The organism is Pseudomonas sp. S3E17 (genome assembly GCF_024168685.1).
GTDB lineage: Bacteria > Pseudomonadota > Gammaproteobacteria > Pseudomonadales > Pseudomonadaceae > Aquipseudomonas > Aquipseudomonas marginalis.
On sequence record NZ_JALJWE010000001.1, the window covers coordinates 3,091,911 to 3,318,384 of the forward strand.

A 226,474-nucleotide genomic window follows, 5' to 3' on the forward strand; every position below is an offset into this window, starting at 1 on the left:
ATGCCGGTCACCCTGACGGGGGACCGGCACTTTTGACATGGCGACCTCAGGCGGACGCTTGGCCTTCCGCCAGGAAGAACCAGGTTTCCAGCACGGAGTCAGGGTTCAGCGAGACGCTTTCGATACCCTGCTCCATCAGCCATTTGGCCAGGTCCGGGTGATCGGAAGGGCCCTGGCCGCAGATACCGATGTACTTGCCGGCCTTGTTGCACGCCTGGATGGCGTTGGCCAGCAGCTTCTTGACCGCAGGGTTACGCTCGTCGAACAGGTGGGCGATGATCCCGGAATCGCGGTCCAGGCCCAGGGTGAGCTGGGTCAGGTCGTTGGAACCGATGGAGAAGCCGTCGAAGAACTCCAGGAACTCTTCGGCGAGGATGGCGTTGGACGGCAGTTCGCACATCATGATCACGCGCAGGCCGTTTTCGCCGCGGGACAGGCCATTTTCGGCCAGCAGGTCGACGACCTGGCTCGCTTCGCCCAGGGTACGGACGAACGGCACCATGATCTCGACGTTGGTCAGGCCCATCTCGTTGCGCACACGCTTGAGGGCGCGGCATTCAAGCTCGAAGCAGTCACGGAACGCTTCGCTGATGTAACGCGAGGCGCCACGGAAGCCCAGCATCGGGTTTTCTTCTTCGGGCTCGTAGAGCTTGCCGCCGATCAGGTTGGCGTATTCGTTGGACTTGAAGTCCGACAGGCGCACGATGACTTTTTTCGGGTAGAACGCCGCCGCCAGGGTGCTGATGCCTTCCACCAGCTTCTCGACGTAGAAGCCCACCGGGTCGTCGTAGCCGGCGATGCGCTTGTCCACGCTTTCCTTGATGTCCAGCGGCAGGCCGTCGTAGTTCAACAGGGCCTTGGGGTGCACGCCGATCATGCGGTTGATGATGAACTCCAGGCGGGCCAGGCCCACACCGGCGTTCGGCAACTGCGCGAAGTCGAAGGCACGGTCCGGGTTGCCGACGTTCATCATGATCTTGAACGGCAGGTCGGGCATGGCATCGATGGAGTTTTGCTTGATGTCGAAGCCCAGCTCGCCTTCAAAGATGAAGCCGGTGTCGCCTTCGGCACAGGACACGGTCACGCCCTGGCCGTCCTTGAGCAATTGGGTGGCGTTACCGCAACCGACCACTGCTGGAATCCCCAGTTCGCGGGCGATGATCGCCGCGTGGCAGGTACGCCCGCCACGGTTGGTAACGATGGCGCTGGCACGCTTCATCACCGGTTCCCAGTCCGGGTCGGTCATGTCGGAAACCAATACGTCGCCAGGCTGGACTTTGTCCATCTCGGACACGTCCTTGATGATCCGCACCTTGCCGGCGCCGATGCGCTGGCCGATGGCACGGCCTTCCACCAGCACGGTGCCGGTTTCTTTCAGCAGGTAGCGTTCCATGACGTTGGCCGAGGTACGGCTCTTCACGGTTTCCGGGCGGGCCTGCACGATGTACAGCTTGCCGTCATCACCGTCCTTGGCCCATTCGATGTCCATCGGGCACTGGTAGTGCTTTTCGATGATCATCGCTTGCTTGGCCAACTCGCTGACTTCCGCGTCGCTCAGGCAGAAGCGCGCGCGCTCGGCTTTGTCGACGTCTACGGTTTTCACCGAGCGACCGGCCTTGGCCTCGTCGCCGTAGATCATCTTGATCGCCTTGCTGCCCAGGTTGCGGCGCAGGATGGCCGGGCGGCCGGCTTCAAGGGTGTGCTTGTGCACGTAGAATTCGTCGGGGTTGACCGCGCCTTGTACAACGGTTTCGCCCAGGCCGTAGGCGCCGGTGATAAACACCACGTCACGGAAGCCCGACTCGGTGTCGAGGGTGAACATCACGCCGGCGGTGCCGGTTTCCGAACGCACCATGCGCTGCACGCCAGCGGACAGGGCCACCAGCTTGTGGTCGAAACCCTGGTGCACACGGTAGGAAATGGCGCGGTCGTTGAACAGCGAGGCAAATACTTCCTTGGCGGCACGGATCACGTTTTCCACGCCGCGGATGTTGAGGAAGGTCTCTTGCTGGCCGGCGAAGGAGGCGTCGGGCAGGTCTTCGGCGGTGGCCGAGGAGCGCACGGCGACGGCCATGTCCGGGTTGCCGGCCGACAGGGTGGCGAAGGCGGTGCGGATTTCTTCGTTGAGCTTCTCGGGGAACTCGGCTTCCATGATCCATTGGCGGATCTGGGCACCGGTTTTGGCCAGGGCGTTGACGTCATCGACGTCCAGGGCATCCAGCGCGGCGTGGATCTGAGCGTTGAGGCCGCTCAGTTCGAGGAAATCGCGGTAGGCCTGGGCCGTGGTGGCGAAACCACCCGGCACCGACACACCTGCGCCTGCAAGATTACTGATCATCTCGCCGAGGGATGCGTTCTTGCCCCCTACGTGCTCTACATCATGGACGCCGAGCTTATCGAGGGAAACTACGTACTCTACCAAGGTGATCTCTCCACTAACTGTGTTGGAAAAGCTCAGGACGCCGGCTGCTCGTAGGAGCGATTACCTGCGTTTGTGGCCTGGACCTGGAAAATAAGTGAGAATGCGGCCCACTATGGGACGGCAAAATCGCGCCTATCATATCCAAGATTCGTCATCAGCTTAAGGCCCAGGGCTCAAATGAAACGATCTGCTTTCTTTATCTCCGACGGCACCGGCATTACCGCCGAAACCCTGGGTCAGAGCCTGCTCGCGCAGTTCGAAAACAATACCTTCGCCAAATTCACGCGGCCCTATATCGACAGCGTGGATAAAGCGCGGGCCATGGTACAACAAATCAATCTGGCGGCTGAAAAAGACGGCTTTCGGCCGATCATTTTCGACACCATCGTCAATCAAGACATCCGTGAGATTCTCGCAACGTCGAATGGTTTCATGATCGACATTTTCTCGACGTTCCTGGCGCCGCTGGAGCAGGAGTTGAGCGAACACTCCACCTATTCGGTCGGAAAGTCCCATTCCATTGGGCATAACTCCAATTATATGGAGCGTATCGAGGCGGTGAACTTCGCCCTCGACAACGACGACGGCGCCCGCACTCACTACTACGACAAGGCCGACCTGATCCTGGTCGGCGTGTCGCGCTGCGGCAAAACGCCCACCTGCCTGTACATGGCCATGCAATTCGGCATCCGTGCGGCCAACTACCCGCTGACCGAAGACGACATGGAGCACCTGACGCTGCCCGCCGCGCTGCGCGCCCATTCGCACAAGCTGTTCGGCCTGACCATCGACCCGGACCGTCTCACCGCCATCCGCAACGAGCGCAAGCCCAACAGCCGCTACTCCAGCTATGCCCAGTGCGAATTCGAAGTGCGCGAAGTAGAAAATCTGTTCCGTCGCGAGAACATTGCGCATATCAATTCCACGCATTTTTCGGTGGAAGAGATTTCGGCGAAGATTCTGGTGGAGAAAGGTGTGGAGCGGCGCTTCAAATAATGTCTTGAGACACTGCTTTACCGTGGTGAGCGGGCTTGCCACAACGAGCCTGCTCACAGCATGGACATCCACTCGCTATAGGTGAAACCGCCCTCCCCCTTGCCCCAACGCCGTCGCCAACGCATCAAACCCCGCCCGCAACAACTGATCATCCCCCGAGGTATTGCAGATACTCGCCCGAATGAACTGCGGCACCGCCGTCTGCCCTACGGCAAACGCCTCGGCGGTGGCGATCAGGTAATTATTCTGCTTGAGCTCCGCCTCGATTTCCGACGCGCGCCAGGGCTCCGGCACCTCGATCCAGAAGTGCGGGCTGTTCAGGTGGGTGCGGTACGCCAGGCCCGCCAACAAATCCTGCACCAACGCTTTGCGTCGGCTGATCTCGTTGATCTGTTGGCGCAGCAGGTATTCAGCCGTGCCGTTTTCGATCCACTGCGTCGCCAGTTCCAGGGTCACCGGCGTGGCCATCCAGCAGGTGGAGCGCAAGGCCGCCGAGATACGGCTGACCAGCGCCGGGGGCGCATGCACATAGCCCACACGCAGCCCGGCAGACACGGCCTTGCTCAGGCTGCTGATCAAAATCGTACGTTCGGGGGCGAAATGGCTGAGGGGCGGTGGACGGTCTTCAACCAATACGCCGTGGGCTTCGTCCTCAAGAATCAGCAGATTATGTTCCCGGCACACCTTCACCAAGGCTTCACGGCGCGCCACCGATAACACCGCCGTGGTCGGGTTCTGGATGGTCGGCGTGCAATACAACGCTGAAACCCGGTGATTACGACAGACTTCATCCAGCGCGCTCGGCAGCACGCCTTCTTCGTCCATCTCCAGGCCGATCAGGCGGATACCCAGCATGCGTGCGGCGGTGATCAGCCCCGGGTAAGTCAATTGTTCGGTGACCACCGTATCGCCGGCGCGCAGCAGGGCCATCATCGCGCACAGCAGGCCATGCTGGCCGCCGTTGACGCAGATCACCTGCTCGGGGATCGGATGAAAATCACACTGCACCAGCCACTGCGCCCCCGCATCGCGATAACGCGGCAGGCCGGCATCGGGGGTGTAGGCGCTGATGTCCTGGAGAAACTTGGCGTTGGTCGACAGGGTTTGGAAGCTCTGTGCCAGGAAGGTGGTTTCCTGACCCGGGATATGCATGTTGCGGCTCATGTCGAAGTACTGGCGCGGCTCCTCGCTGAAGTTACGAAAGCCTTCATCACGCTGGCGTTCCATCCCACGCTTGCGGACGAAAGTGCCGTCACCCACTCGCGCTACCACCAACCCCAGACGCTCCAGCTCACCGTAGGCCCGGCTGATGGTGCCGATGGTCACCCCCAGGTTGTCGGAAAGCACCCGATGAGGCGGCAGTTTTCGTCCCGGCTCAATCAAGCCTTCGAGGATGCCCCGTTCCATGACATCGGACAGGCGCTTGTACTTCACGCCCTGCCCGTTGGACAACCCCTCACGCATAATTGACACCATGTCAATATTTGTTTTGACAGCCATCTTTCGCCCTAATAGTGTGCTTTTACGGGTTCAATCGCCGAATTTCATAACTCATTACAAGTTCAATATAGAGTTCAATTCAGGCTCAGGGAAGCAATAAACGATGCCAATGTCCGCCGTTCTCGAAAACACCGCCAAAACCAAAACGCAAAAACAGTGGCTGGCCGGGCTGGTAACCAGCGTGATGTTCCTGATCGTGTGCCTGAGTTGGGGTACCACGTGGCTGGGGATCAAGATCGCCGTGGAGAGTGTGCCGCCGCTGACGTCCGCCGGCCTGCGCTTCCTGATCGCCTTCCCGCTGTTCCTGTGCTTTGCCAAGGTGCGCCGCGAACCGATCCTGTTTCCCCGCGAGAGTCGCTGGTTCTTCGTGTTCGTGACCCTGTCCTACTTCAGCGTGCCCTACTACCTGCTCAACTACGGCGAGATGCATGTGTCATCCGGTCTCACCGCCCTGCTGTTCAGTTGCATGCCGGTATTCATCCTGATTTTCTCCGCGTTGTTCCTGCGCGAGCGCATCTATTTTTCCCAGGTGGTCGGCATCGGTATCGGCTTCGGCAGCCTCTACATGATCATCAGGAGCCAGGGCCTGCACCTGGACCACGCCGAGTTCCTGGGGGTACTGGCGATCCTGGCGGCCGCGATCATGCACGCCTTGTGCTACGTCATCACCAAGCAAAAAGGCAGCGCCATCAGCGTGATCACCTACAACACCCTGCCCATCGGCATTGCCGGGCTGATGCTGTTCGTGGCCGGGTTGTGGTTTGAGACGCCGACCTTCGAAGCCATCACCCTGCGCTCCTGGAGCGCGCTGTTCTACCTGGGGCTGGTAGCCTCGGTGGGTGGGTTCATCGTGTATTTCATGCTGCTCAAGCGCTTGAGCCCGATCATCCTGTCGTTCGTGTTCATCATCTTCCCGGTGTTCGCGGTGATCATCGGCGCCTGGTACGAAGGCGTGGCGATTTCCCGCGACCTGATGCTGTATTCGGCCATCCTGCTGGCCGGCTTTGCGATCACCAAGTTGCCCATTGAAAAACTCCTGGCCAAGAAAAATTGACCCGCCATCAACGCGAGAGAAACATGGACGTCCTCCGCCCAAAAGCCCTGGAACAGATCTACGCCCACGCCAGCCGCAGCTACCCCGAGGAATGCTGCGGCTTTGTCTTCGCCGACGGCAGCGTGTACCTGGGCAGCAACATCCAGAACGAACTGCACCGCAAAAACCCAGAGATGTACCCGCGCAGCGCGGCCAATGGCTACACCTTCTCGGTGGCCGACACCCTGCTGATGAACAAGGCGTTTCGCAGCGACAACCCGGTGGTGGTGATCTACCACTCCCACCCGGATGTCGGCGCCTATTTCAGCGATGAAGACCAGGACAAGGCCCTGTTCATGGGCGAGCCGATCTACCCCGTCAGTTACCTGGTGGTCGACGTTCGCCGGGGCCAGGCCCTGGGTTCAAAACTGTTTGCCTGGGATGGCGAGCATTTCACCCTTAACCCCTTCAACGACCTGCACACGGAGTTGTCCATGAACGCTGTCTCTTTCCCCGACATTCTGGTTCGCGTGGCCAAGCTGCCGGAATCGACCCTCGAGGGCGCCGGATCGACATTGCGCGAAGTCATTGAAAACCTCTGCAGCAGCCACCCGCAGTTGCGCGCCCATCTGTTTCACGAAAAGAACAACCAGCTCAAGGAACACTTTCTGTTCACCGCCGAGGAAGAACTGATCGGCGCCGATGACAGGCTGCCGGAAAAAGCCCGCATCGAAGTGCTGCTCGCCACCTCCGGCGGTATGGACGTCGACAGCCTCAGCAACGAGGAAGTGCAACGTTATGTGCGCCATATCACCCTGCCCGGCGTCGGCCGCGAAGGCCAGTTGAACCTCAAGAAAGCCAAGGTCCTGATCATCGGCACCGGCGGCCTGGGCTCGCCCATCAGCCTGTACCTGGCAGCGGCCGGTGTCGGTACCCTGGGGCTGGTGGATTTCGACGTGGTGGAAAGCAGCAACCTGCAACGCCAGATCGTCCACGGCAACAGCACCCTGGGCATGCCCAAGGTCGAGTCGGCCAAGCAGCGCTTGCAGGACCTCAACCGCCATATCCAGATCAACGCCCACGACACCGCCCTGAACGCCGACAACGCCCTGGAACTGGTAGGCGCCTATGACCTGGTCATCGACGGCACCGACAATTTCGACACCCGCTACCTGGTCAACGACGCCTGCGTGCAACTGGGCAAACCCCTGGTGTACGGCGCCATCTACCGCTTCGACGGGCAGATCAGCGTGCTCAACTACCGAGGCGGGCCGTGCTACCGCTGCCTGTTCCCCAGCGCACCGCCCGCGGAACTGGCGCCCAATTGCAGCGCCGGAGGGGTGATCGGCGTGCTTCCCGGGGTGGTCGGGATGATCCAGGCCACCGAGGCGATAAAACTGTTGATCGGCATTGGCGAGCCCCTGTCCGGCCGCCTGATGCGCTTCGATGCACTGGCGATGAAGTTCAGCGAAATCCGTTTCAAGCGCCGTGCCGACTGCCCGTGCTGCTCCGACCTGCGCCATAGCGAAACCCTGGCGCCAGCCGTCTGTGCGGACGCCGTGCCCAGCCAACCGTCCCTGGCCGAAGAGCGCTACATCAAGCCGCGCGTACTCCAGCAGGTGATCGAACACCCCAGCAGCGCCGACGTGCTGCTGGATGTGCGCGACGCCAGCGAACTGGAGGTGTGCAAATTACCGGGGGTGGTGCATATCCCCCTGGCCGAGCTGGATGGCCAGCTCGGGCGTCTCAGCCGCGACAACACCCATTACCTGATCTGCTACGCCGGCACCCGCGCCGAGCAAGCGGCCAGCACCCTGTTGGCGGCGGGTTTCGCCAACACCAAAGTCCTGCAAGGCGGCATGAAGCACTGGGTTCGCGACGTCGAACCCGACATGCCGTTGTACTGACCCGGGGACTGACCGATGCTGCATAACTCTATCCTCGACGCCATCGGCCATACGCCGATCGTCCGCCTGGCGCAGTTTTCCGAAGACCTCGGCATCGAGGTCTACGCCAAGCTCGAATCCCTCAATCCGGGGGGCAGCCACAAGGCGCGCATCGCCCTGGGCATGATCCTCGACGCCGAGCGGCGCGGCGTGCTGATCCGTGATTCCGGGCAAACCATCATCGAACCCAGCGGCGGCAATACCGGCATCGGCCTGGTGATGGCCGGCAACGTGCTGGGCTACAAGGTGGTGCTGGTGATCCCGGACAACTACAGCCCCGAAAAACAGAAGCTGCTGCGCCTGTACGGCGCCAAGGTGGTGCTCTCCGACAGCCGCCTAGGCAACAATTCCCACGGTGAAAAATGCATGGAGTTGCAGCTGGAAAACCCCAGCTACGTGATGCTCAACCAGCAACGCAACGGCGCCAACCCGCAAACCCACCGTGACACCACCGCGCCGGAAATCCTGCGCGCCTTCGGTGATCGCCGTGTTGACTATTTCGTCAGCGGCATCGGCACCGGCGGCCATATCACCGGTATCGGCGAAACCCTCAAGGCCGCCTGGCCAGCCCTGCGCGTGATGGGCGTGGAGCCCGAAGAATGCGACCTGCTGAAGAACCAGCACGCGCCGCACCATATCCAGGGCCTGTCGATCGGCCTGATCCCGAGCATCCTCAATCTGGAGGTGATCGACGGCATGCTCAAGGTCTCGCGCCAGGACTGCATCGACATGATGAAACGCATCATGCGCACCGACGCCATCAGCCTGGGCCTGTCCTCCGCCGCCAACATGGTCGCCATCGCCAGGCTCGCCCCCGAATTGCCGCCCGAGACGGTGGTGTTGACCATGGTCTACGACAATGCCGACAGCTACCTGCCCAGTTTCGAATAACCGGTTTTCCAACCATCCACAATGCGGGGATGCCTCCATGGGCGGCTTTATCGACATGCAACAGTTGCACGATGAGTTGCTTACCCAGCTCATCAAGACCCTCACCCCCATGCAGATGAAACAGCTGGAGCCGCACCTCGCGCCGCTGATCCAGAATGCCGCCCAGGCGGTGGCCGAAGACCTGATCGCCTATGCCTATCGCGATCCGGCATCCCGTGGCCGCGGCGAACTGATCCTGGAGTCCTACGCCTCGTTCAAGGCGGTGCTCTATTACCGGCTTGCGCATCAGGTGTGGAATTTCCCCGACCAGACCAACGGCGTGTTTTCACGCATCGCCCTCAAGCTGAGCAACCAGGGCAAGGTCCTGTCCGGGGCCGAAATCCACCCGGCGGCGCGTATCGGCCGGCGCTTTGTGCTCGACCACGGCTACGGCACGGTAATCGGCGAGACCTGCGAGATCGGCAACGACTGCTACATCCTCTGCGGCGTGACCCTGGGTGCCCGCGGCATCGCCAACAATCCCGATGGCAAGCGCCATCCGCGCCTGGGCAACAACGTCGAGGTCGGTTCCGGCGCCCGTGTGCTGGGCTATGTGCTGATCGGCGACAACGTGTTTATCAGCCCCTCCTGTGTGATCACCCAGGACGTACCCGCCGGCACCAAGGTGAAGGTGGTGAACCAGATCCAACTGCAAAAAAACGATGAATCGGACCACAGCAACTACCTCGGGGCTTTCGCCCTGGATGAGCGCCTGCACGTGGTCGGCGAGGTCAATGCCAGCCACAAGGTCACGGTGCTGGACGCCGACTTTCATCCGTTGCAAGGCCTGATGCTGGAGCCAACGGTGAAGGAGCGTCACCACCTGCAATTCAGGCTGCACCGCCTCGAATCCGGCAACCACCTGCCACGCCTGCCGCTGAACCTGAAAGTCTGCGGGCCGGAATTCGAAATCACCCTGCTCTCCCCCCCTGGCTTGAGCGCGATGGTGCGCCACCTGCTGCAAGCCAGCCCACTGATCGTCGGAGGTTGAACATGTCCGTGCACACCATGGAAACCCTGGCGCTGTTTGACAGCGCGCCCTACCAGAACGCATTCAGCGCCCGGGTGATTGCCGTCAGCGAACACGGCATCGCCCTGGAGCACACCCTGTTCTACCCCACCGGCGGCGGCCAACCCGGCGATACCGGCCACTTGACCCTGGCGGACGGTACGCGGGTCGACGTGACCGGCACGGTGCGCGACCCGGTGCTGCGTTCGATCATCTGGCACCAGGTGGAACACTGCCCCGAGCAACTGGTCGCCGGCGTGCTGGTGGACGCCGGCCTGGATTGGGAACGGCGCTACCAGCACATGAAAATGCACACCTGCCTGCACCTGCTGTGCTCGCTCATCGACGCACCGGTGACCGGTTGCAGCATCAGTGCCGACAAAGGCCGCCTGGATTTCGACCTGCCGGAAATGACCCTCGACAAGGACAGCATCACCCGCGACCTCAACGCGCTGATCGAACAGGCCCACGAGGTGAAGACCCTGTCGATGCCGGCTTCGGAGTACGCCACCCTGCTGCAGATCACCCGCACCCAGGCGGTTGCGCCGCCGGTGATCCAGGGCTCGGTACGGGTGATTGAAATCGGCGGGATCGATATCCAGCCATGCGGCGGTACCCATGTGCTCAACACCGAGGAAATCGGCCGGGTGTTCTGCGAGAAGATCGAGAAGAAGAGCAAGCACAACCGCCGGGTGATCCTGCGGTTTGAGTGAACGCAACAACTGTGGGAGGGGGCTTGCCCCCCCACATTTTTAGTTTTGCGTCGCCTGCTAGATGACGAACAGGTCCACGAAACGATTGACCGGCGTGGCCTCGAGCTTCGCCTGGTCCGTGCACAACGCAAAGATCTCGGCACTGCGCTGGGCGGTAAAGCGCGTGGCCAGGTTGGCCTTGAACTTGTCTTCCAGCAACGCAATGCCCTCCACTCGACGACGGCGATGGCCGATCGGGTATTCCACCGCCACTTGCTCGGTGCTGGAGCCATCCTTGAAGAACACCTGCACCGCATTGGCGATGGAACGCTTGTCGGCTTCCAGGTATTCACGGCTGTAGCGTGGGTCTTCGACGATGACCATCTTGTCGCGCAACTGATCAATAATCGGGTGAGCGGCGTGGAATGCATCCTCGTAGTGCTCGGCCACCAGGTTGCCAAATGCCAGGGGCACGGCGGTCATGTATTGCAGGCAATGGTCGCGGTCGGCGGCGTTGGCCATTGGCCCGGCCTTGGAGATGATGCGAATCGCCGACTCATGGGTGGTGATCACGATGCGCTCGATGTCGTGCAGGCGATCCTTGACCAACGGATGCAAGGTCACCGCGGCTTCACAGGCGGTCTGCGCGTGGAACTCGGCGGGGAAGCTGATCTTGAACAGCACGTTTTCCATCACGTAGGTGCCATACGGCTGGGACAGGCTGAACGCACGCTTGTCCTCGGGCTTGAGCGCCAGGTCTTTGTTGGTGTGGCTGAACAGCACGTCGTAGAAGCCCCATTGCGGCGCGCTCAGCACACCAGGGATGCCCATTTCGCCGCGCAGGGCGATATCCGCCAGGCGCACGCCGCGACTCGACGCATCCCCCGCCGCCCAGGATTTGCGCGAGCCGGCATTCGGCGCATGGCGATAAGTGCGCAAGGCCTGGCCATCGACGAAGGCGTGAGACAGTGCCGACAGCAGCTGTTCGCGGTTGGCGCCCATCAGCTTGGCGGTGACCGCCGTGGAGGCGACTTTCACCAATAGCACATGGTCGAGGCCGACGCGGTTGAACGAGTTTTCCAGGGCAATCACACCCTGGATTTCGTGGGCCATGATCATCGCATCCAGCACCGCGCGCACCGTCAGCGGCGCGTCGCCATTGGCCACGCGCTGTTGCGACAGGTGATCCGCCACGGCAAGGATGCCGCCGAGGTTATCCGAGGGATGCCCCCACTCGGCGGCGAGCCAGGTGTCGTTGTAGTCGAGCCAGCGCACGATGCAACCAATGTCCCAGGCCGCCTTGACCGGGTCCAGGCGAAACGAGGTGCCCGGCACCCGCGCGCCAAACGGCACCACCGTGCCTTCAACCATCGGCCCCAGGTGCTTGGTGCACTCGGGAAAACGCAGGGCCAGCAGGCCGCAACCGAGGGTGTCCATCAGGCAGTTGCGGGCGGTGTCCAAGGCGGCCTGGGACTCGATCCGGTAGTTGAGGACATAGTCGGCAATGTCCTGCAAAACCTGGTCGTAGTCGGGGCGGTTGTTCTGGTCGACGTTGGTGCTCATGGCAGATCTCCAAAAATGGGTGGGGTCAATCCTCGGGCTAACGGTTATGGGAAGCAGATCTTGGATGCCTGCCTTTTGGAATAGAGATCCTCTGTGGGAAGGGCTTACCCTAATGCCAGTTCACATCGCCTCCTGTAGGAGCGAGCTTGCTCGCGAAAAACGTCAACGATAACGCGTGCTTCCTGAATGAACGCGGCGCCTGTGAGTTTTTTGCGAGCAAGCTCGCTCCTACAAAAAGCCTCCTCCCACATTGGATCTGTGCAGGGTTTTAGAAGGCGTCGCCGGGTACGCGGACGAAACCTTCCATCAACACCCGCGCACTGCGGCTCATGATGGCTTTCTTCACCACCCACTCACCGTCCACCTGGGTGGCTTCAGCCCCCACGCGCAAGGTGCCGGAGGGATGCCCGAAGCGCACGGCATTACGTTCAATACCGCCCGCAGCGAGGTTGACCAAGGTCCCCGAAATCGCCGCCGCCGTGCCGATCGCCACCGCCGCCGTGCCCATCATCGCGTGGTGCAGCTTGCCCATGGACAGGGCGCGCACCAGCAAATCCACATCGCCGGCCTTGATCGCCTTGCCACTGGACGCCACGTAGTCGGCAGGCTTGGCCACGAACGCCACCTTCGGCGTGTGCTGGCGCTGGGCCGCTTCGTCGAGGTGTTTGATCAGCCCCATGCGCAACGCGCCATAGGCCCGTACGGTCTCGAACATCGCCAGGGCCTTGGGGTCGCTGTTGATCGCGCCTTGCAGCTCGGTGCCGGTGTAGCCGAGGTCTTCGGCGTTGATGAAAATCGTCGGGATGCCGGCGTTGATCAGCGTGGCCTTGAAGGTGCCGACACCCGGCACTTCCAGATCGTCGACCAGGTTGCCGGTGGGGAACATCGAGCCGCCGCCGCCCTCTTCTTCCGCCGCCGGGTCCATGAATTCCAGCTGCACTTCGGCCGCCGGGAAGGTCACGCCGTCCAGCTCGAAGTCGCCGGTTTCCTGCACCGCCCCGTCGGTGATCGGCACATGGGCGATGATGGTCTTGCCGATATTGGCCTGCCAGACCCGCACCACGGCCACGCCGTTATGGGGCACGCGGGCCGCATCGAACAACCCGGCGCTGATAGCGAACGAACCCACCGCCGCCGACAGGTTGCCGCAGTTGCCACTCCAGTCGACAAAGGGTTTGTCGATGGAGACCTGGCCAAACAGATAGTCCACGTCATGATCGGCGCGGGTGCTTTTGGCGAGGATCACGGTTTTGCTGGTGCTCGATGTAGCGCCGCCCATGCCGTCGATTTGCTTGTCGTAGGGATCGGGGCTGCCGATCACCCGTAGCAGCAAGGCATCCCGCGCCGCTCCCGGCACCTGCGCCGACTCGGGCAGGTCCTGGAGGCGAAAAAATACACCCTTGCTGGTGCCGCCCCGCATATAGGTGGCGGGGATCTTGATTTGCGCTGCGTGTGCCATGGTCATCCTCTTCAGGCGGTGGTCGCCGATTCCAGGAAATCCTGGGCAAAACGTTGCAACACGCCGCCCGCCTCGTAGATCGACACTTCTTCGGCGGTGTCCAGGCGGCACGTCACCGGCACCTCGACACGTTCGCCATCCTTGCGATTGATCACCAGCGTCAGCTGCGCACGCGGGGTACGTTGGCCGATCACGTCGTAGGTTTCGCTGCCATCAATCTGCAAGGTGTGACGGTCGGTGCCCGGCAGGAACTCCAGCGGCAGCACGCCCATGCCTACCAGGTTGGTGCGGTGGATGCGCTCGAAACCCTCGGCGGCAATCGCTTCCACACCCGCCAGGCGCACGCCCTTGGCCGCCCAGTCGCGGGACGAACCCTGGCCGTAGTCGGCGCCGGCAATGATGATCAGCGGCTGCTTGCGCTCCATGTAGGTTTCGATGGCTTCCCACATGCGCGTGACCTGGCCTTCCGGTTCGATCCGCGCCAGGGAGCCCTGCTTGACCTTGCCGTTCTCCCGCACCATTTCGTTGAACAGTTTCGGGTTGGCGAACGTCGCGCGCTGGGCGGTCAGGTGGTCGCCACGGTGGGTGGCGTAGGAGTTGAAGTCGACTTCCGGCAGGCCCATTTTCGCCAGGTATTCGCCGGCGGCGCTGTCGAGCATGATCGCGTTGGACGGCGACAGGTGATCGGTGGTGATGTTGTCCGGCAGCACCGCCAGCGGGCGCATGCCCTTGAGCGGCCGCGCACCGGCCAGTGCGCCTTCCCAGTACGGTGGGCGGCGGATATAGGTGCTCTGCGGGCGCCAGTCGTACAGCGGCGCGACTTTCGGGCCGGTGTCTTCGTGGATCGCGAACATCGGGATATACACCGCGCGGAACTGCTCCGGCTTGACCGAGGCCTTGACCACCGCGTCGATCTCTTCGTCGCTCGGCCAGATATCCTGCAGGCGGATTTCCTTGCCGTCGGCGTCCAGGCCGAGGACGTCCTTCTCAATGTCGAAACGGATGGTGCCGGCAATCGCATAGGCCACCACCAGCGGCGGCGAAGCCAGGAACGCCTGCTTGGCGTACGGGTGGATACGCCCGTCGAAGTTGCGGTTGCCCGAGAGCACGGCGGTGGCGTACAGGTCGCGGTCGATGATCTCTTGCTGGATCGCCGGGTCGAGTGCACCGGACATACCGTTACAGGTGGTGCAGGCAAACGCCACCACGCCAAAGCCGAGCTTTTCCAGCTCATGGCCCAGGCCGGCGTCTTCCAGGTACATGGCCACGGTTTTCGAACCCGGTGCCAGGGACGACTTGACCCAAGGTTTGCGCGTCAGCCCAAGCCTGTTGGCGTTGCGCGCCAGCAGCCCGGCGGCGATCACGTTGCGCGGGTTACTGGTGTTGGTGCAACTGGTGATGGCGGCGATGATCACCGCGCCGTCGGGCATTTGCCCCGGCACTTCATCCCACTGGCCGGAGATGCCCTTGGCGGCCAGGTCGCGGGTGGCGACGCGAGCGTGCGGGTTGCTCGGGCCAGCCATGTTGCGCACCACGCTGGACAGGTCGAAGGTGAGGCCACGCTCGTATTGCGCACCTTTGAGGTCATCCGCCCACAGGCCGGTATGACGGGCGTACTGCTCGACCAGGGCGACTTGCTCGTCTTCGCGGCCGGTGAGTTTCAGGTAGGCGATGGTCTGCTGGTCGATATAAAACATGGCCGCCGTGGCGCCGTATTCCGGGGCCATGTTAGAGATGGTCGCGCGGTCGCCGAGGGTCAGTTTGGACGCGCCTTCACCGAAGAACTCCAGCCAGGCGCCGACCACTTTCTGTTGACGCAGGAACTCGGTCAGGGCCAGCACCATATCGGTGGCGGTGATGCCCGGCAGCAACTGGCCGGTCAATTCGACACCGACGCTTTCCGGCAGGCGCATCCACGACGCGCGGCCGAGCATGACGCTTTCGGCTTCAAGGCCGCCGACGCCAATGGCGATCACGCCCAACGCATCGACGTGGGGGGTATGGCTGTCGGTGCCGACGCAGGTATCCGGGAAGGCCACACCGTCACGCACCTGGACCACCGGGGACATTTTCTCCAGGTTGATCTGGTGCATGATGCCGTTGCCCGGCGGGATCACGTCGACGTTCTTGAAGGCCTTTTTGGTCCACTCGATAAAGTGGAAGCGGTCTTCGTTGCGACGGTCTTCGATGGCGCGGTTTTTCTCGAACGCGTCCGGGTCGAAACCGCCGGCTTCGACGGCCAGGGAGTGGTCGACGATCAATTGGGTCGGTACCACCGGGTTGACCTGGGCCGGGTCGCCGCCTTGCAGGGCGATGGCGTCACGCAGGCCGGCGAGGTCGACCAGGGCGGTCTGGCCGAGGATGTCGTGACACACCACGCGGGCCGGGAACCAGGGGAAGTCGAGGTCGCGCTTGCGTTCGATCAACTGGCTCAGGGATGCGTTGAGGGTGGCCGGGTCGCAGCGGCGCACCAGGTTCTCGGCAAGCACACGAGAGGTGTAGGGCAACGTGGCATAGGCGCCGGGGCTGATTGCATCGACAGCCGCGCGGGCGTCGAAGTAATCCAGGCGGCTGCCGGGGAGCGGTTTGCGAAATTCAGTGTTCATCGTCAGGACTCGGTCACGGTGATTGCAAAAGGAAGACCTGGGCCGATCCGGAATTGAAATGCGATCCAAATGTGGGAGGGGCGGTGCGACGATTCGACTTGCCCCCGATAGCGGTGTGTCATTCAACACCTATGGCAACTGATAAACCGCCATCGGGGGCAAGCCCCCTCCCACACTGGGTCCGGTTTCCACTTCGGGATCGTCGGTGTTCCCATTCAGCGACGTTCGATTGGCACGAACTTGCGCTGTTCGACGCCGGTGTACTCGGCGCTTGGACGGATGATGCGGTTGTTGGCGCGCTGTTCGAACACATGCGCGGCCCAGCCGGTAAGCCGCGAGCAGACGAAGATCGGCGTGAACAGCTTGGTCGGGATGCCCATGAAGTGGTACGCCGAGGCATGGTAGAAATCAGCGTTGGGGAACAGTTTTTTCTGTTCCCACATGGTCTTGTCGATGGCTTCGGAGACCGGGAACAACACGGTGTCGCCCACTTCGTCGGCGAGCTTTTTCGACCAACCCTTGATCACTTCATTGCGCGGGTCGTTGTCTTTGTAGATCGCGTGGCCGAAGCCCATGATCTTGTCCTTGCGGGCCAGCATGCCGAGGGTGCCTTCGACAGCTTCCTCTGCCGAACCGAAACGCTCGATCATTTCCATCGCCGCTTCGTTGGCACCGCCGTGCAGCGGGCCGCGCAGGGAGCCGATGGCGGCGGTGACGCAGGAATACAGGTCGGACAGGGTCGAGGCACACACCCGCGCGGTGAAGGTCGAGGCGTTGAATTCGTGCTCGGCGTAGAGGATCAACGACACGTTCATGACTTTTTCATGCAGTTCGCTCGGCTTCTTGCCGTGCAGCAGGTGCAGGAAATGGCCGCCGATGCTTGGCTCGTCGGTCACGCAGTCGATGCGCTTGCCGTCATGGCTGAAGCGGTACCAGTAGCACATGATCGCCGGGAACGCGGCGAGCAGGCGGTCGGTCACGTCGCGTTGCACGCTGAAGTCTTTTTCCGGCTCGATATTGCCGAGGAACGAGCAACCGGTGCGCATCACGTCCATCGGGTGGGCGTCGACGGGGATGCGTTCGAGCACTTCTTTCAGCGCCTGGGGCAGATCGCGCAGCTTGCTCAGCCTGGCGCTGTAGGCGGCCAGTTCGGCCTGGGTCGGCAGTTCGCCGTACAACAGCAGATAAGCGACCTCTTCAAACTGTGCATCGGCAGCCAGTTCGCGCACGTCGTAGCCACGGTAAGTCAGGCCGGCTCCGGCCTGGCCCACGGTGGACAGTGCGGTCTGCCCGGCGACCTGGCCACGCAGGCCGGCACCACTCAGTACTTTTGCTTCAGCCATGGTTTTTCTCCAATTTTGTCGTTATTCAGGGAGGCGTGTTCGTCACTTTTTCGCGGCGAACAGCGCGTCAAGCTTCTGCTCGAAGGTGTGGTAGTCGATGCGATCGTAAAGCTCCATGCGGGTTTGCATGGTGTCGATCACGTTCTGTTGCGTGCCGTCGCGACGGATCGCGGTGTAGACGTTCTCGGCGGCCTTGTTCATGGCACGGAAGGCCGACAGCGGGTACAGCACGATGGAAACATCGGCAGATTTCAACTGTTCGGTGGTGTACAGCGGCGTGGCGCCGAACTCGGTGATGTTGGCCAGGATCGGCGCCTTCACACGGGCGGCGAACAGTTTGTACATTTCCAGTTCAGTGATGGCTTCCGGGAACACCATGTCGGCGCCGGCCTCGATGCAGGCGGCGGCACGCTCCAGGGCGGACTCCAGGCCTTCCACGGCCAGCGCGTCGGTGCGCGCCATGATCACGAAGCTGTCATCGGTGCGCGCGTCCACGGCGGCCTTGATGCGGTCGACCATTTCCTGCTGGGATACGATCTCTTTGTTCGGACGATGACCGCAGCGCTTGGCGCCGACCTGATCTTCGATATGGATGGCGGCCGCGCCGAACTTGATCATCGATTTGACCGTGCGCGCGACGTTGAACGCCGAGGAGCCGAAGCCGGTGTCCACGTCCACCAGCAGCGGCAGGTCGCAGACGTCGGTGATACGGCGCACGTCGGTGAGTACGTCATCCAGGCCGGTGATGCCCAGGTCCGGCACGCCGAGGGAACCGGCCGCCACCCCGCCACCCGACAGGTAGATCGCCTTGAAGCCGGCGCGCTTGGCCAGCAGCGCATGGTTGGCGTTGATCGTACCGACCACCTGCAAGGGGTGCTCGCTGGCGACCGCGTCACGGAAACGCTGGCCGGGGGTGCTTTTATTGTTCGAACTCATGACTCACCTCTATCAGGGGCGCCGCCTGGGAAATGACGGGCAATATTGCGTTTGGAAGCACCGATATGCCGGCGCATCAACAACTCGGCCAGTTCACCGTCGCGATCGGCAATCGCATCAAGAATGCGGTGATGCTCGGCAAAGGCCTGGCGTGGACGATTTGGGGTGGCGGAGAACTGGATGCGGTACATGCGCACCAGCTGGTACAGCTCGCCGCAGAGCATCTGGGTGAGCGTGCGGTTGCCCGCACCTTGAATGATCCGGTAATGAAAATCGAAGTCGCCTTCCTGCTGGTAATAGCCGACACCCGCCTGGAACGCGGCGTCGCGCTCATGGGTGTGCAGCACTTGGCGCAATTCTTCGATTTCCGCGTCGGTCATGCGCTCGGCGGCCAGGCGACAGGCCATGCCTTCCAGGGACTCGCGGATTTCATACAGTTCAACCAGCTCGGCGTGGCTCAAGGACACGACCCGGGCGCCCACATGGGGCACGCGCACCAGCAGGCGCTGGCCTTCGAGGCGGTGGATCGCCTCGCGCAGCGGGCCACGGCTGATGCCGTAGGTGCGGGCCAGTTCCGGCTCGGAAATCTTGCTGCCGGGCGCGATCTCACCCTTGACGATGGCGGCCTGGATGCGTCGGAAGACGTTCTCGGACATCGTTTGGGATTCGTCCGACGCCATTATCGGAGCTTCTGATTGACCCAGCATATTGTCGACACCTTTGAAAGCAATGCGGCAAAAACTAGCCAATAAACCGCGACCAGTCAAAGAATAAATCGATATTGTCGACAATCGTCTAATAATCTCGGCTGTATCCCCTCAAGGCATGGCCGGCTGCCAGCGCTGGCGCCAGAAAAGCATCATGTTAGAATGCCCGCCGCATTTGCCTGACATCACTTGATGAAACGGCGCACGAAGGGAGCTTGCGCAGCAATGCCAGTCGCCTTGAATTGAACATCGCACTGCACCGCCTCAGGATCTATGAGACTCAAGCCCTTCCCCCTGTTGTTTTGCCTATTGTCCATACCGAGCCTTGGCGCTGCCGCCGAGAAGACCGTGTATGGCCTCAATGAATACGCGCAGTTGGCCGGCATCGACCTGGAAGTAGCCGCCAAGCTCGACACCGGCGCCAAGACCGCCTCCCTCAGCGCCCGTGACATCAAGCGTTTCAAGCGCAACGGCGAATCCTGGGTGCGCTTCTACCTGGCCATCGACACCGCCCATTCCCATCCCATCGAACGCCCCCTGGCCCGCGTCAGCAAGATCAAGCGGCGCGCCGGCGACTACGACCCCGATGAGGACAAGAACTACACCGCCCGTCCTGTGATTGCCCTGGATATCTGCATGGGCACCGCTTTACGCAGCATCGAAGTGAACTTGACTGACCGCAGCGCTTTCCAATACCCGCTGCTGATCGGCTCCGAAGCGCTCAAACGCTTTGATGCGCTGGTCGACCCCAGTCTTAAATACGCAGCAGGCAAACCTGCCTGCGCCGCCGACGCTCATACCGCCGAGTAAACCGAATGCGCGCTCTAACCCTGCACCTGAGAATCCTGATCGCCATCCTGGTGGTGTTGGGTATTTCGGTCACCGCCTACCAGATCTTCGTGCTGGGCATTCCCGTCACCGAGGACGCCACCGACGATTTGTGGAACATCGACGCCAAGGTCGAGTTCGTCGCCAACCCCAAGGACCCGGTGAAGATCCAGATGTTCGTGCCGCCCTTGAGCCGCGACTTCGTCAGCCTCAATGAGAGTTTTATCTCGAATAACTACGGGGTGAGCGTCAACCGCATCGACGGCAACCGCAAGGTTACCTGGTCGGCACGCCGCGCCAAGGGCAACCAGACCCTGTATTACCGCCTGGTGCTGACCAAGCGCTACAGCGGCGAAAAAACCAAGATCAAGGGCCCGACCTTCCGCGACAGCATTGCCGTGGAAGGCCCGGAAAAAATCGCCGCCGAAGCCCTGCTGGCGCCGATCCGCCAGCATTCGGCCGATGTCGAGACCTTTATCACCGAAGCCATCAAGCGCACCAACAACCTCAACGACGACAATGTGAAGCTGTTGCTGGCAGGCGACCCCTCGACGCCGCACAAGGCCAAGATCGTCGAGTTGCTGCTGTCCATCGCCCACGTGCCAGTGGAAAAGGTCCACACCATCCGCCTGGTGGCCGACCAGCCGCAAACCCCGGAACTGTGGCTGCGCAGCTTCAATGGCAACGACTGGCTGTACTTCAACCCGGAAACCGGCGAACAGGGCCTGCCCACCGACCGCCTGCTGTGGTGGACCGGCGATGAAAACCTGATCACCGTCGATGGCGGCAAGAAAGCCATGGTCACCTTCAGCCTCAATAACAGCGAAATGAACGCCATTCGCCTGGCCAAGCTGACCGACGAGAACACCGACGCCAACTTCCTCGAATACTCGCTGTACGGCCTGCCGCTGCAAACCCAGCAGACCTTCATGATCATGGTGATGATCCCGATTGGGGTGCTGGTGATCCTGATCCTGCGCAACCTGATCGGCCTGCAGACCCTCGGCACCTTTACCCCGGTACTGATTGCCCTGGCGTTCCGCGAGACGCAGCTGGGCTTCGGGATTGTGCTGTTCACGATTATCACCGCGCTGGGCCTGTCCCTCAGGTCGTACCTGGAACACCTGAAGCTGCAGATGCTGCCCAGGTTGTCGGTGGTGCTGACCTTCGTGGTGGTATTGATCGCCGCCATCAGCCTGTTCAGCCACAAGCTGGGGCTGGAGCGCGGGCTGTCGGTGGCGCTGTTCCCGATGGTGATCCTGACCATGACCATCGAACGCCTGTCGATCACCTGGGAAGAGCGCGGCGCCAGCCATGCCATGAAAGTCGCGATTGGTACGCTGTTCGCCGCGTCCCTGGCGCACATCATCATGAGCGTGCCGGAGCTGATCTACTTCGTCTTCACCTTCCCGGCGATCCTGCTGATCCTGGTGGGCTTCATGCTGGCAATGGGCCGCTATCGTGGCTACCGCCTGACCGAGCTGGTGCGATTCAAGGCCTTCCTCAAGGCTGATTCGTAATGTTCGGCTTCTGGAAGACCTGGAAGGCCCTGGAAGCGCGGGGGATCATGGGCATCAACCGGCGCAATGCCGACTACGTGCTCAAGTACAACAAGCGCAGCCTGTACCCGATTGTGGATGACAAGATCATCACCAAGGAGCGGGCCATCGCTGCGGGCATCCATGTGCCGGAAATGTACGGGGTGATCTCCACCGAGAAGGAAATCGACAAGCTCGACGAGATCATTGGCGGGCGCAGCGACTTCGTGATCAAGCCGGCCCAGGGTGCCGGCGGCGACGGCATCCTGGTGGTGGCGGACCGTTTCGAGGGGCGCTACCGCACGGTGTCGGGCAAGATCATCAGCCATGAAGAGATCGAGCACCAGATTTCCAGCATCCTCACCGGCCTGTACTCCCTGGGGGGCCACCGCGACCGTGCGCTGATCGAGTACCGCGTGGTGCCTGACCAGATCTTCAAGAGCATCAGCTACGAAGGCGTACCGGATATCCGCATCATCGTGCTGATGGGCTACCCGGTGATGGCGATGCTGCGCTTGCCGACCCGCCAGTCGGGCGGCAAGGCCAACCTGCACCAGGGCGCGATCGGCGTGGGCGTCGACCTCGCCACCGGCCTGACCCTGCGCGGTACCTGGCTGAACAACATCATCACCAAGCACCCCGACACCACCAACGCGGTGGATGGTGTGCAACTGCCCAACTGGGACGGGTTCATGAAGCTCGCGGCCGGCTGCTATGAGCTGTGCGGGCTGGGGTATATCGGCGTGGACATGGTGCTCGACCAGGAAAAGGGCCCGCTGATCCTGGAGCTGAATGCGCGGCCGGGGCTGAATATCCAGATCGCCAACGACTGCGGCCTGACCTTGCGCACCCATGCGGTGGAGGCGCGACTGGAAGAACTGAAAGCCGCCGGCGTGACGGAAACCCCGGAAGAGCGGGTGAAGTTCGTGCAGGAGATGTTCGGGCATATTCCCCCCGTGGAAGGCTGATCCGGTCTTCAAACTGTCTATCCCCGACATCCCCCCTAGGAGCAAATCCTACGGGGGACTACAATCCCTCTCCCCCCGCGCCATTGGCTGATCCAACCCCGCATGTCGACCTGCTCCGTACACCCATTGCCCTACCGGGCCAACCCCGCCGAGTATTTTGCGGCGATTCGCCACGCTCCCGGCGCGGTACTGCTCGACAGCGGCCGCCCGGCGGCCGAGCGTGGGCGTTACGACCTGCTCAGCGCCTGGCCCGACGCAACCTTGACGGTAGCGCCTGACGAAAGCGGCGCTGCTTTCCTGCAACGCCTGCGAGAAAACCTGACGCGATTGGGTGAAGCCGCAATCCCCGCCGGTTTGCAGTTGCCGTTCGCCGGTGGCTTGATCGGCTACCTGAGCTACGACTTCGGTCGGCACCTGGAGCCCATGCCGCACCTGGCGGTGGATGACCTGCACTTGCCGGACGCGCGCTTCGGGCTGTACGCCTGGGCGCTGATCAGTGACCACCAGGCCCGGAGCAGCCAGCTGGTGTTTCACCCCTCACTGGCAGACAGCGAACGGCAACGGCTGATCGCGTTGTTCAGCCATGGGACGGTCGACACCTCTGCGACGTTCAAACTCCAGGGCCCGATGGCCCCCGACCTCAGCGCCGAGGCCTACCGCCTGGCCATCGTGCGGATCCAGGATTACATCCAGGCGGGCGACTGCTACCAGGTCAACTTCGCCCAGCGTTTCCGCGCGCCGTGCCTGGGCGATCCCTGGGTAGCCTATTGCGCGTTGCGCGAAGCCTGCCCGACGCCGTTTTCCGGGTTCCAGCGCCTGCCGGACGACGGCGCGGTGCTGAGCCTGTCGCCGGAGCGTTTCGTACGCATCAGCGAGCGCCACGTCGAGACCCGCCCGATCAAAGGCACCCGCCCCCGCGGCCTTACGCCGGAAGAAGACGCGGCGAATGCCGCCGAACTGCTGGCCAGCCCCAAGGACCGCGCCGAGAACCTGATGATCGTCGACCTGCTGCGCAACGACCTCGGCCGCACCTGCCGCACCGGCTCGGTCAATGTGCCGGAATTGTTCAGCCTGGAAAGCTACCCCAATGTGCACCACCTGGTCAGCAGCGTGACCGGCACGCTGGCCGACGACAAAGATGCCCTCGACCTGATCGCCGGCAGCTTCCCCGGCGGCTCGATCACCGGCGCGCCGAAGATCCGCGCGATGCAGATCATCGACGAACTGGAGCCCACACGCCGTGGGCTGTACTGCGGTTCGCTGGTGTACCTGGACGTACGCGGTGAGATGGACAGCTCCATCGCCATCCGCAGTTTGCTGGTCAAGGAGGGACAGGTGTGCTGCTGGGGCGGCGGTGGGATCGTGGCGGATTCACAGTGGGAGGCGGAGTACCAGGAGTCGCTGACGAAGGTGCGGGTGTTGTTACAAACGCTGGAAAGCCTGTAGCGCACAGTGCCTTCCTGGCTCTCAGACGCAGCGCCGAGCAGTAGAAAAAACCTGAATCAGAAACGCAGTAGACGTAGTTGAACGTCGGAAGATAGCGTCCGGCTTCAACCGTCCACCCGCCGTCTGTGAAGGATCACATGAAGCGACTGCCTACCCGTCAGGAAATATTTCCGAGATTGCGCCCTCTCTCAACCGCGCCTATAATCTCCCAAATTGGGAGGTTGCAGCGATGCGGATAATCGCCCTATCGACCTTACGAATATTCTGGGAAAGCCAACCCGCCTATATCGATGCAAAAGCGCCGCTTATTGAACTGTATCGGCATATGGAAAAGGCCATTTACCCTACGCCACAAGCACTCAAGGCAGCGCTCAGGACCGCGAGCATTCTCAAAGGTGGCAGGGGTTGTATTCAATGTGGGCGGCAACAAATATCGAGTGATCATGGCGATCGATTACCAGCGACAGCTTGGGTTCATATGGTTCGTAGGAACTCATGGGCACTACGACCAGATCAATGCGGAGACCGTGTAATGAACATCAAACCCATACACTCCCAGGAAGACCTCACTGCGGCACTCGCGCGGGTGCAGCAGCTCTGGGGAGCGGACATCGGCTCGACTGAAGGCGATGAGCTGGAAATTCTTGCAGTACTCATTGAGAAGTACGAAGCCGAACATTACCCAATGCCACCTTCTGATCCGGTGGAAGCCATTAAATTTCGCATGGAGCAACTGGGCATGACCGCCCGCGACCTGGAGCCATTTATCGGCACCAGCGGACGGGTGTCAGAGGTGTTGAACCACAAGCGCAAGCTGAGCCTGTCGATGATCAAGCGGCTGCATGAAGGCTTGAGTATTCCTTATGAGCGGTTGCTTGCAGGGAGCTGACAGAAACATGGTAGTGGCGCTACCTTCCCCATCGGGAGCAAGCCCCCGATAGGGCCCTCAGCCGGACCGAAAGAAATTACAGGCTCAACTGCCGATTCGACGCCCTGATGAACTCTTTCTTCAAATCCTCAAACGTATGCACCGCCGGGAATTGCGGGAACTCTCGAATCACATTGTCCGGCGCATGGAACAGAATCCCACGGTCGGCCTCGCCCAACATGGTGGTGTCGTTGTAGGAGTCGCCCGCGGCGATCACGCGGTAGTAGAGGGTCTTGAACGCCAATACTGACTGGCGCTTGGGGTCTTTCTGGCGCAGTTGATAGCTGACCACGCGGTCGTTTTCGTCGGTGATGAGACGGTGGCACAACAAGGTCGGGAAACCCAACTGGCGCATCAGCGGCTGGGAGAATTCGTAGAAGGTGTCGGACAGGATCACCACCTGGAAGCGCTCGCGCAGCCAGTTGACGAACTCGATGGCGCCGTCCAGCGGCTTGAGAGTCGCGATCACTTCCTGGATGTCGGCGAGCTTGAGCCCGTGTTCGTCGAGGATGCGTAGACGCTGCTTCATCAGCACGTCGTAGTCGGGAATGTCCCGGGTGGTGGCCCGCAGGGATTCAATACCGGTTTTTTCGGCGAAGGCGATCCAGATTTCCGGCACCAGCACCCCTTCCAGGTCGAGACAGGCAATTTCCACAAGACACTCCCATTAGATGTTGTTGGTTGAGCGAGCAAAAGGACTGCCGAACTCTAGCGATTCAAGCCCGCCGCCGCAACGCAGGGCGGATTTTGATACCATCGCTCCCCTATAGAGCGCTCAGCGCCATTGAACTGTAGGAACCGTCCTGATGAACCAAGCCTTCGACGTCGTTGAACTCGCCACGACTTATGCCAACAAGTCTGCCCAGGACATTCTCAAGCTGGCGTTCAGCCAGTTCGGTGATGACCTGTGGATTTCCTTCAGCGGTGCCGAGGATGTGGTGCTGGTGGACATGGCCTGGAAGCTGAACAAGAACGTCAAGGTGTTCAGCCTCGACACCGGCCGCCTGCACCCGGAGACCTACCGGTTTATCGAGCAGGTGCGCGACTTCTACAAGATCGATATCGAACTGATCTCGCCGGACCAGAACAAGCTGGAACCCTTCGTCAAGGAGAAAGGCCTGTTCAGCTTCTACAAGGACGGCCATGGCGAATGCTGCGGCGTGCGCAAGATCGAGCCGCTGCGCCGCAAGCTTTCCGGCGTCAGCGCCTGGGCCACCGGCCAACGCCGCGACCAGAGCCCCGGCACCCGCAGCCAGGTGGCGGCGCTGGAAATCGACACGGCCTTCTCCACCCCGGAACGCACCCTGTACAAGTTCAACCCGCTGGCGCAGATGACCAGCGAGGAGATCTGGGGTTACATCCGCATGCTGGAGCTGCCGTACAACAGCCTGCATGAGCGCGGCTTTATCAGCATCGGCTGTGAGCCGTGCACCCGGCCTGTGCTGCCGAACCAGCACGAGCGCGAAGGTCGTTGGTGGTGGGAGGAAGCCACGCAGAAGGAATGCGGGTTGCATGCCGGGAATATCATCAGCAAGGCTTGAAGTTGATGCTGTAAAAAATGTGGGAGGGGGCTTGCCCCCGATAGCGGTGGGTCAGCCAGTTCAATAGTTGCTGACACACCGCAATCGGGGGCAAGCCCCCTCCCACATTTGTCTTGTGTTCAATGTTAGAGATGTACACACAGCTGTAACCATCGGTGCCATTTATGTGTGCAATTTCTCTTCAGCCGCACCATAACGTAACACCTCTCCCCTCCCCTTGGTTGGCCTGGTGAATCACAGGCTGACAGTCCAAAAATAAATAGCTGTTCAATCGGTCAATTTATATTTCTTCAAATTCAGCCAGTTATTCAACCAACCTATAAAAACGAAATTGCCCAGGACTTTCATAGATCCAAAGCTGGCACGCATGTGGCTTAAGGTGAAATACGCTTTGTATACAATAAATACAAAACCTACATACACTTTGCCATCTGCAGCGCCTCAGCAGATGCGCTGGAGCCTGCCGGAATGCGTACAAGCCTCCCGAATAACATCGCACTGGATCTACCCTCCTCCGCCCTGAACCCGGACGCCGCGAGCCCCGGCCCCCTGGTGCTCAGCCCGCGCCTGCACAACAAGGACCTGGCGCCCACCAAAGTCGAAGGCCGACGTTGGGGGCGCTACAGCATCTTCGCGCTGTGGACCAATGACGTGCACAACATCGCCAACTATTCGTTCGCCATCGGCCTCTATGCGCTGGGCCTGGGCGGCTGGCAGATCCTGTTGTCCCTGGGCATCGGCGCGGCGCTGGTGTACTTCTTCATGAACCTGTCGGGGTATATGGGCCAGAAGACCGGCGTGCCGTTTCCGGTGATCAGCCGCATCAGCTTCGGCATTCACGGCGCGCAGATCCCGGCGTTGATCCGCGCGGTAATCGCGATTGCCTGGTTCGGTATCCAGACGTACCTGGCGTCGGTGGTGTTCCGCGTACTGCTGACGGCGATTCATCCGGGCTTTGCCGACTATGACCACAACTCGATCCTGGGATTATCGACCCTGGGCTGGGCCTGTTTCGTGGCGATCTGGTTCGTGCAACTGGTGATCCTGGCCTATGGCATGGAGATGGTGCGCCGCTATGAAGGCTTCGCCGGACCGGTGATTCTGCTGACGGTGGCGGCGCTGGCCGGCTGGATGTACTTCCAGGCCGGCGGCAACATTGCCTGGTCGATCCGTGAACCGCTGAGCGGCGGCGAGATGTGGCGCAATATCTTTGCCGGTGGCGCGTTGTGGCTGGCGATCTATGGCACGCTGATCCTCAACTTCTGCGACTTCGCGCGCTCTTCGCCGTGCCGCAAGACCATCCTCGTCGGCAACTTTTGGGGCCTGCCGGTGAATATCCTGGTGTTCGCAGCCATCACCGTGCTGCTGTGCGGCGGTCAATTCCAACTCAATGGCCGGGTGATCGAAAGCCCGACTGAAATCATCGCCGCCATCCCCAATACCTTCTTTCTCGTGCTGGGCTGCCTGGCGTTCCTGATCGTCACCGTGGCGGTGAACATCATGGCCAACTTTGTCGCGCCGGCCTTTGTGCTGAGCAACCTGGCGCCCAAATACCTGAACTTCCGCCGCGCCGGCTTGATCAGCGCCACCGTGGCCGTACTGATCCTGCCATGGAACCTCTACAACAGCCCCTTGGTGATCGTGTATTTCCTCTCCGGCCTGGGTGCGCTGCTGGGGCCGCTGTACGGGGTGATCATGGTCGATTACTGGCTGATTCGTAAAAGCCAGGTAGACGTGCCGCAGCTGTATAGCGAAAACCCGAATGGCGTTTATTACTACAGCCGTGGGGTGAATATGCGTGCCGTGGCAGCGTTTATTCCTGCAGCCGTGATCGCCATCCTGCTGGCGCTGTTGCCCGGATTTGCCAGCGTCTCACCGTTTTCCTGGTTGTTTGGCGCCGGTATTGCAGGGTTGCTGTACCTGCTGATCGCCAAGCGCCAGCCGTTCTACGCCGATGTCAGCGGCGAAAGCATTGCCGTCGATAACGTCAGTCACTGAGTAAGGACCTTCCATGCGTATCCTCGTGGTCAACGTCAACACCACCGAATCCATCACTGAAACCATCGCTCAACAGGCGCGGTCCGTGGCCTCGCCGGGCACCGAGATTGTCGGGCTCACGCCCTACTTCGGCGCGGAATCGGTGGAGGGCAACTTTGAAAGCTACCTGGCCGCCATCGCCGTGATGGACCGGGTGATGGCCTACGACCAACCCTTCGATGCGGTGATCCAGGCCGGCTACGGCGAGCACGGCCGGGAAGGTTTGCAGGAACTATTGAATGTGCCGGTAGTGGACATCACCGAAGCGGCGGCCAGCACCGCAATGTTCCTGGGCCACGCCTACTCCGTGGTCACCACTCTGGACCGCACCGTGCCGCTGATCGAAGACCGCCTGAAACTCGCCGGCCTGTACCAGCGCTGCGCCTCGGTGCGCGCCAGCGGCATGGCGGTGCTGCAGCTGGAAGAAGACCCGCTGGCCGCCATGGAAGCCATCGTGCGCCAGGCGGAACTGGCCATCCACGAAGACAAGGCCGAAGTGATCTGCCTGGGTTGCGGCGGCATGGCCGGGCTGGATGAGCAGATTCGCCAGCGCACCGGGGTGCCGGTGGTGGATGGGGTGACGGCGGCGGTGACCATTGCCGAATCCCTGGTGCGGCTGGGGTTGTCGACGTCGAAGATCCGCACTTACGCGACGCCACGGCCGAAGCAGGTGATTGGCTGGCCGACTCGGTTCGGCCGCTGACCGGCACCTGCTTTCAGATTGCGCTGAACCTCTGGCCCAGCTTCCTCTCGGCAAACTGCTCGATGATGAAATCCACAAACGCCCGGGTCTTGCCGGGCAGCAGTTTGTGCTCGGCGTAGTAGATGGAAATATTGCCGTCGTCGACACACCAGCCGGGCAACACCCTTACCACCTCGCCGCTGTCGAGGAACGGCACGGCCATGGGCATGCTCACCAGCGCAATCCCCAGGCCTTGGGCGCTGGCACAGCAGGCGGCTTCGGAGTCGCTCATGGTCATGCCGGGCTTGAGCACCAGCGGGCGGTGTTCACGTTCGACACTGGTCAACTGCCAGGAACGGATACGCCCGGTTTGCGGCGAGCGGATCAGAATGCCCTTGCAGCGCGACAAGTCTTCGGGCTCGCGCACCGGCGGGCGCTGCGCCAGGTAACCCGGCGAGGCCACCAGCACCCGATGCGCCGGCGCCAGCTTGCGCGCCACCACCCCTTGGGGCAGCTCAAAACCGCCACCGATGGCGGCATCGAAGCCCTGGCCGATCAGGTCCACCTGGCGGTTGTCGAAATGCCAGTCCGGGCTGATATCCGGAAAGCGCGCCATGAACGCCCCCAGCAACGGCACCACATAGCGATTGCCAAACACGGTGCCCATGCTGACCTTGAGCGTGCCCACCGGTCGCCCTTCGGCGCTGGCCAGGTTAGCCACGGCATTCTGGATGGTGGTGAGGCTGCCGCTGACTTCGGCCAGGAACAGCTTGCCGGCTTCGGTCAGGGCCAGGCGCCGGGTGCTGCGCTGGAACAGCCGCACGCCGAGGCGCGCTTCGAGCTTGGCGACGCTTTTGCCGACCGCCGCCGGGGTCAGGCTCAGGTGCCGGGCGGCCTCGGCAAAGCTGCCACCTTCAGCGCTGCGAACAAAGCATTCGATACTGCCAAAGCTTTCCATGTCGCCCCACTCTAAACTTTTGGTTTACACAGACTATAGCAATCACGGTCTACCGGCAGCGGCGAGCGAGGTCGATACTCGGCTCCAACAACAAGGCATTGCGCCTTGAATAACCAGGAGATCGACATGACCACACACAACCTCAGCGGCAAAGTCGCCTTGATTCAAGGCGGTTCCCGCGGCATCGGCGCCGCCATCGTCAAGCGCCTGGCCGCACAGGGTGCAGCCGTTGCCTTTACCTACGTCAGCTCGGCCGCCAAGGCTGAAGCCCTGCAGCACAGCGTGATCAGCGAAGGCGGCAAAGCCCTGGCGATTCACGCCGACAGCGCCGATGCCACTGCGATCCGCAACGCGGTCAACGCCACCGTGGAAGCCTTTGGCCGCCTGGACATCCTGGTGAATAACGCCGGCGTGCTGGCCATCGCACCGCTGGAAGACTTTAAGCTGGAAGACTTCGACCAGACCCTGGCGATCAACGTACGCAGCGTGTTTATCGCCACCCAGGAAGCCGCCAGGCATATGGGTGAAGGTGGCCGGGTGATCAACATCGGCAGCACCAATGCCGAACGCATGCCGTTTGGCGGTGGTGGCCCATACGCAATGAGCAAGGCGGCGCTGGTCGGTTTGACCAAGGGTTTGGCGCGGGATCTTGGACCGCGTGGCATCACGATCAATAACGTGCAGCCTGGGCCGGTGGACACGGACATGAACCCGGCAAACAGCGATTTTGCCGAGAGCCTGATCGGGCTGATGGCGGTGGGGCGTTACGGGCATGTGGAAGAGATTGCCAGTTTTGTGGCGTATCTGGCCGGGCCGGAAGCGGGGTATATCACCGGTGCCAGCCTGACTATCGATGGTGGCTTCAGCGCTTAAGCCAATGTGGGAGCGGCTTGCCCCCTCCCACAGGTTGACCTTGTTGGTTCAGGAGATGGGCGGCAGGCCATAGGCCGCCAGGTCGAAATCCGCAAGCTTGCGGATGATCTGGTCGGCATGCTGGTACTTGCTGTCGGCCATGGCCTCATCGGGCACGGCGATGGCAGTCATATGGGCGGCCTTCGCCGCCGTCACACCAAACGGCGAGTCTTCGAACACCAGGCAATCCTCGGGCGCAACGCCCAGGCGGCGCGCGGCGGTAAGGAAGATGTCCGGCGCAGGCTTGGCGGCGCCGACTTCCGGGTCGTCAGCGGTGACGATGGTGTCGAACAAACCAAACCACTCGCGGTGCAGGGTGGTCTTGTGGCCAAACGAATTGCGCGACGAACTGGTGCCCACGGCAATCGGTATGTTGTGCGCCTTCAAGTGCCGCACCAGCGCCTCCGCGCCAGGCATGCCCAAGGCCTTGGGAAAGCGCTCGCTCATCAACGGCTCGCGAATCTCGAGGAATTCAGCCGGGGTAATCGGCAGGTCCAGCGCCTTGACCACATAGTCGGCCAAATCCTGGGCGCCGCGCCCGATGATGTGCTGCTTGATGCCCCAGTCGTAGGTTCGGCCGTAGCGTTCAGCGATGATCTGCGTGACTTCGGTGTAGATGCCTTCCGTATCCAGCAATAACCCGTCCATATCGAAAATCACGGCCTTGATCGGACCGACTGCGGTACGCGGTGCATTCATCACTACAAACCCTGGAGGAAGGACTAAATGGATTCAGCACAATAACGGCCTGGGTTGCCTGCAAGCAACCTTCGCGGCCAGGTATTGAGTCGGCACAAGCCTGCAATCTGTGTGCGATCAGTGATTCATAGCGCGCAACAGTTTTACTCGCTCGCATGCCATGCGACCGTCTAGGTTTTGTAGGAACAGAGCGTTTGGCCGAAGGCTCGTCTTTGAAAAATACCCCTTGCAAACCTTATAAAAGACTTATTAACCTCTGATGAACTCAATCCACTGGACCCGAAAAGCCGTCAAGCAATTGCTTCGATTGCATTCGTATCATCAGCAACAAGTACGCGATGCCGTCTTCGCGCTTGAACGCATGCCCGAGGCAGTCAATGTCAAGGCGTTGGTCAACCACCCCCACGGTTACCGATTAAGGGTGGGTCATTACCGAGTCCTTTTCGACTGGGACGGCAATATCCAGGTAGTCAGCATTCAAGAGGTCAAGAAACGTGACGAGCGAACCTACTGCCATACAGATCATCCACAATACGGAGGGCAAGCCAGCGTTCGTGGTGATCCCTTATGAACACTATCTGGCCCGGCAGAACGATCCAAACCTCATCCCCCACGCGGTCGTCAGCCGCCTGGTAGATGGAGCCACTCCGATCCGAGCCTGGCGCGAACATCTGAACCTGACCCAGGAAGAAGTCGCCCAACGCCTGGGCATTTCCCAATCCGCATTTGCCCAGCAAGAGGCGGTGAACAAACCTCGCCGGACGACGCGGGAAAAGATTGCCAAGGCATTTGGCATTAACGCCGCTCAGCTCGAGCTATAAGGTCAACCGGGACAGTCCGCGCCTTCCAGCCACTTAAAAGCGAAACCCAATGCTCTATCGTCTAGCCGCAGACAGCCTCGTGCTGTTCCACCTGTGTTTCATCCTGTTCGTACTGTTTGGTGGGCTGCTGGCCCTGAAATGGCACCCGGTTATCTGGCTGCACCTGCCCGCCGCTGCGTGGGGCGTGGCGGTCGAAGTGTTCCACCTGCCCTGCCCGCTGACCCGCTGGGAAAACCTGTTCCGCCACCTCGCCGGGCAGGACGGTTATGGCGGTGGGTTTATCGAGCATTACATCCTCACACTGATCTACCCGGCCGGACTGACGCCACAGATCCAGCTGGGCCTGGGCGGGTTGGTGCTGGCGATCAATATTGCGGTGTATGTGCGCTTGATCCGGCGTTACGTACAGGCTTGAGACAGCTTCACTGGTGAAGAATCAGACTCCCTCAGTCCCTTCACCGGCGCGCCCCCATGTCCGAAGCCTTCGAAGTCCCCAGCCCCCACGAAAAACACCTCGAACACACCACAGAACATGCCCACGCCCGTGGTGACAGTTTCGCCAGCCGCATCGCCGTCATGACCGCGCTGATGGCCACCCTCGGCGCCATGCTCAGCTACCAGGCCGGCTCCACCGAGAGTGAGGCGGCGATGGACAAGAACAACGCGGCCATCATCAAGACCGACGCCGCCAACCAATGGAACTACTACCAGGCCAAGTCCAGCCGACAGAACCTGGCGGAACTCGCGACCCATATTCCCGGCGTGGATGCCGCCCATTACAAGGATGAGATCGAGCGCTACAAAAGCCAGAAGGAAGAGGTACGCAAGCAAGCGGAAAAACTGGAAGCGACCTCAAAGGAATGGGATGAAAAATCCGAGCAGGCCCTGCACCAGCATCATCGCTGGGCCCAGGCGATGACCGCGATTCAGATCGCAATTTCGCTGGCGGCGATTACGTTGTTGACGAGAAGGGAATGGTTGAAGCGCATGTCCTATGCGGCGGCGGGTGTGGCGGTGGTGCTAGGTAGCCTGGCCTGGCTGCATATCTAGCAATTTTACTTGGGCGCGTTGCACTCATCGCTATATAGTAAATGGCATAACGCTACCCAAGGAGAGACCGGTGTCCGCACAACCCAAAGAAGCCGTGGGCGCCGCCTACAGCATTGAATCCATGCGCTATGCCCAGGCCATGACCTGGCAAGCCATCGACCACCTCGCCCAGCGCATCCGCCCCGGCATGCTGGAATCCGAAGCGCGCGAATTGGGCAAGCACGTGCTTGCCGAGCTCGACATGCAACGCATCTGGCACCCGCTGCTGGTGCGCTTCGGCGCCAACACCCTCAAGACCTTCAAGCAGCGCTCCGATGGCGATCCGGTGCTGGGCGACAACGACATTTTCTTCATCGACATGGGCGCCGTGTGGCAAGGCCACGAAGGCGATGCCGGCGCGACCTTCGCCACCGGCAACGACGCGGACATGATCGCCTGCGCCCACGCCGCCAAGGCGCTGTTCGACCGCGTGCAAGCGCGCTGGAAAAACGACCACGTCGTCGGCCTGGAGCTTTACCGCTATGCCGAAGAACAAGCCCAGGCCATGGGCTGGCAACTGAACCTGGACATCAAGGGCCATCGCGTCAGCGACTTTCCCCACGCCATCCACCGTGGCGGCGACCTGGGTGACTTCGAACACTACCCGAATGCAGGGCTGTGGATCCTGGAAATCCAGATCGCCCACCCGACCAAGCCCTATGGCGCCTTCTATGAAGACTTACTCGCCTGACCGTTAAAGGAACAGAAATGGAACGCTCCACTGAACACTCTGTGCTGTTGTTTTCCTACGGCACATTGCAGGACAAAACCGTGCAACTGGCCAACTTCGGGCGGGAACTGGCGGGCCGACACGATGCAATGCTGGGCTACGCGCAAAGCTGGGTAGAAATCACCGACCCGCAGGTACTGGCCAGCAGTGGCAAGACCCATCACCCGATTGTGCAACCTACCACCGAGGCGGGGGCGCGTATTGAGGGGATGGTGTTTCAGATTTCCGAGCAGGAACTGGCGGCGGCGGATGCGTATGAAGTGGCGGACTACAAGCGCATGGCTGTGACGTTGGCGTCCGGGCTGACGGCGTGGGTGTATGTGCAAGCCTGAAGATGACGTTGCCCAAATCGCCCAAGCTTTAACCTGAGCCCGCGACGTATCATGGGCCAACCTTTCGAGGATGGCCCATGAACCTCAGTATCTTCTACGCACTCGCCGCCGCCGCCCTGTTCGGCGCCAGCACCCCGCTCGCCAAGCACCTCGGCCTGGGCCTCTCGCCCGTGCTGCTCGCCGGCCTGCTCTATCTTGGCAGTGGCGTCGGCCTCGCGGGTGTGCGCGTTATTCGTGATCGCGGCTGGAAACCCTCCGGGCTAACCCCTTCGGAATGGCCCTGGCTGCTCGGCGCCATCGCATTCGGCGGCATCCTCGGGCCCGTCGCGTTGATGTTCGGCCTGACCCGCACCGCCGGCGCCACCGCCTCCCTGATGCTCAACCTGGAATCGGTGCTGACCGCCGTTATCGCCTGGGTCGTGTTCAGGGAAAACGCCGACCGTCGCATCGTCCTGGGGATGATCGCCATCGTGCTGGGCGGCGTGGTGCTGTCGGGGGCCGACGGCGGTGGAACCAGCCATGACTGGACGGGGCCGCTGGCGGTGGCCGTGGCGTGCCTGTGCTGGGGGATCGATAACAACCTGACACGCAAGGTGTCTGCGTCGGACGCGCTGTTTATCGCCGGGGCCAAGGGATTGATTGCGGGGCTGGTGAATGGCGGGTTGGCGCTTTATCTCGGGGCGCAGATTCCGGGCATGGCGCAGCTGGCGCCTATCTTGCTGGTTGGCTTTCTGGGCTATGGCATCAGCCTGGTGATGTTCGTACTGGCGTTGCGCGGACTGGGCAGTGCACGCACGGGGGCGTATTTTTCGACTGCGCCGTTCCTGGGGGCCGCGATCGCGGTGCTGTTGTTGGGTGAGTCAGTGACGCTGGCGTTCTGGATTGCATCGGCGTTGATGGCCGTGGGGGTTTGGCTGCACCTGACGGAGCGGCATGCCCATGAACATCAGCATGACGCGACGGAACACGGGCATCGGCATGTGCATGATGAACACCATCAGCATGAGCACGGGTTTGAGTGGGATCCGGCGGAACCCCATAGCCATGTGCATGTGCACAGTCCGCTGAGGCACAGCCATGCGCATTTTCCGGATGTGCATCATCGGCATAGGCATTGAAGGGAGATGTATTGCGCAGCAGCAATAGATTTGAGCAACTCCCTACAAAGCTCTCAGAAGCGCCACTCTCCCACTTCAAAACCGCCCAGCCTATAGTCCCTCGGTCGCTGACATGGCGATCGGGTTTGGCGACTCGAGGATAAATCGACAGATGCCTCCCGGCGATTTGCGGGATGCTTCTGCGCGCAATAAGCTGCTCGATGGTAGCTGTGCGTGGGAGACCTTCGGGTCTGCCGGTTTTTCCGATTGTCCCGGTTCGCCAACCTGCGTACAGCTGCCACCCTTTTGTTTGGCGACAAATGTGTGGTTGCTACCCTTCGACAACCGGAGCTCCACATATGAACCAATACATGGCCCTAACCAGCAATGACAGTGCCACACCTGCGCTTTTTGTCGATACAACCGCACCACTGGAAATCCTCCTCGACGCCGCGACCTATCGACTGCGTGCCGTGACACAGGTCCTAGAGAACCTTGCGCTGCGCGGTGAAATAAATAGCGATGCGGTCGTACTCAGCGATTTTGCCTTACTGTGCTCAATCCCGTTACGCGATGGGTGTGACTTGCTGGACGTCATAGGGCGAAGGATGGATACACCAAGCGAATGATTTGAATTAGGTTAGTGTTTCAAACCCCAGAAATCACAAAACCCCTGGTTTCTTTAGAAACCAGGGGTTTTGTTTACATCGAATTTGGCGGTGAAGGAGAGATTCGAACTCTCGATACAATTTCTTGTATACACACTTTCCAGGCGTGCTCCTTAAGCCACTCGGACACTTCACCGTATCTCGTCAAACCAGTTCAGTCTGTCGAGGCGCGCTAATGTAGTCGAAAGCCTTTCTGATGGCAAAGGTTTTTTTCAGAATTTTCATGCGGTTAGACGGCTATGCCGGGATGCGCCCGGCAAGGGGTGGTGATTCTGCCATTCTTGGGCATGGGCGGCCTGTGTCTGGGGTCGGTGTTGCGCCCTGCCCCAGGCCTTCCAGTGCTCTCCCTGCGGGGAAAGTCTGACTGGGTAGTCAGTCACGGCGCTTTACCGGGGCGGGCGTGGTGGGTAACGTCTGCGCATGCGCCTTTATAAACAGCCTCTCTATAACAAATCCTACAAGGAACCGCGTCATGAGTGAGTTGATTGCTTACCACCTCGAAGACGGTATCGCGACCCTGACCCTGAGCAACGGCAAGGTGAATGCCATTTCTCCGGATGTGGTCAGTGCGTTCAATACAGCGCTGGACCAGGCCGAGAAAGATCGGGCGGTGGTGGTGATCACCGGCACGCCGGGGATTCTGTCGGGTGGTTATGATTTGAAGGTGATGACGGCCGGCCCTAAAGAAGCCATCGGCCTGGTGACGTCGGGTTCGACGTTGGCGCGTCGCCTGTTGTCCCACCCGTTTCCGGTGATTGTGGCGTGCCCTGGGCATGCGGTGGCAAAGGGGGCTTTCCTGTTGTTGTCGGCAGATTATCGGATTGGGGTGGAAGGCCCGTTCAGTATTGGCCTGAATGAGGTGGCGATCGGCATGACCATGCACCACGCCGGTATCGAGTTGGCGCGGGACCGTCTGCGTAAGTCGGCGTTTCATCGGTCGGTGATCAATGCCGAGATGTTTGACCCGCAAGGCGCGTTGCAGGCCGGCTTCCTCGACAAGGTGGTGGCACCTGAAGAGCTGCAGGCGGCGGCGCTGGAAGCGGCACGTCAGTTGAAGAAGCTGAATATGAATGCCCATAAGCACACCAAGCTGAAAGTGCGTAAGGCGCTGCTGGAGGCGTTGGATGAGGCAATCATCCAGGATCAGGGCCATATCCTGAGTTAATACCTACAACCGAAACATCGAAGCCCGACCTTGCGTCGGGCTTTTTCGTACAAATGAATCCGAAACATCTTTAGCCGCTCTAGCCTGCCTATATCGGCACATGTTGAAACATGTGCTTAAACATCGCCTATCTCCTACCTCTTTACGGGTAATTGCCGAATTCAGTGCACATCCGTACACTGCGCCACCTTTTATCCCGATGGGCCGTGTCGATGCTTTTTCTGTTACGCATGTTATTGATGGGCCTGCACTTTATGGTGGCCGGTGTACTGGGCGTACTGCTCGGGGCCTGCCGGCCATTCAACCCGGACAACAGTCGCTTGTGCGCGCGCCTCTATGCGCTGCCGGCCATGTGGATCCTGCGGCTGAGGGTGAAGACCGATGTCGACTCCCTGCGCAACAAGCCTGGTACGTGCGTGATCATCGCCAATCACCAGTCCAACTATGACCTGTTTGTGCTGGGCACCGTGGTGCCCCATCGCACTGTGTGTATCGCCAAAAAAAGCCTGAAATGGGTACCGCTGTTCGGCCAGTTGTTCTGGCTGGCGGGCAATGTGCTGATCGACCGCGGCAATGCGCACAAGGCACGTCGCGCGATGCTCACCACCACTCATACGTTGCAGCATCAGGACACGTCGATCTGGGTGTTTCCGGAAGGCACGCGCAACCTGGGCAAAGGCCTGTTGCCGTTCAAGAAAGGCGCGTTTCATATGGCCATCGCCGCTGGCGTGCCCATCGTGCCGGTGTGTGTCAGCAATTACGTCACCCATATGAAGCTCAATCGCTGGAACAGCGGTGATGTGCTCATACGTTCGTTGCCGCCGATTCCGACTGTGGGCCTGACTTCGGATGACATCCCGCGGTTGATGCAGACCTGTCAGGCGCAGATGGATGAGTGCATTGCAGCGATGGATCGCGAAGTGCAATCTGCCTGAACACCTTGTTTCGGGGGCCTTGCTCGACAACGCAAGCAGGCGTGCTCGCCACAAAAAGCACGTGCCTGCAACAGGAACAATGGAACGCCATTCAAGCTAAGCTGCCCAACACCTGTCCTCCTAATAAGAAGTGATCAGCACCATGGGTAGAGTTGTTGCGGCCGCCGTGTACAGCGCCGGAAAGAAAGTCACGGATATCACCCTCGACGAAGGCGCGGCCTGGGCCGCCAAACCCGGGCACTTTGTGTGGATCGGCCTGGAAGAGCCCAACGCCCAGGAGCTGGCCAACCTGCAACGCCAGTTCAACCTGCATGAACTGGCCATCGAAGATGCCCTGGAAAAACACAGCCGCCCCAAGCTGGAAACCTTCGGCGACGCACTGTTTATCGTCACCTATTCACCGGTACGCGAGAACGGCAAGCTGGAGTTTATCGAGACCCATATCTTCGCCGGCAACGGCTACATCATCACTGCGCGCAACGGCCATTCGGCGTCCTACGGCTTTGTCCGGCAACGCTGTGAGGCACGGCCGTTATTGCTGGAGCATGGGGAAGATTTCGTACTCTATGCCCTGCTGGATTTTGTCACCGAGAACTACCAGCCGGTCAGCGAGGCGATCCACGCCGAGATCGATGAACTGGAGCACAACGTGCTGTGCAGCTCGCTGAGCGAGCGCGATATCCAGAAGATCCATGGCCTGCGCCGCGACGTGCTGCGACTCAAGCGCTATGTGGCGCCGATGGTGGAGATCAGCCAGGAGCTGCAGAAGCTGAGCTTCCCGTTTATCGACAAGAACATGCGCCCGTATTTCCGTGACGTGCAGATCCACGTGACGCGGCAGATGGAAGACCTCACCACCCTGCGCGATATCGCCAGCCAGACCATCGAGATCGGTGTATTGCTTGAGGCCTCGCGCCAGAGCGTGGTGCAGCGCAAGTTTGCCGCGTGGGCGGCGATCCTGGCGTTCCCCACCGCGGTGGCGGGGATTTATGGGATGAACTTCCAGAACATGCCCGAGCTGCAATGGCACTACGGCTATTTTGCGGTGCTCGGGTTTATTGCGTTCGGTTGCACCGGCTTGTGGGCCAGTTTCAAACGCTCGGGCTGGCTTTAAACCCGGGCTTCAGGCTTGTGCGCCACGAAACGCATCATCCATTCCGCCACGGTGACGCCGTGGTGGTCGCGCGCCAGGCTGGCCACGCCGTTTGTGTAGACTTTTTCACCCAGGGTTGTCTGAAGAATCTCCAGCAACTCGCGGGAATAGTCATGGATAAATTCCGGATGCCCCTGGAAGCACAGCACCTGGTCGCCGATGTGATAGGCGGCGAACGGGCAAAACTCGCTGGAGGCGATGACCGTGGCATTGTCCGGCAAGGTGGTGACCTGGTCCTGGTGGCTGATCAATAGCGTCAGCTCTGGCACTTCAGGGCTCATCCACGGCGCCTGGGTATCCAGTTTGTAATCGTGAATGCCCATGCCCCAGCCCTGCCCCGCGCGCTCGGCCTTGCCGCCCAGCAGCAGCGCGAGCAATTGATGGCCGAAGCAGATGCCCAGCAACTTATCGCCGCGCTCATAGCGTTCGAGCAGGTAGGTCTTGAGGGTCTGGATCCAGGGGTCGGTGCCGAAGGAATCGGCCTTGCTGCCGGTCACCAGGTAGGCGTCGAACACTTCGTCGTCCGACGGGTATTCGCCCTGCACCACGTTGTACACAACGAATTCGGCGGCAATCGGCTGCTTGGAGAACAGGCGCTTGAACATCTGCCCGTAGCCTTGGTATTGATCGATCAAGCCTGGACGCAGGATATCGGTTTCCAGGATACAGACGCGTAGCGACATAAAAAATACCTGACACGGTGATGGGAATAATGCACACCCCAGAGCCTGCCTTGAAATACCCTGACAAGGCAAGCCCTGTACATGCCCAAAACCGTCAGAAGGTCGTGTTCTGCGCCGCTTTGTCGAGCAACAACGCCGGCGGCGAGAACCGCTCCCCATACTGTTCGGCCAGGTAGCGGGCGCGGGCGATGAAGTCGTTGAGGCCGTACTGGTTGATAAACTGCAACGCGCCACCACTCCAGGCGGCAAAACCAATCCCGAAGATCGACCCCACGTTGGCGTCCGCGGTGGACATCAACACGCCCTCCTCCACGCAGCGTACGGTTTCGATGGCCTGGATGAACAGCAAACGGTCGCGCACATCCTGCGCTGAAATCTGCTGGTCGGCTCGCTCAAAGCGCGCTTTCAATTCAGGCCACAAATGCTTCTGCCCGCCCGCCGGGTACTCGTAGAAACCTCCCCCCGCCGCCTTGCCCGCGCGTTTGTACTCGTTCACCAACAGATCAATCACCACCGTCGCCGGATGGCTCGGCACTGTTATACCTTCCGCCTGCAGATCCTTGGCAGCCTGCTGGCGGATATGGCTCATCAGGCTGAGGGACACTTCGTCGGACACCGCCAACGGCCCCACCGGCATACCCGCCTTGCGCGCCTCGGTCTCGATCATCGGCGCAGCCACGCCTTCGCCCAACATGGCGATGCCTTCATTGGTGAAGGTGCCGAACACCCGCGAGGTGAAGAACCCACGGCTGTCGTTGACCACGATCGGAGTTTTCTTGATTTGCAGGACGAAATCGAAACCTCGGGCCAGGGTTTCGTCCGAAGTGCGGGCGCCCTTGATAATTTCCACCAGGGGCATCTTGTCCACCGGGCTGAAGAAATGCAGGCCGATGAACTTGCCTTGATCCGGCACCGCCGTGGCCAGGCCGCTGATGGGCAAGGTGGACGTGTTGGAGGCGATCACCGCGTCATCGCCGACAACACGGTGGGCGGCAGCCGAAACCTTGGCCTTGAGTTCACGGTCTTCGAACACGGCCTCGATGATCAGGTCACAGCCAGCCAGATCAGCATCCGAAGCCGTAGGATGAATCCGCGCTAGGGTGGTTTCGCGCTGCTCGGCGGTCAATTGCCCACGGCTGACCTTCTTGTCCAACAGCGCCGCCGAATGTGCCTTGCCCTTCTCGGCGGCTGCCAGGTTGATGTCCTTGAGCACGACTTCGATGCCCGCACAGGCGCTGACATAGGCGATGCCCGCGCCCATCATCCCGGCGCCGAGCACTCCGACCTTACGCGTCACGTAAGGCGCAAAGCCCTGAGGCCGCGAGCTACCGGCGTTGATTTCATTGAGCTGGAACCAGAAGGTGCCAATCATGTTTTTCGCCACCTGCCCGGTGACCAATTCGGTGAAGTAGCGGGTTTCAATCACGTGCGCGGTGTCGAAATCCACCTGCGCGCCCTCCACGGCGGCGCAGAGGATTTTCTCCGGGGCCGGGAAGCAGCCATTGGTTTTGCTGCGCAAAATCGACGGTGCGATGGCGAGCATTTGCGCCACTTTCGGGTGAGACGGCGTACCACCGGGAATCTGATAGGCCTTGTTGTCCCACGGCTGACTGGCCTGCGGATTGGCGAGAATCCATGCGCGGGATTTGGCCAGCAGCTCCGTGCGATCCGCCGCCAGCTCATCCACCCACCCGGCTTGCAGCGCTTGCCGGGGCCGGACTTTTTTGCCTTCGAGCAAATACGGCAAGGCCTTTTCCAAGCCCAGCATGCGCACCATCCTCACCACACCACCGCCGCCTGGCAGCAGGCCAAGGGTGACCTCCGGCAAACCGAGTTGCACCGACTTGTCATCCAGCACGACGCGGTAGTGACACGCCAGGCAGATCTCCCAACCGCCGCCGAGGGCTGCGCCATTGATCGCGGCCACCACCGGCCTGCCGAGGGTTTCCAGGCTGCGCAGTTGCGCCTTCAACACCAGGACGCTGGCGTAGAAATCCTTGGCCTGGGCCTTGTCGACCTTGATCAGTTCATTGAGGTCGCCGCCGGCGAAAAAGGTCTTCTTCGCCGAGGTGATAACCACGCCGGCAATGTCGTCCTTTTCCGCTTGCAGGCGTGCGACGGTGGCCGCCATCGCCTCACGGTACGCGGCGTTCATGGTGTTGGCGCTCTGGCCGGGCATGTCGAGGGTCAGCACCACGATCTGGTCCTGGCCTTTTTCGTAACGAATGGCAGCGGTCATGACAAATTCCTTGGGCTCAGAGGCGTTCGATAATGGTGGCGATGCCCATGCCGCCGCCGACACACAGGGTGGCCAGGCCGTAGCGCTGCTGGCGCACCTCCAGTTCGTCGAGCAGGGTGCCGAGGATCGCGCAACCCGTGGCGCCCAACGGGTGGCCCATGGCGATGGAGCCGCCGTTGACGTTGACGCGTTCGGCGTCGATGCCCATGTCCTTGATGAACTTGAGCACCACCGAGGCAAAGGCTTCGTTGACCTCGAACAGGTCGATGTCTTCTACGCGCAAACCGGCCTTGGCCAGCGCTTTACGGGTGGCCGGCGCCGGGCCTGTGAGCATGATGGTCGGGTCGGTGCTAGTGACGGCCGTGGCGACGATGCGCGCCCGCGGTTGCAGGCCCAGCTCGCGGCCCTTCGCTTCGGAGCCGATCAACATCAATGCGGCGCCGTCGACAATGCCGGAGCTGTTGCCTGGTGTGTGGACGTGGTGGATGCGTTCCACATGGCTGTAGACCCGCAACGCGGTGGCGTCGAAGCCCATCTGCCCCATCATTTCGAAGCTGGGCTTGAGTTTGCCGAGGCCTTCGAGGGTGGAATCGGCGCGAATGAATTCATCATGGTCCAGCAGCACGATGCCGTTCTGGTCCTGCACCGCGATCAACGACTTGTTGAAGGAACCGTCTGCACGCGCCCTGGCGGCTTTCTGCTGGGACTGTAGGGCAAAGGTATCGACATCCTCGCGGGTGAAACCTTCCAGGGTGGCGATCAGATCGGCGCCGATACCCTGGGGCGTGAAGTGGCTGTGCATGTTGGTCTGCGGGTCGAGCACCCAGGCCCCGCCATCGCTGCCCATGGGCACGCGGGACATGGACTCCACGCCGCCGACCACCACCAGGTCCTCAAAGCCGGAACGCACTTTCATCGCGCCGAGGTTAACCGCCTCCAGGCCCGAGGCGCAGAAGCGGTTGATCTGTACACCGGCGACGCTGACGGCCCAGTCCGCCACCAGGGCGGCGGTCTTGGCGATGTCGGCGCCCTGGTCGCCCACCGGGGTAACGCAGCCGAGCACGATGTCATCCACCTGCTGGGTGTCGAGGTCGTTGCGTTGCCCCAGCGCGGTGAGCAGGCCGGCCACCAGGTTTACCGGCTTGATGCTGTGCAGGGCACCGTCGGCCTTGCCTTTGCCGCGGGGGGTGCGTATCGCATCAAAGATCAAAGCTTGGGTCATGACGTCCTCGAACCATTGCGCAGTAATGCCCTTACCTTAGGCCCGATTGACACGGTTTCAATGACGGATGCGCTCATTGCTTTTGACCGCCACGCTCGGACGAACGGTAGGCACCTAAGGTAATTGCTGGATTAATCGTTTTAGCTGTCTAGCCAAGGCATTGGCGCCAAGATGGCGTTATGCCTCATGCCTTTTTAAGCTGAAATGCTGATCAGGTGATATGAAATGGGTCTAAGCCGCGCAGAACGAGGGCTCTAAGGTTCAATCAGTAAGAAGTTGCTGCCGGGTTTTGCTGGAGCAGCTGTAAGAAAAGCGACACGTCACATTGCGATACTCATATTCAACGGCACGCATTTGACGCTCAGGAATAACAACAAAAGGCAGTCAGCCATGTTCAAACATTCGAAAGTACGTCAGGCGGGACTTATTCTGTTCGCCACCACATTGATTCTGATCTTGCCCAACTTGACCAAGGTCATTGGGTGACCTCTTCTTGAGCCTGTTCTGTACCTCAGGATTACCGCTTTTGGCAGCACCTGCCGGGACTTCGTGCATAGCGATCCTGTTGCAGGGGCTGCCTTTTTACCTGCATTTTTCCGCTATCGTGGGCCCTATCGCCACTTAACACGGGGCCGCCGTCTTGAAACCGTTCTTCGCATTCCTTGCCTTGTTGCTCGCCCTGCCCGCTTCGGCGGCGCAATTGACCGTCGAGTTGGATCACAGCCGCAAGACCTGGCAGACCGCCGACCTGCTCAAGCATCCGGATGCGCAGACAGTGCAGGTCGTCGATGACGTTTCCTACAAGCGCAACATGACCTATCGCGCAGTACCGCTGGCAGTGCTCCTGCCGGGCCTACAGCCCGATAATCATCTGCAAGCCGTTGCCCTGGATGGCTTCGCCGCCGAACTGGCGGCGGCACCGTTGCTGCAAAAAAACGGCGCCCGCGCCTGGCTGGCCGTGGAAGACCCGGACCACCCATGGCCCCCGTTGGCAGACGGCAAGCCGAGTGCCGGGCCGTTCTACCTGGTGTGGACCGATCCGCAGGCCGGGCATATCAGCCCGGAGCAGTGGCCGTTCCAGATCTCCGCGATCAAGCAGTTGAAGACGGTGGCCGAACGTTTTCCGGCGCTGTTGCCCGACCCGAGGTTGGCGGCGGATGATCCGGTCAACCAGGGCTTTGCGCTATTCCAAAAGAACTGCCTGGCCTGTCACCGCCTCAATGGCGCCGGCGATGCACAGGTGGGGCCGGACCTGAATGTTCCCTACAACCCTACGGAATATTTCAGCGGCGACTTCCTCAAGCGCTATATCCGCGACCCGCAGAGCCTGAGGCACTGGCCGCAGGCGAAGATGCCAGCGTTCGCCGCCAGCGTGTTGCCTGACAGCGAGCTGGAATTGCTGGTGGGGTACTTGAAGCATATGGCGGGGCGTAAGCAACACCCCTGAACCCAGCCTGATCTCGGTGGCGAGCGGGTTATTGCTGCTGGACCAGGACCACCGGCGTCGGCGCCACGAACACCTTGGCATGCATCTGCTCATGCCCACCGCCACGGCGCATGCCGCGCACCGGGCAAGCGTCGAGGTAGTCCAGGCCCACGGCCAGTTTCAAATGCCGCTCCGGCCGGGCCAGTTGGTTGGTCACGTCAAAGCTGTACCAGGCGTCATCCAGCCAGGCTTCTGCCCAGGCGTGGCTGGCCAGGTGAGTACTGTCTTCCGTGTACAAATACCCCGACACATACCGCGCAGGAATGCCCAGGCTGCGCGCGCAGGCCAGGAACGCATGGGTATGGTCCTGGCACACCCCCGCCCGCCCTGCGAAGGCCTGGGCGGCGCAGGTGTCGACTTCGGTGGCGCCGGGCGTGTAGACCATCGACTGGTTGAGGGCGTGCATCAGGTCGATCAGGGCCGTGCGATCACGACGCTGGTGGCAATGCTGTTGCACGAAGGCGCGCAGGGCTTCGTCGGGCTCGGTCAGGCGGGTGCAGCGCAGGAACGGAAAGGCTGACTGGCTCTCGTGTTCAGCCTCACGCAGCTCATCGATATCCACCTGGCCACGGGCGCCAATGATGATGGCGTCGTGGGGTTCGTCCAGGGTCAGCACGTGCAGGATGTTGCCGAACGGGTCGATCTGCGCGCGCACCGGGCGAGGCAGGTCCAGTTGCCAACTGAGCACATGCTGGCGCTCGCTGTCGTGGGGCGTGAGGCGCAGGTATTGGATGCTGGCGCGTACCTGGTCTTCGTAGTGGTAGGTGGTTTCGTGGCTGATGGAGAGTCTCATGCGGCCTCCAGGTAGGAACTGTAGATGGCGTCGCCCAACTGGCGGACCAAGGGGATAAAGTCGGTCAGCCAGGCATGCAGGCCTTCCTCGAGGATTTCATCGATCGCGGTAAACCGCAGGCGCGCGTCCATCTCGGCCGCCAGGCGCTGGGCCGGACGGCCATTGATGCCGGGCAGGCTGGCGAGGATCTGGTCGATCTCTTCGCTGCAGGCCCGCAGGGAGCGCGGTACATCGGCGCGCAACAGCAACAGCTCCGCGACTTGCCGGGCACCTGGGGCGTCGCGGTAGATCTCGGTGTAGGCCTCGAACGACGATAACGCGCGCAGCAAGGCACTCCATTGATAGTAGGCGTGGGCAGTGCCATCGGTGACCGCTTCGGCCTGGTCACCGGCCATTTCATAGCGCGCATCCAGCAGGCGCAGGGTGTTGTCGGCGCGCTCGATAAACGTACCCAGCCGAATAAAACGGAAGGCGTCATTGCGCATGATGGTGCCGTAGGTCGCCCCCCGGAACAGATGGGAACGCTCCTTGACCCACTCGCAGAACCGGCTCATGCCGTAGCGGCTGAGGCCCTGCTGTGAGATTTCGCGAATCTCCAGCCAGGTTGCGTTGATGTTTTCCCACATGTCGGCAGTAATTCGCCCACGCACAGCATGGGCGCTGGCCCGCGCGGCACCGAGACAACTGTAGATGCTGGCCGGGTTGGCCGCATCCAGTGCGAAGAAATGCAGCAGGCGTTCGGCGTGCAATTCGCCGTGGCGCTCGCGGTAATCATCCAGCGTGCCGGTGATCAACAACGGCATGGCCAGTTCATGCAGGCCATCACCGCGCCCATCCTGTGGCATCAGCGACAGCGAATAACTGACATCGAGCATGCGCGCGAGGTTTTCCGCGCGTTCCAGGTAGCGCGACATCCAGTACAAATCCGAGGCAGTTCTACTCAACATGGCATCAGTCCTCGACCACCCAGGTGTCTTTGGTGCCGCCGCCCTGGGACGAATTGACCACCAGCGACCCTTCACGCAGCGCGACACGGGTCAAACCGCCGGGCACCACACGGGTTTCCTTGCCGGATAACACGAAGGGGCGCAGGTCGATATGGCGCGGTGCAATGCCGTTTTCGACAAAGGTCGGGCAGGTGGACAAGCACAGGGTTGGCTGCGCGATATAGGCGTGGGGCTTGGCCTTGATACGCGCGCGGAAGGCTTCGATTTCCGCCGCCGTGGACGCTGGGCCCACCAGCATGCCGTAGCCGCCGGAGCCCTGGGTTTCCTTCACCACCAGGTCTGGCAGGTTGGCCAGCACGTGGGACAACTCGTCGGGCTTACGGCACTGGAATGTGGGAACGTTCTGCAGGATCGGTTCCTCGTCCAGGTAAAATCGGATCATCTCGGTGACAAAGGGGTACACCGACTTGTCATCCGCCACCCCGGTGCCGATGGCATTGGCCAGCACCACATTGCCCGAGCGATAGGCCGCCAGCAGGCCGGGCACGCCGAGCATGGAGTCGGGGTTGAAGGCCAGTGGGTCGAGGAATGCGTCGTCGAGGCGACGGTAGATCACGTCTACGGCTTTGGGGCCGTCGGTGGTGCGCATGAACACACGGTCATCGCGCACGAACAGGTCCGCGCCTTCCACCAACTCCACCCCCATTTCCCGGGCTAAAAATGCATGCTCGAAAAACGCGCTGTTGAAGCGTCCCGGGGTCAGTACCACGACGCTGGGATTATCCAGGGGGCTGGCGCTTTTCAGGGTATCGAGCAGCAGGTTGGGATAATGATCGATCGGCGCGATGCGCTGGGCCGCGAACAGCTCGGGGAACAGGCGCATCATCATCTTGCGGTCTTCGAGCATGTAGCTCACGCCGCTGGGCGTACGCAGGTTGTCTTCCAGCACGTAGTAGGTGCCGTCGCCATCGCGTACGAGGTCGACTCCGGAGATGTGGGAATACAGGTCGCGGTGCAGGTTCAACCCCTGCATCGCCAACTGGTATTGCTCGTTGGCCAGTACCTGTTCGGCGGGAATGATCCCGGCCTTGATGATGCGTTGTTCATGATAGAGGTCGGCGAGAAACATGTTCAGCGCCTTGACCCGCTGGATGCAGCCACGCTCGACCATCCGCCATTCGCTGGCGGGAATGCTGCGGGGGATGGTGTCGAACGGAATCAGGCGCTCGGTGCCCTGCTCGTCGCCGTAAAGCGTGAAGGTGATCCCGGCACGGTGAAACAGCAAGTCGGCTTCGCGCCGGCGCTGGGCCAGCAGTTCAGCGGGGGTGTCGGCCAACCAGCGGGCGAACTCGCGGTAGTGAGGGCGAACCTGCCCTGCCCCATCGTACATTTCGTCGTAATAAGTGCGGATCATGCCGTACTCCTTGTCACCCGGACGCAAGAACCATCGCAAGGCCCGTGCCAGCGGCATAAACACTTAAAAATCAGTGGGTTAAATATAAGCAAAGAACCGATCGCACCGTCCTGGTGCGCAGAATGCCCGCTGCCCTGCTGCACGCTTCATGGCAATGCAGCCTTTGGCTATCAACAGCATAGTCAGAGTTGATTTCACTGCCCGTCGAAGCGTGCGGATAATCGCCCCCATCCGCTGAGCAGGACATGTCCTACAGCTTTAACCATTGCGTAATCGGTACCGTGATCACTCGTGTACCGACCGGCTCCTTCGGTCTTCCCTTTCAGCCACCCTTTTCTACGGGTGGCTTTTTTTTGTGCAAGAAAGAGCGGCGCAAGTTCCACAAACCTTCATATACCGCAAACAAAATCGGCCGACCCTAAGGCCAGCCGATACGCTGTGCTGCTCATACAATGGCGCTACATGGGTAACCCACGCACCTCCTGCTTGACGCCCCAACCTTCAATGATTCCGCCCAGCGGCTCGACCACCGCTTCAAAGTCTTGCTCGAAGTCTCCTATGCCATCGTAGGTTGCAAACATGATCTTGCTCAGTTCCAAGTACCAGGCGCCATCGTCGCGCGCACTGACCTGGGCATTCAGGGACTCACCACGAAATTCACCCGCGGCCCTGCGCGCCCGTTCCTCATCCGGGAAAATGGCGTAGAACTCAATGGGGTGGAACCGTGAAAAGTCGAAGCCGCCTTCTTTCATGCGGCGCAGAACGTTGGTGCTGATGTCTTCTTGATAGGCTGTGCTCATGAAACGTCCTCCTCAAACCGATGGATAGACTTTCCGTGCTTCCCAAAGCCCGCGCCCTACTGGCGCGGGTACTACGGCAGGTACAGCACCGCAGGAAAACAAGCATGTAGCTGACAAGACCAGACCTTAGCGATTCATTCGCTGATCTCACTTGCAGAGTAGCGCGAAGCTATCACCTCCACCAGAGGTGCTTGAATGGCATACAGGGAATGTTCAGGCGGCGGGAGAGATGTCGAGGATCTGAATACTGTTCTGGTCTTTGAGGATCTTGACCGTTGGCTCGGGCTTGCGGCCCTCAAGGTCGTTGAGGTCCAGTTCGGCGGCCACGGGCACCAGCTTGTTGCGAATCATGTGTGCCGCATCTTCGAGGCTGGGCTTGTGCTCGCAGGTGAACTGCTCCACGGACTGTACGCCGTGATCATCAACGAAGGTAATCTGCCACTTTTGCATCGGTGCCTCCTCGATAAAACCCATGTGTGGGCTTACATCTATCTGGACCTTGAGGGCTCGGCAAACGTTCCACTCACCTCAGGAGGCACCGGATCAAGCGCAGTTATTTTTCAGCGTGTTCCTTCAGGGCTTTCAAGGTGTTGAACGGCGCGTCCACCACGAACTTGTTGGCCAGCCACGACGGTACGCTGCCGCCTGGCTCGGTGTGTACCTGGTAGGTGACTTCCGTCTCATTGGCGCCTTTAGGGACCAGTTTCCAGAAGCCCTCGACCTGAGCGACACGCACGTAGCCTTTTTCTTCGGGCTTGTAGGTCGGCACGCCCTGCAGCTTGCGGGTTACGCTGCCGTCGGCGTCCTTGGTGGTGGTGACATGGATGTACGAATCACGATCGGTCACCGGGAACGGCGCCTTGAACTGGGTGTAGGTCCAGGCCTCATCGCCTTTCTTGTCCACCAGCTTCTGGGATTTGCATTCATGAATCCACGAGCAGGCGCCGGCCACATCTTCCTGCAGGGCCTGGATCCTGGCGACAGGCGCCTTGATCACGGTAACACCGCGATAGGCCTTGTATTTGGAGCCAGCGACTTCGATCAGGGACACCTTGATACCGTCTTCATCCTTGGCAACCTGCCAATCCTCAGCCTGGGCAGTGGCAGCAAATACCAGGGTAAAACCGCACAGCACAGCCATTCGTTTCAGCGAACCCATTGTTGTATTCCTTATTGTTGAAGTTCCGATAGTAAAGCCCATCAAGCCGCCGTCATCTGCTCCCACCAGCCGATCAACCGAATCGCATCGGCCTGGTCGGTGCCGCAGACCTCGATATCCGCCTTGAAATCACTGCACACGGCCGGGCGCTCCGGTCGGCCGAACAGTTGGCACAGCTGTTCGACCGACAGGTGCAGGCAGCGTTCGCCCGCCGGTTTGCCATTGGGCATCCCGGGTAACGGTGAACTGATGGAGGGAGCGATGCAGCAGGCGCCACAGCCTTCACGGCAATTCATGACCAGCAGGTCCTCGACGACTCAATAGGGACGGCCGGGCTAGGGTACGCCCTTAAACAGCCGTTTTAAAATGGTCTAACAGGGGTTTTTCGCACAAAACAAAAGTGACCGACCAGTCTGCGACAGATGGTCGATGGCCTGCGTCACTTCTTAGGAAAAAGTTTACTGCTTGAACTCGAATTCCAACGCGGCACCTTCCACTTCACGGCGCTCTTCGTTGCGCAATTGCAGCTTCATCTCATTGCTGAGCAAACGGCCGTTGATCTGGAACGCACTGTTGTCGGTGGGTTTTTCACCGAACATCGGCGGCAACAACGGAACGCTCTTGGGCTTGGGCACGGTACCCAGGGGCTGCAGGTGCCTGACCATGTCCGAAGGCAGGGACAAATCCAACTGTGCCGGTGGCAGTTTGGTCTGTGCCACTTCCTGGGCTGACTTGGATTTTTTCGCCGTTGACGCACGCTTTTTCGCCGTGGCGTTTGGCTTCTTCGTGACGGGGGCTTGCTTGGCGGAGGAAGGTTTTTTTACCGGGGCATCCTGCCGGGTGTTGGCAGCGGGCTTGTTTTCAGCCACGGGTGCCGCCGCCAGCGCTGTGCCGACGTTACACAGGCTTAACAGGCCAATCACCAAAGCAGCGCGAACAATTGAAGTCATATTGCCTACAGCATTAACGGCAGAGGGCCATATGCTCGCTTGTTGTGCGCGGCATGACAAGCACGGTGATCATCCAGCTATCGGCGTTGTCCCTTTTCAACGCCTCAAAAGCCGGCTGCGGTTTCCTGGCATAACTGGCTGGCCAGCATCCCCAAGGTCATCAGCGCTCGCTCTGCCTCGCGGTTCCACGGTGTGCCGCAGTTCAGACGAATACAGTGGTTGAACTGCTCGGTATTGCTGAAGATCAACCCCGGCGCAATGCTGATGCCCTGTTGCAGGGCGCGCACGTGCAGTTCCTGGGTATTGACCCGCCCTGGCAAACTGACCCACAAGATAAAACCGCCCGTCGGACGGGTCATCTGGGTGCCTTCCGGGAAATACTGCTGCACCGCCAGTTGGAAGGCGCTGAGATTCTTGCGGTATTCCTGGCGGATGTAACGCAGGTGCCGGTCGTAGCCGCCGTTCTCCAGGTACGCGGCCACGCCCATCTGGGTGACGCTGCAGGCCGAGTGGGTGCTGAACATTTGCAGACGCTGGATTTCCTGCTGGTACTTGCCGGCGATCATCCAGCCGATGCGCACGCCCGGCGACAAGGTCTTGGAGAAACTAGAGCAATAGATGACCCGGTCCAGGCGGTCGTAGGCCTTGAGGGCCTTGGTGCGGCCGAGTTCGAACATCAGTTCGCCGTAGATATCGTCTTCGACAATCTGGATATCGAAATCCGAGGCCAGGCGCAGCAACTGTTTCTGCCGTTCCTCGGGCATGGTGCCGCCCAAGGGGTTGCTCAGGCGCGTGGTCAACACCAGGGCCTTGATCGACCATTGGTTGGCTGCCAGTTGCAGGGCTTCCAGGCTCATGCCGGTAGACGGGTCGCTGGGGATCTCGATGACTTTTAGGCCCAACAGGTCGGCCAGTTGCAGCAAGCCATAATAGGTGGGCGATTCAGCCGCGATCAAGTCGCCGGGGCGTGTCAGCACCCGCAGGGACATCTGCAAGGCGTCAACACAGCCGTGGGTGATCACCACTTCGGAGGGGTCCACCACCACGCCGGCGTCACGCATGCGAATCGCCACCTGGCGGCGCAGCGGCTCGAAACCGGGGCTGAACATGTAGCTGAAGGCGCGTGGGCTCTGGAAACGCGTGACCTTGGCCAATTGCTGGTGCAGCGCCCGTACCGGCAGATAGTCGACGCTCGGCACGGCGGCGCCCAGGGGAAATACACCTTCGCGGCGCGACTCGCCCAATACCTGCTGGATAATGCTGCTGCGGGTGACCAACCCCGGGCGCTCGACCCGCGCGATGTCCGGCGTCGGAGCGGTGAGCGCCGGCGTCTGGTGCACGTAGTAACCGGACTGCGGCCGTGCCCGGATCAACCCCTGGTCTTCCAGGTTGGCGTAGGCCTGCAATACCGTGGCGTGGCTGACATTGAGCTGGGAGCTCATCTTGCGCACCGAGGGCACGCGCTCGCCAGGTTGATAGACACCGCGACGGATGTCCTCAGCCAGTTGCTGGGCGATACGTTGGTAAAGCAACAGATTGGTCATGACGCAGCACTCGATTTCACGGGTATTTTATTTTTGTGTGAAACATACCAGCACAGTTTAGAAGTGTACGGGGACAGTTGCCACAATAGTCGAGCGCGCGCGGGAGTGACAGTAAAAACTGTAAGGTGAGTGGAGAGAATACTCAGATGTATACAGAACAATGTGGGAGGGGGCTTGCTCCTGATGACGGAGTGTCAGTCGCCGAAAATAGTGACTGATCCACCGCTATCGGGTGTAGCCCCCTCCCACACTTTTGATTTGCGCAAGGCTTCAGCGAGCGGCGCCCAACTGGCCCTTCTCGTCGGAGAACACTATTTCCACGCGACGGTTCTGCGCGCGGCCACGCTCGGAGGCGTTGGCTTCCACCGGGTACTGGTCGCCGTAGCCTTCAACCTGGATGCGCTTCTCATCGATCCCCAGGTCCACCAGCACATCGGCCACCGATTGCGCACGATCACGGGACAGTTTGAGGTTTTCCTGCTGACCACCGGTATTGTCGGCGTACCCCTCGATGCGCACCACACGCTTGGGGTTCAGTTGCAGGAACTGCACGATTTTCAACACAGTGCGGTTGGCCGAATTTTTCAACTCCGCTTCACCGGTATCGAACAGCACGTCGCCCAGGGTCATCACCAGGCCGCGATCGGTCTGGGTGGTGGTCAGGCTGGCGATCTGTTCTTCGAGCCATTTACCCTGCTGCTGCACGCTGATCAGCTTGCTTTCGCGCAGGGCCAATTGCAGGCGCTGGCGTTCCAGTTCGAGCTTGGCGGCACGCTCTTCGTTAAGTGTCTGCTCGGTGTGTTCGCGGGCGATGGCACTGTAGCGCTGGCTCAGGTAGGCGTAATGCACCACGTCGGGGCCGCTGCCCCAGTAACTGGACAAGCGGTCGGCCCGCGCCAGGGATTCACCGGCGCGGATCACGTCCTTGGGTGCGATACGCAGCACGTTGGCGTCTTCCTTGACCTTCTGGAAGTCGCTGCCCGCCTGTTGCAAGGCCTGTTCGCCACTGGGGTGGCTGGCACAACCGCCCAGTGCCGCACTGCCCAGCAGCACGACACAGCCCAGACCACGGATCATCGGGTTCATTGGGCTTCTCCCAGCTGCAATTGCTTGCGCAGGCGCGTGATGCGGGTGTTGAGCACGTTCAGTTGTTCCTGGCTCTTGCGGGTCAGCACCTGGGCTTCGGCCAGGCGCGCATCCAGCTCGGCCTGTTCGGCCTGCATGCGCGCGTCCTTGTAGGATTGCTCGGCCATGTCGGCCTTGGCCTGGGCGAATTTGTCCTCGGCCAGTTTCAGTTCGGGTGATTCATCGGCGCTGGCGCCCACGGCGTTGGCTTGTTCCAGGGCTTGCTGGGTGAGGCGAATTTGTTCATTCGGCGCAGGATCGGCTGCACATCCCGCCAGAGCGACAACGGCGAGGGCCGCGAAAAAAGGTCGAAGAGTCACTGAAAATCCCTACTTTGTTGGGGTGCCGACGGGTTGTTGCAATTGCGCTTTCCAACGCTCCAGATTGCGCTGCAGCGCGGCTTCCGTCACACCAGACCCGGGCAATTCTGTCATCTTTTTGGCCAGCTGTCCGCGCAGCCACGGATCATTGCAGGCCGAGTTGTGGGAAATCGCCAGGTACAGGCCGGGCTGATCGACAGGCACGTCGCGGGCGACCAGGTCATTGCTCATCCCTAATGTCTGGGCCATGGCCATGCCGGAGTAACGCCCGGCCAGCACGTAGTCCACTTCCCCCAGCAGCAGTTTCTGGAAGGCCGGGGTCAACGTGGGCAGGCGTTGCAGGGTCAGTTGCTGGCCGGCGAAGGTTTCAAAGTCGCGGCTCAAGCGCGCACGTTCCGACACTGCACCCTTGTGGCCATGCAGGTCCGCCGCCGTGGTATAGGCCAGCGCCGAATCCTTGCGGGTCCAGACCAGATAATCGAGCTGTACCAGCGCGGGGTGGATGTAGTCGAGGGTTTCCAGCTCGCCAAGGTTCAGCGGTGCATCGGCGAGGATATCCATGCGCCCGCTGCGCACTTCGTCCAGGGCCAGGGAACGCTTACCGCCGTAGAGCAGGTCGATTTTCAACCCAAGCTCCTTGGCTACCTGTTGCAAGACATCGGCGGTGGCGCCGATCAGGTGCGTCGGGTCTTGGGGGTCACGCCACAGCAGCGGCGGTGCGTCCGGGCTGCCGGTGATCACCAGGCGATCACATTTGCCGGCTGCCTGGGTCAGGCTCGGCAGCAGCGTAAGTCCCAGCAGTACGGCCCAGGGGCGCAGTTCCATGGCGGTTTCTCCGGCGTTCAAAAAAGCCCGGGCCAAAAAAAGCCCGGTCACTAGACCGGGCTCTTTATAAGTGAAGCGGCTGGATTAGACCAGCTTCTCCAACTCAGGTACGGCTTCGAACAAGTCCGCCACCAGGCCGTAATCGGCCACCTGGAAGATCGGTGCTTCTTCGTCTTTGTTGATCGCGACGATCACCTTGGAGTCTTTCATACCGGCCAAGTGCTGGATCGCGCCGGAGATACCGACGGCGATGTACAGCTGTGGCGCAACGATCTTGCCGGTCTGGCCGACCTGCATGTCGTTGGGTACGAAGCCTGCGTCGACGGCCGCGCGGGAGGCGCCGACCGCAGCGCCGAGCTTGTCGGCCAGGGCGTACAGGTGCTTGAAGTTGTCGCCGTTCTGCATGCCACGGCCGCCGGAAACGACGATCTTGGCAGCGGTCAGCTCAGGACGGTCCGACTTGGCCAGCTCTTCGCCGACAAAGCTGGAGGTGCCAGCGTCGTGGGCCGCGGAGACGGCTTCAACGGCAGCCGAGCCACCTTCAGCGGCAACCGGATCGAAACCGGTGGCACGCACGGTGATGACTTTGACGGCAGCGGTCGATTGCACGGTGGCAATGGCGTTACCGGCGTAGATCGGGCGCTTGAAGGTGTCGGCGCTTTCTACCGAGATGATCTCGGAGATCTGGTCAACGTCCAGCTGCGCGGCAACGCGTGGCAGGATGTTTTTGCCGTTGGAGGTAGCGGCAGCCAGGATGTGGCTGTAGCCAGCGCCCAGCTCTGCTACCAGGGGGGCAACGTTTTCCGGCAGTTGGTGAGCGTAAGCGGCGTTGTCGGCCAGCAGTACTTTGCTCACGCCAGCCACTTTGGCTGCAGCCTCAGCCACGGCGCCAGCGCCTTGACCGGCAACCAGTACGTGGATGTCGCCACCGATTTTAGCGGCAGCAGCAACAGTGTTCAGGGTGGCCGGGGCCAGCACCTTATTGTCGTGTTCTGCGATTACCAAGATAGTCATGATTAGATTACCTTCGCTTCGTTTTTCAGTTTCTCGACCAGTTCAGCCACCGACTTGACCTTGATGCCCGCGCTGCGTGCAGCCGGCGCTTCGACTTTGACGGTCTTGTTGGTGGAGGCGGTGGAAACGCCCAAAGCATCCGGAGTCAGCACTTCGAGAGGCTTCTTCTTGGCTTTCATGATGTTTGGCAGGGACGCGTAGCGCGGCTCGTTCAAACGCAGGTCGGTGGTGACGATGGCCGGCAGTTTCAGGGAAACCGTCTGCGCGCCGCCATCGATTTCGCGGGTTACGGCAACCTTGTCGCCGCTCACTTCGACTTTCGAAGCGAAGGTGCCCTGGCCGTAACCGGTCAGTGCAGCCAGCATCTGGCCAGTCTGGTTGTTGTCGCTGTCGATCGCCTGTTTGCCGAGGATCACCAGCTGAGGCTGTTCCTTGTCGACAACGGCCTTGAGCAACTTGGCCACGGCCAGGGAGGTCAGTTCTTCAGCGGACTCGACCAGGATAGCGCGGTCGGCACCCAGTGCCAGGGCGGTACGCAACTGCTCTTGAGCAGTGGTCGGGCCGATGGAAACCACAACGATTTCAGTCGCCACGCCTTTCTCTTTCAGGCGTACGGCTTCTTCCACGGCGATTTCACAGAAAGGGTTCATCGACATCTTGACGTTAGCAAGGTCGACGCCGGAATTGTCCGCCTTGACGCGAACTTTCACGTTGTAATCGACAACGCGTTTGACAGCTACAAGAACCTTCATGGATTCCTCGTTACTCTCCGGTGAAAAGAAAGTCGCCTAGGCGAACCTGGCGGTTGATGCTCATCGGCACACAAGGGCACCTCCAAAAACGGCGGCGAATGACCTTGCTCACGGGAAGTGATGACCGTTCGTCAGTGGTGACTGGGAGGTCATTCTTTATCGCGGCGTGTAAACTGCGCGCCATCAATTAAACGCGCGTCACCTGTTTTGCCTTTGCCGTGCTTTTGGACGTGCTCTTGAAACCTACAGTCTGCCTACGGTCTGTGCAAAACCGACCGTATATTGACCGGAACGCCTATTCTGGTCAATACGGCAAAATGGCCAGTCATAAGCCGCGTTGCTTTGATTTACCTAGCCTGCGGGCAATTCAAACAAACGTTTGTATTGGACGCTGACAGTGGTCTATATATAATGCGCCACCTAGAGAGACAGGTGGGTCATCCCCTGCCGTTGCGCACGGCGATGACGGACACGACACCGAACCTCCACCCATTAGAAAAAAAGCCTGTTGAGCCTTGAGTAGGAGATAGCCTGTGGAACGCGAATACATGGAATTCGACGTGGTCATCGTCGGCGCTGGCCCGGCGGGCCTGTCTGCCGCCTGCCGACTGAAGCAGAAGGCCGCCGAAGCCGGTAAGGAAATCAGCGTCTGCGTGGTCGAGAAAGGCTCCGAAGTGGGCGCACACATCCTCTCCGGTGCCGTGTTCGAACCCCGTGCCCTGAACGAACTGTTCCCGGACTGGAAGGAACTCGGCGCCCCGCTCAATACCCCCGTGGTGCGCGATGACATCTATGTGCTGCGCAGCGCCGACACCTCCACCAAGGTGCCTGACTTCTTCGTGCCCAAGACCATGCACAACGAAGGCAACTACATCATCTCCCTGGGCAACCTGTGCCGCTGGCTGGCCCAGCAGGCCGAGAACCTGGGCGTGGAAGTCTACCCAGGCTTCGCCGCCCAGGAAGCACTGTTCGATGAAAACGGCGTGGTGCGCGGGATCATCACCGGTGACCTCGGCGTCGACCGTGAAGGCCAGCCAAAAGAAGGCGTCTACACCCCGGGCATGGAACTGCGTGGCAAGTACACGCTGTTCGCCGAAGGCTGCCGTGGGCATATCGGCAAGCAGTTGATCCAGCGTTTCAACCTGGACAGCGACGCCGACGCCCAGCACTACGGCATCGGCCTCAAGGAAATCTGGGAAATCGACCCGGCCAAGCACCAGCCAGGCCTGGTGGTGCACACCGCCGGTTGGCCGCTGGACATCATGAGCAACGAGAACACCGGTGGCTCGTTCCTCTATCACCTGGAAAACAACCAGGTGGTGGTTGGCCTGATCGTCGACCTGTCCTACAGCAACACTTTCCTGTCGCCCTTCGATGAGTTCCAGCGCCTCAAGCACCATCCTGTGCTGGCCCAGTACCTGGAGGGCGGCAAGCGTATCAGCTACGGCGCACGCGCCATCTGCAAAGGCGGCCTGAATTCGCTGCCGAAGATGGTCTTCAAGGGCGGCGCGCTCATCGGCTGCGACCTGGGCACCCTCAACTTCGCCAAGATCAAAGGCAGCCACACCGCCATGAAGTCCGGCATGCTCGCCGCCGACGCCGTGGCCGACCGCCTGTTTGCCGAGTCCGAAGGGGGTGATGAGCTGACCGCTTACGTTGACAGCTTCAAATCCAGCTGGCTCTACGAAGAACTGTTCGCTAGCCGCAACTTCGGCCCGGCCATGCACAAGTTCGGCCCGATCATCGGCGCCGGCTTCAACTGGTTGGACCAGAACATCCTCGGCGGCAAGATGCCGTTCACCCTGCACGACACCAAGCCGGACTACGCCTGCCTGAAGCTGGCCAAGGACAGCAAGAAGATCGACTACCCGAAACCCGACGGCAAGTTGAGCTTCGACAAGTTGAGCTCGGTGTTCATCTCCGGTACCAACCACGAAGAAGAGCAGCCGTGCCACTTGAAGTTGAAAGACCCAAGCATCCCGATCGGCACCAACCTGCCGCTCTACGATGAACCGGCGCAGCGTTACTGCCCGGCCGGCGTGTATGAAGTGATCACCCAGGAAGACGGCGAGAAGCGCTTCCAGATCAACGCCCAGAACTGCGTGCACTGCAAGACCTGTGACATCAAGGACCCTTCGCAGAACATCACGTGGGTCACACCGGAAGGTGCGGGTGGGCCGACTTACCCGAATATGTAAGCCAAGCGAGGCTCCCGAATGGGAGCCTTTTTTATGCAGTCAAACTCGGTCAACTGTGGGAGGGGGCTTGCCTGAAATGACTATGCAGCCCGCTCTTCGCCAGGGTTACGCTCGAAGTAGCGCTTGTACTCGCGACTGAACTGCGACGTACTCTGGTACCCCACGCTGTGCGCCGCCTGCGCCACGCCCATGCCCTCCACCAGCAGCAACTGCTGAGCCTTGAGCAAGCGCAAACGCTTCAAGTACTGCACCGGCGACAGCAGCGTGCAACGCTTGAAATGCTCGTGAAACGTCGACGCACTCATATGCGCGTACCCCGCCAACGTCTCGATATTCAGCGGCTCGGCGTAATGGGCATGCAGGTGATTCAACGACGTGGCGATCCGCGAAAACTGCCCCTGCTGTTCCACCAAGGCGCGCAGCACATCGGCCTGGGGGCCACGCAAGGCGGTGAACAATAATTCCCGCACCCGCGCCGGGCCCATGATCCGGCTTTCCAGTGGATCGTGCAGGCACTGCAGCAGCCGCTCGACGCAGCCACGCATGGCGTCATCCAGGACCACCGAACTCATCGACTCCAGGGTTTGCGCGGTCGGCGGCGGACCGGCCTGCATGCCCATGGCCATCACCAACTCACCCAGCACCACGCGGTCGATGCCCACGGTCACCCCCAGCAGCGGCGCACCGGGCGCCATGGCGAACGTCTCGCACTCGAACGGCACCGGCATCGCCTGGATCAAGTAGTGCCCGGCGCCATACTCCAGCGTACGCGGGCCCAGGTAGGCGACCTTGCTGCCTTGGGCGACGAACATCAGGCTCGGCTCGTAGATCTGCGGGCCACGTGCCACGTCGCAACTGGCGCGCAGTACTTGCACACCCGGCAGGTGGGTCGGGGAGAAACCGTCGCGGGACGTCAGCCCCTCGATCAGGGCAACCAGCGTGGCGTTGGCATCAACATGGCGGGTCAACAGCATGGCAAAAAACTTCGCGAATAAGGGATGAGAGCATCATCGCAGGTCTGGCCGCCGATGAATCCAAACAGGGGGCACTCCCGGACGAATAGGCATGAGACTCGGAGCAATCGCCATGGCCGCATCAGGGGGTGACGGGGAAAATGGCCCGCCTCATCTGTCCCTGCTTTTGCGAGGTTTTCGCCATGTATACCGCCATCGGTTACGCCGCCCAGTCGGCCACCACTCCCCTCGCCCCCATGTCGTTTGAACGCCGCAGCCCGCGCGCCGATGACGTGGCCATCGAGATTCTCTACTGCGGCGTGTGCCACTCCGACATCCACCAGGCGCGCAACGAATGGGGCATCGCCGTGTACCCGCTGATGCCGGGCCACGAGATCGTCGGCAAGGTCACCGTCGTCGGCGCCAGCGTGACCGCGCATAAAGCCGGCGACCTCGTCGGTGTCGGCTGCATGGTCGATTCGTGCCGCCACTGCGAAGCGTGCAAATCGGACCTGGAGCAATATTGCCTCGAAGGCCCGACCATGACCTACGCCACACCGGACCGCGTCGATGGCAGCAACACCATGGGCGGTTACTCCGACAGCATCGTGGTCAGCGAGCACTTCGTGGTGAAGATCCCGGCCAAGCTCGACCTGGCCAGCGCCGCGCCGATCCTGTGCGCGGGCATCACCACCTATTCGCCGCTCAAGCACTACGGCGTCAAGGCTGGCGACAAGGTCGGGATTCTCGGCATGGGTGGCCTGGGCCACATGGGCATCAAGTTCGCCAAGGCCATGGGCGCGGAAGTGACACTGTTCACCCGCTCGGCGAGCAAGGCTGAAGAAGGTCGTCGCCAGGGTGCCGACCATGTGATCGTGTCCACCGATGCCGAACAGATGCAAGCCGCCGCCGGCAGCTTTGACTTCCTGCTCGACACCATCCCGGTGCAGCACGACCTGAACCCCTACCTCGACGTATTACGCTTTGATGGCGTGCACATTCTGGTTGGCCTGATCGAGCCCGTGGACCCACCGGTCAACGCCGCCAAACTGGTATTGGGGCGTAAAGTGCTGGCCGGTTCGCTGATCGGTGGCATTGCCGAAACCCAGGAAGTCCTGGATTTCTGCGCCGAGCATGGCATCACCTGCGACATCGAAATGCTCGACATCCGCCAGATCAACGAGGCTTACGCCCGCATGATCGCCGGTGATGTGAAGTACCGCTTTGTCATCGACATGGCGACCTTGAAGGCCTGATCAGGCCTTCGCGCCCAGCTCTGCCGACAGCCGCGCTGCGACCTGTTTGATCACAGGGATCAGCTCGGCCATTTTCTCCAGCGGCATGTAGGGCACAGTACTGGCGATGCTGATGCCGGCGACGATTCGCCGGCTGGCATCGCGCACCGGTGCCGCTACGCAACGGATCGACGGTTCGTTGTCTTCCAGGTCGAACGCATACCCGCCCACCACATACTCACGCATGCGCTGCTCGAACTGCGCCCAGGATTGTTCTGGATGCTGCGGCCATTGCAGGTTTTTCCCACCCGCGGGCAGGCTGGTCTCGTACAAGCGCTGCCACTCTTGCACCGAGTCATCCAGCAGCATCGCCTTGCCCACGCCCGTGCGCGCCAACGGCATGCGATGGCCGACCCGCGAGCGCATTTCCGGACCGTTGCGGCCAGGGTTCTTGTGCAGGTAAAGCACGTCGTCGTATTCGCGAATGGCCAGGTGGATGGTGTCGCCGGTCAATGCCGACAGCTCATCCAGGTACGGCACCGCCAGGGTCACCAGCGGCAGCTCTTCGCGGGCCTGAAACCCCAGTTCGATCAACTTCGGCCCCAACAGGTAGCCGACTTGCGGTACCACGCGCAGGTAACGCTCTTCCACCAGGCAACTGGCCAGGCGGTGGGTGGTGCTGCGGGTGGTGCCGATGCGCCTGGCGATCTCTTTCAGATCCCGCGCTCCGGCCGCCACCGCCTGCACGACGCCCAGGCCACGCAGCAGGGTCTGGGTGCCGGTGGGGGCAGCGTCTTTGACGGGGGTGTGGGCGTTTTCCTGCATATCGGGCCTATAGGTATGAAAGCGGGGGCATTATGGCAAATACCGTCCCTCAATACAGTGGCGATCCAAAGGTGGGTGGTGTTCGATCTAGCGCTGCTTCATGCGGTCGATGATGACCGCCAGCAACAGGATCGAGCCGCGGATCACGTACTGGTAGAAGGTGTCGATGTTCTTCAGGTTCATCGCGTTCTCGATGATCGCCAGGATCAGCACACCCGCAATCACATGGCGGATCATGCCGATGCCGCCGCTCAACGACACCCCACCCAGCACGCAGGCGGAAATCACCGTCAGCTCGAACCCTTGGCCGATCATCGGCTGGCCAGAGGTCATGCGCGAAGCGAGGATCACCCCGGCCAGCGCGCCGATCAGGCCGTGCACGGCAAAGATGATGATTTTGGTGCGATCAACGTTCACCCCGGCGAGCAACGCGGCCTCCTGGTTGCCGCCGATGGCCATGGTGTTGCGCCCATAGGTGGTGTAGTTGAGCAGCCAGCCAAAAAATACAAAGCACAGCACGGTGATGATGATCGGCACCGGCACGCCCAGCAGTTGGCCGTTGCCGAACACGAAGAAATCCTCGTTCATCACCCCCACCGCCTTGCCGTTGGAGAAGATATAGGCCAGGCCGCGCACGATCTGCATGGTCGCCAACGTCGCGATCAACGCATTGATACGCAGCTTGGCGATGACAATGCCGTTGATCAGCCCCACCACCAACCCCATGGCCAATGCAGCGGACACACCGAGCGCCACGCTGTCGGTGTCGCGAATCACGATCCCCGCCACCACACCGGCGCAGGCGATCACCGAGCCCACCGACAGGTCGAAGTGCCCCGACGCCAGGCAGAACAGCATGGTGCAGGCGGCGATGCCCACGGTGGAAATCGCCAGGCCCAGGCCACGCATGTTCAGCGGCGAGAGGAAGTTGTCGATAAACAGCGCGCTGAGCACAAAGATGCCCAATGCCGCCAGCAGCATCACCCAGTCATCGAGAAACTTGCGCTGGTTGAAACCCGGCCAGAAGCCCTTTGCAGTTTTTACCTGAGACATGCCTACACCCTCTTATTCTTCAAGCCCGCGAACGCGGGAGTGCCAGTTGCAGCAGGCGTGCTTCATCCGCTTGATCGCGGCTCAGTTCGCCGGTCAGCGCGCCTTCGCTCATCACCAGGATGCGATCGGAGATGCCCATCACTTCCATCAGGTCGCTGGACACCACAATGACTGCAATGCCCTTGGCCGCGAGGTTATGAATGATCTGGTAGATCTCCGACTTGGCGCCGATGTCGATACCACGAGTCGGCTCGTCCAGCAGCAGGACCTTCATCGGCATCGACAGCCAGCGGCCGAGAATGGCTTTCTGCTGGTTGCCGCCGGACAGGTACATGATCTTTTGCGCGGCGGTCGGGGTTTTGACTTTCATCGCCTTGATCTGCTGGTCGGCATTGCCCTTTTCCCAACCGTCGCGCAGCAACCAGCCAAACGAAGAGTGGGCGCCACGGGCGCTGATATTGATGTTCTCGGCGACGCTGGACAGCGGAATGATGCCTTCCTTCTTGCGGTCTTCCGGGCACAGCAGCACACCGGCGGCGATGGCGTCGCGGGGTGAGCGCAGTTGCAGGGCCTCCCCGCATAACTCAAGGCTGCCGGCGCTGGCGCGCTCCAGGCCGCTGAGCAAGCGGAACAGCTCCGTGCGCCCTGCCCCCACCAAGCCGAACAGGCCGAGAATCTCGCCTTTGCGCACCTCAAAACTGATCGGCTCACGCAAACCCGGGCCCAACAAGCCGTCGACCTTGAGCGCCACCTCACCATGCTCGCGCGGGCGGTAGTCGTAGATGTCCTGGATGTCGCGGCCGACCATGCAGGTCACCAATTGGTCGTGGGTCAGCGCGCTCATGTCATCGAAAGTGCGCACGTAACGGCCGTCCTTGAACACCGTGACCGCGTTGCAGATGCGGAACACTTCTTCCATGCGGTGCGACACGTAGAGCACCACTTTGCCCTCGTCCCGCAGGCGCGCGATGATCGCCATCAAGCGGTCGATCTCCCGCGCCGACAGGCTGCTGGTGGGTTCGTCGAAGGCAATTACATGGGCGCCACGGGACAGCGCCTTGGCGATTTCCACCAGTTGGCGCTGACCCAGGGACAGGCGGCCGAGTTTTTCCTCGGGGTCGATTTCATCCGCCAGGCCCTTGAGGCAAGCCAGGGCCTGCTTGCGCAGCAGGCCCCGGTTGACCACGCCGAAGCGCGCGGGCAAATGCCCGAGGAACAGGTTTTCGGCGACGGTCATTTCCGGCACCAGGTGCAGTTCCTGGTGAATCACCGCCACGCCACTGGCGATGCTGTCGGCGGCGCACTTGAACGCCATGGTCTGCGCGCCGATCTGCACGCTGCCGCTGCTGGGAATATAGGCGCCACCGAGGATCTTCAGCAGCGTCGACTTGCCCGCACCGTTCTCGCCCATCAGGGCGTGCACCTGCCCCGGGTGGGCGGTGAAGCTGATGCCGTCCAGCGCCTTGACCCCGGGAAAGGTTTTGCCGATAGCGTCAAAACGCAGGGCCGCCGCCGTCATTTCCACAGCCCGATCTTGGTCAGTTCTTCCTGGAAGTTGGCGCGGGTGATCAGGGTCACTTCATCCATGGCCGTGTATTTAGGCGGCTCGGTGCCCTTGGTGACCCACTCGTACATCATCAGCGCAGTGTTGTAGCCCTCGATGTGCGGGCTCGGCAGCATCGAGCCGAAGAAGCCGCTGTTGGCTTTCTTCAGTTCGCCGATGGCGTCGGTGCCATTGATGCCGATGCCGATCACATTGGCGGCGGCGAAACCGGCGCTTTCGGTGGCGCGCACGCCGCCGAGCACGGTGTTGTCGTTCATGCCGCCGATGATCAGGTTTTTCGCGCCGCTGGGCAGCTTGACCAGGGCCGAGTTGGTGGCGTCCATGCTGCCGGGGACGTCGAGGGTTTTCAGTGCGGCGGTGAGGATGTGGTCCTTGGGAATGCCGGCTTCTTCCAGGGATTTGATCGAGCCGTCGGTGCGTTTCTTGCCGGTGTCGAGTTCATTGAAGGTGTTGATCACCGCGTAGGTGTCCTTCCAGTCCCAACCGCGTTTTTTCGCTTCGGCAGCCATGGCCGCGCCTTGTTTCTGGCCGACTTCAAACGCGGCCATGCCCAGGTACGGCACGTCTTCCATGAAGTTGCCCTTGGCGTCGACAAAACGGTCATCCACGGCAATCACTTTCAAGCCGTTGGCCTTGGCCTTGGCGACGATGGCCGGGCCCAGGGACACGTCCGGCGGGCAGATGACAAAGCCCTTGGCGCCGTTGGCGGCCAGGCTGTCGATGGCCGAGAGGGTTTTCTCGCCATCGGGCACGGCGATCTTGATCACGGTAAAGCCATGTTCCTTGCCGGCTTTTTCGGCAAAGGCCCATTCGGTCTGGAACCACGGTTCCTCGGCCTGTTTGACCAGGAAACCGATCTTCACTTCCTCGGCAAATGCGAAAGTACTGAGGCCGCTGAGCACGGCGGCAGCTGCCAGTACGCGTATTGCTTTTTTCATGAACGGCACCTCTTGTTGTTATTGGGAGTGGCAAGTTCTAGTCGTGGTACATCACCGACCGCCCGCCATCGATCATCAGGCAGGTGGCATTGATAAAGGGCGCCTCGTCGGTGGCCAGGAACAGCGCCGTCATCGCCACCTCGACGGGCTGGCCGATGCGCTTGGGCGGGTGCAGGTCGAACGCGCGCTGGCGCTCGGCGTGGGGGTCTGGGAAACCGTTCCAGTAGTCGACGTTGAGCTGGGTCTCGATATAGCCCGGGGCGATGGCATTCACGCGGATGCCCTTGGGCGCGTATTCGATACCCAGGGCGCGGGTAAGGCCGAGCAGGCCATGCTTGGCCACAGGGTAAGGGAAACAGCCGGGAATGATGTGGCTGGAATGGGTGGAGGCGATGTTGATGATGTTGCCGATGCCCTGCTCGATCATGTGCGGCAACACCGTGCGGCAGCCGTACCAGGCGCCGTCGAGGTCGATGGCGAAGCAACGGCGCCAGTCTTCGTCGCTCATCTCCAGCGGGTCGCGGAACACGTTGACCCCGGCGCAGTTGACCAGCACATCCACCCGGCCGAAGCGCTCAATGGCCACATTGACCAACGCCAGCCATTGCGCTTTGCAGGTGATATCGACGGGTTGGGCGTAGATCTCGGCGCCGCGTTCGCGCCAGTGGGCAGCGACTTTTTCGACCTTGTCGCCCTGGATATCGGCGATCACCAGGCGCGCCTGCTGGGCCTGGAAACACGCGACGATCGCCTCACCAATGCCCTGAGCGGCGCCGGTGATGATCACCACCTTGTTCTTCAGGCGCTCGCCGTAGGTTGGCTCGGGCACGGCGGGTAATGACAACGGTTGGGGCTGCATCGCTTCACCTGTTTTATTTTTGGCAGTGAGTGCTGATGCAGACGACTATAAACCCATCATTTGAAATATCTCAATATATAAATTTGCATCCCATATAGTGAGCAAAATCAAAAAATAATGTGGGAGGGGGCTTGCTCCCGATAGCGGCACGTCAGCTACAGAAAGGCTGACTGATTCACCGCTATCGGGAGCAAGCCCCCTCCCACATTTGATCTACAGTGTGTTCAAGAAGGTGGCTTCAGCCGAGGGCGAAGTCCCGCAGCGCATCACCTTCCATGCGATAACGCACCCACTCCTCCTGCGGCTGGGCACCGATGGATTTGTAGAAGGCAATCGCCGGCTCGTTCCAGTCCAGTACGCTCCACTCGAAGCGCGCGCACCCGTTATCAAAGGCAATCTTCGCCAAGTGGCGCAACAGCTTCTTGCCCGCCCCGCCGCCACGTTGTTCCGGGTTGATGTACAGGTCTTCGAGGTAAAGGCAGTTGCTGCCCAGCCACGTGGAATAGCTGAAAAAGAACACCGCAAACCCAATCGGCAAACCATCCCGCGAGCAGATCAGGCCATGGGCCGTGGCGCCCTCGCTGAACAGGCTGCGCTGGATATCCACCACGCTGGCGATCACTTCATGCCGGGCTTTCTCGTACTCGGCGAGTTCGGTGATGAAAGTCAGGATCTGCGCAGCATCGCTGGGCACGGCGGGGCGAATCTCGATGGTCATGGGCGAGCCTTGGCAATTTCAAAGCACACATACTAAGGCGCTTTGATGACTGATTGCAGTGCAATTTATGGGGAGCCCGGCAGCCGACACACAAAATCTTACAGGTGCCACAGCACCGTTCGTCGCCACCCAGGCACGATCATCAAGGCACAACTGACCAATAGAGGGTAAGGACATCAATCATATGGAGACACCCTCATGAAGCATTCCAAGTTTGCCGCCTTCGCATTTGCCGGCCTGTTGTCTTCGGTTTCGCTGAGTGGTTTCGCTGCCACGTCGTCCACCGGTCCTACCAACCCGGACGCCACCAGCGAATCGCAAAAATCCATGGGCACCGGCCTGGACACCAACGGTGGTGCGGTCATCGATAACACCAATGGTGCCGACCCGCATACCCAGGGTCACGATACCCAACGCCAGGCGCCAGCGGCCGTCGGCAACGGCAAAATGGGCCCTTCGGTGAATGAGCCGAAGATCAATAAAGGCGATGACTCGAACCTGCCAGGCGCGCCGAAACAGCCTGCGCCTTAACGCTTCACACACAATCGCAACACCCGATCATTCCCCAATGAAGAGGTACGCATGAACGTCGATAAAGACCTTGAAAAAGAAGTCCTCACCCGCCTGCTGCACGCTCATCCCCAGGGGCTGGGCAAGGAGGTGCTGGATAACTACCGCGGAGAGAAAGTGGTCGCCAGTGCGTTGGCATTTCTGCAGGACCGCGGGCTGATCAAGGATGGGCATGTGACCACCGACGACGCCGGTGAATACTCGCTGAATCTGCCGATCAAGTTGACGGCGTCAGGTGTGGATGAAGCGCGCAAGCTCGAAGGTGAAACGCGCCAGTAGCCCTCATGCAAAACCCAATGTGGGAGGCCCCCTCCCACATTTTTTCCGCGCTTATTCGGTGAGTAATACGTCGACTTCGGCGCTGCCTGGGGAAGTTGCCGGCCCCCAACGCGTCACCGCCAAGGCTGCCGCTGCATTCGCCCGCCGTGCTGCCGCCGCTGGTTTCAAACCCGCCGCCAACCCCGCAATAAACACTCCTGCATGCGCATCCCCCGCGCCATTGCTGTCGACCGCCTGTACCTTGAAGCCAGGCACATGCTCGATCTGACCCGCACGCCCCACCCAGCAGCCATTCGGTCCGTCACGCACCACCAATAGCGTCTCGGCGCGCAGGTGCTGGCTGAGCGCCGGCAACGCGGCAGCGATGTCCGCCACGCCGGTAAACGCCAAGGCTTCAGGACCATTGCTGGTCCAGATATCGATACGTGGCAACAGCGCACCCATCAAGGCCGAATCCGGCGCTTTGACCAGCGGCCCCGGATCGAACACCACCACGACTTCCCGGGGCAGTGCCAGCAGCCAGTCGATCAGCGCCTGGGCCTTGCCTTCCAGGAGCAGGCTGTAGCCACTGACATAGACGTAGTCGTCGGCGCGCGCTGCGACGGCGGTCAAATCCTCCTGGCTGAGTTCACCCTCGACGCCGATATGGGAAATGAACGTGCGCTCGGTCGTGGCTTCGGTCAGGGACACACACAAGCCAGTGTCCTTTGCGCTGCTGGCTGCCAGGGCCATTTCAATGCCCTCGGCCTGCATCGCCGCGCGGGCCAGATCGCCGAAGCGGCCAGTGCCGTGACGGCCCAGATAGACCACCGGCAAGCCATTGCGCCGCGCCGCCGCCATCACATTGAAGCCCCCGCCAGCTTCGAAGCTGGCGGACTTGGCCAGCACGTCGCCGCCGGTCGCGGGCAAGGTGTCGAGGGCCATGACCAGGTCGACGATGACCTGGCCGGTGTGCAGCAATCTAGACATTAGGGCTCTCTACCAACGCCGGACGACGGTCAGCCGCGCCGCCCAGTACCGCATAAATCCCACCGGCAACCAGGAAGGTGACGATCCAGCCCAGGCCGTTGTGGCCGAGCCAGGAGTCGGACAACGGCCCGGCGAACCAGATGTTCTCGGCAGTGGTGCCAATGGTGGTGAAGCTGAAACCCAGCACGATGGCCACGGCCCAGGCGCCGAAGGCACGCCATTCCACACCGCCGCGATACCAGTAGGCGCTGCTCGGGCTCACGTCCAGCAGGTCCTTGGGGCTGTAGTAGTGACGATGGATCAGGTCGACCACGAAGATCCCCACCCACGCGGTGATCGGCACCGCCAGCAACGAGATGAAGGTGATGAACGGGCCGTAGAAACTGTCGGCGATCAGCATGAAGTAGATGGAACCGGCGAAGATCGCCACGATGTCGACGATCACCGCATGCACGCGCTTGACCTTCAGGCCAAGGGTCAAGGTGGTGAGGCCGGCCGAATACACCGACAGGTTGTTCGACAGCAGCAGCCCGCCAAACGCGGTGATCAAGTACGGCACCGCCATCCAGGTGGGCAGCATGTCGCGGATCGCGATGATCGGGTCAGTGGCCGCGGCCAGATCGTTGTTGCCGACCGACAGCAGGCCGCCGAGGGTAATCAGCAACACCAGCGGAATGCCCGCACCAAACGCCGCCGACGCCACCAGGCGCACGGCGGTGACGCTGCGGTGCTGGTAGCGCGACATATCGGCACCGGCGTTGGCCCAGCCGATACCGGTACCGGCGGCCATGGTACCGACGCCGATGATCATCGCGCTCAGAGGAGCCGGGGTGGCGTTGAACACCGCGCTCCAGTCGATGGTGGCGCAGAGGAAACCGCCCACCAGGATATTCAACGCGCCGAACACGTAGGTGGCCCACTTCTGGATCACCAGCAAGGTGGCGTGGCCGAGGCCCGAAACGGCCAAGGTCAGCAACACGAAAATGCCGATGAAGATCAGGGTGAGGACCGGTGCGCTTTTCGCCTCCACCGCAGAGCCGAACAGAATCGAACACAACGACAGCAACACGAAGGCAGCCGTGGTGGTGTTGACGGTTTCCCAACCCAGGCGCGACATCAACGACACCAGCGTCGGGCCAATATTGCCGCGCACGCCGAAGATGGCGCGGGACAAGGTCAGGCTGGGGGCACGGCCGCGACGGCCGGCGATGGAGATGATGCCCACCACGGCAAACGAGCCCGCGGCGCCGAGGATCGCGACGATGATCGCCTGCCAGATGGCCAGGCCGCGAAACGCCACGAGGGTGGCGCCGAGGGGCAGGCCGAGGATGCTGATATTGGCGGCGAACCACACCCAGAACAGTTGCAGTGGATGGCCGTTGCACTCGCCTTCAGGGACCGGTTCGATACCGCGGGTTTCCAATTGCCCGGCGCTTTGGCCGGAAGAAGTGCTGCTCATGAGTGGTGCTCCTGGTGCCTGTATTGTTGTGGTTGTGGCGGATACGCGGTCTTCCTGACTCAGCGCAATGCGAGCAAGCCTTGAACCAACGGCTGCAGATCGAGGCCGTTGACCTGCTTGACCTGTTCGATCATCGATTCGGGCCAGCACTGCAGGCCGAGGCAGGCACCGAGCATCGCGCCGAGCATCGCGGCAATCGTGTCGGTATCGCCGCCCAGGCTGGCAGCCAGGCACAGGGCTTCGAACGCGTTCATGGCCCCCACCGCCACTTGCTGGGCGAGGGCAAACGACACCACCACCGACTCCTGGGAGGCGACGGAGGTGCCGATCAATTCATACAGCAGGTCGGCGAACAGGGCTGTGTCGCCGCTGCCGACGCTCAGGGTGCGCGCCCAACTGATGCGGGTGGAGATGCGCCCGCCGGCAATCCAATGGCCATGGCCTTCCGCCTGTTGAGCCACCTGGGTGCCGATATTCAAGGCTTCACCCAAGTCCACACCGTTGATGCCTGCGGACACCACCGCCGCCACTGCCGCTGCGCTGGAGATGCCCAGGGTGGTGTTGTGGGTGACCTGGCAGGCCTGGATCACCGCCTGGATAAATCGCGCCGGGTCGCTGACATTGGCGGCGATTCCCACGGGCGTGATGCGCATGGCGGCACCATTGGTGGTGCCGTAGCGCCCGGATTCTTCCGGGGTATGGCCGTTGAGGATCATGTCGATTGCACGCTTGGTCGACGGGCCAAGCAGATCCTGGGAACCCTTGGCGCGCATCACCGCTTCCCAATCGATCAGGCGCCGGGCGAGCACGCTGGGGTCGATCTTGCCTTGGCCCTCGACCAGCAGCTCACCGACCAGGATCGCTTGCTCGGTGTCATCGGTGATGGAGCCCGCCGGCATATTGGGCGCGATGGGTTGGTCGGCGTCGGCATCTTCCAGGCCGGTAATGGCACCAAAGCGCTGTTGCACGTGCTCACGGCTCAGGGATTGGGTGGGCATGCCCAGGGCATCGCCCAACGCCAGGCCGTAGAAAGCGCCGAGGGCGCGGGTATTGGGGGTCATTTCGAAGATCCAAACTGCAGGTGCAGGCGAAAGTGCAGAGGGTCGAGCAGGCTTTCGACGTACTCCATAAAGCGCTCGCGGCGATCGTAGGTGGTGCGCGAGGCCTTGAGGAACACGGTACCGGCAGGTCGGCCAAGCAGCTCGGCGTCTTCATCGCTGAGGGGCTCGGCGCCGATCCACTGGTCACCTTCGGCACCGACGTAACCGTAGGCTGCCAGGGTGATGGTCAGGGAATTGTCGATCAGCCCAACGCGCGGCAGGCTTTCCAGGCCACCGGACGCCGGCATCAGCGAGCGCTCAAGGGAAACGGCCGTGCCATCAGTCGTGCGGCGACGGCGGTCGAGGGCGATGAATTGGTCGGTGCCGAAGCGACTGAACAGATCGGCGCGCGTCACCGCTTCCAGGCGTAGGATATCGGTGGTCACCAAGGCCCCAGTGTCCGCCAGGGCCTGGGCCCAACCACTGGTTTGATCCAGCGCCATGCCATCAAATGTGACGATGGAGCCCACGCCGCTCTGGGTCGCGATGTAATTGCGCCTTTTGAGTTCGGCGAGGGCTTCACGCAGCGTGCCCCGGCTGACCGCAAACTCTTCAGCCAGTTGATGCTCGCCCGGCAACAGGAAACCGTCGGCCATCACCCCTCCCTCGATACGGCGGATGAGCTCGTCGACGACGCGTTTTTTCTTATCAAATCGGACATGTCTAATCATGTACAAATTGATAACCGAAAGCGGCCATTTGCAGCAAGGGAATTATTTCAGGGAGATGAAAAAACCGGCTTCACGGCTCCAGGCCAATACGGAAAAACTCGCCGCCGCTCCATACGCCAAGCCAGTTCTGACCATTGATCGGACGGCTCACTGCCAACTCTACCAACTGGTAGAACACATTGCGATGCACCAGGGCTTCGAGGTTGGTACGCACCCGCAGATAGGGGGACGGTTCCTGGGTGACGGGGTCGATCACCACCCGCAGTGGATGCTCGATATCGGCTGCCACCTGCTCGTCGACGTTGGTGGTGAAGCGCAGCACCTGGCTTTCGCCCTGCCCTTCGACGTCGAGGGTAACCGCGACAAAGGGCGCATCATCGACGGTGATACCGACTTTTTCCACCGGGGTGATCAGGAAGTAATCATCGCCATCGCGGCGGATGATAGTAGAGAACAACTTGACCATCGGCTTACGCCCGATCGGCGTGCCCTGGTAGAACCAGGTGCCATCACGGGCGATGCGCATGTCGATGTTGCCGCAGAAATCCGGGTTCCACAGATGCACCGGCGCCGGTCCCTTGCCCTTGGGCAACTGAGCCAATAGATCGTTGGCCTTGGCGGAATCGGTCATGGTGTTCTCCTTGGTGTTACTGATCGCCCATGCCCAGCAGGCCTCGGGCGTACTGCGCCAAGGGACGGGCAATCAGGTCTTCTGGCTTGTTGTCGTGGAACGTCAGTAAACCGCCACGACTGCGAATACGTGCAGTATCAATCAAATACTGGGTGCTGGTCTCGATCAACATGATCTGGATAACGCCGTTGTCCAGGCCAAGTCGGTCCAGCGCCTCTTGATCAGCCCATTCGTCGGCGTTGCCGATACGGTCATCGGCCTTGGCGAAGCGGCAGTACAGCAGGTAATGGGCACCCGCCGCACGGGCTTCGGCCATCGCCTGCTCCAGGCCTTCCGGCTGACGAGCGCGGCGCACCATGGGGAAGTATTCGACGAAACCGTTGAAAGCTTCCTCCGCCACCACATTCGGCCGCGGGTAGGCGCTGCCGGGCGGTACGAAGGCGCCCTGGGCAATAAAGACAAAGGAATCCGGCTGTATGCGCACCGAGGCAGTCCGACGAGTGTCGCTGTGGTCCAGCAACCCGGCGTCGCTCATCTGATAACGGGTGCCTTCGGCCATATCGCTGACGGTCATGCAACCACTCAGCGTCAACGACGCCAGCAACAAAACCAGACTACGCATCCTAATCCTCCAGAAGCCGGTGACGGAAAACCGGCGAATGGGCACGAGATGCAGAATCCGCGCCATTTGGAAACAACGCAGAACTAAATGTGGGAGGGGGCTTGCGCCCTCCCACATTGGATGATGTTTAATCTTGGGAAAGCATTATCCGCCGATGATCTTCATGACCGTCGCGCCGCCGGAGAAAGCCACTTCCTGCTTGTCCCCCAAGGCCTTCATCAGCAGGCCTTGCAGGGCCGGCAGCGCCTGGTGGCGAGGCTTGTCCAACAGGTCGCCGACATAGTGACGGTTGCTCGACGACAGGCAGCCATGCAGCCAGCCGGTCGACGACAAGCGCAGCCGTGAACAAGTGCGGCAGAACGGCACGCTTTCGTTGGCGATCACGCCAAAGAAGCCTTTGCCCGGCACTTCGTAGCGTACCGCCGTGGCATCCACGGGAGCGTTGGCTTGCAGGTATTCGTGGTGTTCGCCGATCAGGCCGAGCAATTGTTGCAGGCTGACGAACTGCTGCAGGAAGGCATTGGAGTCCTTGGCCAGGTGGCCCATGCGCATCAACTCGATAAAACGCAGCTCGTAGCCACGCTCCAGGCAGTAGTCGAGCAGCGGCATCACCTGGTCGAGGTTCTGGCCGCGCAACGGCACCATGTTGACCTTGATCTTGATCCCGGCAGCACGCGCCTGGTCCATGCCATCGAGCACGGTGGCCAAGTCGCCGCCACGGGCGATGCTGCGGAAGGCGTCGGCATCCAGGGTGTCGAGGGAAACATTGATACGCCGAATCCCGGCATCCACCAGCAACGGCAGTTTGCGCGCCAGCAACTGGCCGTTGGTGGTCAGGCTGATATCGCTGAGGCCCATGCCCCCCACCGCGCCCATGAAGGCTTCCAGCTTGGGGCTGACCAGCGGCTCGCCACCGGTGATGCGCAAGCGGTCGATGCCCGCGGCCTCGATCAGGTAGGCCACGCCACGGGCCATGGCCTCGGCCGAGAGTTCGTCCTGGGCAGCCACCAGCCGCTTGCCGTTCGGCACGCAGTAGGTACACGCGTAATTGCAGGCTGAGGTCAGGCTGATCCGCAAATTGCGAAAACGCCTGCCTTGACGATCAACGATCATGGATCACTCCGGCAGAGGATGATTCGGGCGCGCTAAAAACTGACTGATAAATCAGCTTTTAGCAAGATCCTTGCCTGAGTATATTCCTGGGTTACTGCGCCTGGCAGTAAATCATTACGTGGCCGGGGTTTCGACGGGGGCCGCTTCAACCAGTGCCGGCTCGGAGCTGTGCTTGCGCTTGTTGCCCATGCGCACACCGATATCCATCAGGAACTGGAAGAAACCTTCCTGGTCTTCCAGCACATTGCTCCAGAACGGCGAGTGGTACAGCGCCACGGCGCCGTGCACCAAGGCCCAGGCGGCGCAGTAGTGGAAGTACGGCGGTACGTCTTCAAGCTTGCCTTCGCTGATGCGGCCCTTGATCAGCAGGGTCAGGCGCTCGAAGTTCGAGGCGCGGATCTTGTGCAGTTCCTCGACCATTTCCGGCACTTGATGGCCCTTGACCACCTTCTCTTCCAGGCGGTCGAACAGGCGGTAGCGCTGCGGGTCGCGCATGCGGAACTCGAAGTAGGCGCGGGACAGGGCCTCCTTGTCCTTGTCGACATCGGCCGAATGCAGCAGCTCGTTCAAGTCGCGCTCATAGTCGAGCATCAGGCGCAGGTAGATCTCGGCCTTGGACTTGAAGTGTTTGTAGATCGTGCCTTTGCCGATACCCACGGCATCCGCGATCATCTCGACGGTGACGCTGTCTTCGCCTTGTTCGAGGAACAACTTGAGTGCGGTGTCGAGAATTTCCTGCTCACGGCGGCGAAACTCACGGACCTTACGGGGTTCTTTGTGCATGAGGAAGAGGTCTGCAAAGGTCGGAATAGGGAGGGCTGCGCAGGGCCACGAATACATGGCGATACGATTTACCCAGTGCGAGGGATTATCCCGACTGAACGGTCGTTGGGCAACGTCTATGTGAACCCGCCCTGCACTTTACTTTCAAGGCGCCAACGTTTTCATGCCTATCAGTCAGAAATAATACGCAACAACTGCACCCGTGCACCCGCCCAATGAGAACTCAAGCGAAGCGCATGTATTCCAAATCTGTTTAAAAAACGATCAGTCGCGACTGGACTGAATCAGATACTGATCAATACTTGAACTGTCGGCGTGACATCTCCCCCAAGTGAAGCGCCGACCTGGGTACCGACGGACTGTGTGCCCTTGTTTACTCCTAATGGTCTTAACCCGGATTCACCCCCCAGAACCCGGGTTTTTTTTGCCTGCGATTCAGTCCTGTCATGCAGCAACGTGGGCCAGCGGGAACAGGCGCTTGAAGTTCTCGGTGGTCTGCTCGGCAAAGCGCTCATAGGACTCACCGCGCAGCATCGCCAGGTAGTCCGCCACATCCCGCACATATTCAGGCAGGTTCGGTTTGCCACGATGGGGAATCGGCGCCAGGTACGGCGAATCGGTTTCCACCAGCAGGCGGTCGGCTGGCACTTGGCGCGCCACGTCGCGCAGGGCATCGGCATTGCGGAAAGTGACAATGCCCGACAGGGAAATATAGAAGCCCAGGTCGAGTGCGGCCCTGGCCATGTCCCAATCCTCGGTAAAGCAATGCAACACGCCGGCCTGGGGCAACGCGGCTTCGCGCAGCAGGGCCAGGGTGTCGGCACGGGCACCACGGGTGTGGACGATCACCGGCTTGCCGGTTTGCCCGGCGGCCTGTAAATGCAGGCGAAACGAGGCCTGCTGCAACTCGGCGGCTTCCGGCTCGTAATGGTAGTCCAGGCCGGTTTCGCCAATGGCCACCACCCGCGGGTGATTGAGCTCGCCCAGCAGCCAGTCGAGGGCCGGGGCTTCGCCGGGCTTGAGGTCCAGTGGGTGGATACCCACCGAGCAATCCACATCGGCATAACGCTCGGCCAGGGCTTTGACGTCGGCAGCATTGTCGGCGCTGACGCCAATGCACAGGAAATGCCCTACCCCACGCTGGCGTGCAGCGTCGAGGGCAGCATCCAGGGAGCCGCCGTGTTGGGCGAGGTCAAGGCGATCAAGGTGGCAATGGGAATCTACAAGCATAGGAAATTACGACTTAGGTCACGGAAAGTGTCTGGCCAACGATACACCCGTCGGCCACGGAAATTAACGCCGGCCGAGCAAGCCGACCCACTGCACCAGCAGCGCTTCAAGCAACAGCACGCGGTTGAGGTTGGCCTTGCCGAGCACCTTCTGGCGCTGGGCGAGGATCCAGTCCTGGATAGTCAGCACCTTGTCCTGGGCACTTTTCTGCGCGAGGTATTGCACCACCTTGCGCATGTCCGGCAGGCCCAGGCCGTTTTCATCCTGGGTCAACTGGTAGCGCAGGATCAGGCTCGACCAGTCACAGAACCAGTCGAACAGCAGCAGCAAGGGAATGTCCTTCCAGGCGCTTTCAGCCAACTGGGTGGCGGACAGCTCTTGCTTGAGCAGTTTTTTCACCCCATCCACAACCAGGGCGCGTTGCTCACGTACACCTTGGGCTTGCAGCTTGACGGCCGCCAGCGGGGAACCGGCCGCCAGGGTCAGCAACTCGATCCGCTCCTCTGCGGAGGAATCCGGCAGCGCCTTCGCCAGCCATTGCAGGCTCATGGCCTCGCTCGGCAACGGGCAGGCCTGCTGTACGCAACGGCTGCGAATGGTCGGCAACAAGCGGCTGGACTGGTGGCTCACCAGCAACAGCACCGTGTCGCCGGAGGGTTCTTCCAGGCTCTTGAGCAAGGCATTGGCGGCGTTGATGTTCATCGCCTCCACCGGCTCGATCAGCACCACCTTGCGCCCCCCCATCTGCGCGGTCTGCACCACGAAACTGACGAGGTCACGCACCTGGTCGACCTTGATCGCCTTATCGGCTTCCTCGGGTTCGAGCAGGTAGTTGTCCGGGTGGCTGCCGGCCTTGAGCAACAGGCAGGATTTGCACTCGCCGCAGGCTTCAAGTTTGACCGGGCGCTGGCACAGCAGGCTGGCCATGAGTCGCTCAGCCAGATCGCGCTTACCAATACCGATCGGCCCGTGCAGCAGATAGGCGTGGGCGTGCTGGGCACGGCCGGCCAACTGCTGCCAAAGACCGTCCTGCCATGGGTAGGCTTCAGCCACGGGCGCGCTCCAACAGCTTGGGTAACAGGGCGTCGATGGCCTGCTGCACCTGCGTCAACGGCTGGGCCGCGTCCAGCAGGTGGTAGCGCGCCGGTTCAGCCTGGGCGCGCTTGAGAAACGCGCTGCGCACAGCATCGAAAAACCCCTGGCCTTCCAGTTCGAAACGGTCGAGACGCCCACGGGCGCTGGCGCGGGCCATGCCCACTGCCACCGGCAGGTCGAACAACAGGGTCAGGTCGGGACGTAGATCACCCTGCACAAAGGTTTCCAAGGTGGCGATACGCGCCAGGGACAAACCCCGGCCACCGCCCTGGTAGGCATACGTGGAATCGGTAAAACGGTCGCAGATCACCACGGCACCGCGGGCCAGGGCCGGACGAATCACCTCGGCCAGGTGTTGGGCACGGGCAGCGAACACCAGCAACAGCTCGGTGTCCGGGTTCATCTGTTCTTCGCCTGGGGCCAGCAACACGTCACGGATGCGCTCGGCCAGTGGCGTACCGCCGGGCTCACGGGTCAACACCACCTCGACACCTTCAGCGCGCAAGCGGCCGGCCAGGTAATCGCGGTTGGTGCTTTTGCCGGCGCCTTCGGGGCCTTCCAGGGTAATAAACAAGCCAGTCACAGGCAGTCCTTAGTCAGAGTCATTGCGGGCTTTGCGGCGCGGCGTCATCCGGCGCGGGCTCGGCGGGTGCATCAGCAGGCGGCGCCAGGTCTTCCGGCGGTTTTACCAGCGGTGCCGGGCTTGAGCGGTAATCGGCACGGCGCTTGAGCTGGAACTCACGCACAGCGGCATTATGCGCACCCAGGTCATCGGAGAAAATATGGCTGCCGTCGCCACGGGCGACGAAATACAGGCTGCTGCCCGGCACCGGGTTCAACGCGGCATGGATCGCCTCGCGGCCGACCATGGCGATGGGTGTCGGCGGCAGGCCGGCCACCATGTAGGTGTTATAGGGGTTGGCTTCCTTGAGGTGCGCACGGGTCAACTTGCCGTTGTAGCGCTCGCCCAGGCCGTAGATCACGGTGGGGTCGGTCTGCAGCAGCATGCCGATCTTCAGGCGGCGTACGAATACCCCGGCAATCTGCCCGCGCTCTTCCGGCACACCGGTCTCTTTCTCCACCAGGGAGGCCATGATCAAGGCTTGATAGGGGTCGGTATAGGGCACGTCGGCGGCGCGCTTGCTCCACTCCTGGGCGAGGACATCATCCAGGCGGTTATAGGCTTTCTTCAGGAACTCGACATCGGTCATGCCGCGCACGAAGCGGTAGGTATCCGGGAAGAACCGACCTTCGGGGAACACGCCAGGATGGCCAAGCTTGTCCATCACTTCGCTGTCACTCAGGCCCGCCAGGGTCTGCACGATCTTTTCATGCTTGGCCAGGGCCGAACGCACCTGGCGGAAGTTCCAGCCCTCCACCAGCGTCAGGCTGTATTGCACCACTTCGCCGCGCTGCCACAGGCCGATCAGGCCTTCGGCGGTCATGCCCGGGGTCATGCGGTATTCACCGCTGTGCAGCGGTTGGCCGTCGAGGTTGAAGCGCCAATACAGGCGCAACCAGAACGCGCCGTCGAGCACGCCATCGGCTTCCAGGCGATTGAAGGTCCCGGTGGGCGTCGCCCCGGCCGGCACATCGAGCAATTGCTCCTGGGTCAGATTCAACGGCTGCTTCAAGGCAGCGTCATATTTCCACGCGGAAAACCCCAACAGCAAAGCCGCCGAGAACAGACCGATCAGCAGCAGTACAACCAGTTTTCGTATCAACTCAAATATCCAATAGCGCGCGAACAATGCCCTGCAGTTTACGGGTGAGCGGCCCAACCGACCAGCTCATCGCAGCGCACCCACGCACCGGCCAAATGCCATAAACGCTGTTGCACACAAAGACTTCGTCAGCCTCCCGCAATTGCTCGAGGCTGATGTCAGCCACGGCTACCGGGATGCCCAGGGCGCTCGCCTGAGCCAGAATCTCGGCGCGCATGACGCCTGCAACGCCGCAACGATTCAGATCGGCGGTTAGTAACAAGCCATTACTTACCAGGAACAGGTTGCTGAATACGCCTTCGATGACACGCCCGGACATATCCAGCATCAACCCTTCGGCATGTTCGGCATCCTGCCATTCCGCACGGGCGATCACCTGCTCGAGGCGATTGAGGTGCTTGAGACCGGCCAGCAACGGCTGCTCGGCCAGGCGGGTGGCGCATGCAAACAGACGAACACCGTCGGTTCCATGGGCCTGGGGATAGGTCGCAGGCGGACTGCCCTGCAAGATACGGCGCACAGGGGCCTCGGGGTTGATGCCATAACCGCGCTGGCTGTCGCCGCGGGTGAGGATCAGCTTGAGGACACCGTCGCCGAGAGCGGCGGTATAGGCCTGCACTTCGCTGCAGACCAACGTCTGATCCACAACGAAAGCGAGGCGCCTGCAGCCCTCATCCAGGCGCTGCAGGTGACGGTCAAGCAGCACGGGCTGCCCGGCCTTGACGGCGATGGTCTCGAACAGGCCATCACCGTACGCCAGGCCGCGATCTTTCAGGGGGACACTGTCCGCTGGCTGACCGTCGACCCAGCTGTGCATCACTCGGCGAACCGGCGGAACACCAGGGAACCGTTGGTGCCACCGAAGCCGAACGAATTGGAGATCGCAACGTCGATCGGCATCTGTTGCGGCTCATGCGGCACGAAGTTCAGGTCGCAGCCTTCGTCCGGCTCATCGAGGTTGATGGTCGGCGGAGCGACCTGGTCCTTGATGGCCATCACGCTGAAGATCGCTTCTACCGCGCCCGCCGCACCCAAGAGGTGGCCGGTCATGGACTTGGTGGAGCTGACCGCCAGCTTGTAGGCGTGCTCGCCGAACACCGACTTGATGGCTTCGGCTTCCGCCAGGTCGCCCGTCGGGGTCGAGGTGCCATGGGCATTGATGTATTGCACCTGGTCGGCATTGACCCTGGCATCGCGCAAGGCATTGGTGATGCACCTTGCAGCGCCGGCACCGTCGGACGGTGGCGAGGTCATGTGATAGGCGTCGCCGCTCATGCCAAACCCGATCAACTCGGCATAGATGGTGGCACCGCGCGCCTTGGCGTGCTCCAACTCTTCGAGTACCAGGGCACCGGCGCCGTCGGACAGTACAAAGCCGTCACGGCCCTTGTCCCACGGACGGCTGGCACGGGTCGGCTCGTCATTGCGGGTCGACAGGGCACGGGAGGCGCCAAAGCCGCCCATTCCCAGGCCACAGGCGGCCATTTCAGCACCACCGGCGATCATCACGTCGGCTTCGTCATAGGCGATGTTACGCGCCGCCATGCCGATGCAGTGGGTACCCGTGGTGCACGCGGTGGCAATCGCGTAGTTAGGCCCCTGCGCCCCCAAGTGGATGGACAGGAAACCGGAAATCATATTGATGATCGAGCCAGGCACGAAGAACGGTGAAATTCGACGAGGGCCGGAATCATGCAGCGTGCGGCTGGTTTCTTCGATATTGGTCAAACCGCCAATACCCGAACCCATGGCCACGCCGATGCGCTCACGGTTGGCGTCGGTCACTTCCAGGCCAGCGTTACGCACTGCCTGGAAACCGGCTGCCAGGCCGTATTGAATGAACAGGTCGAGCTTGCGGGACTCCTTGATCGAGAGATATTCCTCGACATTGAACCCCTTTACCGAGCCGCCAAAACGGGTGGAATAGGCAGAAAGGTCCGTGTGTTCGATCAGACCAATACCACTGCGGCCAGCCAGAATGCCCTGCCAACTGCTCGGCACATCCGTACCCAGTGGCGACAACATACCCATACCGGTGACTACGACGCGTCTACGCGACACAGCACTCTCCTTTTTCTAATGACGACACTTTGCTTCAGAGCTTACTTTTCATCAGCGCTAAAGAAAAAACCGCACGCCGTTACAGCAGTGCGGTTTTTCCCTAACAGCAGGCGACGACTACAAACTATTACGCCTGGTGGTTCGTAACGTAGTCGATAGCAGCTTGAACAGTAGTGATTTTTTCAGCTTCTTCGTCCGGGATTTCGGTCTCGAATTCCTCTTCCAGAGCCATCACCAGCTCAACGGTGTCAAGGGAATCGGCACCCAGGTCTTCTACGAAGGAAGCAGTGTTGACCACTTCTTCTTCTTTGACGCCCAGTTGCTCGGCAACGATTTTCTTGACGCGCTCTTCGATGGTGCTCATACCTTGTTTAACTCCTAATGGACAAATTCAGGCAGCTGGCCAGTGGGTAAGTGTATAGAAAGCCTTTTCAGCTTTTCAACTGAAAGCTTCACCCTGTACCCGGTTTACCACCTGCCTATAAATTAAGTTGCAGCTTTATAACGGATTTTAGACAGCTCGTATGACATTTTTTTGAAGCGATCCGTCACAATTTAGCTCATGTACATCCCGCCGTTCACCGGGATTGTAGCCCCAGTCACGTATGCCGCACCGTCGGATGCCAGGAAAGCGACCACATTCGCGATCTCTTGGGCCTGGCCCAGACGGCCCAGCGGAATCTGCGTCAGCAAGCCTTCACGCTGTGCTTCCGGCAGTTCGCGGGTCATATCGGTGTCGATGAACCCTGGGGCCACCGAGTTGACCGTAATCGACCGCGAACCGACTTCTCGCGCCAATGCACGGCTGAAACCTTCCAGGCCGGCCTTGGCGGCTGCATAGTTTACTTGGCCTGCGTTGCCCATGGCACCCACTACGGAGCCAATATTGATAATTCGCCCCCAACGCGCCTTGGTCATGCCGCGCAAAACACCCTTGGACAGGCGAAACAGACTGTTCAGGTTGGTATCGACCACGTCGTACCATTCGTCGTCTTTCATGCGCATCATCAGGTTGTCGCGGGTGATACCGGCGTTGTTCACCAGAATCGCCGGCGCACCGAACTGTGCGGTGATCTCGGCCAGTACGGCAGCCACGGACTCATCGCTGGTCACGTTCAGCTCAAGGCCGGTGCCTTGAACGCCGTTTTCCTTCAGGGTCGCGGCGATACGCTCGGCGCCCGAAGCGGAAGTGGCGGTGCCGATCACGACGGCGCCCTGACGGCCCAGTTCCAGGGCGATGGCCTGGCCAATGCCACGGCTCGCGCCGGTAACCAGTGCAACTTTACCTTGCAGACTCATGCAGGCTTCTCCTAAGTTCGGGGATCAGGCCAGCGCCGCACGAGCGGCAGCGAAGGCATCCGGGGTATTGAGGTTGGCAGTCGACACGCCGTCGGCGCAGCGCTTGTTCAGGCCAGCCAGGACTTTGCCCGGGCCGCACTCGACCAGCTCGGTGGCGCCATTGGCGGCCAGGGTCTGGACCGACTCGACCCAGCGCACAGGCTTGTAGAGTTGCTCCAGCAGGTCGCGCTTGAGGGTGTCGAGGTCGGCGGCCACGGCCGCGCTGACGTTCTGCACCAGCGGGATCTGTGGCGCCTGCCAGTTGATGGCAGCGATGGACTCGGCAAAGCGCTCGGCAGCCGGGCGCATCAGCTCGCAGTGCGACGGCACGCTCACCGGCAACGGCAATGCACGCTTGGCACCGCGCGCCTTGCAGCCTTCGATGGCACGCTCGACGGCCGCCCTGGCACCGGCGATTACCACCTGGCCTGGGGAGTTGAAGTTTACCGCGCTGACCACTTCGCCCTGGGCCGCTTCGGCGCAGGCTTCGATCACGACGGCATCGTCCAGCCCCAGGATAGCGGCCATGCCGCCCTGCCCGGCCGGAACGGCTTCCTGCATCAGCTGGCCACGACGCTCCACCAGCTTGACCGCTTCAGCAAGGGTCAGGCTGCCCGCCGCCACCAGGGCGCTGTATTCGCCCAGGCTATGACCGGCCACGAACGCCGGGCGCGCACCGCCTTCGGCCAACCACAAGCGCCACAGGGCGATCGAGGCGGTCAGGATGGCTGGCTGGGTTTTATCGGTTTGATTGAGCTGCTCTTCCGGCCCTTGTTGGGTCAGCGCCCACAGGTCGTAACCCAGGGCCTCGGAAGCTTCCTTGAACGTGTCCAGGATCAGCGGGTATTGCGCGCCCAGCTCGGCCAACATGCCGAGGGACTGCGAACCCTGCCCTGGAAAGACGAATGCGAGGGATGTAGACATGTAACAAGCCCCTAATGATCTGGTCGTCGGAAATGGTCGCTCCTCGGTGGGAGCGCACGAAACTGACAGATTGGATGGTCAATTGAACTGGCCGGTCACATTTAAGCATTCCCCGGCCGATTCGCCTAAGGCAACAGGTCCTCGAGACGGCCGTGCAAGCGTTGCGGCAGGTTTTCCTGGATCTCGATCACCGCCCGCGCAATCGCACTCTGGAAGCCTTCGACCCCGGCCGAACCGTGGCTTTTCACCACGATGCCCTGCAACCCCAGAAAGCTCGCACCATTATGCCGCGCCGGGGCCAGGTCGGCCTGCAGGCGACGCATCAACGGCAGCGCCAGGGCGCCCACCAGGCGCGATACCAGGTTACGCCTGAACAAGGCCTCGATACGCGAGGCGATCATGGTCGCCAGGCCTTCGCTGGACTTGAGCAGGATATTGCCGACAAACCCATCGCACACCACCACATCCGCCTCGCCCCGGTACAACCCATCACCCTCGACAAAGCCGATGTAGTTCAGGCCTCGCGCACCTTGCAGCAAGGTGGCCGCAAGCTTGACCTGCTGGTTGCCCTTGATGTCTTCGGTGCCGATATTCAGCAAGGCCACGCGCGGACGAGCCACGCCCAGCGCTTCGGCGGCCACCGAGCCCATCACGGCAAACTGGAACAGGTGCTCGGCACTGCAATCGACGTTCGCCCCCAGGTCCAGCAACTGGCAATAGCCCTTCTGCGTCGGAATCGCCGCCACCATCGCCGGCCGATCAATGCCCGGCAGCGTCTTGAGCACATGCCGCGACAACGCCATCAACGCCCCAGTGTTGCCGGCGCTGACACAGGCTTGCACCTTGCCATCACGCAGCAGCTCCAAGGCCACCCGCATCGACGAGTCAGGCTTGCCACGCAGGGCCGTCGCCGGCTTCTCATCCATGGTGATGGTTTCGCTGGCTGGCGTAATCGTCAGGCGCGCGCGATCCACCGCCGGATGGCTGGCAATCAATTCTTCAAGGAGGGAGGGTTGACCGACGAGGGTCAGGTGCAGCGAGGGCGTGGCAGACAGGCTGGCAATGCAGGCCTGAACAATGCTGCGGGGACCGAAGTCCCCGCCCATTGCGTCAATCGCGATGACTTGAGCAGACAAGTGATTACTCGTCAGCGCCCTTGTCGATCACTTTACGGCCACGGTATACGCCTTCTGGCGATACGTGGTGACGCAGGTGAATTTCACCGGTGGTTTTTTCTACAGACAGAGTGCTTGCCGTCAGGGCATCGTGGGAACGACGCATGTCACGGGCAGAGCGGGATTTTTTGTTCTGCTGAACAGCCATAATTGATTAACTCCTAAACGTTTGGGTCACGCTTTAACTGCGCCAATACACTGAACGGGTTGGACCGCGTTACCTCGTCCTCGCTCGGTTCGGACTCGTCATCGAGACCCGCCGGCTGCTGGCATTCTTCCGGATGATGAGCAGGCACAATGGGCAAGGCGAGCAGAAGCTCCTCCTCGATCAGTGCATGCAGATCCAAAGGATCTTCGCCCAGTTCCAGCACGTCATAACCTTTCGGCAACGACTGGGTATTCGCACCCTCCTTTACCACAGCATAACTGCACTCGCTGTGAATCGGCAGGGTGACCAGCTCAAGACAACGCTGGCAAACCATTTTGACCTCGGTGTCGATAAAACTGTGAATTACCACAGATTTACGTTCATCTCGTTCAAAAACGAATTTGGCCTGCACCGTACCGACAGTGTCGGAAAGCGGGTCGCAGAGTCTCTCCAAATCGGCCAGCAGCAACTCACCTTGAAGGGAAGTGCCACGATCAGCCAATTTGCGCGGGTCAACGTGAGGTGGAATCGGGTCATTCAACATAGGCGCAGCATTATAGGGATGCACCCAGCCATGTCAAAGGAAATTCAGCCCTGTGCGTCGGCCGGTCGCCCCGCTAGAATCGGCGGCTGCCTTGAGGAGACGTATATGCTGCCTTTATTACTCGCTTCCAGCTCGGTTTATCGCCGGGAATTGCTCAGCCGCCTGCACCTGCCATTCATCTGCAGCTCGCCGGATATCGACGAAAGCCATGCTGCACATGAGTCCGCCATCGAGCTGGTCAAGCGCCTGGCCGAAGCAAAGGCCCGCGCCCTCGCCGCCAGCCACCCGGGACACCTGATCATCGGCTCAGACCAGGTCGCCGCGCTGGAAGGCCGCATCATCGGCAAGCCTCACACCTTCGAAAATGCGCGCGAGCAGTTATTGGCCGCCAGTGGCAAGCGTGTCAGCTTCCTCACCGGCCTGGCCCTGTTGAACAGTGAGACGGGGCACTGCCAGGTCGACTGCGTGCCCTTTACCGTGCACATGCGCGAGCTGGATGCAGCGCGCGTCGAGCGCTACCTGCGGATCGAGCAGCCGTATGACTGCGCGGGCAGCTTCAAGGCGGAAGGGTTGGGCGTGAGCCTCTTCCAGAGCACCGAAGGGCCGGACGCGACCAGCCTGGTCGGCTTACCGCTGATTCGGCTGGTGGACATGCTGCTCAGCGAAGGCGTGCAAATCCCTTAAGAACACTGCTAAACCAAATATGGGAAGGGAGGGCTTACCCCCGATAGCAGTGTGTCAGCCAACCTTGGATTGATTGATCCACCGCTATCGGGGGCAAGCCCCCTCCCACATTTTGATCTACGACAGACTTGAGATATTAACGCAGTGCCGGACCCTGGAAGCCCATGTACAGCGCCAGCTTCTCAGCCACGCTGGCGCCGAGCTTCTTGGAGAAACGATCAAACGGCGACTCTTCAACGGTGAAGTCCACCAGTTCTTTCTCGCCGACCACATCCCGCGCCACCGAACTGGCACTGCCCAAACCATCGATCAGCCCCAGCGGCAATGCTTGCTCGCCCGACCACACCAACCCAGAGAACAGCTCCGGATGGTCTTTATCCTTCAGGCGATCCCCACGCCCCTGCTTCACGCTGGCGATGAACTGGCGATGGGTGGTATCGAGCACCCCCTGCCAGAACTGGGTTTCATCGGCCTTTTGCGGCTGGAACGGATCAAGGAACGACTTGTGCTCGCCCGAGTTGTAGGTACGACGCTCAACCCCCAGCTTCTCCATGGCACCGACAAAGCCGTAGCCGGCCGCCGTCACACCAATGGAGCCGACAAGACTGGCCTTGTCGGCGTAGATCTGGTCGGCGGCACTGGCAATGTAATACGCGCCCGAGGCCCCCAGGTCGGAAATCACCGCGTACAGCTTGATATCCGGGTGCAGGCCGCGCAGGCGGCGAATCTCGTCATACACATAGCCCGATTGCACCGGGCTGCCGCCTGGGCTGTTGATGCGCAGGATCACGCCCTTGACCTTGGGGTCTTCAAACGCGGCACGCAGACTGCTGACGATATTGTCGGCGCTGGCAGGCTCCTTGTCGGCAATCACTCCCCGCACTTCGATCAACGCAGTGTAGTTGGCGCCACGGGTCGCGCTCTTTTCCATGTCCATCAGCGGGCTGAACAGCGCCAGCATCAGCAACAGGTAAGTGAAGGTCAGCAACTTGAAGAAAATCCCCCAGCGCCGTGCTCGACGCTGCTCCTGGACGCTGGCCAGGAGCGTCTTCTCCAGCAGTTTCCAGCTCTTGTCGTCACCGCTTTCAGCCTTTTCAGGCGCTTTCCACTCATCACTCATGCCATCAACCCCAGCAAAGACTTATTGGGCCCGACTGAGCCAGGCCTGCAATTCAGAAAAATGATCAATCGTGACCCTCGGCTCGTATTGCTGCAACGCCTCGGCGGACTGGGCGCCATAGCTGACTGCCACGCTGTCCATGCCGGCGTTGCGTGCCATCATCAGGTCGAAGGAAGCATCACCCACCATCAACGCCTCGCGCGGCGACACACCGCAATGGGCAAGGATCTGCTCCAGCATCAGAGGGTGAGGTTTGCTCGCGGTTTCATCTGCGGCACGGGTGATGTCGAAATAATCTTCCCAGCCATGGGCGCTGAGCACCCGATCCAGCCCGCGACGGGCCTTGCCGGTGGCGACGGCCAGGTGATAGCCCCCGGCGCGAAAAGCCTCCAGCGACTGCGCCACACCCTCGAACAACGGCGAAGGTGTGGCCTCCAGCGCAATGTAGTGATCCGCGTAATGCTCGCGGAACGTCACCAGTTCAGCGTCGCTGATCTCGGGATACAAGGTGCGGATCGCCTCAGGCAAGCCCAGGCCGATAATGCCTTTGACCGCCAGGTCAGTGCACAAGTCGAAGCCCGAGCGGGTCGAAGCTGCGTGCATCGACTCGACAATCCGACCGATGGAGTTACACAGGGTGCCGTCCCAATCGAAAATCAGCAGCTTGTAGTCAAGGTGCGACACTCAAACGCTCCACGGTCTTGGCCCACATCTCATCCACCGGCGCCTGCAGCTTCAGCTCGCCGCCGTCAGGCAGCGGCACGGTGAGCATGTAGGCGTGCAGGAACAGGCGCTTGCCGCCCAGGTCACGGATTTCCTTGGAAAAATCCTCGTCGCCATACTTGGTATCGCCGGCGATGCAATGGCCTGCATGCAGGGTGTGCACACGAATCTGGTGGGTGCGCCCCGTCACCGGCTTGGCCTCGACCATGGTGGCGAAGTCACCGAAACGACGCAGCACCTTGAACAGAGTCAGGGCTTCTTTGCCCTCCTCGTCCACTTCGACCATGCGCTCGCCGGAGCGCAGGTTGCTCTTCTGCAACGGCGCGCGGACGCTCTTGATCGAGCTGGCCCAGTTACCGCGTACCAGCGCCATGTAGCGCTTGTCCACACCATCGCCGCGCAGGGCGGTGTGCAGATGGCGCAACATGCTGCGTTTCTTGGCGATCATCAACAGGCCGGAGGTGTCCCGGTCCAGGCGGTGAACCAGTTCCAGCTCCTTGCAATCCGGGCGCAGCTGACGGAAGGCTTCGATCACGCCGAAATTCAGGCCGCTGCCACCGTGAACCGCAATGCCGCAGGGCTTGTTGATAACGATCAGTTTGTTGTCTTCGAAGACAATCGATGCCTCAAGGCGCTGCAACAGGCCCTGGGCCAATGGCACGGGCTCATCGCGTTCAGGCACGCGCACGGGCGGCACACGGACAATATCGCCCGCCTGCAACTTGTACTCAGGCTTGATACGGCCCTTGTTCACGCGCACTTCGCCTTTGCGCAAGATGCGGTAGATCAAGGTCTTGGGCACACCCTTGAGCCTGGCCAGGAGAAAATTATCGATGCGTTGGCCGGCATATTCCGGCGAGACCTCGAGCAGCTGGACGCTGGGGGTCTGGGGGGCGGTAGTCGTCATGGCGGCGATGATAACAATTTTTTATGGAATTGAAGCACTTAATCATTGCTGCTATAGTCGCGAACGCCGCCAAAAGCGGCCTGGGCAGAGGACTAGCGGCAAACTGCCGGCCCTGACCATCGCAATTCATCAGGACGCGAGGCCGTCCTACGGGGCTTTCGCCACCCTGGAAGGCTCGAGATTGTAACAAGCGCAGGTGACATGAGGCCTGAAGCGAGTGCAGAAAGCAGAGTGAATACTCGCGTTCTGCGCCGATATTTACGGCCAGTTCACAAAGTGCAGTCAGTCTTGAGCCGGACCACGGCGAATGCTTCGGAAACAACGCCTGTTAAGAGCTGAGTGTGAGCGCAGTCGCCCACATTCAGTCTTGTTTAGCCATGAGCGTGGACTCCCCATTGGAGAACACGGTAAATGCCAACCCGCTGCGGATTCTGCGCGCGGCAGCACCCGAATTATCAGGGATACGTGTAGGGTGGAGATGCACAACCGTCGGACCGTGTAGCACTAGGCTTATATTTAGACGCTTCATCTCGTCCACAGTCGCCGGTTGATTCCTCCTCCTGACCTTAGCTTTTGTTGAAGTGGTGCCTTTGTCACCACCGCTAACAAGCAGGACGCGTCCGTCGCGATACCGGCCCAATTGGCCGATTTTGCTGGACACTGGAGTGGCCAACCACTCTTGACGCACCTGACACCGACCGTGAGAAGTCGTGTGTGCCGAACGCCGTTTCCGGCAGCCCGGAAACCGACGGTACAACATGAAAAGAATGCTGATTAACGCAACTCAACCCGAAGAGTTGCGTGTTGCACTGGTAGATGGCCAACGCCTCTACGACCTGGACATCGAATCCGGTGCACGCGAGCAAAAGAAGGCCAACATCTATAAAGGCCGTATTACTCGCATCGAACCAAGCCTTGAGGCTGCCTTTGTCGATTTCGGCTCCGAGCGCCACGGCTTCCTGCCCCTCAAAGAAATCTCCCGCGAATACTTCAAGAAATCCCCCGAAGGCCGCGTAAACATCAAGGACGTCCTGAGCGAAGGCCAGGAAGTCATCGTTCAGGTCGAAAAAGAAGAACGTGGCAACAAGGGCGCCGCCCTGACCACCTTCATCAGCCTGGCCGGCCGTTACCTCGTGCTGATGCCGAACAACCCGCGTGCCGGCGGCATCTCCCGTCGCATCGAAGGCGAAGAGCGCAACGAACTGCGTGAAGCGTTGAACGGCCTGATCGCACCGGCCGACATGGGCCTGATCGTGCGCACTGCCGGCCTGGGCCGCAGCAGCGAAGAAATGCAGTGGGACCTCGACTACCTGCTGCAACTGTGGACCGCCATCAAAGAAGCCTCCCTGGATCGTTCCGCGCCGTTCCTGATCTACCAGGAAAGCAACGTGATCATCCGCGCCATCCGCGATTACCTGCGCCAGGACATCGGCGAAGTGCTGATCGACAGCGTCGAAGCCCAGGACGAAGCCCTGACCTTCATCCGCCAGGTGATGCCGCAGTACGCCAGCAAGATCAAGCTGTACGAAGATAGCGTGCCGCTGTTCAACCGTTTCCAGATCGAAAGCCAGATCGAGACCGCTTTCCAGCGTGTGGTCGAACTGCCTTCCGGCGGCTCCATCGTGATCGACCCGACCGAAGCCCTGGTGTCCATCGACATCAACTCGGCGCGCGCCACGAAGGGTAGCGACATCGAAGAAACCGCCCTGCAGACCAACCTGGAAGCGGCTGAAGAAATCGCCCGCCAGCTTCGCCTGCGCGACATCGGCGGCCTGATCGTGATCGACTTCATCGACATGACCCCCGCCAAGAACCAGCGCGCCGTGGAAGAGAAAGTCCGCGAATGCCTGGAAGCCGACCGCGCCCGCGTACAGGTCGGCCGTATCTCGCGCTTCGGCCTGCTGGAAATGTCCCGTCAGCGCCTGCGTCCATCCCTGGGCGAGAGCAGCGGCATCGTCTGCCCGCGTTGCAACGGCACCGGCATCATCCGTGACGTTGAATCGCTGTCCCTGGCGATCCTGCGCCTGATCGAAGAAGAAGCCCTGAAAGACCGCACCGCCGAAGTCCGCGCGCAAGTGCCGATCCCGGTCGCAGCCTTCCTGCTCAACGAAAAACGCAACTCGATCACCAAGATCGAACTGCGCACCCGTGCTCGTATCGTGATCCTGCCGAACGATCACCTCGAGACGCCGCACTTCGAAGTACAGCGCCTGCGTGACGACAGCCCGGAAGCCCACAGCGGCCAGTCCAGCTACGAAATCGCTGCTGCCGCTGCCGAAGTGGAAGAAGTCCAGCCAGCCGCCGCGACCCGTACTCTGGTGCGCCAGGAAGCCGCCGTGAAGACCGCGCCAGCCCGTGCCAACGCACCGGTGCCGGTTGAAGCCGCTGCCCCGGTTGCCGCACCGGCCGCCCTGCCTGAGCCGAGCCTGTTCAAGGGCCTGGTGAAGTCGCTGGTCAGCCTGTTCGCCACCAAGGAAGAGCCTGCAGCACCGGTTGTGGTTGAAAAACCTGCGACCGAACGCCCAGCGCGCAACGAAGAGCGTCGCAATGGTCGCCAGCAGAGCCGTAACCGCAACGGTCGCCGTGACGAAGAGCGCAAGCCGCGTGAAGAACGTGCGCCTCGCGAAGAACGCGCACCTCGCGAAGCGCGTGAAGAAACCCCGGCCGTAGCCCGTGAAGAACGTGCACCGCGTGAAGAGCGCGCACCACGTACCCCACGTGCGCCGCGTGAAGATCGCAAGCCGCGTGGCGAGCGTGAAGAACGCGTGCGTGAACTGCGCGAGCCATTGGATGCCGCCCCTGCCGTTGCAGGTGTTGCAGCCGCTGCCGCTGAAGAGCGTCCAGTTCGCCAGCCGCGTGAAGAGCGTGCACCACGTGAAGAGCGCCAGCCGCGCCCACCGCGTGAAGAGCGTCAACCACGTGCCGAGCAAGCCGCTGCCGCCAGCGAAGAAGAAGTACTGACCGGCGAAGAGCAATTGCAGGAAGACGGCCAGGACAACGCCGAAGGCGATCGTCCACGCCGCCGCTCCCGTGGCCAGCGTCGTCGCAGCAACCGCCGTGAGCGTCAGCGTGATGCCAACGGCAATGTGATCGAAGGCTCGGAAGAGGCCGGCGAGAACGCAGAAGCCGCCACCCACGAACCGACCGGTGCCGAACTGGCTGCCGGCCTGGCCGTTACCGCAGCGGTTGCCAGCTCGGTGATCAGCGCACCTGCTGAAGCCCAGGCTCACGAACAGGCTGAACGCGCGACTGCCGCTGTCGAAGAAACCGTTGCCGTTGAAGCGCCAGTTGCCGAGACCCCAGCGGTTGAAGCACCGGTCGTTGAAGCAACTACCCCTGTCGAAGCCCCAGTGGTTCCGGAAGTGGAAGTGGCACCGACCCGCGACGCCCAGCCAGAAACCGAAGTGGTTGCCGTTGAAGCCGCTCCGGTGGTTGAGCCTCAGCCAGTGGTTGAAGCGGCTGCTGAAGCCCCGGTAATCGAAGAAGCGACCCCGGCGGTGCGTGAAGTTCGCGAAGAACAGACCGCGTTCCAGTGGACTGCCGAACCTGCCGCCCCGGTTGAAGCACCAGCGCCTGCACCGGTGGTAGAAGAAGCGCCTGCGCCGGTTGCCGAAGCAGTGGTCGCCGAGCCTGCGCCAGCTGTCGAGCCTGCGCCCGTGGTTGTTGAAGCACCGGTGATTGCCGAAGCACCCGTGGTAGAAGCCGCACCAGCCAGCGCCCTGACCGAAAACGGCCGTGCGCCGAACGACCCACGTGAAGTGCGTCGTCGTCGCAAGGAAGCTGAGGCAGCTGCTGCCGCTGCTGCTGCCGCTCCAGCCGTAGTCGAAGCTGTCGAGGCACCGGCCCCGGTTGCTGAAACCGTGGTTGAGCACGCTGCTGCTGAAGCAGTGGTAGAGCACAAGGCCCTGGAAGAAGAACACGAGCCTAAACCCCTCGCCTGATTCCATCAGCCACTAAAAAGCCCCGCCTGAGTGATCAGGCGGGGCTTTTTTATAGATCTCGAAAACAACGAAGATCAAATTTAGTCTGGGTTAAAAATTAACCGTTTCGGCAGATCCACATCCCACAGAACACCCGCATCTTCCACCTGCACTTCCCGCACCCTGGCACGTGCGAACAATGGCTTGCCTCCACGATCCCCGGTCAGCGCCATCAAGTCCGGACCAAAAGCACGACCAAAGGCCACCGGATGCCCATAGTCACCCGCCTGCACCGGCACGCTGATGCCATCCTCCTCCAGCACGTCAATCACCCGTTCAATGCTCGATGATTGGATAAACGGCATATCCCCCAAGACCACCAGCCAGCCATCCGCCGAGACACTGGCCGCGACGGCTGCGGCGATGCTCTCGCCCATGCCGGCTGACTGCAACAGCAAGACCTGGCAGCCATACGCTTCGGCCAACCGAATGACCTCCGTTCGATCCGGCGTGGTCACCAGCCAGCGCGCCACCAGGCGATCCGGCAAATTCACCAATACCTGCTCGATCACCGGCCGCATCACGCCATCACGGCCCACGCAATCGGCGAGCAACTTATCCTGGTCAGCCCCCGCCTCGGCTCGGAACCGGCTGCCCTGCCCCGCCGCCAAGACAATCGCCGTCACCATTACTCAGCAACCACCGGCAGGGGCTTTTTCTGCATCGGCGTCACGCCGTTCTTGATCGCGACAATTTCCGCCATCAACGACAAGGCGATCTCCGCCGGCGTATGACTGCCGATATGCAGGCCAATCGGCCCATGTAAACGCGCAATCGCGTCAGTCGACAATCCCAGCGCCGCCAGGTTCTCGCGACGCGTCTGGCTGTTGACCCGCGACCCCAGCGCGCCGATGTAGAACGCACTGGAATTCAGCGCCGTCAGCAACGCCATATCGTCAAGGCGCGGATCATGGGTCAGGCAGACAATGGCCGTGCGCTCGTCGGTCTGGATGTTCAGCACCGCCTCATCAGGCATACCCGGCACGAAGCGGCCGTGCTGCTCTTCCCAGCCGTAGACAAACTCACTACGCGGATCGCATATCAGCACTTCGAAATCCAGCAAACGCGCCATTTCCGCCACGTAGCGCGACAGTTGCCCGGCACCGATCAACAGCAGGCGCCAGCGCGGGCCATAGATAGCCCGCAGGCGTTCGCCATCGAAGGTGACTACATCGGTCTTGTTCGCACTGCTCAACGTGACTTCGCCGGAGACCAGGTCCAGTTCCCGCGCGACAATTTCATGCGCCTCGCAACGCTCCAGCAACTGCGCGACCCAGGCCCAGTCTTGCACCCGCTCCTCGGTCAAGCGCAAGGTGCCGCCGCATGGCAGGCCGAAACGCGCCGCCTCGTCGCGCGTCACGCCGTAGGTCACCAACTGCACCGCCGGCCCGTCGTGCCTCAGGCGACCATCCTGCAAGCGGGCGATCAAGTCGTCCTCGATGCAACCGCCGGACACCGAGCCGATCACCACGCCATCCCCCCGCAACGCCAACATGGCGCCCGGTGGACGCGGCGCGCTGCCCCAGGTCTGGACAACGCTATACAACACCACCTGCTGCCCGGCGCGGCGCCATTCGAGCACGCTGCGCAGGACATTCAAATCAACACTGTCCATATATCCTCCTGCCAGTCTGCGTTTGGAACATGCCGCGTAGCGCGAATTTCATCAGTCGCTGACTCTAAGTGAAAATATTGCAAAAAAGTAATCCCGCACAAACGCAAACGCCCCGAACCAGTCGGGGCGTTTGCGGATAGCGGTCGGCGCGGATTTCACGCCATCAGCGGTTTACTTGATCACAGGGGCTGGGCCTTCGGCCACGCCCAGGTCATCGACTTCGCGGGTTTCAGAGATACCGGTACCGCCGGATGCCAGCTCGCTTTGCAGCTTGTCGGTGTCCAGTTCCTTGACCCACTTGGCCACAACGAGGGTAGCAACGGCGTTACCCACCAGGTTGGTCAGTGCACGGGCTTCAGACATGAAGCGGTCGATACCCAGGATCAGCGCCAGGCCGGCAACCGGCAGGTGGCCGACAGCCGACAGGGTGGCAGCCAGTACGATAAAGCCGCTGCCGGTCACGCCAGCAGCACCTTTGGAGGACAGCAGCAGCACCAGCAGCAGGGTGATCTGGTGGGTGATGTCCATGTGTGTGTCAGTCGCCTGGGCGATGAACACGGCCGCCATGGTCAGGTAGATCGAGGTACCGTCGAGGTTGAACGAGTAGCCGGTCGGGATCACCAGGCCGACTACGGATTTCTTCGCGCCCAGACGCTCCATCTTGATCAGCATGCGTGGCAGTGCGGATTCGGAGGAAGAAGTACCCAGTACGATCAACAGCTCTTCACGGATGTAACGGATCAGTTTGATCACGCTGAAACCGTGGGCGCGGCAGATACCACCCAGCACCACCAGCACGAACAGCAGGCAGGTGATGTAGAAGCAGATCATCAACTGGCCCAACTGCACCAGGGAACCTACACCGTAGGCACCGATGGTGAACGCCATGGCGCCCAGGGCACCGATTGGCGCGAGCTTCATGATCATGTTGATGATGTTGAACATCACGTGGGCGAAGCGATCGATGAAGTCCAGCACCGGCTTGCCGTAGGCACCCAGGCGATGCAGGGCGAAACCGAAGATCACCGAGAACATCAGCACTTGCAGGATGTCGCCGTTGGCGAAGGCGCCGACGATGGTGTTCGGGATCACATTGAGGATAAAGCCAACGATGCTCTGGTCTTTACCGGCAGTGACGTAGGCCGCCACTTTGGAGGCGTCCAGGGTTGCCACGTCGATGTGCATGCCGGCGCCCGGTTGCACAACGTTCACCACGATCAGGCCGATCAGCAGTGCGATGGTAGAAACGATTTCGAAGTACAGCAGCGCGTAGCCGCCGGTTTTGCCGACCGATTTCATGCTTTGCATGCCGGCGATGCCGCTGACAACGGTGCAGAAGATGATCGGGGCGATGACCATTTTGATCAGCTTGATGAAGCCGTCACCCAGTGGCTTGAGCGCCACGCCGGTCTGCGGGTAGAAGTGACCGAGCAAAATACCGATAACGATTGCAACGATCACCTGGAAATACAGGGATTTGTAGATTGGCTGACGAGTCGTCATTGCAAAATTCCTCAATCGTCCCGTGTGGCAAATATCCGCCATTGCCCACGACACTTGAATTGCGAACCCTCCTGCACTGGAGGGATTTGTTGTTTGCGAAGCCTGTAGGACCAGGCCTGCGCTGTAATCCTTATCGCAAACGCCGTGCCACTTTGCTGAAAACCCCTGGGAGCCTTAAGACATCAGGGCTGCGGATTTCAAAGCCGCCACCAATGTGCCGAATCGGCTGGCGGATTTCCGCCACGCCGCCCAATCCCGTCCTACAATTTGGCGGATATCCGCCTTGTCGCCCTGCCAGGTGATGACTACCATCCGCCATTCCATGGACGAGGGCCCCACATGCGTGAACGTACCATCGCCAGCCATTACGCCCGGGCAGCCCTGGGCGGTGCGCGTCGAGCCGGTTACGACTATTCGGGGCTGTTGCAACAGCTGGGAATCACCCCGGAACTGTTGACCGAACCCCGCGCCCGCATTGCACCCGAGCAATTTACCCGGCTGCTGCAAATGCTCTGGCTGGCGCTGGACGATGAGTACCTGGGGTTCGCCGACGGGCCGAGCAAACGCGGCACCTTCGCCATGATGTGCCATGCGCTGATCCACTGCCGCACCCTGGAGAAGGCTCTGGAACGCGGCTTATTATTTTATAGCCTATTCCCACAAGGCCCGCGCTGGCAGCTGACACGAGAAGGCGAAATGGCCCGCCTGAGCCTGGATGATTCTCACCTGTGGGACCCGGATCACTTCCTCAGCGAATGCCTGCTGGTGATCTGGCACCGCCTGGGCAGTTGGCTGATCGGCCAGCGCATTCGTTTGCACCAGGCCACGTTCAGCTACCCGATGCCGGCCCACGCCGCTGAATATGACCTGCTGTTCCCCTGCGCCCAGGTGTTCGGTGCCCCGCACAGCAGCCTGGTGTTTCCCGCCCGCTACCTGAGCCTGCCGCTCTTGCAGGACGAGCGCACCCTCAAGCATTTCCTTGAGCGCTCCCCCGCCGACCTGCTGTCACGCCCGGATGAAGGCGACAGTTTGAGCAGCCAGTTGCGGCGCTTGTTGAGCCGCGACCGTACGCCCTGGCCAGACCTGGAAGCCGTCGCCCAGCACTTGCACGTCAGCCCGCAAACCCTGCGCCGACACTTGCGCGAAGAAGGCACCAGCTTTCAGGCGCTCAAGGATGAATTGCGGCGGGACATCGCCATCTACCACCTGGGGCGGGCGGATTTGTCCTTGCAGGCGATCGCCGAGCAGCTGAGGTTCTCAGAACCGTCGGCGTTTCATCGGGCGTTCAAGAAGTGGACGGGGCTGACACCGGGGGCCTATCGGGCGCAGGAGAGTTAGCGCTGCGTCGTGTGTGAGGGCCTCATCGGGGGCCAGCCCAGCCACTACCGTTCACAAGGCCGGAAAGTGAATCTTGAACGCCGCACCACCCAGCGGCGAATCCCCCAGGGTCAATCGCGCGCCGTAGCTTTCTATGATGTCCTTGACCACCGCCAACCCGATCCCCTGCCCCGGATGCTGACGGTCCAGGCGCTCGCCCCGTTGCAGGATCCGTGCACGCTGGTCCGGTGGCACTCCGGGGCCGTCGTCCTCGATGCACAACTCGAGCCCTTCGGAATTTTCCACCAGGCTGACGCGCACTTCACTCAGGCACAACCGATAGGCGTTTTCCAGCAGGTTGCCGAGCAATTCAAGCAGGGCGCCCTTCTCGATCGGTACATCGCATTCGTCCGGCAGTTCAAAGGACACCGTGACGCCCTTGTCGCGGTAGACCTTGCCCAGGGTATCGCAGAGGCTTTGCACTACCGGCTCCAGGCGCACCTGATGGCGCACCAGGCCGCTTTTGCGCAGGCTGGCACGCTGCAACTGGTAGCCGATCTGCTGGCTCATGCGTTCGATCTGGGATTGCAGCACCCAGGCCTGGTCGCGATCTTCCGGACGTTGCGCCATGTCTTCGCTCACGCTTTGCAACACGGCGAGCGGCGTTTTCAGGCTATGGGCCAGGTCATCGAGGGAGTCGCGGTAACGTGCCCGTTGTTCGCGCTCGCTGTGCAGCAGACGGTTAAGGGAACCGGTGAGACGCAGCAATTCGCGCGGGTGTTGTTCGGAGAGGCTTTCGCGGGTGCCGCCCTCGATCTGGTCAAGCTCCTGGCTCAATCGCCGCAGGGCCTGCAGGCCCCAGGTCAGGCCCAGCCACAGCAAGGTCAGCAGCACCAGGAGTGCCGCGCCAAAGCCCAGGTAGAGGTTTTCGCGCAGGCCTTCGAGGGTCAATTGGTATTCGCGCACCGGTTGCAGGGCCACGATACTGAACGCCGCACTCTTGCCGCCGAGCAGCCTGACCTCGACGTCATAGACGAAGAATTCCTGCCCGTCGGCCTCGCGAATCCGCGCGAACTCATTGCCGCGCCCGTCATAGCGCGGCTTGTAGTTGATGTTTTCGTCCCGGGTGGCCCGCGAACGCCACACCAGGTGGCCTTCGCGGTCATAGATATAGCCGAGCAACCGGCTATCGGTGAGGTTGAAGCGTTCATCCGGCAACTGCGCCGGCATCAGCAGGCGATTGTTTTCCACCCGCGCGGCAGAGATCAGTGTGGTGACGTCCGACGCCAGGCGCTGCTCGATGGAATCCTGCAATGCCAGGCTGAACGCGCCCTGCATGGCGGGCAACAGGCCCAGCATAAACAGCACGGCCAGGGTGGCGGCCGCCAGCATCAAGCGCACACGAAGCGAGCGAATCAACGGCAGCGCTCATTGAACAGGTAGCCCAGGCCACGCACGGTGTCGATCGGCTTGAACCCCGCCGGGCCTTCCAGCTTGCGGCGCAGGCGGCCGACCAGCACTTCAATCACATTCGGATCGCGTTCATCGTCGTCGGGGTAGAGCTGCTCCATCAGGCGGTCCTTGGCGACGACCTGCTGGTGATGGCGCATCAGGTATTCGAGGATGCGATATTCATAGGCGGTCAATGCCAGGGGCTGTTCATCGAGGGACGCCTGCTTGCGATTGAGGTCCAGCAGCAAGGGCCCGGCAACGATGGTCGACTGGGTAAACCCGCTGGAGCGGCGCAGCAAGGCGTTCATCCGCGCCTCCAGCTCTTCGAACTGGAACGGCTTGACCACATAGTCGTCGGCGCCGGCGGCCAGGCCTTCGACCTTGTCCTGCCAGTTGCCGCGCGCGGTGAGGATCAGGATCGGAAAGGTCTTGGCCTGGCTGCGCAGTTGGCGGATCAGGTCCAGGCCGCCCATGCCGGGCAGGCCCAGGTCGATGATCGCCAGGTCATGGTTGAATTGACCGGTCTGGTACAGGGCCTCTTCGGCATTGGCCACGGCCTCGACCACGTGGCCGCTGTCGGTCAGGCGGGTAAACAGGTGATGGCGCAACAGCGCCTCATCTTCCACCACCAGCAATTTCATAAGGCTCTCCAAAGCAAATCAACTGTCCGACAGAGGGGTATCATAGCGGCCCTGCAGATCTTGCGGGCGCAGTTTAATGCCGTTGAACCGGCCGGTCAGGTGTTCATAGCCGGCGCGATAGCTCGGCTGCGGGGTGGCCTGGCCCAGGGACTGGCCCCAGGGCGTGGGCTGACTGCCAGCATCTTCGATGCTGACGCGCTGCATCAGGATGCTGGATTTCTTGGTTTTCTCACGGCCGAATGCGGCACAGGCACCATCGGAGGCCTGAACCCCGACGGTGGCACTGAGCATGGTTAAGGCCAACATCAGCTTCTTGATCGCAGTCATGGTGTTACCTCATTACGCGTTTGGCTGTGAGGCCAGACTACGCAGGCGCCCCTGAACTCCCCCTGAACAGGCTCTGAACCTCGCCTGAATCACGGCGGGCTATCCTCTTGCCCATCAACTCGGCAAAATACCGCCCATGACGCCCCTACCCGCTTGCTGCACCCCACTCGACGCCCATTGGCCGCTGCCCGCCCCCTTGCCGGGCACGGTGTTTCTCAGCACCCGGTTCGATCCCGCATTGCTGGCACCTGGCGACTTCCAGCATTGCGCCGTGCCGCCACCGGCGAGTATCCAGCGCTCGGTGGCCAAGCGACAGGCCGAGTTTCTCGCCGGCCGCCTGTGCGCGCGCGCAGCCCTGCAACAGCTCGATCAGATCAACTGCATCCCGGCGATCGGCGAAGACCGCGCACCGGTGTGGCCCGCCCATATCAGCGGTTCCATTACCCACAGCACCGGGCATGCCGCCGCGATTGTCGGGCACAAGGCGCAATGGCGCGGGTTGGGGATGGACCTGGAGAACCTGCTGAGCCTGGAACGGGCGGAGCGCCTGGCCGGGGAAATTCTGACGGCGCAAGAGCTGCAGCGTATGGCTGATGTGCCGCGAGCGCAGATCGCCTTGCTGGTGACGCTGACGTTTTCGGTCAAGGAGAGTTTGTTCAAGGCACTCTACCCGATCGTGCAGAAGCGCTTCTATTTTGAACATGCCGAGGTGGTGGAGTGGTCAGAGGCCGGGCATGTGCGCTTGCGCTTACTCACAGACCTTTCCAGCGAGTGGTGCCACGGCAAGGAACTTACCGCGCAGTTTGCGGTGAATGAGGGGCAGTTGTTGAGTCTGGTTGCCATCAGCGCTTGATACACCGCCATCAGAGTTTATCTTGATCCCGGGGCCAACTCAGGCTGAAGCACGCTCCACCCAGGTTGTTGCTCTTGCTGATCAACGCTCGCCCGCCGTGCCAATAAATGATGCGCCGCACAATCGACAACCCCAGGCCATGCCCGCCCGAGGCACGGGTACGGCTGTCATCCAGGCGCAGGAACGGCGTGAAGATACGCTCCCAGGCACTTTCCGGTACGCCGGGCCCGTCGTCCTCCACATCAATGCGACAGCGCACCTGGCCCACCTGATAACTGATCAGCACCTGGCTCTGGGCGTGGCGCATGGCGTTGCTCACCAGGTTTTGCAGGGCGCGGTGCAAGTAGCGCGGCTCGGCATCGACCCAAGCGTCGTCCCAGTGTGCCGACGACAGGCAAATCCCCCTGGCCACGGTCACCTGCGGGCGCAGTGGCGATAATTCGCCGATCACCTGGTCAAGCAGCGCATTGAGGTCGACCCGCTGGAAAATCAACGCCGGTGCACCCTGCTCAAGCCTTGCGTAGGTGAGCATTTCATCCACCAGGCCGTCGAGGTCCTGGATATCACTGTCCATGCCTTCCAGGTACTTGCGCCGCGCTTCAGGCGTGGCGGCGTCGCCGATCATCTCCAGGCCGAAGCGCAGGCGTGCCACCGGTGTGCGCAGTTCATGGGACACCGCGCGCACCAGTTCGCGCTGGATCGCCAGCAGTTGCTGCAGGTGCTCGGCCATGCCATTAAAGGCCGCCGCCAGGCGCCCCACCGAGTCGGCCCCCCGGGCCGGCACACGCACCTCGAGATTGCCTTTGGCGATGCGCGTGGCGGCGGCTTCCAGGCCTCGGAGCCGGCGCTCAAGCTGACGCACCAATAGATAGACAATCAGGCCGATCAGGGTCAGGCCGATCAACGCGATCAGGACCAGCCATTGTGCCGGATACGGGTTCATCTGATACAGCGGGCCGAGATCCAGCACCCAGGGCGTGCCGACCATGCCGGCAAACACGCGGATCGAATCGCCGCCCTTGCCCAGGGCCATGACCGTATCGCCCTCCGATACGCGGCGGCGTTGGTCGTCGTCCATGTCGGCCTGGTCGAGGGTCATCAGGTGCATTTCGAAACCAAAGCCCTTGGCTTCCTTGATATCCGCCAGCCGTTGCGGCTGCTCGGCCACGGGGAAGCGCACCAGTTCGTCGGCCAGCAGGTAAATGGTCGCGCGGGCCAGTTGCTCGCTGATCTGCTGCACCTCGCCCGTCAGCACCCACTGTTCCTTATCGCTGACCAGGCGCAGCACCCGGGCGGCATGGGGGCCGGTCTGCTCCACCAGCACCTGGCCGCGTTGCAGGCGGGTGCGCTGGCTGAGGTCCAACTGGGCATCGGTGAGGCTGCGTAATTCCAGGGGAATGCCGAGCAAACGCTCCCACACGGCCAGGGCGCGCTGGCGCTCGATGGTGCTCATGGGCTGCAGGTTGTCGCCCATCAAGGCAAAGGTGCCGTGGGCCAGGCGCTCGCGGTATTGGCCGCTGCGCACCTCGTTGAGCAGGTGCAGGGCCAGCACGCCGAGCAGTGCCACCAGAATCAGCGCCGCGCACATGCCGCCATAGATTCGCAGGAAGATCGAGTTCACAACGGCATATCGGCAGCGGCTTCAGGGACGAACAGATAGCCTTTGCTGCGGATGGTCTTGATCAGCCGTGGGTGGATCGGGTCATCGCCGATTTTCGGGCGAATCCGTGAGATGCGTACATCAATGGAGCGGTCCTGGCCGTCGTAGCCGATGCCGCGCAGGGCGATAAAGATTTCTTCACGGGACAGGATGCGCCCGGCATTCGCCACCAGCAGCCACAGCAGGTCGAACTCGGCACTGGTCAACTCGATACCTTCACCCTGCAGCCAGGCTTCGCGAAGGGCGTTGTCCACCAGCAGCGGGCCGAATTGCAGGCGGCGCTGGCTTCCTACGCTGGCGGGTTCCGCCGGCTCACTGCGGCGCAACAGGGCCTGGATACGCGCGAGCAACAGGCGCGGGCGCACGGGTTTGCACACGTAGTCGTCGGCGCCCATGTCCAGGCCGAGCACCTGGTCCATGTCGTCGGTGCGGGCGGTGAGCATCAGGATCACGCCGTCGTAGCGTTCGCGCACTTTGCGGCAAATGCTCAGACCGTCTTCGCCGGGCAGCATCAGGTCGAGAATCACCAGGTCCGGTTGCTCGGCGATAATCCGCGCCGCAGCCAGGGCGCCATCACCTTCCACAGAAACCCGCAGGCCGTTGCTCTCCAGGTAATCGCGGGTCAACTCGGCGAGTCGCTCGTCGTCCTCGACGATCAGGATGTGCCAGGCTTCTTGCTCCACGGGTGATCCTCGTTGTTATAGAAGGGATGCGTTGGCCGAGCAGGCCACACCTTATTTGTAATGTTTTGAGGGCATAACAGAGGCCGATTGTAGCCATGCCCAAGCCCTCTCGCACAAGCCGGGAAATCCATTCGGTGATCGCGCTTTTCTGTGATAGGGTTCGCGCCCTCAAAAATCCAACCGGCTGTTTTCAACTTGGAATATTCAGTGACAAACGGCCGAATCCAGCAGCGCTGCGGCCTACACGGGCGTTCCACGTTTCATACACATTTTACTCACAACGTTATCCACAGGTAGTGCGTTGCTAAGCCCCCCAAAACGCATTATCTTGTAGCTCGGCGCAAAAAAAACCCTACATGTAGGGTTTTCAGCGAAAAGACCCAACACAAATCAGACAAGAAACTCAAGCCCTTTCTTGCTCCTGCTGGGTCTAATCCAAGCATTTTTTGAAAGCCCAAACCGCTCAAGCGGATGGCAGCCGTTTTCAAGCTCCAACAGCGGAAAACGGTACGGGTGTTGCAGTGCTTGAACCTGGCAACTGTCACCCACCAGGAATACGGCCAAGGGCGTTTGAGCCCCGAACCGAAGACTTCGGCATGGAAGCGGCGCGTTCAGCTCCCTTCCTCCTGTCCCGAAGTTGTTATGCCAGGCCCAGGCCTGCTGTAAGTGCTTCAGGACGGAACGGTGGGCACCGTGATGGTGCCCAAATAAATATAGAAATGTGGAGACAACCCCCATGCAAACCGACACAACTCGCGAGAACCCGCAAGGCTCCGTGCCGCAGGCCGCCGATTCGACTATGGATCTGTCCGCCACTGCACCTGGCCAATTGCGCGTGATCAAGCGTAACGGGACTGTCGTTCCTTACACCGATGACAAAATCACCGTCGCCATCACCAAAGCGTTTCTTGCAGTTGAAGGCGGCACCGCTGCTGCCTCGTCGCGCATCCACGACACCGTTGCCCGCCTGACCGAACAGGTCACCGCGACCTTCAAGCGTCGCATGCCGTCGGGCGGCACCATCCACATCGAAGAGATCCAGGACCAGGTCGAACTGGCCCTGATGCGTGCCGGCGAGCAGAAAGTGGCCCGCGACTACGTGATCTACCGCGATTCGCGCGCCAAGGAACGTGCCGTCCGCACCCCGGCCGAAGAAGCCGCCGTGCAAGCGCACCCGTCGATCCGCATCACCCTGGCCGACGGCAGCTTCGCGCCGCTGGACCTGGGCCGCCTGAATACCATCATCACCGAGGCCTGCGAAGGCCTGGAAGAAGTCGACGGTGACCTGATCCAGCGCGAAACCCTGAAAAACCTGTACGACGGCGTGGCCCTGACCGACGTCAACACCGCCCTGGTGATGACCGCCCGTACCCTGGTTGAACGCGAGCCGAACTACTCGTTCGTGACCGCACGCCTGCTGATGGACACCCTGCGTGCCGAAGGCCTGGGCTTCCTGGGCGTGGCCGACAGCGCCACCCACCACGAGATGGCCGAGCTGTACGCCAAGGCGCTGCCTGCTTACATCGCCAAGGGTATTGAATTCGAATTGCTGAACCCGGTCCTGGCCACCTTCGACCTGGAAAAACTCGGCAAGGCGATCAACCACGAGCGCGACCAGCAGTTCACCTACCTGGGCCTGCAAACCCTGTACGACCGTTACTTCATCCACAAGGACGGGATCCGCTTCGAACTGCCGCAAGTGTTCTTCATGCGCGTGGCCATGGGCCTGGCGATCGAAGAGAAGCACAAGGAAGACCGTGCGATCGAGTTCTACAACCTGCTGTCGTCCTTCGACTACATGTCGTCCACTCCGACCCTGTTCAACGCCGGTACCCTGCGTCCACAGCTGTCGAGCTGCTACCTGACCACCGTGCCGGATGACCTGTCGGGCATCTACCACGCGATCCACGACAACGCCATGTTGTCCAAATTCGCCGGTGGCCTGGGCAACGACTGGACACCGGTGCGCGCACTGGGTTCGTACATCAAGGGCACCAACGGCAAGTCCCAGGGCGTCGTACCGTTCCTGAAAGTGGTGAACGACACCGCCGTAGCGGTCAACCAGGGCGGCAAGCGCAAAGGCGCCGTGTGTGCCTACCTGGAAACCTGGCACATGGACATCGAAGAGTTCATCGAGCTGCGCAAGAACACCGGTGATGACCGTCGTCGTACCCACGACATGAACACCGCCAACTGGATCCCTGACCTGTTCATGAAGCGCGTCTTCGATGACGGCAAGTGGACCCTGTTCTCGCCATCCGAAGTGCCGGACCTGCACGACCTGACCGGCAAGGCCTTCGAAGAGCGCTACGAGTACTACGAAGCCCTCACCGAATACCCAGGCAAGGTCAAGCTGTTCAAGACCATCCAGGCCAAGGACCTGTGGCGCAAGATGCTGTCGATGCTGTTCGAAACCGGCCACCCATGGCTGACCTTCAAGGACCCGTGCAACCTGCGCAGCCCGCAGCAGCACGTGGGCGTGGTCCACAGCTCGAACCTGTGCACCGAGATCACCTTGAACACCAACAAGGACGAGATCGCCGTTTGCAACCTGGGCTCGATCAACCTGCCGAACCACATCGTCAACGGCAAGCTGGACACCGCCAAGCTGGAACGCACCGTCAACACCGCCGTACGCATGCTCGATAACGTGATCGACATCAACTACTACTCGGTGCCACAGGCGCAGAACTCCAACTTCAAGCACCGTCCGGTCGGCCTCGGCATCATGGGCTTCCAGGACGCGTTGTACCTGCAGCACATTCCCTACGGTTCGGACGCTGCGGTCGAGTTCGCCGACAAGTCCATGGAAGCGGTCAGCTACTACGCGATCCAGGCTTCCTGCGACCTGGCCGACGAGCGCGGCGCCTACGAGACGTTCCAGGGTTCGCTGTGGTCCAAGGGCATCCTGCCGCTGGATTCGCAACAGATCCTGATCGAAGCCCGTGGCCAGAAGTACATCGATGTTGACCTGAACGAGACCCTGGACTGGGCACCGGTACGTGCCCGTGTGCAGAAAGGTATTCGTAACTCCAACATCATGGCCATCGCACCGACCGCGACCATCGCCAACATCACTGGCGTATCGCAGTCGATCGAACCGACCTACCAGAACCTGTATGTGAAATCGAACCTGTCGGGCGAATTCACCGTGATCAACCCGTACCTGGTCCGCGACCTGAAAGCCCGCGGCCTGTGGGACTCGGTCATGATCAACGACCTGAAGTACTACGACGGTTCCGTGCAGCAGATCGAACGCATCCCGCAGGAACTCAAAGAGCTCTACGCGACCGCCTTCGAAGTGGACACCAAGTGGATCGTCGATGCCGCCAGCCGTCGCCAGAAGTGGATCGACCAGGCTCAGTCCCTGAACCTGTACATCGCCGGCGCATCGGGCAAGAAGCTCGACGTGACCTACCGCATGGCCTGGTACCGTGGCCTGAAAACCACTTACTACCTCCGTGCCCTGGCCGCGACCAGCACCGAGAAGTCGACCATCAACACCGGCAAGCTGAACGCTGTGTCCAGCGGTAACCACGGTGATGATTCGGCGCTCGCCGCCCCGGCCGGCCCGGCACCAGTGCCAAAGGCCTGTGCAATCGACGAGCCGGATTGCGAAGCTTGCCAGTAAGCTGAGCCCACCCTGGGTTTAACCCCCCGGGTTGAATAGCCCCCGATATGCCTACGGTGTATCGGGGGTTTTCTTTTGCCCGGAAAAACCCGCGCAGAGGACTAGATCAACACGGTCGCTATACCCATTTTAGGTACACCGCCTCGCTGCCCCCATAACTCAATACGGCCGTTAATCACCGCCATCGAATGACCGCCATACGCCACCGTTCCGACTCTGCTGCTTCTCAAGTCGGCATCGGTCGCCTGCCTGTAAAGCCCCTTCAATCCCAAGCGATCCAGACCTTCGCGGGAGTACTCTCCATTGTTGAGGCTCTCCATGGCAGACCTGAAACTGTACCCTGCCGTGCCATCGTTGTTTTCCATCTGCGCCCGCTTGGCGCTCGCGGCATACATGAAGTTTGCAGACGTTATCATCGAAGGGTCATCCCCCTCGAAGCGGGCCTCCTTTGCCGCCTCTTTCAGTTCGCCCTTGGACACGTGAAGCTTGAATCCATCGCGCATCGTTACGTCATAGCCATTACCCGACTCTTTTACCTCCTTGAACACATCTGTCGGTTCCTTGCCATACCGCATCATGGCAGCCTTTATTGCGGAAACAGTCACACAGTTGCCGTCGGGTCCTTGCTTGAAACCACTCCAGATATTGCCCGGCTCTCGGCCAGTTCCCGGCTTTTGCCCAGGGTTACTGTTATCAGGCTTGTAGTTGAAATAGTTGGCCCCACTGGTATAGGGCTTGGTATTCATTGCTTCAGAGGGGCCAAAATCCTGCGGATTCACCCCTGCACCGCCCCGCCCGCCCCCTCCTCGCGGTGGCGGTGGCGGAGCCGGTGGCGTTACATCATCGTTATCAGGAAACCACTCCCGAAGCAGCCGCTTGAGAAGTTCAAGCAGCCTGCCATCGGCTTCTTCGGCCAGTTTCTTAAGGATTTCCTTGAATTTCTCGTCACCCAATTTCTCGCGCAACTCATTCAACTTGTTGCGCAGGTCCTGAACCGTTTGGGTCTTGCCATCTTTATCTGCATCGAGCAACTGGTTGAGCAACGACTTAACCGTAGATACTTCAGCAGCAGGTTCAACAGGCGGCGAATCACCTCGCGCAACGCCCGACAAAAAAGGTATGCGACCCGTACTTGACGCAGAAACTTCTGAACTCCACATCTTTGGTGCTCCCATTGATTGGTAAGCCCGCAAGGCTCTGGACCAATCAGTGGCAAGGCAGGAATGGAGTGTTCCTCCCCAAGCATTTCGACAAGTAACCTTAATTTTTTATGGTTTTTTCTTACACCCACAAAAAAGCCCCTCTTACGAGGGGCTTGTTATGGAGCCTACGGCATCAGGTCATCTGAATGATGGTCTGCATGATGGTGCTCTGGGTCGAGATGGTCTTGGCGTTCGCCTGGTAGTTGCTCTGGGCCTTGATCAAGTCCACCAGTTCGTTGGTCAGGTTGACGTTGGAGTTCTCCAGGGAGTTGGCCACGATCGAACCCAGGGTACCGGATTGCGGGGAGTCATAACCCGGCTGGCCCGAAGCGAAGGTCTCTCTCCAGGTGGTGCCGCCCGATGGCTGCAAGCCTTGCTCGTTGTTGAAGCTGGCCAGGGAGATCTGGCCGATGGCCTTGCTCTGCTGGTTGCTGAACGTGGCGAACATTACACCGCTGCCGTCGATTTTCAGGCCGGTGATCTGGCCAGTGGCGTAACCGTCGGTGGTCGGAGGATTGCGGTAGCTGGCCGAGTTGTATTGGGTCACGTCGCCCAGGTTGACGGCAATATTCGGCGCTGTCGCGTCGTTAGGCGTCCATACACCGTTGGTCACCGAACCCGGTATCCAGCCGGTGAGCGTCAGGGTGGTACCGGTCACACCCGCACCGGCGATACTCAGCAACTTACCGGCACCGTCAAAGTTGAAGGTTGCCGGCACGGGCGCAGTGGCGCCAGTGGTTGTAGGCTTGGAGCCATCCAGGTTACGGCCATCGATCAACGTGTAGGCCTTCCACTCGTTGGCGTCTGTTTTCACCATGTACTGCACCATCTCGTGGGAGTTGCCCTGGGCATCGAACAAGGTGGTGCTGTTCTGGGTGGTGAAGGAACTGGATTCGCTTGGGTCAAACGGATTAGTGGTCTGATTGATCACCGGCGCCGACGAGTTCAGGTTACTGGTGGAGTCGACTTTAGTGGACGCTTTGGGTGGCAGGTACGACAGGTTCAGTTGCAGGTCGGTCAGGCCGCCCTTGACGATCTTGCCGTCCGCGTCCGCTGCGTAGCCCTGCAAGCGCGAAGTACCGGTGTTGTTGGTGATGTAGCCGTCTTTGTCGGCACGGAAGGCACCGCTACGGGTGTACTCCAGCGAGCCATCGCTGCCCTTCTGCACGAAGAAGCCACCGCCCTGGATCGCCATGTCCAGCACGCCGCCGCTGTTGTTGACGTCACCCTGGGTGAACTGCTGGGACACCGCTGCCAGGTTCACACCGTTGCCGATGCTGTTCTGGCCGGTGCCCAGTTTGGACGCGGCGTAGATATCCGCGAATTCCGCACGGGACGACTTGAAGCCAGTGGTCGCAACGTTGGCGATGTTGTTGCCGGTTACGTCCAGTTGTTTGTTGGCCGCATAGAGGCCGCTAAGGCCGATATTAAAAGACATGTTTCTCTCCCTCTGCCGTATTTAGCCGGCTCTATGTACCGATAGTCTGAATTTGCGACAGCTTGACGCTGCCCATGCCACCTGCAAGGTTCAGCAGCATTTCGCCGCCGGTCTTGCTCAACGTCACACTGGTCACCGTTGCCGGCAACGAAGTCGCCATGGCCACCGATTCACCCTTGTCGTTCTTGGTCGTCGCCGCGAAGGTGTAGGTGCCGGCTGGGGCGACCTCGCCCTTGTCGTTCTTGCCATCCCAGATGAAGTCGGACGAACCCGCGCTTTGGGCACCCATATCGATAGTGCGCACCACGTTGCCGTCTTTATCGGAGATCTTGATCGAGACGTTGCCTGTCGCCGCAGTCACCGCCACCGAACCGGTCATGCTCTTGCTCGTGTCCACCAAGGCCTTGTTGGTCTGGGTGATGATCGAGCGCCCCACCAGCGACGAAGCCTGCAGCGCCTGCGACGAGCTGAAGTTGCTGGAGATCGCATTGACCGAGTCGTTCAGGGTGTTGATGCCTTCCAGGCTGCTGAATTGCGCCAGCTGGGCCACGAACGCACCGTTGTCCTGAGGCGACAGCGGGTTCTGGTTTTTCAGTTGGGTCACCAGCAGTTGCAGGAACGCGTCCTTGCCCAGTGACTGGCTGCCCGTCGCCGTCTTGGTAGCATCGGCGACGGTGGTGTTGTCGGTGGCGGTCTTGACCTTGGAGTTGAAAAGGTCCTGGACTGCCGTATTGGTCGTGGTATCAACGATGGCCATTATTTGGCGCCCCTTATCACTGACCCAGGGTCAGGACCTTCTGCATCATGGTTTTGGCGGTATTCATCATTTCCGCGTTGGTCTGGAACGAGCGGCTGGCGGAGATCATGTCTGCCATTTCCTCGACCACGTTGACGTTGGGGTAATAGACATAACCCTTTTCGTTCGCGGCAGGATGGTTCGGCTCGTAACGGGCCTCGAGGTTGCTCTGGTCTTCGACCACACCGAGCACCTGCACGCCCTGGCCGGCAGCATCCTGGTTCTGGAACAGCGAATCGCTGCCACCGCTCTGGCCACCCTGGAACATGGTGGCGAACACCGGGTGACGGGCACGGTAGGTCTGATCGATGCTCGAAGACACGGTCTCGGCGTTGGCGATGTTACTGGCGACGGTGTTCAAGCGCGTGGTCTGCGCGCTCATGCCACTGCCGGCAATATTGAAAACACTGGACAGGGACATGGCTTACTCTCCACGCAGGGCTGACATCAGCCCTTTGAATTTACTGTTGAGCAGGGTAAAGCTGGCCTGAAAGTTCACCGAGTTCTCGGCATAGGCCGATTGCTCCAGCTGGGCGTCGACGGTGTTCTGGTCGATCGACGGCTGCATCGGCGTGCGATACAGCAGCGACTCGTCCCCACTGCTCAGGCCTTGCGCTTCGATATGACGGCTGTTGGTCATATTCAAGGCGAAGGTGCCGTTCTTGGTCTTGTCCTGCTGTGCGGCGAGCACGGCAGAGAAATCCAGGTCCCGAGCCTTGTAGTTCGGGGTGTCGGCGTTGGCAATGTTGTTGGCCAGGACTTCGGCACGCTGGGCGCGGAAGCCCAGGGCTTGTTCGTGGATACCGAGCGCTTTATCGAAGCTGATGCTCATGGCGGAAACCTTTAGGCTGACCTGCTGTTCGTTAACAGGGTTATAGCAAGGCGCATGCCAATATCTGATACCCCCGTAAATCAAGGGGTTGCGAGGAGCTTGCCGGCGGCAATGCCAGAAAAGCGGCAACGGGTTTCCGCGTGGCGCCAGTAAAGCGGCAATGGGGAGTTGCCGCTTTCGTCAACTTTGCCGCAGAAACAAATGTGGGAGGGGGCTTGCCCCGATAGCGTTTGATCAGTTGATGTCTCTATCACTGATACACCGCTATCGGGAGCAAGCCCCCTCCCACATATTATTTGGCCTGATTATTTGGCCTGGTAGATGATCCCAGGGCTGCATTGCACCATCTGGAAGTGATCCGGCAAACCATTGAGCGCCTCGGATGCACCGAGGAACAGGTAGCCGCCACGCTTGAGGGTGCCGTGGATGCGCAACAGGATGTCTTTCTTCACCTCTGCCGAGAAGTAGATCAGCACGTTGCGGCAGAACACCATGTCGAACTTGCCCAGGCTGGCGTAGCTGTCGAGCAGGTTGAACGAGCGAAACTCCACACGGTTCTTGATCGGCGCCTTGACCGCCCAACGCCCTGCCCCTTTCGGGTCGAAGTAGCGTTGCAAACGTTCCTGGGACAAGCCACGGCCCAGGGCCAGGCTGTCGTACTCGCCGGTCTTGCAGTTGGTGAGCATGGTGCCGGACAGGTCGGTGGCGACGATCTGCGCTCCGGCTTTCAGTTGGCCCATGTTGGTCCGCTCGAACTCATCGATGGACATCGAAATCGAGTACGGTTCCTGACCCGAAGAGCAGGCGGCCGACCAGATACGCAGGCGCTGGCCCGGGCTGGCCTTGATGGCCTCCGGCAGCACTTTGCTCTTGAGCACTTCAAAGGGGTAGGTATCGCGAAACCACAGGGTTTCGTTGGTGGTCATGGCATCGACCACCATCTCCTTGAGGCCACTGCGCGGCTGCCCCTGGATCCGCTGAACCAACTCGCCCAGGGATTTGATGCCCTGCTGCTCCATCAGTTTGTTAAGACGGCTGGATACCAGGTATTGCTTGTTTTCACCGAGCAATATGCCACAGGCTTTTTCCAGGAAGACCCGGAACTGTTCAAAATCCAAATTACCCGTAGACACTGATACCGCCTCTAAAATCGTATGACCGCCAGGGGAAAACCCTAGCCGTGATCTGCTGCCTTGATCCGGTCGACTACCCGGGATGCCAGGTCATCAGGGCGGAATTTGGCCAGGAAGTCATCGGCACCGACTTTCTTGACCATCGCCTGATTGAATACGCCCGACAACGAAGTATGCAGGATGATATGCAGTTTTTGCATGCGTGGATCGCTGCGTATCTCTGCAGTGAGGGTATAGCCGTCCATTTCCGGCATCTCGATGTCAGAGATCATCATCAAGAATTCTTCTTCCGGCTTCTTACCTTCATCCACCAGCTTACGCAGGTAATCCAATGCCTGACGCCCGTCATTGAGGGCGACAACGTCCACGCCGACGGTTTGCAGGCAGCGAGTCACCTGTTTACGCGCCACCGAGGAGTCATCCACCGTCAGTACACGCAGCGAGACCGCCTTGTGCGCCGTCTCGGCGTCGACCACACCCACGGAAATCGACTCCGAGGTGGGCGCCACTTCGGCGAGGATCTTCTCCACGTCGATGATCTCCACCAACTGGTTATCGACCCGCGTCACCGCCGTGAGGTAGTGATCGCGACCGGTGCCCTTGGGCGGCGGATGGATCTCTTCCCAGTTCATGTTGACGATGCGCTCCACCGAGCGCACCAGGAAACCCTGGGTCTTGGTGTTGTACTCGGTAATGATCACGAACGGGTTCTCGCGATCCTGCAGGCCGGCCGAGCCGGTGGCCAGGGCCAGGTCAAGAATCGGGATAGTCGCACCACGAATATTCGCCACACCGCACACCACCGGACTGGACTTGGGCATGATCGTCAGCTTGGGACATTGCAGCACTTCCCGCACCTTGAATACGTTGATGCCATACAGCTGCTTGCCATCCAGGCGAAACAGCAGCAACTCCAGGCGATTCTGCCCTACCAGCTGTGTGCGCTGGTTTACTGAATCCATTACTCCTGCCATGCCATGACTCCTACGCTAAAACCTTTGGCTATACCTACAAGGGCGGCGCGCCCCCAACACTAAAACGGCACGAGCTTTGCTATTTGTTGAATTATGGACATTAAAACGACAGTTTCCCGACGCCTTCACCTGACACGGTTTTGCAGATTGCTCTGCGTACCGCTGGCGCTGCTTGCCTTCAGCCTGGGCACCACGGCCCGTGCAGAGAACGTCACCTTGCCTGATCTACTTATCGGCGTCACCCAAGGCTTTCTTGAGTTCACTGTAGAAGATTATCTGGCAACCACACAGACGCCGGGGCGTTATGAAATCCAGGTCAACCAGTTGGACCCGCGTCTGCGCATGCCGATGTGCGACAAGGAATTGACAGCGACCCTGGAAAGTCCCGCCCAACCGATCGGGCGCGTAACGGTAAAGGTACGCTGCGAAGGTGCCTCGCCCTGGACCGTGTTCGTACCGGCCCAGGTCAAATTGTTCCGTGATGTGGTGGTGGTTGCCCGCCCGCTGAAACGAACGGGCATCATCGATTTCGAAGACGTTGTACTGCGTGAGCGCGACATCAGCCAGATCAGCCAGGGCTACCTGACATCCCTGGACCAGGCCATCGGGCAGAGATTGACCCGACCAGTGGTCACCGATCAGGTCATTACCCTGGTGCACCTGGAACAGGCGGAGGTCATCCGCAAGGGCGACCAGGTGGTGATTTCCGCGAGCAGCGGCGGCTTGAATGTAAAAATGCCGGGCGAAGCGCTCTCCAACGGCGGCATGAGCGAACAGATTCGCGTCAAGAACCTCAACTCCAACCGCGTGATCAAGGCGCGGGTGACAGCCCCAGGGCAAGTCGAGGTCGCGTTATAGATTACTGGTACAGGACGCTGGGTTTTCCTACACTGTGCACGAGAGGCCCCGTGCGGAGATTTATTGTCATTCGCGCCTAAAGTTTGTCCGGGTATGGCCGAAAACATGGCAAGCGTCCAAATACCCAGAGGTTTTTTTATCATGGTCATCGATTTCAGCCGTTTGAATAACACCCCGACGACGTCAGGCACTACGCGCACTACCAGTCCCAAGGACAACGTAGAAGCCAAGGCCCCTGCACTGCCCGCCAAGGCAGAACAGGCCAGTGCCAGCCAAAGCGGGGAATCCGTACACCTGAGCAATGAGGCTCAACAGTTGCAGAAGGTCACTGACTCGCTGCGCGACCAACCGGTAGTCAATAAAGCCCGCGTGGCCGAATTGAAACAGGCGATCGCCGATGGCAGCTATAAAGTCGACAGCAACCGTGTAGCCAGCAAGCTGCTTAACTTCGAAGCCGAGCGCTAGGCAAAGGCCTGCGCAGGGCTTTTGGACGCTTAAAACCCAAGGCCAGCCATGCATCACGACGAACATTTGCTTCAACTGATCATTGATGATCTAGCGCCGACGCAACAATTGCTCGAGCTGCTCAAAGAAGAATCACTGGCCCTCTATGGCCGGGACATGCCGCTGCTGGAAGAAATTCTGGCACGCAAGCAGTCGTTGATCGTCCTGCTGGAACAGCACGGCAAAAAACGCAGCCAGATCCTCATCAGCCTCGGCCTGCCGGCAGACCACGACGGCCTGGCGCAGTTGGCCAGCCACTCCTCGGTCGGCGATCAACTGCTGAGCCAGAGCAAAGAACTCAACCAATTGCTCGCCCAGTGCCAGGAAGCCAACCTGCTTAACGGTCAGTCGATCCAGCTTCAGCAAGCTACGACCGCCAACCAGTTGCGTATACTCCACGGCGGAGAGCCTCCGGCACTCTATAACGCCCAGGGCTCCACCTCGCGCCTGGTCAAGCCAAGCACTCGCAGCCAAGCCTGACACCGGTTTACAGCGCGCCCTATCCAAGGCCCGCCACATGCTGGCAAAATGCCGGTTCTTGCGTGTAGTCGTATTTTGTCTGGAGATGGAAGAACCGTGTTCAACGCCCTTAATGCGGAAGATGCCCCGCAGCCACCCAAGGTCCTCACCACGCCTCTGGAAATCGCCGGCACCTTGCGGATGCTGCAAGACAGCCATGACCCGCTGATCATCACTTTCCACGAACGCAGCCAGCGCTTCCAGAGCTACCTGGTGGACGTCAACCGCGACAGCAACACGCTGGCGCTGGACGAAATGATCCCCCGCGACGGCGAGCGCCACCTCGAAAACGGCGAACCCTTTCGCATCGAAGGTTTCCATGATGGCGTACGCGTCGCCTGGGAAAGCAATGGCACCTTGACCATCAGCGAAAAAGACGGCCACCGTATCTACACCGGCAGCCTGCCGGGCGAGGTGGTCTACCATCAGCGCCGCAATGCCTTCCGCGCCGCGTTGAAGCTGGCGCAACTGGTGAATATTGAGCTGGGCGGCGAGAAGCTTCAGCTGCCGATCAACGGCAAACTGCTGGATATTTCCGCCACCGGCTGCAAGTTGCGTTTTGAAGGCGATATTTCCGAGCGCCTGCAACTGGGCCAGGTCTACGACCGTTTTATCGCAGCCCTGCCGTTTGGCAGCATGACCACCGCCGTCGAACTGCGATACCTGCACTTCGAGGAAAGGATCAACACGACCTTTGCCGGTGTGCGCTTCCACAACATGAGTGGTTTGGTGCAACGCCAGGTCGAGCGTTTTGTGTACCAGTTGCAGCGTGAAGCACGACGGTTCGACAAAGACGACGATTTTTGATCCTTAACCATCGCAGCAAAAAATACGGGCAGACCCTTTGGGATCTGCCCGTTTTTGCTTTCAGGGGCGCGCCCTGCTCAATTCGTGAGGATGCTCGTCCGGCCCCAGGGGCTCAGGTGGCCCTTCGAAGACGCGCTCATCCACCGGCGGCTCCGGATCGGCCTGCGGCTCGGGATCGGGGACCGTCTGCATCTGCTCCTGCACCACCTGCTCGTCCACCCGCGGGTCCAGCGCCGCCACCAGCGGTGAACTCGACATACTGTCGGGCATTGCCACGTGATGCAGGGGGGCATCTTCCACCTGGTGCAGGTTGGTCACCGCCTTAGGCCGGATTCGCCACACCAGGATCAGCGCGCACAGACTGAAAAACGCATACAGCATCTGGCTGCCGAACAGCTTCATCACCACACCCGCCAGCAACGGCCCGACACTGGCGCCGATACCGTAGGTCACCAGCAGCATGGCCGTCAGCGAGACCCGGCGATCCCCCTCTACATGGTCGTTGGAAAACGCCACCGCCAATGGATACAGGCAAAACTGCACGAGAGAACACAGGAAGCCCGCCACAAACAGCACTTCCAGCGGCACTTGGGTCATGATTGCCAACGGCAGTGCCGCCACCGCCAGGCACAAGGCGAAGCAGCGGATCAGCAGCGCGCGATCATAACGATCCGACAGCCAGCCCAACGGCCACTGCACCAGCAACCCGGCAAAAATGCAGCTACCCATGAACAGACCCACCTGTTCAGTGCTCAACCCTTGCTGGGAGGCATACAGCGGCGCCAGGCCGTAGAACGAACCGACGATCAACCCCGCCCCCAACACCGTACTCAGCGACTGCGGCACACGCTTGATAAAGAAACGCGGCTCCATCGGCGCAGGATGCAAGGCCGCCGGGTGAATGCGTCGGGTCATGGCCACCGGCACCAGGCACAAGGCGAAGCACAGCGCCACCAGCATCAGCAACTCCAGGCCAAGCTGGGGATGCATCACCAGTATCAACTGGCCCAATACCAGACCCAGGTAGGAAGCGATCATATAACCGCTGAACACCACGCCACGCTGCTTGGCATCGGCCTGCTCATTGAGCCAGCTCTCGATGACCATGTACTGGCACATCATCCCCAGGCCCACGATTACCCGCAGCACAATCCAGGCCGGCAGCCAATCGACCAGGCCATGGCCCAGCACCGCCGCACCGACAATCCCGGCACAGGTGGCGTAGGCACGAATATGCCCGACCCGGGCAATCAGGCGATGCCCGATCTTGCCGCCCAGCACCAGGCCAAAGTAGTTGGCCGCCATCAGTGCACCCACCCATAGGCTGTCGACGTGGTCGGCCGCCAGGCGCAAGGCCAGGTAGGTACTGAGCAGGCCAGAGCCAATCAGCATCATCAAGGAGGCGAAATAAAGGGCTCGAAAAGATTTCCAGATCTGGCGCATCGGCGTTCCGAGCGGCTCCTTGCGGTGAGAGACAGGGCTATCGGCATGATAGTCCGGGGTGACAGGGTCCGGACAGGCAACATGCGCTGTTCCGGGGATTATTTTGCTTACAGCTCAGACGCTGTCGGATGGGGCGCAAGGTACATGGTTGCGACAAATACATCACAGCACCTGCTGTGAACCTTGATCGGCGACAAGGTTCGACCTGCGTGTAAAAAGATCGAGCGCCCACAAAAAAGCCCCGCCAGGAGGTTCTGTGCGGGGCTTTCTCGACGGACTTCGAATCTGGTGTCCCAGGGCCGGTTCGAACGGCCAACCTTCCCCTTAGGAGGGGGATGCTCTATCCAATTGAGCTACTGGGACAAATGACAGCCATCAGGCCAAGGGCACTGCGACAGACGGCGTGCATGTTAACGGCCGAACTGGGTTTTGTCATGTCGTCCGTGGGCTTTTTGAGTGTAGGCCGAGCCTTACCGGAACGATCGCGGTTTCGCCCCGCAAATACGGGCACTTGGCCTGATCGTGCAAAATGCACTCCTCCAAAATGCCAGCATTGCAAATTGCAACCCCGCACCCTGCTAAAGTAAACTCAAGCCATTGATTTTAATGAATTTATATTTTGGCACGACACCTGCAACAGTTCTCCTGCAAGCCCCATTCAGCCAAGGCATTAAACGGAGAACACGACCATGAACAGTGCCATTCTGTTAGCTCTCAACACCGTGGCCTTGGCTGCACTGGTGATGTTCCACTTTCAATCGACGGGCAGCAACGACCCCGCTCAGATTAGCCAGCAGGCAGTCCCCCACCACTTGCAACAACGTCCGCAACTGGCCGTGATGACACCGAATGCACAAGCGCCAGTACGCCTGACTCAAGGCGCCCAGGCCGCGCCCGCATCTGAACACTGGGTTTTTTAAGGACACTGATGATGAGCAAATTTGCCTGGCTGTTTCTGTGCCTCACCATCGCCACTGGCCTTATGGGACTGAGTGCAAGCTCCCAGGATGGGCAAACCAGCGCATTCGTCGCTGCCGGCGTTTTCGCAAGCCTGCTTCTGTTGACGCTCGTCGTGGGTCGCCGAATCAAATTTGACCCGGTTTTACGCTGACCCGTCCCTTCTCTACTCTGCCCTCCCCCTACCTTATGTCGCCTCACCCTAGTAAATCGGCAAATTGCCACTAGTCTTAAAACTAAGGGCAAAAGGCCACTTTGCTATAGGATGTGCGGCCTCAAACCCTGTGCTGGCCTGGACTTACGGAAAGTTCCGTTGCGGAATCACCCATGGAAAAGTTTTCCAACCAGTCCGCAAAAATGCAAATGAGTGCTGGCATAAAGCCTTTAGGCAGTTCAATATTTGTCACAGAATTGACGCCAAGGAACTGGCAAATCTGAGGCATGATGCGGCCTCTTTGCAATTCGGGTTGAACTTTGGTCGTGAGTCTTGTCTTAACACTCATCTTGCGGCCAATTCCAATAACCGCTCCCCTGAACTAACCGGTTAAATATATGCGCCCATTGAAACAGGCAATTTATTCCAGCCGTACGGCTGACAAGTTCGTCGTACGTCTGCCAGACGGAATGCGGGAACGCATTGCCGAGGTGGCTCGCAATCATCACCGCAGCATGAACTCCGAAATCATCGCGCGCCTGGAGCAGAGCCTTATTCAGGAAGGTGCGCTGGGTGACGAACTGAGCATGCGCCTGGACAGCCCTGAGCTGTCGCTGCACGAACGCGAACTGCTGCAGCGTTTTCGTCAGCTCTCCCACCGCCAGCAAAATGCCCTCGTCTCGCTTATCGCGCACGACGTCGAGGCGGCCGCAGAAGCCAATTGATCCGCCACTGAAAGCCGAAGCCAGCCGTGTGCTGGCTTTTTTTTGCCTGGGATTTATACAGGTCTCGACATTTTTATCACGCCGCAGCTGTCGAGCCTTGGCGAGGCTGCGTTTGCGCCCTGTCTGGCACACCGCTGACCCAGCCTCGCCAAGGCTCGACAACTGCTATGCAGAGGGCGCCCGCCCGAGAAAGATCAGAGCAAAAAGATCGTCGCCAAACCGAGGAAGATGAAGAAGCCACCACTGTCGGTCATGGCCGTGATCATCACGCTGGCGCCCATGGCCGGGTCGCGCCCAAGGCGTGCCAGGGTCATGGGGATCAGCACCCCCATCAGGGCCGCCAGCAGCAGGTTGAGGGTCATGGCAGCGGTCATCACCACCCCCAGGGACCAACTGCCGTACAGCAAGTAGGCCACCACGCCAATCACCCCACCCCACACCAGGCCATTGATCAGGCCCACTGCCAACTCCTTGCGCAGCAGGCGCGAAGAGTTGGCGGTACTGACCTGGTCCAGCGCCATGGCGCGTACGATCATGGTGATGGTCTGGTTGCCCGAGTTACCACCAATGCCTGCCACAATCGGCATCAACGCCGCCAGGGCCACCAGCTTCTCGATGGAACCTTCGAACAGCCCGATCACACGGGAGGCGATAAACGCAGTAATCAGGTTAACGGCCAGCCAGGCCCAGCGGTTATGCAGGGAACGCCAGACTGACGCAAAAATATCTTCCTCTTCACGCAAACCCGCCATGTTGAGGACTTCGGTTTCACTCTCTTCACGAATCAAGTCGACGATTTCGTCGATGGTCAGACGGCCGATCAGCTTGCCGTTCTTGTCGACCACCGGGGCGGAGATCAAGTCGTAACGCTCAAAGGCCTGCGCTGCGTCGTAGGCATCTTCATCGGGATGAAAGCTCACGGTATCGCTGGCCATCAGGTCAGCTACCTTTTTCTCCGGATCGTTGACCAACAGGCGCTTGATTGGCAGCACGCCCTTGAGAATGCCTTCATAGTCGACCACGAACAGTTTGTCGGTATGGCTCGGCAGCTCTTTCAGCCGGCGCAGGTAACGCAATACCACTTCCAGGCTGACATCTTCGCGGATGGTGACCATCTCGAAGTCCATCAGTGCGCCGACCTGATCCTCATCGTAAGACAGCGCGGAACGCACCCGCTCACGCTGCTGAGTGTCCAGCGCTTCCATCAGTTCATGGACAACATCACGCGGCAACTCAGGAGCCAGGTCGGCCAGTTCGTCAGCGTCCATCTCCCTGGCGGCCGCCAGCAGTTCGTGATCGTCCATGTCGGCGATCAAGGTTTCACGGACCGAGTCGGATACTTCGAGCAGGATATCGCCGTCGCGGTCGGCCTTGACCAACTGCCAGAGGGTCAGTCGATCATCCAGCGGCAAGGCTTCGAGAATGTAGGCAACGTCGGCGGAGTGCAGGTCATCGAGCTTGCGTTGCAACTCGACGAGGTTCTGGCGGTGAACCAGGTTTTCCACCAGGTCGTTATTCGGACCATCCTGGCGGTGCGTGAAATCTTCGACCACGCGCTGGCGCTGCAGCAGCTCGATGACTTGAGCCAGGCGATCCTGCAGGCTTTCTTGTGTTTTCTTTACTTCTACTTCGGTCATAGGCGAACTCCACTCCCAGCAGCGGGGCACGCCGGAAGGATCAATCAGTCAATTCATGATTGGTAAAACGGGGTACTGAGTAACTACTGGGTAAGTCCATGGAGGTATTCCATAAGCCCCGGCGGGGCTGACGGGCGCAATGATACACCGTGCATCCGTTTTTAACGTCAAAAAACTGGAAAGAACAAGCGCTTGCGAGCCAAAGTTGAGTATTGGCCGCACCTATTCAACTGCGACGCCATCACCGGAATGAAAAACACACGAGGGAGGAGAAAAAGATAAGGATCTACACAAACCCCAGACGGCAAAAAGCCCGCACTAGGCGGGCTTTTTGTTTGTATGGTGCACTCGACAGGATTCGAACCTGTGACCGCTCGGTTCGTAGCCGAGTACTCTATCCAGCTGAGCTACGAGTGCAGATTGTGTTTTTAGACCAGATCACAACTGGTTGAAGCCAAGCTACCTGCATTGCTGCAACTAACTCTTAAATGGTGCACTCGACAGGATTCGAACCTGTGACCGCTCGGTTCGTAGCCGAGTACTCTATCCAGCTGAGCTACGAGTGCATTTGTTGCCGCGCATTATAGGCCGTTCAATCTCTATGTAAAGCTATTTTTTCGTTTAATTTCAACAACTTAGCGAAAAAACCAGATTGCAACGTACTAAGCAAATAATGGCGGAGAACGGGGGATTCGAACCCCCGACACCCTTTTGAGGTGTACTCCCTTAGCAGGGGAGCGCCTTCGGCCACTCGGCCAGCTCTCCGCAACACGGGGCGTATATTAACCACGTTCATCCCCGTTTGCAAACATAAAAAACGATAAAAATTAAAGGCTTGGTTCTCAGTCCTTTTCCTCGTCCTTCTGTTCGTCGTTTTGCGCGTCCTGATCTTTACCCTTCTCTCTGTCCTTCTCTTTACTGATCCGCTGGTAGATTTCCTCGCGGTGGACCGCTACCTCTTTCGGAGCATTCACCCCGATACGTACTTGATTGCCTTTGACGCCGAGCACGGTCACGGTGATTTCGCCATCACCGATAATCAGGCTTTCTGCGCACCGACGAGTCAGAATCAGCATACCTTTCTCCTCACGCATTTCATTTCAGGAACAACAGTCTGCAAAAAAAAGGCGTTCGACCTACGACTCGATAGCCATAGCCCTAACGGCCTAAGTATTGTCGAGCGCACACAAAAGACCATGCGCCCTACAAAAAAATGAAAGGCGCGGTAAACCGCGCCTTCCTGGCATTGCGTCACTCGCCCTGTCGGGCAGGAGCATCCAGCTCAAAAGCGGTATGCAGCGCGCGTACAGCCAGCTCCAGGTACTTCTCTTCAATCACCACCGAAACTTTGATTTCCGAGGTAGAGATCATCTGGATATTGATGCTTTCCTTGGCCAAAGCCCCGAACATGCGGCTGGCAACGCCGGCATGGGAACGCATGCCCACACCTACGATCGAGACCTTGGCAATCTTGGTATCGCCGACCACTTCACGGGCGCCAATTTCGCTCGCGGTGTTCTCCAGGATTTTCAACGCCGCATCGTACTCGTTGCGGTGCACGGTGAAGGTGAAATCGGTGGTGTTATCGTGCGAGACGTTCTGCACGATCATGTCGACTTCAACATTCGCATCGCTGATAGGGCCCAGAATCTTGAAGGCCACGCCCGGGGTGTCTGGCACGCCACGGATCGTCAGCTTGGCTTCATCGCGGTTGAAAGCGATGCCGGAAATGATCGGCTGTTCCATGGATTCCTCTTCATCAATAGTAATGAGGGTGCCCGGACCCTCCTTGAAGCTGTGCAATACGCGCAGCGGAACGTTGTACTTGCCGGCGAACTCCACCGCGCGGATCTGCAACACCTTGGAGCCGAGGCTGGCCATTTCCAGCATCTCTTCAAAGGTGATCTTGTCCAGGCGCTGGGCCACGGACACCACACGCGGGTCGGTGGTGTAGACGCCATCCACATCGGTGTAGATCTGGCACTCGTCAGCCTTGAGGGCCGCAGCCAGGGCCACACCGGTGGTATCAGAACCGCCACGCCCGAGGGTGGTGATGTTGCCGTGCTCGTCCACACCCTGGAAGCCCGCTACAACTACCACGCGCCCGGCTTTCAGATCACTGCGAATTTTCTGGTCGTCAATCTGCAGGATCCGGGCCTTGGTGTGCGCGCTGTCGGTGAGGATGCGCACCTGGCTGCCAGTGTAGGACACGGCAGGCACGCCACGTTTGTTCAGGGCCATGGCCAGCAAGGCGATGGTCACCTGCTCGCCGGTGGACACGATCACATCCAGCTCACGCGGCAGCGGCTGTTGCTCGCCACTGATGGCCTTGGCCAGTTCGATCAGGCGATTGGTCTCGCCGCTCATGGCCGACAGCACCACGACCAGGTCGTCACCGGCATCGCGGAATTTCTTAACCTTGTCGGCCACCTGCTCGATTCTTTCGACAGAGCCGACCGAGGTGCCTCCAAATTTCTGTACGATCAAAGCCATTTCCAAGCCGCCTCAGCCCGTAAAGGGGCGCCTAATATCCAATCAACCAGCACAGAACAGCCCGTGACTAGACCACGGGCGGGTTAACAGTGCCTTAAATACCTGCCTCGACAAATGGCACGGTCAGGGCCAGGGCCGCGTCCAGTGCACTGGCGTCTACACCACCGCCTTGCGCCATGTCCGGACGACCGCCGCCCTTCCCGCCCACTGCCGCAGCGGCTTGCTTCATCAAATCACCGGCCTTGAGTTGGCCAGTCAGGTCCTTGGTTACACCGGCAACCAGCACGACCTTCTCCTCATGGACACTGCCGAGCAGGATCACTGCGCGGCCGAGCTTGTTCTTCAACTGATCGACCAGGGCCAACAGCGCCTTGCCGTCCTGGCCGTCCAGGCGTGCAGCCAGGACTTTCACGTCCTTGACGTCAACGGCCGAAGCCGACAGATCGTCGCCCGCAGCGCTGGCCGCCTTGGCTTGCAACTGCTCCAGCTGTTTCTCCAGCGCACGGTTGCGCTCCAGAACGGCGGACAACTTGTCGATCAGGTTGTCGCGGCTGCCCTTGACCAGGCTGGCCGCTTCCTTGAGTTGTTCTTCAGCCGCATTCAGGTAGGCCAGGGCCGCAGCGCCGGTCACCGCCTCAATACGACGCACACCCGACGCCACGCCGCCTTCGCTGATGATCTTCAGCAGGGCGATGTCGCCGGTACGGTTGGCGTGGATACCGCCACACAGTTCCACCGAGAAGTCGCCGCCCATGCTCAGCACGCGCACGCTGTCGCCGTATTTCTCGCCGAACAGCGCCATGGCGCCCTTGGCCTTGGCCGTCTCGATGTCGGTTTCTTCGGTTTCTACCGGGGAGTTCTTGCGAATCTCAGCGTTGACGATGTCTTCCAGGGCCTTGATCTGCTCAGGCTTGATCGCTTCGAAGTGACTGAAGTCGAAACGCAGGCGCTGGCTGTCGACCAACGACCCCTTCTGCTGGACGTGCTCGCCCAGCACCTGGCGCAGCGCGGCGTGCAGCAAGTGCGTGGCCGAGTGGTTCAGCGCGGTGGCATGGCGTACGTCGGCATCGACCTGGGTGTCCACTGGCGCACCGACGGTCAGGTTGCCCAGCACCAGCACGCCGTGATGCAGGAACGCACCGCCGGTCTTGGTGGTGTCGCGCACCTCGAAACGACCGGAGGTCGAACTCAGGAAACCACAGTCACCGACCTGGCCACCGGATTCGGCGTAGAACGGCGTCTGGTCCAGGACCACAACTGCCTCTTCGCCTTCGCTCAACACGTCGACCGACTTGCCGTCTTTATAAATGGCAACGATCTTGGCCGCGCCAACGGTCGCCTTGTAACCGGTGAATTCGGTGGGCACGTCAACCTTGACCAGGGTGTTGTAGTCCAGGCCAAAGGAACTGGCGGAACGGGCGCGCACGCGCTGGGCTTCCATCTCACGCTCAAACCCGGCTTCGTCGATGGTCAGCTCGCGCTCACGGGCAATGTCGGCGGTCAGGTCCATCGGGAAGCCATAGGTGTCGTACAGCTTGAACACGACATCGCCCGGCACCACGGTGCCTTTGAGCTCGGCCAAGTCCTGTTCCAGAATCTTCAGGCCGTGCTCCAGGGTCTTGGAGAACTGTTCTTCTTCAGCCTTGAGCACACGCTCGATGTTGTCCTGCTGCTGCTTGAGTTCCGGGAAGGCATCGCCCATCTCGGCAACCAGTGCGGCGACGATCTTGTAGAAGAAGCTGCCGGTGGCCCCCAGCTTGTTACCGTGACGGCAGGCGCGACGGATGATGCGACGCAGCACGTAGCCACGGCCTTCGTTGGACGGCAGTACACCGTCGGCGATCAGGAAACCGCAGGAACGGATGTGGTCCGACACCACCTTGAGGGACGACTGGCTTTCATTGGCACAACCAATGGCCGCGGCCGACGCGCTCAGCAGGTTGGTGAACAGGTCGATCTCGTAGTTGGAGTGAACGTGCTGCATCACCGCACTGATGCGCTCCAGGCCCATGCCGGTGTCCACCGACGGCGCTGGCAGCGGATGCAGCACGCCATCGGCGGTGCGGTTGAACTGCATGAACACGTTGTTCCAGATCTCGATGTAACGGTCGCCGTCTTCTTCCGGCGAGCCCGGTGGGCCACCCCAGATGTCGGCGCCGTGATCGTAGAAAATCTCGGTGCAGGGGCCGCATGGGCCGGTGTCGCCCATGGTCCAGAAGTTGTCGGAAGCGTAAGGCGCGCCCTTGTTGTCGCCGATGCGAATCATGCGCTCGACGGGCACCCCGATTTCCTTGGTCCAGATGTCATACGCTTCGTCGTCCGTCGCGTAGACGGTCACCCAGAGTTTTTCCTTGGGCAGCTTCAACACGCCGGTCAGGAAGGTCCAGGCGAAGGTAATCGCGTCTTTCTTGAAATAGTCACCAAAGCTGAAGTTACCCAGCATCTCGAAGAACGTGTGGTGGCGGGCGGTGTAGCCGACGTTTTCCAGGTCACTGTTCTTGCCGCCGGCACGCACGCACTTCTGGCTGCTGGTGGCGCGGGTGTAGGCGCGTTTTTCCTGGCCCAGGAAGCAGTCCTTGAACTGGTTCATCCCCGCGTTAGTGAACAGCAGGGTGGGGTCATTGCCTGGGATCAAGGAGCTGGAGGAGACACGGGTGTGACCTTGCTCTTCGAAGAAGCGAAGGAAGGCTTCACGGATTTCTGCGCTTTTCATAGGTTCTTCCACGGAGGCTGCGGCCAAAGGCCAGTGCGCAACATCATCAGACGGAGCGACGGCAAAAGGCCGCATTATATCGGCCCTTTGCCGGTGGTACAGCGTGTTTATGCGATAGAGAGGTTCAATTAGACGGTCTGCACACTCATTTGCGCGAAAAATCGACGAATGCCTTGAGCACTTGCTCGATCTGCACCCGGCTCACATCCAGATGCGTCACCATGCGCAGGCGCGGCGCAGCACTCAACTTGATCCCACACTCGGCGGCAAACGCCTTCAAGGCCTGGGCCTGGTCGCCGATCTGCACGTAGACCATGTTGGTCTGCACCGGCTCCACCGCGTAACCGGCATTACGCAACTCATCGCCCAGCCATTGCGCATTGGCGTGGTCGTCGGCCAGGCGCTGCACCTGGTGATCCAGGGCGTACAGCCCCGCCGCCGCCAGGGAACCGGCCTGGCGCATGCCGCCGCCGACCATCTTGCGCAAGCGGCGAGCCTTGGCGATCAACGCCGTGGAGCCGCACAGCACCGAGCCGATCGGTGCACCGAGGCCCTTGGACAGGCACACCGACACCGAGTCGAAATGCTGGGCGATCTCCCGTGCATCGACCCCAAGCTTGACCGCCGCGTTGTAGAGTCGCGCGCCATCCAGGTGCAGGGCCAGGCCATGTTCGCGGGTCAACGCCCGCGCCTTCGCCAGGTAGTCCAGCGGCAACACCTTGCCCTGCATGGTGTTTTCCAGGGCCAGCAGGCGGGTGCGGGCGAAGTGGAAGTCGTCGGGCTTGATGGCCTCGAGCACCTGATTCAGGTCGAGGGAGCCATCCGCCTGCACGTCCAGCGGCTGCGGCTGGATCGAACCCAGCACGGCCGCCCCGCCGCCCTCGTATTTGTAGGTGTGGGCCTGCTGGCCGACGATATATTCCTCGCCCCGTTCACAGTGGGCCATCAGCGCCAGCAGGTTGCTCATGGTGCCGGTGGGCACGAACAGCGCGGCCGCAAAGCCCAGGCGCTTGGCCAGCTCGGCCTCCAGGCGGTTGACGCTGGGGTCTTCGCCGTAGACGTCATCGCCGCTGGCGGCATTGGCCATGGCGTCGAGCATGCCGGCGGTGGGTTGGGTCACGGTGTCGCTGCGCAGGTCGATCACAGACATGAAACAAGCCTCGAATGGGTTCATTAAGATTCTTATGAAGATGATTACTGCGGGCAAAGCCGCGGAATATCAAGCCCCACGCGTTCTCAATCGAATACCAACCAAACAAACCGATATAGCTTATCGATACGACGCTCGTGCAGTTTATGAAAAACCATGTTAAAAACTCTCCGCCGCCAGGGTTCTGGTGGCAACGTTCTCAGGGCGGGGTGCAATTCCCCACCGGCGGTAATTGCACGCAATGTGCATAGCCCGCGAGCGCTTGGCGCCTCGAACTGCTCACGCAGGACGGCGACAAGGTCAGCAGACCCGGTGTGATCCCGGGGCCGACGGTCATAGTCCGGATGAAGAGAGAACGGGATTGGCACCTAAGGGCCGCACGCTGAGCGCATGCCTGCATGACTCGGCGGTTCGTACCCTTAAATCCCATTCGATTCATAACGCCCTGTTTTTTTCTTAAACAGGAGTCAGAACATGCAACCCACCGCAATCGACAGCAAAAGCAAAAACCATCACGGCGAGCGCGTCGCGTTTATCCAGGCCTGCTGGCACAAGGATATTGTCGACCAATCGCGCAAAGGCTTCCTCGCCGAAATGATCGCCCAGGGCTACCAGGAATCGGACATCGATTTCTTCGAAGTCGGCGGCGCCTTTGAAATGCCCCTGCACGCCAAGCTGCTGGCCAAGACCGGTCGTTACGCCGGTATCGTGGCCGCCGCGCTGGTGGTGGACGGCGGGATCTACCGTCACGAGTTCGTCGCCCAGTCGGTGGTCAGCGGCCTGATGCAGGTTCAGCTGGAAACCGAAGTGCCGGTGTTCTCGGTGTCCCTGACGCCGCATCACTTCCACGCCGGCAGTGAACACACCGCGTTCTTCCATGAGCACTTCGTGCACAAGGGCCAGGAAGCTGCACGTACATGCGCCGACACCCTGCACAAGGTGCGGGCGATCCGTCGCAGCGAGCCACGGGCTGTAGCGGTCTAAGCAACACTGCAAACAAAATGTGGGAGGGGGCTTGCCCCCCGATAGCAGTGTGTCAGTCAGCTCATCTGGAGCTGAGACACCGCCATCGGGGGCAAGCCCCCTCCCACATTTGGATCCGGATACGCCTTGAGACCTATGCCAGGCCCACGTCCGTGGTCGGCACAATTAATATCCCCGCCCGCAAACCATTCTTCACCTTCGGGTTGGGGAAGATGATGCGCGCACCCTCCTCCTCGATCACCCAACGGGTCTTGGCCACGTCTTCGGCCAGCAGATAACCCTTTTCCAACTCCGAAAAGTTTTCCACGTCCGCCGGCAAGTGCAGCAGGAATGCGTCGCTGTGCTTGATGACTTCCCGCGACACGGCGAACAGTTTCAACCCGTCCAGGCTGTCAGTCTCAGGCTCGGTGCCTTCTATGATCTGCTTGAGGCGCAGCTCCAGGCGGGAGACATTCACGCCCTGGTTGTGCCCGAACGGCCGCGCCTTGCCCAGTTCCAGGGTGAAGGCCTCGGCCTCCAGCTGCTCGTAGGTAAACGCGGTGAAGGTGATCGAGCTCTTGTTCTGCAGCAGCACCGCTTCCATGCCGGCAGCGTTCAGGCGCGCCAGTTCGTGGCGTGAATGCTGGCGCCCTTCCTTCCAGGGGTACAGCGCAAACTGCTCGATCTTCGAGCCGCGGATGGCGGTGTGCAGGTCGTAATGCAGGCGCGAACGGCCAGGCTGGCTGAAGAAGCTGCGGGCCAGTTGTTCAAGCTCGGCGGCGCGCATGGCTTCGGGGCCGATGTTTTTTTCATGCCGGCCGTTGAACAGCCGGTTGACGTCCAATTCAAGGTAACGCTCACCGCGGCGCATGGCCTCGGGGTTGCCGAACAGGAACAGAATACGGGTGCGGGGTTTGATCTCCCCACGGGCGATGCCATGCAACAGGCGGTCGAGCAATTCGATCGGCGCGGTTTCGTTGCCATGGATGCCGGACGACAGCAGCAGGTCGCGGCCATTGTCCGTTGCCTGCGGCGGGCGCACTTCGAGTGCACCCTCGCTGAGCCAGCGCATCTGCACGCCGTCGACAGTCAGTTGAATTTTTTGCGCCGGTTCGCGACCGGCGAGGGTCAGTTCAAGCAGTTTGCCAAGGGCGAGCATACGCAGCTTCCTTAGTGGTTGCAGCCTGGGCCGTGGACGTGATCGTCATCATCACCTTCAACGTCGGCCGGTTCCATTTCCAGTTGCAGGCTCATCAGGTTGGTGGCCAGCGGACGCATTAGCAGGTTGGCGTATTCGGCGTCGCCTTCTTCCACATCCACACCGATCAGCAGTTGGCCACGGCCGTCGTGCTGGATCCAGATTTCCTTGCCCTGCCAGACCACCGCGACGCGGGTGCAGGAGGTTTCCAGCTGGGTGCCGTCGGTGTCTTCAAGGATCAGTTGCAGGGTGTCGGTGCTCATAAATAATTCTCAGCCATAGGGTGTAAAAAGAGGTGGCGTTAATTGATCTGGAAAGGATAAACCGAGCCCAGTTTAAGGATTTGCGTCAGTTCATCCAGTGCCGTCCGGCACTCAAGCAGCAATTGCGGGTCAGCCAGGTCGGTTTCGCGCAGGCTGTCGCGGTAGTGCTTGTCGACCCATTGGGTCAGTGTGTCGTACAACGGCGCGGTCATGATAACCCCTGGGTTCACCGCTGCCAGCTCGGTTTCATTGAGTGCCACGCGCAGGCGCAGGCACGCCGGGCCGCCGCCGTTCTGCATGCTTTGCTTGAGGTCGAAGACTTTGACTTCGCGGATCAGCCCCGCGGACGCCGTCAGGCCTTGCAGGTACTGCCAGACGCGCTCGTTGGCGCGGCATTCTTCCGGCACGATCAGCAGCATCGAACCGTCGGCACGGGTCAGCAACTGGCTGTTGAACAGGTAGGAACGCACCGCGTCCTCGACGCTGACCTGGGCACGCGGCACACACACCGCCTGGAAGTTGCCGCCCAGCGCGCCCAACTTGCCTTGCAACTCGGCCAGCATCTGCTCGGTATTGAGGAACGCGTCCTCGTGATAGAACAGCACCTCGCCGTTGCCCACCGCGATCACGTCGTTGTGGAACACGCCGGCATCGATCACCGCCGGGTTCTGCTGGGCGTAGACCACGCCTTCATACTTCAGGCCATGCAGGCGGGCGACGGCCTGGGAGGCTTCGAGGGTCTGGCGCGCCGGGTACTTCTGCGGGGCCGGGTAACGGGGGTCGAACGCGCTGCGCCCGAACACGAAAAACTCCACCCCCGCGTCGCCATACTCACGGCAGAAACGCGTGTGGTTGGCCGCGCCTTCGTCGCCGAACTGCGCCACCGCCGGTAACGCGGCGTGGTGGGCAAAGTGCTTCTGATCGGCAAACATCGCCCCCAGCACGCGGCTGGTGGTGGGGTGTTCGATGCTGCGGTGGTATTTGCAGTTGAGGTTGGCGGCGGTGAAATGCACGCGGCCATCTGCCGTGTCGGCGCTCGGGCTGACGGTGGCGGCGTTGGCCACCCACATGCTCGATGCCGAGCAGCTGGCGACCAACAACGGCATGGCCTGCTTGGCCGCCTGCTGGATGACCTGGGCGTCAGTGCCGCTGAAACCGAGGTTGCGCAACGCCGCTACGTCCGGACGCTCCTGGGGCGCGAGCACGCCTTGCACAAAGCCCATGTCCATCAGCGCTTTCATTTTCTGCAGGCCCTGCAACGCCGCTTCCCTGGGGTTGGAATGCTGCTGGCTGTTGCTCTGGGACGCGACGTTGCCGAAGGACAAACCGCCGTAGTTATGGGTCGGCCCCACTAGACCGTCAAAATTGACTTCATAGGATTTCATCGGCGAGGCTCCACGAACATCTGTTTTTATAGGCTTCAAAAATCTTCAACACACCACAAATCCAGTGTGGGAGGAGGCTTGCCTCCGATAGCAATCTGTCAGTTGATCAATCAGGTGACTGACACACCGCCATCGGGAGCAAGCCCCCTCCCACATTTAGATCAGCGTAATGCCGGGGGTTAGCGTGGCCGGTACCACCAGGCTTGGCGTTTCAAGCGACGCCACCGGGTACGCACAATAATCCGCCGCGTAATACGCACTGGCGCGATGGTTGCCCGAGGCCCCAACCCCACCAAATGGCGCGGTGCTGGCGGCGCCGGTCAGCTGTTTGTTCCAGTTGACGATGCCGGCACGGCTTTCCAGCCAGAATTGCTGGTAACGCGCCTCGGAATCGGACAACAGGCCAGCGGCCAGGCCGTACTGGGTGTTGTTGGCTTCGGCAATCGCCGCCGCGAAATCAGCGTAGCGGATCACCTGCAACAGCGGGCCGAACAGTTCTTCGTCTTCGCGCTCGGTCACGCCGGTCACGTCGATGATGCCTGGGGTCAGCAAGGCAGCCTGGTCCTGGGGCTGGGTCATCTCCAACAGCGCCACGGCGCCATTGGCCAACATCAATTCCTGAGCCTCCATCAAGGCTTTTGCCGCTGCCAGGGAAATCACCGAGCCCATGAACGGCGGCGGTTGCTGGTCGAACGCGCCGACTTCAATCGTCGCGCACACCGCCACCAGCCGCGCCAGCAGCGCATCGCCCCAGGCGCCTTCCGGCACCAGCAGGCGACGGGCACAGGTGCAACGCTGGCCGGCGGAGATAAACGCCGATTGGATGATGGTGTAGACCGCCGCATCCACGTCGGCCACCTCGTCCACCACCAGTGGGTTGTTGCCGCCCATTTCCAGGGCCAGGATCTTGTCCGGACGCCCGGAGAACTGCTGGTGCAGATGATTGCCGGTACGGCTGGAACCGGTGAAGAACAACCCATCGATACCGGGGTTGGCGGCTAACGCAATGCCGGTCTCGCGCGCGCCTTGCAGCAGGTTCAACACGCCCGCCGGCAAACCGGCGTCGATCCAGCACTGCACGGTCAGCTCGGCGACTTTCGGGGTCAGCTCGCTGGGCTTGAACAGCACGGTGTTACCCGCCAGCAACGCCGGGACGATATGCCCATTGGGCAGATGACCGGGGAAGTTGTAAGGACCAAACACCGCCACCACGCCGTGGGGCTTGTGGCGCAATACAGCAGTGGCGTCGCCCAGGGGGCCGCTCTTCTCGCCGGTACGCTCGCGGTAGCTTTGCACCGAGATAGCGATCTTGTTGGCCATGCTGGTGACTTCGGTGGCCGACTCCCACAGCGGCTTGCCGGTCTCCTCGCCGATGCAGCGGGCGATTTCATCGGCGCGGCTTTTCAGGCTCGCGGCGAAGGCTTCCAGCACGCTGATGCGCTCTTCCAGCGGGCGCCGGGCCCAGGCCGGAAACGCCTGGCGCGCGGCCTGCACGGCCGACTCGACCTGCTCGACCGTGGCGCCATTACCGGCCCACAGCACCTGCTGGGTCACCGGATTGCGCGATTCAAACAGTTCACCCTGGCCAGCCAGCCAGCTACCTGCGATATACAGCGAATTCATTATTTCGACTCCCGGGCAGCAGACAACGGTACGGCACGCACTTGATCACCCACCACCAGTTGCAGGCGCTTGGCGGTTTGCGGATCGACCACCAGCGTGCCGGCCGCCAGGCGTGCCGGTGCGGCGGTGATGCGGCAATCTTCGCGTTTGCGGTTATGGATCAGGAACGGCGTGGCGTCGTCCCCCGGTGTGCCGATGGCCAACACCAGCGACTGGCTATCACGCACCGCACGGATCTTGCTGGTTTCACACTCCACGGCCGGGCCGGCGTCGAAAATATCGACGTAGCCCTGGTAGCTGAAGCCTTCGCTCTTGAGCATGCTCAGCGCCGGCTCGGTGTCCGGATGGACCTTGCCGATCACGTTGCGCGCATCTTCGGAAAGGAAGCAGCTGTACAACGGAAACTTGGGCATCAACTCAGCGATAAACGCCTTGTTGCCCACGCCGGTGAGGTAATCGGCCTGGCTGAATTCCATCTTGAAGAAGTGCCGGCCCAGGCTTTCCCAGAACGGCGAACGCCCGGCATCGTTGGACACGCCACGCATCTCGGCGATGATCTTGTTGCCAAACAGTTGCGGGAACTCGGCGATAAACAGCAGGCGCGCCTTGGCCAGCATGCGGCCGTTGAGGCCGTTACGGTAATCGGCATGCAGGAACAACGAGCACAGTTCGGAATTGCCGGTGAGGTCGTTGGCCAGGAACAGCGTCGGAATCTCACGGTAGATATTCAGTTCCTGGGAGGCGCTGACCGTCAGGCCGACCCGGAAGTTGTACCACGGCTCGCGCAGGCCGACGGCACCGGCGATGGCGGAAATCCCCACCACCCGACCTTCGTCGTTTTCCAGCACGAACAGGTAGTCGGCATCACCGCGCCCGGCGTCGCCGCGAAAGGTTTTTTCCGCCCAGCCTACCCGGTGGGTCAGGCGCTCTTCGTTGGCCGGCAAGGTGGTGAGGCCGGTGCCGGTGCTGCGCGCCAGATCAATCAGGGCCGGTAAATCGCTGCTGCGTACGGGACGAACGATCATGCTATCTCCTCAGACGGGCCGCTGCTGCCAGCCACCCGCGACACTCTGTTTATACCGCTACCAGGCGCACACTCGCGCCTTCACCAACGCCCAGGGCTTCGGCGGCTGCCAGGTCCAGGGTCACCGGTTTGCCCGGCGCGTAGTCCAGCTCCAGCATGACCGCGCGGTAATCCTGCAACTGCGCGTTGCTCACCAGGTACTGGCGGCCGACACCCTTGACCATCTCGCCGATCTTCACCGGCACCACGCGGCTCTGGGCGATCGAGCGAATGCCCGAGACCCGTGCGTGCAGCGTCGGGCCGCCGTCGAAGATGTCGATGTAGTGGTCGGTCTCGAAGCCTTCACGCATCAGGATGTCGAAGGTGATCTGTGCACGCGGGTGCACCTGGCCCATGGCTTCCTGGGCTTCGTCCGGCAGCAGCGGCACGTAGATCGGGTAATGCGGCATCAGCTCGGCGAGGAATGTACGGCTTTTCAGCCCGCACAGGCGCTCGGCGGCGGCGTAGTTGAGGTCGAAGAAGTTGCGGCCGATGGCGTCCCAGAACGGCGAATCACCGTTCTCGTCGCTGTAGCCGACAATCTCGGTCACCACCGAATCGGCAAAGCGCTCGGGGTGGCTGGCGACGAACAACAGGCGGCCACGGGAATTGAGTTCCGACCACGGCGAACCGACCAGCTCCGGCACCACGTAGAAACTGGTGAGCAGGCTGTTGCCGGTGAGGTCGTGGCACTGGGAAAGCACGTGAATCTTGTTGTGGATCTTCAGCTCGCGGGAAGCGTGCACGAAGGTCTCGTTACGAAAACTGTAGAAAGGCTCCGAGTAACCGGCCGAAGCGACGATGGCCGAGCAGCCGGCAAGCTTGCCGGTCTCGGTGTCTTCCAGCACGAAGAAATAGCTTTCTTCGCCGTTGAAACTCACCTCGGCCGCGAAGGACGCTTCGCTGGCGGCGATCTTGTCGCTCAGGCGTTCCACATCATCCGGCAAGGAGGTGACACCAATCGGGCTGTCCGCAGCCAGACGCTGTACCTCGCCCAGATCAGCCATTTGCGCGGGGCGCATCACCAGCATGGTGTCACTCCTTAACTCGAAAACTCATAAGAAAAAATACCGGACAGGTCAGGAACAACACAGGTCCTAATGTGGGAGGGGGCTTGCCCCCGATAGCGGTGTATCAGTCACCGGATGTATCAACTGACAAACTGCCATCGGGGGCAAGCCCCCTCCCACATTTGATCCGGTCCGACAGACAGATATGTATCAGGCTTGGGTCAGCGCTTTTACCGCACGCTCGAAGCGATCCAGGCCTTCGTTGATGTCCGCGTCTTCCACCACCAGGCTCGGCGCAAAACGCACCACGTCAGGGCCGGCTTGCAGGATCATCAGGTTTTCTTTCTCGGCCGCGTTGAACACGTCCTTGGCCTTGCCTTTGAACGCATCGCTCAGTACGCAACCGATCAGCAGGCCCATGCCACGCACTTCGGTGAAGATGCCGTACTGCTTGCCGATCTGCTCCAGGCGCGCCTTGAACAGGTCGTGCTTGGCGTTGACGCCGGCCAGCACCTCAGGGGTGTTGATCACGTCGATGACCGCTTCGGCCACCGCGCACGCCAGCGGGTTGCCGCCGTAGGTGGTGCCGTGGGTACCGACCACCAGGTGCTTGGCCAGGTCTTCACGGGTAAGCATCGCCGCAATCGGGAAACCGCCGCCCAGGCTCTTGGCGCTGGTGAGGATGTCGGGCACCACGCCGTAGTGCTGGTAGGCAAACAGATGGCCGCTGCGGCCCATGCCGGTCTGCACTTCGTCGAACACCAGCAGCGCATTGTTTGCGTCGCACAGTTCGCGAGCACCTTGCAGGTAAGCCAGTTCGGCCGGCAGTACGCCGCCTTCGCCCTGGATCGGTTCCAGCACCACGGCGCAGGTCTTGTCCGACACGGCGGCTTTCAGCGCTTCCAGGTCGTTATAAGGGACGTGGGTGATGCCGGTGATTTTAGGCCCGAAACCATCGGAGTACTTCGACTGGCCACCGACGTTGACGGTGAACAGGGTACGGCCGTGGAAGCTGTTCAGCGCGGCAATGATCTCGTACTTCTCGCTGCCGAAACGGTCGAACGCCACGCGACGGGCCAGCTTGAACGCGGCCTCGTTGGCTTCGGCGCCGGAGTTGCAGAAGAACACACGCTCGGCAAACGTGGCGTCGATCAGCTTATGGGCCAGGCGCAGGGCCGGCTCGTTGGTGAAGACGTTGGAGACGTGCCACAGCTTGCTGGCCTGTTCGGTCAGTGCACCGACCAGCGCCGGGTGGGCGTGGCCCAACACGTTGACCGCGATACCGCCGGCAAAGTCGATCAGCTCGCGACCCGCCTGGTCCCACACACGGGAACCTGCGCCACGCACGGGGATGAATGCGGCAGGTGCGTAGTTGGGAACCATGACCTGGTCGAAATCGGCACGTTGCACCGGGGCTTGCTCAACGGACATCGGAGTCTCCTGAAGAGGAACGCCTGCCTGGAACTGGCGGGCGATGCAGGGATTGTAAGGACAGTTTTCAGCGCGGCCTTGCCGCCAAGCGACAACTTCTTATAGCGCCAACCCCCGTTTTACGCGGGTTTACGCCAATGCGACAAATAGCGTCGCAATGGCGCAGTTTAAACGGATGCAGGGTTTTTCGGCAGTATGCAGGGAAGTTGTTCGATGGACGCGCCACACCGCGCCAACCGTATTCACCCCACGTCAACCACGCTCGGACGGCACCGACGAGAGTTCGAACGGGCTGCTGCTGCGCCGCTGGTTGCGGTCTTCGCGCGGGGTGGCGCCAAAGAAGTTGCGGTAGGCGCTGGAGAAGTGCGGCCCCGAGGAGAAGCCGCAGGACAGGCCGATCTGGATGATCGACTTGCTGGTTTGCATGAGCATCTGGCGGGCCTTGTTCAGGCGCAGTTCCAGGTAGTACTGGCTGGGAACGCGATTGAGGTATTGCTTGAAGATCCGCTCCAGTTGTCGTCGCGACACGCACACATGCTGGGCGATTTCGTCGGTGGTCAGCGGCTCTTCGATATTGGCTTCCATCAGCAACACTGCCTGGGTCAGCTTCGGATGGCTGGAGCCCAGGCGGTTCTGCAGCGGGATGCGCTGGCGCTCGCCGCCTTCGCGAATGCGCTCCACCACCAGCTCTTCCGACACCGCACCGGCCAGTTCGGCACCGTGGTCACGGGCCAGCACCGCCAGCAACAGGTCGAGTACCGACATGCCGCCGCAAGCGGTCAGGCGATCACGGTCCCAGTCGAACAGATGGCTGGTGGCAATGACCTTGGGGAAGCGCTCGGCAAAATCATCCTGCCAACGCCAGTGCACGGCGGCGCGGTAGCCGTCGAGCAGGCCGAGCTGGGCCAACGGGTAGACACCGGCCGACAAGCCGCCGATCACACAACCGGCGCGCACCAGTTGCTTGAGGGCGGTGCTCAGTTGCGAGGCGATCACGGCAGGCGGCTCGTCCGCCAGCAGGAACAGTTTCTGGAAGCCTTCCAGCTTGCCGGCCCACGGCTCACCCGGCAGTTGCCAGGCGCCTTCGGCGGCCGGCTCTGCGAGCAAAAACGACAGCTCGTAGACCACCTCCGGATGCACCCGCTGAGCAACGCGCAAGGCCTCCTCAGCCAGCGCAAGCGTGAGTGCTTTTGTGCTGGGCCAAATCAGGAAACCAATTTTGTGGGCGGTCATGGAGTGCTATCCGAAGCGAAGAACGGTAATGAAGACAAGGGCCAATGCTAGCCCGTAAACCAACACAAAGCTCAAAAACAATGAAGACCTGCTTTCCTGTAGGAGCGAGCTTGCTCGCGAAAAAACCTGAGAACATCACGGGGCATCAGGCTTCCCGCGTTATCGTTGACGATCTTCGCGAGCGAGCTCGCTCCTACAGGGGGGGAGCAGCGGCCTTGATTATTTCAAGCTGCCGGACAGGAACTGCTGCAACCGCTCGGACTGCGGGTTGACCAGCACTTCCCGCGGGTTGCCACGCTCTTCCACGATGCCTTTGTGCAAGAACACCAGCTGGTTCGACACTTCACGGGCAAAGCCCATTTCGTGGGTCACCACCACCATGGTGCGGCCTTCCTGGGCCAGGTCCTGCATGACCTTGAGCACTTCGCCCACCAGCTCGGGGTCGAGGGCCGAGGTGGGTTCGTCGAACAGCATCACCTCCGGCTCCATCGCCAGGGCTCGGGCAATCGCCACGCGCTGCTGCTCGCCACCGGACATATGGCCGGGGAACGCATCCTTGCGATGGCCCACGCCGACCTTGGCCAGGTAGTGCTCGGCCTTTTCACGGGCGTCTTTTTTCGACATGCCCAGCACGTGCACCGGCGCTTCCATCACGTTTTCCAGCGCCGTCATGTGCGACCACAGGTTGAAATGCTGGAACACCATCGACAGGCGCGAGCGCATGCGTTGCAGCTGCTTAGGGTCGGCGGCCTTCATGGCGCCGTCCTTGTTGGCCACCAGTTTCAGCTCTTCGTTATTGAGCAGGATCTTGCCGGCGTGGGGTTGCTCCAGCAGGTTGATGCAGCGCAAAAAGGTGCTTTTGCCCGAACCACTGGAACCGATGATGCTGATCACATCACCGGCCGCGGCGGCCAGGGACACGCCTTTGAGCACTTCATGACTGCCATAGCGTTTATGCAGGTCTTGGACTTCAAGTTTGTACATGCGGTCGGTTCTCACAAAAACAGGTGGTCAGTCGTTGAGCAAGCGCCCGTGACGCAGCGCTTCGCGCCCCGCCACCTTGGCCAGCCAGAAACCCGCTTGGGCATAACGTAGCCGTTCAACGGCAAACAATACCCCCGAGGTGCCCGCGCAGATAATGCTCACGCGGTCTTCCAGGGGATCAATCACTTCAAAAATCGGCTCGCCCTTCTCGATCCAGTCGCCGGCTTTACGCAGGTAACTGATCACCCCGGCGTGGGGCGCGAACAGCAATTCGGTGCCTTCGAAGGGCACGCCTTCACACGGTTCGTGTTGCGGCGCCGGCCATTCGCCCTTGATCAGGCCTTGCTCGGCGAGAAACGCGAGGATGCCTTCGGCGTGGAAGATCGCTTCGTCACGGCCGGTGTCCGCCTGACCGCCCAATTCCAGGGTAGTCGCCAGGCAGGCCAGCGGGACCTGTGCGTCGGGGAAGGCGCGGGACAACCGCAGCCACGGCAACGAACAGGCCTCATCGAACGAACTGCCACCGGAATCTTCCGCGAGCAGACCGACTTTCACATTCAAGTGCGCCGACAACGAACGCCACTGCGGCCAATGCTGGGGCAGCGCGTACATGTGCAGCGCGGCTTCGGCGTCGCAGTGCAGGTCGAGGACGATATCGGCGCTGCACGCATGGCTCAGCAGGATGCGCTGCATGCCTTGCAACTGGCTGCTCGGCTCGGGCAATGCGTTGAGCGCATCGGCCATCGCCTGGCGAATCATGCGCACGTTGGCGTGAGCATCATCCCCCAGCTTGCCTGTGAGCAACTCGGCCACCGGCTCGCTCAACTCAACGAAATCGCGGTTGAAATTCTTGCCGCTGCCCACTTCGAAACGGCCCTGGTGGCTGCCTTGCAGCAACTGGCCCAGGCCCATCGGGTTGGCCACCGGCACCAACTCGATCACGCCGTTGAGGGCGCCTTGCGCTTCAAGTTCAGCGAGGCGTTTTTTCAGCTCCCACGCGGCGCGCATGCCGGGCAATTCATCGGCGTGCAGGCTGGCCTGGATATAGGCCTTGCGCTCGCCGCTGCCGAAACGGAACACGCTCAGCTGGCGCTCGCAGCCCAGGTGGCCCCAGGGCAACAGGTGATCGATACGTTCCATATCAGTGCTTCCGTGGAGCCAGGTAGCTCAGCCAGCGGCGCTCGGCCAACTTGAACAGGCGCACCAGGATAAAGGTCAGGCACAGGTAGAACACGCCGGCGGTGATGTAGGCTTCGAACGGCAGGTAAAACTGCGCGTTCACCGTGCGCGCGGCACCGGTGATGTCGATCAGGGTGACGATGGACGCGAGACTGGTGGTCTGCAGCATCATGATCACTTCGTTGCTGTACTGCGGCAGCGCGCGGCGCAGGGCCGACGGCAGCAGGATGCGGCGGTACAGCTTGTAGCGCGACATGCCCATGGCCTTGGCCGCTTCGATCTCGCCATTGGGGGTGGCCTTGAGGCTACCGGCAATGATCTCGGCGGTGTAGGCGCTGGTGTTGATCGCAAAGGCCAGGCACGCGCAGAAGGTCGCGCTGGACAGCAGCGGCCACATGAAGCTCTCGCGCACCGCTTCGAACTGCGCCATGCCGTAGTAGATCAGGAACAGCTGCACCAGCATCGGCGTGCCGCGGATCACGTAGGTGTAGAGCCAGGCCACGCCGTTGACGACCGGTTGCTTGGACACACGCATCAAGCCCAGGGGCAACGCGGCGAGCAGGCCGAAGAACAGCGAGATGGCGAGCAGTTTCAGGGTGGTCAGCAGGCCGCCAAGGTACAGCGGCATGGCCTCCCAGATGACGTTGTAGTCGAAGATCATAGATCAGCCGCCCTTACGCCTACCGAGTAGCGCTTCTCAAGATGACGCAGGGCCAGCAACGACACGCTGGTGATCACCAGGTACATCGCCGCCACTGCGAGGAAGAAGGTAAAAGGCTCGCGGGTGGCATCAGCCGCCTGCTTGGCCTTGAACATCATGTCTTGCAGGCCCACCACCGAGATCAGCGCGGTGGCCTTGGTGAGTACCAGCCAGTTGTTGGTAAATCCGGGGATCGCCAGCCGGATCATCTGCGGCACCATCACCCGGAAAAACACCTGGAAGCTGCTCATGCCATACGCCAGGCCGGCTTCGGCCTGGCCCTTGGGGATGGCCATGAAGGCGCCACGGAAGGTTTCCGACAGGTAGGCGCCAAAGATGAAACCCAGGGTGCCGATACCGGCGGCCAAGGGGTTCAAGTCGATATAGTCGTCATAGCCAAGCATCGGCGCGACGCGATTGAGCAGGTCCTGACCGCCGTAGAAAATCAGCAGGATCAGCACCAGGTCGGGGATCCCGCGGATCACCGTGGAGTACAAGTCACCCAGCCAGGCCAACCAGCGCACCGGCGACAGGCGTAACGCGACCCCGATCAGACCCAGAACAATGGCCAAGGCCATGGACGACAAGGCGAGCTGAAGCGTCAACCATGCGCCATCGAGGATGACGGCCCCGTAGCCTTTCAACATGATTCAGGTCCTCGAAAAGGGGGATGAAAAAATGGCGCAAACCGCAGGAATTCTGTTGCTTGCGCCATTTCGGACAGACAGCTGCGAGTACTTACTTGGCTTCTGGGCCGTAAATATCGAAGTTGAAGTACTTTTTCTCGATTTCTTTGTATTTACCGTTGGCACGGATCGCGGCGATGGCAGCGTTGATGCGGTCCAGGTTTTCCTTGTCGCCTTTGCGCACGGCGATGCCTACACCGTCGCCGAAGTACTTGACGTCGGTGAATGCCGGGCCGGTGAACGCATAGCCTTTACCGGCTGGCGTATCGAGGAAACCTTCCTGCAACAGGGTGGCGTCGGCCACGGTGCCGTCGAGGCGACCGGCTTCCACGTCCAGGTAGATTTCGTTCTGCGAGCTGTAAGGCACAACGGTGGCGCCTTTAGGTGCCAGGACTTCCTTGGCGAAACGGTCGTGGATCGAACCGCGCTGCACGCCGATCTTCTTGCCTTTGAGTTCATCCAGGCTGTCGCTGACCGCAGTGCCTTCCTTCAACACCAGGCGCGCAGGGGTCAGGTAGTAGCGGTTGGTGAAGTCCACGGACTTCTTGCGGTCTTCGGTGATGGACATGGACGACAGGATCGCGTCGATCTTGCGCACTTTGAGCGCCGGGATCAGGCCGTCGAACTCTTGCTCGACCCAGGTGCACTTGACCTGCATCTCTTCGCACAGGGCGTTGCCGATATCGTAGTCAAAACCGACGATGCTGCCATCCGGCGCCTTCGAGGCAAACGGAGGGTAAGCCGCTTCGATACCAATTTTCAGAGGCTTGCCTTCAGCGAAAGCCTGCATGGACAGCACGGACAGCGCCAGGGCGCCCAACAGCACGAGTTTCTTCATCTTGGGACTCCATCGGTATAGGGCAAAACAGCAGTATGAGCCATGGCCCACGATGCGACTGAGTGAAACCGAATAGCGGTGCTGCGTCCTACACCAATTCAACAGTGGAGACGACGAGCGAGTGATCGGCATTCTAACGACAGGCCGGAAGCCGATATTTCCTCAATGCGACAACAATTTACAGAAGCACTGAGAAAGCGGTTCCAGCACATTGACAGCCTCTGAATTTTATGCAGAGACAAAAGATATTAAACCTGTTGATGCTGCAAATTGCGGGCCTATTATTCGCAAACCCTTCTAGCACGGCAAGTGTGGCGTTTAATCTTATGGCTCGGGGTGTCTAAAACGCGGTTTTTCGGGGCATAAGAGTAGCCCTTTGCCTCATGTTTGGGCGATGGGTTACACATTTGGGCCACTCGGTAACATTCAGAAACCTCCTACGCGAAAAACCGATATTTATTTGGATCTCCTCCAATTTCAAGCACTCACAAAAAAGCCCCACTCGGCTCACACCGAATGGGGCTTTGTCTGACCAGCCCGCCTTACGCGACGTTCATGGTCTTGTGGGTCTCAATCAAATGCGCCACTACCCCCGGGTCCGCAAGGGTGGAAATATCGCCCAGCCCGTCGTACTCGGCCGTGGCAATCTTGCGCAGGATGCGGCGCATGATTTTCCCCGAGCGCGTCTTCGGCAAACCCGGTGCCCACTGGATCACGTCCGGCGAGGCAATCGGCCCGATTTCCTTGCGCACCCAGTTCTTCAGCTCCAGGCGCAGGGCTTCGCTGGGTTCTTCGCCATTCTTCAGGGTCACATACACATAGATGCCCTGGCCCTTGATGTCGTGCGGCACACCCACCACCGCCGCTTCGGCGACTTTAGGGTGGGCAACCATGGCGCTTTCGATCTCGGCGGTGCCCATGCGGTGGCCGGACACGTTCAACACGTCATCCACACGGCCGGTGATCCACCAGTAGCCATCTTCATCGCGACGGGCGCCGTCACCGGTGAAGTACATGCCACGGAAGGTCTTGAAGTACGTGTCGACAAAACGGTCATGGTCGCCGTACAGGGTACGGGCCTGGCCTGGCCACGAGTCGAGAATCACCAGGTTGCCTTCGGCGGCGCCTTCGATGATGTTGCCCAGGTTGTCCACCAACGCCGGTACCACGCCGAAGAACGGTCGCGCGGCAGAACCCGGCTTGAGTGCATGGGCGCCCGGCAGCGGGCTCATCAGGGTGGCGCCGGTTTCGGTCTGCCACCAGGTGTCGACGATCGGGCAACGGGATTGGCCGACGTTCTTGTAGTACCAGTCCCACGCTTCCGGGTTGATCGGCTCACCCACCGAACCCAACAGGCGCAGGCTGCTGCCATCGACGCCTTCGCAGGCAGCGGTGCCGGACGCCATCATCGCGCGGATCGCGGTCGGGGCGGTGTAGAGGATATTGACCTTGTGCTTGTCGACGATCTTGCCAACCCGGGTGATGTCCGGGTAGTTCGGCACGCCTTCGAACAGCAAGGTGGTCGCGCCATTGGCCAGCGGGCCGTAGACAATATACGTGTGGCCGGTGACCCAGCCGACGTCAGCGGTGCACCAGTAGATTTCGCCCGGGCGGTAGTCGAATACGCGCTCGTGGGTCAGGGCCGCGTACAACAGGTAGCCGCCGGTGGTGTGCTGCACGCCTTTGGGCTTGCCGGTGGAACCGGAGGTGTAGAGGATGAACAGCGCTTCTTCGGCGCCCATCTCCTTGGGCGCACACACGGTGCCCGCCACTTTCATCAGGTCTTCGTACCAGATATCGCGATGCTGGTTCCACTTGATCTGGCCATTGGTGCGCTTGCACACGATGACCTTCTGGATGCTGCTGGTTTCCGGGTTGGTCAGCGCGTCGTCGACGTTGGCTTTCAGCGGAATCTTCTTACCGGCGCGAATGCCTTCATCGGCAGTGATCACCACCTTCGACTTACAGTCGATGATGCGACCGGCCAGGGCCTCCGGCGAGAAACCGCCGAACACGACCGAATGGATCGCACCGATGCGGGTACAGGCCAGCATGGCGACCACGGCTTCGGGGATCATCGGCATATAGATGGTCACCACGTCGCCGCGGTGTACATCCTGGCCACGCAGGGCGTTGGCGAACTTGCAGACTTCTTCGTGCAGCTCGCGGTAGGTGATGGTACGGCTCTCGGCAGGGTCATCGCCCTCCCAGATGATCGCCGCCTGGTCGCCGCGCTCGGCGAGGTGACGGTCCAGACAGTTGTAGGAAACGTTCAGGGTGCCATCGGCGAACCACTTGATGTCGACATGGTGATCGTCGAAAGAGGTCTGCTTCACCGCGGTGAAAGGCTTGACCCAGTCAAGGCGCTTGGCTTGCTCGCGCCAGAAGCCATCGGGGTTGACCACCGACTGCTGGTACATGGCCTTGTAGGTTGCCTCGTCGGTCAGCGTGTTGGCTGCTACTTCGGGGCGAACGGGGTACAGGGAAGCCGCACTCATCTTTCTTACCTCGGTGACATAGTTGTTGTTGTATGACCCAGTTGTATCCGGGGTGGGCCTATAGAACCATTCGACGATGGTAGTAACAAGACCCTACAAAATGCCCTGCTATCCCCGTTTGCCGCTCTGGCCCGCAGCCTGCGGGGCTTTGCAGGCGGGTGAAAAAACCTTTACCACGGGATTGTTACAAAAACCGCCAACAGTCTTTATCAAAAGCACGGGTATATGAATATAACCCGCAGGCCTAGAATCACTTCCGCCAACCAAGGCATTGTGATTAACACAACAGTGATTAACAACGTAACAGCCCCCACGAAGGCACGTTAATCCGAACTAACCATTCCTAAGTTACACACGTGGCCTCACAAGGGCCCCGTGACCCCTTTCGCCCTGAAGAAGGTAAGTAAAGAAATGAAAGCTCTCGTAGTTATGGCCCTCAGCAGCTTGTGCGCCACCGCCGCCCTGGCCGACGAGGCCCCGACCGAGCTGGCCGGCCAGAACGCCCCGATTGTTGAGGACTACACCTATAGCACCAAGCTGGATGTGGCCAAAGTATTGTCCATGAGCAATATCCCGGAAGTCTGCGAAGTTGTACCAGTGAAGATGGAATATGAAGACTCCCAAGGCCAGCGTCATATCCTTAATTACCATGTCATGGGTAATGGTTGCTCTAACGGATAACAACTTCGTTAGCTAGACAGACCCGGATCTTATTCGCCGCAAGAAATCGTTCTTGCGGCAAAGAACCGGTCCTCCCTTCCTGCCCTCAAAAAGCCCTCCCCTCCCCCCCAAAATAAATAGCCCACCCCCGTCAAAAATTTCCTACCCCATCAAACCCCCGCAAACCCTCACTCTGGCTCAAATAGCCGCCTTTTTGTCTCTGATCCGAGACCATCCGCCGCAACACAAAGCCGAATTTTTCCCTATAATGCGCGGGTAAATCGGGCCTGCAATATCCCTTTACACAGGGACGAAGAGCCAGACCTTGAGCCTGCGCTGGAGCATGCACCTGTCGCTCCGCCCCTCAAGCCTCAAGCAGAGCACCGTTACCCAATTCCGTTTATTTGCCTGCGCGAGCTGTTGCAACAAACGATTCCTTAAGATCCACCGCGGCCCGAGGGCCGTGTGAACACCCAACCATCCGGTTTCACACGGGCACCTTTGAGCCCTCACGCAGGAGACGACACGTCATGCTGAGCTGGGACGAATTCGACAAAGAAGAAGACGGCGAAGTAGCCACCAAAGGCGCCAACGCCGGCCACGCCACCGAAGCCAACATGGACCGCCTCGACGGTGCCGGCGCCGCTGCCGCCATCGAAGCCCGCGCCGTCACCGCCAGTGACTCCGCCGCCATCGTGCGCGCCAAGGCTGCCCTGGACAAACTCGACGTCGCCGAAGGCCTCGCCGAACTTGAAGGCGCCTCCGCCCGCGTCGCCGTTGACGAAAAGCGCATGATCAACTGCCGCGCCGACCTCAACCAACTCGTGCCCTTCAAATACGACTGGGCCTGGCAGAAGTACCTCGACGGCTGCGCCAACCACTGGATGCCGCAAGAGGTCAACATGACCGCCGACATCGCCCTGTGGAAAAACCCCGAAGGCCTGACCGACGACGAACGCCGCATCGTCATGCGCAACCTCGGCTTCTTCTCCACCGCCGACTCCCTGGTCGCCAACAACCTGGTCCTGGCCGTGTACCGCCTGATCACCAACCCGGAATGCCGCCAGTACATCCTGCGCCAGGCTTTCGAAGAAGCGATCCACACCCACGCCTACCAGTACTGCATCGAATCGTTGGCCATGGATGAAGGCGAGATCTTCAACATGTACCACGAGATTCCATCGGTGGCTAAGAAGGCAGCCTGGGGCCTGAAATACACCCGCTCGATCTCCGATCCGAAGTTCGAAACCGGTACCGTCGAGACTGATAAAGAGCTGCTGCGCAACCTGGTCGCCTACTACTGCGTGCTGGAAGGCATCTTCTTCTATTGCGGCTTCACCCAGATTTTGTCCATGGGCCGCCGCAATAAAATGACCGGCGTTGCCGAGCAGTTCCAGTACATCCTGCGCGATGAGTCGATGCACTTGAACTTCGGTATAGATGTGATCAACCAGATCAAGATCGAAAACCCGCATCTGTGGGATGCCGAGATGAAGGAAGAAGCGACCCAGATGATCCTGCAAGGGACACAGCTGGAGATTGAATATGCGCGGGATACCATGCCACGTGGGGTGCTGGGGATGAACGCTGCGATGATGGAAGACTATCTGAAGTTCATCGCTAACCGTCGCCTTTCGCAGATTGGGTTGAAGGAAGAATATCCGGGGACGACCAACCCGTTCCCGTGGATGAGTGAAATCATGGACTTGAAGAAAGAGAAGAATTTCTTTGAGACTCGGGTTATTGAGTATCAGACGGGTGGGGCGTTGAGCTGGGATTAATTCTTAGCACAGTTAAACCGAGAAGCCCTGACTTGTTCAGGGCTTTTTTATGCAAGCTCGCTTGAAACCTTCAAGACAAAGCAGCCAATTCAGTTACCAATGGCGCTGTCCGCTCATTCCTGTCAGAACGTAGGAAATTTCGTAGACGCAATAATGGCTACTCAGTATCGTCCGAGGGTTTTCTACCCTCGGCGGCTGTATGGACATTACGAAAGACAAAACGGACTGGAGCGACGCGGAGCTGGCAGCTGCGGTCGAGGCGTATTTGAAGATGCTGACCTGGGAAAAGAGCGGCCAACCTTTTAACAAAGCCCTCGAAAATCGCCTTCTACGCGAAGGCCCGGTGGCAGGCCGTGCAAAGGGCTCTATCGAGTTCCGTATGCAAAATATCTCCACCGTGCTTGTGCGTATGGGCTGGGACCGTATCGAAGGCTATAAGCCTGCGAAGAACGTAGGCACAGGCGTCGAACAACGTATCCGCCAAGCGCTGGCCGCACAGGGTGTATTCGAATCCGAAGACGCCGCCCAAACAGCAGACGAGCAAACGCTTATCCGCCGCGCGTCCAAACTGCAGCAGCAACCGTTCACTCAGCTACCGGACGGCATTGCCCAGCCGCAGAAGGTCTCGACCGTCAGCACCGCTTTTGTTCGCGACCCAAAGGTACGCGCCTGGGTACTGAAAGAGGCCGAGGGCATCTGCGAAGGCTGCGGCGCTAACGCGCCGTTTGAGGTCGACGGTTTGCCATTTCTTGAAGTACATCACGTCAAGCACCTGGCCCAGAAGGGTTCGGATCGCATCACCAATGCTGTAGCCTTGTGTCCCAATTGCCATCAGCGTTGTCACCGGTCGAGTGACCGGGTGGCTTTCACCGAGGGGCTTTACGCCAAGGTCGGAAGATTGGCACGGGAGTAGACTCCTGCTGTCACACCTGATGCACGCTCAAAAAAATACTAGATAGGACCGAGGCCAACCCGTGAACCCAGACATGCTCGAAGCCGGCCCTGTGGATGCCAAAGTACTCTCCGTCTTTGACTTCGACGGCACCCTGACCCACCACGACAGTTTCGTGCCCTTCCTCAAGTTTGCCTTTGGCACCGGCGAGTTTTATGGCCGAATGGTCAAGCTGGCCGTGCCCGGGCTGCGCTTTTTGGTGCGGCAGATCAGCCGGGATGAGTTGAAGGCGCAGTTGATCCGCACCTTTATGACCGGGGTGGAGAAGACGTGGGTGCAGCAGAAGGCCGAGGAGTATTGCCAGCGCAATTGGGCACGGTTGATGCGCCCGGCGGGGGTGTTGTCGGTGGAGCAGGAGTTGGGCTCGGGGGCGGTGGTGACGCTGTGTTCGGCGTCGCCGGCGTTGGTGCTGCAGCCGTTTGCCGATCGGCTTGGGATCAAGTTGATTGGCACTGAGCTTGAGGTGGTCGACGGGGTGTTGACCGGCAAGCTCACCGGGAATAACTGCCGGTGTGAGAATAAGGTGCTGCGGCTGGAAGCGGTGTATGGCGATTTGGGCGAGTATCGGCTGCGGGCCTGGGGCGATACGCGTGGGGATCGGGAGTTGTTGGCGGCCGCGCAGGATGCGCATTTTCGGCATTTTCATGCGAAGAAGAAAAAGCGGGCTCGGTTGCAGCGGTGATTCGGGTCGTGGGGTTGGCGGGGGACCGAGGTGATTCGATCGCAGCCTCGCTAAAGCTCGACACCTCCCACATTTGACCTTTTTCAGCCCCTTGATCTGTGTTCGGCTAGTGGCTTATGTGGTGGCTTTGAGATTTACGCCCAGGGCGGTGGCAAAGGCTTTTACCAGCGGGCTTCTCGGCGCGTTGTGGCGCAGGATCAGGTTGAAGGCGGTGCTCAGATGAACGTGCTCAGGGCACAGTGCGCGCAGGCGTCCTTCCCTTACCAGCGGTGCGGCGTAGTGCTCGGGCAGGAAGCCGATAAACCGGCCGGTCAGCACCAGGATGGCGACCGCTTCAACCTGGGAGGCTGAGGCGGATTGGCTGTCGTAGTTGACGAAGTTAGTCTTGTCGCGATGGATCGCATACCGATGGTTGACCACTTCATATTGGCGCAGCACCTCGGGCGTGATGTCGTTCGCGGTGAAGAGCGGGTGTCCTACGGCGCAGTAGGCGTGGGCCTTTTCTTCGTACAGCGGGAAGTAGTCAAATTCTTCGCGGCGCTGGTAGACGGGGACGATGCCGACAATCAAGCGCCCTTCCACCACGCCGCGTTCAACTTCGTCCAGCTGCGAGGCATGCAGGCGTAATCTAACTTTTGGCGATTGGCTATGTAAATTCCCCAACGCGGTAATCAGCGGGGAATTAACGTCGGACACAGTGTTATCAATAACGCCCACACTAAGGTCGCCAATGAGTTCGTTTTGCGCCGAACTAAGCTTGTCTCTGAAACTGTCCACCGAGGTAAATAACTCAATGGACGCTTGATACACCAACTTGCCTTCTTCGGTCAGCCCGAAGCCTTCCCGGCCCCGTGTACACAGGCGCATGCCGATACGAATCTCGAGGTCGGAGATCTGTTTGCTGATGGCCGCCAGGCCCACATTCAGCTCGTTTTGCGCAGCACTGAAGCCACCGGCTTCGACCACGGCCATAAATACCCGCAGCAGTTTGAAGTCCAAACCACTGAGTTGCAGGGGCGGTCGTGTGCCGGGTTTTGGCGGTAGGTTTCCAGAAGTGGAAAGTGGAGTTTCCATAATACGCGTTGACCTCAAGTGCCATATTCAACAGGCTTCAACCCAATCCTTGAACATAGCCAGGCGGCGATAATGAACATAAACATCCGCCCTTGGCAACCTTGAATACGGCGCGTCAGACGCCGGTTCAGCTTAGTTGAAAACCTTTTCTTACTGCCTCCGACTCTTCTAAAAACAAGCGTGAGGAATACCCATGTCCCAGCCCACCGACCGCCTTTGGGGCGCTCGTTTCAAGACCGGTCCGTCTGCTGCCTTGGCCGCATTGTCCCGTTGCCCCGAGCGCTATTTTCGCCTGACGCCTTACGACCTGGCCGGCTCCCGTGCCCATGCCCGTGAATTGCAGCGCGCCGGTTTGCTGGATGAGTCGGAGACCTTGCGTACCCTCGAAGCCCTGGACCGTATCGGTGAAGACTTCGCCGCCGGCCGCCTGCATCCCACCCTGGATGACGAGGACGTACATACCTTTATCGAACGCGTCTTGACCGAGCGCCTGGGCGCATTGGGCGGCAAGCTGCGCGCCGGGCGTTCGCGTAATGATCAAACCGCCAACGATTTGCGCCTTTTCCTACGGGACCATGCGCGCACCATCACCACCGAGGTGCTGGGTTTGCAGCAGGCGTTGGTGGAACAGGCCGAGCAGCATATCGACAGCATCTGCCCCGGTTTTACCCATTTGCAGCAGGCGCAACCCATCGTGTTCGCCCACCACTTGCTGGCTCACGCGCAGTCGATGTTGCGTGATGTACAGCGCCTGGTGGATTGGGATGCGCGTACGGCGTTGTCGCCATTGGGTGCAGCAGCAATGGCGGGGTCGGCGATTGCGCGACAGCCGGCGCAGTCGGCCAAGGAAATGGGCTACACCGGACCGTGCGAAAACTCTATCGATGCCGTCGCCAGCCGTGACCATGTGGCGGAGTTCCTGTTTGTGGCGGGCATGCTCGGGGTGAATATTTCGCGGCTGTCGGAGGAGTTTTGCCTGTGGTCATCGCGGCAGTTTCGTTGGGTGGTGCTGGACGATGCCTACGCCACCGGCAGCTCGATCATGCCGCAGAAAAAGAACCCGGACATTGCCGAGTTGGCGCGGGGCAAGGCTGGGCGTCTGATTGGCAACCTGACCGGGTTGATGTCGACGCTCAAATCCTTGCCGCTGTCGTACAACCGCGATTTGAGTGAAGACAAACACAGCGTGCTGGACAGCGTCGACACCTTGCTGCTGGTACTTCCAGCCATGGCCGGGATGGTGGCGACCATGAAGGTCCAGGTGGAGGAGCTGCGGCGCCAGGCACCGATGGGCTTTACCTTGGCGACCGAAGTGGCCGACTGGCTGGCCACCCGTGGTGTGCCGTTCAAGGAGGCCCATGAGATTACCGGCGCGTTGGTGCAGGCCTGTGAGAAGCATGAAATTGAGTTATGGGAAGCCTCGCCAGCGATGTTGGCGGAGGTGGATGCGCGGCTGACGCCCGAGGTGCGCGATTGCCTGACCCTGGAGGCGGCGATTGCGGCACGCAGTGGATGGGGTGGAACAGCACCGGAGCGGGTGCGTGAGCAGATTGGGCGGTTGAAGATTGCATTGGCGGCTCAGCAGCAGTGGGCTGAGAGCTATCAGGGCTTTCGGATTTAAGCCTGTCAGAGGTGCGGTGCTGAGGCTGACGCTTTCGCGAGCAAGCCCGCTCCCACAGTTGGACCGAGTACATCAGTAGCAGCGTCATCCGTTTTGGAGAATCACCATGAACCAGACCCCGGCCGAGCGCTTGGAAATAGAGCGCAAGCTGTCCGAAAACCAGTTCGACATCACCCAGTACGAACACGTGCCGCGTCGCTATTACGGGCGGATGTTCTTTGCCACGTTGATCGTGATTGTGCTGGCCGCGTTGTTGCGCGCGTTCGCCAACGGCCAGATCGAATGGTCCTACATCGGCCAGTTCCTCACGTCTGAGGCCATCCTCTGGGGCTTGGTGAATACCATCGTCATGTCGATCCTGGCGATGGCGCTGGGCGTGGTGATCGGGGTGATCACGGCGATCATGCGCATGTCGGCCAACCCGATCCTGCGGTACGTGGCCATCACCTACACCTGGCTGTTCCGGGGTACGCCGCTGATTTTGCAGTTGCTGCTGTGGTTCAACCTGGCGTTGATCTTCCCGGTGATCGCGATTCCCGGTTTGTTCAGCATCGACACCGTCGACCTGATGACGCCCTTCGTGGCTGCCTTGCTCGGCCTGAGTATCAACCAGGGCGCCTACACCGCCGAGGTGGTGCGCGCCGGCCTGTTGTCGGTGGACACCGGCCAGTACGAAGCGGCCAAGTCCATCGGCATGCCGAGCCTGCAGGCGCTACGTAGGATCATTCTGCCGCAGGCCATGCGTGTGATCATTCCGCCTGTAGGCAACGAGTTCATCAGCATGGTGAAAATGACCAGCCTGGCCAGCGTGATCCAGTACTCCGAGCTGCTGCACAACGCGCAAAACATCTACTACGCCAACGCCCGGGTCATGGAGCTGCTGATCGTCGCCGGCATCTGGTACCTGGCGGTGGTGACTGTCCTTTCATTTGGTCAAAGCCGCCTCGAGCGTCGTTTTGCCCGCGGCGCCGGCAAGCGTTCGTAAGTCTGGGTTGAGGAGATTTGCCCCATGAGAAGCATCGTCAAGGCCGTCAACCTGAACAAGTATTACGACCAGTATCACGCGCTGCGCGACATCAATATCGAGGTCGAGCAAGGTGAGGTCATGTGCATCATCGGCCCGTCCGGCTCGGGTAAAAGCACCCTGCTGCGCTGCGTCAACCAGTTGGAAAAAATCGACAAGGGCGGCCTGTGGGTCGATGGCGAACTGGTGGGTTACCGGGTGGTCGGCAACAAGCTGCATGAGATGAATGAAGTGCAGATCGCCCGCCAGCGCCTGGTCACCGGCATGGTGTTCCAGCGCTTCAATTTGTTCCCGCATATGACCGTGTTGCAGAACATCATCGAAGGCCCGTGCCAGGTGCTCAAGCGTTCGCCCAAGGAAGCCATCGAGGACGCGCTGGAATTGCTCGCCCGCGTCGGCCTGGCCGAAAAGCGCAATGCCTACCCGGTGGAGTTGTCCGGCGGGCAACAGCAGCGTGTGGCGATTGCCCGTGCGTTGGCAATGCGCCCCAAGCTGATGCTGTTTGACGAACCCACGTCAGCCCTCGACCCGGAGCTGGTCGGCGAAGTGCTGTCGGTGATGCGTGATTTGGCCACCACCGGCATGACCATGATCGTGGTCACCCATGAGTTGGGCTTCGCCCGCGAAGTGTCCAACCGCATGGTGTTTATGGACGCCGGCCAGATTGTGGAAGCCGGCAGCCCTGAAGACATTCTAATAAGCCCACAAAACCCGCGTACCCAAAGCTTTATTTCTGCCGTTCGCACTTAACTAACAAAACTAACGAGAACGCCCCCATGAAAAAAATATTTATCCCAACCTTGCTCGCGGGCCTGATGGCCTCCTCGTGTGTTTTCGCGGCATTGCCGGCAGCTATCAAGGACAAGGGCGAGATCAGCGCGGCCATCGTGCCGAACTACCCGCCGATGGATTTCAAGGACCCGGCCACCAACACACTCACCGGTTTTGACTTCGACCTGGGCAACGCCCTCGCCGAACGCCTGGGCGTGAAGATCAAGTGGCAGGAAACCGGCTTCGAGCAAATGCTCAGCGGCCTGACCACCAAGCGCGTGGACATCGTGCTGTCGGGCATGAGCGACACCGCCGAGCGCCAGAAGTCGGTGACCTTTATCGACTACTTCACCAGCGGCCCGCAGCTGTACACCCTGGCCAAGCGTGAAGAAATCAAGGAATTGACTGACCTGTGCGGTAAAAAAGTCGGCACCAGCCGCCGTACCACCTGGCCGTCGGAAATTGCCGCATGGAGCAAGGAACACTGCGAAGCGGCGGGTAAGCCGGCCATCGTGGTGATCGGCACCGAAGGCTCGGCGGATGCACGGGCGCAGTTGCAGCAGAACCGTCTGGATGCGGCGATGCAGGGCAGCGAGACGATTCCGTATTTGATGTCGTTGGATAAGGGTAAGTACAAGCCGGTGGGTCTGGCGATTTCCAAGCAGTTCACGGGGCTGGGGATTGAGAAGAGCAACACTGAGCTGGTGACGGCGATCAGTGAGGCGTTGCAGGGCATGATTGATGATGGGACCTACGGCAAGATCTTGAAGAAGTGGGAGCTGGAGCAAGGGGCGGTCGAGAAGATCACCATCAATGCCGGCCAGTAACAACACGGTCTGAAAATGTGGGAGGGGGCTTGCCCCTCCCACATTTGATCGGTGTTGTCATCAAGTACTCAATAGGACGCTCGCCCCCACCGTGGCCACCTACTCCCTGGTAATCCGCCGCCTGATGATCTGCTCGGTGACCATCGTGGTCAGCCGCGCCATGACCAGCCCGTTGCTGGCCCTGTTGCTGAGCACCCGCCTGGGCTTGGACCAGCAGGACATCGGCCTGCTGATGGGCATTGCCGTGTTTATCGCCACGCTGTTGGGCCTGTACGGCGGCTACATCATCGACCGCCTGGAAAAGCGCAAGCTGCTGATCCTGGCCATGCTCTCCAGTTCTATCGGTTTTCTGTTGCTGACCTTTGCCAGCAACCTCTACCTCACCACCTTGACCCTGGTGATCACCGAAGCCGCGTCGGCGCTGTTCCTGATTGGCTCCAAGGCGATCATCAGCGAAAACCTGCCGGTGGGTGAGCGGGCCAAGGTGTTTTCCCTGCGCTACACCCTGACCAATGTCGGCTACGCCACCGGCCCGATGGTGGGCGTGGTGATCGCCGGGTATATGCAGCTGGCGCCATTCCTGATCGCCAGCGCCATTGCGTTTGGCAGTGTGTTCCTGATGATCGGCATTCCCCCGACCCAACGGGACGACAGCCACAAACCCCTGAGTTTCCTCAGCACCCTGCGTACGCTGCGCAACGACCGCACGCTGATCCTGTTCACCAGCGGCAGCCTGTTGAGCACGATTGTCCACGGCCGCTATACGCTGTATCTGTCGCAATTTCTGCTGGTAGCCTACAAGCCGGCCGAAGCGCTGAAGATTCTCTCGGCCGTGCTGGCGTGCAATGCCATTACCGTGATCTTGATGCAGTACCAGATCGGGCGGTTTCTCAAGCGTGAGCAACTGCGCTACTGGATCGTACTGGGCACGCTGCTGTTTATTGTCGGGCTGATCGGCTTCAACCTGGCGGATAGCCTGGTGACCTGGTGCCTGGCGATGTTCGTGTTCACCTTGGGCGAGATGATCATCTACCCCTCGGAGTTCCTGTTTATCGACACCATTGCCCCGGATGCACTGCGCGGCAGTTACTACGGCGCGCAGAACCTTGCAGCGTTCGGCGGGGCAATGAGCCCGGTGATATGCGGGTATCTGCTGATCAACGCAGCGCCGGCCAGCATGTTCTATGCCTTGGGTACACTCACAGCGATAGGCGGGACCTTGTGCTTCCTCAGTGGACGCCGGGTTGCAGGTTCTTGCTGATATTTACGCGGGTTCCCGCTATTAATAGCGAAACCTCTCACGGACCCGAGCCCCATGAAATTCGACACGGCCTACAGCCTGAGTCTCGATGACAAGCTGTCGATCTACGACGTACGAGACCTGAATTTCGACGAAACCGCCACCTACGATTCCGACCAGGACAGTTTCCTGTGCCCCAACGATGCCTGTCGTGCCGCCTTCGAAGCAGGCAATGTGCTGAGCACGTTCAACGCCAGGAACGTCAACTACCAACGCACCCCGCACTTCAAAAACACGCCGAGCACCCGGCATATCGACGGCTGCCGCTATGCCAGTCTCCACAAGAGCGCAGAGGGCGAAAACGGCGATGAGCGTGAGGACAATTTCCCATCGGAATTTGTCCTCACCCGTCGTACGTACGAGCGTAAAACCGCGGAGGTCGGCAACGAGGGGCTGGCCCTGCAAGATTCAGCGAAAACACCTTCACCCCGCAGCGGCGAATCTGTCAGTGCCAGCGACACCACCCCGGACAAAACCAGCGTGTTCGCCCACCCGGTGGAATGTTATGTGTCGAACATCGACGACAAGGAAAAGCTGAAAAACATGCCGCTGAAAATCGGCGAGCACTCCGCGACTTACGCGGCGTTTTTCAAGAAGATCGAATACCTGCAAGACAACAAGGGCCTGATCTACTGGGGCAAGGTCAAAGCGATCAAGGACTACACCAGCAGCTTTCGCATCGACTTTGAAAAGAAGGTGTGGCTCGACAAAAAGCCCTACTCGGTCAACGTCTACCTGAGCAAAAAGCTCATCGAGAACTACCGCAAGCGCAAGGCGTTCCTGGAGCAGATCAGGGCGGCGGCGGACAGTGAGCGGGCGTTGTATTGTTTCTTCTACGGGGTCACACCGGAGCTGAAACAGGTGCCCAGCAAGAAAAACCCCGAGCAGACGTTCGGGGTGTTCAGCGCGAATATCGAGAACCTCGATCACCTGATCATTCGGGACGTGCCTGGGTTGGATTAGGGGATCGATAAACATCCAGTTGATGAGCGGTCAAAACAACTGTACAAAAACACAGTATAGTTTGTCCTCCCCCGTCGAACCCTGGAGAAACCCCATGTCCTCCCTGGCAATGAGCTCTTTCGTAGAACAGCAGATCGTCCTGCACCAATTCACCGCCAAACACAGCGTACAGGCCCGCGCGATGCTGGGCTGGAGCCGCGAGGAGCTGGCCCGCCAGGCGGGTGTAACGGTGGATGCCATCCAACAGTTCGAAAGCCAGGGCGACGTGGCTGATGAAGCCCGCCTGGCATTGGCTTTTCGGTTTGAGGCGCAGGGGCTGGTGTTTTTTCCGGGGTTTGCGCCGGGGTGGGGCATGAGTGTACGGCGGTTTGACACCGCCCCTGCCGAACCCGCAGCACAAAACATTATGTCGCGATTGATGGGCTCAACAGCGGCATCAATTGATTCACCAGCGCCCCAACCCCATGGTGCGTAGAGTTCAAGCGGATCACCGGACAGGTCAGTGCCGCCAACCAGGTTTCATGCCGACGCAGGCTGCGTAGGCTGTGGTTGCCGTTGTCGTAACGAGCGGCCCAGGCCAGGAAGGCGACGCTGTTCTCGTGGCGACTGCCACCTTCCAGGATTTCATCACCGTAGCGTTGCACTTCCCTCAGGCGCAGGCGGTGCAGGCGCACGTGCGGGTCGAGGCGCAGGAACACCACGTGGGTGAACTGCGCGATCATCGCGTCGCCCCAGCCGCACAGTGAACCGGACAGCACCCAGCCTTCCAGGCCCGCAGTCTGCTCCTGCAGCAGGCGGATGCGTTCCTCCTTGGGCCGGGCAACGGTGAAGGGGGCGTCGGTTTGCTGCCAGTAGTAGTCGTCGGTGTCGAAGTAAGCGACGTCCAGACTCTCTGCCAAGGCCCTGCCCAGGGTGGTAGTGCCCGCCCCCGCAGCACCGAGGATATGAATTCGATAGGCCATGGCGTCCCTCCATCGCATTGAGTGTGTCTTTTGAAGGCGTCAGCCCTTGAGTTTACAAACGCCAACAACCGCCTGTTGTTCAACGCCCGGTCCTGGAACCTGCCTTCGCGGCTTGCTCGTAGCCATGGGCTACGGCAAGCAATGTGGGTTCGGTCCAGCGGGCACCAAAGAAGTATGCACTGGCCGGCATGCCGTGCTCGTCTTTGCCGGAAGGTACCGAGATCCCTGGATAACCGGCCACTGCGACTGCAAAATAGCTGTTCGTTTCAAAGTCCGACACCACGGCATCGAGCTTTTCCCCGTCAATCAGCTCATCCACTGTGCTGCGAAAATCCTGGATAAGTGCATCCCATAGCGGCTTGCGCTCCTCGGATGTCAGGGTGGATGCGTCGATTTCCTTGAGCAGCGGCTGGTGGTCGATGTCGTTGCCATCGCGTTTTTCATTGAACGCGATCAACTCGGAAACTGACTTGACCGGCAGCCCACCGCGCTTGTCCAAGTAATCATTCAACTCACTCTTCACATCAGCAAACAATAGTTCGCCATAGCGTGATGCATCCGCCAGCCGCATGTTTACCGGTACGAGTACTGCACCTTGTGCGCGAAGCACATCAAGGGTTTTTTGAAACTGAGGGCTATTGTCCACCGGCAGGTTTTCACCATTCACGGAAAAGGTTGCGGGATAACCAATACGTTTATCCTTCAAGGCGCCAGGCTTGAGCAACGCGGTGTAGTCAATGCCTTGGGGGGCATCCACATTGGCTGAATCCTGAGGGTCGCTGCCCGACATGGCGTTGAGCAACAACGCGGCATCAAACACCGAACGCGTCATGGGCCCCGGCGTGTCCTGTCGATGGCTGGCAGGAATGATGCCGCTGCGGCTCAGCACCCCCACGCTCGGCTTGAAACCGACCACCCCGTTAAACGCCGCCGGGACTACGATCGAACCATTGGTTTCGGTGCCGACGGCCAAGGGCGCCAAACCAGCCGCGACCGCTACAGCCGAGCCCGAGCTTGACCCACCCACCTCTGCGTCCGCTTGATGTGGATTGAGCGTTTGCCCGCCCCGCTGGCTGAAACCGTCGGGGCTGCCGCGAAAGCCGGCCAGTTCGGTCAGGTTGGTTTTACCCAGGATCACTGCGCCTTGCTGGCGCAGGCGTTCGACGATAAACGCGTCCTTGATCGCCGCAGCCCCCACCAATCCGAAGGCGCCTGCGCTGGTTTGCTGGGTATCGCCCGTCTCGATATTGTCCTTGATGAGCACGGGAATGCCATGCAGCGGTCCTCGGACCTTGCCGCTGGCGCGCTCGCGATCCAGCTCGCGAGCAATCTCCAGCGCCTGCGGGTTGAGCTCGATGATGGCGTTTAATCCAGGGTCGCGTTTGCGAATGCGCTCCTGCAGGAAGGTGACCAGATCTTCCGATGTGAGCCCGCCTGGCCTGGCCATTTGTTCACTGAGCGCGCGAACACTGGCCCATTCCGTTCCCGGCGGTACCGGTTTGGAGGTATTGGCTGTCAACGGCAACCCCATCCAAGACGCCGCATGGCTGACAAACGCATTCACACCATATCCAATTCCAAACATGAACCACCTCGGGAGAAGAGTAAGAAATGACGAAGGACCATCATTGAGCCGTGCGCCAGTCTAAAAACTTCCCTCTCCCCATCCTGCCTGATGCAGGCAGTTCAACCCGTGGGATTGTTCAACACACCCGGTAGCCCATGCTGTGCATTTTCCAGGCAACAAGCATTGCGATAACCCTGCGCCAGCGCCGCCAACGATTCCTTCGACCATCGTGCACCGTAGAGCCACAACGTCCCGCCGCCATCGAGAGCCTCGCCAAACCTCGGGTAACCACTCCAGCACGCACCATGGAATGCAGCACTTTGGCTGTCCGACACGAGAGCATCCAGCCGGTACTCATTTACAAGTTCATCGATTTCATTATGCGTGTGCAGGTTGAACGTGAGGGTGCCGTCGACCCGTTGCGCCGGCACCGGTATCAGTTGCGCCCCGGCCCGGCGCAAAACGTCCAGCGCCCGTATGAAGGGCGCACGGTGTTGAATCGGTTCGTGACCATCGCCACGTCCATATCGGTCGGCATACCCCACGCGCCTGCCGGCCAACACTTGCATGGCGGCAAAGGGACTGTTGTTCTCCACCAGCGGAACCTCCACCATCACCTGGCCCTCTGGTTCGATACCGCTTAAGGCAATCAGCATCAACGAGGGATCACGCATGGGTCTGATGGGAAGTGCCGGTACGTTATACCCGGGGATCAGGCCCCCACCATTGGGGTGGGTTTGAGGGTGGGGATCGACATCAAACGCGATACTGCGGGGGGGCGCTTGATCGGTGGAAGGGCGCAGGCATGAAGGCGCCGAATTGGTCATATCCAAGAGCGCAGGCAACGGCTGGCCCACCTGGCAAACCGCATCCGCTCGAGAAAACTTTCTGCATTTGCTGTCCATCGGAACGTCTCCCCTGAAATCATTTTCCGGGGATCATCGCATCCTCGTCGGAGCCTGTCGCAGACCCGAAACAACTTGAAAACTCCTTTTCCATTACCTCTGCGCCCTCAGCCCACAAGGTGCTCTTGTGCACCTTGGGTTTCCACTTCCAGCCACCATGCATATCCACGCTCCGGCTGGTTCAAGCTGAACGCCTGGCCCATCGGCGGTGTGGTAATCGACACATTGCGCTCCCACGCCAGCGCCATGATGCGGTCGAAAGGTTCGTGCCAGGCATGGAACGCCAGGTCGAAAGTGCCGTTGTGGATCGGCAGCAGCCAACGGCCCCTGAGGTCGATATGCGCTTGCAGGGTTTGCTCCGGCTGCATGTGCACATGGGGCCAGTCGACGTTGTAAGCACCGGTTTCCATCAACGTCAGATCGAACGGGCCGTACTGTTCGCCGATGCGTTTAAAGCCGTCGAAGTAGCCGGTGTCGCCGCTGAAAAAGATGCGGCGCGTGCCGTCGATCATCACCCAGGAACACCAGAGGGTCTGGTTGGCATCAAACAGGCCGCGCCCGGAAAAGTGCTGCGCCGGCGTGGCGACAAAGCGAATGCCATCCACCTCGGTGCCTTGCCACCAATCCAGCTGCCGCACTTTGCTGGCGTCGACACCCCACTTGACCAGGATGTCGCCCACGCCCAGCGGCGCGAGAAAGTAACGGGTCTTGCCGGCCAGTTGGACCACAGCCTTATGGTCAAGATGGTCGTAGTGGTTGTGGGAAAGAATCACCGCCTCCAGGGGCGGCAGCTCTTCAAGACGGATAGGCGGCTGGTGGAAACGCTTGGGGCCAGCCCAACTGAATGGCGAAGCACGCTCGGCGAACACCGGGTCGGTCAGCCAGAACTTGCCGCGCATTTTCAGCAATACGGTGGAATGCCCCAGGCGGAACACGCTGTGATCAGGCGCCGCCAACAATTGCTCGCGGGTCAGCGGTTGCACCGGGATCTGCCCCACCGGGCGCGTGCTGCGTGGTTTGTTAAACAGCATGTTCCAGAAGATACGCAAGGTCTTGCCAAAGCCACCGTGCTGCACGGGGGCCTCGTTGCTGAAACGCCCCAGGTCCTGCTCGGCAGGCTTGGGCGCCGCAGGTGAAGACTTGAGGCGGGTTGAGATGGTGGCCATTACAGAGTGACTCCTACGGTCCGCTCATAAGTTACACTGCACAGTGTAGTTTCAAGATTGCAACAAAATCCGCAGCAAGTAAACTACCCAGTGTAATTTACCCTCAAGAGCCGAACGCCACCCATGACTGCCCCTCAACGCCTCACCGACCGCAAACGCCAAGCCATCGTGGCAGCGGCCATCGCTGAGTTTCGCGATAACGGCTTCGAGGTCACCAGCATGGACAAGGTCGCCGCCACCGCTGGGGTGTCCAAGCGCACGGTGTATAACCATTTCGCCAGCAAGGAAGAGCTGTTCGCCGAAATCCTTCACCAGCTCTGGGCCAGCAGCGTCGCCCAACTCGATGTCAGCTACACCAGCGAGCGCCCGCTGCGCGAACAATTGCGCGGGTTGCTGGACGCCAAGATGAAGATGATGTCGGACACCAATTTCCTCGATCTGGCCCGGGTGGCCATCGCCGCCACCATCCACTCGCCGGAACGTGCGCAAGACATGGTCACCCGCCTGAGCCAGCGCGAAGAAGGCTTTACCCAGTGGGTACGCGCCGCCCAGGAGGACGGCCGCCTCTCCTGCACCGACCCGGCGTTTGCCGCCCACCAGATTCAAAGCCTGCTCAAGGCTTTCGCGTTCTGGCCGCAGATCACGTTGGGCCAGCCGACCCTGGATGCCGCTCACCAGGCGCGCGTCATTGAGTCGGCCATCGACCTGTTCCTGGCCGGCTATGAAGTCAGCGCCCCCCGCCCCGAGTAAAAACCATTGCAGGAGCGACATTCCTGGTCGCTTTTGACGCATTCGCCCTCTGTTTTGCGCAAATGGCCTGGAAGGCCACTGATTATTCCTATGGGAATAACTGACAATATTCACAGGCCTTATGCGATCAACGGTCGATCCGGTGACCGCGCGCCGCGGTAAATGTGGAAAACAGCTGAACCAGGAATTTATGGAAAACAGACGAGGCAAAGGGCTCTCATTTGCCCGGCGTATCTACCAGCCAAGGATCATCGGCCTGGGTGTCGGCAGCATCAGCGTCACCGGCGCCCTGTACCCGCTCGCCATGCCGGGCTGGGTCTGGGCATTACTGCTGTTCAATGGGTTTGCCTGGGCGCACCTGGCGTACCAGCTGTCCACCCGCTCGCCATTCCCTTACCAGGCTGAACAGCGCAACTTTCTGTATGACTCGGTACTCGGCGGGTTCTGGGCGGCGGCCACGCAGTTCACGCCGCTGACAGCCGTGACCATCCTGTCGATGATGACCATGAACAACGTCGCCGCCGGCGGCCGGCGCCTGTTCCTGCGTGGCCTGCTCGCCCAGGGGCTGGGGATCGGCGTGGCGTGGGCGCTGTTCGGCATCCAGTTCAACCCCGACGTCAGCCTGCTGCAGGTCCACTCCTGCCTGCCGATGCTGACCCTCTACCCCATGGCCATCGGCATGGTCTGTTATCAACTGGCGATCAAGCTCTCGGAACATAAACGCGCCCTCAGTGCCCTGAGCCGCACCGACAGCCTCACCGGCCTGCTCAACCACGGCTCGTGGAAAGATCTGCTGCACCTCAAGTTCCACAAGTGCCAGCAGCAGCAAAGCCACGCCACTATCGCATTGATCGATATTGACCACTTCAAGCAGATCAACGATACCCACGGTCATATCGTCGGCGACACGGTGCTGCGGCAACTGAGCCTGGAACTGCGGCGCAACCTGCGGGAAAACGACCTGGCCGGACGTTACGGTGGCGATGAGTTCTGTGTGATTCTTCCGCAAATGCCTCTGGAGCAAGCGGCGCAGATCATGGAGCAGATGCGCGAAACATTCGGCAACTACCGCACCCCGCACATACCGGAATTGCGCGTCAGCCTGAGCATCGGCCTGGCGGACTTCCAGCCGCGCTTCACCGACGCAGCCATGTGGCTGAACGCGGCGGACCGGGCACTTTATGCCGCCAAGGACACCGGGCGTAATCGAGTCAGTGTCAACGACGACCGGATAGCCTGTTCCGCCTGACGTTGTCCTGCGACACCGGTCTGAATCCTCCGTGCAGCCCCGCACGAGATAGCACAATGCCTCCACTGGTCGCCTACCCAAAAATGGTCCTGCCCATGGGGCGAACTTCTTGTCAGGCTGATGACTCTTAACCCGTTGTTCCACCCCCCGCTGTCAGCACAAGGAAGCTGACAATGAGCAGGTCAACCGTAGGGCAAATGCCTTACGGAGGCAGGCGCCTATACATGGATCCTCCCAGACGCGTGCTTGCCCGAGCCCCCGAACATGCTATTCAACGCCCATAAGAAAACCATCGATACCCTGCAACACACCGTGGCTCACCAGGCCAGCCTGCTGGACGCCATCGAACGCTCCATGGCGGTGATCGAATTTGATCCGCAAGGCCTCGTGCTGCGGGCCAATGACAACTTCCTCAATACCCTGGGCTACCGCGCCGAGCAGATCGAAGGCCAATCCCACCGGATGTTCTGCACGCCCGCCTTCGCCCGCAGCGCCGAGTACCAGCAACTCTGGGCCAACCTGCAAAAGGGTCAGTTCCAATCAGGTACCTTTGAACGGGTGGGCGGCAATGGTCAGTCGGTGTGGCTGGAAGCCAGCTACACCCCGGTACGTGATAACGCGGGCCGTGTGATCAAAGTGGTGAAGTACGCCCTGGACGTTACCCCGCGCCTGCAGGCCGAAAGCGAGGCCAACGCCAAGTTGGAAGCCATCGGCCGGGCCATGGCCGTCATCGAGTTCAACCTCGACGGCACGATCATCACCGCCAACGCCAACTTCCTGCAGCGCATGGGCTATAGCCTGGCGCAGATCCAGGGCCAGCATCATCGTCTGTTCTGCACCCCGGAGACCGCCGCGAGCTCAGCCTACAGCGAGTTCTGGCGACGCCTGAACCAGGGTGAATTGTTCAGCGGCCAGTTCGAGCGCGTGGATAAAAACGGCCGGCCTGTTTGGCTCGAAGCCAGCTACAACCCGGTGTACGACGCCAGCGGACGCCTGCGCAAAGTGGTGAAGTTCGCCTCGGACATCACTGCGCGCGTGCAACAACATGCCGCTGACGCGCAGAGCGCCGCCCAGGCTTATCACCTGTCCCTGCACACCCAGGACATGGCGGAAAAAGGCGCCGACGTGATCCAGAAAACAGCCAGCGGCATGCGTGAAATCTCCTCGGACATCGACAACTCCTCGCAACTGATCGCCAAGCTGGGCGAGCGTTCGCAGCAGATCACCACCATCGTCAACACCATTCGCGGCATTGCCGAACAAACCAACCTGTTGGCACTCAATGCCGCTATCGAAGCGGCGCGCGCGGGTGAACAGGGCCGTGGTTTTGCCGTGGTGGCCGATGAAGTGCGGCAGTTGGCGGCGCGCACCAGCGGGTCCACCACGGAGATTTCCAGCATGATCGCGGTGATCCAGGCTGAAACCCGCCAAGCCATCGACAGCATGGACGCGACCCGCGACCGCGCCGCCCAGGGCGTGGAGCTGGCCGACCAGGCCGGTACGGTAATGCTGCAGATTCGCGAAGGCACCAGCGAGGCGGTGCACGCGGTGAGTGCGTTTGCCAATGAGCGGGGTGCCCACTAAGTAGGCCACGGGTTATTCATGTGTAAGACAGGTCGCCAGGACTATAGTGATTCACTGTCTTAACGTTGATGACCCGAGCCGACCATGACCCCCGACAAGCCCGAAACCGCCCCCGTCGATCACCTGCGTTTTCACCGCCGCCACGCCCACCTGGCGCCGACCTTCGGCAACGATACCTTTGCCCTCAAGGCCGAGGCCTTTGCGCGCTTCTTTGGTACACCGACCTTCCTCGGTGCGCAAACCGCGATCGTGATCTTGTGGGTGGCGCTGAACGTGACCGGCATTACCCACTTCGACGTGTACCCGTTCATCCTCCTCAACCTGGCCTTCAGCCTGCAATCCGCCTATGCCGCGCCGCTGATCCTGCTGGCCCAGACGCGCCAGGCGGCCCGCGACAAAGCCCAGTCCGACGCCGATGCGCAACACCGCGAAGCGCTGGCCATCGCCAATACCGAACGCCAGGCCCAGGCCGCGCAAACCACCAGACAGCTGCTCGAATTGCTGGAGCAAAACACCCGGCTGACGGAAATGACCAAGCAACTGACCGAACACATCGAAACCCTGACGTGCGAAATGCATGAGCACTACGTGCGAAAACCTCAATAACAACGCGAATGCCATGTGGGAGGGAGGGTGTGTCAGGGTTTCATCTGCACATGCCGGCCCAACTCATCAAACAGCGTCACCACCGAGCGCAACGCGCGGCAATCGGGGCGCGTCAGCAGCCATAACGCGGTGTCGTGCCCGGCCAACGCAGGGCCCAGGGGTTGCAGGCCGTCATCCAGCAGAAAATCCGGCAGCGCCGCCACCCCCAACCCGGCCCGCACCAGTTCGGTCACCGACAACATGCTGTTGCAGCGATAGCTGGGGCGTACACCGGGCAGGTGTTCGCGGCGCCAGGTCACGGTGGGATGGTCGGGCAGGAAGTCATCCGGCGCGATCCAGGCCAGGTCCGCCAGTGAGCGTGCGGCGTGTTGATGCGCATACGTGGGGCTGGCACATACCTGATACGCCACGGCCCCCAGGCAACGGCCGACCAGATGCGCCGGCGGAGTCCTGGTCAGGCGCAGGGCGATGTCGGCATCGCGGCGGCTGAGGTTGGCGAAATCATTCGACGTGCTCAGCTCCAGGGTCAGCGCCGGGTAGTCCGGCATGAACTGCGCCAGCGCCGGCAGCAGCAGCCCTTGCAGCACCGAGTCGGTACAGGTCAGGCGCACCGTGCCGCTGATCACCTCGCCGCCCTGCTCCACGCCGATGCGCGCCGCCTCCAGCGCTTGTTCGGCACGTTCGGCCTGCTGCGCCAGGTTGCTCGCCAGGTTGGTGGGCAGGTAGCCGGCGCGGCTTTTTTCAAACAGCGTCTGGCCCAATGCGGCCTCCAGCCGTCGCACCGCGCGGAACACCGTGGACACATCCACCCGCAACAATGCCGCCGCCCGCGCCAGGGTGCCGCCACGCACCAGGGCGAGGATCAACGACAGGTCGGGGTAATCGAGTTGATAGTGCGTGGCTGCATTGAGCATGTGGGTAAACGCCAATATTGATTGCGTGCGCGCCAATCTATAGTGCGTATCAGGACACCACAAGCCATGGGACGCACACGATGAAAGCCACCACCCTGCACCTCGCCCTGATCGGCGATTACAACCCCGATGTCATCGCGCACCAGGCCATTCCCGTCGCGCTGCAACGGGCCGCCGAAACCCTCGGTTTGCAGGTTCAAATGCAATGGCTCGACACCGACACCCTCACGCCCACCACAGCATTGCACGGCTTCGACGGTTTCTGGTGCGTGCCCGCCAGCCCCTACCGCGACACCGACGGCGCATTGCGGGCGATCCGTTTTGCCCGCGAACAGCGGCGACCTTTCCTCGGCACTTGCGGTGGTTTTCAACATGCAGTGCTGGAATACGCCCGCAACGTGCTGGGCTGGGCCGATGCCGAACATGGCGAACTGGCGCCGGGCGCTGAGCGCGCAGTGATCACCCCCTTGAGCTGCGCACTGGTTGACGCCACCGACAGCCTGCGCCTGACACCCTACACGCGCATCGCAGAAGCCTATGGCCGTCTTGACATCGAGGAAGGTTACCGCTGCCGCTACGGCATCAACCCCGAATTCGCCGATGCGCTGCTCGAGCGCGAGATGATTCCCAGCGGGCATGATGCAGCCGGCGATCTGCGCGCGGTGGAGTTGCTCGACCATCCATTTTTCGTCGCCACCCTGTTCCAGCCTGAACGCGCCGCCCTCAAGGGCATCACGCCGCCTTTGGCGATTGCCTTGCTCAAGGCCTGCCAGGAGCAATACGCATGATCGCCAAGACCCCGGCCCCTCCCTACTACGCGGTGATTTTCAGCTCATTGCGCACCGACGGCGATCAAGGCTACGGCCAGGCTGCCGCCCGCATGCTGGAGTTGGCTCGCGATCAACCGGGGTTTCTCGGGGTGGAATCGGCGCGGGAGGATGGCCTGGGGATTACCGTGTCCTACTGGAGCAGCGAGGCGGCGATCCTGGCCTGGAAGCAGCAGGCCGAGCACCGGGCGGTGCGCGAACAAGGACGCGCCACCTGGTACTCGGCGTTTCAGACACGGGTGTGCAAGGTGGAGCGGGCCTACACATTCCAAGGCCAGTAACCGTCGTATCGCCTGGCCCTCTGTGGCGAGCAGGCCTGTTGTGGTGAGCGGGTCTGTTGTGGTGAGCAGGCCCGTTGTGGTGAGCGGGCTTGCCCCGCGCTGGGCTGCGAAGCAGCCCCAATTCAGTTAACGCGGTTCTCCTGACTAACCGCAGCGTCTGGCTCAGGGGCCGCTTCGCGCCCCAGCGCGGGGCAAGCCCGCTCACCACAACAGGCCAGCTCACCACAACAAACCGGCCTGCCACAGAACGCTCGCTCACCGCCTACGCCGTCTAGCTCACCAGACTGCGCAGCGCACTGATCTGTGGAATCTCCACCCGTTTCATGTACACGCGCAGCGGCTCGCTGATGTTGATGCGGTCGTCGATATTCTGGTCGAGCAGCAACTGGATACGCTCGCGGGACAAGGTCATGGTCTGCTCGGGGGCCGGCAGCCAGACAAATTCAGCGGTGGGGATAATGCCGTCGTCGGCCACGTCCATGCCGAAGGAATCTTCGCTGAAACGCACGATGTACTGGCCGGTCTTGCGGTTGAGGCCAACAAAACCGCGGAGTTGGTCGGCGGCCTGGCAGATAAGCTCGGAGGTGATGCGCATGGTAAACCTCACTGAAAAGTCCCACAGGGACTGGAAAGATGGTTTACACGCGTGGCAGAAAATACCGTCCTCTGGCGGGGCGGCTGCGAGCAAGAGTACTGCAATGCCGCGCAAAAAAACCGAGAAAATTGGCACGTGCGCACGTTAATGTCGGTTTGGTGATAGCGCCTTTCGCAATCAATTGTTAAAAAGGAGGCCTTCTCAAAGCTACCTCCACGAAAGGACTTCGCATATGCCTGTCACGTTTTCCAAGAGCGCCCTGCTGCTCGCACTGGCGCTTGGCCTCGGCCAGGCACAGGCTGCCGAACCGATCAGCCCGGCTGAACTGGCGACAAACGAAGGCATTCCCTACCCCGCCGTGATCGCTCACCGTGGCGCGTCCTACGACGCGCCTGAATCCACCGCCGCCGCCTACAAAGTCGCGCGTGACCTGGGTGCCGACTACCTGGAACTGGACCTGCAGCGCAGCAAGGACGGCGTGCTGTTCGCCCTGCACGACAACAACCTGCAGCGCACCACCGACGTGGCCACCAAGTTCCCTGAGCGCAAGGACGCCCCGGCCAACGAGTTCACCTGGAAAGAACTGCAAACCCTCGACGCCGGCAGCTGGTTCAACGCCGCCTACCCGGACCGTGCGCGTCCAGGTTTCGTTGGCCTGAAGATCCTGAGCCTGGACGACATCATCAAGATCGCCGAAGGCAACCCGCAGCACAAACCCGGCCTGTACATCGAAACCAAGGAGCCCAAGCAATTCCCGGGTATCGAAGCCGACCTGAAAAACAAGCTGCTGGATAAAGGCTGGTTGAGCTCCGCCGGCTCCAAGCTGGGCAAGAGCAACACCGGCGTCGGCCAGGGCAAGGGTCGTGTGGTGCTGCAGACGTTTGAAAAAGACAGCTTGAAAGAGCTGCAGAAAGAGATGCCGAACACCCCGAAAATCCTGCTGTTGTGGGTTGGCCCGGGCAGCATCGAGCCGAAATCCACGCAAACCTTTGCCGAATCCGGCGAAACCACCAAGGCCGCCTACTACGCCAAGCAAGAGCCAAAAGACGCCGCCGAGTTCGAAAAGTGGGTCGACGAAGCCAAGCTCCTCGGCGCCATCGGTACCGGCCCATCGGCTGAACTGACCGCCCATGGCGACCAGAGCTACACCGACCTGGTGAAACCTGAAATGAACAAGCTGACCCACGACAAGGGCCTGCTGGTGCACGTCTACACCGTGGACGAGCCAGTCGACTTCGACAAAGTGATGAAGGCCGGCGTCGACGGCATCTTCACCAACCGCGCCGCCGAGCTGCTGAAGTTCTACAAGCGCTGGCCGTCGTCCAGCGTTCAGGACCTGCTGAACGACTATAAGTACTGAGTAAGCCGGGCATTGGTGTCAGTGCGCCATTAAGGATGAGTTAAGTTGCGCCGGTTAATCTGGCGCCACTTAAACAGCTCACCAGAGAAGGATACACACCATGAAAACCCTGACCGCCCTGTTCGCCGCCACCGCCCTGACCCTGACCGCCGGCCTGGCCCAGGCCGATGTTCGCCCGGACCAGATTGAAGGCCTGCTCAAGTCCGGCGCCGTGATGCCGTTCGAGAAACTCAACGCCGCCGCCGTGGCCACACACGCCGGTAGCAGCATCACCGACACCGAGCTGGACCACAAAAACGGGGTACTGGTCTACGAAGTCGACCTGACCGACACCGCCGGCAAGCGCTTTGAAGTGAAGCTCGACGCCAAGACCGGCGCGGTGCTGGAAAACAAGCAAGACACTTGAGTTGAACCTAGAAAAAACGCGCCACCTCCGGGTGGCGCGTTTTTTTATGCGCACCGTTAAAACGTCATATAACTGTCATACCTCCTTGCAATGATTCGCCCACGCGAACCTGTGAAACGTCCTACAGGCGCTTTCTCTGCGAGTCTCCATGAACCACAGCCTCGACCACAGCCACCAGGACTCCGACCTGTTTGGCTTGCTTTACGGTTTTCGTTTTCGTCCCGGTGAAAAGGGCGAACAGATTGATTCGGCCGCGGCCCTCGCGGCCTTGCAGCAACCCGCCGACCCGGAAGAGTTCCTGTGGCTGCACTTGAACCTGGCCCACGCCGCCTGCGAACGCTGGATGCAGGCCAACCTGGATTTACCCGAAGAGTTTTTCGAGGCCCTGCACGAAGGCTCGCGCTCCACTCGCATCGAACACGTCGACTCTGCCTTGCTGGCGGTGGTCAACGACGTGGTGTTCAACTTCAGCAGCATGGTGTCGTCGGATATTTCCACGCTGTGGGTCTGCGCCCGCAGCCGGCTGTTGATCAGCGCACGCCTGCAACCCTTGCACTCGGTGGACAAATTGCGCTCGTCGGTCAAGAGCGGCGAACGCTTTCGCTCACCGCTGGAACTGCTGGTGCACCTGCTGCGCGACCAGGGGGAAGTGCTGACCCAGATCGTGCGCAAGACCAGCATCAGCGTCGACCATATCGAGGACCAGTTGCTGTCCTCGCGCCTGTCCACCAACCGCGCGGAACTGGGGGCGGCGCGCCGGGTGCTGGTGCGCCTGCAACGCCTGCTCGCGTTGGAGCCGGGTTCGCTGCTGCGCCTGCTCAACCGCCCGCCGCAATGGCTGCAAAAGGAAGACGTGAAGGAGTTGCGCAAATCCACCGAGGAGTTTGCGCTGATCATCAACGACCTGACGGCGCTGGGCGAACGGATCAAGCTGCTGCAGGAAGAGATCGCCGCCAACCTCAACGAGCAAAGCAGCCGCACGCTGTTCACCCTTACCGTGGTGACGGTGCTGGCGTTGCCGATCAACATCATCGCCGGCTTTTTCGGCATGAACGTGGGCGGTGTGCCGCTCTCACAGGACCCGGAGGGGTTCTGGATCCTGGTGGCGTTGGTCGCGACCTTCACGCTGATCGCCGGGCGCTGGGCGTTTCGCAAGTTTTCAAATTGAAATGAAACCAACGGTCGAATCGTCGCACCGCCCCTCCCCCATGAGGACTACGGTGTTTTGTAGACCAGTGGCAGATCCAATTACCTAAACAATGACCTGCGGCAGCATCGCTGTAACATTCTGCAATGAATATGAACGGCATCCTCCCCACACGGATGCCCGGCATGGCCACCCCTTCCCTGACTGCCTCCACGCACTCATCCTCCGTCGATTCAAAACCGCGCCTGGACAAGAAACCCGGCCTGGTGACGGTGATCGTTTTCTTCGCCGTGCTTGCCATGGGCCTGTTGTTTACCGCCTACAGCCTCATGCACGACATGCACGAAATGGGCGCCCAGCTCACCACGTGGACGCCGTTCCTGCTGCTGGGTGTGGCGCTGTTGATTGCCCTGGGTTTCGAGTTCGTCAACGGTTTCCACGATACTGCCAACGCGGTGGCAACGGTGATCTACACCAACTCGCTGCCGCCGCAGTTTGCGGTGGTGTGGTCGGGCTTCTTCAATTTCCTCGGTGTGCTGCTGTCCAGCGGCGCGGTGGCGTTCGGCATCATTGCCTTGCTGCCGGTGGAGCTGATTCTGCAGGTGGGTTCATCGGCCGGCTTCGCGATGATCTTCGCGTTGCTGATCGCCGCGATCCTGTGGAACCTCGGCACCTGGTGGCTGGGTTTGCCGGCCTCGTCGTCCCACACCCTGATCGGTTCGATCATCGGCGTCGGCGTGGCCAATGCCTTGATGCACGGGCGTGACGGCACCAGCGGTGTGGATTGGAGCCAGGCGATCAAGATCGGTTATGCGCTGCTGCTCTCGCCGCTGATCGGCTTCGCCTTTGCCGCCTTGCTGTTGCTGGCCCTGCGCGCCTTTGTGAAAAACCGTGCGTTGTACAAGGCCCCCAAGGGCGACACTCCGCCGCCCTGGTGGATTCGCGGCATGCTGATCGCCACCTGCACCGGCGTGTCCTTTGCCCACGGTTCCAACGATGGGCAAAAAGGCATGGGCCTGATCATGCTGATCCTGGTGGGTACCCTGCCGATGGCCTATGCGCTGAACCGCGCCATGCCGGCCGAACAGTCGTTGCAGTTCGCCGCAGTCGCCGAAGTGACCCAGGTGGCGCTGATGAAAACAGCGCCGCTGGCGTTGGCGGGTGACCCGCGGCCGGTGCTTTCGACCTACATGCGCACCAAGGAAGCCACGCCCGAGTTGATTCCCGCCCTCGCCGCCCTCGCCGGCCAGATCGGTGACCAGGTCAAAGGCTACGGTTCCCTGGCCAAAGTCCCCGCCGAAGCCGTGGGCAACGTGCGTAACGATATGTACCTGAGCAGCGAAACCATTCGCCTGATGGACAAAGGCAAGGTCGGCAATTTCGACGCCGACACCCAAGGCAAGCTGCAACTGTTCAAGCAACAGATCGACGATGCCACGCGCTTTATTCCGCTGTGGGTGAAGATTGTCGTGGCCATCGCCCTGGGGCTGGGCACCATGGTTGGTTGGAAGCGCATCGTGGTCACCGTGGGCGAGAAGATCGGCAAGACCCACCTGACTTACGCCCAGGGCGCCTCGGCCGAGACCGTCGCGATGCTGACCATTGGTGCAGCGGATATGTTCGGGCTGCCGGTGTCGACCACCCATGTGTTGTCGTCGGGTGTGGCGGGGACCATGGTGGCCAATGGGGGTGGGTTGCAGATGCGGACCATCCGCAATTTGCTGATGGCGTGGGTGCTCACCTTACCGGCGGCGATTCTGCTGTCCGGCAGCCTCTACTGGCTGTTCACCCAACTCTTCTGACCAACCCTAGATTGAAAATGTGGGAGGGGGCTTGCTCCCTCCCATATTTGGATGTGCGTCGTATCAGTTGTTGAAGAGTCCCGCCATGGCCTTGAGCCGTTTTTTGTACACCCGCCGCGCCTCCAGTGCCTGCTCCAACGTCACCGCCACAAACCCCGCCCGCTGGTTCGGCTGCATCTGCCCGATCAAGTCCAGGTCGGCACTGATCACCGTGCCAATCATCGCGTAGCCGCCGCCGGATACCGCATCCCGATGCAGCACAATCGGCTCCAGCCCCGCCGGTACCTGGATCGAACCGATGGGGTAGCAACTGTCGACGATATTCGACGGATCCGACCCCGCGCCGAACGGCTGCTCACGCGGTTGAAAGCTCAGCGCACTGCCGCCCTTGAAGCGATAGCCGATGCGATCCGCCTCGGAGCCGACCGTCCACGGTTCGGCAAAAAAACTGCGCTTGGCACCCGCGGTCAAGCGCTCGTAATACAGCCCCGGCACCACGCGCAACGTGACATCGCCGCCCACCGAGCGGCGCAATGCCATCGGCAAACTGTTGCCTGCCCGCCCGAGACCGCTGGCGTCACCGATGGGCAGCTCATCGCCTGCCTGCAAGCGTCGCCCGTGGAAACCACCAAGGGCGCCGAGGGTGTAGGTGGAACGGCTGCCAAGCACCAACGGCACGTCAATGCCACCGGCGACGGCGAGGTAAGTGCGGGCACCGGCCTTGGGAAATTCGAAACGCAGCACCTGCCCGGCACGTACCTGGAACGCGGTGTCCTGATGCACCACTTCACCGTCCAGGCGCGGCGACATCAACGCACCGCTGAGCGCGACCAGGGTATCGCGCTGAAACGCCAGTTCCGGCCCGATCAAGGTGCATTCCAGGCCGGCAGCGCCCACCGGGTTACCCACCAGATGGTTGGCCGCACTCAGGGCGTATTGGTCCAAAGCACCCGATGGCGGAATGCCCAGGTGGTAATAACCTTCACGGCCCAGGTCCTGCACAGAGGTGGCGAGGCCGGGTTTGAGGACCTTGATCATGCCAGCGCCTCCTGCAGGGTTTTCGGATAGCCGATGGGGTCGGCGAGAAACGCATCGAGGGAAAATTCCACCGGGCGAATGCGCAGGTCGAAACGTCCTGCCTCCACCTCGGCAACCGCCAGGTCGTAGGCGTCCCGGTCGATGGGTTTGAATTGCACGATGTCACCCGGCCGGAAAAACACCATATGCGCCTTGAGGTAAGCCAGCTGCTGCGCCGGGTCGTAGATCGGTGCCGGGGTCACGCCAAACATCTGGTAGCCGCCGGCGCCGCGCACCGAGTAGATGCAGCCGAAGCAACCGCCATGGCCGAGGGTCAGCTTCGGCGTGTCGGTGCGCGGGCGCAGGTACTTGGGCACCTGCAACTGCCGCTCGCGCTCGACCATCTGGAACATGAACGGCAAGCCCGCGACAAAACCCACCATCGAGACAAACCACAGCGCACCGCTGTGGGCGGCGATAAACGCCTCGACATCGGCCAGGCCGTTGATGCGTGCGGCATATTCCAGGTCGGTGCCAGCAGGGTCTTGATGGCGGTCGCGAAACCGCATCAGGGTTTCATGGGTCCAGGGGTCGTTATAGAGCACCGGGATTTCGATGATGCGCGTGTGCAGGGTGCGTTCGGCCACGGCCTGGGCTTCGGCGCTCTGCACGGCGTCGAGCAGCACATGGGGGGCGATGCGGTCGGGGTCGAAGCGAATCTGGAACGAGGCATTGGCCAGGCACACATCCAGCACGCCCTCCAGCGCCAGGCGCTCCACGGCACGGGTCACGGCCATGCCCTTGAAAAAAGCCTCAAGGGACATGCTCTCGCTGACTTCGGCGAACAGGTGTTCATCACCGCCGAAGCTGTAGCGGATGGGGGACGTTTCAGCCATGTCTGTTCCTCTTGGAATCGTTATAGAAAGGCAGGCAAAAAAGTAAATGTGCGATCTTATTAGGGTGTTTTGACTGTGATACCGGCCTGGTCCAACGCTTCACGGGTGGCCTCCACCAACTCCAGCGCGCCGGGGGTGTCGCTGTGCAGGCAGATGGAGTCGAATTCAATAAACAGGTCTTCGCCTTCTACGGTACGCACCAGCCCCGTCTGACATGCGCGCAGGACGCGGGCCGCGACCGTGGCCGGGTCCAACGCACGTACGTTGCGGGTAAACACAATGGAGCCGGTGAGATCGTACTCACGGTCGGCATAGAATTCGCGCACCACCGGCTGCCCGAGTTCCTTGGCCACGCGCCAGATCACCGAGTTGGGCATGCAGTACAGCAACAGCGTCGGCTCGATGATTTGCAGGTTCTGTACCAGCAGGCGCGCGGCTTCTTCGTCGCGGGCCAGGTGCATGTAGAGCGCGCCGTGAGGCTTGATGTGTTGCAGGGCCATGCCCTGGGCGCGGGCGATTTCGCGCAGGGCGCCCAGTTGGTAGAGCATGTCGTCCACCAGTTCCTGGGCCGGTGCATGGATATGCCGACGACCGAAGCCCACCAGGTCGCGAAAGCCCGGATGCGCACCGATGGCCACCCCCAATTGCTTGGCACGCGCGACGGTGCGGCGCATGGTGCCGGGGTCGCCCGCATGGAAGCCGGTGGCGATATTGGCCGAGCTGATATAGGCCATCAGCTCCGCGTCGACGCCGTCGCCGATGGTCCATGGACCGAAGCCTTCGCCCATGTCTGAATTGAAATCCACTGCCTGCATCGGGGACGCTCCGCCAAAAGGTGATGCTCGAAAGTAGGCTGCGGCTTGACCCCTTGGGAAGATCTATTATCAGATGACCTATCTTCTGAAAATCAGATAAAGCCATGTCCCTGACCTTGCGCCAAATCCGCTACTTCGTTGCCACCGCCGAAATCGGCCAGATTTCCCAGGCGGCGATTCACCTGAACATCTCCCAGTCTGCGGTGACCACGGCGATCAAGGAACTGGAAGCCCTGCTCGGCGTGCAGCTGTTTGTGCGCTCGGCCCAGGGCATGAACCTGACCGATGCCGGGCGGCACTTTCTCAACCGCGCCTACGTGATTGTGCGCAGTGTCGACGATGCGCTGAACAGCCCGTTGCCCGACTACCGCGCCAGCGGCGTGCTGCGCCTGGCGGCCAGCTACACGGTGCTGGGTTACTTCCTGCCGCACCACCTGCAGCGCATGGAGCACTGGCACCCGGATGTGACCCTGGAGGTGTTCGAGCAGGAGCGCCAGGCCATCGAACAGGGCCTGCTCGATGGCCAGTTCGACATGGCCGTGGTCCTCACCGCGAACCTCACTCACCCGGCGATCGTCTCGGAAATCCTGTTCAACTCGGAACGTCGTTTATGGCTGCCCAGCCATCACCCGTTGTGCGAACGCGGTGCGGTGAGCCTGGCGGATGTGGCGCAGGAGCCGTACATCCTGCTCACCGTCGATGAGGCCGAACACAGCGCCATGCGGTACTGGGAACAGGCCGGGCAAACGCCCAAGGTGCGGCTGCGCACCAGTTCGGTGGAGGCAGTGCGCAGCATGGTTGCCAATGGCAGCGGCGTAGCGATCCTGTCGGACCTGGTGCACCGGCCCTGGTCGCTGGAAGGCAAGCGCATCGAAACCCTGACCGTCACCGACCCCGTCACGCCCATGAGCGTCGGCCTGGCCTGGCACCGCGAACGCGCCTTTACCCCGGCAATGCAGGCGTTTCGCGATTACTTCCACGACGCCTTCCTGGCGCCGCAACAGCTGTCGGCGCGGCGTTAAAGCTGCGAATGCAGAATGGCCGCCAGCCAGTCCATGAACACCCGCACCCGCAGAGGTAAATGTCGCTGCCCGGCATACAGCAGAGACACATCCAGCGGCGGGGCCGGATAGTCCGGCAAGACCGCCACCAACTCCCCGCTGGCCAATTCGTCACCCATGCCCAGGGCCGGCACCTGAATAATCCCGAAACCGCCCAGGCAGGCAGACTTGTAGCCATCGGTGCTGTTGACCGTGACCCGACCGGCCATGGGGACGCGCAGCACCTTGTTGCCCTGCACGTACTCAAACCCCGCCGAACGTGAACCCAACGGCCGCACGTAATGCACCAGGTGATGGTCGGCCAGGTCGGCCAGTGTCCGGGGCACGCCGTAGCGTTGCAGGTAAGTGGCGCTCGCGCAGTTGATCATCGGCATGCTGCACAGCAGCCGCGCCACCACGCTCTGGTCCGGCTGGGCGCCCACGCGCAGTACGCAATCGAAGCCTTCGGCGAGCAGGTCGACCTGGCGGTCGGTGGTGCTGATCTCCAGTTCGATCAGCGGATGCGCGTCCATGAATTGCGGCAGACGCGGCAGGATCAGGTCCCGCGCCATCATGTTGGGCATGTCCACCCGAATCCGCCCGGCCAGTTGCGCTTCGTCCTGGCGAAACAGCCCCTCCAATTCCTCCATGTGTGCGAGCAAATCCTTGCTGCGCTCATACAGCACGCGGCCATCCTGGGTGGCCTGCACCTTGCGCGTGGTGCGCTGCAACAGGCGGGCGCCGAGCAGCTCTTCCAGCGCCTGCACATGTTCCGACACTGTGGAGCGCGGCAGGCCCAGGCTCTCGCCGGCACCGGTGAAACTCGACAGCTCGGTAACGCGCACGAAGGTGCGCAGCAGCTCCAGTTTATTCATGGGGATTGTTCGCCTTATTCGGCCAGTGATTCCGGTATAGCGCTGTTTATCACGTTACGACCGGACAAATACACTGTTTCCCACACTCAATCACCGAGGACATCACCATGACCCGTAAAATCGCATTGATCACCGGGGCCAGCCGTGGCCTGGGCAAAAACACCGCCCTGCACCTGGCGGCACAAGGCGTCGACATCATTGGCACTTACCACAGCAAGGCCGATGAAGCGCAGGCATTGGTCGCACAGATCGAACAACTGGGCGGCCGTGCCGCGATGCTGAAACTGGACGTGAGCCAGAGCGCGACGTTCGCTGATTTCGTCGGCGAGGTTGCTGGCGTGCTCAAGGATGTTTTCGCACAGGACCGCTTCGATTTTCTGATCAACAACGCCGGTATCGGCATTCACGCCAGCTTCGCCGAGACCACCGAAGCGCAGTTCGATCAATTGGTGGCGATCCAATTCAAGGGTCCGTTTTTCCTGACCCAACAGCTGTTGCCGTTGATCCGCGACGGCGGGCGCATCGTCAATATTTCCAGTGGCCTGGCGCGTTTCAGCCTGCCCGGCTACGCCGCTTACGCCGCCATGAAAGGCGCGATGGAAGTGCTGACCCGCTACCAGGCCAAAGAGCTGGGCGGCCGTGGCATCAGCGTCAACATCCTGGCCCCCGGCGCCATTGAAACCGACTTCGGCGGTGGTGCCGTGCGCGACAACGCCAACCTCAACGCCATGGTCGCCAGCAATACCGCCTTGGGCCGTGCCGGGTTACCGGACGATATCGGCGGCGCGATTGCCAGCCTGCTCGCCGACGGTAGTGCCTGGATCACCGGCCAACGTATCGAGGCGTCGGGCGGCATGTTTCTGTAGGAGCTTGTCGCGCAGTACGTCATACCCCCAGTGATACACATAGGTGTACGGCAGGAAAAACAGCAGTACGCCTATGTCGAGGATAAACGCCTGCACCAGGCTGATGTTCAGCCAGGCGGCAATCAGCGGTACACACACCAGGATCAACCCACCTTCAAACATCAAGGCGTGCAGCATGCGGGTCCAACCGTTGCTGGCCAGTTGCAGGCGCGCCTTGAGGCGGTCGAACAGGCCGTTGAAAATCACGTTCCAGGCCAGCGCCAACAGGCTGATCGCCAGGGTGACCATGCCCATCTCCAGGGCAGGCTTGTCCATGATCCACGCCAGCAACGGGGTGCAGATCAACAATGCCAGGGCTTCGAAACCAATGGCCTGGCAAACGCGTTCAGTAATCGACTTGGTAGGGTTCATGACCCGGCTCCGTGAGTGACGATGGTTGTCATCATTAGCCTTTGACTCGATACTTCATAACCAATAACCATCGATCAAGGCGATAGTCATGGCCTCTAACGAAGTGCTGCAGGCGTTTGTGCAGGCGGCCACCCAAGGCTCGTTTTCGGCGGCGGCGCGCAAGCTCGGCAAGAGCCAGTCCACCGTCAGCGCGGCCGTGGCGAGCCTGGAGATTGACCTGGATGTGGTGCTGTTCGATCGCAGCAGCCGCAAGCCGACGCTGACGCCGGCGGGCCATGTGTTGCTGCAACGCGCCGAGCAGGTGCTGGAGGCCAGCAGCCGGCTGGAGTTGGCGGCGAGCCAGTTGGCCCAGGGGTTGGAGCCGAAGCTGAGTATCGCCATGTCCGATACCTACCAGTCCGACCGTTTCGAAGTCGCCCTCAGCGCCTTTGAACAGCGCTACCCGGACCTGGAGCTGGAATGCCTGATCGCCGAGTGCGAAGACCTGATCGCCCTGGTCCAAAGCGGCCGCGCGCAGATTGCGTTTATTGAACACCAGGAAGAGTATCCGCCGGACCTGACCCGCGCCCCCGTGGACGAGCGCACGGAAATTGCCCTGTTCGTGTCACCCAGACATCCGCTGGCGGGCGTCGGTACCCTCACCGCGCACACCCTGCAACAGCACCGCGAATTGCGCCTGGCCAGCATCATCAACCCGAACGAAACCCGCGCCAATGGCCGTGTGTGGTCGGCCCCCAGTTACCTGATGCTGTTGGAGATGGCCCAGTTGGGGTTTGGCTGGGCACCGATTCCGCGCTGGCTGGTAGAGCGCTTTGGTGGTGGGCAACTGGTCGAGCTCAAGGCCCGGGGTTGGCCGCGCTCGGTAGCCGTGGATGCACTGTGGTCCCGACACCATCCGCCGGGGCCGGCGGGGAGTTGGTTGTTGGGGAAGATGCTGGAGTGATCTTCATTGCTTGGGGGGATTGAGTTCGGCCAGGCGGCGTTCCAGGAATTGCTTTTCCGGAATTTGCCGGGTCAGTGACAAGGCTTTTTCGTAGGCTGCCCGGGCCTCTTCCACCCGCCCCAATTGCCGACAAAACTCGCCCCGCGCCGAATACGCCAAGTGGTAATCCAGCAACGCCCCGCGCGCCAGAATGCCTTCCACCAACTGCAGCCCCGCCAGCGGCCCTTTGCCCATGGCCACCGCCACGGCGCGGTTCAACTCGATCACCGGCGACGGCACGGCACTGAGCAACACATCGTAGAGCCCGATAATCTGCGGCCAATCCGTTTCCCCGGCGCTAGGCGCTTCGGCATGCACCGCTGCAATCGCCGCTTGCAGGCAGTACGGGCCAAAGCCGCGACGGCTCAGGGCCTGTTCCACCAGCCCACAACCTTCGGCCATCAGGGACGCGTCCCACAACGAACGATCCTGCTCATCCAACAACACCAGCTCGCCGCTGGCCGAGGTGCGCGCCGCGCGGCGGGACTCGTGCAACAGCATCAGCGCCAGCAGGCCCATCACTTCCGGCTCCGGCAGCAACTCCAGCAGCAGGCGGCCGAGGCGAATGGCTTCGCGGGTCAGGTCCTCGCGCGTGAGGTCCGCGCCCATGGACGCCGAATAGCCTTCGTTGAAGACCAGGTAAATCACCCGCAGCACGCTGTCGAGGCGCTCGGGCAGCTCGGCCAGCGACGGCACCTGATAAGGGATTTTGGCTTCGCGAATCTTGCCCTTGGCGCGCACGATGCGTTGGGCGATGGTGGTCGGGGTGGCCAGAAAGGCGCGGGCGATTTCCTCGGTGGTGAGGTCGCAGATCTCACGCAAGGTCAGCGCCGCCTGGGCGTCGGCCGCCAACGCTGGGTGGCAGCAGGTGAAGATCAGGCGCAGGCGGTCGTCTTCCACGTCCTCAACGCTCCAGTCAGCGGCTTCCAGTGCGTCGGCCTGCGCCTGCAATAACGGGGTAAAGCGGGCCTGGCGGCGTAAACGGTCGATGGCCTTGAAGCGTCCGGTCGACACCAGCCAGGCCCGTGGGTTGTCCGGCACGCCCTCTTGCGGCCAGCGCTCGACCGCGACGAAGAACGCCTCGTGCAAGGCTTCTTCGGCGAGGTCGAAATCCCCCAGCAGGCGGATCAGGGTGGCGAGGACGCGCCGGGATTCACTGCGGTAGATCGCCTCGATGGGAGGCGTCAATCGCGCATGCCCTGGGTCACCAGCGTCACCAGGCGGTCCAGGCTCTGGCCCCAGCCGTCGTGAAAGCCCATGGTTTCGTGGGCCTGTTTGTCTTCGGCGCTCCAGTGCATGGCGCGGGCGGTATAGAGGGTCTTGTTACCTTCGACTTCCTGCAGGATCACTTCGGCGGTCATGAACGGTTTGCCCGAGGGGATCCAGCCCGGCGTATAGGCGTCGGTAAACACCAGGCGTCGAGGGGCGACGATTTCCAGGAACACGCCCTGGGTCGGGTACTCACTGCCATCCGGCGCACGCATCAGGGTGCGAAACAGACCACCGACCCACAGGTTCATTTCGCACTCGGGGGTGGTCATGCCGTGGGGGCCCCACCATTGTTGCAACAACGCGGGTTCGGTCCAGGCGCGGAATACACGGCTGCGCGGCGCATCGATCAAGCGGCTGATGGACAGTTCAAATTCGGCAGGTTGCGTAGGCATGGCTAAACCTCCTCAAGTCTTATGGTTGTTGTGCTCAGAGATTCAATTCGCGCACAGGGCGCACTTCCACACTGCCGACCCGGGCGGCCGGAATGCCACCGGCCACCTGGATCGCTTCATTCAAGTCCCGCGCCTCGATCAGGTAGAACCCGGCGAGCTGCTCCTTGGTTTCGGCAAACGGCCCGTCGGTGATCGACAGCTTGCCATTGCGCATGCGCACCGTGGTGGCCGTGGTTACCGACTCCAGCGGCTCGGCGGCGAGCATCCGCCCGCTTTTTTGGATGGACTGCGCGTATGCAAGACATTCCGGGTCTGCGGGGCTGTCCGGCGAGGTGTGCAGCACCTGCTCGTTGCTGTAGATCAGGCAGAGGTATTTCATGTGCGTCTCCGTCTTCGGACTATTGACTATAGTTCGCGGCGCTCAAGGTTTCAGGTCGAACAGTGCTGTGCCGCTGGCCATGTCGAACGGCGCCGACCAGTGCTCATGCACCACCTTCCAGTCGCCGTTGAAGCGTTGATAACCAGCGGTCACGCGCATCCAGCAAGCCTTTACTTCACCGTCCGGCCCGGCGCCGCCGCAGTGGGCGAGCCAGTGGGCGAATGCGCTGTCCTGGGACTCGACGATACGCAGTTCGTGGAACTCGAAAATGCCCGGGCCGGGGCAGTGCTCCATGCAGGCCTCCCAGTGCGCACGGTAGGCCGCCTTGCCTTTGAATTGCAGGGCGGTCACGGCGTCGAACGAGACGATATCGTCGGCGTAATAGCTGACAATTTTATCGATATTCCGGGAAAGCACGGCTTGCTTCCATTGCTCGATCAGGGTGTTGATTGCGGTACTCATGGCGATACTCCTTCGGGTTGGAAAATCACGGAAGACACCCTTAGTCGAACGGCCCTCGGGCAAATCGACAGCCCGTTGAAAAATAATGTCGTCCAGCACAAACCCGATAGACTGCGCCCTTCCTTGCCGCTGTTCGGACACGCCGATGCAAACCCGCCTTGTCGCCTACGAAACCCTGAATGCCGTGCAACAACAGCACGTCAGCGCCATCGAAGTTCACCCTGAACAGTTGCCGTTTTGCGGCGACATGTACTGCGCCCTCAATTCTCTCCTGGCCAAGCCCAGCCCCGGCGTCAAAGGCTTTGCCCTGCTGGCCGACGACATTCCGGTAGCCTTCCTCCTGCTTAAACGCCCACCCTGCCTGCCCCACTGGGCCGATGAACACAGCGCAACGCTGCATGCGTTGCAGGTGGATCGGCAGCAGCAAGGGCGTGGATTCGGCAAGGCCTGCCTGCAAGCCTTGCCGGCGGCGGCATTGCAGGCGTGGCCGCAGATCAAGGCGCTGGAGTTGTCGGTGGACACGGACAATGTGGCGGCGATGGGGTTGTATCTGGGCGCAGGATGGGTGGACAGCGGGGAGGCGTATAAGGGGCGGGTTGGGTATGAGCGGAGGTTGAGGTGGGTGTATGCGTCTTAACCATGGCTCTGCTGACGGGCTGCGCAGCGGTAGGTTTGGGGGGCTGCTGCGCAGCCCAATGCGGGACAAGCCCGCTCGCCACAAAGGAAGGGTTCAGCCAGTGCTTACTTGGGTTCTACAGGCAACCAGATCTCCACCGTGCCCGTGCCCTTGCGCTCATCAAAATCCGCGCTATAACGCTCGAAATCCGCCCCCGCCACCTTGTAGCCCGAGTGCGGCAACCACTCGAACATGATGCGCTCATAGGTCTGCTCCAGTGCCTGCACCGGGCCATAGTGCGGGAACACGGCGTAGTGGTGCACAGGCAGTTCGACGCACTCGAAGTTGCTCGGCACATCGCCCTTGGACGGTACTTCCACCCCGGCCATGTAATCGAATTCACCGTGGCTGGGGCTATGGCAAACGCCGTAGGCCACCCCGCCGACGCGTTTCTTGATGTGTTTTACGCTTTCGTCGAACACGCTCCACAACTTGGGGATATCCCCCACGGTGGCCTTCGAATAACGCCCTTGCACCCCGGCGATCACCAGGGCCTTGCCGTCTTCCATGCGGGGTTCTAACGGTTGTTTTGTCTGCTGGTCCATCTGAACAGTCTCCTTCTTATGAGGGAACAAACCCGTATCGAGTATAGGGGCATATCCTTGCAGTACTCCATGCAGAAAATTTCCCGACACATCTGGACAACTGGCCATCATCGACCGTATTGTCTGCCCCGCAGGCCACCGCAGTGGCCGACGTCGCTCGGACGGTTCCGGGCGCTTACGTACTCTCGAGGCAACAATGGCAGACCTTGGTTCGCCGCGCCGCTTTGCGCGCATAGATCGACTCCCCCCTTACGTTTTCAATATCACTGCCGAGCTGAAGATGGCTGCGCGTCGGCGCGGCGAAGACATCATCGACTTGAGCATGGGTAACCCCGACGGCGCCACGCCTCCCCATATCGTGGAGAAGATGGTCACCGTCGCCCAGCGTGAAGACACCCACGGCTATTCCACCTCCAAAGGCATTCCGCGTCTGCGCCGGGCGATTTCGCGCTGGTACAAGGATCGCTACGAAGTGGACATCGACCCCGAGACCGAAGCCATCGTGACCATCGGTTCCAAGGAGGGCCTAGCGCATTTGATGCTGGCCACCCTGGACCAGGGCGATACGGTGCTGGTGCCCAACCCGAGCTACCCGATTCATATCTACGGTGCCGTGATTGCCGGCGCCCAGGTGCGTTCGGTGCCGCTGATTCCAGGCGTGGACTTCTTCGCCGAGCTGGAACGGGCGATCCGTGGCTCGATTCCCAAGCCGAAGATGATGATCCTCGGCTTCCCGTCCAACCCCACCGCGCAGTGCGTGGAGCTGGATTTCTTCGAACGGGTGATCGCCCTGGCCAAGCAGTACGACGTGCTGGTGGTGCATGACCTGGCCTACGCCGACATCGTCTACGACGGCTGGAAAGCCCCGTCGATCATGCAGGTGCCGGGCGCCAAGGACATTGCGGTGGAGTTTTTCACCCTGTCCAAGAGCTACAACATGGCCGGCTGGCGCATCGGTTTCATGGTGGGCAACCCGGAACTGGTCAACGCCCTGGCGCGGATCAAGAGCTACCACGACTATGGCACCTTCACCCCGCTGCAAGTCGCCGCGATTGCCGCACTGGAAGGCGACCAACAGTGTGTGAAGGACATCGCCGAGCAGTACCGCCAGCGCCGCAACGTGCTGGTCAAGGGCCTGCATGAGCTGGGCTGGATGGTGGAGAATCCCAAGGCGTCGATGTACGTCTGGGCGAAGATTCCCGAGGCGTATGCCGCCATGGGTTCACTGGAATTTGCCAAGAAGCTGCTGCTGGAAGCGAAGGTCTGTGTGTCGCCGGGGATTGGGTTTGGCGAGTACGGGGATGATCATGTGCGCTTCGCGCTGATCGAGAACCAGGACCGGATTCGCCAGGCGGTGCGCGGGATTCGCGGGATGTTCCGGGCGGATGGGCTGGTCGCTAAAGCCTGACCCATCCACCTGAACAAATGTGGTCAAACTGTGGGAGGGGCTTGCCCCTCCCACAGTTGATTGGGTTTTCACCCTTGCCTTGTGGTGTGTCTGTTAGACCACCAACGACAGCAACATGATAAAGATCAGTGCCACAACGGACAGGATGGTCTCCATTGCCGTCCAGGTCTTGAAGGTCTCGGCCACGGTCATGTTGAAGTACTGCTTCACCAGCCAGAACCCCGCATCGTTGACGTGCGACAGGATCAACGAACCCGCCCCCGTCGCCAACACCAGCAGCTCACGGTTAACCCCGGGAATCATCCCCACCACCGGCACCACGATGCCCGCGCCGGTAATGGTCGCCACGGTGGCCGAACCGGTCGCTACACGAATCACCGCCGCCACCAGCCACGCCAGCAGGATCGGGTTGATCTGTGCGTTCACCGCCATGTGGCCGATCACGTCACCCACGCCGCTGGTCACCAGCATCTGCTTGAAACCACCACCGGCACCGATGATCAGGATGATCGCGGCGGTCGGTGCAAGGCTGGCGTCGAGCAGCTTGAGGATCTGCTTGGAATGGATGCCCTGGCGACTGCCAAAGGTGTACAGCGACAACAGCAACGCCAGCAGCAAGGCGGTGATCGGGTGACCGATCATGTCCATCCAGTTGCGCACCACGTTGCCTTCGGCAAAGGCGATGTCGGCGAAGGTTTTGAGCAGCATCAGGAACACCGGCAGCAGCACGGTGACCAGGGTGATACTGAAGCTCGGCAGGTTTTTGTTCTCAGGCTCGCGGGCCAGTTGGTCGACCAGTTCCTGGGACGGGTTGCCCGGGATGTACTTGGCGATAAACGTACCGAAGATCGGGCCAGCGATGATGGCCGTCGGCAGCGCGACGATCAGGCCGTACAGGATGGTCTTGCCGATGTCGGCGCCAAACACACCGATGGCCAGCAGCGGGCCCGGGTGCGGCGGCACCAGGCCGTGGACTGCCGAGAGGCCGGCGAGCAGCGGGATGCCGATCTTGATCAGCGACACGCCGGTGCGGCGCGCAACGATAAACACCAGCGGGATCAGCAGTACAAAGCCGATCTCGAAGAACAACGGAATGCCCACCAGGAATGCGGCGAACATCATGGCCCACTGGACCTTGTCCTTGCCAAAGGCGCGGATCAGGGTCTGGGCGATCTGATCGGCACCGCCGGATTCGGCCATCATCTTGCCGAGCATGGTGCCCAGCGCGAGGATGATGCCGACAAAGCCAAGCACCCCGCCGAAACCGTCCTGGAACGCCTTGATGATCTTGTCCACCGGCATGCCCGAGGTCAGGCCAAGGAAGCCGGCCGCGATGATCAGCGCAATAAATGGGTGAACCTTGAAGCGGGTGATCAAGACGATCAGCCCGATGATGGTAACGACTGCATCTAACAGCAGGTACGACTCGTGGGACATGCCAAACATGGGGGGTCTCTCCTGTTTGTTGTTGTTATTAAAGCGGGTGTTGAATTTCCTGCCGGGGATAGCGCTATCTTTTCCGGCAAAAAATCAGTTGGATGGTTCAAAACCGTGTGTCAGCCACCAGGCGTTGGTCTGCCTGGCCAACTCCTCGACGCTGTCTTCGCTGGCGTTGAGGGCCAGGGTCAGCGGCTCGCCCTTGGGCGATTCAAGGGTGGCGAACTGGCTGTCGATGAGGCTGGCCGGCATGAAATGGCCCGGCCGATGGGACACGCGGTCGGCGGCGACTTCGCGGGTCAGCTCCAGGAATACAAAGCCCAGGCCCGGCGCGGCTTCGCGCAGGTGGTCGCGGTATTTCTTTTTCAGCGCGGAGCAGGTGAGTACCGGATGTTCACCGGCTTTAAGCGAACGGCGCAGTTCATCGCACAGGATGTCGAGCCAACCGGCGCGGTCGTCGTCGTTAAGGGGGTGGCCGGCGCTCATCTTTTTGATGTTCGCGGCGGGGTGAAAGCTGTCGCCTTCAATGGCGGTGGCACCGTTCAGCTGGCACAGGGCCTCGCTGACACTGGTCTTGCCACAGCCGGCGACGCCCATGATGACCAGGGCGGTAACAGGTTGACTCATGGAACACCTCAGGACGCAGATAGCGCTACCTTTGCACGCGGTGAGGCAAGTGCAAAAACAGGCTTTTCCCGCGCCGTCTTGTCATTTTTATGGAGTGACGCGTGCATCCGCTCCAATCATTTGAACCGGATCAGGCAACCCATAGTTCAATAATTTGCAGCCTTTTGGAGACAGCGCTACCTTAGTGCCTCGATTTTTGTTTGGCAAGCCGCCTGATGACCTCCAAGAACGATAAAAATACCCGCACCACCGGTCGCCCTACCCTCAACGAAGTTGCCCGCCTGGCCGGCGTCAGCCCGATTACCGCCTCCCGCGCGTTGCGCGGCATCAGCACCGTAGCCACCGAGTTGGTGGAAAAAGTCCAGCACGCCGCTGCCGAACTCAACTACGTGGTCAACCCCGCCGCCCGTGCCCTGGCTTCGGCCCAGAGCCATTCGGTGGTGGTATTGGTGCCGTCGTTGTCCAACCTGCTGTTTATCGAAACCCTCGAAGCCATCCACCAGGTGCTGCGGCCCAAGGGCTTTGAAGTACTGATCGGCAACTCCCACTATTCGCGCGACGAAGAGGAAAACCTGCTGCGCAACTACATGGCCTATCAGCCTCGCGGACTGTTGTTGACCGGCTTCGATCGCACCGAAAGCGCCCGACGGATGGTCGAGGCCAGTAATGTGCCGTGTGTGTACATGATGGACCTGGACCCCAATGCCGGCGTGAACTGCGTGGGCTTCTCGCAGTTGGCGGCGGGTGAAACCGCGGCCGCACATTTGATCTCCCGCGGGCGCAAGCGCCTGGCGTACATCGGCGCGCAGTTGGACCAACGCACCTTGCTGCGTGGCGAAGGCTTCCGCCGTGCGCTGCAACAGGCGGGCCTGTACGACCCGGCGCTGGAACTGCTGACACCACGCCCTTCCTCGGTGGGCCTGGGCGGCGAGCTGTTCCTGCAACTGCTGGCCGCCCATCCGGATGTGGATGCGATCTTCTTCGGCAACGACGACCTGGCCCAGGGCGCGCTGCTGGAAGCCATGCGCCACGGCATCAAAGTCCCAGAACGTGTCGCGGTGCTGGGCTTCAACGACTTGCCGGCCTCGTCCTTCATGGTGCCGCGCCTGAGCAGCATCAGTACCCCCAGGGAAGCGATCGGGCGGCGGGCGGCGGAGCATTTGTTGACGATCATGGCGGGCAACAGGATCGCCAAGCCGGTGGTGGACATGGGGTTTGAGTTGCAGGTTCGCGAGAGCACGTAGTCCCTCCCACATTTTGACCCCGCCCGCTCGGAGGCATCGCCGTAGCTTCTCCCGCCTGCTAGATTGGCTGTTCTCCATCGCAAGGAAAGCACCATGGCACATTCACTGAAAATCCTGGGTCGCACGTCCTCCATCAACGTGCGCAAAGTGCTCTGGACCTGCCAGGAACTGGGCATCGACTACGTGCGCGAAGACTGGGGCATCGGCTTCCAGCCCACCCAGTCCGCCGAATTCCTTGCCCTGAACCCCAACGCGCAGATACCCGTGCTGATCGACGACCACGGCGTGCTGTGGGAGTCCAATACCATCTGCCGCTACCTCGTGGGGCTTTACCAACGCCACGACCTGCTGCCCATCGAGCCCGCACCACGGGCCCGGGTCGAGCAGTGGATCGACTGGCAGGCCGTCGAGCTCAACCGTGCCTGGGGAGATGCCTTCACCGCCCTGGTACGCAATAACCCGGACGGCCTGGACGCGGCGCAGATTGAAGCCGCCGTGCAACGATGGAACGACAAGATGGGCATCCTCGAGCAACAACTGAGCAAAACCGGGGCCTTTGTTGCCGGCGATGAATTCACCCTCGCCGACATCCTCATCGGCCTCTCGGTGCATCGCTGGCAGATGACGCCCATGGCGCGCCCGGCCTACCCCGCCATTGCCGCCTATTATCAGCGCCTCGGCCAGCACCAGGGCTTCCAGCTCTTCGCCCTCGACGGACACAACTGAGGAGACGCACGTGAAAGGACTCAACGTACTGCTCACCGGCGCCTGCGGCAGAATCGGCAAGACGTTTTTCGAAGCCTCGAGAGACCGCTACCGTTTCACCCTCACCGACCGCATCGCGCCTGATTTCGACCTGGGCGAACACCGCTTCATGCACGCCGACCTCAGCAACAAAGCCAGCCTGGCCAGCCTGCTCGAAGGCATCGATGTGATCGTGCACCTGTCGGGCATCCCCCACGCCAGCGCCACGTTCGACGAATTGCTGCCGAACAATATTCTCGCCACCACCTACCTGTTCGAAGCCGCTGTGGCGGCGGGTGTACAGCGCCTGGTGTTCGCCAGCAGCGCGCAAACTATCGAAGGCTACCCGGTAGACCGGCAGATCACCCCAGGCATGCAGGTGATGCCGGGCAACCTGTATGGCGTGAGCAAATGCTACGGCGAAGCGCTGTGTGGCTACTACGCGGCGAAAACCCCGCTGTCGACGATTGCCCTGCGCATCGGCGCGTTCGAATTCGTTGAAACCCACGACCTGAACAACGCCCGCGACCTCAGCGCCTGGCTCAGCCCGCGGGACGCCGTGCAGCTGCTGCAGCGTGCAGTGGAGGCCGAGGGCGTGAAACACCTGATCGCCCATGGCATTTCCAATAACCGCTTCAAGCGCCTGGACCTGAGCGAAACCACGCGGGTGTTGGGTTACCATCCGCTGGACGATGCATTTCAGACCTTCGATATCCCGATCACTGACTGAGTTTTCCCCGCCATGCCTGCACTCCCAGCTACAGACGGCATCGACCCGATCCGCGCCGCCCATATCAGCGCGCGTATCGACCGCCTGCCCGCCGTCGCCACGGTCTGGCGCCTGGTGGCGCTGCTGTCGATCGGCGGTTTTTTCGAGCTGTATGACTTGTTCCAGACCGCCTACATCAGCCCCGGCCTGATCAGTGACGGGATTTTCCACACCGGCAGCGAGGGCGTGTTCGGCTTCTCCGACCAGGCGGCGTTCGCCTCGGCGACCTTCCTCGGCCTGTTCCTCGGCGCCAGCCTGCTCAGCCCGATTGCCGACCGCTTCGGACGCCGGGCGATCTTCACCTTCGCGCTGATCTGGTACACCGTCGCCACGGTGTTGATGGGCATTCAGACGTCCGCGCTGGGCATTATCTGCATGCGTTTCCTGGTGGGTATCGGCCTGGGCATCGAGCTGGTGACCATCGACGCCTATCTGTCTGAACTGGTGCCCAAGCGCATGCGCAGTTCGGCGTTTGCCTTTGCATTTTTCATCCAGTTCCTGTCGGTGCCGGCCGTGGCGTTGATGTCATGGTGGCTGGTGCCCCAGGCCCCGTTCGGGGTGTCGGGCTGGCGTTGGGTGGTGCTGAGCAGTGCGGTGTTTGCGCTGTTTATCTGGCAACTGCGCAAGCGCCTGCCGGAATCACCGCGCTGGCTGGCGCAGAAAGGCCGCTTCGAAGAAGCCGGCAGGATCATGGACACCCTTGAGGCACGCTGCCGGAAAGACCATGGCAAACCGCTGGATGAACCTGAACCCGAAGCCGTCAGCGTGCAAGGCAGTGGCCGTTTTGCCGACATCTGGCAACCGCCGTACCGCCGCCGCGCGTTGATGCTGATTGTGTTCCATGTGTTCCAGGCCATCGGCTTCTTTGGGTTCGGCAACTGGTTGCCGGCGCTGCTTTCGGGCCAGGGTGTCAGCGTGACCCACAGCTTGCTGTACGCCTTTATCATCACCCTCGCCTACCCGCTGGGGCCGTTGCTGTTTGTGAAGGTGGCCAACCGCTTTGAAAACAAATGGCAGATCGTCGGCTCCGCCATGGGTGCGGTGATCTTCGGCAGCCTGTTCGCGTTGCAGACCACGGCGGTGGGGCTGGTGATCTGCGGGGTGATGATCACCTTCTGCAACGCCTGGCTGAGCTTCAGTTACCACTCCTACCAGAGCGAGCTGTTCCCGACCAATATCCGCGCGCGGGCGGTGGGGTTCTGCTATTCGTTCAGCCGCTTGTCGACGGTGTTCAGCAGCCTGTTGATCGGTTTTATCCTCGAACACCTGGGCACACCCGGTGTGTTGGCGTTTATTGCCAGCAGCATGCTGATCGTGATGATTACCATCAGTTGGTTCGGCCCGCGTACGCGCAACCTGGCCTTGGAACATATCGCCCATTGACGGCAACGGTTGGCCGCCTGCGGGACAATGTTTGCCGCGGCGGCCAGGCCAAATCCAGTCAAACCGGGGTTATCGGACCCGGCATGTTATTTGCTCCCGCTATGGCACCGAACATTTTCCCAGGTGACCGATCATGCTGGTTAACAACAACACCCAAGCCGTGTCGACCCTTCAAAAGATCACGCGTCCCGACATGGACCCGGCCAACGCCGCCGCCAGCACGCTGTACAGCGGTGCCCTGCAAGCGGCGCAGCAAAGCGTGACCCTGCCGGCCGCGCAGAAGGATCTGGACAAGGCCGGCGATCGCATCGACGAAGCTTTCGCCAAGACCCGCGTGCAGTTGCAGGCCAGCACAGCGGCCACCACGGCGACGACGGATGTCCCCGCCACCGGCTCCACCACCAGCTCCGCCCGCGCAGACTTCACCGATTACATGAGCAAAACCCCGGCCGAGCGTATCCGTGAGCAATTGCTCAAGGAACAGGGGTTGACCGAGGCGGATGTGCAGAACATGTCGCAGGAAAAGCAGGACGCCATTTCCAAGCAAGTGGCCGAGCGTTTGAAGCAGCAGCAAGAGCAGCAGGTAGCGGCGAAGACCACTGACCCGCAGGCGCAGGCAGTGAAAGAAACCCTGGCGGCGATCTAAGTCACAGGTGGGGCGCCGAGCGTCCCTGGCGGCATTCCCACGCGGGTGCGTGGGAATGATCATTAACTCAGTGACCGAACAGGCCTGTCTCGGTTTTCTTGGCTTTCTTGTCGGCGCGTTTTTCGTCGGCGGTCTTTGCCGGTTTCTTCTTCGCGGCTTTCTTTGAATCCATACCTTTGGCCATGATGCATGCTCCACTTACAGGGGATGTAACACTGGGTATACCACCTATTGCCGCACAGAAGGCGCTTATAATCCCCGGCCCTTGATTATGTTGCCCAAACACCATGCCCGAACTGCACATCGCCCCCCTGGCTGAGCCGCTGTGGCCGCTGCTGAACAAGTTTTATCGCCGTCATGACTCCCCGATGAAGGCGCTCAAGGGCGGGCGTTTGTGGGTAGCGCGCGACAGCGAGATTGTCGCCGGTCTGTGCCTGACACCCGTGGTCGGCGGACAGTGGTTGACCGGCGTGTTTGTCGACCCGGCGTATCGCGGCCAGGGGTTGGCGGGGCGATTGATAGCGGCGGCGGCGGCCGAGGTGCAAGGCACGCTGTGGTTGTTGTGCCATCCGGACCTGGAGGGTTTGTATCAGCGCATGGGTTTCACCCAGGACACGCTATTGCCGCAATCCCTCAGCGAGCGACTGGTGCGCTACAAGCGCAACAAGCCGATGATTGCCATGGGCTTAGATCGTTTAGTGAGGTCGTCCTCGGATAATGTGTGATCGCCCCGCATGGGCCCCATGCTAGCCTCGGCGACACAGTGGCCCACTTTTCGGATGATCATGAAAGCGACCTTTGCAGCTCTGTCCCTTACCGCCCTCCTCGTTCCCACGTTCAGCCAGGCCGCCGACGCACCGATCAGCGCCCAGCAATACGCCAGTGTGTTGGCCGGCAATTGGCGCGACCCGGCCAACAGCGCCCGCGACGGCTATCGCCACCCGCAGCAGACCTTGGAATTCTTTGGCCTGGGCGCCAGGCAGACGGTGATCGAAATTACCCCAGGGGGCGGTTGGTACAGCGAACTGCTGGCACCGTTGCTCAAGGAGCACGGGCATTACATCGCCGCCGTGCAAGCACCAAGCAGCAGCGCCTATGCGCGCACGTCCGAAGAGAACCTGAAAAACAAATTCGCCGCCGACCCGACGCGCTATGCCAAGGCAGACGTGGTCGAGTTCGACCCCAAGGCACCGGTGTTCGGCAAACCTGCTTCGGCGGATGCCGTGCTGACGTTCCGCAATGTGCATAACTGGGTGCTGGCCGATACCGCCGAGGCCACGTTCCGCGCGTTCTACACGGTGTTGAAACCGGGTGGCGTGCTGGGCGTGGAAGATCACCGGGCCAAGGACGGGGCCGCGCTGGAAGCGATCAAGGACAGCGGTTACCTGACCACCGCCCAGGTGGTGAAACTGGCCACCGATGCGGGATTCAAGCTGGCAGGCCAGAGCGAGGTCAACGCCAACCCGAAGGACACCAAGGATTATCCCGCCGGCGTGTGGACGCTACCGCCGACGTTGAAGCTGGGTGAGCAGGATAAGGCGAAGTATGCAGCGATTGGCGAGTCGGACCGGATGACGTTGCGGTTCGTCAAACCGGCCAAATAACCTGGTCCCTCCCACATTTTTTCCTCAACGGGTCGGCGATTACTCGTCAGCAGTTGGGTCCATGTCGGGAAACATCACTTCAATAAAGCCGAACTTGCTGAAGTCGGTAATGCGCGAGGGGTACAGCCGGCCGATCAGGTGATCGCATTCATGCTGCACCACCCGCGCGTGGAAGCCATCGGCAAAACGTACGATCGGCTCGCCCTTCGGATCAAACCCCTCGTAGCGAATCTGCTGGTAACGGTCCACCGCACCACGCAGTCCAGGCACCGACAGGCAGCCTTCATAGCCTTCTTCCAGCACCGGGCTGAGCGGTGTGATCAACGGGTTGATCAGGATGGTCTGCGGCACCGGCGGCGCATCCGGGTAGCGCTCGCTGGCTTCGAACCCAAAGATCACCAGTTGCAGGTCGACGCCAATCTGCGGCGCGGCCAGGCCGACGCCGCCCACGTGCTCCATGGTCTGGAACATGTCATCGATCAATTGCCACAGCTCGGGGCTGTCGAACATTTCCGGCGGTACCGGCGGGGCGATACGCAGCAGGCGTTCATCGCCCATTTTCAGGATTTCACGGATCATCGATCAGACTTCATCGGTAGTGGGTTTGGAGTGGTCGCGGCCGAGGCCGGAGACATGTTGTTTTTCATGCGCGGGCGCGGGCTCATCGAAATCCTTTGCGCCTGGCTCCTTGCCTTCGGCCGACATGTGCTCGATCACGGCATTCATCTCCGCCCCCAGCAACAGCACGGCGGCGGAAATGTAGAAGTACAGGAGCAACACGATGATCGCACCGATGCTGCCATACATGGCGTTGTAGTCGGCGAAGGTTTTGACGTAGTAGCCAAAACCGAGGGAGGCGACGATCCACACCACTACCGCAAGCACCGAACCCGGGGTAATAAAGCGAAACTTCTGCTCGACGTCCGGCATCACGTAATACATGAGGGCCACGGCAAACATCAGCAGGATCACGATCAGCGGCCATCGCACGATGGTCCACAAGGTCACCACAAATTCCTGCATGCCGATCTGGCCAGCCAGCCATTCCATCACCTGCGGACCGAGCACCATCAGCGCGGCGGCCGCCAGCAGCATGCCGGCGATGCCGATGGTGTAGAAAACCGACAGCGGAAAACGCTTCCAGATCGGCCGGCCTTCCACGACGTCGTACGCGGCGTTCATGGCGCTCATCATCAGGCGCACGCCAGCAGAGGCGGTCCAGAGGGCAATCACGATACCCACCGAGAGCAGGCCGCCCTTGGATTGCTGCAACTGGTCGATCACCGGGTTGACCTGCTCCAGGGCCTGGGGCGGCAACACCAGTTCCGATTGCAGGCGCAGCCAGGTGAAAAAGTCCGGCAGGTGCAGGAAACCGATCAGGGCGATAAGGAACAGCAGGAAGGGAAACAACGAGAACAGCATCTGGTAGGCCAGTGCCGAGGCGTAGGTGGACATCTCGTCATCGACGAATTCCTTGACGGTGCGCACCAGCACTGTGTGGAGCTTGAGACCATCGAGAACCGGAAAAATCATAGCGTCTCCTTTCGCCGCAAAAAGGGGGTTCATGGGCGACTCAGGGGCCGTTTTCTACATCAAGGTAGCCTATTTGGCGACCTTGAAACAATTTCGAAACTTTAATCACTGCATGTGACATAAAAACGGCCATCCGTGGATGGCCGTCCGGCTGCACGATGGCAGTCTTACTTGGTCGCTTTTTTCACCGCGTCCTTGGTGTCGCCCACGGCTTTTTCAACCTGGCCTTTCTTTTCCTGCACGACACCTTCAGCGCGCAGCTTGTCGTTGCCGGTGACTTTGCCGACGCCTTGCTTGATGTTACCGACGGCCTCGTCTTTCAAACCTTTTGCCTTATCCGCTGTGCTGCCCATGGTATTTCTCCGAAAGAACAATCAAAGGGTTTTGGTCATTACGTAGAGATTGACCCAAGGCCGTTCGGCAGAGTTTCAATTATTTTTCGGTGAACATTTCATCGCCAACGACAGGTTTGGCTTTATGTTTTGCAGCCAACCCACGAGAATGCCCGGCACATTCAGGCTCCAACGCTGAATAACAGATCCCGTAGGAAGGTTATGAAACTCAATAAAGCACAGGCCATCGCCCGCAGAAACCAGGAACTGGGCGGTGCCGTACTCGGCGTCAACAACTGCCACTTCACCGACCTGGACCGCAAACGCAACATCTGGTGGTTCGATCTGCCGGTGGGTCGTATTGCCGTCGGCCAGTACGAGTGGATTCACCTGTTGATGCATAACGCCGAGACCGACCAGCTGCTGCACCTGAAGGTGCCGACCGTGTTCCTGCGTGAAAAGCTCGAGGGGCTGGTGGTGCGCAACGCGGGCAAGCGCAAGCCGGAGATTACCCTAGAGCTGAGCGCGGATAAGGATTCGTTCTTGAAGGATGTGCGGCCGGCAGGTGCGGGTGTGAGCTTCGCGCAGTTCGCCGTGTAAGAACACGGTCAAAAAAATGTGGGAGGGGGCAAGCCCCTCCCACATTTGGATCGGATTACTTTTTAAGACCGAGTTTCTTCAGTTCTTCATCGCGCAACTCGCGGCGCAGGATCTTGCCCACGTTGGTGGTCGGCAACGCATCGCGGAACTCCACGGCCTTGGGCACCTTGTAGCCGGTGACGTTGGCGCGCATGTGCTCCATGACCTGCTCCTTGGTCAGGGTGGCGCCCGGCTTGACCACGATGAAGAGCTTGATGTGTTCGCCGGATTTTTCATCCGGCACACCGATGGCCGCGCACTGCAGTACGCCCGGCAGGCCCGCCAGCACGTCCTCCAGCTCGTTGGGATACACGTTGAAGCCGGAGACCAGGATCATGTCCTTCTTGCGATCGACGATGCGCATGTAGCCATCCGGCTGGATGATCGCGATGTCGCCGGTCTTCAGCCAGCCTTCGCTGTCGAGCATCTCGGCGGTGGCGTCTTCACGCTGCCAGTAGCCCTTCATCACCTGCGGGCCCTTGACGCACAGTTCGCCGACTTCACCCAGGGCCAGCTCGACGCCGTCGTCGGTGATGACCTTGCACAGGGTCGACGGCACCGGAATGCCGATGGTACCGATCTGGATATGCTGGATCGGGTTCACCGTGGCCACCGGGCTGGTTTCGGTCATGCCGTAGCCTTCGCAGATGCCGCAACCGGTCACCGCTTTCCAACGCTCGGCCGCCGCCAGTTGCAGGGCCATGCCGCCCGACAGGGTGACCTTCAGCGCGGAGAAGTCCAGCTTGCGGAAGGCTTCGTTGTTGCACAGCGCCACGAACAGAGTGTTCAGGCCGACAAAGCCGCTGAACTTCCACTTCGACAGTTCCTTGACCATCGCCGGCAGGTCGCGCGGGTTGCTGATCAGGATGTTGTGGTTGCCGATCAGCATCATCGCCATGCAATGAAAGGTGAACGCATAGATGTGGTACAGCGGCAGCGGCGTGATCAGGATCTCGCAACCTTCATTGAGGTTGGAGCCCATCAGCGCCTTGCATTGCAACATGTTGGCGACCAGGTTGCGGTGGGTGAGCATCGCGCCCTTGGCCACGCCGGTGGTGCCACCGGTGTATTGCAATACGGCCACATCGCCGCTGGCCGGGCAGACTTCGTTGACCGCTTGCCCCTGGCCCTTGGCGAGTACGTCGTTGAACTTGATCGCCTTGGGCAAGTGATAGGCCGGGACCATTTTCTTCACGTACTTGATGACGCTGTTGATCAGCAGGCGCTTGAGCGGCGGCAACAGGTCGGCGACTTCGGTGACGATCACATGCTTGACGGCGGTCTTGGGCACGACCTTTTCCGCCAGGTGGGCCATGTTGGCCAGGCAGACCAGCGCCTTGGCGCCGGAATCATTGAATTGGTGTTCCATTTCCCGCGCGGTGTACAGCGGGTTGGTGTTGACCACGATCAGGCCGGCACGGATGGCGCCGAACACGGCAACCGGGTATTGCAGGACGTTGGGCAACTGCACGGCAATGCGATCGCCGGGCTTCAAGTCGGTATGCTGTTGCAGGTACGCAGCGAAGGCGCCGGACAGTTCGTACAATTCACCGTAGGTGATCGTCTTGCCCAGGTTGCTGAAGGCCGGTTTGTTGGCGAAGCGCTGGCAGGACTGCTTCAATACCGCCTGAATATTCGGATACTCGTCTGGATTGATTTCTGCAGCAATCCCGGCGGGGTACTTATCCTTCCAAAAGTCTTCGTGCATGGAAGCCCACTCCTCAGCGACGCGAATTCATCATCGCATTTGATGCGATTATTATTGGTGTATGTTTTTTTTTGGTGAATCTGGCGCTTTCAAGCAGGCCTAGACGTCACAAAGCGCGCCGAGAGTAGCAGCTTTGCCAAAGGCCGACTAGAGCCTAAAGAGGGCCCCGCAGTCATAATCACGACTGTCCTACAATATTTGGTCACACTTTAAACAGAACTGAAATTCCTTGATGAAAGGCTCTGGAATAAGGCCTTCAGGACGACACACGACAAATGTGGGAGGGGGCAAACCGAATCGTCGCACCGCGACTCCCACATTTTTACCGCATTTCACATCAGGCGATGTCGCGTAGCTCCCTGCGCAGGATCTTCCCTACCGGCGTCATCGGTAACGAGTCGCGCAACACAATGTGCTTGGGCACCTTGTAACCCGTGAAGTTGGTCTTGCAGTACGCCTTCAATTCCTCAAGGCTCACCCCTTCTGCACGCGCCACCACGAACAGTTTCACCGCCTCCCCCGTGCGCTCGTCCGGCACGCCGATCACCGCGCAGTTGGCCACGGCCGGATGGGCCATCACCACGTCCTCGATTTCGTTGGGGTACACATTGAAACCCGAGACGATGATCAAATCCTTCTTGCGGTCGACAATGCGCACAAACCCATCTTCGTCGATCACCGCGATGTCACCGGTCTTCAGCCAGCCTTCGGCGTCCAGGGCCTCTGCGGTGGCGGCCGGTTGCTGCCAGTAGCCCTTCATCACCTGCGGGCCCTTGATGCACAACTCGCCCCGTTCGCCCAAGGGCAGCTCGGTGCCTTCGTCATCAATGACCTTCATCGCCGTGGCGGGCACCGGGATGCCCACGGTGCCCAGGCGTGATTTGTTGCCATAGGGGTTGGTGCTGGCCACCGGCGAGGTTTCCGTCAGGCCATAGCCCTCGCCGATCGAGCAGCCGGTGATCTGCTCCCAGCGTTCGGCCGTGGCCTTGATCAGGGCCGTACCGCCGGAGTTGGTGAGCTTGAGGTGGGAGAAATCCAGGTTCTTGAACTCCGGGTGGTCCATCAACGCCACAAACAGCGTGTTGAGCCCCAGAAGCCCGGTAAAGCGCCACTTTTTCAGTTCCTTGATAAACCCACCGATGTCCCTGGGGTTGGTGATCAGCACGTTGTGGTTACCCGAGACCATCATGCACATGCAGTTCGCGGTGAAGGCATAGATATGGTACAGCGGCAGCGGCGCGATCATCACCTCCTGCCCTTCCTTGATCAGCGGGTGGCCGTCATCGCCGGTCTGGGACATACAGGCACGGACCTGTTGCATGTTAGCCACCAGGTTGCCATGGGTGAGCATCGCGCCCTTGGCCAGGCCGGTGGTGCCGCCGGTGTATTGCAGCACGGCGATATCGTCCAGGGTCACCGGATGATGGGTCACGCCCAGGCCCGCGCCCATGCGCAAGGCGCGCTTGAACGACACCGCACGCGGCAGGTGGTAGGCCGGGACCATCTTCTTGACCTTGTCGACCACGGTGTTGACCAGCCAGCCTCTGGCGGCGGGCATGAAGTCGCCCATCCTGGCTTCGATCAGGTAGTCGATCTCGGTGTCGGTGCACACGTCCTGCACCCGCGAACCGAACAGGTTGAGGTAGACCAGGGCACGCACGCCGGCGTCCTTGAACTGGTGGCGCATCTCGCGCGGGGTGTAGAGCGGGTTGGTGTTGACCACGATCAGCCCGGCGCGCAGTGCGCCGAACACGGCAATCGGGTAGTGCAGCACGTTGGGCATCTGTACGGCGATGCGCTCGCCGGGCTTGAGGTCGGTGTGCTGCTGCAGGTAGCCGGCGAACGCCGCACTCTGGCGCTCAAGCTCGGCGTAGGTCAGGGTGATGCCCATGTTGCTGAATGCCGGACGGTCGGCAAAGGCCTTGCACGAGCGCTCGAAGACTTCGATTACCGACTTGTAGGCCGACAGGTCGATGTCATTGGGAACGCCCGCCGCGCGTTTGTCATTCCAGAAATCAGGTTGCATTATTCTTGTCCCCTTACCTGAAGGTGTCCGGCCGCTTTTATAGAAAGCGGAGCTTGGGGGACGTTAGCAGCTATGGCCAAACAGGCAAATACAGCAAATTGCGTCATTGATTGTATGAATCTTGTCCCTGATGCGCAGGCAGATACCCCGTCGCCTGACAGATGAGCTATACACTGCAACAACGTCGAGCAGACCTTGAGCAGACCTTGAGAAAGGGAACCCCATGAACCACAGCACCTTCTGGCTGACCGCGAATGACCGCAGCCGCCTGTACGTCAATCATTGGATGCCCGACGGGCCGGCCAAGGCGGTGGTCATGCTGTCCCACGGCATGGCGGAGCACAGCGGGCGCTATGCGCGGCTGGCCGAAGCCCTGGGCAGTGCCGGCTATGGCGTGTATGCGCCGGACCAGCGTGGTCACGGCCGCACCGCCGACGAAGGCACGCTGGGCCTGTATGCCGAAAAGGACGGCTGGAACAAAGTGGTGGGCGACCTGGCCAGCCTCAACCAGCACATCGGCCAGCAGCATCCGGGGCTGCCGATCATTTTGCTCGGCCACAGCATGGGCAGCTATATCGCCCAGGCCTACCTGCTGCACCACAGCGCCAGCCTGCATGGAGCGATTCTCAGCGGTTCGAATTTCCAGCCGGTGGCGCTGTACCGCGCCGCACGGCTGATCGCTCGCGCCGAACGCCTGCGCCAGGGTGTCCGTGGGCGCAGTGCATTGATCGAGTTCCTGTCGTTCGGCTCGTTCAACAAGGCATTCAAGCCCAATCGCACCGCGTTCGACTGGCTCAGCCGTGACCCGAACGAAGTCGACAAATACATCAACGATCCACTCTGCGGCTTCCGCTGTACCAACCAACTATGGATCGATCTGCTCGACGGCTTGCAGCAAATCAGCAAAGCGTCCAATCTCGCCCAGATCGATCCGGGCCTGCCGATCCTGGTGATGGGCGGCGAATGTGATCCGGTCAGTGAGGGCAAGCGTCTCAAAAGCCTGGCCGATGCCCTGCGAGAGGCCGGCAGCCAGCACCTGCAACTGAATATCTACCCGCAGGCGCGTCACGAAGTGTTCAACGAAACCAATCGCGACGAAGTCACCGCCGATGTGCTGAGGTGGCTCGACCAGGCCCTGACCTTGCGCAGGCCGGCCCACTGCGAATAAATTTACTTTTAAATCAGACAGTTAAATTACCGATTAGCCACAGGATGCACCTTTAGATGACCCAGGTAACCAACACCCCGTACGAAGCCCTTGAAGTCGGCCAGACCGCCAGCTACAGCAAGACCGTCGAAGAGCGTGATATCCAGCTGTTTGCCGCCATGTCCGGCGACCACAACCCGGTGCACCTGGATGCCGAATACGCCAAGGCGACCATGTTCAAGGAGCGTATCGCCCACGGTATGTTCAGCGGTGCCCTGATCAGCGCGGCCGTTGCGTGTGAGCTGCCCGGGCCGGGCACTATCTATATCGGCCAGCAGATGAGCTTCCAGAAGCCGGTGAAAATCGGCGATACCCTGACCGTGCGCCTGGAAATCCTCGAGAAGCTGCCGAAGTTTCGCGTACGCATTGCCACCCGTGTGTTCAACCAGCGCGATGAGCTGGTCGTGGATGGCGAGGCGGAAATTCTTGCACCGCGCAAGCAGCAGGTCGTGACCTTGACCGAGCTGCCGCCGATCAGCATCGGCTGAGTACGGTTTTCAGGGCCAACACCATGCAAATGTGGGAGGGGGCTTGCCCCCGATGGCGGTGTGTCAGTCATTGAAATATCGACTGATCCACCGCTATCGGGCGCAAGCCCCCTCCCACATGTGTTACACAGCAGCGCTTAGGACTGAGCGCGAGCCTGGTTACGCAGGGCTTTTACCTGGTCGTGATTGCGTTGCACGCCGTGGTACTGACGCTCAACCAGGTCACGAATGCCCAGCAGGTTGTGCTTGTTGATCTTCTCGATGGCTTCTTTGTAAGCCTTCAGTGCGTGGTCTTCGCCGCGCTCGGCTTCGTTCAGCACAGCCTCTTCGTCCTTACCGGTCAGCATCGACTTCACGTCGACCCAGCCACGGTGCAGGGCGCCGGCTACGCTGCCGGAGTCTTCCGGATCACCGCCCAGGGCACGCACCGCGGTCTTCAATTCGGCTGCGGCGGTAGCGCAGTCAGCGGAGCGCTTGGCAAACAGCGCCTTGAGTTCCGGATGCTTGATGTCTTCTGCGCATTCCTTGAAGCCTTTCTGGCCGTCGATGCTGGTCTCGATCAGGTCGTTCAGTACGGAGATCGATTCTTTGTTGATGTCAGTCATTTTTCAATTCCTTAGGCAGGTGAAGAAGGGTTGTCTTAATGATTGCAGCGCTCGTGCCAGGTTTTGAAAAATTACTTTTATGTTTATTTTCAATGACTTAAAAATATTTGAACCATCTGTATGTACGTTATTTGCATGATCTGTCATTTGGCCTTCATGCAGAATGCCTGTATTTTCGAAGACCTCGCCTCACTCAACACGAAGCCCATGAATCCCGAAAAACTCGAACTGCTGATCACCCGCGAAATGCCCTTCGGCAAATACAAGGGCCGGATCATCGCCGACCTGCCGGGTCCCTACCTGAACTGGTTCGCCCGCGAGGGCTTTCCCCACGGGGAACTGGGCGGGTTGCTGGCATTGATGCAGGAAATCGACCACAACGGTTTATCTGAATTGTTGCAACCGCTGCGCGCTAAACACGGCAAACCCGCCCCCCGCCATTAAGAGACTCGCCATGCCAAGGAATGCTGACAACGAACCTCACTGGCAGGCCATCGCCCAGCGCTATGCGCTGGAGCCCGGCCCGATCAACCTGGAGAACGGCTACTTCGGGCGTATGAGCCGCGAGGTGCAGGCGCAGTACCTGGAGCATGTGGCGTTTATCAACCGCAGCAACTCGCTGTATGTGCGCCAGCGCTTCGAGCAAGGTGAAAATGTCGAGATCCGTCGCCAACTGGCGGGCCTGATCGACGTCGACCCCGAGGCAGTCGCCTTTACCCGCAACGCCACCGAAGCCTTGCAGTCGCTGATCCGCAACTACAACCGCCTGCAACCCGGCGATCAGGTGCTGATCAGCGACCTGGAATACGACACCGTCAAAGGCGCGATGCGCTGGTTGGCGGGTGTTCGCGGTGTGGAAGTGATCGAGTTGTCCCACACCCATCCGGCCAGTTTCGACAGCCTGGTGCAGACCTATCGCGATGCGTTCGCCCGGTACCCGCGCCTGAAGCTGATGGCACTCACCCATGTGACCCACCGCACCGGCCTGGTGATGCCCGTAGAGGCCATCGCCAAGGCCGCGCGTGAGCATGCCATCGACGTGATCCTCGACGGCGCCCATGCACTGGGCCAGATCGAGCTCAACCTCGCCGAACTGGGCATTGCGTTCGCCGGCTTCAACCTGCACAAATGGATCGGCGCGCCGCTGACCCTGGGGTTCCTCTATATCGCCCCCGAACGCCTGGCTGACATTGATCCGGACATGGGCGAGTTCCACTACCCCGCCACCGACGTGCGTGCCCGTACGTCGTACAGCACGCCGAATTTCCCCGCGTTAATGACGTTGCCGCTGGTGTTTGAAGAACATCGCGCCATGGGCGGCGCGGCGGCCAAGGGTGCGCGGGTCAGTTACCTGCGGGATGTGTGGGTGAGCCAGGTGCGACCGTTGCCGGGGATCGAGGTGCTGACGCCGGACGATCCACGGCTGTATTGCGGGATCACGGCATTCAAGTTCAGCGAGCGGGATCAGCAGGTGATGGTGGATCGCATGCTCAAGGACTATGGGCTGTTCACTACTACGCGCACCGGTGCGGCGTTTGGTACCTGTATCCGCGTGACACCGGGGTTGGTGACGTCGGCGGAGGACATCAATGTCCTGGTCAATGCCATTACCGAGCTAAGCAGAGACTAAAGGCGGGCCTCAGGTTTTTACCGGCAAAAAAAAGCGGTACACCGACCAAGTGCACCGCAAAAATGCCGTTAAGCACAGCAACAACGATTCGATGAATCAGATCAATCCAGCAGCGCCAGCGCCTGCGCGGTGACTTCCTGGATGCGGGCCCAGTCGCCGTTCTTGACCCACTCCGGGTCAAGCATCCAGCTACCGCCCACGCACATCACGTTTTTCAGCGCCATGTAGCTCTTGATATTGGCCGGGCCGACGCCGCCGGTCGGGCAGAATTTCACTTCGCCGAACGGGCCGCCCAGGGCCTTGATCGCGGCAACACCGCCGCTGACCTCGGCCGGGAACAGTTTGAAGCGGCGGTAGCCCAGGCCGTAGCCTTCCATGATGCCGGAGGCGTTGCTGATGCCTGGCAGCAGCGGGATCGGGCTGTGTACCGAGGCTTCCAGCAGGTCGCGGGTGATGCCGGGGGTGACGATAAATTGCGAACCGGCGACTTCCGCCGCTTCAAGCATGTGGCGGTCGAGCACGGTGCCGGCGCCGGTGCACAGTTCAGGCCGCTGCTCACGCAGCACCTGAATGGCCTTGAGGCCGAACTCGGAACGCAAGGTCACTTCCAATGCGGTCAAACCACCGGCTGCCAGGGCATCGGCCAGCGGCAGGATGTCCTGCTCGCGAGCGATGGTGATCACCGGCAGGATCCGCGCCTTGGCGCAGAGGCTGTCGATCAGGGCAACTTTATCCGCCATGGACACGGTCGGTTGAGGGCTTTTCATAGCGGCTGATCCTTGGCTCATGGGCACCAGTAAATCTCTAAAGTAGGTTGCAAAAACGCGCGAATCGGCATGGCAGCAACGTCGTCACTGGCCAGCGCGGCGCTCAAGGTGGTCAATTTCGAACTGCCGGAAATCGACAGCGCGGTGTAGTGGGCGGTGGCCAGCAATGCGCGACTCATGGTCAGGCGCTGGTGCGGCACGGTCGGCGCCAGCATCGGCCAGCAACGGCGGGTACCGTCGGCCTGCAGTGCAGCCGCGAGGTTCGGGCTGTTGGGAAACAGCGATGCGGTGTGGCCGTCATCGCCCATGCCCAGCACCAGCACATCAATGGCCGGCAGCTCGGCCAGCAGGCGATCGGCCTGCTCGGCAGCGTCTTCAAGGTTGGCGGCGGCGCTGTACAGGCTGAGGAACCTGGCCTTGGCCGCCGGGCCTTGCAACAGGTGCTGCTTCAACAGGCCGGCATTGCTGTCGGCGTGTTCCACCGGCACCCAGCGCTCATCGGCCAGGGTGATGGTGACCTTGGACCAGTCCAGGCCTTGCTTGGCCAGGTTCTGGAAAAACGCCACGGGGCTGCGGCCACCGGACACCACCAAGGTCGCTTCGCCACGGGCACTGATGGCCGCGCGCAGTTGTTCAGCCACGTCGTTGGCCAGGCCGTCCGCCAGCAGCACAGGCGTGCGGTACTCGTGGGCAGTCACGCCCCGAGGCAGTTTCAATTCAGATATCGCCATACCAAGACCTCCCATCCCGCGTGATCAGTGCAATCGAGCTCATCGGCCCCCAGGACCCCGCCGCATACGGCTTGGGCGCATCACCGGATTTTTTCCACCCGGCGATCAACTGGTCACACCACTTCCACGCGGCTTCGATTTCATCTTTGCGAACAAACAGGTTCTGATTGCCGCGCATCACTTCCAGCAACAACCGCTCGTAGGCATCGGGGATGCGTGCGCTGCGGTAGGTGTCGGAAAAATTCAGTTGCAGAGGCCCGCTGCGCAGTTGCATGCCCTTGTCCAGGCCCTGCTCCTTGGTCATCACGCGCAAGGAAATGCCTTCGTCCGGCTGCAGGCGGATGATCAACTTGTTGCTGATCTGCAAGCGCTGCTCGGGGGCGAAGATATAATGAGACGGTTCCTTGAAGTGGATGACGATCTGCGACAGCTTCTGCGGCATGCGCTTGCCGGTGCGCAGGTAGAACGGCACCCCGGCCCAACGCCAGTTACGAATATCGGCGCGCAGGGCGACGAAGGTCTCGGTGTCGCTCTGGGTGTTGGAGTTCTCTTCTTCCAGGTAACCCGGCACCGGCTTGCCGGCGCTGTAGCCGGCGATGTACTGGCCACGCACCACTTGAGTGGTAAGGCCATCCGGGCTGATCGGCGCCAGGGCCTTGAGCACCTTGACCTTCTCGTCACGGATGCTGTCGGCGGACAAGTCGGCCGGCGGGTCCATGGCGATCAGGCAAAGCAGTTGCAGCAAGTGGTTCTGGATCATGTCGCGCAGCTGGCCGGCCTTGTCGAAATAGCCCCAACGGCCTTCGATGCCGACCTGCTCGGCCACGGTGATTTCCACATGGGAAATGTAGTTCTGGTTCCACTGGGTTTCGAACAGGCTATTGGCGAAACGCAGGGCGATCAGGTTCTGGACGGTCTCTTTGCCCAGGTAGTGGTCGATACGGTAGGTGCGGTTTTCCGGGAAGAACTGCGCCACGGCGTCGTTGACCTTGCGCGAGGATTCCAGGTCCGACCCGATGGGTTTCTCCAGCACAACGCGGGTGTTTTCCGCCAGGCCGACCTTGGACAGGTTCTCGCAGATCGCACCGTACACCGCCGCAGGCGTGGCGAAGTAGGCAATCAGGCGTTGCTCGGTGCCGGCCTTTTCCGCCAGGGCCACGTAGTCATCGGCTTTCAGGAAGTCGACGTGGACATAGGTCAGGCGCGCCAGGAAACGCTGGGCGATGCTCTCGTCCAGTTCCTTGCCGACGTATTTACGCAATTCTTTTTCGATATGGGCCAGGTGTTGCTGCTCGGAACCGGCTTCCCGGGCCAGGGCCAGGATACGGGTATCGTCGTGCAGGAGCCCGGCGCCATCGAGTTGATAGAGGGCAGGAAATAACTTGCGCAGCGCCAGATCACCCAAGGCGCCAAACAGGGCAAAGGTGCAGGGTTCTACGGTTATCGAAGGCATGATGTTTGTTCTTTTATCAAGTTAAGCTACAAATACCTTTTTTCAAGGCATCACTCAAGGAAAAATGTAGTAATAACCACAACATTTTCCGGAAATACGCATTCCGAGTGGTGGTGTTCAGCTACCCTCAGTAGGATAGGCCACCGCAAAAGGCCACTCGTCGATTGGTTGCCACCCTTTATTTGCATCGTCGCCCGAAGGAAAGACTGAATGGACCGCGTGCGAAATCTTCTGGAACAGATCCGGAACCGCCTCGAAGAATTGAACAAGGCCGAGAAAAAAGTGGCCGAGGTCATCCTGCTCAACCCGCAGCAGGCGACCCGCTTCTCCATCGCAGCCCTCGCCCAGGCCGCCTCGGTCAGTGAACCGACGGTCAACCGTTTCTGCCGTTCGTTCGGCGTCAGCGGTTACCCTGAACTTAAATTGCAGTTGGCGCAAAGCCTGGCCAGTGGCGCAGCGTACGTCAGCCGCGCCGTGGAGGCCGATGATAACCCCGAGGCCTACACCCAGAAGATCTTTGGCAGCGCCATCGCCTCGCTGGACGCCGCCTGCCAGGCCCTGGACCCGGCCCTGATCAGCAAGGCCGTGGACCTGTTGATCCAGGCGCGGCAGATCCACTTCTTCGGCCTGGGCGCTTCGGCGCCGGTGGCCATGGACGCGCTGCACAAGTTTTTCCGCTTCAACCTGGCGGTCACCGCCCACGCCGACGTGCTGATGCAACGCATGATCGCCTCGGTGGCCCACACGGGCGAGTTGTTCGTGATCATTTCCTACACCGGCCGCACCCGTGAGCTGGTGGAAGTGGCGCGTATCGCCCGGGAAAACGGTGCGTCGGTGCTGGGCGTAACCGCCGAGAACTCGCCGCTGGCCAAGGCCAGTACCGTAAGCCTGAACATTCCGCTGCCCGAAGACACCGACATCTATATGCCGATGACCTCACGGATCATTCAGTTGACGGTGCTGGATGTGCTGGCCACCGGCATGACCTTGCGCCGCGGGGTAGATTTCCAGCCGCATTTGCGCAAGATCAAAGAGAGCTTGAATGACAGCCGGTATCCGGTGGGGGATGAGTTCAACTAAGCCAGCCTGTGTGCTGGCTTCACTGGCCTCATCGGGGACGATTCGACTTGCCCCCGATGAGGCCATAAGCCACAACGCTAGACTCCCGCCCGTGCCTGCAAACTGAGATGCGCCCGCTCCCCCGGCGCCAGGCTCGCCCCGGCCATCGCCGACTCCACGCACACAAACCCCGACGCCTCGTTAAAACTAACGCCCAATAGTGGCCGGCTGCCTGGATGCCATACGACGGTGTCGGCGCTGTCGCCGGTATCGATGCACAGTTCACGCTGCCAGGCGTGATCCTTGAGGTGCAGTTCACCATCGTGCTGGAACACCCGCTGGCACCCGCCATCCACTCGCAACTCGCCTTCCTGCTGGCACGCCTGGCGATTGAGCTGGTCGTAACCGTGCGCGCCGTCGAGCCCAGACAGCGCTATCTCATCGACGTGACCAATACGCCAGTAAGCGTGCAAAGCATGGCTCAACTGGCACGGCAACTCGTCCTGATGCTCGGTGCTCAGGCGCAGTTCCAGGGTGTCGCCCAGGTGCGCGTGCAGGTCGACCTGCCAGTCGCACAGCTGCAATTGCCAGTGCAGGCGCACGCCGTCGTCGTCGCTGCTGCTGTCGAGCAGCTTCCAGTCGATCAACCGCGCCCAACCATGGGACGGCCATGCGTTTTCGCTCGGATGGCGGCCATACCACGGCCAGCACACCGGTATGCCGCCACGGATGGCGCCGACTTGCGGCCACTTGGCTGCGCACCACAGCCAGGGTTTCTGGCCACGGGGCTGAAAGTGCAACAGTTGCGCGCCCTGGCGACTGAACACCGCCTGGCACAGCGGATGGTCGATTACCAACACGTCGCGCATCTGAAAGCGCTCCCAGGCGAACACCGGACGCTCGCGCAGGGATTTGAAAAAGCGTTGCAGCGGTTGCTCATGCATGTGCCACGGTCCTGAATATCGTCACAGTGCCACTCAAAAAAAAGCGGATAGCCATGGCTACCCGCAAAATGCGCACAGAGAGAAGGAGCTTATCGCAACAGCGTTAGAACGTAGACTGAATTTTCAGGCCCGCCACCAGCGCGTTGTCGACTTTATCCACGCCGCCCGGTTGGACAACGTATTGCAGGTTGGGACGCACGGTCAGCCAGTTGGTGACGTGGAAGCCGTAGTTGATTTCGAAGTTGTACTCGGTTTCGCGGATCGGCGAGAACAGCGGGTTGTCGTAGTCGGCCACGCCGTTGGCGGCATTCAGCAGTTCGGCGTTTTTCTTCACGTCATCGTTGACGTGCAGACGCGCAGCACCAATGCCGACGTCATCTTTTGGACGCGCGTCGAATGGGCCTTTGTACACCAGCATCAACGACTGGTAGTTGTCGACCAGGTTGGTTTCCTTGTCGTGGAAGGTCGCGTTGGCGGCGATGTTCAAGCCACGGGAAGCGTCGCCGTTATGGGTGGTGAGTTGCTGCTGGGCAACGAACCAGTAGCCTTTTTTGCTGCTGCGGGTACGGTAGGCCGCACCGGTGGTGGCAGCATCGTTGCCATTGACGTCTTCACGAACGTCAGCAGCATCGGCGGCGCTCTTGTAGTAACCCACACGGTATTCGCCCGGCAGGTTATTCACCTTCGGCGACCAGACCAACTCCACCGGAATCACGGTGCCCTTGGTGCCGCTGCCGCTGAGCTTGAAGCCGTTGCCGTGCTCCAGCTGCGACGGGTTCTGGTTGTACGCACCGATTTGCGCATACAGCTCAGGCGTGATGTTGTACTTCACGCGGATCGCGGCCTGGCTGACCGGCCAGTTGTACCAGGTATTTACATAGTTGCCGACCTGGGAGCCACAGAACGACAGGTTCTGGAAGTCGCACGGGAAGGTGTTGAAGTCTTCGCCTTCACCGAAGTAGCCGAGCTTCACGTCCAGCTTGTTGTCGAACATCTGGTGCTGAATCCAGAACTGGGTCAGACGCACCATGTGGCCACGACCGTAGACTTCCATGGACGAGCTCAGCGTGCCGGCACGCGGGTCGCCAATGCGGTCGTTGGAGATGTTCTGGCCATTACGGTTAGTCAGCTGGATCTTGGCCTGGGTGTTATCCCAGCCCCACAGCTTTTGCAGGTCCAGCGCCACGCCCAACCCAAACTGGTCGGAGTAACGGCCGGTCTTGTCGTCGTTGTAGCCGCCGCGCAGGTTGGCGCCCATTTCCCCTACGTAGTCAGCCTTGATGTCGATACCTTGTTCGATCAGCTTGGTACGCTCGCCGCCCCAATCACCGGTCATCCACTTGGAGTCGGCACTGAATGCATCGGCCGCCATCGCATTGGCGGACAGTACAAGGGCTGCTGCTGCTGACAGTTGGCAGATCAGCCGAGTGTTGTTGTGTTGCTTTTTCATCCCTACATCCTCGTCTTTATTGTTATTAAACTGTTTTTATCTAACGCGGGTTACTTTTTTTCATCTAAAACAACAACTTATCTACTTCAGCGACCTTTGAATTGGGCCACGTTGTCCGCATGCCCCTGTGCGGGCAATGAAGAAGCAGTGCCGAGGCGCTCGCCCGTGTTGGCGTCGAACAGCAATACCTTGGATGGATCGAATTGCAGTGTCAGGGTCTCGCCCACCTGCGGCGCCACATCAGGCGCCAAACGGCAGCAGACCTTGGTGTCATTGAGCTGCACAAACACCAGTGTGTCCGGGCCGGTCGGCTCGGTGACCTGGACCTCGGCACGAATGCTCGACGAACCATTACCCTCACCCGCCGCCAGCACGATCTGCTCCGGGCGCAGGCCCAGAATCACATCACGGTCTTCCAGGCCGGCGTCGTTCATACCCAGCGGCAATTCGCATCGCGCCTGGCCGCTGTCGAGCAGCGCCACCAACTTCCCGTCCTTGCGTTTTAGGCGCATAGGGACGAAGTTCATCGGTGGTGAACCGATAAAGCTTGCCACAAATAGGTTAGCAGGGTCGTTGTAAATTTCTTTCGGCGTGCCGAATTGTTGGATGATGCCGTCCTTCATCACCGCCACTTTATCGCCCAGGGTCATCGCTTCGATCTGGTCGTGGGTCACGTAGACGGTGGTGGTCTTGAGGCGCTGGTGCATCAGCTTCATTTCGGTACGCATCTCGACGCGCAGCTTGGCGTCGAGGTTCGACAGCGGTTCGTCGAACAGGTAGATCTTCGGCCGACGCGCCAGGGCCCGGCCCATGGCCACGCGCTGTTGCTGGCCGCCGGAGAGCTGGCCCGGCTTGCGGTTGAGCAGGTGTTCGATCTGCAGCAGCTTGGCCACGCGCGCCACTTCGGCGTCGATGTCGGCCTGGGGCATCTTGCGGATCTTGAGGCCGAACTCGATGTTCTCGCGCACGCTCATGGTCGGGTACAGCGCGTAGGACTGGAACACCATGGCGATGTCACGGTCCTTGGGGCTCATGCCGCTGACGTCCTGGTCGCCGATCATGATCGCGCCGCCGGTGATGGTCTCCAGGCCGGCGATGCAGTTCATCAGCGTGGACTTACCGCAACCCGAAGGACCGACCAGGATCAGGAACTCCCCTTCCTTGATCGACAGTTCGATGTTCTTCAAGGTGTCGGGCAGGCCGGCGCCATAGGTCTTGTTTACATTGCGAAGTTCAAGCGTAGCCATGATTACCCCTTGACCGCGCCGGCCGTCAGGCCGCGCACGAAATACTTGCCTGCGATCACATAGACCAGCAGGGTCGGCAGCCCGGCGATCATCGCCGCCGCCATATCCACGTTATATTCCTTGGCCCCGGTGCTGGTGTTGACCAGGTTGTTCAGCGCCACCGTGATGGGCTGGGAGTCGCCACTGGAGAACACCACACCGAACAGGAAGTCGTTCCAGATCTGGGTGAACTGCCAGATCAGGCAGACCATGATGATCGGCGTGGACATCGGCAGAATGATCTGACGGAAGATGGTGAAGAAACCGGCCCCGTCCAGGCGTGCCGCCTTGATCAGCGCATCCGGGATGCTCACGTAGTAGTTACGGAAGAACAGCGTGGTGAACGCCAGGCCGTACACCACGTGCACAAACACCAGGCCGGTGGTGGTGCTGGCCAGGCCCATCTTGCCGAGGGTGAACGACGCGGGCAGCAGCACGGTCTGGAACGGCAGGAAGCAGCCGAACAACAGCAAGCCGAAGAACAGCTGCGAACCACGGAAGCGCCAGAACGACAGCACATAACCGTTCAATGCACCGATGGCGGTGGAAATCAGCACGGCCGGCACGGTGATCTTGAGCGAGTTCCAGAAGTAGCCATCCACGGTGGCCCAGGCCTTGACCCAGCCGATGCCGCTGACCACGGTCGGCCAGCTCAACAGGTTGCCGGTGCTGATGTCTTCCGGGGTCTTGAAGCTGGTGAGCAACATCACCACCAGCGGTACCAGGTACAGCAGCACAGCGAGGATCAACACCGCGTAGATCGCGATGCGGCTCAGGCTGATGGCAGGTTTGGCAGCGAGACTAGTCATTACGCTTGGTCCTCAGCTCGGAGTAGAGGTAAGGCACGATGATCGCGAGGATCGCACCGAGCATCAGGATTGCACTGGCCGAGCCCATGCCCATCTGGCCACGGCTGAAGGTGAACGAGTACATGAACATGGCGGGCAGGTCGGACGAATAGCCCGGGCCACCGGCCGTCATGGCCGCCACCAGGTCGAAGCTCTTGATCGCAATGTGCGCCAGGATCATCACCGCACTGAAGAACACCGGACGCAGGCTCGGCAGCACTACGCTCCAGTAGATGCGCGGCAGGCTTGCGCCGTCGATCTGGGCGGCACGGATGATCGACTGATCAACGCCACGCAGGCCGGCGAGGAACATCGCCATGATGAAACCGGAGGCTTGCCACACGGCGGCAATCACCAGGCAGTAGACCACCCGGTCCGGGTCGATCAGCCAGTCGAGACGGAAGCCTTCCCAGCCCCAGTCACGCAGGAGTTTGTCCAGGCCCATGCCCGGGTTGAGCAGCCATTTCCACGCGGTACCGGTGACGATCATCGAGAGCGCCATCGGGTACAGGTAAATGGTGCGGATAAAACCTTCGCGGCGGATTTTCTGGTCGAGGAAAATCGCCAGCGTCACGCCGATCACCAGGGTGATGCCGATGAACATCCCGCCGAACAGCGCCAGGTTCTTGCTCGCCACCCACCAACGGTCGTTGTCGAACAACCGCTCGTATTGCGCAAGACCCGCCCATTTGTAGCTTGGCAGGAACGTAGAGGTGGTGAACGAGAGCACAAACGTCCACAGGATGTAGCCGTAGAAACCCACCAACACGATGAACATGCTGGGCGCCAGCACCAGTTTGGGTAGCCAGCGCTGCAGTGCATCGAACGGCGAGGCTTTGCTGAACACAGCAACAGAACTCATGGGGAAATCCAATACAGGGAAAAAGGACTACAGAAGCACGCCTTGTGAGGGGTCAGGGATCCCCCTCACAAGGTCAACCGTTACTTGGCAGACTTGATCGCAGCGCCGAGTTTCTTGGCGGTGTCGGCCGGGTCGGCTTTCGGGTCGTTGATGTAGTTGGTCACGACATCGAAGAACGCACCTTGCACCGCCAGGGTGGTGGCCATGTTGTGCGCCATGCTTGGCTGCAGGCCGCCGGTCTTGGCGTCAGCCAGGAAGTCCTTGGCGGCGGTCTGGGCGCAGGAGTCGAAACCGTAGGAGTCCATTTTGTTCAGCATGTCGTTGCGAACAGGGATCGAGCCCTTGTTGATGCTGAACACCTTCTGGAAGTTTTCACCCAGCACGACTTTGGCGATGTCCTGCTGGCCAGCGGCAGTGCCTTTGTCTTTCTGCTTGAACACCGCCAGGGAGTCGATGTTGTAGGTGAAGGCTTTGTCGGTGCCCGGGAAGGCTACGCACTCGTAGTCTTTGCCGGCGACTTTCTTGGCGGCGGTCCATTCGGACTTGGCCCAGTCACCCATGATCTGCATACCGGCCTTGCCGTTGATGACCTTGCCTGCTTCGAGGTTCCAGTCCTGGCCTTTGCCGTCGACGTCCATATAGGTCGCGACTTTCTTCAGCTCGGTCAGGGACTTGACCATTTCCGGGCCGGTCAGCGCAGCGTTATCCAGGTCGACCAGGGCTTTCTTGTAGCCATCGGCGCCCATTACCGACAGGACCACCGCTTCGAACACGGTGCTGTCCTGCCAAGGCTGGCCACCGTGGGCAAGCGGGATGAAGCCCGCGGCCTTGAGCTTGTCGCCGGCGGCGTAGAATTCTTCGAGGGTGGTCGGGTTCTTGGTGATACCGGCTTTCTTGAAGACTTCCGGGTTGATCCACAGCCAGTTCACGCGGTGGATGTTGACCGGTACGGCAACGTAGTCGCCGTCGTACTTCACGGTGTCGGAGACTTTCTTGTCGAGCAGGGAATCCCATTTTTCGTCTTTGGCGACGGACTTCAGGACGTCGGTGTCGAGCAGGCCGGTGGACGCCCATTCCTGGATGTCGGGGCCTTTGATCTGGGCAACGCCTGGCGGGTTGCCGGCGACCGCGCGGCTTTTCAGCACGGTCATGGCCGTGGCGCCACCGCCACCTGCGACGGCGCCGTCTTTCCAGGTGAAGCCGTCTTTCTCGACTTGGGCCTTCAGGACATCTACAGCCGCTTTTTCGCCACCCGAGGTCCACCAATGCACAACTTCAACCGTCCCTTTGGAGTCGGCGGCAAATGCACTGAGGGGAAACAACGAGGCAACGGAAATAGCTACGGCGAGGCGATTAATCGCGTTCATCTGAATACCTTTTCTTGTTGTTATGCATGCAAGTCTGGAGCTTGCGCTGCACGGAGTTTAAACATGGTTTTTTCGAGCACAGGTAACAAAGGGATGCACAAATGTCACCACTTGGTGACATAACACCCAGCGCCTAAAGCGCTGGCCATGCTCGGTGCCAGGGGCAGTGCAGGCAGCACGACCGCTTGCCAGGCATGGTACAGGTCCGGTTTACCGCCCCAGATGGTGCTGCTGGGCTGGTTGTGGGGGCTGAGTTCGTGGTGCCAGCTGCCGTGGAGGCGGTCGATGAAATGGGTGTCGCAAAATTCCCAGAAACGCCGGTACCAGGTTTCGTAATGCAGCTCACCCGTGCGTTTGAGCAAGGCCTGGGCAGCGGCGCTGGCTTCGGCGTGGGTCCAGTGCAGGCGCTCGCGCACGACCGGGCGGTGGTTCCAGTCCAGGGTGTAGACGATACCGGGGGCGCCATCCACGGCCCAGGCATAGTCGCAGGCGCTGGCGAACAGGCCCTTGGCGGCGCTCAGCAGCCAGTCCGGCGTGGCCAGCCCGGCCTGCAGGCGCGCGGCTTCCAGGTGCAGCACCAGCCGCGCCCACTCAAAGCCATGGCCAGGGGTGATGCCATACGGGCGGAAGCCATCGGCGGGGTTGTCTTCGTTGTAATCGAGCAGGGGTTTCCATTGCGCGTCGAAATGCTCGATCACCATGAACTGGTTGGCGGCGGCGTGCGTATGAATCACTCGTTCGACGATGCGCAGGGCGCGGTCCAGCCAACGTGTGTCGGCGGTGACATCGGCCAGGGCCAGGAAGGCTTCGGTGGCGTGCATGTTGCTGTTGGCACCGCGATAGGCTTCGACGCCGCTCCAGTCCCGGGCGAAGGATTCGAGCATCACGCCCTCCTCTTCGCTCCAGAAGAACTGGTCGATGATATGGATGGCGTCGTTCAGCAGATTTTTCGCACCGGGCGCGCCTGCCACCACGGCCGAGCTGGCAGCCAGGGCGACAAACGCATGCAGGTAGGCCGCCTTGCCGGTGTTGCCGTCCAGGGCCTGGGGCGCGGCGAACCAGCCACCGTGTTGGCTGTCACGTAAAGGTCCGCCCAGGGCCGCAACACCGTGCGCCACCAATTCGGCATAACCCGGCAAGCCCATGGCATGGGCCATGGCGAAGCTGTGGGTCATGCGCGCGGTATTCATGGTTTCGGCGTGGGCATCGGCCGGCAACTGGCCTTTGTCGTCGAGGTTGCCAAACCCCTCAGGCAGACGGGAGGCCTTGGCGAATGCCAGCAGGCGCTGGCCTTCGGCGGCGAGCCAGGCGTGATGGGCAGGTGCATTCAGCCAACTGCTGGCAGGCAGTGGTTGCGTGGTCATGGGTGGCCCTTATTATTGTTTGTGGGATGACCGGAGTCTAAACAAGGGCGAGGTGGGGGCAAGTAACGAAGGGGATGGGAAATGTCACCAGACGGTGACATTCAAGCCGCTAGGCGGCCTGTGGCGAGCAAGCTTGCCACAGGCCCGATATTACTGGCCGAGCGGCGTGACAGCCGCCGGCGCATTCAGGCGTTGATTCAGGTTCTGCACCTGGCTCTGCAAGGTGGTGATATTGCGGGTGGTCTGGATGCGGAACACGTCGAACTCCTTGTTGGTCGGCGCATCGCTGTTGGCCGGCTGGCTGTCCTGGGCGCTTTTGAGTACCACGAGATCCTGCTCGAGACGGGCGATGGCTGCGCTCGGATTGCCTTGTTTTTTCAAGGCAGCCACATCAGCGACCAACTCCTTTATCTCGGTATCGCGCTTGCCGGCATCGCCCTGCGCAGCCTTCAGGGTGGCCACTGCATCGGTCAAGGCTTGCACCTGGCCCTGCAGCTTGGCATTGGCGCTCGACAGCTCAGTGGTGCTGGCAGTCATTTGCGCCAGGCGCTTGTCCAGCTCGGTGGCCTGGCCGGCAACGCCGAGTTGCTGCTTGCCCTGCTCCAGCAACTGGGTTTCCAGCTGTTTGATCTGCAGTTTCAGTGCTTCGCTGCCGTTGTTCACATTGGCTTCACTGGCTACGACCTTGCCGGAAATGTCCTGCAGGCGCCCTGCCGCTTCTTCGCTGATGCGCGCAAAGCTTTCCTGGGTGGCTACCAACTGCTGGCCCATCAGGGAAATCTGCTGGAAGCTCCACCAGGCCAGGCCGGCGAAGGCGATCAACAGCGCGCCGATCAATGCCCACAGCGGGCCGGTGCTGGCGCCCTTGACCTTGACCACGGGCGTGTTGCGCGAACGCACCGAGGTGGCCGGGGAAGGTTCGAAATCATCGTCATCCCCAAGATCGGCCCGCAGGCTGGGAATGTTGTCGAAATCGTCTTTGGCATCGTTACGCATGAATCAACCCTGAATCGGTGAGTTAGCTGGCTGGAAAGCCGAGCGACGGGAGTATAAACCCCAACTCCGTCGCGTTGATCGACCCGGAACCTGGAATTCGGTTCCCGATGTGTTGCCTGTTGTGACCTTATTTGAACCCGGGATCCTGGGCCTTCCACCAACTGCAGAATTCGTCGAGGGCGGTCCACAGGCTGACCTTGGGCTCGTAATCCAGATAATGCCTGGCCCGGCTGATGTCGAGGGTGAAATCTTTGTTCATTACCTGCATGCCCAGGCGCGATAACGCCGGCTCCGGACGACCGGGCCACATTGCGCAAAAGGCTTCGTTAAGCGCCGCCACGCTGTAGGACAAGCCGTAGGAGCGATAACGGGTCACCTGGGGCATCTCCATTTGGCGCATCACGTAATTGACCACATCCCACACCGGCACCGGCGTGCCGTTGCTGATGTTGTAGGCCTTGCCCAGGGCCGAACCGGTGGCCAGCAAACTGCTGAGCAGCGCTTCGTTGAGGTTGTGCACACTGGTGAAGTCGACCTTGTTGAGACCATCGCCGACGATAGCCAGGCGGTTCTTGCGCTGCATCTTCAACAGGCGCGGGAAAATACTCATGTCACCGGCACCGGTGACGAACCGCGGACGCAGGGCCAGCACCTCGAGGCCGAACTCCTGGGCGCCGAACACTTTCTGTTCGGCCAGGTACTTCGTGGCCGCATAGGGATGCTTGAAGCGCTTGGGGACTTGCTCTTCGGTCAACCCGAGGTGATCGCGCCCGTCGAAGTAGATCGACGGCGACGACAGGTGCACCAGACGGCCCACGCGTTGCTTGAGGCAGGCTTCCACGACGTTTTCAGTCACCAGCACGTTGCCCTGATGGAAGTCCTGGTACTTCCCCCACAAGCCCACGGCGCCTGCACAATGCACCACGGCTTCGACATCGCGGCACAGGTCGCGCACCAGGTCGGCGTCACTCAAGTCACCCTGGATAAACTCGGCACCGCGCCGAACCAGGTGCTCCACACCCTCGGCGCGCCGCCCGTTGACCCGCACGTCCAGGCCCTGCTCCAGGGCGAAACGCGCAAAGCGCCCGCCGATGAAGCCGCTTGCGCCGGTGACCAGAATCTTCATGTATTACCCCGTGTTCTTTCATTTTTCATCGCTGTTGCCTTGACGACCGCCATCAGTCCAACGGCACCAACCATTGTCCACAGGCTTGGGCCAGGTGGTCGGTCAACAGGCTCAACAGCTGCCCGCCGCTGCGCCAATGATGCCAGTACAACGGCACATCGATGGGCTTATCTGGCATCAACTCGACCAACACGCCTTTTTCCAGCTGGTCGCGCACCTGCAGTTCAGGCACCAGCCCCCAGCCGAGCCCGGCTTCCGCCAGGCGGAGAAAGCCTTCGGACGATGGGCATAAATGGTGTTCGAAACCACCGTCCACGCCCAGAGACGCCAAATAGCGATGCTGCAGGAAATCATCCGGGCCAAACACCAGCGCCGGTGTGCGCGCCAGTTGGTCGGCACGTACACCTTCGGGGAAATGCCGTGCAACAAATGCCGGGCTGGCCAACGCCCGATAACGCATGGCGCCGAGCAACAGGCTGCGGGCACCGGCCACCGGGCGTTCACTGGCGCAAATGCAGGCCGCTACCTCGCCGGCACGCATGCGCTTGAGCCCCACCGTCTGGTCTTCTACGACCAGATCCAGCAGCAAATGCTGCTCGGCACAAAAATCGCTCACCGCCTCGGCCCACCAAGTGGCCAGGCTGTCGGCATTCAGGGCGATGCGCAGGCGCTCAGGCATGCCTTCTTCGTCCAGCGCCGGCACCTGGCTTTGCAGGTCGCGCTCCAGCAGCCGCACCTGCTGCACATGGTTAAGCAAACGTCGACCGATATCGGTGGGCGTCGGCGGCGTAACCCGCACCAGCACCGGCTGGCCGATGCGTGCTTCCAATAACTTGATGCGCTGGGAAATCGCCGATTGCGACAGCCCCAATACCTGGGCACCGCGCTCGAAGCCGGCCTGTTCCACCACCGCCGCCAGGGCAGAAAGCAATTTATAGTCGAACATCAGTTTCTCTAATGAGCGATCAGCAATATTGGTTTTTCTTATACAGCCTGGGCCATGAGAATAGCCAGCATCGCTTCTCTCTTTATAAGGACCTTCACCATGGCTGGCGAAACCGCCCTGGCAACCCTACTGCGCAGTATGAGCCCGCAGCTCAATGACGGTGACTACGTGTTCTGCACCCTGCCTGACCATCGTATACCGGCCGGTTGCGAGGCCATCGGCAGCTTTCGCGAACAGGAAGGCCTGACCCTGATTCTGGAGCGCCGGCAGGCGGAACAGGCAGGGCTGGCATTCGACTACATCGCCGCGTGGATCACCCTGAATGTGCATTCAGCGCTGCAAGCCGTGGGCCTGACGGCCGCCTTCGCCAGCGCACTCGGCAAAGCCGGCATCAGCTGCAACGTGATCGCCGGCTACTACCACGACCACCTGTTCGTCGGCCGCGCGGATGCCGAGCGAGCCATGGACGTATTGCGGCAACTGGCAGCGACTTCGGAGTAATGGTTATGTGGCAAAGCTATCTGAACGGATTATTGGTGGCCCTGGGGTTGATCATGGCCATCGGCACGCAAAACGCATTTGTATTGGCGCAAAGCCTGCGCCGTGAACATCACCTGCCGGTAGCGGCATTGTGCGTGGTGTGCGACGCCTTGCTCGTGGCAGCCGGGGTATTCGGCCTGGCGACGGTACTGGCACAAAACCCGCTGCTGCTGGCAATTGCCCGCTGGGGCGGCGCCGCGTTCCTGCTGTGGTACGGCACCCTGGCGCTGCGCCGGGCGTTTTCGACACAGGGCCTGGAGCAAGGGGGCGACCTCAAGGTCCGCTCATTGCGCGCCGTATTGCTCAGTGCCCTGGCGGTCACGTTGCTCAATCCTCATGTGTATCTGGACACGGTGCTGCTGATCGGCTCGCTGGGCGCGCAACAAACCGAACCCGGCGCCTACGTGGCCGGGGCCGCGAGTGCATCGTTGCTGTGGTTCGCCACCCTGGCGCTCGGCGCGGCCTGGTTGGCGCCGTGGCTGGCACGCCCGGCGACATGGCGCCTGTTGGACCTGTTGGTAGCGGTAATGATGTTCAGCGTGGCCTATCAATTGATCAGCGCCTGATGAATATTCCAAAACGCTCTGGAACCTCTATCCCACACAGTTGTTGCGTGGTTTTGCCGCACCCCCGGTGCTATGATCCGGACCCTGCGCCGCAAAGAGTACAAACTCCCCGGCGCTTGTTTGGCCGCCCGTGATCGGCCTTGCGCTCACCGCAACTGACCTGATTAGGAGAATCATCATGGCTTTCGAATTGCCGCCGCTGCCCTACGCACACGATGCCCTGCAGCCGCACATCTCCAAGGAAACCTTGGAATACCACCACGACAAGCACCACAACACCTATGTCGTGAACCTGAACAACCTGGTGCCAGGCACCGAGTTCGAAGGCAAGACCCTGGAAGAAATCGTCAAGTCTTCTTCGGGCGGCATCTTCAACAACGCCGCTCAGGTCTGGAACCACACCTTCTACTGGAACTGCCTGGCACCCAACGCCGGCGGCCAACCTACCGGCGCGCTGGCTGAAGCCATCAACGCCGCGTTCGGTTCGTTCGACAAGTTCAAGGAAGAATTCACCAAGACGTCCGTCGGCACCTTCGGTTCCGGTTGGGGCTGGCTGGTGAAAAAGGCTGACGGTTCCCTGGCCCTGGCCAGCACCATCGGCGCCGGCAACCCGCTGACCAGCGGCGACACCCCGCTGCTGACCTGCGACGTGTGGGAACACGCCTACTACATCGACTACCGCAACGTGCGTCCAAAGTATGTGGAAGCGTTCTGGAACCTGGTCAACTGGAAGTTCGTGGCTGAGCAGTTCGAAGGCAAGACCTTCACTGCCTAAGCGACGCTTGCAGTAGAAAGAGCCCGGCGAATGTGCCGGGCTTTTTTATGGGCGCGGTTTAACCGCAAGGGCATGCAAAGACCCATGGAACTCAACGATAAGAAATGACCACCCAGGCGGCAGGAGGAATGTCCCTCTTAATTGATGTAGGAGAGTTTAATTATGGCAATCGCAGGCGCAGCAGCAGCAGCAGCCCCAATAATCTCAGCCGCCGCCCCGATGGCGATAGACTTCGGGCTTAAAACCTTAAGAATGGCAATCGACACAGGCTCGTCGCTGGCTCAATCCATGGCAAACGCGCAGAAAGATAATCCAAACCAGGTACCAGCCGGGTAAAAGCCGCAGCGTTCGCTTCCCAGGGCTTCCAGGGAAGCGAAAACCGCAGCTTCTTCACCGCCATCGCTCGCCTGATTGAACCCCCTCTCCATTTCACCCCGCGCCCGCCAACACCACCCGCCCCAGGCTCACCCAGCGCCCCAAAGTACCGTAAGCCGCAATGTCCCTTTGACTGGCATCACCAGATTGCCAATACTCATGGCATATTGAAGGCCACCCGCATGAGACAAGGAATGCCCCTTTGAAGCTGGAACTCAAAAACAGCTTGTCGGTGAAGTTGCTACGGGTCGTGCTGCTGTCGGCGTTGATCGTGGGCGTGACGCTGAGCGTGGCGCAGATCGTTTTCGATGCCTACAAGACGCGCCAGGCCGTGGCCGGTGATGCCCAGCGCATCCTCGACATGTTTCGCGACCCCTCGACCCAGGCCGTCTATAGCCTGGACCGCGAGATGGGCATGCAGGTGATAGAGGGGCTGTTCCAGGACGAGGCGGTGCGCATGGCCTCCATCGGCCATCCCAACGAAACCATGCTGGCAGAAAAAAGCCGCGCCTTGCAGCACTCCTCCAGCCGTTGGCTCACCGACCTGATTCTGGGCCGGGAACGCACCTTTACCACGGCCTTGGTCGGCAAAGGTCCCTACAGCGAGTATTACGGCGACCTGAGCATTACCCTCGACACCGCTACTTACGGCCAGGGCTTTATTGTCAGTTCGGTGATCATCTTCATTTCCGGCGTGTTACGCGCCTTGGCCATGGGCCTGGTGTTGTACCTGGTGTACCACTGGCTGCTGACCAAGCCGCTGTCGCGGATTATCGAACACCTGACATCGATCAACCCGGACCGCCCCAGCGAGCACAAGATCCCGCAACTCAAGGGCCACGAGCGCAACGAATTGGGGTTGTGGATCAACACCGCCAACCAGTTGCTCGAATCCATCGAGCGCAACACCCACCTGCGCCATGAGGCGGAATCCAGCCTGCTGCGCATGGCCCAGTACGATTTTCTCACCGGCCTGCCCAACCGCCAGAAACTGCAGGAGCAATTGGACAAGATCCTCATCGACGCCGGCCGCCGCCAGCGCCGCGTAGCAGTGCTGTGCGTGGGACTGGATGACTTCAAAAGCGTCAACGAGCAGTTCACCTACCAGGCCGGCGACAAATTGCTGCTGGCCCTGGCCGACCGTCTGCGCGCCCACAGCGGTCGCCTCGGCGCCCTCGCCCGCCTGGGGGGCGACCAGTTCGCGCTGGTACAGGCCGATATCGACCAGCCCTACGAAGCGGCCGAACTGGCGCAAAGCATCCTCGACGACCTGGAGGCGGAGTTCGCCCTCGACCACGAGGAAATTCGCCTGCGCGCCACCATCGGCATCACCTTGTTTCCCGAAGATGGCGACAGCACCGAGAAGCTGCTGCAAAAAGCCGAACAGACCATGACCCTGGCCAAGAGCCGCTCTCGCAACCGCTATCAGTTCTATATCGCCAGCGTCGACAGCGAAATGCGCCGCCGCCGCGAGCTGGAAAAAGACCTGCGCGACGCCCTCAGCCGCGACCAGTTCCACCTGGTCTACCAGCCGCAGATCAGCTATCGCGACCAGCGTGTGGTAGGCGTGGAAGCCCTGATCCGCTGGCAGCACCCGGAACACGGGCTGGTGCCGCCGGACCTGTTCATCCCGCTGGCAGAACAGAACGGCACGATTATTCCGATTGGCGAATGGGTACTGGACCAGGCTTGTGGACAATTGCGCGAATGGCATGACCTGGGCTTCACCGAACTGCGCATGGCGGTCAACCTGTCCACCGTGCAGTTGCACCACACCGAGCTGCCACGGGTGGTCAACAACCTTATGCAGATCTACCGCCTGCCGCCGCGCAGCCTGGAACTGGAAGTCACCGAGACCGGCCTGATGGAAGACATCAGCACCGCCGCCCAACACCTGTTGAGCCTGCGCCGCTCCGGGGCATTGATCGCGATTGATGACTTCGGCACCGGCTATTCCTCCTTGAGCTATTTGAAAAGCCTGCCCTTGGACAAGATCAAGATCGACAAAAGCTTCGTCCAGGACCTGCTGGACGACGATGACGATGCCACCATCGTTCGCGCCATTATCCAACTGGGCAAAAGCCTGGGCATGCAGGTCATCGCGGAGGGCGTGGAAACCGCGGAGCAGGAGGCCTACATCATCTCCGAGGGTTGCCATGAAGGTCAGGGTTACTACTACAGCAAACCCCTGCCGGCCCGGGAGTTGGCGGCTTTTTTGAAGCAGGCCGAGCGCAATGGCGCGGCCATTCTCTGACCGGGCAAAACGATACTGAATATTTCCCGCGTATAACCCTTTACACAAAATGCAAATCTTTCGCATTATGTCGCAGTTTTGCGCGACCCCCGCGCGCCCATCAACAACCGAAGCAGGATGTTCGCCATGATTCGTATGCCCCTGGCCACCGCCAGTCTGCTGGCCATTGCCATTTCTCTCGCCGGTTGCGGCGAAGGTAAAGACAAGCCCGCAGCAAACCAGGCGCCGACCCCGGCTGCCAGCACCACCGCTCCAGCGGCTGCCACCCCTGCCGGCCAGGTCGACGAAGCGGCCGCCAAGGCCGTGGTTGCGCATTACGCCGACATGGTCTTCGCGGTGTACAGCGATGCCGAGTCCACGGCAAAAACCCTGCAAACCGCAATTGACGCCTTCCTCGCCAAGCCGAACGACGAAACCCTGAAAGCCGCCCGCGCCGCCTGGGTTGCCGCCCGCGTTCCGTACCTGCAGAGCGAAGTGTTCCGCTTCGGCAACACCATCATCGACGACTGGGAAGGTCAGGTGAATGCCTGGCCCCTGGACGAAGGCCTGATCGACTACGTCGACAAATCCTACGAGCACGCCCTGGGTAACCCGGGCGCTACCGCCAACATCATCGCCAACACCGAGATCCAGGTCGGCGAAGATAAGGTCGACGTGAAGGACATCACCCCGGAAAAACTCGCCAGCCTCAATGAGCTGGGCGGTTCCGAAGCCAACGTCGCCACCGGCTACCACGCCATCGAATTCCTGCTCTGGGGCCAGGACCTGAATGGAACCGGCCCAGGCGCCGGCAACCGCCCTGCGTCGGACTACCTGACCGGCGACGGCGCAACCGGCGGCCACAACGAGCGCCGCCGCGCCTACCTGACCGCCGTGACCCAACTGCTGGTCAGCGACCTGCAGGAAATGGTCGGCAACTGGAAACCCAACGTCGAAGACAACTACCGCGCCACCCTGGAGGCAGAACCTGCCACCGACGGCCTGCGCAAAATGTTGTTCGGCATGGGCAGCCTGTCCCTGGGCGAACTGGCCGGTGAACGCATGAAGGTTTCCCTGGAAGCCAACTCGCCGGAAGACGAACAGGACTGCTTCAGCGACAACACCCACTACTCGCACTTCTACGACGCCAAGGGCATCCGCAACGTCTACCTGGGCGAGTACACCCGCGTCGACGGCACCAAACTGACCGGCGCCAGCCTGTCGTCCCTGGTGGCCAAGGCCGACCCGGCTGCCGATACCGCGCTGAAAGCGGACTTGGCGGCGACCGAAGCGAAAATCCAGGTCATGGTTGATCATGCCAACAAGGGTGAACACTACGACCAGTTGATCGCGGCCGGTAACGACGCGGGCAACCAGATCGTGCGTGACGCCATCGCCGCCCTGGTCAAGCAGACCGGTTCGATCGAGGCCGCGGCAGGCAAGCTGGGCATCAGCGACCTGAACCCGGATAACGCTGATCACGAATTCTGATCAGTGCGGTGTTGAATGAGGCGGCCTTCGGGTCGCCTTTTTTTTACCTGCCTTTCACAGTAGTACCACCACTCCCTCCCACATTTGATTTGCGTCGCTTTCAAGGCCCGGTTTACATGCCCGGCACCCCAGGTAGAATGGCGCCTCTGCCCTATTTCGAGCTCACTTCATGGCGTTGCCGACCCTACGCATCATCGGTTTCATCATCGGCATCTTCCTGATCACCCTTGCGATCGCCATGGTCGTGCCCATGGCCACCCTGGTGATTTTCGAACGGACCAGCGACCTGCCCTCGTTCCTCTGGGCCAGCCTGATCACTTTTGTCGCCGGGCTTGCCCTGGTGATTCCCGGTCGTCCCGAACACGTGCACCTGCGTCCGCGAGACATGTACCTGCTCACGGTCAGCAGTTGGGTGGTGGTATGCGTGTTCGCCGCGCTGCCGTTCCTGCTGACCCAGCACATCAGCTACACCGACTCGTTTTTCGAAAGCATGTCCGGTATCACCGCTACCGGCTCTACGGTGCTGAGCGGCCTGGACACCCTGTCACCCGGCATTCTGATGTGGCGCTCGCTGCTGCACTGGCTCGGCGGCATCGGCTTTATCGGCATGGCGGTGGCGATCCTGCCGCTGCTGCGTATCGGTGGCATGCGCCTGTTCCAGACCGAATCCTCGGACCGCTCGGAGAAGGTCATGCCCCGCTCGCACATGGTGGCGCGGCTGATCGTGGCGGCCTACGTCGGCATCACCATCCTCGGCAGCCTGGCGTTCTGGTGGGCCGGCATGGGCCTGTTCGATGCGATCAACCATGCGATGTCGGCGATTTCCACCGGTGGGTTTTCCACCTCCGACGAATCCCTGGCGCACTGGAAACAACCGGCGGTGCACTGGGTGGCGGTGGTGGTGATGATCCTCGGCAGCTTGCCGTTCACCTTGTACGTGGCCACCTTGCGGGGTAATCGCAAGGCATTGATCAAGGATCAGCAAGTACAGGGCTTGCTCGGTTTGTTGCTGGTGACCTGGCTGGTGCTCGGCACCTGGTACTGGTGGACCACCAACCTGCATTGGCTGGATGCCCTGCGCCATGTGGCGTTGAACGTCACATCGGTAGTAACCACCACCGGTTTTGCACTGGGGGACTACAGCCTGTGGGGCAATTTCTCACTGATGCTGTTTTTCTACCTGGGCTTCATCGGTGGCTGTTCCGGCTCCACGGCGGGCGGGATCAAGATTTTCCGCTTCCAGGTCGCCTATATCCTGCTCAAGGCCAACTTGAACCAACTGATTCACCCGCGCGCGGTGATCAAGCAGAAGTACAACGGCCACCGCCTCGACGAAGAGATCGTGCGTTCGATCCTGACCTTTTCGTTTTTCTTCGCTATCACCATCTGCGCCATCGCCCTGGCCTTGTCGCTGCTGGGCCTGGACTGGATGACCGCACTCACCGGCGCCGCCAGCACCGTGTCCGGCGTCGGCCCGGGCCTGGGGGAAACCATTGGCCCCGCCGGCAACTTCGCCAGCCTGCCGGATGCGGCCAAGTGGATCCTGTCCCTGGGCATGCTGCTGGGCCGGCTGGAAATCATCACAGTCTTTGTTCTGTGCATTCCTGCATTCTGGCGTCACTGACCGTCGACGCATCCTGCAGCCGCGCCCGGTATTCGCCGGGTGTTGCATCGAACCAGCGGCGAAACGCGCGAAAGAAGTTGCTCGGGTCGGCAAAGCCCAGCAGGTAGGCAATCTCCAACAGGGTCATGCTCGGCTGCGCCAGGTACTGCTCGGCCAGTTCGCGGCGGGTGTCGTCGAGCAGGGTCTGGAAACTCGTGCCCTCTTCCTGCAAGCGCCGCTGCAAGGTGCGCTGGGACAGGTGCAGGGTCTGGGCCACCACTTCGCGCTTGGGTTCGCCCTGGGGCAGCAGTCGGCACAGCACCTGCCGCGCCTTGTGGGTCACACGGCTTTCGGAGAACCGCGCCAGGTACTCACCGGCAAATCGATCGTGCAACAGCGCCATGGCCTCGTTGGCCGTGGGCAGCGGCGCGTCCATGTCGGCGCGCTCAAAGATCAGCGCGTCATACGGCGCATCGAACTCCAGCGGGGCATGGAACGCTTGTTTATAAGGGGCCAGGTCTTCCGGTTGATTGCCCTGCAACAGCACTTTGCGGGGTTGCAGGGTCCGCCCGGTGAGCCAGCCGCACAGCGCCAACGCACAGGCCAGGGAGGCTTCGGCGCTTTGTCGGGTCGGCGGAAGATGATCGCCATGCACCGTCAGAATCAGTGCATAGCCTTCAGGTAATAGTCGAAAACTCAAGTCGGCGCTTTCGGCGATGATCCGCTGGTAACGCACCAGACGCATAAAGCCTTCGGCCAGGGTGTTACTGGACATCAAGGCGTAACCGGCCACATGAAACGACGCCGGGCGCACCACCTTGCCCATGTTCAGGCCAATCGCCGGGTTGCCCGACAGCTCGACCGCGCGCTGCCACAGGCGGGTCATGGAGTCTTGCGGGAACCGTGCATCGGGGTCACTCAGGGCGGCGTAGTCCAGGCCCAGTTGCTTGAACAAGGCGCGGCAATCCAGGCCGTCCATTTCCAGTGCCTTGACTATCCCCATCGCCCAGCTTGCAGAAGTTGTTCGTTCGCTCATGGCGTCTTCTTAATAA

221 protein-coding genes, 5 tRNA genes, 2 pseudogenes and 1 riboswitch are annotated in these 226,474 nt (G+C 60.8%); of the genes and pseudogenes, 90 read left to right on the forward strand and 138 right to left on the reverse strand.

Translation table 11 applies throughout. The annotated features are described in order from the left end of the window. Positions 1-46 precede the first annotated feature (46 nt). Positions 47-2,422 (reverse strand): phosphoenolpyruvate synthase, encoded by a 2,376-nt coding sequence (ppsA, locus tag J3D60_RS13635; RefSeq protein ID WP_027603682.1) that lies wholly within the window; start codon positions 2,420-2,422, stop codon positions 47-49. A 177-nt stretch (positions 2,423-2,599) separates the two neighbouring features. Between ppsA and J3D60_RS13640 the strand changes: the two genes are divergently transcribed. Next, positions 2,600-3,418 (forward strand): pyruvate, water dikinase regulatory protein, encoded by an 819-nt coding sequence (locus tag J3D60_RS13640; protein ID WP_253491732.1) that lies wholly within the window; start codon positions 2,600-2,602, stop codon positions 3,416-3,418. A gap of 75 nt (positions 3,419-3,493) precedes the next feature. On the opposite strand, the gene J3D60_RS13645 is transcribed toward J3D60_RS13640, so the two are convergent. Further along, positions 3,494-4,918 (reverse strand): PLP-dependent aminotransferase family protein, encoded by a 1,425-nt coding sequence (locus tag J3D60_RS13645; RefSeq protein ID WP_092486799.1) that lies wholly within the window; start codon positions 4,916-4,918, stop codon positions 3,494-3,496. 160 nt (positions 4,919-5,078) lie between these two features. Here J3D60_RS13645 and J3D60_RS13650 point away from each other — a divergent pair, with 160 nt between their 5' ends. Genes J3D60_RS13650 through J3D60_RS13670 form a run of 5 tightly spaced genes read left to right on the forward strand, consistent with a single transcriptional unit; the run spans position 5,079 to position 10,549 of the window. Further along, positions 5,079-5,972 carry a DMT family transporter gene (locus tag J3D60_RS13650; protein WP_161985727.1) on the forward strand — a complete coding sequence of 298 codons (894 nt, stop codon included), beginning with the start codon at positions 5,079-5,081 and terminating at the stop codon, positions 5,970-5,972. 23 nt (positions 5,973-5,995) lie between these two features. Continuing rightward, entirely contained in the window at positions 5,996-7,858 is a 1,863-nt protein-coding gene (gene moeB / locus J3D60_RS13655) for a molybdopterin-synthase adenylyltransferase MoeB (protein WP_253491735.1), read from the forward strand. A gap of 15 nt (positions 7,859-7,873) precedes the next feature. Next, positions 7,874-8,788: a PLP-dependent cysteine synthase family protein gene (locus J3D60_RS13660; protein ID WP_065940683.1), complete on the forward strand. Its 915-nt coding sequence runs from the start codon at positions 7,874-7,876 to the stop codon at positions 8,786-8,788. A gap of 37 nt (positions 8,789-8,825) precedes the next feature. After that, entirely contained in the window at positions 8,826-9,818 is a 993-nt protein-coding gene (locus J3D60_RS13665; RefSeq protein WP_253491737.1) for a serine O-acetyltransferase, read from the forward strand. Positions 9,819-9,820: 2 nt separating this feature from the next. Further along, positions 9,821-10,549, forward strand: a complete 729-nt coding sequence (locus J3D60_RS13670; protein ID WP_092355416.1) for an alanyl-tRNA editing protein — start codon at positions 9,821-9,823, stop codon at positions 10,547-10,549. A 57-nt stretch (positions 10,550-10,606) separates the two neighbouring features. Here J3D60_RS13670 and prpD read toward each other — a convergent pair whose 3' ends face one another. From prpD to J3D60_RS13700, 6 genes are all read right to left on the reverse strand, one after another. Then, positions 10,607-12,091, reverse strand: a complete 1,485-nt coding sequence (gene prpD, locus J3D60_RS13675; RefSeq protein WP_253491738.1) for a 2-methylcitrate dehydratase — start codon at positions 12,089-12,091, stop codon at positions 10,607-10,609. Positions 12,092-12,359: 268 nt separating this feature from the next. Continuing rightward, positions 12,360-13,550: a 2-methylaconitate cis-trans isomerase PrpF gene (gene prpF, locus J3D60_RS13680; protein ID WP_253491739.1), complete on the reverse strand. Its 1,191-nt coding sequence runs from the start codon at positions 13,548-13,550 to the stop codon at positions 12,360-12,362. A gap of 11 nt (positions 13,551-13,561) precedes the next feature. Continuing rightward, positions 13,562-16,156 carry a Fe/S-dependent 2-methylisocitrate dehydratase AcnD gene (acnD, locus tag J3D60_RS13685; protein WP_065924787.1) on the reverse strand — a complete coding sequence of 865 codons (2,595 nt, stop codon included), beginning with the start codon at positions 16,154-16,156 and terminating at the stop codon, positions 13,562-13,564. 215 nt (positions 16,157-16,371) lie between these two features. Then, positions 16,372-17,499, reverse strand: a complete 1,128-nt coding sequence (gene prpC / locus J3D60_RS13690) for a 2-methylcitrate synthase (protein WP_253491741.1) — start codon at positions 17,497-17,499, stop codon at positions 16,372-16,374. Positions 17,500-17,541: 42 nt separating this feature from the next. After that, entirely contained in the window at positions 17,542-18,435 is an 894-nt protein-coding gene (gene prpB / locus J3D60_RS13695) for a methylisocitrate lyase (protein ID WP_065940689.1), read from the reverse strand. Next, the gene (locus J3D60_RS13700) at positions 18,432-19,139 is read right to left on the reverse strand and encodes a GntR family transcriptional regulator (protein ID WP_169898044.1); all 708 of its coding nucleotides are present in this window, start codon (positions 19,137-19,139) and stop codon (positions 18,432-18,434) included. The genes prpB and J3D60_RS13700 overlap by 4 nt, the downstream gene beginning before the upstream one ends. A 276-nt stretch (positions 19,140-19,415) precedes the next feature. Here J3D60_RS13700 and J3D60_RS13705 point away from each other — a divergent pair, with 276 nt between their 5' ends. From J3D60_RS13705 to J3D60_RS13730, 6 genes and pseudogenes are all read left to right on the forward strand, one after another. After that, positions 19,416-19,952: an ATP-dependent zinc protease gene (locus tag J3D60_RS13705; protein ID WP_027603668.1), complete on the forward strand. Its 537-nt coding sequence runs from the start codon at positions 19,416-19,418 to the stop codon at positions 19,950-19,952. Between the two features lie 5 nt (positions 19,953-19,957). Continuing rightward, positions 19,958-21,490 (forward strand): inactive transglutaminase family protein, encoded by a 1,533-nt coding sequence (locus J3D60_RS13710; protein ID WP_065940691.1) that lies wholly within the window; start codon positions 19,958-19,960, stop codon positions 21,488-21,490. Further along, positions 21,490-22,476, forward strand: a complete 987-nt coding sequence (locus tag J3D60_RS13715; RefSeq protein WP_027603666.1) for an alpha-L-glutamate ligase-like protein — start codon at positions 21,490-21,492, stop codon at positions 22,474-22,476. The genes J3D60_RS13710 and J3D60_RS13715 overlap by 1 nt, the downstream gene beginning before the upstream one ends. Positions 22,477-22,578: 102 nt before the next feature. After that, positions 22,579-23,922: an aminodeoxychorismate synthase component I gene (gene pabB, locus J3D60_RS13720; protein ID WP_253491743.1), complete on the forward strand. Its 1,344-nt coding sequence runs from the start codon at positions 22,579-22,581 to the stop codon at positions 23,920-23,922. A gap of 229 nt (positions 23,923-24,151) precedes the next feature. Continuing rightward, a pseudogene (locus tag J3D60_RS13725) lies at positions 24,152-24,455 on the forward strand (type II toxin-antitoxin system HigB family toxin). Then, the gene (locus tag J3D60_RS13730; RefSeq protein WP_092486821.1) at positions 24,455-24,811 is read left to right on the forward strand and encodes a type II toxin-antitoxin system HigA family antitoxin; all 357 of its coding nucleotides are present in this window, start codon (positions 24,455-24,457) and stop codon (positions 24,809-24,811) included. Before J3D60_RS13725 ends, J3D60_RS13730 begins: the two are co-directional and overlap by 1 nt. Positions 24,812-24,887: 76 nt before the next feature. Here the strand turns inward: J3D60_RS13730 and thrH are convergent, their stop codons facing one another. After that, complete coding sequence (gene thrH, locus J3D60_RS13735; protein ID WP_065940695.1) at positions 24,888-25,505, reverse strand: bifunctional phosphoserine phosphatase/homoserine phosphotransferase ThrH; 618 nt, start codon at positions 25,503-25,505, stop codon at positions 24,888-24,890. Positions 25,506-25,656: 151 nt separating this feature from the next. Between thrH and J3D60_RS13740 the strand changes: the two genes are divergently transcribed. From J3D60_RS13740 to J3D60_RS13750, 3 genes are all read left to right on the forward strand, one after another. Further along, entirely contained in the window at positions 25,657-26,391 is a 735-nt protein-coding gene (locus tag J3D60_RS13740) for a phosphoadenylyl-sulfate reductase (RefSeq protein ID WP_253491745.1), read from the forward strand. A 468-nt stretch (positions 26,392-26,859) separates the two neighbouring features. Further along, positions 26,860-28,389, forward strand: coding sequence for an NCS1 family nucleobase:cation symporter-1 (locus J3D60_RS13745; RefSeq protein WP_065940697.1), 1,530 nt, complete (start codon positions 26,860-26,862; stop codon positions 28,387-28,389). A 13-nt stretch (positions 28,390-28,402) separates the two neighbouring features. Next, positions 28,403-29,131 carry an aspartate/glutamate racemase family protein gene (locus J3D60_RS13750; protein WP_253491748.1) on the forward strand — a complete coding sequence of 243 codons (729 nt, stop codon included), beginning with the start codon at positions 28,403-28,405 and terminating at the stop codon, positions 29,129-29,131. A 13-nt stretch (positions 29,132-29,144) separates the two neighbouring features. Here the strand turns inward: J3D60_RS13750 and J3D60_RS13755 are convergent, their stop codons facing one another. After that, positions 29,145-30,068, reverse strand: a complete 924-nt coding sequence (locus tag J3D60_RS13755) for a LysR family transcriptional regulator (RefSeq protein ID WP_253491750.1) — start codon at positions 30,066-30,068, stop codon at positions 29,145-29,147. Between the two features lie 126 nt (positions 30,069-30,194). Here J3D60_RS13755 and J3D60_RS13760 point away from each other — a divergent pair, with 126 nt between their 5' ends. Continuing rightward, positions 30,195-30,941 (forward strand): 3-oxoacyl-ACP reductase family protein, encoded by a 747-nt coding sequence (locus J3D60_RS13760; protein WP_027603657.1) that lies wholly within the window; start codon positions 30,195-30,197, stop codon positions 30,939-30,941. Between the two features lie 48 nt (positions 30,942-30,989). Here J3D60_RS13760 and J3D60_RS13765 read toward each other — a convergent pair whose 3' ends face one another. After that, positions 30,990-31,679: an HAD-IA family hydrolase gene (locus J3D60_RS13765; protein ID WP_053132697.1), complete on the reverse strand. Its 690-nt coding sequence runs from the start codon at positions 31,677-31,679 to the stop codon at positions 30,990-30,992. A gap of 259 nt (positions 31,680-31,938) precedes the next feature. On the opposite strand from J3D60_RS13765, the pseudogene J3D60_RS13770 reads away from it, so the two are divergent. The 8 genes and pseudogenes from J3D60_RS13770 to J3D60_RS13805 all read left to right on the forward strand — a co-directional run. After that, positions 31,939-32,190: pseudogene (locus tag J3D60_RS13770) on the forward strand (type II toxin-antitoxin system RelE/ParE family toxin); the annotation flags it as partial. Further along, entirely contained in the window at positions 32,174-32,500 is a 327-nt protein-coding gene (locus tag J3D60_RS13775) for a helix-turn-helix domain-containing protein (protein WP_065940700.1), read from the forward strand. The pseudogene J3D60_RS13770 and the gene J3D60_RS13775, both read left to right, overlap by 17 nt. A 49-nt stretch (positions 32,501-32,549) precedes the next feature. Beyond that, entirely contained in the window at positions 32,550-32,915 is a 366-nt protein-coding gene (locus J3D60_RS13780) for a DUF2784 domain-containing protein (RefSeq protein WP_253491752.1), read from the forward strand. 56 nt (positions 32,916-32,971) lie between these two features. Next, positions 32,972-33,550, forward strand: a complete 579-nt coding sequence (locus J3D60_RS13785) for a DUF4337 domain-containing protein (protein WP_027603653.1) — start codon at positions 32,972-32,974, stop codon at positions 33,548-33,550. 70 nt (positions 33,551-33,620) lie between these two features. Continuing rightward, complete coding sequence (locus J3D60_RS13790) at positions 33,621-34,280, forward strand: M24 family metallopeptidase (RefSeq protein ID WP_253491754.1); 660 nt, start codon at positions 33,621-33,623, stop codon at positions 34,278-34,280. Between the two features lie 17 nt (positions 34,281-34,297). Next, positions 34,298-34,651, forward strand: coding sequence for a gamma-glutamylcyclotransferase family protein (locus tag J3D60_RS13795; protein WP_027603651.1), 354 nt, complete (start codon positions 34,298-34,300; stop codon positions 34,649-34,651). A 77-nt stretch (positions 34,652-34,728) separates the two neighbouring features. Continuing rightward, complete coding sequence (locus J3D60_RS13800) at positions 34,729-35,769, forward strand: DMT family transporter (protein ID WP_253491755.1); 1,041 nt, start codon at positions 34,729-34,731, stop codon at positions 35,767-35,769. A 338-nt stretch (positions 35,770-36,107) separates the two neighbouring features. Beyond that, entirely contained in the window at positions 36,108-36,377 is a 270-nt protein-coding gene (locus tag J3D60_RS13805; protein WP_065924801.1) for a short-chain dehydrogenase, read from the forward strand. Between the two features lie 85 nt (positions 36,378-36,462). Here J3D60_RS13805 and J3D60_RS13810 read toward each other — a convergent pair. Further along, a tRNA-Ser gene (locus tag J3D60_RS13810) sits at positions 36,463-36,552 on the reverse strand. Between the two features lie 336 nt (positions 36,553-36,888). Between J3D60_RS13810 and J3D60_RS13815 the strand changes: the two genes are divergently transcribed. The 3 genes from J3D60_RS13815 (at position 36,889) to J3D60_RS13825 (ending at position 39,630) form a co-directional block, all read left to right on the forward strand. Continuing rightward, positions 36,889-37,581, forward strand: a complete 693-nt coding sequence (locus J3D60_RS13815; RefSeq protein ID WP_065940705.1) for a crotonase/enoyl-CoA hydratase family protein — start codon at positions 36,889-36,891, stop codon at positions 37,579-37,581. Between the two features lie 212 nt (positions 37,582-37,793). Next, positions 37,794-38,516, forward strand: a complete 723-nt coding sequence (locus J3D60_RS13820) for a 1-acyl-sn-glycerol-3-phosphate acyltransferase (protein WP_253491757.1) — start codon at positions 37,794-37,796, stop codon at positions 38,514-38,516. 142 nt (positions 38,517-38,658) lie between these two features. Next, entirely contained in the window at positions 38,659-39,630 is a 972-nt protein-coding gene (locus J3D60_RS13825) for a magnesium and cobalt transport protein CorA (RefSeq protein ID WP_027603646.1), read from the forward strand. Here the strand turns inward: J3D60_RS13825 and J3D60_RS13830 are convergent. The 3 genes from J3D60_RS13830 to J3D60_RS13840 form a co-directional block, all read right to left on the reverse strand. Beyond that, positions 39,627-40,352, reverse strand: coding sequence for an amidotransferase (locus tag J3D60_RS13830; RefSeq protein WP_065940707.1), 726 nt, complete (start codon positions 40,350-40,352; stop codon positions 39,627-39,629). The genes J3D60_RS13825 and J3D60_RS13830 overlap by 4 nt on opposite strands. Before the next feature lie 94 nt (positions 40,353-40,446). Then, positions 40,447-42,591 (reverse strand): 3-hydroxyacyl-CoA dehydrogenase NAD-binding domain-containing protein, encoded by a 2,145-nt coding sequence (locus J3D60_RS13835; protein WP_253491759.1) that lies wholly within the window; start codon positions 42,589-42,591, stop codon positions 40,447-40,449. 16 nt (positions 42,592-42,607) lie between these two features. Further along, the gene (locus tag J3D60_RS13840) at positions 42,608-43,813 is read right to left on the reverse strand and encodes an acetyl-CoA C-acetyltransferase (protein WP_065940709.1); all 1,206 of its coding nucleotides are present in this window, start codon (positions 43,811-43,813) and stop codon (positions 42,608-42,610) included. Positions 43,814-44,453: 640 nt separating this feature from the next. Here J3D60_RS13840 and J3D60_RS13845 point away from each other — a divergent pair. Further along, on the forward strand, positions 44,454-45,260 hold the full coding sequence (locus J3D60_RS13845; RefSeq protein WP_253491760.1) for a cytochrome c: 807 nt from the start codon (positions 44,454-44,456) through the stop codon (positions 45,258-45,260). A 28-nt stretch (positions 45,261-45,288) separates the two neighbouring features. Here the strand turns inward: J3D60_RS13845 and J3D60_RS13850 are convergent, their stop codons facing one another. The 14 genes from J3D60_RS13850 to J3D60_RS13915 all read right to left on the reverse strand — a co-directional run bounded on the left by J3D60_RS13850 (position 45,289) and on the right by J3D60_RS13915 (position 56,942). Then, on the reverse strand, positions 45,289-46,092 hold the full coding sequence (locus tag J3D60_RS13850; RefSeq protein ID WP_253491761.1) for a transglutaminase family protein: 804 nt from the start codon (positions 46,090-46,092) through the stop codon (positions 45,289-45,291). Beyond that, complete coding sequence (locus tag J3D60_RS13855) at positions 46,089-47,039, reverse strand: alpha-E domain-containing protein (protein WP_027603640.1); 951 nt, start codon at positions 47,037-47,039, stop codon at positions 46,089-46,091. Before J3D60_RS13855 ends, J3D60_RS13850 begins: the two co-directional genes overlap by 4 nt. A gap of 4 nt (positions 47,040-47,043) precedes the next feature. Then, positions 47,044-48,453, reverse strand: a complete 1,410-nt coding sequence (locus J3D60_RS13860; RefSeq protein ID WP_027603639.1) for a circularly permuted type 2 ATP-grasp protein — start codon at positions 48,451-48,453, stop codon at positions 47,044-47,046. 458 nt (positions 48,454-48,911) lie between these two features. Further along, positions 48,912-49,253 carry a ribonuclease E inhibitor RraB gene (locus tag J3D60_RS13865; RefSeq protein WP_015885395.1) on the reverse strand — a complete coding sequence of 114 codons (342 nt, stop codon included), beginning with the start codon at positions 49,251-49,253 and terminating at the stop codon, positions 48,912-48,914. Between the two features lie 213 nt (positions 49,254-49,466). Next, a complete protein-coding gene (locus J3D60_RS13870; protein WP_027603638.1) occupies positions 49,467-49,703 on the reverse strand; it encodes a hypothetical protein in 237 nt (78 codons plus the stop codon). Between the two features lie 103 nt (positions 49,704-49,806). Then, the gene (locus J3D60_RS13875) at positions 49,807-50,412 is read right to left on the reverse strand and encodes an START domain-containing protein (protein ID WP_065940712.1); all 606 of its coding nucleotides are present in this window, start codon (positions 50,410-50,412) and stop codon (positions 49,807-49,809) included. A gap of 41 nt (positions 50,413-50,453) precedes the next feature. Then, the gene (locus J3D60_RS13880; protein WP_253491762.1) at positions 50,454-50,708 is read right to left on the reverse strand and encodes a YkgJ family cysteine cluster protein; all 255 of its coding nucleotides are present in this window, start codon (positions 50,706-50,708) and stop codon (positions 50,454-50,456) included. A 162-nt stretch (positions 50,709-50,870) separates the two neighbouring features. Further along, positions 50,871-51,362 (reverse strand): translation initiation factor 2, encoded by a 492-nt coding sequence (locus J3D60_RS13885; RefSeq protein WP_065940714.1) that lies wholly within the window; start codon positions 51,360-51,362, stop codon positions 50,871-50,873. A 104-nt stretch (positions 51,363-51,466) separates the two neighbouring features. Further along, positions 51,467-52,906: a PLP-dependent aminotransferase family protein gene (locus tag J3D60_RS13890; protein ID WP_017527404.1), complete on the reverse strand. Its 1,440-nt coding sequence runs from the start codon at positions 52,904-52,906 to the stop codon at positions 51,467-51,469. Positions 52,907-53,176: 270 nt separating this feature from the next. Continuing rightward, positions 53,177-53,992, reverse strand: a complete 816-nt coding sequence (locus J3D60_RS13895; protein WP_065940715.1) for an OmpA family protein — start codon at positions 53,990-53,992, stop codon at positions 53,177-53,179. Further along, the gene (locus tag J3D60_RS13900; RefSeq protein ID WP_027603634.1) at positions 53,989-54,351 is read right to left on the reverse strand and encodes a DUF4398 domain-containing protein; all 363 of its coding nucleotides are present in this window, start codon (positions 54,349-54,351) and stop codon (positions 53,989-53,991) included. Before J3D60_RS13900 ends, J3D60_RS13895 begins: the two co-directional genes overlap by 4 nt. Before the next feature lie 9 nt (positions 54,352-54,360). After that, a complete protein-coding gene (locus J3D60_RS13905; RefSeq protein ID WP_027603633.1) occupies positions 54,361-55,176 on the reverse strand; it encodes an ABC transporter substrate-binding protein in 816 nt (271 codons plus the stop codon). An 84-nt stretch (positions 55,177-55,260) separates the two neighbouring features. Beyond that, positions 55,261-56,190 (reverse strand): electron transfer flavoprotein subunit alpha/FixB family protein, encoded by a 930-nt coding sequence (locus J3D60_RS13910; RefSeq protein ID WP_027603632.1) that lies wholly within the window; start codon positions 56,188-56,190, stop codon positions 55,261-55,263. Positions 56,191-56,192: 2 nt separating this feature from the next. Further along, complete coding sequence (locus J3D60_RS13915) at positions 56,193-56,942, reverse strand: electron transfer flavoprotein subunit beta/FixA family protein (RefSeq protein ID WP_065940716.1); 750 nt, start codon at positions 56,940-56,942, stop codon at positions 56,193-56,195. A gap of 533 nt (positions 56,943-57,475) precedes the next feature. Here J3D60_RS13915 and J3D60_RS13920 point away from each other — a divergent pair. Continuing rightward, positions 57,476-59,140: an electron transfer flavoprotein-ubiquinone oxidoreductase gene (locus J3D60_RS13920; protein ID WP_065940717.1), complete on the forward strand. Its 1,665-nt coding sequence runs from the start codon at positions 57,476-57,478 to the stop codon at positions 59,138-59,140. A gap of 80 nt (positions 59,141-59,220) precedes the next feature. On the opposite strand, the gene J3D60_RS13925 is transcribed toward J3D60_RS13920, so the two are convergent. After that, on the reverse strand, positions 59,221-60,114 hold the full coding sequence (locus J3D60_RS13925) for an AraC family transcriptional regulator (RefSeq protein WP_027603629.1): 894 nt from the start codon (positions 60,112-60,114) through the stop codon (positions 59,221-59,223). A gap of 182 nt (positions 60,115-60,296) precedes the next feature. Between J3D60_RS13925 and J3D60_RS13930 the strand changes: the two genes are divergently transcribed. Further along, positions 60,297-61,349 (forward strand): NAD(P)-dependent alcohol dehydrogenase, encoded by a 1,053-nt coding sequence (locus tag J3D60_RS13930; protein WP_253491764.1) that lies wholly within the window; start codon positions 60,297-60,299, stop codon positions 61,347-61,349. Here the strand turns inward: J3D60_RS13930 and J3D60_RS13935 are convergent, their stop codons facing one another. The 6 genes from J3D60_RS13935 to J3D60_RS13960 form a co-directional block, all read right to left on the reverse strand. Continuing rightward, positions 61,350-62,153 (reverse strand): IclR family transcriptional regulator, encoded by an 804-nt coding sequence (locus J3D60_RS13935; RefSeq protein WP_027603627.1) that lies wholly within the window; start codon positions 62,151-62,153, stop codon positions 61,350-61,352. Between the two features lie 87 nt (positions 62,154-62,240). Beyond that, positions 62,241-63,206 carry an L-arabinose ABC transporter permease AraH gene (gene araH, locus J3D60_RS13940; RefSeq protein ID WP_065924819.1) on the reverse strand — a complete coding sequence of 322 codons (966 nt, stop codon included), beginning with the start codon at positions 63,204-63,206 and terminating at the stop codon, positions 62,241-62,243. A gap of 19 nt (positions 63,207-63,225) precedes the next feature. After that, positions 63,226-64,725 carry an L-arabinose ABC transporter ATP-binding protein AraG gene (araG, locus tag J3D60_RS13945; protein WP_253494006.1) on the reverse strand — a complete coding sequence of 500 codons (1,500 nt, stop codon included), beginning with the start codon at positions 64,723-64,725 and terminating at the stop codon, positions 63,226-63,228. Further along, on the reverse strand, positions 64,722-65,708 hold the full coding sequence (locus tag J3D60_RS13950) for a substrate-binding domain-containing protein (RefSeq protein WP_065926341.1): 987 nt from the start codon (positions 65,706-65,708) through the stop codon (positions 64,722-64,724). The genes araG and J3D60_RS13950 overlap by 4 nt, the downstream gene beginning before the upstream one ends. Positions 65,709-65,745: 37 nt before the next feature. Further along, on the reverse strand, positions 65,746-66,567 hold the full coding sequence (locus tag J3D60_RS13955) for an SDR family oxidoreductase (protein ID WP_065939050.1): 822 nt from the start codon (positions 66,565-66,567) through the stop codon (positions 65,746-65,748). A gap of 238 nt (positions 66,568-66,805) precedes the next feature. Next, positions 66,806-67,285, reverse strand: a complete 480-nt coding sequence (locus J3D60_RS13960; RefSeq protein ID WP_027607824.1) for a GNAT family N-acetyltransferase — start codon at positions 67,283-67,285, stop codon at positions 66,806-66,808. A gap of 198 nt (positions 67,286-67,483) precedes the next feature. On the opposite strand from J3D60_RS13960, the gene J3D60_RS13965 reads away from it, so the two are divergent. Beyond that, on the forward strand, positions 67,484-67,816 hold the full coding sequence (locus tag J3D60_RS13965; RefSeq protein WP_253491765.1) for a hypothetical protein: 333 nt from the start codon (positions 67,484-67,486) through the stop codon (positions 67,814-67,816). Positions 67,817-67,867: 51 nt separating this feature from the next. Then, positions 67,868-68,134, forward strand: a complete 267-nt coding sequence (locus J3D60_RS13970) for a hypothetical protein (protein WP_027607822.1) — start codon at positions 67,868-67,870, stop codon at positions 68,132-68,134. A 51-nt stretch (positions 68,135-68,185) separates the two neighbouring features. On the opposite strand, the gene J3D60_RS13975 is transcribed toward J3D60_RS13970, so the two are convergent. From J3D60_RS13975 to J3D60_RS14070, 20 genes are all read right to left on the reverse strand, one after another. After that, entirely contained in the window at positions 68,186-69,103 is a 918-nt protein-coding gene (locus J3D60_RS13975; protein ID WP_253491767.1) for a PfkB family carbohydrate kinase, read from the reverse strand. Then, entirely contained in the window at positions 69,096-70,562 is a 1,467-nt protein-coding gene (locus tag J3D60_RS13980; RefSeq protein ID WP_065939052.1) for a cytosine permease, read from the reverse strand. Before J3D60_RS13980 ends, J3D60_RS13975 begins: the two co-directional genes overlap by 8 nt. Before the next feature lie 59 nt (positions 70,563-70,621). Next, complete coding sequence (locus tag J3D60_RS13985; RefSeq protein WP_253491769.1) at positions 70,622-71,623, reverse strand: ADP-ribosylglycohydrolase family protein; 1,002 nt, start codon at positions 71,621-71,623, stop codon at positions 70,622-70,624. Next, entirely contained in the window at positions 71,620-72,333 is a 714-nt protein-coding gene (locus tag J3D60_RS13990; protein ID WP_253491771.1) for a GntR family transcriptional regulator, read from the reverse strand. Before J3D60_RS13990 ends, J3D60_RS13985 begins: the two co-directional genes overlap by 4 nt. Before the next feature lie 70 nt (positions 72,334-72,403). Next, positions 72,404-72,964 (reverse strand): DUF1285 domain-containing protein, encoded by a 561-nt coding sequence (locus tag J3D60_RS13995; protein ID WP_065939054.1) that lies wholly within the window; start codon positions 72,962-72,964, stop codon positions 72,404-72,406. A 16-nt stretch (positions 72,965-72,980) separates the two neighbouring features. Next, the gene (locus J3D60_RS14000; RefSeq protein ID WP_027607816.1) at positions 72,981-73,586 is read right to left on the reverse strand and encodes a DUF4823 domain-containing protein; all 606 of its coding nucleotides are present in this window, start codon (positions 73,584-73,586) and stop codon (positions 72,981-72,983) included. A gap of 144 nt (positions 73,587-73,730) precedes the next feature. Then, positions 73,731-74,699, reverse strand: a complete 969-nt coding sequence (locus tag J3D60_RS14005; protein WP_027607815.1) for a GTP 3',8-cyclase MoaA — start codon at positions 74,697-74,699, stop codon at positions 73,731-73,733. A 114-nt stretch (positions 74,700-74,813) separates the two neighbouring features. Then, the gene (locus J3D60_RS14010) at positions 74,814-75,482 is read right to left on the reverse strand and encodes a TetR/AcrR family transcriptional regulator (RefSeq protein WP_027607814.1); all 669 of its coding nucleotides are present in this window, start codon (positions 75,480-75,482) and stop codon (positions 74,814-74,816) included. Positions 75,483-75,926: 444 nt separating this feature from the next. Continuing rightward, a complete protein-coding gene (locus tag J3D60_RS14015) occupies positions 75,927-76,712 on the reverse strand; it encodes a TatD family hydrolase (RefSeq protein WP_065939055.1) in 786 nt (261 codons plus the stop codon). Positions 76,713-76,775: 63 nt separating this feature from the next. Beyond that, complete coding sequence (locus J3D60_RS14020) at positions 76,776-77,765, reverse strand: DNA polymerase III subunit delta' (RefSeq protein WP_253491773.1); 990 nt, start codon at positions 77,763-77,765, stop codon at positions 76,776-76,778. Continuing rightward, the gene (gene tmk / locus J3D60_RS14025; RefSeq protein WP_027607811.1) at positions 77,758-78,390 is read right to left on the reverse strand and encodes a dTMP kinase; all 633 of its coding nucleotides are present in this window, start codon (positions 78,388-78,390) and stop codon (positions 77,758-77,760) included. Before tmk ends, J3D60_RS14020 begins: the two co-directional genes overlap by 8 nt. Positions 78,391-78,409: 19 nt before the next feature. Then, entirely contained in the window at positions 78,410-79,531 is a 1,122-nt protein-coding gene (gene mltG / locus J3D60_RS14030; protein ID WP_065939057.1) for an endolytic transglycosylase MltG, read from the reverse strand. A gap of 1 nt (position 79,532) precedes the next feature. Further along, the gene (gene pabC, locus J3D60_RS14035) at positions 79,533-80,348 is read right to left on the reverse strand and encodes an aminodeoxychorismate lyase (protein ID WP_253491775.1); all 816 of its coding nucleotides are present in this window, start codon (positions 80,346-80,348) and stop codon (positions 79,533-79,535) included. After that, positions 80,348-81,592, reverse strand: a complete 1,245-nt coding sequence (fabF, locus tag J3D60_RS14040; RefSeq protein WP_065939059.1) for a beta-ketoacyl-ACP synthase II — start codon at positions 81,590-81,592, stop codon at positions 80,348-80,350. The genes pabC and fabF overlap by 1 nt, the downstream gene beginning before the upstream one ends. 127 nt (positions 81,593-81,719) lie before the next feature. Beyond that, a complete protein-coding gene (gene acpP, locus J3D60_RS14045) occupies positions 81,720-81,956 on the reverse strand; it encodes an acyl carrier protein (RefSeq protein ID WP_003442511.1) in 237 nt (78 codons plus the stop codon). A 191-nt stretch (positions 81,957-82,147) separates the two neighbouring features. Further along, a complete protein-coding gene (gene fabG / locus J3D60_RS14050) occupies positions 82,148-82,891 on the reverse strand; it encodes a 3-oxoacyl-ACP reductase FabG (protein ID WP_065926164.1) in 744 nt (247 codons plus the stop codon). A 24-nt stretch (positions 82,892-82,915) separates the two neighbouring features. Beyond that, positions 82,916-83,854 (reverse strand): ACP S-malonyltransferase, encoded by a 939-nt coding sequence (fabD, locus tag J3D60_RS14055; RefSeq protein ID WP_065926165.1) that lies wholly within the window; start codon positions 83,852-83,854, stop codon positions 82,916-82,918. A gap of 125 nt (positions 83,855-83,979) precedes the next feature. Beyond that, on the reverse strand, positions 83,980-84,990 hold the full coding sequence (gene plsX / locus J3D60_RS14060) for a phosphate acyltransferase PlsX (RefSeq protein WP_074847485.1): 1,011 nt from the start codon (positions 84,988-84,990) through the stop codon (positions 83,980-83,982). Positions 84,991-84,994: 4 nt separating this feature from the next. Continuing rightward, complete coding sequence (gene rpmF / locus J3D60_RS14065; protein ID WP_008152339.1) at positions 84,995-85,177, reverse strand: 50S ribosomal protein L32; 183 nt, start codon at positions 85,175-85,177, stop codon at positions 84,995-84,997. A gap of 13 nt (positions 85,178-85,190) precedes the next feature. After that, positions 85,191-85,721 (reverse strand): YceD family protein, encoded by a 531-nt coding sequence (locus J3D60_RS14070; RefSeq protein ID WP_027607804.1) that lies wholly within the window; start codon positions 85,719-85,721, stop codon positions 85,191-85,193. Positions 85,722-85,826: 105 nt separating this feature from the next. On the opposite strand from J3D60_RS14070, the gene J3D60_RS14075 reads away from it, so the two are divergent. Beyond that, the gene (locus tag J3D60_RS14075) at positions 85,827-86,405 is read left to right on the forward strand and encodes a nucleoside triphosphate pyrophosphatase (protein WP_253491777.1); all 579 of its coding nucleotides are present in this window, start codon (positions 85,827-85,829) and stop codon (positions 86,403-86,405) included. 136 nt (positions 86,406-86,541) lie between these two features. Here the strand turns inward: J3D60_RS14075 and J3D60_RS14080 are convergent, their stop codons facing one another. Genes J3D60_RS14080 through rluC form a run of 3 tightly spaced genes read right to left on the reverse strand, consistent with a single transcriptional unit; the run spans position 86,542 to position 89,155 of the window. Continuing rightward, positions 86,542-87,525: a S49 family peptidase gene (locus J3D60_RS14080; protein ID WP_027607802.1), complete on the reverse strand. Its 984-nt coding sequence runs from the start codon at positions 87,523-87,525 to the stop codon at positions 86,542-86,544. Positions 87,526-87,546: 21 nt separating this feature from the next. Next, entirely contained in the window at positions 87,547-88,209 is a 663-nt protein-coding gene (locus J3D60_RS14085) for an HAD-IA family hydrolase (protein ID WP_253491779.1), read from the reverse strand. Next, positions 88,196-89,155 carry a 23S rRNA pseudouridine(955/2504/2580) synthase RluC gene (gene rluC / locus J3D60_RS14090; RefSeq protein ID WP_065939065.1) on the reverse strand — a complete coding sequence of 320 codons (960 nt, stop codon included), beginning with the start codon at positions 89,153-89,155 and terminating at the stop codon, positions 88,196-88,198. The genes J3D60_RS14085 and rluC overlap by 14 nt, the downstream gene beginning before the upstream one ends. A 767-nt stretch (positions 89,156-89,922) precedes the next feature. On the opposite strand from rluC, the gene rne reads away from it, so the two are divergent. Next, positions 89,923-93,096 carry a ribonuclease E gene (gene rne, locus J3D60_RS14095; RefSeq protein WP_253491780.1) on the forward strand — a complete coding sequence of 1,058 codons (3,174 nt, stop codon included), beginning with the start codon at positions 89,923-89,925 and terminating at the stop codon, positions 93,094-93,096. Positions 93,097-93,176: 80 nt separating this feature from the next. Here rne and J3D60_RS14100 read toward each other — a convergent pair whose 3' ends face one another. The 4 genes from J3D60_RS14100 to J3D60_RS14115 all read right to left on the reverse strand — a co-directional run bounded on the left by J3D60_RS14100 (position 93,177) and on the right by J3D60_RS14115 (position 96,565). After that, positions 93,177-93,764 carry an NTP transferase domain-containing protein gene (locus J3D60_RS14100; protein ID WP_065939067.1) on the reverse strand — a complete coding sequence of 196 codons (588 nt, stop codon included), beginning with the start codon at positions 93,762-93,764 and terminating at the stop codon, positions 93,177-93,179. Continuing rightward, on the reverse strand, positions 93,764-94,750 hold the full coding sequence (locus J3D60_RS14105; RefSeq protein ID WP_065939068.1) for an XdhC family protein: 987 nt from the start codon (positions 94,748-94,750) through the stop codon (positions 93,764-93,766). Before J3D60_RS14105 ends, J3D60_RS14100 begins: the two co-directional genes overlap by 1 nt. Before the next feature lie 171 nt (positions 94,751-94,921). Then, positions 94,922-96,253, reverse strand: coding sequence for a dicarboxylate/amino acid:cation symporter (locus J3D60_RS14110; RefSeq protein ID WP_065939069.1), 1,332 nt, complete (start codon positions 96,251-96,253; stop codon positions 94,922-94,924). Between the two features lie 174 nt (positions 96,254-96,427). Next, positions 96,428-96,565, reverse strand: a complete 138-nt coding sequence (locus tag J3D60_RS14115) for a hypothetical protein (RefSeq protein WP_168166802.1) — start codon at positions 96,563-96,565, stop codon at positions 96,428-96,430. A gap of 27 nt (positions 96,566-96,592) precedes the next feature. On the opposite strand from J3D60_RS14115, the gene J3D60_RS14120 reads away from it, so the two are divergent. Then, positions 96,593-97,591 carry an AraC family transcriptional regulator gene (locus J3D60_RS14120; protein ID WP_253491781.1) on the forward strand — a complete coding sequence of 333 codons (999 nt, stop codon included), beginning with the start codon at positions 96,593-96,595 and terminating at the stop codon, positions 97,589-97,591. Positions 97,592-97,642: 51 nt separating this feature from the next. On the opposite strand, the gene J3D60_RS14125 is transcribed toward J3D60_RS14120, so the two are convergent. From J3D60_RS14125 to J3D60_RS14135, 3 genes are read right to left on the reverse strand one after another with little or no spacing between them, the layout of a single operon-like run. Next, the gene (locus J3D60_RS14125; RefSeq protein WP_065939071.1) at positions 97,643-98,989 is read right to left on the reverse strand and encodes an ATP-binding protein; all 1,347 of its coding nucleotides are present in this window, start codon (positions 98,987-98,989) and stop codon (positions 97,643-97,645) included. Continuing rightward, positions 98,986-99,663: a response regulator gene (locus J3D60_RS14130; RefSeq protein ID WP_017138377.1), complete on the reverse strand. Its 678-nt coding sequence runs from the start codon at positions 99,661-99,663 to the stop codon at positions 98,986-98,988. Before J3D60_RS14130 ends, J3D60_RS14125 begins: the two co-directional genes overlap by 4 nt. Positions 99,664-99,681: 18 nt before the next feature. Further along, positions 99,682-99,990 (reverse strand): hypothetical protein, encoded by a 309-nt coding sequence (locus J3D60_RS14135; RefSeq protein WP_253491782.1) that lies wholly within the window; start codon positions 99,988-99,990, stop codon positions 99,682-99,684. Positions 99,991-100,126: 136 nt separating this feature from the next. Here J3D60_RS14135 and J3D60_RS14140 point away from each other — a divergent pair, with 136 nt between their 5' ends. Next, a complete protein-coding gene (locus J3D60_RS14140; RefSeq protein ID WP_253491783.1) occupies positions 100,127-100,843 on the forward strand; it encodes a 4'-phosphopantetheinyl transferase in 717 nt (238 codons plus the stop codon). Positions 100,844-100,853: 10 nt separating this feature from the next. On the opposite strand, the gene J3D60_RS14145 is transcribed toward J3D60_RS14140, so the two are convergent. Together J3D60_RS14145 and J3D60_RS14150 are read right to left on the reverse strand one after the other, a co-directional pair. Further along, a complete protein-coding gene (locus J3D60_RS14145; RefSeq protein ID WP_253491784.1) occupies positions 100,854-102,464 on the reverse strand; it encodes an ATP-binding protein in 1,611 nt (536 codons plus the stop codon). Next, positions 102,461-103,186 carry a response regulator gene (locus J3D60_RS14150; RefSeq protein WP_253491785.1) on the reverse strand — a complete coding sequence of 242 codons (726 nt, stop codon included), beginning with the start codon at positions 103,184-103,186 and terminating at the stop codon, positions 102,461-102,463. The genes J3D60_RS14145 and J3D60_RS14150 overlap by 4 nt, the downstream gene beginning before the upstream one ends. A gap of 736 nt (positions 103,187-103,922) precedes the next feature. Here J3D60_RS14150 and J3D60_RS14155 point away from each other — a divergent pair. Continuing rightward, complete coding sequence (locus J3D60_RS14155; RefSeq protein WP_253491787.1) at positions 103,923-106,817, forward strand: ribonucleoside-diphosphate reductase subunit alpha; 2,895 nt, start codon at positions 103,923-103,925, stop codon at positions 106,815-106,817. Between the two features lie 101 nt (positions 106,818-106,918). On the opposite strand, the gene J3D60_RS14160 is transcribed toward J3D60_RS14155, so the two are convergent. The 7 genes from J3D60_RS14160 to J3D60_RS14190 form a co-directional block, all read right to left on the reverse strand. Next, the gene (locus J3D60_RS14160; RefSeq protein WP_253491789.1) at positions 106,919-107,860 is read right to left on the reverse strand and encodes a hypothetical protein; all 942 of its coding nucleotides are present in this window, start codon (positions 107,858-107,860) and stop codon (positions 106,919-106,921) included. Between the two features lie 292 nt (positions 107,861-108,152). Further along, a complete protein-coding gene (gene flgE, locus J3D60_RS14165) occupies positions 108,153-109,457 on the reverse strand; it encodes a flagellar hook protein FlgE (protein ID WP_065939079.1) in 1,305 nt (434 codons plus the stop codon). A 31-nt stretch (positions 109,458-109,488) separates the two neighbouring features. Continuing rightward, positions 109,489-110,214, reverse strand: coding sequence for a flagellar hook assembly protein FlgD (gene flgD, locus J3D60_RS14170; RefSeq protein WP_065939080.1), 726 nt, complete (start codon positions 110,212-110,214; stop codon positions 109,489-109,491). Positions 110,215-110,230: 16 nt separating this feature from the next. Next, the gene (flgC, locus tag J3D60_RS14175; RefSeq protein ID WP_024076985.1) at positions 110,231-110,674 is read right to left on the reverse strand and encodes a flagellar basal body rod protein FlgC; all 444 of its coding nucleotides are present in this window, start codon (positions 110,672-110,674) and stop codon (positions 110,231-110,233) included. 3 nt (positions 110,675-110,677) lie between these two features. Continuing rightward, a complete protein-coding gene (flgB, locus tag J3D60_RS14180; protein WP_003175633.1) occupies positions 110,678-111,085 on the reverse strand; it encodes a flagellar basal body rod protein FlgB in 408 nt (135 codons plus the stop codon). A gap of 305 nt (positions 111,086-111,390) precedes the next feature. Further along, positions 111,391-112,218 (reverse strand): protein-glutamate O-methyltransferase CheR, encoded by an 828-nt coding sequence (gene cheR / locus J3D60_RS14185; RefSeq protein WP_027607785.1) that lies wholly within the window; start codon positions 112,216-112,218, stop codon positions 111,391-111,393. Between the two features lie 41 nt (positions 112,219-112,259). Beyond that, a complete protein-coding gene (locus J3D60_RS14190; protein ID WP_027607784.1) occupies positions 112,260-113,192 on the reverse strand; it encodes a chemotaxis protein CheV in 933 nt (310 codons plus the stop codon). Between the two features lie 93 nt (positions 113,193-113,285). Between J3D60_RS14190 and flgA the strand changes: the two genes are divergently transcribed. The 4 genes from flgA (at position 113,286) to J3D60_RS14210 (ending at position 115,880) form a co-directional block, all read left to right on the forward strand. Next, on the forward strand, positions 113,286-114,050 hold the full coding sequence (flgA, locus tag J3D60_RS14195) for a flagellar basal body P-ring formation chaperone FlgA (RefSeq protein ID WP_065926183.1): 765 nt from the start codon (positions 113,286-113,288) through the stop codon (positions 114,048-114,050). Between the two features lie 141 nt (positions 114,051-114,191). Further along, the gene (flgM, locus tag J3D60_RS14200; protein WP_065939081.1) at positions 114,192-114,515 is read left to right on the forward strand and encodes a flagellar biosynthesis anti-sigma factor FlgM; all 324 of its coding nucleotides are present in this window, start codon (positions 114,192-114,194) and stop codon (positions 114,513-114,515) included. A 48-nt stretch (positions 114,516-114,563) separates the two neighbouring features. Then, the gene (locus J3D60_RS14205; protein ID WP_065939082.1) at positions 114,564-115,034 is read left to right on the forward strand and encodes a flagella synthesis protein FlgN; all 471 of its coding nucleotides are present in this window, start codon (positions 114,564-114,566) and stop codon (positions 115,032-115,034) included. Between the two features lie 96 nt (positions 115,035-115,130). Beyond that, on the forward strand, positions 115,131-115,880 hold the full coding sequence (locus tag J3D60_RS14210; protein WP_065939083.1) for a flagellar brake protein: 750 nt from the start codon (positions 115,131-115,133) through the stop codon (positions 115,878-115,880). A 60-nt stretch (positions 115,881-115,940) separates the two neighbouring features. Here the strand turns inward: J3D60_RS14210 and J3D60_RS14215 are convergent, their stop codons facing one another. Next, complete coding sequence (locus J3D60_RS14215; protein WP_253491791.1) at positions 115,941-117,323, reverse strand: MFS transporter; 1,383 nt, start codon at positions 117,321-117,323, stop codon at positions 115,941-115,943. A gap of 286 nt (positions 117,324-117,609) precedes the next feature. Then, positions 117,610-117,686, reverse strand: a tRNA-Arg gene (locus J3D60_RS14220). A gap of 326 nt (positions 117,687-118,012) precedes the next feature. Here J3D60_RS14220 and J3D60_RS14225 point away from each other — a divergent pair. From J3D60_RS14225 to J3D60_RS14235, 3 genes are all read left to right on the forward strand, one after another. Beyond that, a complete protein-coding gene (locus J3D60_RS14225; protein WP_065939085.1) occupies positions 118,013-118,243 on the forward strand; it encodes a hypothetical protein in 231 nt (76 codons plus the stop codon). A gap of 11 nt (positions 118,244-118,254) precedes the next feature. Beyond that, complete coding sequence (locus tag J3D60_RS14230) at positions 118,255-118,434, forward strand: PA3371 family protein (RefSeq protein ID WP_065939101.1); 180 nt, start codon at positions 118,255-118,257, stop codon at positions 118,432-118,434. 398 nt (positions 118,435-118,832) lie between these two features. Beyond that, the gene (locus J3D60_RS14235) at positions 118,833-119,159 is read left to right on the forward strand and encodes an Arc family DNA-binding protein (protein WP_003175643.1); all 327 of its coding nucleotides are present in this window, start codon (positions 118,833-118,835) and stop codon (positions 119,157-119,159) included. A gap of 194 nt (positions 119,160-119,353) precedes the next feature. On the opposite strand, the gene mgtE is transcribed toward J3D60_RS14235, so the two are convergent. The 8 genes from mgtE to ltaE all read right to left on the reverse strand — a co-directional run bounded on the left by mgtE (position 119,354) and on the right by ltaE (position 127,152). After that, positions 119,354-120,796, reverse strand: a complete 1,443-nt coding sequence (gene mgtE, locus J3D60_RS14240) for a magnesium transporter (RefSeq protein WP_065939086.1) — start codon at positions 120,794-120,796, stop codon at positions 119,354-119,356. 340 nt (positions 120,797-121,136) lie between these two features. Next, positions 121,137-121,213 (reverse strand) — tRNA-Arg (locus J3D60_RS14245). Positions 121,214-121,285: 72 nt separating this feature from the next. Continuing rightward, positions 121,286-121,362: transfer RNA gene (locus J3D60_RS14250), tRNA-Arg, on the reverse strand. 108 nt (positions 121,363-121,470) lie between these two features. Continuing rightward, positions 121,471-121,561, reverse strand: a tRNA-Ser gene (locus J3D60_RS14255). 77 nt (positions 121,562-121,638) lie between these two features. Continuing rightward, positions 121,639-121,872, reverse strand: coding sequence for a carbon storage regulator CsrA (gene csrA, locus J3D60_RS14260; RefSeq protein WP_065939087.1), 234 nt, complete (start codon positions 121,870-121,872; stop codon positions 121,639-121,641). Positions 121,873-122,047: 175 nt separating this feature from the next. Then, positions 122,048-123,289 carry an aspartate kinase gene (locus J3D60_RS14265; RefSeq protein ID WP_065939088.1) on the reverse strand — a complete coding sequence of 414 codons (1,242 nt, stop codon included), beginning with the start codon at positions 123,287-123,289 and terminating at the stop codon, positions 122,048-122,050. Positions 123,290-123,383: 94 nt separating this feature from the next. Beyond that, a complete protein-coding gene (gene alaS / locus J3D60_RS14270; RefSeq protein WP_141155834.1) occupies positions 123,384-126,002 on the reverse strand; it encodes an alanine--tRNA ligase in 2,619 nt (872 codons plus the stop codon). Positions 126,003-126,147: 145 nt separating this feature from the next. Further along, positions 126,148-127,152 (reverse strand): low-specificity L-threonine aldolase, encoded by a 1,005-nt coding sequence (ltaE, locus tag J3D60_RS14275; protein WP_253491793.1) that lies wholly within the window; start codon positions 127,150-127,152, stop codon positions 126,148-126,150. Positions 127,153-127,343: 191 nt separating this feature from the next. Continuing rightward, positions 127,344-127,513: riboswitch (FMN riboswitch) on the forward strand. Between the two features lie 113 nt (positions 127,514-127,626). On the opposite strand from ltaE, the gene J3D60_RS14280 reads away from it, so the two are divergent. Next, a complete protein-coding gene (locus J3D60_RS14280; RefSeq protein WP_065926190.1) occupies positions 127,627-128,136 on the forward strand; it encodes a 6,7-dimethyl-8-ribityllumazine synthase in 510 nt (169 codons plus the stop codon). Positions 128,137-128,269: 133 nt separating this feature from the next. On the opposite strand, the gene astE is transcribed toward J3D60_RS14280, so the two are convergent. From astE to acs, 14 genes are all read right to left on the reverse strand, one after another. Continuing rightward, the gene (gene astE, locus J3D60_RS14285) at positions 128,270-129,274 is read right to left on the reverse strand and encodes a succinylglutamate desuccinylase (RefSeq protein WP_092359547.1); all 1,005 of its coding nucleotides are present in this window, start codon (positions 129,272-129,274) and stop codon (positions 128,270-128,272) included. 11 nt (positions 129,275-129,285) lie between these two features. Continuing rightward, on the reverse strand, positions 129,286-129,576 hold the full coding sequence (locus tag J3D60_RS14290) for a hypothetical protein (RefSeq protein ID WP_027607770.1): 291 nt from the start codon (positions 129,574-129,576) through the stop codon (positions 129,286-129,288). Positions 129,577-129,614: 38 nt separating this feature from the next. Next, complete coding sequence (astB, locus tag J3D60_RS14295; protein ID WP_253491795.1) at positions 129,615-130,961, reverse strand: N-succinylarginine dihydrolase; 1,347 nt, start codon at positions 130,959-130,961, stop codon at positions 129,615-129,617. Positions 130,962-131,117: 156 nt separating this feature from the next. Further along, complete coding sequence (astD, locus tag J3D60_RS14300) at positions 131,118-132,587, reverse strand: succinylglutamate-semialdehyde dehydrogenase (RefSeq protein WP_253494009.1); 1,470 nt, start codon at positions 132,585-132,587, stop codon at positions 131,118-131,120. Continuing rightward, the gene (astA, locus tag J3D60_RS14305; RefSeq protein WP_065939094.1) at positions 132,584-133,609 is read right to left on the reverse strand and encodes an arginine N-succinyltransferase; all 1,026 of its coding nucleotides are present in this window, start codon (positions 133,607-133,609) and stop codon (positions 132,584-132,586) included. Before astA ends, astD begins: the two co-directional genes overlap by 4 nt. 49 nt (positions 133,610-133,658) lie before the next feature. After that, a complete protein-coding gene (aruF, locus tag J3D60_RS14310) occupies positions 133,659-134,678 on the reverse strand; it encodes an arginine/ornithine succinyltransferase subunit alpha (protein ID WP_003175655.1) in 1,020 nt (339 codons plus the stop codon). A 189-nt stretch (positions 134,679-134,867) separates the two neighbouring features. Further along, positions 134,868-136,088: an aspartate aminotransferase family protein gene (locus J3D60_RS14315; protein ID WP_253491797.1), complete on the reverse strand. Its 1,221-nt coding sequence runs from the start codon at positions 136,086-136,088 to the stop codon at positions 134,868-134,870. Positions 136,089-136,340: 252 nt separating this feature from the next. Next, positions 136,341-137,321, reverse strand: a complete 981-nt coding sequence (gene argR, locus J3D60_RS14320) for a transcriptional regulator ArgR (RefSeq protein WP_065939096.1) — start codon at positions 137,319-137,321, stop codon at positions 136,341-136,343. Between the two features lie 219 nt (positions 137,322-137,540). Then, on the reverse strand, positions 137,541-138,305 hold the full coding sequence (locus tag J3D60_RS14325; protein WP_003214336.1) for an ABC transporter ATP-binding protein: 765 nt from the start codon (positions 138,303-138,305) through the stop codon (positions 137,541-137,543). A gap of 27 nt (positions 138,306-138,332) precedes the next feature. After that, positions 138,333-139,445: a succinylglutamate desuccinylase/aspartoacylase family protein gene (locus J3D60_RS14330; protein WP_253491800.1), complete on the reverse strand. Its 1,113-nt coding sequence runs from the start codon at positions 139,443-139,445 to the stop codon at positions 138,333-138,335. 1 nt (position 139,446) lies between these two features. Continuing rightward, entirely contained in the window at positions 139,447-140,145 is a 699-nt protein-coding gene (locus J3D60_RS14335) for an ABC transporter permease (protein ID WP_253491802.1), read from the reverse strand. Next, the gene (locus J3D60_RS14340) at positions 140,142-140,831 is read right to left on the reverse strand and encodes an ABC transporter permease (protein WP_010208305.1); all 690 of its coding nucleotides are present in this window, start codon (positions 140,829-140,831) and stop codon (positions 140,142-140,144) included. Before J3D60_RS14340 ends, J3D60_RS14335 begins: the two co-directional genes overlap by 4 nt. A gap of 91 nt (positions 140,832-140,922) precedes the next feature. Then, the gene (locus J3D60_RS14345; RefSeq protein ID WP_065939098.1) at positions 140,923-141,708 is read right to left on the reverse strand and encodes an ABC transporter substrate-binding protein; all 786 of its coding nucleotides are present in this window, start codon (positions 141,706-141,708) and stop codon (positions 140,923-140,925) included. A gap of 542 nt (positions 141,709-142,250) precedes the next feature. After that, entirely contained in the window at positions 142,251-144,206 is a 1,956-nt protein-coding gene (gene acs / locus J3D60_RS14350) for an acetate--CoA ligase (RefSeq protein WP_027607760.1), read from the reverse strand. Positions 144,207-144,617: 411 nt separating this feature from the next. Between acs and J3D60_RS14355 the strand changes: the two genes are divergently transcribed. The 4 genes from J3D60_RS14355 (at position 144,618) to J3D60_RS14370 (ending at position 148,281) form a co-directional block, all read left to right on the forward strand. Further along, the gene (locus J3D60_RS14355; protein ID WP_253491804.1) at positions 144,618-144,887 is read left to right on the forward strand and encodes a DUF2790 domain-containing protein; all 270 of its coding nucleotides are present in this window, start codon (positions 144,618-144,620) and stop codon (positions 144,885-144,887) included. Positions 144,888-145,396: 509 nt separating this feature from the next. Next, positions 145,397-146,647: a ribonucleotide-diphosphate reductase subunit beta gene (locus J3D60_RS14360; protein WP_253491805.1), complete on the forward strand. Its 1,251-nt coding sequence runs from the start codon at positions 145,397-145,399 to the stop codon at positions 146,645-146,647. 199 nt (positions 146,648-146,846) lie between these two features. Continuing rightward, complete coding sequence (locus J3D60_RS14365) at positions 146,847-147,560, forward strand: HNH endonuclease signature motif containing protein (protein ID WP_253491807.1); 714 nt, start codon at positions 146,847-146,849, stop codon at positions 147,558-147,560. 73 nt (positions 147,561-147,633) lie between these two features. Then, a complete protein-coding gene (locus tag J3D60_RS14370; RefSeq protein WP_043293519.1) occupies positions 147,634-148,281 on the forward strand; it encodes an HAD-IB family hydrolase in 648 nt (215 codons plus the stop codon). Positions 148,282-148,395: 114 nt separating this feature from the next. Here the strand turns inward: J3D60_RS14370 and J3D60_RS14375 are convergent, their stop codons facing one another. Then, positions 148,396-149,355 carry a LysR family transcriptional regulator gene (locus J3D60_RS14375; protein WP_253491808.1) on the reverse strand — a complete coding sequence of 320 codons (960 nt, stop codon included), beginning with the start codon at positions 149,353-149,355 and terminating at the stop codon, positions 148,396-148,398. 193 nt (positions 149,356-149,548) lie between these two features. Between J3D60_RS14375 and argH the strand changes: the two genes are divergently transcribed. The 7 genes from argH to J3D60_RS14410 all read left to right on the forward strand — a co-directional run bounded on the left by argH (position 149,549) and on the right by J3D60_RS14410 (position 156,336). Further along, a complete protein-coding gene (gene argH / locus J3D60_RS14380) occupies positions 149,549-150,976 on the forward strand; it encodes an argininosuccinate lyase (RefSeq protein WP_253491809.1) in 1,428 nt (475 codons plus the stop codon). Positions 150,977-151,082: 106 nt separating this feature from the next. Next, positions 151,083-151,961 carry an amino acid ABC transporter permease gene (locus J3D60_RS14385; protein ID WP_025859372.1) on the forward strand — a complete coding sequence of 293 codons (879 nt, stop codon included), beginning with the start codon at positions 151,083-151,085 and terminating at the stop codon, positions 151,959-151,961. A gap of 24 nt (positions 151,962-151,985) precedes the next feature. Next, complete coding sequence (locus tag J3D60_RS14390) at positions 151,986-152,750, forward strand: amino acid ABC transporter ATP-binding protein (RefSeq protein WP_253491810.1); 765 nt, start codon at positions 151,986-151,988, stop codon at positions 152,748-152,750. Positions 152,751-152,776: 26 nt separating this feature from the next. Next, on the forward strand, positions 152,777-153,598 hold the full coding sequence (locus J3D60_RS14395; RefSeq protein ID WP_253491811.1) for an ABC transporter substrate-binding protein: 822 nt from the start codon (positions 152,777-152,779) through the stop codon (positions 153,596-153,598). Between the two features lie 91 nt (positions 153,599-153,689). Next, positions 153,690-154,859, forward strand: coding sequence for an MFS transporter (locus J3D60_RS14400; RefSeq protein WP_253491812.1), 1,170 nt, complete (start codon positions 153,690-153,692; stop codon positions 154,857-154,859). Between the two features lie 54 nt (positions 154,860-154,913). Further along, positions 154,914-155,861 carry a hypothetical protein gene (locus J3D60_RS14405; protein WP_253491814.1) on the forward strand — a complete coding sequence of 316 codons (948 nt, stop codon included), beginning with the start codon at positions 154,914-154,916 and terminating at the stop codon, positions 155,859-155,861. Between the two features lie 94 nt (positions 155,862-155,955). Further along, on the forward strand, positions 155,956-156,336 hold the full coding sequence (locus J3D60_RS14410) for a helix-turn-helix transcriptional regulator (protein WP_065939105.1): 381 nt from the start codon (positions 155,956-155,958) through the stop codon (positions 156,334-156,336). Here J3D60_RS14410 and J3D60_RS14415 read toward each other — a convergent pair. From J3D60_RS14415 to J3D60_RS14430, 4 genes are all read right to left on the reverse strand, one after another. Further along, positions 156,266-156,823 carry an AAA family ATPase gene (locus tag J3D60_RS14415; protein WP_253491816.1) on the reverse strand — a complete coding sequence of 186 codons (558 nt, stop codon included), beginning with the start codon at positions 156,821-156,823 and terminating at the stop codon, positions 156,266-156,268. The two genes, J3D60_RS14410 and J3D60_RS14415, sit on opposite strands and share 71 nt — an antisense overlap. Positions 156,824-156,902: 79 nt before the next feature. Continuing rightward, positions 156,903-158,408, reverse strand: coding sequence for an amidase family protein (locus tag J3D60_RS14420; RefSeq protein ID WP_253491818.1), 1,506 nt, complete (start codon positions 158,406-158,408; stop codon positions 156,903-156,905). A 101-nt stretch (positions 158,409-158,509) separates the two neighbouring features. Beyond that, entirely contained in the window at positions 158,510-159,295 is a 786-nt protein-coding gene (locus J3D60_RS14425; RefSeq protein ID WP_253491819.1) for a hypothetical protein, read from the reverse strand. Positions 159,296-159,402: 107 nt separating this feature from the next. After that, a complete protein-coding gene (locus tag J3D60_RS14430) occupies positions 159,403-160,461 on the reverse strand; it encodes an MBL fold metallo-hydrolase (protein WP_253491820.1) in 1,059 nt (352 codons plus the stop codon). A gap of 123 nt (positions 160,462-160,584) precedes the next feature. On the opposite strand from J3D60_RS14430, the gene J3D60_RS14435 reads away from it, so the two are divergent. From J3D60_RS14435 to J3D60_RS14450, 4 genes are all read left to right on the forward strand, one after another. After that, on the forward strand, positions 160,585-161,211 hold the full coding sequence (locus tag J3D60_RS14435) for a TetR/AcrR family transcriptional regulator (RefSeq protein ID WP_065939110.1): 627 nt from the start codon (positions 160,585-160,587) through the stop codon (positions 161,209-161,211). Positions 161,212-161,401: 190 nt separating this feature from the next. After that, on the forward strand, positions 161,402-162,460 hold the full coding sequence (locus J3D60_RS14440; protein WP_253491821.1) for a diguanylate cyclase: 1,059 nt from the start codon (positions 161,402-161,404) through the stop codon (positions 162,458-162,460). 264 nt (positions 162,461-162,724) lie between these two features. Then, positions 162,725-164,044, forward strand: coding sequence for a PAS domain-containing methyl-accepting chemotaxis protein (locus tag J3D60_RS14445; RefSeq protein WP_027605639.1), 1,320 nt, complete (start codon positions 162,725-162,727; stop codon positions 164,042-164,044). Positions 164,045-164,128: 84 nt separating this feature from the next. Beyond that, positions 164,129-164,650 carry a DUF1003 domain-containing protein gene (locus J3D60_RS14450; protein ID WP_092358450.1) on the forward strand — a complete coding sequence of 174 codons (522 nt, stop codon included), beginning with the start codon at positions 164,129-164,131 and terminating at the stop codon, positions 164,648-164,650. 32 nt (positions 164,651-164,682) lie between these two features. On the opposite strand, the gene J3D60_RS14455 is transcribed toward J3D60_RS14450, so the two are convergent. Beyond that, positions 164,683-165,564 carry a LysR family transcriptional regulator gene (locus J3D60_RS14455; RefSeq protein WP_253491823.1) on the reverse strand — a complete coding sequence of 294 codons (882 nt, stop codon included), beginning with the start codon at positions 165,562-165,564 and terminating at the stop codon, positions 164,683-164,685. 80 nt (positions 165,565-165,644) lie between these two features. Here J3D60_RS14455 and J3D60_RS14460 point away from each other — a divergent pair, with 80 nt between their 5' ends. Both J3D60_RS14460 and J3D60_RS14465 read left to right on the forward strand, forming a co-directional pair. After that, positions 165,645-166,352, forward strand: a complete 708-nt coding sequence (locus tag J3D60_RS14460; RefSeq protein ID WP_065939113.1) for a CTP synthase — start codon at positions 165,645-165,647, stop codon at positions 166,350-166,352. After that, complete coding sequence (locus J3D60_RS14465) at positions 166,349-166,672, forward strand: antibiotic biosynthesis monooxygenase (protein WP_027605635.1); 324 nt, start codon at positions 166,349-166,351, stop codon at positions 166,670-166,672. Before J3D60_RS14460 ends, J3D60_RS14465 begins: the two co-directional genes overlap by 4 nt. Before the next feature lie 271 nt (positions 166,673-166,943). On the opposite strand, the gene J3D60_RS14470 is transcribed toward J3D60_RS14465, so the two are convergent. After that, positions 166,944-167,267: a DUF2025 family protein gene (locus tag J3D60_RS14470; protein WP_065925256.1), complete on the reverse strand. Its 324-nt coding sequence runs from the start codon at positions 167,265-167,267 to the stop codon at positions 166,944-166,946. Between the two features lie 232 nt (positions 167,268-167,499). On the opposite strand from J3D60_RS14470, the gene J3D60_RS14475 reads away from it, so the two are divergent. From J3D60_RS14475 to J3D60_RS14490, 4 genes are all read left to right on the forward strand, one after another. Then, positions 167,500-168,627, forward strand: a complete 1,128-nt coding sequence (locus J3D60_RS14475) for a glycerophosphodiester phosphodiesterase family protein (protein WP_253491824.1) — start codon at positions 167,500-167,502, stop codon at positions 168,625-168,627. Between the two features lie 100 nt (positions 168,628-168,727). Further along, positions 168,728-169,033, forward strand: a complete 306-nt coding sequence (locus J3D60_RS14480; RefSeq protein ID WP_027605632.1) for a PepSY domain-containing protein — start codon at positions 168,728-168,730, stop codon at positions 169,031-169,033. Positions 169,034-169,181: 148 nt separating this feature from the next. Continuing rightward, positions 169,182-170,201 carry a transporter gene (locus tag J3D60_RS14485; protein WP_253491825.1) on the forward strand — a complete coding sequence of 340 codons (1,020 nt, stop codon included), beginning with the start codon at positions 169,182-169,184 and terminating at the stop codon, positions 170,199-170,201. A 164-nt stretch (positions 170,202-170,365) separates the two neighbouring features. After that, positions 170,366-171,982: an inorganic phosphate transporter gene (locus J3D60_RS14490; protein ID WP_253491826.1), complete on the forward strand. Its 1,617-nt coding sequence runs from the start codon at positions 170,366-170,368 to the stop codon at positions 171,980-171,982. Between the two features lie 63 nt (positions 171,983-172,045). Here J3D60_RS14490 and J3D60_RS14495 read toward each other — a convergent pair whose 3' ends face one another. The 3 genes from J3D60_RS14495 to J3D60_RS14505 are packed head-to-tail and all read right to left on the reverse strand — an operon-like array spanning position 172,046 to position 174,710. Next, on the reverse strand, positions 172,046-173,020 hold the full coding sequence (locus J3D60_RS14495; RefSeq protein ID WP_253491827.1) for a biotin-dependent carboxyltransferase family protein: 975 nt from the start codon (positions 173,018-173,020) through the stop codon (positions 172,046-172,048). Beyond that, positions 173,017-173,895 (reverse strand): allophanate hydrolase subunit 1, encoded by an 879-nt coding sequence (locus J3D60_RS14500; protein WP_253491828.1) that lies wholly within the window; start codon positions 173,893-173,895, stop codon positions 173,017-173,019. The genes J3D60_RS14495 and J3D60_RS14500 overlap by 4 nt, the downstream gene beginning before the upstream one ends. A gap of 59 nt (positions 173,896-173,954) precedes the next feature. After that, entirely contained in the window at positions 173,955-174,710 is a 756-nt protein-coding gene (locus tag J3D60_RS14505) for a 5-oxoprolinase subunit PxpA (RefSeq protein ID WP_253491829.1), read from the reverse strand. Positions 174,711-174,814: 104 nt separating this feature from the next. On the opposite strand from J3D60_RS14505, the gene J3D60_RS14510 reads away from it, so the two are divergent. After that, positions 174,815-175,732 carry a LysR family transcriptional regulator gene (locus J3D60_RS14510; RefSeq protein WP_027605626.1) on the forward strand — a complete coding sequence of 306 codons (918 nt, stop codon included), beginning with the start codon at positions 174,815-174,817 and terminating at the stop codon, positions 175,730-175,732. Here J3D60_RS14510 and J3D60_RS14515 read toward each other — a convergent pair. Further along, entirely contained in the window at positions 175,729-176,625 is an 897-nt protein-coding gene (locus J3D60_RS14515) for a LysR family transcriptional regulator (RefSeq protein WP_115487112.1), read from the reverse strand. The genes J3D60_RS14510 and J3D60_RS14515 overlap by 4 nt on opposite strands. A gap of 107 nt (positions 176,626-176,732) precedes the next feature. Between J3D60_RS14515 and J3D60_RS14520 the strand changes: the two genes are divergently transcribed. Then, on the forward strand, positions 176,733-177,491 hold the full coding sequence (locus tag J3D60_RS14520; protein ID WP_065939119.1) for an SDR family NAD(P)-dependent oxidoreductase: 759 nt from the start codon (positions 176,733-176,735) through the stop codon (positions 177,489-177,491). Here the strand turns inward: J3D60_RS14520 and J3D60_RS14525 are convergent. Continuing rightward, entirely contained in the window at positions 177,390-177,902 is a 513-nt protein-coding gene (locus tag J3D60_RS14525) for a multidrug/biocide efflux PACE transporter (protein ID WP_253491830.1), read from the reverse strand. The two genes, J3D60_RS14520 and J3D60_RS14525, sit on opposite strands and share 102 nt — an antisense overlap. Before the next feature lie 88 nt (positions 177,903-177,990). Here J3D60_RS14525 and J3D60_RS14530 point away from each other — a divergent pair, with 88 nt between their 5' ends. Beyond that, positions 177,991-178,845 carry a LysR family transcriptional regulator gene (locus J3D60_RS14530; protein ID WP_065925265.1) on the forward strand — a complete coding sequence of 285 codons (855 nt, stop codon included), beginning with the start codon at positions 177,991-177,993 and terminating at the stop codon, positions 178,843-178,845. A 3-nt stretch (positions 178,846-178,848) separates the two neighbouring features. Here J3D60_RS14530 and J3D60_RS14535 read toward each other — a convergent pair whose 3' ends face one another. Genes J3D60_RS14535 through J3D60_RS14550 form a run of 4 tightly spaced genes read right to left on the reverse strand, consistent with a single transcriptional unit; the run spans position 178,849 to position 181,389 of the window. Then, positions 178,849-180,072, reverse strand: coding sequence for an RNA polymerase sigma factor (locus tag J3D60_RS14535; RefSeq protein WP_253491831.1), 1,224 nt, complete (start codon positions 180,070-180,072; stop codon positions 178,849-178,851). Further along, positions 180,069-180,548 carry an SRPBCC family protein gene (locus J3D60_RS14540; RefSeq protein ID WP_253491832.1) on the reverse strand — a complete coding sequence of 160 codons (480 nt, stop codon included), beginning with the start codon at positions 180,546-180,548 and terminating at the stop codon, positions 180,069-180,071. Before J3D60_RS14540 ends, J3D60_RS14535 begins: the two co-directional genes overlap by 4 nt. 34 nt (positions 180,549-180,582) lie before the next feature. Continuing rightward, on the reverse strand, positions 180,583-180,927 hold the full coding sequence (locus J3D60_RS14545) for a YciI family protein (RefSeq protein ID WP_065939122.1): 345 nt from the start codon (positions 180,925-180,927) through the stop codon (positions 180,583-180,585). Positions 180,928-180,969: 42 nt separating this feature from the next. Then, positions 180,970-181,389 (reverse strand): nuclear transport factor 2 family protein, encoded by a 420-nt coding sequence (locus J3D60_RS14550; protein WP_065925269.1) that lies wholly within the window; start codon positions 181,387-181,389, stop codon positions 180,970-180,972. A 145-nt stretch (positions 181,390-181,534) separates the two neighbouring features. On the opposite strand from J3D60_RS14550, the gene J3D60_RS14555 reads away from it, so the two are divergent. Beyond that, the gene (locus tag J3D60_RS14555; RefSeq protein ID WP_141155860.1) at positions 181,535-182,026 is read left to right on the forward strand and encodes a GNAT family N-acetyltransferase; all 492 of its coding nucleotides are present in this window, start codon (positions 181,535-181,537) and stop codon (positions 182,024-182,026) included. A gap of 104 nt (positions 182,027-182,130) precedes the next feature. Here the strand turns inward: J3D60_RS14555 and J3D60_RS14560 are convergent, their stop codons facing one another. Further along, positions 182,131-182,610 (reverse strand): GyrI-like domain-containing protein, encoded by a 480-nt coding sequence (locus tag J3D60_RS14560; protein WP_253491833.1) that lies wholly within the window; start codon positions 182,608-182,610, stop codon positions 182,131-182,133. A gap of 196 nt (positions 182,611-182,806) precedes the next feature. Here J3D60_RS14560 and alaC point away from each other — a divergent pair, with 196 nt between their 5' ends. Next, on the forward strand, positions 182,807-184,018 hold the full coding sequence (gene alaC, locus J3D60_RS14565) for an alanine transaminase (protein ID WP_253491835.1): 1,212 nt from the start codon (positions 182,807-182,809) through the stop codon (positions 184,016-184,018). A gap of 93 nt (positions 184,019-184,111) precedes the next feature. On the opposite strand, the gene J3D60_RS14570 is transcribed toward alaC, so the two are convergent. Together J3D60_RS14570 and J3D60_RS14575 are read right to left on the reverse strand one after the other, a co-directional pair. Next, complete coding sequence (locus J3D60_RS14570) at positions 184,112-185,464, reverse strand: GntP family permease (protein WP_027605614.1); 1,353 nt, start codon at positions 185,462-185,464, stop codon at positions 184,112-184,114. Between the two features lie 84 nt (positions 185,465-185,548). Then, positions 185,549-186,082, reverse strand: coding sequence for a gluconokinase (locus tag J3D60_RS14575; protein ID WP_253491837.1), 534 nt, complete (start codon positions 186,080-186,082; stop codon positions 185,549-185,551). Between the two features lie 212 nt (positions 186,083-186,294). Here J3D60_RS14575 and J3D60_RS14580 point away from each other — a divergent pair, with 212 nt between their 5' ends. The 7 genes from J3D60_RS14580 (at position 186,295) to J3D60_RS14610 (ending at position 192,472) form a co-directional block, all read left to right on the forward strand. Continuing rightward, complete coding sequence (locus J3D60_RS14580; RefSeq protein ID WP_175539082.1) at positions 186,295-187,326, forward strand: LacI family DNA-binding transcriptional regulator; 1,032 nt, start codon at positions 186,295-186,297, stop codon at positions 187,324-187,326. A gap of 93 nt (positions 187,327-187,419) precedes the next feature. Beyond that, positions 187,420-188,052, forward strand: a complete 633-nt coding sequence (locus J3D60_RS14585; protein ID WP_065925277.1) for a glutathione S-transferase family protein — start codon at positions 187,420-187,422, stop codon at positions 188,050-188,052. 10 nt (positions 188,053-188,062) lie between these two features. Next, a complete protein-coding gene (locus J3D60_RS14590; RefSeq protein WP_253491839.1) occupies positions 188,063-188,800 on the forward strand; it encodes an NAD(P)-dependent oxidoreductase in 738 nt (245 codons plus the stop codon). Positions 188,801-188,812: 12 nt separating this feature from the next. Then, positions 188,813-190,222 (forward strand): MFS transporter, encoded by a 1,410-nt coding sequence (locus J3D60_RS14595; protein WP_065939129.1) that lies wholly within the window; start codon positions 188,813-188,815, stop codon positions 190,220-190,222. Between the two features lie 133 nt (positions 190,223-190,355). Next, on the forward strand, positions 190,356-190,868 hold the full coding sequence (locus J3D60_RS14600) for a hypothetical protein (RefSeq protein ID WP_253491840.1): 513 nt from the start codon (positions 190,356-190,358) through the stop codon (positions 190,866-190,868). Positions 190,869-191,155: 287 nt separating this feature from the next. Next, positions 191,156-191,593, forward strand: coding sequence for a GNAT family N-acetyltransferase (locus J3D60_RS14605; RefSeq protein WP_027605607.1), 438 nt, complete (start codon positions 191,156-191,158; stop codon positions 191,591-191,593). Between the two features lie 60 nt (positions 191,594-191,653). After that, positions 191,654-192,472 (forward strand): class I SAM-dependent methyltransferase, encoded by an 819-nt coding sequence (locus tag J3D60_RS14610; protein WP_253491841.1) that lies wholly within the window; start codon positions 191,654-191,656, stop codon positions 192,470-192,472. 39 nt (positions 192,473-192,511) lie between these two features. Here J3D60_RS14610 and def read toward each other — a convergent pair whose 3' ends face one another. From def to J3D60_RS14625, 3 genes are all read right to left on the reverse strand, one after another. Beyond that, the gene (def, locus tag J3D60_RS14615; RefSeq protein ID WP_027605605.1) at positions 192,512-193,051 is read right to left on the reverse strand and encodes a peptide deformylase; all 540 of its coding nucleotides are present in this window, start codon (positions 193,049-193,051) and stop codon (positions 192,512-192,514) included. Between the two features lie 3 nt (positions 193,052-193,054). Beyond that, a complete protein-coding gene (locus tag J3D60_RS14620) occupies positions 193,055-194,005 on the reverse strand; it encodes a YihY/virulence factor BrkB family protein (RefSeq protein WP_027605604.1) in 951 nt (316 codons plus the stop codon). A 167-nt stretch (positions 194,006-194,172) separates the two neighbouring features. Next, a complete protein-coding gene (locus tag J3D60_RS14625; RefSeq protein ID WP_016973106.1) occupies positions 194,173-194,358 on the reverse strand; it encodes a CsbD family protein in 186 nt (61 codons plus the stop codon). Positions 194,359-194,559: 201 nt separating this feature from the next. On the opposite strand from J3D60_RS14625, the gene J3D60_RS14630 reads away from it, so the two are divergent. Then, entirely contained in the window at positions 194,560-194,937 is a 378-nt protein-coding gene (locus J3D60_RS14630; RefSeq protein ID WP_027605603.1) for a hypothetical protein, read from the forward strand. 55 nt (positions 194,938-194,992) lie between these two features. On the opposite strand, the gene fadD1 is transcribed toward J3D60_RS14630, so the two are convergent. Beyond that, a complete protein-coding gene (gene fadD1, locus J3D60_RS14635; RefSeq protein WP_027605602.1) occupies positions 194,993-196,684 on the reverse strand; it encodes a long-chain-fatty-acid--CoA ligase FadD1 in 1,692 nt (563 codons plus the stop codon). Between the two features lie 337 nt (positions 196,685-197,021). Next, positions 197,022-198,710 carry a long-chain-fatty-acid--CoA ligase FadD2 gene (gene fadD2 / locus J3D60_RS14640; RefSeq protein WP_253491843.1) on the reverse strand — a complete coding sequence of 563 codons (1,689 nt, stop codon included), beginning with the start codon at positions 198,708-198,710 and terminating at the stop codon, positions 197,022-197,024. A 223-nt stretch (positions 198,711-198,933) separates the two neighbouring features. Between fadD2 and J3D60_RS14645 the strand changes: the two genes are divergently transcribed. Further along, positions 198,934-199,878, forward strand: coding sequence for an alpha/beta hydrolase (locus J3D60_RS14645; protein WP_253491845.1), 945 nt, complete (start codon positions 198,934-198,936; stop codon positions 199,876-199,878). Positions 199,879-199,934: 56 nt separating this feature from the next. Continuing rightward, positions 199,935-200,405 (forward strand): MaoC family dehydratase, encoded by a 471-nt coding sequence (locus J3D60_RS14650; protein WP_003175719.1) that lies wholly within the window; start codon positions 199,935-199,937, stop codon positions 200,403-200,405. A 137-nt stretch (positions 200,406-200,542) separates the two neighbouring features. Here J3D60_RS14650 and J3D60_RS14655 read toward each other — a convergent pair whose 3' ends face one another. Then, complete coding sequence (locus J3D60_RS14655; protein ID WP_010208206.1) at positions 200,543-201,010, reverse strand: PA2169 family four-helix-bundle protein; 468 nt, start codon at positions 201,008-201,010, stop codon at positions 200,543-200,545. A gap of 207 nt (positions 201,011-201,217) precedes the next feature. Here J3D60_RS14655 and J3D60_RS14660 point away from each other — a divergent pair, with 207 nt between their 5' ends. Both J3D60_RS14660 and J3D60_RS14665 read left to right on the forward strand, forming a co-directional pair. Continuing rightward, positions 201,218-201,454, forward strand: a complete 237-nt coding sequence (locus J3D60_RS14660; RefSeq protein WP_253494012.1) for a DUF3820 family protein — start codon at positions 201,218-201,220, stop codon at positions 201,452-201,454. A 10-nt stretch (positions 201,455-201,464) separates the two neighbouring features. Beyond that, a complete protein-coding gene (locus J3D60_RS14665) occupies positions 201,465-202,640 on the forward strand; it encodes an aminotransferase class V-fold PLP-dependent enzyme (RefSeq protein WP_065939133.1) in 1,176 nt (391 codons plus the stop codon). A gap of 101 nt (positions 202,641-202,741) precedes the next feature. On the opposite strand, the gene J3D60_RS14670 is transcribed toward J3D60_RS14665, so the two are convergent. The 3 genes from J3D60_RS14670 to zwf are packed head-to-tail and all read right to left on the reverse strand — an operon-like array spanning position 202,742 to position 205,591. Beyond that, positions 202,742-203,407: a bifunctional 4-hydroxy-2-oxoglutarate aldolase/2-dehydro-3-deoxy-phosphogluconate aldolase gene (locus J3D60_RS14670; protein WP_026067364.1), complete on the reverse strand. Its 666-nt coding sequence runs from the start codon at positions 203,405-203,407 to the stop codon at positions 202,742-202,744. 17 nt (positions 203,408-203,424) lie between these two features. Beyond that, positions 203,425-204,138 (reverse strand): 6-phosphogluconolactonase, encoded by a 714-nt coding sequence (gene pgl, locus J3D60_RS14675; RefSeq protein ID WP_027605597.1) that lies wholly within the window; start codon positions 204,136-204,138, stop codon positions 203,425-203,427. Further along, a complete protein-coding gene (gene zwf, locus J3D60_RS14680) occupies positions 204,125-205,591 on the reverse strand; it encodes a glucose-6-phosphate dehydrogenase (protein ID WP_065939134.1) in 1,467 nt (488 codons plus the stop codon). The genes pgl and zwf overlap by 14 nt, the downstream gene beginning before the upstream one ends. A 219-nt stretch (positions 205,592-205,810) precedes the next feature. Here zwf and J3D60_RS14685 point away from each other — a divergent pair, with 219 nt between their 5' ends. Further along, on the forward strand, positions 205,811-206,671 hold the full coding sequence (locus tag J3D60_RS14685) for a MurR/RpiR family transcriptional regulator (RefSeq protein ID WP_169898656.1): 861 nt from the start codon (positions 205,811-205,813) through the stop codon (positions 206,669-206,671). A gap of 77 nt (positions 206,672-206,748) precedes the next feature. On the opposite strand, the gene J3D60_RS14690 is transcribed toward J3D60_RS14685, so the two are convergent. The 10 genes from J3D60_RS14690 to J3D60_RS14735 form a co-directional block, all read right to left on the reverse strand. After that, a complete protein-coding gene (locus J3D60_RS14690) occupies positions 206,749-207,594 on the reverse strand; it encodes a D-hexose-6-phosphate mutarotase (protein ID WP_065939135.1) in 846 nt (281 codons plus the stop codon). Between the two features lie 103 nt (positions 207,595-207,697). After that, on the reverse strand, positions 207,698-209,044 hold the full coding sequence (locus J3D60_RS14695) for a carbohydrate porin (RefSeq protein WP_027605594.1): 1,347 nt from the start codon (positions 209,042-209,044) through the stop codon (positions 207,698-207,700). Positions 209,045-209,130: 86 nt separating this feature from the next. Then, complete coding sequence (locus J3D60_RS14700; protein WP_065939136.1) at positions 209,131-210,291, reverse strand: ABC transporter ATP-binding protein; 1,161 nt, start codon at positions 210,289-210,291, stop codon at positions 209,131-209,133. A 2-nt stretch (positions 210,292-210,293) separates the two neighbouring features. Continuing rightward, the gene (locus J3D60_RS14705; protein WP_027605592.1) at positions 210,294-211,139 is read right to left on the reverse strand and encodes a carbohydrate ABC transporter permease; all 846 of its coding nucleotides are present in this window, start codon (positions 211,137-211,139) and stop codon (positions 210,294-210,296) included. Beyond that, complete coding sequence (locus J3D60_RS14710) at positions 211,132-212,040, reverse strand: carbohydrate ABC transporter permease (protein WP_003175732.1); 909 nt, start codon at positions 212,038-212,040, stop codon at positions 211,132-211,134. Before J3D60_RS14710 ends, J3D60_RS14705 begins: the two co-directional genes overlap by 8 nt. 80 nt (positions 212,041-212,120) lie before the next feature. Continuing rightward, a complete protein-coding gene (locus J3D60_RS14715; RefSeq protein WP_027605591.1) occupies positions 212,121-213,407 on the reverse strand; it encodes an ABC transporter substrate-binding protein in 1,287 nt (428 codons plus the stop codon). A gap of 104 nt (positions 213,408-213,511) precedes the next feature. Continuing rightward, on the reverse strand, positions 213,512-214,771 hold the full coding sequence (locus J3D60_RS14720; protein WP_065939137.1) for an AGE family epimerase/isomerase: 1,260 nt from the start codon (positions 214,769-214,771) through the stop codon (positions 213,512-213,514). Positions 214,772-214,921: 150 nt separating this feature from the next. Beyond that, the gene (locus J3D60_RS14725) at positions 214,922-215,767 is read right to left on the reverse strand and encodes an ATPase (RefSeq protein WP_065925930.1); all 846 of its coding nucleotides are present in this window, start codon (positions 215,765-215,767) and stop codon (positions 214,922-214,924) included. 127 nt (positions 215,768-215,894) lie between these two features. Further along, on the reverse strand, positions 215,895-216,893 hold the full coding sequence (locus J3D60_RS14730) for an NAD(P)-dependent oxidoreductase (protein ID WP_065939138.1): 999 nt from the start codon (positions 216,891-216,893) through the stop codon (positions 215,895-215,897). 52 nt (positions 216,894-216,945) lie between these two features. Continuing rightward, the gene (locus J3D60_RS14735; RefSeq protein WP_253491846.1) at positions 216,946-217,839 is read right to left on the reverse strand and encodes a LysR family transcriptional regulator ArgP; all 894 of its coding nucleotides are present in this window, start codon (positions 217,837-217,839) and stop codon (positions 216,946-216,948) included. A gap of 99 nt (positions 217,840-217,938) precedes the next feature. On the opposite strand from J3D60_RS14735, the gene J3D60_RS14740 reads away from it, so the two are divergent. From J3D60_RS14740 to J3D60_RS14765, 6 genes are all read left to right on the forward strand, one after another. After that, positions 217,939-218,340, forward strand: coding sequence for an ACT domain-containing protein (locus tag J3D60_RS14740; protein ID WP_027605586.1), 402 nt, complete (start codon positions 217,939-217,941; stop codon positions 218,338-218,340). Positions 218,341-218,345: 5 nt separating this feature from the next. After that, the gene (locus J3D60_RS14745; protein WP_027605585.1) at positions 218,346-218,945 is read left to right on the forward strand and encodes a LysE/ArgO family amino acid transporter; all 600 of its coding nucleotides are present in this window, start codon (positions 218,346-218,348) and stop codon (positions 218,943-218,945) included. Positions 218,946-219,123: 178 nt separating this feature from the next. Further along, complete coding sequence (locus J3D60_RS14750; RefSeq protein WP_003212997.1) at positions 219,124-219,720, forward strand: superoxide dismutase; 597 nt, start codon at positions 219,124-219,126, stop codon at positions 219,718-219,720. Between the two features lie 577 nt (positions 219,721-220,297). Continuing rightward, on the forward strand, positions 220,298-222,349 hold the full coding sequence (locus J3D60_RS14755) for a bifunctional diguanylate cyclase/phosphodiesterase (protein WP_253491847.1): 2,052 nt from the start codon (positions 220,298-220,300) through the stop codon (positions 222,347-222,349). Positions 222,350-222,475: 126 nt separating this feature from the next. Continuing rightward, positions 222,476-223,819: an imelysin family protein gene (locus tag J3D60_RS14760; RefSeq protein ID WP_253491848.1), complete on the forward strand. Its 1,344-nt coding sequence runs from the start codon at positions 222,476-222,478 to the stop codon at positions 223,817-223,819. Positions 223,820-223,988: 169 nt separating this feature from the next. Then, positions 223,989-225,443, forward strand: coding sequence for a TrkH family potassium uptake protein (locus J3D60_RS14765; RefSeq protein WP_027605582.1), 1,455 nt, complete (start codon positions 223,989-223,991; stop codon positions 225,441-225,443). On the opposite strand, the gene J3D60_RS14770 is transcribed toward J3D60_RS14765, so the two are convergent. Further along, positions 225,400-226,458, reverse strand: a complete 1,059-nt coding sequence (locus J3D60_RS14770; RefSeq protein WP_065939142.1) for an AraC family transcriptional regulator — start codon at positions 226,456-226,458, stop codon at positions 225,400-225,402. The genes J3D60_RS14765 and J3D60_RS14770 overlap by 44 nt on opposite strands. Positions 226,459-226,474: the final 16 nt, after the last annotated feature.

Bases quoted from the DNA above. Each gene is read 5' to 3' on its own strand.
- J3D60_RS13990 (WP_253491771.1), bottom strand. From the start codon at position 72,333: ATGATTAGACATGTCCGATTTGATAAGAAAAAACGCGTCGTCGACGAG.
- J3D60_RS14665 (WP_065939133.1), top strand. From the start codon at position 201,465: ATGCCAAGGAATGCTGACAACGAACCTCACTGGCAGGCCATCGCCCAG.
- J3D60_RS13825 (WP_027603646.1), top strand. From the start codon at position 38,659: ATGGGTAGAGTTGTTGCGGCCGCCGTGTACAGCGCCGGAAAGAAAGTC.
- J3D60_RS13865 (WP_015885395.1), bottom strand. From the start codon at position 49,253: ATGAGCACAGCCTATCAAGAAGACATCAGCACCAACGTTCTGCGCCGC.
- J3D60_RS13925 (WP_027603629.1), bottom strand. From the start codon at position 60,114: ATGCTGTTGACCCGCCATGTTGATGCCAACGCCACGCTGGTTGCCCTG.
- J3D60_RS13885 (WP_065940714.1), bottom strand. From the start codon at position 51,362: ATGACTTCAATTGTTCGCGCTGCTTTGGTGATTGGCCTGTTAAGCCTG.
- J3D60_RS14610 (WP_253491841.1), top strand. From the start codon at position 191,654: ATGAAAGCGACCTTTGCAGCTCTGTCCCTTACCGCCCTCCTCGTTCCC.
- J3D60_RS14620 (WP_027605604.1), bottom strand. From the start codon at position 194,005: ATGATTTTTCCGGTTCTCGATGGTCTCAAGCTCCACACAGTGCTGGTG.
- argR (WP_065939096.1), bottom strand. From the start codon at position 137,321: ATGACCGCCCACAAAATTGGTTTCCTGATTTGGCCCAGCACAAAAGCA.
- J3D60_RS13840 (WP_065940709.1), bottom strand. From the start codon at position 43,813: ATGACCCAAGCTTTGATCTTTGATGCGATACGCACCCCCCGCGGCAAA.
- J3D60_RS13910 (WP_027603632.1), bottom strand. From the start codon at position 56,190: ATGACTATCTTGGTAATCGCAGAACACGACAATAAGGTGCTGGCCCCG.
- J3D60_RS14360 (WP_253491805.1), top strand. From the start codon at position 145,397: ATGCTGAGCTGGGACGAATTCGACAAAGAAGAAGACGGCGAAGTAGCC.
- J3D60_RS14525 (WP_253491830.1), bottom strand. From the start codon at position 177,902: ATGAACCCTACCAAGTCGATTACTGAACGCGTTTGCCAGGCCATTGGT.
- J3D60_RS14695 (WP_027605594.1), bottom strand. From the start codon at position 209,044: ATGAAAAAGCAACACAACAACACTCGGCTGATCTGCCAACTGTCAGCA.
- J3D60_RS14215 (WP_253491791.1), bottom strand. From the start codon at position 117,323: ATGCGCCAGATCTGGAAATCTTTTCGAGCCCTTTATTTCGCCTCCTTG.
- J3D60_RS14415 (WP_253491816.1), bottom strand. From the start codon at position 156,823: ATGGCCTATCGAATTCATATCCTCGGTGCTGCGGGGGCGGGCACTACC.
- J3D60_RS14440 (WP_253491821.1), top strand. From the start codon at position 161,402: ATGGAAAACAGACGAGGCAAAGGGCTCTCATTTGCCCGGCGTATCTAC.
- fadD1 (WP_027605602.1), bottom strand. From the start codon at position 196,684: ATGCACGAAGACTTTTGGAAGGATAAGTACCCCGCCGGGATTGCTGCA.
- J3D60_RS14120 (WP_253491781.1), top strand. From the start codon at position 96,593: ATGCGTGAACGTACCATCGCCAGCCATTACGCCCGGGCAGCCCTGGGC.
- prpC (WP_253491741.1), bottom strand. From the start codon at position 17,499: ATGGCTGAAGCAAAAGTACTGAGTGGTGCCGGCCTGCGTGGCCAGGTC.
- J3D60_RS13835 (WP_253491759.1), bottom strand. From the start codon at position 42,591: ATGACCGCTGCCATTCGTTACGAAAAAGGCCAGGACCAGATCGTGGTG.
- J3D60_RS14495 (WP_253491827.1), bottom strand. From the start codon at position 173,020: ATGATCAAGGTCCTCAAACCCGGCCTCGCCACCTCTGTGCAGGACCTG.
- J3D60_RS14375 (WP_253491808.1), bottom strand. From the start codon at position 149,355: ATGGAAACTCCACTTTCCACTTCTGGAAACCTACCGCCAAAACCCGGC.
- J3D60_RS14335 (WP_253491802.1), bottom strand. From the start codon at position 140,145: ATGATCTTCGACTACAACGTCATCTGGGAGGCCATGCCGCTGTACCTT.
- rne (WP_253491780.1), top strand. From the start codon at position 89,923: ATGCTGATTAACGCAACTCAACCCGAAGAGTTGCGTGTTGCACTGGTA.
- pgl (WP_027605597.1), bottom strand. From the start codon at position 204,138: ATGGCGATATCTGAATTGAAACTGCCTCGGGGCGTGACTGCCCACGAG.
- csrA (WP_065939087.1), bottom strand. From the start codon at position 121,872: ATGCTGATTCTGACTCGTCGGTGCGCAGAAAGCCTGATTATCGGTGAT.
- J3D60_RS13670 (WP_092355416.1), top strand. From the start codon at position 9,821: ATGTCCGTGCACACCATGGAAACCCTGGCGCTGTTTGACAGCGCGCCC.
- J3D60_RS14545 (WP_065939122.1), bottom strand. From the start codon at position 180,927: ATGAAATACCTCTGCCTGATCTACAGCAACGAGCAGGTGCTGCACACC.
- J3D60_RS14330 (WP_253491800.1), bottom strand. From the start codon at position 139,445: ATGGAACGTATCGATCACCTGTTGCCCTGGGGCCACCTGGGCTGCGAG.
- J3D60_RS13805 (WP_065924801.1), top strand. From the start codon at position 36,108: ATGAACCAATACATGGCCCTAACCAGCAATGACAGTGCCACACCTGCG.
- acnD (WP_065924787.1), bottom strand. From the start codon at position 16,156: ATGAACACTGAATTTCGCAAACCGCTCCCCGGCAGCCGCCTGGATTAC.
- J3D60_RS13705 (WP_027603668.1), top strand. From the start codon at position 19,416: ATGAGACTCAAGCCCTTCCCCCTGTTGTTTTGCCTATTGTCCATACCG.
- J3D60_RS13975 (WP_253491767.1), bottom strand. From the start codon at position 69,103: ATGTCTAGATTGCTGCACACCGGCCAGGTCATCGTCGACCTGGTCATG.
- astA (WP_065939094.1), bottom strand. From the start codon at position 133,609: ATGATCGTTCGTCCCGTACGCAGCAGCGATTTACCGGCCCTGATTGAT.
- J3D60_RS14070 (WP_027607804.1), bottom strand. From the start codon at position 85,721: ATGTTGAATGACCCGATTCCACCTCACGTTGACCCGCGCAAATTGGCT.
- J3D60_RS14340 (WP_010208305.1), bottom strand. From the start codon at position 140,831: ATGTTGAAAGGCTACGGGGCCGTCATCCTCGATGGCGCATGGTTGACG.
- J3D60_RS13750 (WP_253491748.1), top strand. From the start codon at position 28,403: ATGCGTATCCTCGTGGTCAACGTCAACACCACCGAATCCATCACTGAA.
- J3D60_RS13665 (WP_253491737.1), top strand. From the start codon at position 8,826: ATGGGCGGCTTTATCGACATGCAACAGTTGCACGATGAGTTGCTTACC.
- J3D60_RS14345 (WP_065939098.1), bottom strand. From the start codon at position 141,708: ATGAAGAAACTCGTGCTGTTGGGCGCCCTGGCGCTGTCCGTGCTGTCC.
- rpmF (WP_008152339.1), bottom strand. From the start codon at position 85,177: ATGGCTGTTCAGCAGAACAAAAAATCCCGCTCTGCCCGTGACATGCGT.
- J3D60_RS14585 (WP_065925277.1), top strand. From the start codon at position 187,420: ATGGCACATTCACTGAAAATCCTGGGTCGCACGTCCTCCATCAACGTG.
- J3D60_RS13760 (WP_027603657.1), top strand. From the start codon at position 30,195: ATGACCACACACAACCTCAGCGGCAAAGTCGCCTTGATTCAAGGCGGT.
- J3D60_RS14430 (WP_253491820.1), bottom strand. From the start codon at position 160,461: ATGGCCACCATCTCAACCCGCCTCAAGTCTTCACCTGCGGCGCCCAAG.
- J3D60_RS13955 (WP_065939050.1), bottom strand. From the start codon at position 66,567: ATGCAGCCCCAACCGTTGTCATTACCCGCCGTGCCCGAGCCAACCTAC.
- J3D60_RS14445 (WP_027605639.1), top strand. From the start codon at position 162,725: ATGCTATTCAACGCCCATAAGAAAACCATCGATACCCTGCAACACACC.
- astB (WP_253491795.1), bottom strand. From the start codon at position 130,961: ATGAAATCCTATGAAGTCAATTTTGACGGTCTAGTGGGGCCGACCCAT.
- J3D60_RS14470 (WP_065925256.1), bottom strand. From the start codon at position 167,267: ATGCGCATCACCTCCGAGCTTATCTGCCAGGCCGCCGACCAACTCCGC.
- J3D60_RS13715 (WP_027603666.1), top strand. From the start codon at position 21,490: ATGTTCGGCTTCTGGAAGACCTGGAAGGCCCTGGAAGCGCGGGGGATC.
- J3D60_RS14460 (WP_065939113.1), top strand. From the start codon at position 165,645: ATGAAAGCCACCACCCTGCACCTCGCCCTGATCGGCGATTACAACCCC.
- J3D60_RS13855 (WP_027603640.1), bottom strand. From the start codon at position 47,039: ATGTTGAGTAGAACTGCCTCGGATTTGTACTGGATGTCGCGCTACCTG.
- J3D60_RS14605 (WP_027605607.1), top strand. From the start codon at position 191,156: ATGCCCGAACTGCACATCGCCCCCCTGGCTGAGCCGCTGTGGCCGCTG.
- J3D60_RS13970 (WP_027607822.1), top strand. From the start codon at position 67,868: ATGAACGTCGATAAAGACCTTGAAAAAGAAGTCCTCACCCGCCTGCTG.
- J3D60_RS14080 (WP_027607802.1), bottom strand. From the start codon at position 87,525: ATGAGTGATGAGTGGAAAGCGCCTGAAAAGGCTGAAAGCGGTGACGAC.
- flgD (WP_065939080.1), bottom strand. From the start codon at position 110,214: ATGGCCATCGTTGATACCACGACCAATACGGCAGTCCAGGACCTTTTC.
- J3D60_RS14280 (WP_065926190.1), top strand. From the start codon at position 127,627: ATGCAACCCACCGCAATCGACAGCAAAAGCAAAAACCATCACGGCGAG.
- J3D60_RS14730 (WP_065939138.1), bottom strand. From the start codon at position 216,893: ATGAAGATTCTGGTCACCGGCGCAAGCGGCTTCATCGGCGGGCGCTTT.
- J3D60_RS13820 (WP_253491757.1), top strand. From the start codon at position 37,794: ATGCTTTTTCTGTTACGCATGTTATTGATGGGCCTGCACTTTATGGTG.
- prpF (WP_253491739.1), bottom strand. From the start codon at position 13,550: ATGGCACACGCAGCGCAAATCAAGATCCCCGCCACCTATATGCGGGGC.
- J3D60_RS14105 (WP_065939068.1), bottom strand. From the start codon at position 94,750: ATGGACAGTGTTGATTTGAATGTCCTGCGCAGCGTGCTCGAATGGCGC.
- J3D60_RS14655 (WP_010208206.1), bottom strand. From the start codon at position 201,010: ATGACTGACATCAACAAAGAATCGATCTCCGTACTGAACGACCTGATC.
- J3D60_RS14760 (WP_253491848.1), top strand. From the start codon at position 222,476: ATGATTCGTATGCCCCTGGCCACCGCCAGTCTGCTGGCCATTGCCATT.
- J3D60_RS14490 (WP_253491826.1), top strand. From the start codon at position 170,366: ATGGCCACCCCTTCCCTGACTGCCTCCACGCACTCATCCTCCGTCGAT.
- J3D60_RS13935 (WP_027603627.1), bottom strand. From the start codon at position 62,153: ATGCAGGAAAACGCCCACACCCCCGTCAAAGACGCTGCCCCCACCGGC.
- J3D60_RS14650 (WP_003175719.1), top strand. From the start codon at position 199,935: ATGACCCAGGTAACCAACACCCCGTACGAAGCCCTTGAAGTCGGCCAG.
- def (WP_027605605.1), bottom strand. From the start codon at position 193,051: ATGATCCGTGAAATCCTGAAAATGGGCGATGAACGCCTGCTGCGTATC.
- J3D60_RS14630 (WP_027605603.1), top strand. From the start codon at position 194,560: ATGAAACTCAATAAAGCACAGGCCATCGCCCGCAGAAACCAGGAACTG.
- flgM (WP_065939081.1), top strand. From the start codon at position 114,192: ATGGTCATCGATTTCAGCCGTTTGAATAACACCCCGACGACGTCAGGC.
- J3D60_RS14190 (WP_027607784.1), bottom strand. From the start codon at position 113,192: ATGGCAGGAGTAATGGATTCAGTAAACCAGCGCACACAGCTGGTAGGG.
- alaC (WP_253491835.1), top strand. From the start codon at position 182,807: ATGGCAGACCTTGGTTCGCCGCGCCGCTTTGCGCGCATAGATCGACTC.
- J3D60_RS14100 (WP_065939067.1), bottom strand. From the start codon at position 93,764: ATGGTGACGGCGATTGTCTTGGCGGCGGGGCAGGGCAGCCGGTTCCGA.
- J3D60_RS14385 (WP_025859372.1), top strand. From the start codon at position 151,083: ATGAACCAGACCCCGGCCGAGCGCTTGGAAATAGAGCGCAAGCTGTCC.
- J3D60_RS14370 (WP_043293519.1), top strand. From the start codon at position 147,634: ATGCTCGAAGCCGGCCCTGTGGATGCCAAAGTACTCTCCGTCTTTGAC.
- acpP (WP_003442511.1), bottom strand. From the start codon at position 81,956: ATGAGCACCATCGAAGAGCGCGTCAAGAAAATCGTTGCCGAGCAACTG.
- J3D60_RS13730 (WP_092486821.1), top strand. From the start codon at position 24,455: ATGAACATCAAACCCATACACTCCCAGGAAGACCTCACTGCGGCACTC.
- J3D60_RS13765 (WP_053132697.1), bottom strand. From the start codon at position 31,679: ATGAATGCACCGCGTACCGCAGTCGGTCCGATCAAGGCCGTGATTTTC.
- J3D60_RS14435 (WP_065939110.1), top strand. From the start codon at position 160,585: ATGACTGCCCCTCAACGCCTCACCGACCGCAAACGCCAAGCCATCGTG.
- prpB (WP_065940689.1), bottom strand. From the start codon at position 18,435: ATGAGTTCGAACAATAAAAGCACCCCCGGCCAGCGTTTCCGTGACGCG.
- zwf (WP_065939134.1), bottom strand. From the start codon at position 205,591: ATGCCTTCGATAACCGTAGAACCCTGCACCTTTGCCCTGTTTGGCGCC.
- J3D60_RS14500 (WP_253491828.1), bottom strand. From the start codon at position 173,895: ATGGCTGAAACGTCCCCCATCCGCTACAGCTTCGGCGGTGATGAACAC.
- prpD (WP_253491738.1), bottom strand. From the start codon at position 12,091: ATGAGCACCAACGTCGACCAGAACAACCGCCCCGACTACGACCAGGTT.
- fabD (WP_065926165.1), bottom strand. From the start codon at position 83,854: ATGTCTACATCCCTCGCATTCGTCTTTCCAGGGCAGGGTTCGCAGTCC.
- J3D60_RS14265 (WP_065939088.1), bottom strand. From the start codon at position 123,289: ATGGCTTTGATCGTACAGAAATTTGGAGGCACCTCGGTCGGCTCTGTC.
- J3D60_RS13795 (WP_027603651.1), top strand. From the start codon at position 34,298: ATGGAACGCTCCACTGAACACTCTGTGCTGTTGTTTTCCTACGGCACA.
- J3D60_RS13980 (WP_065939052.1), bottom strand. From the start codon at position 70,562: ATGAGCAGCACTTCTTCCGGCCAAAGCGCCGGGCAATTGGAAACCCGC.
- J3D60_RS13965 (WP_253491765.1), top strand. From the start codon at position 67,484: ATGAAGCATTCCAAGTTTGCCGCCTTCGCATTTGCCGGCCTGTTGTCT.
- J3D60_RS14705 (WP_027605592.1), bottom strand. From the start codon at position 211,139: ATGACTAGTCTCGCTGCCAAACCTGCCATCAGCCTGAGCCGCATCGCG.
- J3D60_RS14700 (WP_065939136.1), bottom strand. From the start codon at position 210,291: ATGGCTACGCTTGAACTTCGCAATGTAAACAAGACCTATGGCGCCGGC.
- J3D60_RS14485 (WP_253491825.1), top strand. From the start codon at position 169,182: ATGAACCACAGCCTCGACCACAGCCACCAGGACTCCGACCTGTTTGGC.
- J3D60_RS13875 (WP_065940712.1), bottom strand. From the start codon at position 50,412: ATGGGTTCGCTGAAACGAATGGCTGTGCTGTGCGGTTTTACCCTGGTA.
- argH (WP_253491809.1), top strand. From the start codon at position 149,549: ATGTCCCAGCCCACCGACCGCCTTTGGGGCGCTCGTTTCAAGACCGGT.
- J3D60_RS14225 (WP_065939085.1), top strand. From the start codon at position 118,013: ATGAACAGTGCCATTCTGTTAGCTCTCAACACCGTGGCCTTGGCTGCA.
- J3D60_RS13860 (WP_027603639.1), bottom strand. From the start codon at position 48,453: ATGATCCGCACTTATTACGACGAAATGTACGATGGGGCAGGGCAGGTT.
- J3D60_RS14450 (WP_092358450.1), top strand. From the start codon at position 164,129: ATGACCCCCGACAAGCCCGAAACCGCCCCCGTCGATCACCTGCGTTTT.
- J3D60_RS13915 (WP_065940716.1), bottom strand. From the start codon at position 56,942: ATGAAGGTTCTTGTAGCTGTCAAACGCGTTGTCGATTACAACGTGAAA.
- J3D60_RS14660 (WP_253494012.1), top strand. From the start codon at position 201,218: ATGAATCCCGAAAAACTCGAACTGCTGATCACCCGCGAAATGCCCTTC.
- J3D60_RS13850 (WP_253491761.1), bottom strand. From the start codon at position 46,092: ATGAGACTCTCCATCAGCCACGAAACCACCTACCACTACGAAGACCAG.
- J3D60_RS13880 (WP_253491762.1), bottom strand. From the start codon at position 50,708: ATGAATTGCCGTGAAGGCTGTGGCGCCTGCTGCATCGCTCCCTCCATC.
- J3D60_RS14745 (WP_027605585.1), top strand. From the start codon at position 218,346: ATGTGGCAAAGCTATCTGAACGGATTATTGGTGGCCCTGGGGTTGATC.
- J3D60_RS14405 (WP_253491814.1), top strand. From the start codon at position 154,914: ATGAAATTCGACACGGCCTACAGCCTGAGTCTCGATGACAAGCTGTCG.
- araG (WP_253494006.1), bottom strand. From the start codon at position 64,725: ATGACGGCGGCGGCCCTGCGTTTTGACGCTATCGGCAAAACCTTTCCC.
- J3D60_RS14715 (WP_027605591.1), bottom strand. From the start codon at position 213,407: ATGAACGCGATTAATCGCCTCGCCGTAGCTATTTCCGTTGCCTCGTTG.
- J3D60_RS14010 (WP_027607814.1), bottom strand. From the start codon at position 75,482: ATGCACAAAGAACCCCGTAAGGTCCGTGAGTTTCGCCGCCGTGAGCAG.
- J3D60_RS13710 (WP_065940691.1), top strand. From the start codon at position 19,958: ATGCGCGCTCTAACCCTGCACCTGAGAATCCTGATCGCCATCCTGGTG.
- alaS (WP_141155834.1), bottom strand. From the start codon at position 126,002: ATGAAAAGCGCAGAAATCCGTGAAGCCTTCCTTCGCTTCTTCGAAGAG.
- J3D60_RS14395 (WP_253491811.1), top strand. From the start codon at position 152,777: ATGAAAAAAATATTTATCCCAACCTTGCTCGCGGGCCTGATGGCCTCC.
- fadD2 (WP_253491843.1), bottom strand. From the start codon at position 198,710: ATGCAACCTGATTTCTGGAATGACAAACGCGCGGCGGGCGTTCCCAAT.
- J3D60_RS14455 (WP_253491823.1), bottom strand. From the start codon at position 165,564: ATGCTCAATGCAGCCACGCACTATCAACTCGATTACCCCGACCTGTCG.
- J3D60_RS14770 (WP_065939142.1), bottom strand. From the start codon at position 226,458: ATGAGCGAACGAACAACTTCTGCAAGCTGGGCGATGGGGATAGTCAAG.
- J3D60_RS13995 (WP_065939054.1), bottom strand. From the start codon at position 72,964: ATGACCGATTCCGCCAAGGCCAACGATCTATTGGCTCAGTTGCCCAAG.
- J3D60_RS14015 (WP_065939055.1), bottom strand. From the start codon at position 76,712: ATGCTTGTAGATTCCCATTGCCACCTTGATCGCCTTGACCTCGCCCAA.
- rluC (WP_065939065.1), bottom strand. From the start codon at position 89,155: ATGACGACTACCGCCCCCCAGACCCCCAGCGTCCAGCTGCTCGAGGTC.
- J3D60_RS14740 (WP_027605586.1), top strand. From the start codon at position 217,939: ATGGCTGGCGAAACCGCCCTGGCAACCCTACTGCGCAGTATGAGCCCG.
- J3D60_RS13780 (WP_253491752.1), top strand. From the start codon at position 32,550: ATGCTCTATCGTCTAGCCGCAGACAGCCTCGTGCTGTTCCACCTGTGT.
- J3D60_RS14410 (WP_065939105.1), top strand. From the start codon at position 155,956: ATGTCCTCCCTGGCAATGAGCTCTTTCGTAGAACAGCAGATCGTCCTG.
- J3D60_RS13905 (WP_027603633.1), bottom strand. From the start codon at position 55,176: ATGGAACTGCGCCCCTGGGCCGTACTGCTGGGACTTACGCTGCTGCCG.
- J3D60_RS14315 (WP_253491797.1), bottom strand. From the start codon at position 136,088: ATGTCCGTTGAGCAAGCCCCGGTGCAACGTGCCGATTTCGACCAGGTC.
- J3D60_RS14560 (WP_253491833.1), bottom strand. From the start codon at position 182,610: ATGGACCAGCAGACAAAACAACCGTTAGAACCCCGCATGGAAGACGGC.
- J3D60_RS14110 (WP_065939069.1), bottom strand. From the start codon at position 96,253: ATGACGACTCGTCAGCCAATCTACAAATCCCTGTATTTCCAGGTGATC.
- J3D60_RS14005 (WP_027607815.1), bottom strand. From the start codon at position 74,699: ATGATCGTTGATCGTCAAGGCAGGCGTTTTCGCAATTTGCGGATCAGC.
- J3D60_RS14570 (WP_027605614.1), bottom strand. From the start codon at position 185,464: ATGTTTGGCATGTCCCACGAGTCGTACCTGCTGTTAGATGCAGTCGTT.
- araH (WP_065924819.1), bottom strand. From the start codon at position 63,206: ATGTCTCAGGTAAAAACTGCAAAGGGCTTCTGGCCGGGTTTCAACCAG.
- J3D60_RS14540 (WP_253491832.1), bottom strand. From the start codon at position 180,548: ATGCCTACGCAACCTGCCGAATTTGAACTGTCCATCAGCCGCTTGATC.
- J3D60_RS14140 (WP_253491783.1), top strand. From the start codon at position 100,127: ATGACGCCCCTACCCGCTTGCTGCACCCCACTCGACGCCCATTGGCCG.
- J3D60_RS14355 (WP_253491804.1), top strand. From the start codon at position 144,618: ATGAAAGCTCTCGTAGTTATGGCCCTCAGCAGCTTGTGCGCCACCGCC.
- fabG (WP_065926164.1), bottom strand. From the start codon at position 82,891: ATGAGTCTGCAAGGTAAAGTTGCACTGGTTACCGGCGCGAGCCGTGGC.
- J3D60_RS13640 (WP_253491732.1), top strand. From the start codon at position 2,600: ATGAAACGATCTGCTTTCTTTATCTCCGACGGCACCGGCATTACCGCC.
- J3D60_RS14420 (WP_253491818.1), bottom strand. From the start codon at position 158,408: ATGTTTGGAATTGGATATGGTGTGAATGCGTTTGTCAGCCATGCGGCG.
- J3D60_RS14505 (WP_253491829.1), bottom strand. From the start codon at position 174,710: ATGCAGGCAGTGGATTTCAATTCAGACATGGGCGAAGGCTTCGGTCCA.
- J3D60_RS14000 (WP_027607816.1), bottom strand. From the start codon at position 73,586: ATGCGTAGTCTGGTTTTGTTGCTGGCGTCGTTGACGCTGAGTGGTTGC.
- flgB (WP_003175633.1), bottom strand. From the start codon at position 111,085: ATGAGCATCAGCTTCGATAAAGCGCTCGGTATCCACGAACAAGCCCTG.
- J3D60_RS13895 (WP_065940715.1), bottom strand. From the start codon at position 53,992: ATGAACCCGATGATCCGTGGTCTGGGCTGTGTCGTGCTGCTGGGCAGT.
- J3D60_RS14365 (WP_253491807.1), top strand. From the start codon at position 146,847: ATGGACATTACGAAAGACAAAACGGACTGGAGCGACGCGGAGCTGGCA.
- flgC (WP_024076985.1), bottom strand. From the start codon at position 110,674: ATGTCCCTGTCCAGTGTTTTCAATATTGCCGGCAGTGGCATGAGCGCG.
- moeB (WP_253491735.1), top strand. From the start codon at position 5,996: ATGGACGTCCTCCGCCCAAAAGCCCTGGAACAGATCTACGCCCACGCC.
- pabC (WP_253491775.1), bottom strand. From the start codon at position 80,348: ATGCACAGCTGGGTCGACGGTCAGCCAGCGGACAGTGTCCCCCTGAAA.
- J3D60_RS13740 (WP_253491745.1), top strand. From the start codon at position 25,657: ATGAACCAAGCCTTCGACGTCGTTGAACTCGCCACGACTTATGCCAAC.
- astE (WP_092359547.1), bottom strand. From the start codon at position 129,274: ATGCTCGCCCTTGGCAAACTGCTTGAACTGACCCTCGCCGGTCGCGAA.
- J3D60_RS14575 (WP_253491837.1), bottom strand. From the start codon at position 186,082: ATGAGTCAACCTGTTACCGCCCTGGTCATCATGGGCGTCGCCGGCTGT.
- J3D60_RS14075 (WP_253491777.1), top strand. From the start codon at position 85,827: ATGCTGCCTTTATTACTCGCTTCCAGCTCGGTTTATCGCCGGGAATTG.
- J3D60_RS13745 (WP_065940697.1), top strand. From the start codon at position 26,860: ATGCGTACAAGCCTCCCGAATAACATCGCACTGGATCTACCCTCCTCC.
- J3D60_RS14290 (WP_027607770.1), bottom strand. From the start codon at position 129,576: ATGAGCACCGACACCCTGCAACTGATCCTTGAAGACACCGACGGCACC.
- J3D60_RS13815 (WP_065940705.1), top strand. From the start codon at position 36,889: ATGAGTGAGTTGATTGCTTACCACCTCGAAGACGGTATCGCGACCCTG.
- J3D60_RS14135 (WP_253491782.1), bottom strand. From the start codon at position 99,990: ATGACTGCGATCAAGAAGCTGATGTTGGCCTTAACCATGCTCAGTGCC.
- J3D60_RS13645 (WP_092486799.1), bottom strand. From the start codon at position 4,918: ATGGCTGTCAAAACAAATATTGACATGGTGTCAATTATGCGTGAGGGG.
- J3D60_RS14155 (WP_253491787.1), top strand. From the start codon at position 103,923: ATGCAAACCGACACAACTCGCGAGAACCCGCAAGGCTCCGTGCCGCAG.
- J3D60_RS14515 (WP_115487112.1), bottom strand. From the start codon at position 176,625: ATGAATAAACTGGAGCTGCTGCGCACCTTCGTGCGCGTTACCGAGCTG.
- J3D60_RS14690 (WP_065939135.1), bottom strand. From the start codon at position 207,594: ATGCATGAGCAACCGCTGCAACGCTTTTTCAAATCCCTGCGCGAGCGT.
- J3D60_RS13960 (WP_027607824.1), bottom strand. From the start codon at position 67,285: ATGACCATCGAGATTCGCCCCGCCGTGCCCAGCGATGCTGCGCAGATC.
- mgtE (WP_065939086.1), bottom strand. From the start codon at position 120,796: ATGACCGAAGTAGAAGTAAAGAAAACACAAGAAAGCCTGCAGGATCGC.
- J3D60_RS14230 (WP_065939101.1), top strand. From the start codon at position 118,255: ATGAGCAAATTTGCCTGGCTGTTTCTGTGCCTCACCATCGCCACTGGC.
- J3D60_RS14645 (WP_253491845.1), top strand. From the start codon at position 198,934: ATGAACCACAGCACCTTCTGGCTGACCGCGAATGACCGCAGCCGCCTG.
- J3D60_RS14725 (WP_065925930.1), bottom strand. From the start codon at position 215,767: ATGCGTAACGATGCCAAAGACGATTTCGACAACATTCCCAGCCTGCGG.
- J3D60_RS14325 (WP_003214336.1), bottom strand. From the start codon at position 138,305: ATGTACAAACTTGAAGTCCAAGACCTGCATAAACGCTATGGCAGTCAT.
- J3D60_RS14205 (WP_065939082.1), top strand. From the start codon at position 114,564: ATGCATCACGACGAACATTTGCTTCAACTGATCATTGATGATCTAGCG.
- J3D60_RS14670 (WP_026067364.1), bottom strand. From the start codon at position 203,407: ATGAAAAGCCCTCAACCGACCGTGTCCATGGCGGATAAAGTTGCCCTG.
- J3D60_RS13930 (WP_253491764.1), top strand. From the start codon at position 60,297: ATGTATACCGCCATCGGTTACGCCGCCCAGTCGGCCACCACTCCCCTC.
- flgA (WP_065926183.1), top strand. From the start codon at position 113,286: ATGGACATTAAAACGACAGTTTCCCGACGCCTTCACCTGACACGGTTT.
- J3D60_RS13785 (WP_027603653.1), top strand. From the start codon at position 32,972: ATGTCCGAAGCCTTCGAAGTCCCCAGCCCCCACGAAAAACACCTCGAA.
- J3D60_RS13870 (WP_027603638.1), bottom strand. From the start codon at position 49,703: ATGCAAAAGTGGCAGATTACCTTCGTTGATGATCACGGCGTACAGTCC.
- J3D60_RS14595 (WP_065939129.1), top strand. From the start codon at position 188,813: ATGCCTGCACTCCCAGCTACAGACGGCATCGACCCGATCCGCGCCGCC.
- J3D60_RS14720 (WP_065939137.1), bottom strand. From the start codon at position 214,771: ATGACCACGCAACCACTGCCTGCCAGCAGTTGGCTGAATGCACCTGCC.
- J3D60_RS14625 (WP_016973106.1), bottom strand. From the start codon at position 194,358: ATGGGCAGCACAGCGGATAAGGCAAAAGGTTTGAAAGACGAGGCCGTC.
- J3D60_RS14765 (WP_027605582.1), top strand. From the start codon at position 223,989: ATGGCGTTGCCGACCCTACGCATCATCGGTTTCATCATCGGCATCTTC.
- J3D60_RS14710 (WP_003175732.1), bottom strand. From the start codon at position 212,040: ATGAGTTCTGTTGCTGTGTTCAGCAAAGCCTCGCCGTTCGATGCACTG.
- J3D60_RS14735 (WP_253491846.1), bottom strand. From the start codon at position 217,839: ATGTTCGACTATAAATTGCTTTCTGCCCTGGCGGCGGTGGTGGAACAG.
- J3D60_RS14465 (WP_027605635.1), top strand. From the start codon at position 166,349: ATGATCGCCAAGACCCCGGCCCCTCCCTACTACGCGGTGATTTTCAGC.
- J3D60_RS14390 (WP_253491810.1), top strand. From the start codon at position 151,986: ATGAGAAGCATCGTCAAGGCCGTCAACCTGAACAAGTATTACGACCAG.
- pabB (WP_253491743.1), top strand. From the start codon at position 22,579: ATGTCGACCTGCTCCGTACACCCATTGCCCTACCGGGCCAACCCCGCC.
- J3D60_RS14530 (WP_065925265.1), top strand. From the start codon at position 177,991: ATGGCCTCTAACGAAGTGCTGCAGGCGTTTGTGCAGGCGGCCACCCAA.
- J3D60_RS14475 (WP_253491824.1), top strand. From the start codon at position 167,500: ATGCCTGTCACGTTTTCCAAGAGCGCCCTGCTGCTCGCACTGGCGCTT.
- J3D60_RS14750 (WP_003212997.1), top strand. From the start codon at position 219,124: ATGGCTTTCGAATTGCCGCCGCTGCCCTACGCACACGATGCCCTGCAG.
- J3D60_RS14235 (WP_003175643.1), top strand. From the start codon at position 118,833: ATGCGCCCATTGAAACAGGCAATTTATTCCAGCCGTACGGCTGACAAG.
- J3D60_RS14115 (WP_168166802.1), bottom strand. From the start codon at position 96,565: ATGGTAGTCATCACCTGGCAGGGCGACAAGGCGGATATCCGCCAAATT.
- J3D60_RS13985 (WP_253491769.1), bottom strand. From the start codon at position 71,623: ATGACCCCCAATACCCGCGCCCTCGGCGCTTTCTACGGCCTGGCGTTG.
- aruF (WP_003175655.1), bottom strand. From the start codon at position 134,678: ATGCTGGTGATGCGCCCCGCGCAAATGGCTGATCTGGGCGAGGTACAG.
- J3D60_RS14130 (WP_017138377.1), bottom strand. From the start codon at position 99,663: ATGAAATTGCTGGTGGTGGAAGATGAGGCGCTGTTGCGCCATCACCTG.
- J3D60_RS14555 (WP_141155860.1), top strand. From the start codon at position 181,535: ATGCAAACCCGCCTTGTCGCCTACGAAACCCTGAATGCCGTGCAACAA.
- J3D60_RS14480 (WP_027605632.1), top strand. From the start codon at position 168,728: ATGAAAACCCTGACCGCCCTGTTCGCCGCCACCGCCCTGACCCTGACC.
- J3D60_RS14550 (WP_065925269.1), bottom strand. From the start codon at position 181,389: ATGAGTACCGCAATCAACACCCTGATCGAGCAATGGAAGCAAGCCGTG.
- J3D60_RS14520 (WP_065939119.1), top strand. From the start codon at position 176,733: ATGACCCGTAAAATCGCATTGATCACCGGGGCCAGCCGTGGCCTGGGC.
- flgE (WP_065939079.1), bottom strand. From the start codon at position 109,457: ATGTCTTTTAATATCGGCCTTAGCGGCCTCTATGCGGCCAACAAACAA.
- J3D60_RS13950 (WP_065926341.1), bottom strand. From the start codon at position 65,708: ATGAAAAAAGCAATACGCGTACTGGCAGCTGCCGCCGTGCTCAGCGGC.
- J3D60_RS13830 (WP_065940707.1), bottom strand. From the start codon at position 40,352: ATGTCGCTACGCGTCTGTATCCTGGAAACCGATATCCTGCGTCCAGGC.
- ltaE (WP_253491793.1), bottom strand. From the start codon at position 127,152: ATGTCTGTGATCGACCTGCGCAGCGACACCGTGACCCAACCCACCGCC.
- J3D60_RS13660 (WP_065940683.1), top strand. From the start codon at position 7,874: ATGCTGCATAACTCTATCCTCGACGCCATCGGCCATACGCCGATCGTC.
- J3D60_RS14600 (WP_253491840.1), top strand. From the start codon at position 190,356: ATGCTGGTTAACAACAACACCCAAGCCGTGTCGACCCTTCAAAAGATC.
- J3D60_RS13755 (WP_253491750.1), bottom strand. From the start codon at position 30,068: ATGGAAAGCTTTGGCAGTATCGAATGCTTTGTTCGCAGCGCTGAAGGT.
- J3D60_RS14425 (WP_253491819.1), bottom strand. From the start codon at position 159,295: ATGGACAGCAAATGCAGAAAGTTTTCTCGAGCGGATGCGGTTTGCCAG.
- J3D60_RS14510 (WP_027605626.1), top strand. From the start codon at position 174,815: ATGTCCCTGACCTTGCGCCAAATCCGCTACTTCGTTGCCACCGCCGAA.
- J3D60_RS13890 (WP_017527404.1), bottom strand. From the start codon at position 52,906: ATGACCAATCTGTTGCTTTACCAACGTATCGCCCAGCAACTGGCTGAG.
- J3D60_RS13800 (WP_253491755.1), top strand. From the start codon at position 34,729: ATGAACCTCAGTATCTTCTACGCACTCGCCGCCGCCGCCCTGTTCGGC.
- acs (WP_027607760.1), bottom strand. From the start codon at position 144,206: ATGAGTGCGGCTTCCCTGTACCCCGTTCGCCCCGAAGTAGCAGCCAAC.